Below are 230,686 nucleotides of genomic sequence, written 5' to 3'. Positions count from 1 at the left end.
CGATTATATCCGTAACGGTTCAAACAGTTTTGCTTATGTATGTATGGAGCGTAACCAGAGAACGTCTGCAGCAAACAGAGGAACAAACGCAGCGTGTACAACTCCGGAATTCTATGCAACATGGAACGGAAATCACGATGACCCAAGATTCAATCAGGCGTATCAATATGGAGACGGAACTTGGTTTACAAACGATGGAACTACGCCAAGTGTTCCTGCAACTGATATTGTTCCTAAAAGCACCAATTTACCGTGGTTTCACTTTACAAGAGGAATCGTAGCCGGACCACAATTCGGACCAATATTATTAGCTTCAGGATCTCTTGAAATGGTTGGAAACCGAATCAAAGTTTCTCCATTATATATGGAAAAAAGTACGACTACAAGAATGGATTTTACGCCATCATTAACCTTCAAAAATTCTGCTCAGGCGGTTTTTGCCCAAAACGAAATCAATCAGGGAGCTCGTGTTTTTAAATACGAATTTGATCCCGAGGGAGGAAACGGTAACAGTAATGTTGATATTCCGTTATTCCGTTTAGGGGGAATTTACACAATGAGAGCTGAGGCATATTACAGAAAAGGAAATTCGGCATTAGCAATGGACGATCTTAACAAATTGCGTACAAGCAGAAAAAGAGAATCATTGTATTCAAGTGCTCCCGGAAAAGCGTTAACATCATTAGATGCAACTCAATTGTATAACGAAATAGGTTTTGAATTATACTGGGAATTGTACAGAAGACCGCAAATGATCCGTTTTGGCAAATTTGATTTACCGGGAACTGCAAAACCGGTTTCACAACCTTTTAGAAGAGTATTTCCAATTCCGCAGTCTGTAATAGATGTGACTAAGGAATTTCAACAAAATCAAGGATATAATTAAGTTTTTGTGTTAGTTTATTTTTTTTTACAAAAGCCTGTTTCGAAAGATTCAGGCTTTTTTTTTTTGCAATCTCCAATAAAAAACCTCAGTCCCTAAGTCCCTCAGAACCTTAGCACCTCATAAAAAAAACATAGTTATTTTATAAAATACGTATCAGAAGATATAACGTAACATATTGATTCTTAATTAAATTTGGAATACAATTTCATGACTTCAGATGAAATTCCAGAATAAAATTAATTAGCAACATTCAAAAAATATACAAAATGATACATCAAATCGATACAACAGACAATATTGTAGCTTTTAGAGCTTTAGCCGAAGTAACCAAAGACGATTTTTTAACCGCGGTTATTCCCGCTGTAGAAGGTTTAATAAAACGAACAAACGAAATCAACTTTTTACTGGTTTTAGATACTGATATTAAAAATTTTACTGCCGGAGCCTGGCTTCAGGATGCCTTATTAGGATTAAAACATTTGGGTAAATGGAACAGAGCAGCCATAGTTACAGATTCTGAAGAAATAATCACTTTCACAAACGGATTCAGTTATGTAGTTCCCGGAGAATTTAAAGGATTCAAAAAACTAGATTTTAATAAAGCCTTAAATTGGGTCGAAGGAAACATACATGTTAAATAATCCAGTTAGTGCGCACTTATAAATTAATTTTGATTTAGGTAACTTTCATTGTCGGCTTTAAATTGAAATTGGTTTAATGAATAACTCCATATTAATTTAAAATCAACATTATGAAAAATTTATTTTTAAGCTGCGCATTATTGCTGTTTTTTGGAACTGCAATTGCACAGCAAAAACCACAGAAAACAAATACAACCAAGATTGTATCAGATCCTACAGCAAATCCTGTGCGTATCGATACCGTTAAAAATCCCGGAGCTACTAAAAAAAGTACGGCTCAAAAAGTAGGATCAGGAAAAAAACAACAATCTAATACAACAAAAATTGTATCAGATCCAACGGCAAATCCAGTACATTTAGATACAGTTAAAAGTACGGTTCATGCTAACCATAAATCTCAGACTAAAATGGAAACCGGAAAAAAACAGCAACCCAATACAACAAAAATTGTATCAGATCCCACGGCACATCCTGTAAATATTGATACAGTTAAAAATCCGACTAAAAAATAAAGTAGAATTGGCTTTTTTATTATTGGTCTTTTTGAGAAACAAGAAATCTCCTTAAGTAGATTAGAATGGAGTTGGAGAAACCCAATCTTTGTCGAATTTTCTTGCGGAGATTTTTTATTCGTCAGAATTGACAAATATTGTGGTTACTTTTTTGTAAAGTATTGATTTACGTAAGTGAGTAAATAGTTCTCAGTTTGGTCAAAAAAAATAGCCACAAATTCGCAAATTTTTGTAGCTGATGATGTAGCATAAATTTGTGAATTCGTGGCTGACAAATATTTCTTTATAGTTGTTCAGTATGGGAAAGATTTAAACTTTAAATAAAGTAAAATCTTACTTAATAAATTTAGTGATTATATTCAATACCACTACTATCAGTAAGCTCTTTTTTTGCTTTTGAAACTTTAGTAATTTGTTTGTAGCAAGCTGAAGCCAATAATGGAACGGCAAGACTGCCTACAACTGCCGCAATTTTATTTTGTCCTGCTTTTTTTAGAACAGCACCTACAATTAGTGAACTAACTCCGGCGCATATTAAATGTTTAACAGAAAGGTTTGATAATTTGTTACCTGTATTTTCAGGTGTAATTCCGTGCAATAGTGGATCTATAAAATTTAAATTTTCCATAGTTTTTTTAATTTATTAAGTTAGACTTTTTTATATAGACAGCTTTTCGCTATCAGTTTCATTTTCAATTTTTTCAATTTCGACTTTTTCTTTTTTAATAGCCTGTCTTAAAAGAGCAAAAAGGCTCATATAAGCATTAGCCATAAAAACAAGCGAAAATCCTGCCAAAACATAGCCGCGCCAATCATTTAGCAAAAGTTTATAATTTGTAAATATTAAAAAAGCAATTGTTACATAATGGCTAAAACAATATTCACATGTAAAAAGATAAAAAGCTTTTCTGGACCAAATTTTCTTATCATATTTAGAATGCTTTACACACCATTCACGAGGCTCCTTAAATATTTCTTCATGTGTTACAGTCCAACTGACACAAGCTATGGGAATAGCGAGAACAAACAGCCAGATAATTTGAATTGCGATATCCATTTACAAATGCATTTTTAGATCAATAATAATTATTTAATAACCAATTCAATAAAATTACTGAAATCAGAGCAGTAAAGGTTATATAGTTTTTTCTTTTTTTTATAAAATTTCCTTTCACATATCAATTTACAAAAAATAACCGTTAAGTTCTAGTCCTAACGGTTATCTGAGTATAATATGTCAAAATGTCTAGAAATTATCCGGATTCGTACTTGGAAAAGGATCATGAGAAACCTCGTCTAAATCTTCATCGATATCTCGTAAATTTTCTTCGTCAGAATCATCATCGTCAAGATCTCCGTCTTTTTCAATAGAATCATCAAGATCATCCGGATCCTCATCATTTGTTATTTGATCTTCTCCATTCAGGATTGGTTCTTCACCCGGATTATTTTCATTTCGGTTATAATCATTGGTTTTATGATTAACATCTGTGTATTCTTCCTGAACTGGATATTTATCTTGTTGATTTGCATTTTCTTTATCAATAAGAGTATCTAAGTCCTGATTAAAACTACGATTTTCACGACCGTAATTTTGGTTGTTTTCATTTTCCATAATACTATATTTTATAATTAGTAATTTTTGTGTAGCAATGTTAATTACAAATCTAGTTTTAAATGCTGCAAAATATCTTACAGAAAAATAAATTCTAATTGTATAATTTACAGTATTCCATAAATTGAAATATTTTTAAAACATAAATTATAATTATTAATGAAGGAATATATCGATGTAGTTTTTGAATTAATCTCAGAAAAAATCACAATATATAGTTTAGTGTAATGTGCGTCAAAAAGTATATTATTATTTTTGATATTTATTTAGAAATCTTTAATTTAGCTCCAATTTTTAAACGATTAAAAAGACTACATTTACAGAGATCCCATAATTTACAAAAATAAGTATCGGGCTTTTTTTTACATGAGATTAGACGATTATCTACTATTATTTAAAAAGCCTTTTTTCTTAAAATATTAGAGTTGGAATTTATTATAGTACCTGTTTTTTTACGTTTGCTGAATCTCAGTAAACAAGCGGCAAATCGTCCAAATATAAAATTTTTATTTACCATAAACTTATAATGACTACAAATTTGGGTTTCTCTACTTCTGTAGATTTTTTAGAAAAATTAAAAAATCAGACAGCAACAGCGCATAAAAAACTGGAAAGTCTTTCTGTTTCAGGATCTATACTTTCTCCAAATATGGAAATGGATGACTATTATAATTATTTATCCCTTATGTACAATGTACATAACAGCACTCAGGAAATTGTTTTCCCTTTACTGGCAGATCTTATTCCTGATTTAAAAGAAAGACAAAAAACACAACTTATTAATGATGATCTTTCTTATTTAAAATACAAAAAAGGCAAAACAATACCAGTTTTCACAAAAAGCAATATCAGCATTCCCTTTGCACTTGGAATTTTATATGTTGTCGAAGGATCCTCGCTGGGAGGTAGGTTTATTCTAAAAAATTTAGAAACAATTCCGGGGCTTGATCAGCAAAAAGGAGTTGCCTATTTTTCAGGATATGGAAATAAAACAGGAAGCTACTGGAAAAATTTTCTAAATATTCTTACATCATACCAGGAACAGCACAATAATGAAGAAGAAATTATTGATGGCGCTGTGTATGCTTTTGAATGTATTTATAATCATTTTTTGAATCCTGTCAATAATGAAAATTAAAGACATTGTTAATCGCGACAGAGTTACACTTACAAATTGTGAGCATGAACCTATACACATTCCGGGAAGTATTCAGCCACATGGTTTTTTGTTGGGAATTACTTTAGACTGGAAAATTGACTTTTGCAGTTCTAATATATCGTCATTTCTTGATGTAGTCTATGAAGAAATATTAGGACATAAAATCAGTGAAATTTTTGGCGTATATGCCCAGAAAGAGCTTTATGATTATGTACACGACAAAAAAGCACAACCTGTATTTCCGCTGGAAATAATACTTCAGGAAAAAGCATTTCAGATCAATATACACAAAAGCGGTGCTATTTACATCCTTGAGGCAGAACCGCAATCAAATGGCAAAGAACAACTTGCTGATATCTATGCGCAAACCATTCAGTTTGTGTCAAACATGAATAATACACGATCCCTAAAAGAATTGTGCGCGCTTGTTGCCGAAGGAACCCGTGAAATTACGGGCTACGACAGGGTTATGATTTATCGTTTTGATGCTGATTATAATGGTGAAGTTTATGCTGAAAATTGCAGAGAAGATTTAGAACCATTTTTAGGACTGCATTATCCTCATACTGATATTCCTGTTCAGGCGAGGGAATTATACATGAAAAACCAAATGCGATTAATAGTTGATATTGGTTACGATCCGGTTCCTATTTTTACAATTGATGATCAGGAAAATAAAAACCTTGATTTAAGTCTTTCAACACTTAGAAGCACATCGCCAATACATGTAGAATATCTTAAAAATATGGGCGTTGGTGCAACACTTACCATTTCGTTAATTCACCACGACAGATTATGGGGACTTATTGCATGTCACCATTATTCGCCTAAAAATATTTCTCCCGAAATTAGATTGGCAGCAAAACTTCAGGGACAATTTATTACCTCACAAATTGATTTGCGACAATCGAATGATGAGTATGAAATTGCGCGTAAAACCGGTAAAGCCCTGGAGCGATTAACGGCTTTAAGTGTAGCTTTAGAAAATGATTCGTTTGATATAATTTGCAGCAATCCTGAATTATTAAAACTCTGTAATGCTACGGGAGTTTCTATTGCTATTGGAGATAAATTGCATAAAAACGGACTCACTCCATCAAATGCAAAGATTGAAAAAATCATTTCAGGAATGCAGGCTTATGAACACAACAGAACATTTACTACCAATAAATTAAGCAATTTTATTACAGATTTAGACGGGTACGAAGAAGTTTCGGGAATTATTTATCACTCGCTTGGTAATGGCAATAATATTATTTGGTACAGGCCGGAAACCGTTACAGAGATTAATTGGGGAGGTGATCCTGAGAAATCTATTATTATAGACAGCAATGGATTACATCCCAGAAATTCGTTTAATTTATGGAAACAAATAATTCAGAATCAAAGTAAAATTTGGCTTCAGCCTGAATTAAATGCAGCGGCAAGTTATGCACATTTTCTCCAAAACCAAATAATTATGTTATTGCTGAGTGAAGAAGAAGAGAAATACCGAAATTTAAGTGATGTACTGCACGAAACAAATTTAGAACTTGAAAATATTAACTGGATCAGTACCCATGATTTACAGGAACCTTTGCGCAAGATTCAGCTAATTGCTTCAAAAGTACTTTCAGATACTAATGAAATTCCATCTGTTGCCATTATAGATTCGTTACAGCGTGTGACAAAATCTGCCAGCAGAATGCAGAATTTATTGATTGATATTCTAAAATATACCCGAATAAAACATACCAAAGGAGCACTGCAAAAACTTAATCTCAACGATATTCTGGAAGAAACATATCAGGATATGAAAGAAATAATTGTAGATAATAAAGCAACTTTAGAAAGTCAAAACCTGCCTGAAGTTCATGCAGTTCCGTTTTTGATGAAACAGTTGTTTTCTAATATTTTGCACAATTCCTTAAAATATGCTTCGTTAAAAAGAGATCCTGTCATTAAGATAACGGCTTCACAAGAACCGGAAATAAACGAATATTCGAATAAAGTATATTGTCACTGGATCACTTTTGCAGACAATGGTATTGGTTTCGAACAAGAATATGCGGAGTCAATTTTTAAAATTTTCACCAGATTGCATACGCTTGAAAAATATGCAGGTTCAGGAGTGGGATTAGCATTGTGTAAAAAAATAATGCAAACCTGTCACGGAAATATTCGTGCTGTTGGTAAATTAGATAAAGGAACAGAAATTACCCTATATTTCCCTTGCGATCCGGCAGATTCACTAAGTACTGATACCGAAATATCAAAAAATAAAATCGACAGAAACTAATTTGTTTTCAAAAGATAATACGATATGCTTTTAATTTTATTTAAAGTTAAAAGCATAATCGTAAATAAAAGTGATGGCGATTTTTAAGCCATTTTCATTAATGATTTGAAATTTTCCGTTTAAATCATGACTTAAACCTTCCATCAATTTCATGCCCAAAGAATTGTATTTTGAGATGTCGATTTCGCCTTTAATTCCAATACCGTTATCCGCAATCTCCAGCAGAAAATAATCATCTTCAAAATGCTTTAAAGTGATTGTTATAGTTCCTTTTTCTCCCTTAGGAAAAGCATGTTTTATGGCATTTGTAATCGCTTCATTCAGAATTAATCCTATTGGGATTGCTTGCGAAACATGCATTTCGATATCTTCAATCGTAATAATATAATTATAATTAACCGGATAACTATCCTTTAAATGACTTACAAGTTCTTTAATATATTCCGGCATTTTTATGCATGAAAGACCTTCGGACTGGTACAGACGCTGATGAATTAATGACATTGAATTTATCCTGTTCTGACTATCCTTAATCGCCATAACTGCCGATTCATCTTTTAAATACGAAGATTGTGTATTCAATAAACTCATCACCACCTGCAAATTATTTTTAACCCTATGATGAATTTCCTTCAAAAGCCATTCTTTTTCCTGAACCACATTTTGCAGCATCTTATTTTTCTTCTCAATATTATTTTTACTTTCTTCAAGTTCCCGGTTACTTTGTTTTTTATTTTGATATCCTCTAAAAATCAATCCCGTAATAATTAATACCAGGAACAAAACCAAACCGGCAATAACTTTCTCAACCTTATCACTTTTGATTTTCGCTTTTTGTAAAGCACTTTCCTTCGTTAATAATTGAATATTCTGATCCTTATTTTCCGTTTGATATTGTATTTCTAAGTTTGAAATTTGGTATGATTTCACCTCATTAAAAAGGCTGTCTTTTAATTTTTGATATTTTTTAAGATTAGCAATTGCGGATAGATAATTTCCAGATGCCGAGTCTAATTTAAAACCCATCAAATGCCCGTCGATTATCATATTAATGTCTTTAATAGATTCTGCAGTTTTTTTATTTATATCCAGATATTTTAAAGCCAGGTCATATTTTTTAACCTTAAAAAAATGATTTATAATCGTGTTATTTACCTCAAAGCTAGAAGTTCTCATGAAATATTTTTCATTCTTCTGCCTGATTTTTATAATTTCATTGCAATATTTATCAGCTACAGCATACCATCCTAAAGCATCATAAACATAAACCTGGCACATATTAAACCACATTAAATCCCTTTGATCCTCCAGTTTTAAATTTTTAAAAGCAGTATCTAAAAAATGTTTCGCTTCGGTTTTTCTTCCCAGTTTCAGTAAATCTTTTATCACGGCTCCAGCAAGAAAAATTTGTGTAAACGCACCCATATCCCCACTGTAGTCAAAACCCTTTTTGTGATATTTTAGTGCAAGTTCATAATTGTCAATATAGTTGTAAGCATTCCCTAAATTTTGATAATCGTCTACTAAAAAAAATAAATTTTTATTACGTTCACCGTATTTTATCGAAATCAAACCATATTTTATTGCATCCTGATACAAACCAAGTTTAGAATAAGTCTTAAAAATCTGGCTGTATAAATTTTGTAAATCCTTATTACCAATAGAATCATAAACTACTTTAGCTTCCTTGTATTTTTGCAGCGCCTCCTTATATTTTCCCATAAAAAAATAATGTCCGCCATAATACACTAAAATATCGCCAACGTCTTTTTTATAACCGCCTTTACGAAATGCGTTCAATGCTTTTTTTACATTTTCTAACCGTATTAAAAAATCATTTCCATTTAATTCATAATAATTGGTAAGTTCCCTATACGCTTCGCCTTCAAGCCATAAAATCTTATTTTTTTCAGCAATTGCAAAAGCTTTATCAAGTTCTTTTTTTCCTTTCAAATCATTTCCGCCTTCCCGATAAATTTGCGAATACAAAATAAGGCTCATGAATTTTCCTCTTTGAAAATTAGCTTTATAGCTCAGCAATTCAGCTTCTCTTGCATATACATAACTGCTATCCATATCGGCTTTAAGTTCGCCTAACTTCTTTACATAATACAAACTCAATTCCTGCAATTTCAGAATTCTGACAGTGTCATTTAGATTTTTTTCTAAATCACTTTTAAGCGCTTCACCTTTTTGTCTCATTATAGGCTGCGCCGAAAGATGACAGCCAAACTGAAGCATAAAAAATAAAAGAAATAGTCTGATATAAAACATAAATGAATTGTTGAAAGTATAAATGCTTTTCAAATTTTATTTAAAGTTAAAAGCATAATCATAAATAAAAGTGATGGCGATTTTTAAACCATTTTCATTAATGATTTCAAATTTCCCGTTTAAATCATGACTTAAACCTTCCATCAATTTCATCCCCAGAGAATTGAATTTTGAAATATCAATTTCTCCTTTCATACCAATTCCGTTATCCGCGATTTCAAGTAAAAATTTATCATCTTCAAAATGTTTTAATGTGATTGAAATCGTCCCTTTTTCACCATTTGGGAACGCGTATTTAATGGCATTTGTAATGGCTTCATTCAATATCAAACCAATTGGGATTGCCTGCGAAACATGCATTTCAATATCTTCAATCGCAATTATAAACTTATAATTCATTTGATAACTGTCTTTCAAATGACTTACAAGTTCCTTGATATATTCCGGCATTTTTATGCACGAAAGCCCTTCGGACTGGTACAAACGCTGATGAATTAATGACATTGAATTTATCCTGTTCTGACTATCTTTAATAGCAATAACCGCCGATTCATCTTTTAAATAAGAAGATTGTGTATTCAATAAACTCATCACCACCTGCAAATTATTTTTTACGCGATGATGAATTTCCTTCAAAAGCCATTCTTTTTCCTGAACCACATTTTGCAGTATCTTATTTTTCTTCTCAATTCTGTTTTTGCCTTCTTCCAGTTTTTTGTTGCTTTCCTTTTTGCTTTGATATCCTCTAAAAATCAAACCCGTAATAATAAGCAGTAAAAATAAAACCAAAGCAGCAATAACTTTTGCCACCTTATCACTTTTGATTTTAGCTTTTTGCAATGCACTTTCCTTCGTTAACAATTGAATATTCTGATCCTTGTTTTCCGTTTGATATTGCACTTCAAGATTCGAAATTTGATATGATTTGACCTCATTAAAAAGACTGTCTTTTATTTTTTGGTATCTTTTAAGACTTGAGATTGCGCCCAAATAATTACCGGAAGCCGAGTCTAATTTATACTCCATCAAATGCCGGTTCATAATTACGTTAATATCCTTAATCGTAATTTCGGTTTGTTTATTAATATTCAGATATTCTAATCCTAACTCGTATTTTTTTACTTTTAATAAGTGGTTGATGATGGTATTGTTTACTTCAAAACTAGAAATATCTAATAAGTTTTTTTTATTTTTTTCTTGTAAAACTATTACCTCACTGCAATATTTATCAGCAACCTGAGTCAGTCCTAAAGCATCATAAACATTGATTTGACATATTTTGTACCAGATTAACTCCCAGTCATTTGTTATCTTTTGGGCTTTAAGTTCTTTGTCTAAAAATTGTTTGGCTTCCTTTTTTCTGTCCAGTTTCAGCAGGTCTTTTATGATTGCATTGGCAATATAAAAATTCAGCATGCCAGGATAAAGTTTGAGCGTGTATTTAAAAGCTTTCCTGTGGCATTCTAATGCCAATTCGTAGTTCTCTATGTAGTAATAGGCGTATCCTAAATGATTATAATCCTCTGCCAAAAAATAATCGTCTTTACTATTTTCACCATATTTAATGGCGATATGACCGTATTTAATTGCCTCCTGATACAAACCCAATTTTGAGTACGTTTTAAAGATATGGCTGTATAAGTTTTGCAAATCATTGCTGCCAATAGCTTTATATATAATTTTGGCTTCATTATATTTTTCAAGTGCCTCTTTGTATTTTCCTGTAAAATAATAATGACCTGCAAATAGGATTAAAGTCTCGGCGGTCTTTTTTTTCTGACCTGCTCTTCGAAAGGCTTCAAGTGCTTTTTTTACATTTTCGATTCTAATTTTTAAACCCGCATTACTTATGTCATAATAATTGGTGAGTTCTACATAAGCTTCACCTTCAAGCCAGAAAACCTTGTTTTTTCTGGCAATAGCAAATGCTTTATCAAGTTGTTTTTTTCCTTTTGCTGCGTTACTACCTTCCCTGTAAATTTGCGAATACAAAATCAGGCTCATCCATTTTCCTTTTTCAAAATGAATTTTATTACTTAATGTTTCAGCTTCTTTAGCACATACATAACTGCTGTCCATATCCGCCTTATATTGACCTGCTTTTTTGACATAATACAAACTCAATTCCTGAAGTTTTTGAATGCGAACAGTATCATTTAGCTTATATTCTAATTCAGCTTTCAGTTTCTCACCTTTTTTTCTGGAAATAGGCTGTGCCGATACAATAAAGCTCAGCTGAAACAGAAAAAATAAGATTGATGTTCGTAGTAATCGAGACATAAAAAATAGAATTGAATTTAAAATTATTTCAGATCATTAATTTGAAAAAATGTGAATTCGGGATTAAGTAAAATGAGGTTGTTTCCTTAAATAGTGTCAAAATATAAGGAAGCAAAGCTAGGTCATTTTTTATTTAAAAAAGTTACTGAAGCAATAAACTCAGCACAATTATATTTTATATATTTCAGAAGCAAAAAAAGTGAAGAATTGGTAAAAATGAAGTTTGTTTTTTAAGTAAATACAAAGCTTAAACCTCGGCGAAAGCCATATTTGATAATAGAAACAGGATTTTTAATAAATTTCTTTATATAATAAAAGCAATCATAAATTAACGATATATCGTAAAAGCAAATCAGTACAAAAACACGAAAAAGCTTGTCATATAACGACTTGAATTTTTAGGTATCTTTATTGCAAACGGTAAAAATACAATCGAAGAATACATTTTTAGATTGCCAAAGACAAAAACAATCAACTAAGAATTTTAATATGAAAGCAGATATTATTTTATTCAACGGAAAAATTCATTCTTTCACCGCAATCAATAAAACGGCTACGGCGGTTGCCATAAAAGATGGTAAATTTATTGCAGTTGGCAGTGATGCTGAAATTTTAGAATACAATCAGCCGGAGACAAAACTGATTGATCTACACCAAAAAAGAGTTGTTCCCGGAATAAATGATTCGCACATTCATTTAATTCGCGGCGGATTAAATTATAACCTTGAATTGCGCTGGGATGGTGTTCCTTCGTTAGCAGATGCAATGCGAATGTTGAAAGAACAGGTTGATAGAACACCATCGCCGCAATGGGTGCGTGTAGTAGGAGGCTGGTCTGAGTTTCAGTTTGCCGAAAGACGAATGCCAACTCTTGACGAAATCAATGCAATTGCGCCCGAAACTCCCGTTTTTATTCTGCATTTATACGATCGCGCATTCCTGAATCGTGCAGCATTACAAGTAATAGGTTTTACTAAAGATACACCCGCGCCGGCTGGAGGAATAATCCAGAAAGATACAAAAGGCGAACCAACAGGTTTGATTATTGCATCGCCAAACGCCATGATTTTGTATTCGACATTAGCAAAAGGACCTAAACTTTCTTACGAACATCAAATCAATTCAACGCGTCATTATATGAAGGAACTCAACCGTTTTGGGATCACAAGCGTGATCGATGCCGGAGGTGGATTCCAGAATTATCCTGACGATTATAAGGTTGTAAATGAATTGAATGAGAAACAGCAATTGACCGTTAGAATCGCTTATAATCTATTCACGCAACGCCCAAAACAAGAATTTGAAGATTTTGACGAATGGATTCAGGAAGTAAAATTATATCAGGGCGATGATATGTACCGCCATAACGGAGCGGGGGAAATGCTGGTTTTTTCGGCAGCAGATTTTGAAGATTTCTTGCAGCCAAGACCTGATCTTCCGGAACATATGGAGGATGAATTAGAAAAAGTGATTCGGTTATTAGTGGCAAATCGCTGGCCTTTCAGACTTCATGCGACTTATAATGAAAGCATTACAAGATTCCTGAATGTATTCGAAAAAGTAAACAAAGAAATTCCGTTTAACGATTTACCGTGGATTTTTGATCACGCCGAAACCATTGACGAACGCAATATTGAAAGAGTAAAAGCGCTTGGTGGCGGAATTGCAATTCAAAGCCGAATGGCATATCAAGGTGAATATTTTACAGATCGTTACGGCGCAAAAGCTGCCGAAAACACACCGCCAATCAAGAAAATGCTTGAAATGGAAGTTCCCGTAGGCGGAGGTTCCGATGCAACGCGCGTGAGCAGTTACAATCCGTGGGTTTCAATGTATTGGCTTACAGCCGGAAAAACCGTTGGAGGATTGCAATTGTATAATGAAAGCCGTTTGAACCGTGCAACCGCTCTGGAACTATATACAAAGGGAAGTGCCTGGTTTTCGCAGGAACAAAATAAAAAAGGAGATATTCAAACCGGAATGCTGGCAGATCTTGTCGTTCTGGATCGTGATTATTTTACTATAGAAGATGAAGATATCAAAAATATAGAATCGGTTTTGACCGTTGTCGATGGTAAAATTGTGTACGCAAAAGGCGATTTCTCTTCGTTTTCACCGCCATCAATCCCAATACTTCCGGATTGGTCGCCAACCAATATTTACAACGGATATTATCACGCCGAATCGCACAATAAAAGTGCCATTGATTTGAAATTAAACAAATCAAAATCAGCAATAAATAACGCGGCATCTCAAATTCATTGCTGCTCCGGAAGTTGTGATGTTCATGCGCATGATCATAATGCGGCGCGGCTGAGCAATATTCCCGTAAACAATTACAATGCTTTTTGGGGAGCTTTAGGATGTTCATGTTTTGCTTTTTAATATATAAATAAAATGGAAATAATTAATTTACTGCTTTTTTCAGATGCCGGATCTGACTTTAATAATATCGCTTTATTACTTTTTAGGGTTTTAGTTGCCGTAGAACTTTTCAGGGTTCATGGCATGAAAAAATTCAGGGTAGAAAACGGAGAACGCGAACATTTGCCCAATCCGTTTCATTTGCCCGAAAAACTAAATGGTTTTGTAGCCGCATTTTCAGATACTGTTGTGCCTTTTTTTCTGGTTTTGGGTTTAGGAACACGCTTGTTTCTTTTACCAACAATAGGCGTTACAGCCGTAGGATATTTTGTAGTGCATAGAAAAGATTCTCTTGAAGTACGCGATGTTCCGTACATCTATACTGTCGTATTGTTGTTTTTATTAGCATTAGGCGCAGGAACTTATTCATTAGATCATTATATTTTAAATCATTGCATGTGATTTTTTAAACACATAGAAACATAGTTTTTTTATTGTTTCAAAAAAGAGCAAAAAAGAAACTAGTTTCCACACATAGCTATGTGAATTAATGCAAGTGAAACGCCTTTTGGTTGCAAACTAATCTATGTTTCTATGTGTTTAAAAATTATACGCCACGTTACTTTAAATTATTATAAAACTCAATAAAATCATGGAAACTCAAATTGGAATCAAACAGGAAAACATCTCAAAAGTCGTAAATTAACTATGTCAAATTCTGGCAGATGAATTTATTTTATATACCAAAACCAGAAAATCACACTGGAACGTAGAAGGTGATGATTTCTATAACAAACATTTATTTTTTGAAGCACAATACACTGAATTAGATGAAGTTATTGACGGAGTTGCAGAACGAATCAGAATGTTAGGACATTATGCACCCGCAACTTTAAAGGAATTTTTGCAATTAACACATCTTTCTGAGCAAATAGAAATAAAAAATGACAGCAAAGGATTCATCAAAGAATTACTTATCGATCACGAAAGCATTATTATGCACTTACGTGAAAATATCTCAGTTTACGCTAATGATTATCACGATTTAGGAACAAGCGATTATATTACCGGATTGATGGAAACGTACGAAAAAATGGCGTGGATGTTACGTTCACATTTAAGATAAAAATTATGGAGCAGTCTAAAAGCATTTGGTACATTACATTATTACTTACCTGTATAGCAGGATTTTGCGACACATTAACCTTTGTCGCGGCAGATACTTTATTTTCGGCACACGTTACGGGCAACTTTATTGTATTTGCGTATCAGGTAATTAACGGAAATGACGTGTATGCGTGGATCAAATTATTAACGTTCCCAATATTCATTATTTCGGTTATTTGTGGCGGATATATCGCCTCAAAATCCAGCCTGAAGTATAGAATATTATTCTGGGAAGGTTGTATTTTGACCCTAAGCGGCATATTGGCAATTGGGTTTCATTACCTTAAAATGGATAGTTTATGGACCATGTATATCGTAGCAATGTTAATTGTTTTTGCCATGGGATTGCAGAATGCTTTTGGAAAAATTTTCAGTAAAGAAACCCACGGACCAACAACCATGATGACCGGAAATGTGACTCAGGCTGCTCTTGATATTGGGATTCTATTAAAATCAAAATTTAAGGATTCAAACAGTCAGTTGAGTTTTAAAAAGCAATTTGTAACCATTGGAGGATTTTTATCAGGATGTTTTTTAGGCGCGATTGCAGGTAAAAATTGGGGTTTAGTTCCCGTTTTGATTCCCGGAATTTTTATGATTTTTTGCTATTTCAAAAATAAAAATGTAAAAGTAGAATCTAAAGGATGAGTTGATCAAAAAAGTTGCGCTTATGTATAAAGAATGCTATTTCAAAGAATTTCAGCTTCATTTTTGGTTCGTGATTTTGCTGTTCATCACCAATCAAAACTTATTGATGCAAGACAAAAATCAGGGAATCAATATTGTAAATTCAAAATTGACGCAAGAAATCTCGTATTCTGAAAAAACAGTTATAGCCACTTTTCAATTTTTTCATTTTTTAGATTTTCAAAATATAAAACGACGATCAGATAGCTTCAAAAAAAAGTATTTCAGTACAATTCAGCACTTACAATTTGGCTTAAAGACAATTAATAATGCCATAAATTACAAGAGAATTTCTTTCTTTAAATTAAAAAATTTCTCAGCTGATTTTAAAACCCAAAATACGTCGCAAGCCAATACAAACACTCAGAATGTTACCAGAATTAGATACGATTTTATAGTAATTTCAGGATTACTATTTATAATTTTGGGATTGTTATTTCGACTTAAAAAAAGTAAAAAGAAGAGCCATCAGATTTTACAATCAAAAGACAACGAAATTGGCAAACGCAATGAAGCTTTAAACAAATTATATGCTGAAAAAGAATGGCTTTTGAAGGAATTGCATCATCGGGTAAAAAACAATTTACAAATCGTGATCAGTCTTTTAAACACACAATCGGCTTATCTTGAAAACAAAGATGCGCTTTTGGCGATACAAGACAGTCAGCACAGAATGAATGCGATGTCGCTCATTTATCAAAAAATATACGAGAGCGAAAATCTGGAAATAATCGACATGTGCTGGTACATTCCGGAACTCGTCAATTATTTAAAAGGAGTTTTTAATACCGATAAAAAAATATCCTATAAACTGGATATAGAATGTGTGGATTTAGATATTTCAAAGGCGATTCCGTTAGGATTAATCTTAAACGAAGCCATTATCAATGCCATCAAATATGCGTATCCTGAAACGGTTCAGGGCGAAGTAAACATCAGATTAAAAAAAATTGAAGATGAAATGTATCAATTGATCATTTCGGATAATGGGGTTGGCGTTCCGGATCATTTTGAACTGAAAAACCGAAACTCATTGGGAATGAATTTAATGCACGGTTTGAGTTCTCAGGTGGATGGAACATTCAATATCGAAAGTAAAAACGGTCTCACGATTACCATTAATTTTAAGGCAAAAAATAAAACACAACAACAACAATAAGAAGATTGAAAATGAGCGAGAAAATATTAATAGTCGAAGACGAATTTATTGTTGCGAATGATCTCAAAATTATTCTGATAAAAGCCGGCTATGAAGTTTGCGGAATTGCCGCATCTGTTGAAGACGCTCGTGTTTTAATTGATACCCAAAAGCCTAATTGGGTTTTACTGGATATTATCCTGAAAGGCGATCTTACGGGAATTGACCTTGCGTGGGAACTCGAAAAAAAGAAAATTCCGTTTTTATATATTTCGGCAAACACCAATCATTCTATTTTAAATGCCGTAAAAGAAACCCAGCCTTACGGGTTTTTAGTAAAACCTTTTCGTGAACGTGATTTGTTTGTAATGCTTGATATTGCACGTTACAAATACAATTTTGAAAAAGGAAATGCATTAGAAAATGTTCCTAAAAAAACATCTTTAAAAGAAAATAAGAATCTGGAGATTATTGGTAAAAACCAAAAACTTCTTGATTTAATACACAAAATCGAAATTGTTGCCCCAACAGAAACTTCGGTTATGATTTTAGGAGAAAGCGGAACAGGAAAAGAGAAAATCGCGCATTTAATTCATTCCTTATCGGCAAATAATACCAAACCTTTAGTCGTTGTAAATTGTGCGGCATTACCGGAATCATTGATAGAATCAGAATTATTTGGACATGAACGCGGCGCTTTTACCGGAGCAGATAGTTTAAGAATTGGCAAGTTTGAACAAGCGAACGGAGGAACTATTTTTCTGGACGAAATAGGAGAATTGCCCTTAGATTCACAAGTTAAATTATTGAGGGTTTTGCAGGAAAAAGAAATTGAACGGTTAGGCGGAGAAGCAACAATTAAACTGAATGTGAGAATCATTGCTGCCACAAACAGATGTCTTCCGTCTGAAGTTGCCGAGGGACGATTCAGATTAGATTTATATTATCGATTGAATGTTTTTCCGCTAGAATTACCTCCTTTGCGCGATCGTAAAGAAGATCTGGACGATCTGGCAAATTATTTTCTTCAGAAATATGCTTTAAAATCCAAACGTAGTATTGATACAATTTCGGCGAAAGCCTTACAACAATTACACGATTACAACTGGCCGGGAAATATTAGGGAATTAGAACATTTAATAGAACGCAGTGTTTTACTTGCAACAGGAAATGAAATTGAAGAATTTGATATTCTGCAAGATTTCCCAACAATAAAAAAAGAAGCTGAAAACGGAATTTTATCGATGGAAGATATGGAGCGCGAACACATTATGAATGCTTTAAGTCTTTGCAATGGTAAAGTTTACGGAGCAGGAGGTGCCGCCGAATTATTAAAAATATCACCGTCGACTTTATTCTCAAAAATCAAAAAACTAAAAATCAAACAAGGATATTTTTAAAGAATAAGTGATAAAAAATAACACATAGTCCCGATAGCTATCGGGACTATGTGTTAAAAAATAATCGCAACAAAATAAAGCATTAAATAAAAATCTGCTCAATCTGCTCAATCTGCGAGAGAAAAACACACAAAACAACAACAACAACAACAACAACAACAAAAACAAAAACATAACTCATTAAAAAATAAATAACATGAAAGAAAAAATTCAGGGATTGCACCATATTACAGCAATCGCAAGCAACGCACAAGCAAATTACAGCTTCTATACCAAAGTTTTAGGTTTAAGAATGGTCAAAAAAACTGTAAATTTTGATGATCCGGGAACGTATCATTTTTATTACGGCGACGAATTTGGAACGCCGGGAACAATCCTGACTTTCTTTCCGTGGGAAGGAATTGGAAAAGGAAAAATAGGAAACGGACAAGCCACAGAAATTGGATATGCAGTTCCGGAAGGAAGTTTAGAATTCTGGCAAGAAAGATTCAAAAAAAATAATGTAAATTTCGGAGAGCAAACAGAAAGGTTTGGTGAAACATTATTGCCATTTACAGATCCTGATGGTTTGAATATCAGTTTGATAATTCCGAAAAAAGCAGATAACAGAATTGCTTTTGAAACCGAAGAAGTAAAGAAAGATGCGGCAACAAAAGGATTTCACAGCACGACTTTATCATTGCAATCTATTGATAAAACGGCTAAAATCCTGACTGATATTTTTGGCTATGAATTGGTTTCACAAGAAGCAAACAGATTCCGTTTTGCGACAACTGCGGTTGAAAATGCTTCGATAATCGATTTATTAGAAAATCCAACGGGAACAAGCGGACAAAATGCAGCAGGAACTAATCATCACGTGGCGTTTAGAGTGGCGAACGAAGAAATTCAGATGGCATTTCATGAACGAATTATGAGCGAGAATTTAGGCATTACGCCAAAAATTGACCGTGATTATTTTTATTCACTTTATTTCCGTGAACCGGGCGGTGTTCTTTTTGAAATTGCAACAGATAATCCAGGTTTTACAGTTGATGAACCTTTGGCAGAATTAGGAACAAATTTGAAATTGCCAAAACAACACGAGCCTTTAAGAAGTAAAATTGAAGCGGTATTACCAAAATTAATTTAAAGAAAAACACATGCCACAAGTACAATTAAAACTAGACGAAAAGCAACACGGAGGTTTTCAGTTAATTGAAAAAGATAAGAAAATAGGCGAAATGGTACTAAGTATTTCAGGCACCATTTTAACCGTTTATCACACCGAAGTAGACGAAGAATTTAACGGTAAAGGATACGCAAAAGTACTTTTAGACGAAATGGTGGCGTATGTACGCAAACATAAATACACCGTAAAAGCACTTTGTCCCTACGTTTTTGCCCAATTTACAAGACATCCGGATGAATATGCTGATATTTGGGAGAAATAATTTTTTTAGTTTTCAGTCTCAGTTTTCGGTCTCAGTTTTCACGTAGAGGTGCACAGCAGTGCGTCTCTGCAACGTATATAACTGTTAAGTTTTCGTCGCATAAACACGTACGAAACAAATTAAAAACCTTGCTATGTGCGTTCATGCAAACGTGAAACACCTTTTATAAAAATTACAATATCCTATGTTCCTTTGTGTTAAAATAAATTCACTTACAGGAAACACAATACATAAATTATGGAAAAATTAATCAAAGGAATTCACCATGTTACGGCATTGGCTGGGAATGCGCAGAAAAATCTGGATTTCTACACTGGAATTTTAGGTTTACGATTAATCAAAAAAACTGTCAATTTTGACGCCAACCAAATCTATCATTTGTATTATGGCGACGCCCAAGGAAATCCGGGAAGTGTTTTGACATTTTTTCCCTATGACGGATTAAAAATGGGACGTCACGGAAAAGGAATGCTGAATACGACGACATTTTCGGTTCCGTTAGATTCAATTGAATTTTGGGAGAATCGGCTGAAACAATTTGGCGTGAATTACAAAGAGCCGCAATTGCGTTTTGAAACCGAAGTGGTGATTTATTTTGAAGATCATGACGGTTTGGGAATGGAATTGATTTTTAACGATAATGACAAAAGAACAGGATATCATAAAGGACCTTTTAACGAATCAAACGCGATACGAGGTTTTCATAATGTCGAAATCTGGCATGAAGGTTACGAACAAACCGGCGGATTACTGACGGAATATTTAGACCACGAATTGATTGCAGAAAGTAATAATAGATTTCGCTTTGCAGCAGATAATTCATCAGGAAATTACGTCGATATTTTGTGCGAACCCAATAGTTTACGCGGACTGGCCGGAAGCGGAACCGTTCATCATCTGGCTTTTAAAACGACCGATAAAACATCTCAGGAAAAAATCAGGGAAAAAATTGTTGAAAGAGGATTAAATCCAACTGAAATATTAGACCGAAATTATTTCACGTCTATTTATTTTAAAGAACCCGGAGGCGTTTTATTCGAAGTGGCAACGGCCGGTCCCGGATTTGCCGTTGATGAAGATATCGATCATTTAGGCGAAGAATTAAAATTGCCTTTATGGTTTGAAAAAGAAAGAGAAACAATCGAAAAAGCATTGTCAATATTGACTTTAAACGATTTAAAATAACAGAAATATGCATCAGATTCAAATACTAAAAGCAGGAAAAACAAACGGAAGTAAAGCATTGATTTTATTGCATGGGCGAGGAGCAAGCGCGCAGGATATTGTCTCATTAACGACACATTTAAAAGTTGATGATTTTGCTTTTTATGCACCGCAGGCAACCGGAAACAGTTGGTATCCCAATTCATTTTTGGCAAAACCACAGGAGAATGAACCTTGGCTTTCATCGGCTTTGGATATTGTACGTCAGGTTGTTGAGCAAGCTCAAAAAAACGGAATCACAAAGGATAATATTTATTTTCTAGGATTTTCGCAAGGCGCGTGTTTAACTGCTGAATTTATCGCCAGAAATGCCAGCAAATATGGCGGAGCGGTTATTTTTACGGGCGGATTAATTGGCGATCAGATTTATCCTGAAAATTATTCGGGTAATTTTGAAGGAACTCCGGTATTTATTGGTACCAGTAATCCTGATTTTCATGTTCCAGTAGAACGCGTTTATGCAACGACCAATATTTTGAAAGAAATGGGCGCTGAAGTAACGGAGAAAGTTTATGATAATATGGGACACACGATAAGTATGGACGAAATTGATCTGGCGAACAAACACATTTTTGCATCATAATATGTTTTCCGTAACCCGAATATTTAGTGATGAAAGCGGAGAAAGTCATTTTGAAGATGTGATGATTCCGCTTTCAGATCAGGGAGAAATTGGTTTTTTATCTGAATCTACGGCGGTGAAAAATATTATTTTCAGGGAAGTTTTGCCTTCGTATGATTATGATTTTCACAATGCGCCGCAACGTCAATATATTATTTTGCTGGATGGCGGAGTTGAAATAGAAACTTCTTTAGGAGAAAAACGAAGTTTCAAAACGGGCGAAATTCTTTTGGTCGAAGACACAACGGGAAAAGGACATAAAACCAAAAATCTGGAAACGAAAACCAGAAAATCTATTTTTATCACGATTTGATAGTTTTATAAAACATTTTAGCTATTAAATTTGTTCCATATTTTCAAATTAAAATACCACATTATTACCACTTATGGACAAAATTGAATCAATGCTCAAATCTATGCAGGAAAGAGAAAGAGAACATTTTCTTTTGCTTTCGCTAAGCAATAGTTTTGCGCGTTGTTCCAGTTACAATGAATTTGTAACTGTTGTTAATAATGAATTAAAAAATAGTTTATTCTTTGATTTTCTGGCCATTGGAACTTCAGATCAGGAAGAAAAAAAGTATCAGTTATTTTTTCATAGTGATCCCAAAATTGCGAAATCCAGCGATGGAATATTTTACGATTTAAACGATTGTTATTTTAATGTAGCTTTACAATCTGCTGAGCCTGTTATCGTTGATTTCGTTTTGCCTCCGCAGAAAAAAATAACAGTTCCTTTATTTGTTACCCAAACAAAGGCATTAGGAATGCGTGAATTGGTTATTATTCCTTTAGAATATCATAAAAATAATCCTTCGGTTTTGTTTCTTTTTTTTAAGAAATCACAAATACCTGATCGAAATTTAATGCGTTTATTGAAGGGATTGTCGTTGCCAATTGCCCTTGCGGTTTCAAACATTTTGGTGATGCGTAAAATGGAAAGTAATGATGAAAATAGAATATCTTCTAATACACATCAATTAAATATTTCGGAAAGTCAAAATAGCGATAATTCTAAAATAATTGGAAAAAGTATTGCTATACAAAAGATTAAAACCTTAATTCATCAAGTTGCTTCATCAGATAGCGGAGTTTTAATTCTCGGCGAAAGCGGAACAGGAAAAGAAGTTGTAGCAAGTGAAATTCACAGTAATTCTGCCAGAAGCCAAAAGCCAATGATTAAGGTTAATTGTGCCGCGATTCCGGTGAATTTAATCGAAAGCGAACTTTTCGGGCATGAAAAAGGAAGTTTTACGGGAGCAATCGAAAAACGAATTGGCAAGTTTGAACTCGCTAATAATGGCACTTTATTTTTAGATGAAATTGGAGATCTTCCACTAGAAATGCAAACCAAATTATTACGTGTTTTGCAGGAAAGAGAATTTGAAAGAATTGGAGGAAAAAAAACAATAAAAGTAAATGTCAGAATAATTGCGGCTACAAATCGGGATCTTCAAATCGAAATGCTGGAAGGACGTTTTAGAAGGGATTTATTCTACAGATTAAATATTTTCCCAATTACGATTCCGCCACTTCGCAATCATAAAGAGGATATTCCTGATTTGTGTTCTTATTTTTTGACTAAATATTCGGTGAACTCAAACAAAAAAGGAATCGTTTTGTCTTCAAATGCTTTAAAATCAATCATCAATCATTCGTGGCCGGGAAATATCAGGGAACTAGAACATTGTATCGAACGAAGTATTCTTTTATCAGATGGAATTACAATTAATGAAGTCAGTTTTTTATCGGATAGTGAAATAATGATGTCTTCCAATCATTTTTCAGAATTTCAGATTAAGTCTTTAAAAGAAATGGAGAAGGAATATATTCTGAAAATTATAAAATTATGCAATGGCAGGATTTCCGGTCCAAACGGAGCTGCCGTGAAATTAGAAATTCCTTCGACGACTTTGATTTCTAAAATGCAGAAATTGGGGATTAAGAAACAGCATTTTTCGGAGTAGGATTTTTGCCCACGTGTTTGGCGGATTGAACGGGTTTTCGCTGGTTTTTTTCTCGCAAAGACGCGAAGGCGCAAAGTTTTTTAATAGAATTGTTATATCCGTAAAGTTTATACGCAATCTTGTCATCTCGACAGAGGAGAAATCACATAAAAAATTGATTCTTCGTTCTTCAGAATCACAATATTGTGGTGATTTTGATCACAGATTACTTTGTCGATTTTCTGTCCTGCTTTGTTGCGGTTAATGTATAAATCTATGATATATCGGTAAAATTAAAATCTTGATTATTTTTTAAAACAATGTAAATCAGTATTTTACACACAAGGAACACTCTTTGAATAGAAGTTCATGAAATATTTATTAATTAAAATAAAAAATCATGAACAAAAAATCACTTTCATTTATATTGATCTTATTGATTAGTATAAGCACACAAAATGCATTTTCGCAAACACAAAATGCAATTCCGCCGGTGGCTCAGGATCCGGAAATTTCAAAAGATGTTAAGGCATTTTTAGCGGTTTTAAATTCAGGCGGAAAACCATTAGAAACCATGACTCCGGCTGATGCAAGAAAAGTTTTGGTTGGCGCTCAGGCTTCTGTAACATTTGATTATTCTGGTGTTGATGAATCTGAAAAAACAATCAAAGCGGATGGATATACGATAAAATTGAATATCATGCGTCCGAAAGATGCTAAGGAAGCTTTGCCGGTTTTTCTCTTTATTCATGGCGGTGGCTGGGTTTTAGGCGATTATCCTACGCATAAAAGAATGGTTAGGGATTTAGTACTTCAATCTGGTGCCGTTGGCGTTTTTGTAAATTATACGCCATCTCCGGAAGCGAAATATCCGCAAGCAGTGAACGAAATTTATGCAGCTACAAAATGGGTTGCAGATAATGGGGCAGAAATTAATGTGGAAGGAAAAAATCTTTCGATCGTAGGAAACAGTGTAGGAGGAAATATGACGGTTGTTACGGCATTAAAAGCAAAAGAAAATAATGGTCCAAAAATTAAATCTCTTATCATGCTTTGGCCCATAGTTGCGGCTGATTTTGATAATGAGACTTACAGACGATTTGGAAAAGACCGTTTTTTAACGACTCCATTAATGAAATGGCTTTACGACCAATACACGAAAGATCCAAAGGAAAGAGCGCAAATTTATGCTTCGCCGTTAAATGCAACTTTGGAACAATTAAAAGGGTTGCCGCCAACTTTGATTCAGGTTGCAGAAGCGGATGTACTTCGTGAAGAAGGAGAAGCTTTTGGAAGAAAACTGGATGAGGCAGGAGTGACGGTAACGACGATTCGTTACAACGGAACTATTCACGATTTCGGATTATTGAATCCGTTAGCCGAAATTCCTCAGACAAAATCTTTGTTTATTCATGCGGGTGCAGAACTTAGAAAATATCTTTTCAAAAAATAACCAAAGTATTTAAAATTCAAATAGACCATACCAATCTTAAATTTTAAGGTAGGTGTGGTTTTATTATGATTTAATTTAAAAAAAGGAAAGTTGATTTTGGATTTTAGGATAAAAAGTACCAATTATCATAAATGGATTATGTGATACATAATGATGTACAGCTGAAGTACCTAGATAGAAATGTAAATCTTTTGTCTTAGCAAAATCTTCAAAATATTTGTATTTTACATCTTGTACTGCTTTGGCTTCGTTTCCTTTGTGATTTTTAAGACTGTTCCAGAATAATTGACCAGTTTCCCAGTCTTCAATCATCATGTTACTTATTTTTCCTTTATCATCTTCAAATTTAAATCTAAAGGTAAAAGGTAATTTACGAACAACTTCAAAAGGGTTTTCTGGATGTTCATACGCAAACATATTTATCTGATCTCTATTAGCTTTTAGCTGATCTATTTTTTTCTTGTTCCATTCTCTTTCTGTAGGTTCAGCAGTGAAATCAAGAATTTTAGTAGGTTTAAATACTGCTAATGAAGTACATATTTCTTTAGTATGTGCTTCTTTAATAAGTTCTTTCAAGTCAGTATAAACTTTTTTTAAAGCATATCTTTTTCTTTCAGCCCAAAAATTATCAGTACTTAAGTGACCTACAATTTCTATTTCAGTATCATGCGAGTAAGGTCTATAACTTTCAGGCCTAAAGTCGCTTGTGTTTTTGACTAAATCAATTTCAATCCAATCATATTTTTTATATTGTTGATCATATGATTTTTTCCTGAATGAAATTGGATATATTCTGATCCACGATCCATCTTCTAAAAAACCTGCCGTACAAACTAATTCATCATATTTTCCTGAAATAGTTGGATATGTTTTTGCAGCTATAAGTACTCTAGTTTTTGCCATAATTTAAATATGTTTAATAACATATTCAAATGTAGGAAAATTTTTAATAGATTCTGCCAATGGTTTTCTATGGCATTGACAAATATTTTCTTCAAAACAAGTTAATGCAATACGTTTATATTGAATTAATAGGTCAAGAATTTCTTTTTGCTGTACTTTACTATGAACTAAAGTTGTTGTTTTATAGATTTCAAATAATGCATCGTAGTCTGACTGATTGTTTAGTTCTTGTCTTTGATCAGAATGAATGCCAACTTCTGGGAAGTGTAAATATGTAATACCTAAACTTTCACAATAGCGTTTCAATAAACTTTTGCTAAATCCAAACTTCATACTTAAGGGATTTTTTCTAACATCAACTAAAAGATGTATGTCGTTTTTTACTAATTTATTTAGGTAATTTTCAAGCGATACTCCCTCGTATCCAATTGTGAAAAGTATTGTTTCTGTACTTTTTATTTTTTCTTTTGTTACACGTTCTAATTGTACTTTCGTTAGTAAATTTTCAGCAATAGTACTATTAATAGCATAATATGGAAAATTCACATATGTATGTTTTATTAAAGAATTATTACTCATTGAGCCATAGGAATTCACAACTTCTGTAAGTAAAAGAGCATCCTCTTTTTTTAAAATTTTCAAATAATCTTCATTGCTTATTTTTAGATAACTATTCTCATTCTCGGATAAGTTACCCTTTTTAACCATTGTAACTAAATCAGCATTTGCCGAATAAGAGTAACAACCAAATTTATAAGGAATAAATTCGTATTCAGGATTTTTCTTCTTTTGAGTATATAAAAACAGTAATTTTTGAATGCGAATTTTTTCTAATTCTCCTCCAAACATCTGTATTAATGCGAGTATAATTTTTCTTCTATAAAACATTTTGCAAATTTAGCAAAAAGGATAGTCTGAAAAATTTAATATAAGTTTAATTTTGAATTATGTGGCAAATTTATAGTCATTAAACTTTTATTAACAAAAACTAAAATGGCATTAGTTTATATTTGTAAGGCAAAATTTAATTTTAGCACAAACAAATATGAAAATCCACGCATTTAAAATTTATACTTTTTTATTCTTTGCTTTTTCAGTTGCAGGATATAGTCAAAATGTGAAATTGATTAATATAGATCAATTGAACGAAAGAATCAAGAACGGAAAAGACAGTACGTATGTTGTGAATTTTTGGGCAACGTGGTGCGCGCCTTGCATAAAGGAATTACCTCATTTTGAAAAACTGAATGCCGAATATAAATCAGAGAAACTGGCGGTTTTATTAATTAGCGTTGATTTTAAATCAAAACTTACTTCGGCTGTGATTCCGTTTGTGAAGAGAAAAAACATGAAGAGTCAGGTTTTTCTATTGAACGAAAGCAATCCGCAGGAATATATTGACCGAATCGACAAAGGATGGTCAGGAAGTATTCCGGCAACGATTTTTATTAAAGGCGATAAAAGAAACTTTATCGAATCTGAACTTACTTACGAACAATTATTAACTGAATATAAAAAACTATAAATTATGCAAAAGTTCATTACTACAATCACGGTACTAGTATTTAGTATCTTATTTGCTCATGCACAATCGACTACGCTTAAAGCGGGAGAACCGGCACCGGAATTCAAATTAAAGAATGTTGACGGCAAAGAAATTTCCTTTGCAAGTTACACAAAAGCAAAAGGTTTTATCGTTGTATTTACTTGTAATACTTGTCCTTACGCAGTGGCTTATGAGCAAAGAATCATCGAATTAGATAAAAAATTCAAACCTCAAGGATATCCTGTAATTGCTATTAACCCAAATGATCCTGAAGCTTCTAAAGCTGATGCTTTTGACAAAATGCAACAATTGGCAAAGGATAAAAAATATCCTTTCCCTTATTTATTCGATCAGGGACAAGTAGTTACAGATCAATATGGTGCAAAACACACACCGCATCTTTTCATCGTTTCTAAAACTTCTAAAGGAAATGTTGTAGAATATGTAGGTGCAATCGATAATGATCCGGAAGGAACTAAAACGGAGAAAACGAAATATGCCGAGGATGTAATTGCATCTTTAAAAAGCAACCAAAAACCAGCTATAACTCAAACTAAAGAAATTGGCTGTACTGTAAAAAGAAAAGCTAAGGCTTAATTCTTGATTATCTTAAATATAAAAAATGCCTCAAATAGTTGAGGCATTTTTTATATGACAATCAATCACAAAACCATTGGAGAGAGAAAAAAATTACGGCAAAGCACGCAAAGATTTTTTACCAGGGAGGATGGATATAGGAGGGATATAAACAAACAAAAAGTTCACAAAGCCAGGTCAACACAAAGCTTTGTGAACTTTGTGTTTAGCAACACACTCTACTATAAAAAACTTTGCGCGCTTTGCGGTAAAATCACCCAGTATATAAATGTAATCTCTCCGGGGATATTTTTTTACTTCGTTAGGAGTTAAATATTGGTAGGCAAAAATCTGGGAAAAAATATCCCGTAAGGATTAAAGTTTTAAAGAAAATTTATTTATTGAATTGCTAAACCAGCAACTTCAATTAAATACTAATATATTTTATGTTTTTCCTCAACATTTAATCTTGATCCAATTAATTTCTATTTCTTTTTTAATTTTTCCTTAAAAAAATCAATGGTTCTTGTCCATGATAAAGTTGCCGCAGCTTCGTCATATCTGGGCGTTGTATTGTTATGAAAACCATGATTTACGTTGGGATAAAAGTAAGCTGTATTTTCGACTTTATTTTTATTGAGTATTTCCTGAAATGCTGGCCAGCCTTCGTTTACACGTGTATCTAAACCTGCATAATGTAATAATAGCGACGTTTTTATTAGTTCTGCTTCCTCTTTTGTGGGTTGTCCGCCGTAATAAGGAACGGCTGCCGCCAAAGTTGGAATTTTTACTGCCATCATGTTTGAAATCCATCCGCCAAAACAAAAACCGACTACGCCAATATAACCGTTACAATCCGGATGTGATTTGAGATATTCATAAGCTGCGATGAAATCTTCGAGCATTTCTTCACGGGTACGCTTTTTTTGTAATTCACGTCCCGCATCGTCATTTCCGGGATAACCGCCTAATGGAGATAGAGCGTCCGGAGCAAGTGTGATAAAACCTTCGATAGCAGCTCTTCGTCCTACATCTTCAATATAAGGATTCAAACCGCGATTTTCGTGTACTACGATAATTCCGGGTAATTTTTTTTTGGTTTCAGACGGTTGTGACAAAAGACCTTTGATACTTCCTCCGCCTTTTGGCGAATCATAATTGATATAACCTGTTTTTAAGCGTGGGTCCGTGGGCGGAATTAAAATACTATCAACATAATTAGGCGTCATAAAACTTAAAAGTGAAGGCAAAGTAACAGCGCCTACAGCAAATATGGATAGTTTTTCGACAAATTGTCTTCGGTTGATTTTATTGTGGGCGTAATCATCATATAAATCAAATACTTCCTGACTAATATCTTCTTTGGTTAGTTTGTCCATAGTTTAAATTTTGAAAAATAAATTTAGGAAATAAAACGATTTGTTTGAAGCAATATTTTTAAATCAAAGTAAAACCACATATAAAATCTCAAGCGAAGTCGTAAAGAAGCAAAGCAATTACATTAAAACTTTGCGTCTTTGCGACTTTGCGCGCTAATTATTTGCTACATCATAAAAATTGATGACTCACAATTAATAATTAAATAAATAACAGAATATAATAAACTTTGAAACTAAAATAAAAAAAGCTTGTAGATAATTACAAGCTTTTTAGTTTTTTCATGAATAAAGGAAATACTTCGTTCAATTCATCAAAAAGGGGATTTTTGCGATGTTTTAGTTTTATTTCGCTAAATAATTTTAGTCCAATTGCAAATTGCGCTGCTTCGTTAGGATCTTCAAAAATATTTTTATCTTTTATTCTTTCTATTATACCAAATATTTCATCATGATTGTCAAATTGCAATCCGAGTTCTTTCGCGGGTTGGGTTTCACCGTTTGCATATTCTTTTAGACTTAATGTCAGGTAATATTTGTTTGATTTTTTTTCCATTTTAAATTTGATTTAGTCTGTATTTTCTAAATATCGGCGAGTATAAATTAAATATCTTTTCAGGTTTTGCAAAAAGCTCCAACGGAGTGGCATTTTTTCGTTGTAATTTTATATTCACCCCGATGGGGTTTTATATTGGTTATAATTTTATATTTCACCCCGATGGGGTTTTGCCGCAATATATATAAATATTATTTCTATAAATATTACGTCCCTCTGGGACTCTGAAAAACTCCAGCGGAGCGACATATATAATCGTCCGATAGAACTTAACAAATTATTTCAACCATTTTTCTACAATGGTTTTAATGGTTTCTTTGTACTGCTCCCCAACAGTTATTTCGGTTTTATTAACAAAGATTGAATTTTTGCTTATTGCGTTTATCTTTTCTAATGAAACAATAAAGGAGCGGTTGATTCGCATGAATTTTGATGAAGGTAATTTTTCTTCCAGTGCTTTTAGCGAAATCAGTGACATCAATGTTTTTTCGGTATCTTCAAGATGAACTTTTACATAATCTTTTAAACTTTCGATGTATAAAATATCTTTCAGGGAAATTCTAACCCATTGATATTCTACTTTTAAAAATATAAATTCATCATCTGCCGCGATGGATTGAAAATGATTCGATGCTTCTTCAGACATTTGCAGCACTTTATTGGCGGCGCGCAAAAACTCTTCGTAACTAAAAGGTTTTAGAAGATAATCTACGGCATTTACTTTATAACCTTCAATCGCATAATGATTATAGGCGGTTGTAAAAATAATTTTAGGCAATGGACCGGGTTGTTCCTGTAAAAGTCGGGCAAGTTCCATACCCGTTAAATTGGGCATATTAATGTCTAAAAAAACAATATCAGGTTGTTGCTCTCGTATCAACGTCATTGCTTCAACCGCGTTATCACAACTGCACGCTAATTCTAAAAACGGAGTTTGTTCTATAAATGTTTCCACCAGTCTCAAAGCGAGTGGTTCATCGTCTACTGCTATACATTTTAATACAATCATTGTTCTAAAGTTATTTGCAGATTTACTTTATATTTTCCGTTTTTATCAAGACCGCAAGTCATAATATGATTGTGCGGATAAATTAAATGCAATCTGCGTTTGGTATTCGTTAACCCAATTCCGCCCTGATCTGTTGTAGACGTTTTTTCAAAAAAGGTATTTTCAACTTCAAATTCAAGGTTATTTCCCTGTTGTCTCAGTTTAATATGTATTTCACTTTTATCTGTGGCATGAACGCCGTGTTTAAAAGCATTTTCTACTAAAGGTAACAACAACATTGGAACAATAGGATAATCGTGTATTTTTTCGGGAATATCTGTCGTTATTGTCAGTTTACTATTGGCACGAAGTTTCATCAAAGCTATAAAATCTTTCATGAAATCGGCTTCTTTTAATAAAGTAGTTCTTTCGCCTTCAGTGCTGTAAAGTAAATAGCGCATCATGCGGCTCAAGGTATGAAGTGCAACGCGTGAATCTTCAATATTAGTATAAGTAAGGGAATAAATGCTGTTTAGCGAATTAAAGAAAAAGTGCGGATTAATCTGTGCTTTTAACATAGCAAGTTCAGCCATTGTTTTATCCTGCTCCAGTTTTTGCTTGTGTTGCGCGGCTTTTTGCCAATGATGTAACATCGCCCAACTTGTGCTGATTCCTAAAACCAAAAGGCTTATAGTGAAAGTATAATTATCAAAATAATCATTTCGGTATTTTTTAAACCCTAGAATTATAGCCAGTTTATTATGTAAATCAGTGTTATAATTATATATATACGCCACAAACTGCATCGCAAAAATGCTAAAAAGTGCCCATAGGAAAAAAGGACTTATTTTATCTGTTATAATTGTCCTTGGAACTATTATTAATGCATTAGAATAAAAAATAACAATCATAAAAAACAACACAATTGACTGCCATAACCAGAAAATTGACGGAAGCACAATATTCCATGTCAAAGGGATGTAAAACAATAGCGTGAATCCCAATAATAACCAGCCAAGAATATGTAATCCTGTGAATATGTACGGTTTAAAAAAGTTTGGTGACATTGTAAAGTTTGATTTTGTGACAATATTACATTATATTTATAGAACATATCAAACGAATCGCCCAAAATAGAATGAGAACCCGTAAAAACCATTTTAGAGCCGACGAGCCTGTTTTAAAATGCATATCTGTCGTTAAATAAATTTCCATCGGTTGTGATGGTATATCTATCGATTGTTTTTTACCCTCCGTCTATTGAAAATTTTTCGTTTGTTATATTTTAGTTCTTTTGTTACGATATAAATTGATAATTACACATTTTTCACAATGAATAAGCAATCCTTTTTAAGCATTCTCGCAGCATCTATTATCATCGCTTCTTGCGGTAATAAAAATGACAAATCGGCACAGGCCGGAGGTGCACCACAAGTTAAAGAGTATAAAACGCTGACTTTAGAAACAAAATCAGCTACATTAAATAATGACTTTCCTGCAAGTATTCAGGGACAGCAAAATATTGAAATCAGACCCAGAGTTGAAGGTTATATCGACAAAATTTTTGTTGATGAAGGTGCTGTTGTAAAAGCAGGGCAGCCTTTATTCAAAATTAGCGCGCCGGAATATGAGCAACAAGTTCGTACGGCATCTGCAAGTATAAAAAGCGCTCAGGCAGATTTAAGTGCAGCAAAACTGGCTGTAAACAAAGTAAAACCGCTTGTAGAAAAAGGAATCATTAGTAAATATGACCTTGAATCGGCTCAATATACTTATGAGTCAGCTTTAGCAGCAGTAGCTCAGGCAAATGCAGCTTTAGTAAATGCCAAAACAAATTTAGGATATACAACAGTAACAAGTCCTGTTAATGGTGTTGTAGGTTCAATTCCATTTCGTTTAGGAAGTTTGGTAAGTTCAAATACAGCTGATCCGTTAACAACAGTTTCAAGTATTGGCAACGTTTATGCGTATTTTGCCATGAACGAAAAAGCCTTGCTGACTTTCTCTCAAAGTGGTTCAGGAACTTCATTAGCACAAAAAATCAAACAAATACCTGCCGTTTCACTTTTACTTTCAGATGGTTCTACTTATGATGAAAAAGGACATATTGAAACCGTAAACGGATTAATCAATACCGAAACAGGTACGGTTAATATCAGAGCTCGTTTTGCAAATCCAAAAGGAATTATCAGAAGCGGAAGCAGTACTACAGTTCGAATTCCAAATTATGTTAAAGATGTAATCTTAGTTCCTCAAAGTGCTACATTCGAACTTCAGGATAAAATATTTGCAGTTACAGTAGGGAAAGACGGAAAAACTAAAAACGTCAATATTACCAAACTTGAAAATACAGCAGGTAATTATTATGTTGTTACAAGCGGCTTAAAAGCAGGAGATCAAATTGTATTAGAAGGAGTTGCTGCTTTAAAAGAAGGAACCGAAATTAAAGCCCAAAATCAGAATCAGGAAACGGTTTACGCTGACTTAAAATAAGAAAAAAATGTTTAAAATATTCATACAAAGACCTGTACTTTCGACGGTAATATCTGTTATTATTGTCATTTTGGGAGTTTTAGGACTTATTGAGTTACCTATATCTCAATATCCTGACATCGCTCCACCTACAGTAAACGTTTCGGCAAGTTATACAGGTGTCAATGCAGATGTTGTACTTAAAAGTATTGTAATTCCGCTTGAAGAGCAAATTAACGGTGTAGAAAACATGACTTACATGACTTCTACAGCTACAAATGATGGAAATGCTTCTATCAAAATTTTCTTTAAAGTAGGAACAAATCCTGATTTAGCAGCGGTAAACGTTCAAAACAGGGTTTCAAGAGCAACCAGTTTATTACCGGTAGAGGTTACTCAGGCTGGGGTAACGGTAACAAAGAGTCAGAGTAGTAACTTAGTGATTTTCTCTTTATATAGTGATGATCCTGCTTATGATCAGACATTCCTTCAAAATTATGCTAAGATTAATCTTGTTCCTCAAATTCAGCGTGTAGTTGGAGTAGGAGATGTAACCGTTTTTGGTGCCAAAGATTACTCCATGAGAATCTGGTTAAAGCCGGATATCATGCAACAATATAAACTGATTCCAAGTGATATTTCGGCTGCTTTGGCAGAGCAAAATATCGAAGCTGCACCAGGAAAATTTGGTGAAAACGGGGCTCAGGCTTTTCAATATGTAATTAAATATAAAGGACGTTTGACCAGCCATAAGGAATTTGGTGATATCATAATCAAATCTGTTGGTAACGGACAAATGTTACGATTAAAAGATGTTGCAAAAGTAGAGTTAGGCGCTTTAAGTTATACCTCTACGATTAAAACAAACGGTGTAGAATCTGCGGCAATGGCAATTAGCCAGACTCCCGGATCAAATGCCCGTGATGTAATTAACAACTCCAAAGCACTTATTGAAGAGGCTGCAAAAAACTTCCCAAAAGGAGTAAAATATACAATTCTTGTAGATGTTAACGAAAACTTAGATGCTTCGATCGAAAAAGTAATCCATACTTTAATTGAAGCTTTTATATTGGTTTTTATCGTTGTATTTATCTTCCTTCAGGATTTTAGATCAACGTTAATTCCGGCGATTGCGGTTCCGGTTGCGATTGTAGGAACCTTCTTCTTCCTGAATTTATTTGGGTTTACGATCAACTTATTAACTCTTTTTGCGATGGTACTTGCCATTGGTATTGTGGTCGATGATGCTATTGTTGTCGTCGAGGCAGTTCACGCCAAACTGGATCACGGTTATAAATCGTCTAAAAAAGCTACGATTGATGCAATGGATGAAATTTCCGGAGCGATTATTTCGATTACACTTGTAATGGCTGCCGTATTTATTCCGGTAACCTTTATTACAGGATCAACTGGGGTTTTCTACAAACAATTTGGTATCACACTAGCCGTTGCGATTATTCTTTCGGCGATTAATGCCTTGACTTTGAGTCCTGCATTATGTGCTTTGCTTTTAAAACCACACGCAGACGATCATAAACATAAAAGTTTTATTCAGAGATTTTATACTTCGTTTAACGTTGCATTTGATAATGTTACGAATAAATATAAAAGATCAGTTCAGTTTCTTTCCGTTAAAAAATGGATTGTATTAGCGTCAATTGTTTTCGCAGGTGCAGCATTATTTTATATGATGAAAACTACACCATCTGCTTTCGTTCCTGCGGAAGATCAGGGAACTGTTTTTGCTAATATTAGTTTACCGCCATCGGCTTCGATGGAACGTTCTGATGTTATTGCAAAAAGGGTAGACAGTATTGCCAAAACGATTCCGGGTGTTAAAAATACACTTAGAATTGTGGGACAAAACTTTACGGCAGGTGCGGGTAGTGCCTACAGTATGGTTATTGTAAAACTGGAAACGTGGGACAAACGTGATTTGAGTGTTGATGATGTTATTGGTCAGCTTTTTGCTAAAACAAGCGGAATCCGTGAGGCTAATATCTTCTTTATTTCTCCGCCAACCATTCAGGGTTTTGGACAAAGTGGTGGATTCGAATTCCAATTACAGGATAAAGGAGGACACACAACAGCAGAATTCTTTAAAGTAAATACTGAATTCTTAGAAAAGTTATCAAAACGTCCTGAAATACAATATGCAACTACGCCTTTTAATCCTGGTTTCCCTCAATATATGATGGATATTAACCTGGCAAAAGCAAAAGATGCAGGAGTTCCGGTAAATACAATTTTATCTACGATGCAGGGTTATTACGGAGGTTTATATGCTTCTAATTTCAATAAATTCGGAAAACAATACCGTGTAATGATTCAGGCTTCACCAGAATTCAGAACCAATACAGAAGGACTGAACAAAATATTTGTTAGAAACAGTGCCGGAAATATGGCTCCAATTACAGAGTTTGTAAAAATGACCAGAGTTTTTGGACCGGAATCTATTTCTAGATTTAACCTTTTCTCTTCTATCGCTATTACAGGAGCGCCAAATCCGGGATTCAGTTCAGGAGATGCGATTAAAGCGATTCAGGAAGTTGCTGCACAAGAGTTGCCATCAGGTTATGGTTACGAGTTTTCGGGATTAACACGTGAGGAATTAGCATCAGGAAGTGAAACTATTTTCATCTTTATATTATGTCTTGTTTTTGTTTACTTTTTATTAAGTGCACAATACGAGAGTTATATTTTACCATTTGCAGTATTATTTTCGATTCCGTTTGGATTGGCCGGGGCGTATTTGTTCTCGATCATTTTCAAATTAAACAGTAATATTTACTTGCAGATTTCCTTAATCATGTTGATTGGATTGTTGGCGAAGAACGGTATTTTGATTGTCGAATTTGCATTGGAAAGAAGACGAAAAGGAATGCCAATTGTACAAGCAGCAATTGAAGGAGCCGTAGCACGTTTACGACCTATTTTGATGACTTCATTCGCCTTTATTTTAGGACTTGTGCCTTTAATGTTTGCTTCCGGAGCAGGAGCTGTCGGGAATAAATCAATTGGTACAGGAGCCGTTGGAGGAATGTTAATCGGAACCATATTAGGAGTATTTGTTATTCCAATTTTGTTTATCATTTTCCAGACTTTACAGGAAAGAGTAAGTGGACCGGCAAAAGAAGGTTATGATGATGACGATGATGATGAAGAGGAAGTAAAATTGATAGAAGCTCATAAAGAGTAATAATTTAATTAAGAAAAAATGACTCATAGTTCAAATAAATATATTCTTATTGTAACTGCAGCCGCGCTTTTAAGTGCGTGCTCGGTTACGAAGAAATACGAACGTCCTTCGACGATTTCGACGGATAAGCTGTACCGAGATCAGGCTTCTGCCGATTCGACTACGATGGCGAATATGCCGTGGCAAACCGTTTTTAAAGATGACAGACTGAAAGCTTTAATTCAAAAAGGATTAGATCAGAATCTGAACCTGAAAAATGCAATTGAAAATATCGTTCAGGCGCGTGCCTCATTACGTCAGACAAAATTAGCGTATTATCCAACTTTAAATGTTGATGCGAATGTAACGCGCACCAAACAATCTGAGGCAGGATTGAATTTTCCGGCAGGAATCAACATCAATACGTTAACAACGACTTATAAATTAGGCTTAAGCACCTCTTGGGAAGCTGATATCTGGGGAAAACTAAGCAGTTCTAAAAGAGCCGCTTTAGCCACGTATCTTTCTACAGATGCTGCAAAACAAGCTGTTCAGACACAATTGATATCAGATATTGCCAATAATTATTTTTTATTGTTAGCGTATGATAAACAATTAGAAATTACAAGATCAACATTAGAAAGCCGTATTAAAAATGTTGAAGTAATCAAAGCTTTAAAAGAAGGAGCAATCGTAACCGGTGCATCTGTGGTTCAAAGTGAAGCGAACCAACATGCAGCCGAAGTATTGATTCCGGATTTAAAAAGAGACATTCGCGAGACTGAAAATGCCCTTAATATTTTATTAGGTCAGCCTTCAGGACCTATTGAAAGAGGAACTTTAGGAGATCAGGTGATTCCTGAAAAACTGGAAATTGGTTTACCGGCACAATTGCTTGAAAATCGCCCTGATGTTCGTCAGGCAGAGTTTGATTTCAGAACTGCTTTTGAAACATCAAACATGGCTAAAACTTATTTTTATCCAAGTTTGACTCTTACAGCAAGTGGAGGATTTTCGAATTTGCAATTAACGGATTTCTTTACTAATTCTGTTTTTTACTCTTTAATTGGAGGATTGACACAACCACTTTTTAATCAGGGACTTAATAAAGCCAGATTAACAAGCGCGCAATCAAGACAAATGCAGGCAATGAATAATTTTCAACAAAGTCTTTTAGTTGCAGGTCAGGAAGTTTCGAATGCTTTATATGCGTATGAAATGGCAGTTGAAAAAGAAGATTCAAGAGAAAAGCAAATTGAAGCTTTAACTAAAGCAGTTGATTTTACACAACAGCTTTTAGAGTTTAGTTCGGCTACGAATTATACAGATGTATTAACATCAGAGCAAAATCTTTTGGCTGCTCAATTGAGCAGTATCAACGATAATTTACAAAAATTACAAGCTGTGGTTGATTTGTACCGTGCTTTAGGTGGTGGATGGAAATAAAATAATTAATTAGTTGGTTAAAAAGGGCGTACGAAATTTTCATACGCCCTTTTTTTTATGCCTTAAAATGATACATTAAAAACTTTTACAGGACATTCATAATGTTTTACTTGATCTAAATTAGTAAGATTATTTTTAGATTTTTTCTTAAATCTAAAATGATATTTACTAACCGCAAATTAAATCAAACCCATGAGTTTTTTAGCAAAATTAGAATTAGACAATGCAGTTTTTAATGTTTTAGAGTTTGATGTCATTTTTGAACAAGGCACAAATAATAACGGTAAGCCAGCCAATAAAACCAAAGGAGGGAAAATTAAACTGGTTATTGAGAGTACACAAACAGATTTATTTTCAGACTGGATGATATCCCAGACAAGTACTAAAGACGGCAGAATTATTTTTTACCGCCGGGATGCCATGAGTACAATGAAAAATGTAGTTTTTAAGAAAGCATTCTGCATTTATTTTCATAAAAGGTTTCGAAGTGAAGGAGTGTCTCCCATGACAACGGAGATTCTTATTACGTCTAAGGAAATAAAATTAGGCAATACTTTATTTGAAAATAACTGGAAAGCCTCTTAAATAATCCTCTTTAAAAAAACCGAACCAAAATGGCATTACAAACCACTACAACAATAAAAATAGGCGAATTAGTCGTACACAATTTCAGCCATTTAAAGATTGTTCAAAAAATTCATGCGCATCATAAATTTTCGTTTGAAATAGGACAGGAACTATTAGAAACCAAATTTCAAAGTAATGTTCCCGCTTCAGGAAATCTAAAGGGACAAAGAATAAGTATCGAAATAAAAGCAATTCCGGAGCTTGACGACCTTATGCTTGTCGAAAATAAAAACGATTATACCCTGCAATTTTATGGGATAGTTGACAAGGTAAGAATGCGAAAATCTACGCTAACTGATAACGAGCAAGTACTCGTAATTACAGGATATAGTGAAACGATACTTTTAGACAATGGCGCAGATTGTAACTCCTTTACAGGAATGACTTTAGAAGCCATTGTAAATCAGGTAAAATCACGTTATGGCATTGATTTTCATGTCAACCCGTTTTACAAAGACATTATTCCTTATACAGTGCAGTACAACGAGAGCGATTTTGATCTCCTAAACAGGTTATCAAAGCTACACGCACAATGGTTTTACAGCAACGGACGCACGATAGTTTTAGGAACTCCGGGCGGACTTGGAGCATCGCCCACACTTGTATATGATATCAACATGCAGGATTTTATTTATGACATGAAACTCGTTCCGGCATTGTTTAAAACGATCGAAAACGATAATCGAACAGGAGAATCTTTTATGGACCAAACCGCTAAATACGGTAATGAAGTAAATGGTTTTCATGAAGAATACCTGGACAGATCCAATCAAATATTTAATAGGGAAAATGTAATCCAGCCCAATCAAAACGCTTCTCCGCACTATACTAGAAACAAAATGCGCAGCATTCTGGGGGATATGATGAAAATAAAAGTCATCAGCGAAGTTCCCGGCGTTACCTTAGGGAATACCGTAACTATTAAAGGAGTCGATAAACAACATGAAACCACTTACAGAATTACCGAAATCACGCATACCTGTGACGACAGCGGCGGTTACGAAAATCATTTTAAAGCAATAAACCTGAGTGGTGCCGTATTTTCGCCCAAAACAAATCCTGATTTAGTACCCTATTCCCCCAGTCAGTCTGCAATTGTAGTAAATACAGAAGATCCTGACGGACTAAGTGCTGTTATAGTACAAATGTCGTGGCAAAAAATCAAAGGCACAACAACACCTTATATACCAGTTTTACAGCAATATGGCGGAAGTGAGAAAGGTTCGCACTGGGTTCCTGAAATTGGCGAAACCGTTTATGTAGAGTTTCAGGGAGGAAATGCCGAAATGCCCATTGTAACCGGATCATTAACAAGCATAAAAGAAAAAAGCGGTTACGCAACGCCCAATAATGATATTAAAGCACTGCATACCAGAAGTAACAATCGTTTAGTAATGAATGACAAAGCAGGAAGTATGCTGTTGCAGGATTCCAGTAAAAGTTACCTGCAATTTGACGGAAAACGACAAGTAGAACTAAACGCAGATGTTTTTGTAGTCAATGTAAAACGACTAATTTTTAACGCCAGCGAAAGCACAGAAATCAACACAAATGATTATATGCTTACTGCCTTAACCCGAATCTATATTTTTAGCAAAACATTGAAACAAACCATACAAGGATTTATGAACTTGTATAGTGGCAAGGCATTGATTAATAGTGATGACGCTATTGATATCGAAGCAAAAAAAACAAAAGTGCACGGCACAGAACATGCCTTAATACACTCTGATAAAGAAGCTGTTATAAATAGTAAAGGTACAGCTACCATGCATGCCGATCTGGGCAATAATTATAGTAATACAGCATTAACCGTAGATGCTGCTGCTACAGAAGTTGTAGCTCTTGCAGTAGTTTATTTTAGACCTCTTTCTACATGGAAAGGTGAATTTGGATTTGATTGGTTAAGAGAAAAAGACAACGGATTAACCATAGAGCCTGATTACCAAAGTATTATTGAGGGAGGCTATAAAAACGGAAAAAGTGATCTTGATAAGATAGAGGCTTTTACACAACTACAAACAGAGTATGATAGTATAACAATCACACGAAAAACGCCTGATGATACTGTAAGTACACATTATTTTGTGCCGTACTTAACCTTGTTCTCGCAGGAATTTGTAAAGTCAATGCCGAAAGACACTCTTGTAGTCCCACAATACGAAGCCGAATTAAAAATATTGTTAGAGATAGAAGAAGATCTTGAAAAAATAAAGTTTGACTATGACGATACACTGTTTAGGATAGATGCAACTAAGCTTACACAAAATAAAAAAACACAAGGGCTCACAGACCGAAAAATCTCTATAAAAATAAAATGCCTGAAAGATTTAGATAGTAATAAGTACATTAATATTTACGCGTACCCAAAAGGTACTGAACCTAATAAGGAAATAGAAAACAGAAAGCTTGCCGGAAGAATAACGGTGCTTAAAAATGATAGCACGGTTAGAAAAGAGCAGAAGTTTGTGTTGGTAAATGTTATAACAAATGTAGCTAACAAAGAACTACAAAAAGCTTTTACCCCAGAGGAAAAATATAAATTGTTCGAAGGAATGCATCAGGCTTTGATATTGCCTATTATTGAAGAAACTATTCTGAATTTATCAAATCATCCTGATTTTCAGATAAACGGAAAACATGTAGATGAATACGGGCATCTCGCTTATTTAGATAAAAACAACTACGACCTTTTAAATCCTTACCTGCATCATGATGTGCGCAGTATATTTTTAGAAGATAATGATAGTTCAGGCACAGAAAAGAAGATTAAATATTTTGACTGTTTTACCATATTTAAATTTGCCATTGGCGCAAATGACCCGCTAACAGCAGGAGCGGCGCAAGGCATTAACGTAAAAAATGTAATTATTTTTAAAACATTATTGGAATATAAAAATGCCACCTTAATTCATGAAACACTTCATGGCTTAGGTTTGTGGCATACTCATAAAGGCAAAAATAAAGATAAACCATTGCCTCATAAAAATTTTAAATATATATATCCTATGGGTGTACAAAAATCTACAATTGCTACAAATAATATTATGTCCTATGCAGATGACACTTTTACGAGCTGGCAATGGCAGTGGAGAATTGCTAATTCTAATATAAAAGTAAAATGAAAAAAATAATCACAGTACTTATTTTAGGCTCGTTGTTAAGTTGTGCGGGCCAATATAAAGTTAGAAATAATAAAATAAAGAAAGAAAATATGGAATATTTTAATGTCGATAAATACAAGGATTGGGAGATAGATAATTCGTACTCACCAAATGAAACTACTATGTTTTTAAAGAAAGCAAATGATAGAGTTGGAATATTTTTTAGAGAAAGCACTATTCAAATTGAGACAACAAACATACAGAGTCCTTACGGCTCTATTAAAGTTTATTATGCTAAAAATAAATCGTTAAAATCCATTTTATGTGAATTTTATACAATTAATATAGAAATATATAAAATGTACGACGTAGATGGAAAACTAATTAAAGAGATTAATTATGAAGCTCCTTATAAATTTACGCTCAAGGATGCAATAAATAAGATAAAAAAAGAATATGAAATAGATTTTGAAAATTTAACTCAGAAGTGTGTTCTGGAAAGATTTGAAAGTGTAGAACTGGATAAAAAGCCTTTGTACACCGCTTATTTAAGGAATATGGATAATCCCGGTATAATGGATTATATCGTAATAGACGGTACTACAGGAGAAACCTTGTTTAAAACTGATATGGCTTTAAATGGCGAGGGAGACTTACCACCTTATTACAAATATATAGAAAGCCTAAAAAAAGCAGAAGAAGAGAAAACCGCCTATTACAAAACGTACAAAGGCAAAGATTATACTAAGGAAGAATGGGAAGTTTTTGAGGAAGAATGGTATAAAAACTATCAGGAAAAAAAGAAGAGTAAAGGATTTTGGGATGATTTATTTAATAAACCATGAAGAATTTAATAATGATGTTTTGTTTGATTATCGTACACGATTGTTATTGTCAAAGTAAAAAATCTAACAAACAATTGAAAAAAAATAAAATGGAATATTTTAATATAGATAAATACAAAGACTGGGAATTTGATAATTCACATTTATCCACACAAGAACGCAAGTTTTATAAAAAAAGAAGTGATAGGGTTGAAATCAATTTTTTTAATACAGGGATTCAAGTTAGAATTACAAATGTAGAAACCCCTTATAAAATAATTAAGGGCTTTTCAAATGAATCAAAAAGATTAAGTATAATTGGATATTATTTTTACCAGTTTTCTATTAAAACAGATAAAGAATATGACGATAACGGTAAATTAATCAAAGAGATCAATTATGATTTGCCATATAAATTTTCTTTAAAGCAAGTAATAGACAAAGTAAAGAAAGAATATCAAGTCGACTTAGAGAATATTGGACAAGAAAGTGTTTTAGAAAGATTTGAAAGCAATAAACCCAATAAAAAAACTTTCTATGAAGTGTACCTAAAATCCAACGTAGAAAAATCTACATGGAATTATGTATTAATAGATGGCACTACTGGAGAGGTTTTGTTTAAGACATCTCGCCGTTATCCACCAGATAACGAAGTAATAACGATACAGCCTTTTGATGAATATATAAAAAGCCTAAAGAAAGATGAAGAAGAAAAAACAGCCTATCACAAAACGTACAAAGGCAAAGATTATACTAAAGAAGAATGGGAAGTTTTTGAAGAAGATTTTAAAAGCAAACAAAACTAAAAAAATGCTAAATATGAAAAAGATAACACTATATGTATTGATTGTATTTTTTTCTCATAATAGTTACTCGCAGAATATTTTTGAAGAATATTGGCACATAAGCGAAGTAATAGGTCAGGATACAGAAAATACGAAGGAATATATTTTATATAAAATTGATAAAAACGATAAATATTCTTTGTACGGTACTAAAATAATTTTCAACTCAAATAATTCATTTATATGTAATTATTCTGCAAAGTGTGGAAATGACTGTTTTCCTTCTTCTGTTGGAACATATAAAATTATAGATAATAAACACATTAATTTATTTGTAAAACAATTCAAACAATCAGGAGATTGTGAGAGTAAAAAAAGCATATCAAATCTTGAGATGGGAAAATATTTTTTATCTCAAAAATCGGATAAGATAATTAAACTTATTAAGAGCGATGGAAATAGCTTTCAAGATAGCTTAAATGAAAAATACTCAAATATGATCGATAAATATATTGAAGATGTAAAATATGGAAGTTCCAATTTACTGAATTTTAAAACGGAATTGAAAGGTAATTTAGGAAGGGTTAATTTATATATAAAGAATAGAACGCGTATTAAGAATTTCAGAATTGTATATAGTAAAAAACAAGATGATACCTTCATTATAAATCTAGTTAAAAATGAAGATGAGAAGAATGATTATTTTTTTATAATAAATGGTTTCAGAAATGAATTTGAATGTCAGGTTGGATATTATAAATTTATTTAGAAACAGAAATTATCTATACAATTATGCCAAATAAACTAACACAAGACGCCGTTTTATTTTGTAACAAAGGCGCAAAAACAAGTATCTTAAAGGTTACAAGTCAGAGTTTTTGCAGAGCCGCGAACAAACTTGTAGCAACAGAAAAAGACAAACAGCCGGAAATTAATATTCCTAATTTTTGGAGTTGCAGTATTACACAAAGCAGTTGCAATCCTGCGCCAATAAAATGGAAGAAAACAGCAGAAAAAGATGCTATAAACAATTTTAAAATCCTTACAGACGCTTCAACTTGTCAATGTGCAACAGGCGGAAAAATTACGGTTCAGTATAAAGGACATGATGAAATACATGAAATTAATTAAAACTACATAAGTAATAATCATCATTACAAACGCCTCAAACTTTGAGGCGTTTTTTATTTTTAACTTTTTGTCGGTTGTGAGGTACTGTTCGTCGATTGGTTTTGCCTTTCTGTATAATCAATAGGGTAAAGGCAAATAAATGGCACTACTTTCGCTTTGTTTCAAATCAAATAATACTTAATACCACAAAAATGAAAAAATTAGGAATCGCTTTAATACTCTTGATGGGTATTTTTGCAAACGCGCAAGTTTCGATCAATGTAAATATTGGTACACCGCCAAACTGGGGTCCACAAGGAAATGACGATAGCAGATATTACTATTTACCGGACATTGACACTTATTATGATGTAAACCAAAGTCAGTTTATTTATGATAATAACGGTACTTGGGTTCGCCAAAACAGATTACCTTCAAAATACAGACAATATGATTTGTATAGTGGATACAAAGTAGTTTTAAATGATTATAGAGGAAATACTCCTTATACGTATCATACCAAACACAGAACTAATTATCCAAAAGGATATCATGGAAGTCCTCAAAAAAACAGAGGAAATAAACCGGACAAAAGCAATAAACCGAATGGTAAAGACAAGCCACAAAAAGGAAACTCTGGAAAAGGAAATTCAGGAAAAGATCATTCAAACAATTCTAAAGGAAATTCTGGTAAAGACAAGGATCACGGACATAATGATCATCACTAAATAACAAGACTAAATTTGAAGAACGCCTCAGCAATGAGGCGTTTTTTTATATCTGAATTTACCAGCTTCCTTTTAATCCTTCTTTCAAGGCACTATTGTATTTCTCTAAATCAAAACTATACAAGTCCGGAGCTTTATGAGCGCCGCCTTTTCGTGATTCATCTAATTTGGTTAAAATATCATAACGAAGAATTTTTCGATAGAAATTACCACGATTTAGTTTTTTGCCTAAAATGGCTTCGTACAATTTTTGTAATTCCGGCATTGTAAACTTCTCAGGCAAAAGATTATAACCAATTGGGTGATTGTTTAATTGTTCCCGAAGCGTAACAAGCGCTTTGTCAAAAATAGTTCTGTGATCCATCATAAACAAAGGCAAATCCTCAATAGATTTCCATTCAACAACCGTCGAATATTCATCAACAACTAACTTTACTTTTGAATGTTCAGCCAAAGCATAATAACCAATAGAAATAAAACGCTGTTTGTGCCAGAGCGCATCGTCATATTCCTGAAAAGCACTTTCCGAACGTTTTAAATTTCCGAAAGTATAAAATTGCTGCAGGTAAATATTTTCAGTTCCCGTTCTGTCCATTAAAATTCTAATCGCAGCATCATCAACGTTTTCATCTTTTTTTACATAACCTCCCGGAAGTCCCCAAAAATTCTGGTCTTTCATTTTAACTGTCAAAACCTGAAGCGCCGTTTCGTGAAAACTGAAAATAACACAATCAATAGAAAGCGTAGGGATGTATTTTTCCCAGGATTCTGCCGATCGTTTTTCAAGAAGTTCTTTAAATTCCATTGCAAATTATTTATTTTCAAATTTAATGTTTTTGAAAATTATAAGACAACTTAAAAAATCAAAACTTTTTTTTAATCCAATTTAGGGATTATTTAACGCTACTTCTTCAGCTGATAATTTTTAGTTCTTTGTTTGTGAGTATTAGTAAATACTCATTTTTAGGTATTTAGGATTATTCTATGTGAAATTTTAAGTGATTTTATTTGCTGATATGGAAAAAAGTTTTTAATATTGCTTCTATATGAAGCAATGAAATATCACAAACAAAACTTCATTATAAAACAAAAACAATTTTATACTTCTAACTATGAAACAAACCATAAAAAAAACAGCGAGAGTAACACTTTTGACCGCTTTGGTGCTTTCGAATTTATCGTGGAAAGCAATTCCGACTGATGAAACAAATCCACCGCTTTTAACCATTAAGGGATTTACATTTCAGGATTTTAACCGAAATGGAAAACTTGATCCGTGGGAAGATACCCGACTTTCGGCAAATCAAAGAATTGAGGAAATCATCAAACAAATGACCAATGCCGAAAAAGCAGAATTACTTATAGGAACCGGAATGCCCGGAATCGAAGTTTTGACAGGTCCTGTTGGAGATTCCAAGCAAGGTTTAGTTCCCGGAGCTGCGGGCGGAACTGCTGCTTTTGAACGATTTGGAATTCCTGCAACCGTTGTTGCCGATGGTCCTGCCGGTTTACGAATTGAACCAACGAGAGAAAATGACTCAAAAACCTATTATGCAACCGCATTTCCCGTAGGAACAGCTTTGGCTTCTACCTGGAATAAAGCACTTTTAGAAGAAGTGGGAAAAGCAATGGGAAATGAAGTAAAAGAATATGGAGTTGATGTTTTATTGGCTCCGGCTTTAAATATCCACAGAAATCCGTTGAACGGAAGAAACTTCGAATATTACTCAGAAGATCCATTGATTTCAGGAAAAACCGCCGCGGCAATTGTAAACGGAATCCAGTCGCAAGGCGTGGGAACTTCGATTAAACATTTTGCAGTAAATAATGAAGAAACCAATCGTTTGACTATAAATGCTCACGTTTCTGAAAGAGCGATTAGAGAATTGTATTTAAAAGGTTTTGAAATCACCGTAAAAGAATCTCAGCCTTCGACTGTAATGTCTTCGTACAACAAACTAAACGGGACTTACACCTCTGACCGTAAAGATTTACTAACTCAGGTTTTAAGAGATGAATGGGGTTTTAAAGGAATTGTAATGACGGACTGGTTTGGTGGTTTTCCGGGTTTTGAATCCATACAAAAAGGTTTAAGCTCAGATGTTGTTGGGCAAATGAATGCCGGAAACGATTTATTAATGCCGGGAATTCCAGTTCAGAAAAAAGCATTATTAGAAGCCTTGAATTCCGGGAAATTATCTCAGGAAGTGGCAAATACAAACGTGAGACGAATTTTAGAATATGTTTTTCGCACTCCCACTTTTGCTAAATACAAATACAGTAATAAACCCAACTTAACCAAAAATGCCGAAGTAACCAGAAACGCTGCTGCAGAAGGAATGGTTTTGCTTAAAAACGAGAAAAATGCTTTGCCATTTGCTGATAAGCAAAAAGAAGTTTCTTTATTTGGCGTGACTTCTTACGCATGGATTACGGGCGGAACAGGAAGCGGAAGCGTGAATAATAAACACACCGTTTCCCTTTTAGAAGGATTGACCGCAGCAGGTTACAAATTAGACAAGGAATTGGTTGATTTATACAAACCTTACGCTGAAAAAGAAGTTGCTGCCGATAATGAAAGAAGAAAATCTCAGGGAATTTTGGCTTTGCCGGAAAGACTTCATGAAATGAAAATGGATAACGCATTCTTTACTAAAAAAGCAGCAAGTTCTGAAATTGCATTTGTGACTTTAGGAAGAAATTCCGGAGAAGGCGGAGACAGAGTTGTCGATAATAATTTCAATTTAGCGACAGAAGAAATTGAAATGCTGGATAAAATTTCAAACGCATTTCATGCTAAAGGAAAAAAAGTAGTAGTTATTCTAAATATTGGCGGAGTAATCGAAACGGCATCATGGAAAGATAAAGTAGATGCTATTTTATTAGCTTGGCAGCCAGGTCAGGAAGGCGGACATTCTGTTGCTGATGTAGTTGCGGGAAAAATAAATCCATCAGGAAAATTGACAATGACTTTCCCTATGAAATATGCTGACACACCATCGGCAAAAAACTTTCCCGGAATTCCTGCTGATAATCCAAAAGAAGTAACCTACGAAGAAGGAATTTATGTAGGATATCGTTATTACAACACCTTCAATGTAAAACCATCTTACGAATTTGGTTTCGGAAGTTCTTATACGACTTTTGATTATACAGATGTAAAACTGAGTTCACCAACTTTCAATGATAAACTGACAATTTCGGTAACAGTGAAAAATACCGGAAAAACAGCTGGAAAAGAAGTAGTTGAAGTTTATCTTTCGGCACCATCAAAAACGATTGACAAACCAAAAGAAGAATTAAAAGCTTTTGGTAAAACCAAAGAATTAAAACCGGGTGAAATTGAAACCTTAAAACTGACTTTATCGCCAAAAGATCTTGCTTCATTTTTAGAAAGTAAAAGTGCCTGGATTGCAGAAGCCGGAACTTATAAAGTTTTGGTTGGAGCATCATCTGAAAATATTAAAAAAACAGCCGAATTTACTGTAGCGCAAGAAATTACAGTCGAAAAAGTAAAGAAAGCTTTTGAATTAGATTCAAAATTTACTGAGCTGAAACCGTAAGTATTTTGTAATAATGTTGATTAATTATTGTTAGTGAAAAGGCCAACTGAAGCATATTTTTCAGTTGGTTTTTTTATTGCTTATAATTTCCCAATACCATTAGAAATATAGAAATTCTTTAGACCTTTGTATGAAATAATGACTCAAGTAAAATGAAAATAATACCACTACAAGAAGGAAATTACTTTGTGAGCAACGAGAAGGAATTTAAACTCATGGATGAATTTCCGCAAGCTTCGGGGCTTAAAATGGCAATTCAGCCTTTTTTGATAATTACTCAAAATGATTATATACTATTAGATTTGGGCTTGAGGTCAGATAAAAATGAAGTTCCTTTAATTCAGAATTTACTAAAAAGTCATACTATTTTACCGGAACAAATTACTAAAGTTTTGGTTTCTCATTTTCATAAAGATCATATTGGCGGTATTGGTTATTTTAATGAGAAAGATGAATTTGTACAAAGTTTCCCAAATGCCACGATTTATATGCAAAGCAGAGAATTGGATTTTGCATTGGAACAAAAACAAAGTCCGTCATATGATTTTGATATTCTGAACCAATTCAAATTATTACCAAATATTGAAATGCTCGACAATGATAAAGGTGAAATAACAAATGAGATTTCATATGAAGTTTCTGCCGGTCACACGCCTTTTCATCAGGTTTTCTGGATTAAGGAAAATGAGGAAATTACTTTTTATGGTGCCGATGATTTACCACAAGAAGCATATTTAAAACTTCATGTCGCCTACAAAACAGATTATGACGGCAAATGTGCGATGGAATCACGTAAAAAGTGGGAACAGGAAGCGACACAAGCACATTGGAAAATACTTTTGTATCATGATATGAAGAAGCCGGTGCTGGAGTTTTAGTGATTTTTAGATTTTTAGATTTTTAGAAGAAAGAGGAAAGAAGAAAGAAGATAGATTATAGAGGAAAGATTAGATTCTATGCGGCAAATTTATTGATAACTATATTTATTGATATTAATCTCCGATAAAGTATCAAAAATAATCTTTTAGCAGTTATATTTTGTAGACGCTATAAAAAAAGGTTTGAATCGAAAATTATCGGATTCAAACCTTTTTATTTTTTGGAAAAATAAATTTTATTTTACAACTTTTACTTTGTGTCCAAAAATGCCAAAATAAAGAATAATAACAAAACACAACAAAGGAATAATATATCCGGATTGAATGTCATCGTGGTTCATATCGATCAAAGTTCCCATTCCGTATGGAAGAATTGCACCGCCAACTATTGCCATTACCAACCACGAAGAACCTGTTTCAGTATTCGATTTTAAACCCACTAATCCTAACGAAAAAATCGTAGGAAACATAATTGACATAAAAAATCCGATTCCGCCAAGTGCGTAAATCACATAAACTCCAGTTCCGTAAATAGCGACCAGACACAATAAAATACTGCAAACACAATAGATAGAAAGCAAAACATAATCTTTGATAAATTTCAAAAAGAAAGTCCCAATAAAACGTCCCGCCATAAACAGAAAACCGTAAATACCAAGATAATATCCTGCAGTTTTCTCGTCTAACCCAGCGCCTTGCTGTGCAATTCTAATAAAAAAACTTGTGATACAAACTTGCGCGCCTACATAGAAAAACTGCGCTGCAACCGCCCAGCTTAAATGCGAGAATTTTAAAACAGAGAAAAAGCCCGGTTTTTCTTCAACCTCTTCATGTTGCGTTTTCATTGAAGGCAAATGCATGAAATAAAATAAAATGGCTACTAAAACTAATACACTTCCTAAAATAATATAAGGCAATTTTACTGATGAAGCTTCTTCTAATAAATATGCCGCTCTTGCAGCGTCAGGCATTGCTTCCATTTGTTCCGGCGTGTGATTTGTTCCCGAAAGTATAAATAAAGAACCTACAATAGGAGCGACCATTGCCGCCAAACCATTAAAAGATGACGCTAAATTCAATCGTTTTGAAGAGGATTCCGGAGGTCCTAAAATCGTAGCATACGGATTTGCACTGGTTTCCAAAATCGTTAATCCACAGCCAATTACAAATAAAGCAAACAAGAATAGCTCGTAAGTTCTGGTATTTGCCGCAGGAACGAATAGAAATGCACCCGCTGCAAAAACTAACAATCCGGTAATAATACTGTTTTTATAGCCAAATCTTTTTATCAGCATTCCAGACGGAATTGCCATTATAAAGTAGGCGAAAAATACTGCCGTATCAATCAAAGTCGATTGACGATTGTTCAATTCGCAAGCCTTTTTTAAGTGCGGAATCAAAATAGAATCCAGATTGTGCGCCATTCCCCAAAGAAAAAATAAGCTGGTAACGAGTATAAATGGTAAAAGGTATTTTTTTGACGATCCTTTTTCTGTAACAATTTCGTGTTGGTCGACTGTTTGGCTGGTTGGTTGCATTAGTAGATAGTTTTTAGAGGTTCAAAGGTTTGTTTTTAGAGGTACAAAGGTTCTTTTTAGAGGTTCAAAGGTTCAAAGGTGCATAGGTTCAAAGGTTTTTTTAGAGTTTCAAAGGCGCGTAGGTTCAAAGGTTTTTTCTAGAGCTTAATAGAATTTAGGAAAAAGTATCAAACGTTTGTCGCTTTGAATCTTTGTCGCTTTGCTACTTTGAACCTTTGCCACTTAAAAAAAAGATAAATGTAAAATACACAATTACAAAAGTAGAAATAAGATTGAATTGAACAAGAAATGTAGCATTTATTAATAGTTAAAATTTGCAGTATATCGAATTAGTGTTTAGTTTTTTTACAAAGGATATAAAAAATGTTATAATATTTTAAACTATGATTAGTTTTAGAGGAATTAATAAAAATATTTCTCAGAATATTGAGATTAAAAATTATATTTGTAATTGTGGTTTTTACATTTATTAATTTACCACGTTATAACAATATATTAAAGCTAAATAATTATAAAAATGTTTTCATTACAAAATAAAAAAGCAATAGTAACCGGCGGCAGCAGCGGAATAGGAAGAGCCATTGCAACGCTATTCGCGAAACAAGGAGCAGAAGTTCATATTATAGACTTGACGATTGAAAGCGCTCAGGAAGCTGTTGAGGATATCAGGAAATCTGGTGGAAAAGTATTTTCGCATTCCTGTAACGTGGCGAATCAAAAAGAAGTTGTGGCAACATTTGAAGCCATTGGAAATATTCATATCCTGATTAATAATGCCGGAATTGCCCATGTTGGTAAAGTCGACACAACGCCAGAAGCTGATTTTGATCGTGTTATGGAGGTTAACGTAAAAGGAGTTTACAACTGTTTGTTTGCAGCAATTCCGCAATTCAGACTTTCAAATGGAGGTGTGATTGTAAATATGGCATCAATTGCGGCGTGGGTTGGAATCCCGGATAGATTTGCCTATTCAACCGCAAAAGGGGCGGTTATGGCAATGACATTATCTGTTGCAAAAGATTATATCAAGGAAAATATTCGATGTAATTCGATTTCGCCAGCACGTGTTCATACGCCTTTTGTTGATGGTTTTATTTCGAAAAATTACGCAGGAAAAGAAGATGAAATGTTCGAAAAATTATCACAATCACAACCCATCGGCAGAATGGGAAAACCGGATGAAATCGCATCACTTGCCCTGTATTTATGCAGTGACGAAGCAGGTTTTATCACCGGAAGCGATTACCCAATCGACGGAGGATTTATTAAATTAAATAACTAGAAAAAAGGTTCTAAGGTTCTGAGATTCTAAGTTGCTAGATTTAGCGACTCGTAGACCTAACAGGTTTTAATTCTAAAAAAACTTAGAACCTCAGAACCTTAGCAACTTAGATCCTTAAAAATAAATAAATAATTAATTAAGTAGTAAGGTTTAAGTAACTAAAAAAACTTAGTATCTCAGAACCTTATCAACTTTGCAACTTTAAAAGATATGAAATTAATACGTTTTGGAGAAATTGGAAAAGAAAAACCAGGAGTTTTAATAGGTGAAAAAAGATATGATGTTTCGGGAATTGTTTCAGATTATAACGAAAGTTTTTTTGAAGAAAACGGTTTAGAAAAATTACAAAAAGCATTAGACAGCAATCCCAATTTACCGGAAGTGGATGCGAATGTACGTTTAGGATCTCCGGTGGCGAGACCTTCGAAAATAATTTGTATTGGATTAAATTATGTTGATCACTGTAAGGAAACCGGCGCGCCTATTCCCACAGAACCCATCATCTTTTTTAAATCTACGACTTCCTTATGTGGTCCTGATGATGATGTGATTATCCCAAAAAATAGTGTAAAAACAGACTGGGAAGTAGAGCTTGCATTTATTGTGGGTAAAAAAGCAAGTTATGTTGAAGAAGCCGAAGCTTTAGATTATGTTGCGGGATACGCTTTATTAAACGATTATAGCGAAAGAGAATTCCAAATCGAACGCGGCGGACAATGGGCAAAAGGAAAAGGCTGTGACACATTTGCGCCTCTTGGACCATTTTTAGCAACAAAAGATGAAGTAAAAGATGTTGATAATTTATCAATGTGGTTAAGTGTAAACGGTAAAAAATATCAGGACAGTAATACGTTGAATCTCGTTTTTAAAATCCCGTATTTATTACATTATTTAAGCCAGTTTATGACCTTGTTGCCTGGCGATATTATTAGTACAGGAACGCCTCCTGGAGTTGGTTTAGGGATTAAACCGGAGCCAATTTACCTAAAAGCCGGAGATGTTGTAGAATTAGGAATTGAAGGTTTGGGAACCAGTAAACAAACTGCGGTGGCATACTCTAAATAATCAAAGAAAAATTGAAGATGAAATTTATTGTATGTGAAAAACCACAGGAATTCAAGTTAAAAGAAAAAGAAATACCGGAACCAAAAGATGGCGAAGTATTATTAAAAATAAAAAGAATAGGAATTTGCGGAACTGATATTCACGCTTTTGGAGGAACGCAGCCTTATTTTGAATATCCAAGAATTTTAGGTCACGAACTTGCGGCAGAATACATCAAAGGAAATGCAAAAGGTTTTGAACCAGGTGATAAAGTAACTTTTATCCCGTATTTCAATTGCGGAAAATGCGTGGCTTGCCGAAACGGTTTAACCAATTGTTGTGTAAATATCAAAGTTTTCGGAGTGCATATTGATGGCGGAATGGCTGAATATGTAACGATTCCGGAGCAATATTTACTGCACGGTCAGGGATTAGATTATGATCAGTTGGCTTTGATTGAACCATTAGCAATTGCTGCACATGGAGTCAGAAGAGCTAATGTTGGTCCAAATGATACCGTTTTAGTAATGGGAGCAGGTCCAATAGGTATCGGATTGATTCAGTTTGCCAAAATTGCCGGAGCAAAAGTTATCGTGATGGATATCAACGAATACCGATTAAATTTTTGTAAAAACGAATTAAATGCTGATGAAACTATAAATCCGCTAAACGAAAATGTAGCCGAAAAACTGTCTGAAATCACCAATGGCGACATGGCAAATGTGGTAATTGATGCGACAGGAAATAGAAATGTGATGAACGATGCTTTCCATTATATTTCGCATGGCGGAAGATTTGTCTTAGTCGGACTTCAAAAAGGCGAATTAGCGTTCAGTCATCCTGATTTCCATAAAAGAGAATCGACTTTAATGAGCAGCAGAAACGCTACTATTCAAGATTTTGAATATGTAATGGAATGTCTCAAAAACGGAAAAATAGATCCTAAAAAATACATTACCCACAGAACAAGTTTTGACGATATGATCAATGATTTTGGAAAATTAATTGATCCGAAAAATAATGTGATCAAAGCCTTAATTGAGATAGATTAAGATAAAGTTTAAACCTGTTGGTTGTAACTAATAAAAAGTTCAATTAAACACATAGTCCCGATAGCTATCGGGACTATGTGTTTAAAATTTATAACTACTGATAACCTCTAATAACCACAAAAAAATGGATTTAAATTTAAAAAATAAAATTATTGTTGTTTCAGGTTCTGCAGGAAAGCAGGGAAGTATTGGAGAAACGATAATTAACAGAATTGCAGATGAAGGCGGAATTCCGGTTTTGATTGACAGAAACAGTAGAGGATTTGATTATGCTGAAAAGCTTCAAAAACGAGGAATTGATGCATTATTTGTTCAGACAGATGTTACTGATCCTGTTGAAATTGAAAATGCCGTTAAAAAAATAGTTGAAAAATATGGTAAAATAGATGCCGTAATTAATAACGTTGGTGTTAATGACGGCGCGGGTTTAGACGCTACTTATGAGCAATTTATGGATTCGTTAAAACTGAATGTTGTAAGTTACTTTTTAGTGGTAAAATACACACTTCCGTACTTAAAAGAATCAAAAGGAAATATCTTAAATATTGGTTCAAAAGTCGCTTTAACAGGACAAGGCGGAACGTCAGGTTACGCTGCTGCGAAGGGCGGAGTTTTAGGTTTAACCAGAGAATGGGCGGTTGATCTGATTCAGTTTGGGATTCGCTCCAATGCCATTATTATTGCCGAAAGTTTTACACCTGCTTACGACGATTGGTTAAAAACACTTCCGGATGGTGAAACAGTTTTAAAAAAAATCAATAAAAGTATTCCGTTTGAAAGCAGAATGACAAAAACAGAAGAAATTGCAGATACAGCACTTTTCATCATTTCAGATCGTTCATCGCATACCACAGGACAATTTGTTTTTGTTGATGGCGGTTATGTGCATCTGGACCGTGCTTTGATTAGCGATGTAAATTAAAACATGAGTACGCGTATTGATTCACATCAGCATTTTTGGAAATTTGATCCTGTTAGAGACAGTTGGATTGATGATTCTATGCAAAAGATTCAAAAGGATTTTTTGCCGGAAGATCTTTTTCCATTACTTCAACAGAATCAGTTTTCAGGTTGCGTGGCGGTTCAGGCAAGTCAGTCTGAAGAAGAGACTAACTTTCTTATAGATTTAGCTTCAAAAAATAATTTTATAAAAGGAATTGTAGGCTGGATTGATCTCCGAAATAAAAATATTACAGAACGATTAGAACATTTTTCTTCTCATAAAACAATAAAAGGTTTTCGTCATGTTGTTCAGGGCGAAGCCGATGATTTTATGTTTAGAGAAGATTTTCGTAACGGAATTTCAGCTTTAAATCAGTTTGACTATACCTATGATATTCTTATTTTTCATCGCCAGTTACCAGCGGCGATAGATTTAGTAAAACATTTTCCGAATCAGCATTTTGTAATTGATCATATTGCAAAACCCAATATTAAATCAGGCGATATTGAATCCTGGAAAAAAGGGATTTCTGAAATTTCAAAACAGGAAAATGTAAGCTGTAAAATCTCCGGAATGGTCACAGAAGCCAATTGGAACAACTGGAAACCATCTGATTTAAAACCTTATTTAGATGTGATTTTTGAGAATTTTCCAACCAATAAATTAATGTTCGGCTCAGATTGGCCGGTTCTAAATGTGGCCTCCAATTATTCAGAAGTCGTAAAAACTTTAGAAGATTATATGTCGCAGCTTTCGATTGAAGATCAAAATAAGATTTGGTTTGAAAATGTAAATGCTTTTTATAAATTATAGATTTTATCACCATTTTTTCATTGTGCTTTCTACTATTAAACCTGAGGTTTTTAAAACCTGTCAGGTTTACGTCGCAGAATGAATTGCGAATAATTGATTACGTAAAATGTATTGCGTCGATTGTATTACGTAAAAATGTATTGTGTCGATTGTATTTCGTAAAATGTATTGCGTTGAATGGATTAAAATCCATCCCTACAATATAATTCGTTCCTATGGAACTCTTTGTAGAAAATGCAATCTTTGGCGATTATAGAATATGATTCTTCGTTCAGAATGACACGCTGTACGATAATAAAAAAGCAGGCTTTCCATAGGAAAGCCTGCTTTTTTATTAAAATCTTAAAATCTTAAAATCTTAAAATCTTAAAATCTTAAAATCTTAAAATCTTAAAATCTAAAAATCTAAAAATCTAAAAATCTAAAAATCCTAAAACTTCACAGCACCTTTAGGAACAGTTTCGCCAACAGTTGTTCTCTTAGAAAAATCCAAACCATTAGATGAAACAAATTCGATATTTTGAGAAGCTTCTCCATTAATAGAAATTGCTTTTGTCGATATAGAATTAAACTCAACATTTTTCAGGGACAGATCTTTAGCATTGTAAATTTCGAAAACATTACTTTCTGCGATATCCAGTTTTGCATTGCTAATTTTGATTCCTTTAGCATCAATGATCGAGAAACCTTTTTCTGCTGTAACAATCAAGTTGGATATTTCGATATTTTCTAAATTCATTTCGGGCAAACCTTGTAAAAAAACCGCTTGTTGAGCACCTTTTATCGTTACATTTTTAATCGAAATATTTTTAAACTGTGGCGTTTCAACCGTTACAGGCATTGCTTTATTGACGATTTTATCTCCACCTTCTTCTAAAGTTTCTGCAATAGATTTTCCTCCATAATAAAGATTAAATGAAATAGCCTGAGATGGAATATCAGTCATAAAAATATCCGATATATAAATGTTTTCAACCACACCGCCACGTCCGCGATTACTTTTAAAACGCAATCCAACATCAGTTCCCATAAAAGTACAGTTCGATACATGCAGGTTTTTTACACCGCCGGACATTTCGCTTCCCACCGTTACGCCACCATGTCCGTGATACACAATATTGTTTTTTACGATGATATTTTCGCACGCAACGCCACGATCACGACCATCTTTATCTTTTCCTGATTTGATGCAAATCGCATCGTCACCAACATCAAAACTTGAATTTTCGATGATTACATTTTTGCATGATTCTACATCAAGACCGTCCCCGTTTTGAGAATACCAAGGGTTACGAACCGTTACATTACGAACAATTAAATCTTCAACCATTAATGGATGAATGTTCCATGCAGGAGAATTCTGAAATACCGGACCATCAAACAAAACCCTTTTACTGTTTTGAATGCTTACTAAAACAGGACGTAAAAAGTCATGGATTTTTTCAAATTCTTCCTTCGTTTTTAAATCCGGACGCACATTTTGATCTGCACCTTTAGAGGCATTCATAAAAACTTCTGATGGATACCAGCTCGTTTTATCTTTATTCAAAACTCCGCCAGAGGAAACAAATTTTTTCCATTGACTTTCTGTTAATTTATTCTTTTTAACCTGTCTCCAAACTTCTCCTGAACCATCCCAAACACCATTTCCGGTAAAAGCGATATTTTCAAGGTTTTTACCATAAATAGGAGAAATACAACGCCATGTATTCAAGCCTTCAAAACTGGTTTCAATGATAGGATACAAACTTTTATCGGGAGAAAATTTGATTAAAGCGCCAGTTTCAGCATGAAGTTCAAGGTTGCTTTTTAAGATAATTGGACCCGTAAGCCAGATTCCCTGAGGAATAATTACTTTTCCACCGCCTTTTTTTGAAACCGCGTCGATGGCATCGGCGAAAGCCTTAGTATTTAAAACGTACCCGCCATTTACAGCACCAAAATCTTTAATGTTTACACTGTTTTTGGGAATTACAGGTTCTTTGACCTTTGCCATTTTAAATTCAATGTTGGCATAAGTATCATACGACTTTGAATTCTGGGCAATACAGTTTTGTGAAAAACTGGTAATCACAATTGCCAGAGCAATTCGAAAAAGGTTAATTGGATTAGTCTTCATTCTTATTGTATTATGGTTAAAATTAGATAGTCAATTTGACCGATTGTTTATTAAATCAATTTCGAGATCCTGATTTTTTTATGAATAAAGAAAAAATCAAGAGATATTAATAATAAAACTTAAATGTAATCGATTACACAAATCTATAAAAAAATATTTAAAAAAGTCGCATTACAAGAATGATTACAACAAAAGAAAAGTTAAAAGTTAAGAAACTGTATTTATTCCTGTCTTTTCGCCAATTGCAGGAGGGTACAGGATGCTTTTGTTTCTCTGTTCTTTTAAATTGTGCCGTATATTTAAGATAAGTGTTAAAAAAGTTTAGGATATAAATTATTTAATGATTTAAATTATATCCTCGATAATTTTATATCCAAAAAAAGTAAAAAATAATGCATTTAAATTCCTTCATTAAAAAACTTGTAGTTTTTCTGATCCTTTTTTCTGTTCTTACTGCAAATGCTGCTGAAATCTGGGTTTCTCCAAACGGAAAAGATACTAACATTGGCACAAAATCAAATCCGTTGGCAACCGTTCAAATGGCGATGAGAAAAGCCAGGGAACTTCGCCGTTTAAAAGATCCAACTATAAAAGATGGGATTCAGATTATTGTAATGAATGGAACGTATTATTTAAATGAACCTTTATTTGTGCGACCTGAAGATTCTGGAACAGCCGAAAGTCCTACTACAATTCAGGCAGATAGAAATGCAAGCGCAATTATTAGCGGTGGAATCGAAATAAAAAACTGGAAAAAAGCACTCACAATAAACGGAGTAAAAAAATCAAATATCTGGGTTGCCGATGCGCCTAAAATTGCTGGAGAATTAATCAATTACCGACAATTATGGGTGAACGGAAAAAAAGCGGTTAGAGCAAAAAGTACATCTGGAAACCAAATGGACAGAATTCTTTCCTGGGATTCCGCGACAGAAACCTGCTGGATTCCGTTTAAAGACAAATCCATAAAGTACGAACCGGGAATGGAAATGTTTATCATTCAATGGTGGTCGACAGCCAATCTCCGAATCAAAAATATCGAAGTTAGAAAAGACAGCGCAAGACTATCATTTGAACAGCCAGAAAGCCGAATTCAAAGCGAACATCCGTGGCCAGCGCCGTGGATTTCAAAAAATAACGGAAATTCTGCATTTTATTTAAACAACGGAATCTCAATGTTGAATGAACCCGGAGAATGGTATTTGGATAAAAAAAATGGTAAAGTTTATTATATATCAAGAGCGGGAGAAGATATGAATTCGGCGAAAGTCACGGTTCCTGTTTTAGAAAATTTGGTTGCAATCAAAGGAACAATCGATTCTCCTGTACATCATTTTAATTTTAAAGGGATCTCATTTCAATACAGCAATTGGCTGCGTCCTTCGCAGCAAGGTCACGTTCCGTTACAGGCAGGAATGTATTTATTGGATGCTTATAAATTGAAAATTCCCGGTACTCCAAATCAGGCAAATTTAGAAAATCAAGGTTGGGTAGGAAGACCACGAGCGGCTGTCGAAGTTAATTATTCGAATAATATTCAGTTTGAATCGTGCCGTTTTGAACATTTATCGTCAACAGGATTGGATTTGAATAAAGGAACGAATCACAACAACATCAAAGGAAATTTATTTAAAGACATTGGCGGAAATGCGATCACTATTGGTGTTTTCTCTGAAGAAGCTTTCGAAGCGCATTTGCCACTAGTTGTAAAAGACGAAAGAGAAATATGTTCTGATGAATTAATTGCAGACAATTTAATGACGAATGTTGCCAATGAAGATTGGGGATGTCTGGGAATTGCAGCTGGTTTTGTGAAAAATTTGACCATAGAACATAACGAAATTTCGGATGTTGCTTATAGCGGAATTTCGATGGGCTGGGGTTGGACGCACACTAAAAACGTGATGGAAAACAACAAGATTATCGGAAATAAAATTCATCATTATGCCAAACATTTACATGATGTTTCCGGAATTTATACTCTATCGTCGCAGCCAAACAGCAAGATTGAAGAAAATTATATTGATAAAGTTTACAACAGTCCTTATGCGCACGATCCGTTTTTGTGGTTGTATTTGTATACAGATGAAGGAAGTCAGGGTTTTACAATCAAAAACAACTGGATTGCAACCGAAAAAATCCTAAAAAACAATAATGGTCCCGAAGGAAATATATGGGAAAATAATAATCCGTTTGTAAGCACAAAAATTAAAGATGCTGCCGGAATCAGAGCGCCTTACATTGATTTGACAAAAGAAGTTGTAATTGATGAAAAGTGGGGATTACAAGAATTACCCAAATCAGTTGTAATCGAGATGATTGGTTCTGATTTTGATCTGGAAAAAGTAAAATCAACTATAAAAGGTTTTCGAATTGTAGGCGAATCTTTGTATCAATGGAAAAATCATCTGGTTATTTATGGTAAGATGAATCAGCCGGAAAGAACGAAACGAAAATTAGCTTTGGCTTATCCATCGGCACAAATAAAAATTTACGAAAACCCAATTTACGATTTCCAGAATTTTGAAAGATGCAAAGATTCAAAACCGGTATTAGAATGGGAAAATGTTGTTTTAACTGCCAATTTAGTCGATGATCTAAAATTGCAAAAAGAATATGTTGATTATCACACCACACAATTTGAAAAGTGGCCGGAAATCGCAAAAGGTTTCTGCAATGCCGATTTTCAGCAACTACAGGTTTTCAAAAATGAGAGACAATTGATGTTGATTATCAGTATTCCGAAAGGAGAAAATCTGGATAAACTAAATCCAAAAACAAATCAAAACAATCCGCGCGTAGACGAATGGAACGCCTTAATGAAAAAATACCAAACCGGAATCGAAGGCGCAAAAGCAGATGAAACCTGGATATTTTTGAATAAAGTGAGTGAAGAAGAGAAGAAATAGAAGAAGAGAAGAAATAGAAGAAAGAAATAGAAGAAAGAAACAAGAAGAAAGAAATAGAAGAAAGAAACAAGAAGAAAGAAATAGAAGAAAGAAACAAGAAGAAAGAAACAAGAAGAAAGAATGGAGGAGAATCAAGAGGAAAGAAAATCTGCTAGATCTGCTTAATCTGCGGGAAAAAATAAAACTAACCTCAAAGTAGGTTTCAGAAATAATCTAAAATCTAAAATCAACAATCTAAAATAACCACAACCAATGTTAAAAATAGCCATTTTAGGACTCGGAGAAGGACGAAGCACAATGTCCGCAGCTTTAGGAAGTTCAAAATTAGAACTCGTAAAAGTTTGCGACAGAAACGAGGAATTGTGTAAACAGCGCGCAAAAGAGTTTGATTTCCATTCCTATACAACCAATTATGATGATTTATTACAAGACAAGTCAATTGATATTATTGCCATTTATACACCCGATCATTTACATGCTAATCATGTAAAACAAGCTTTATTACACGGAAAACATGTTGTTTGTACGAAGCCCTTTATCGATGATCTTTCGGATGCGGCGGAGCTTTTAGAACTCAGCAAAAAAACGGGCAAAAAAGTTTTTATAGGTCAGAGTTCACGATTTTTTGAACCTGCAAAAAGACAGCGAAAAGATTATGAAGAAGGTTTAATAGGCGATTTAATTACAATTGAAGCCCAATATCACGCTGATCACAGATGGTTTTTAGAAAAAGAATGGTCGCTGTTGCAATCTTTTAAATGGTTGTACGGAGGATTAAGCCATCCTGTGGATTTCATCAGATGGTATTTACCCAATATTGAAGAAGTTATGGGATACGGAATGATTAGCAGTAACGGAAGCAAGGCGGGTTTAAAAAACGAAGACACCATGCATTTTATCTTCAAAGCGACAGATGGAAGAATCGCCAGAGTCAGTGGTGTTTATACTTCGCCAACGCAACCCGCACAACGCGATAGTGGAATGAGTACCATTTTAAGAGCAACCGAAGGCGCAAGTCAGGCAGATTATCACGAATTGCGTTATGCGGTGACAACAAAAGATGGCGAAGAAAAAATAATAACCTGGGGAGATTCGACCATAAAACATTATTTCCGTTTTGAAGGGCAAAGCCACCACGCAGGAGAATATCAAAATTATCTGGAATATTTTGTATACAGCATCGAACTCAATTTTACGGCTTATCCGGATATGGAAGAAGGCATAGGAACTGTAGCTTTATTGCAGGCGATGGATAAAACTTTAAAAACTGGAATGCCAGTAAAAATAGCTGATATTCTTAAAGAATACGGACTATGAACAGCATCTACGATAAATTAACAATGCTTGATTTTGTAATTGTTGCCGTTTATTTGGTCGCATTATTAGTTATTGGCTGGGTTGTAAGCGTCAAGCAAAGCAAAAAAAACGAAACCCTTTTTCTGGCGGGAAATTCATTAAACTGGTACAGCATAGGGTTTAATATGTGGGGAACAAATGTTGGACCTTCGTCATTATTGGCATTTGCGAGTATTGGTTACGCGACGGGAATTGTTGCCGGAAATTTCGAATGGTACGCTTTTGTTTTTCTATTGCTTTTGGCAATGGTTTTTGCGCCACGATATATTGCGAGCAAAGTTAGCACGATGCCGGAATACATGGGGAAACGGTATGGCGACAGCACACAAAATATTTTAGCCTGGTACGCTTTGGTGAAAATATTAGTAAGCTGGTTATCATTAGGATTATTTAGTGGGGGAATTCTGGTTCGCCAGATTCTTGGAATCCCAATGTGGCAAAGCGTGACCGTTTTAGTGATATTTTCAGGGATTTTTACTTTCGCCGGAGGACTAAAAGCAATTGCCAAAGTCAATGTTTTTCAGATGATTTTATTGATTGTTGTTTCGCTTACACTGTCTTATTTAGGTTTACAAAAATTAGGCGGAATCGATGTTTTAGTTGCCAAAACACCATCTAATTTCTGGAATTTAATTCAGCCGGCAAACGATGCACATTATCCGTGGCCGGCAATTTTGTTGGGATATCCGGTTGCTGCGGTGGCTTTTTTCTGTACCGATCAATCAATGGTGCAGAGTGTTTTGGGAGCGAAGAATCTGGAACAAGGACAATTGGGGGTTAACTTTATTGGCTGGTTAAAAGTAATGGCTTTGCCGTTATTTATTTTGCCAGGAATTTTGTGTTACGCCTTATATCCTGAATTGGGTAAAAACTCAGATTTGGCTTATATGACAATGGTTACCAACTTATTCCCAAGCGGAATGAACGGTTTGGTTATTTGTGTAATGATCGCCGTTTTAGTAGGAACAATTGGTTCTTCTTTAAATGCTTTAAGTACCGTTTTTACAAATGATATTTATGTAAAGAAAATAAATCCAACGGCTACTATAAAAGAACAGATTAAAATAGGAAGAATCACAATTGCCGCCGGATGTTTGTTTGCAATTTTAATAGCAATTGCGATTGATAATATAAAAGGACAAAATTTATTTAATATTTTTCAGGCAGTTTTAGGATTTTTAGCGCCTTCATTATCTGTTGTTTTTCTGTTAAGTATTTTCTGGAAACGTACTACAAAAAAAGCTGTAAACGTAACTTTATCCTGGGGTTCTGCATTTAGTTTATTTGTGGGAGTTTTATATTTATGGATTTTTCCTGCCGATAAATATTCAATTTGGCCACACTTTTTATTGATTTCATTTTACATTTTTGCTGTTTTATTAGTATCGGCAGTTATTATTTCATTATTGGATAAAAATCCTGAAGTTAATTTTTCAGATGAAACTGATATTCCTAAAACTAGTAAAAAGGTTAAATTGTTGTTTGTGTTTTTAGGGATTGTGATTTTGTGTTTGTATTTGGTTTTTAATGGGAATTAAAACTCTAAAAACAAACTTCTAATAAAAAAAAGACTGTCTCAAAAAGGCAGTCTTTTGCTTTTTTGCATAGTTTTTTGTCATTTCGACGAAAGGAGAAATCACACAAGATACTCCGTATAGAAATTCGCCAATCTTTGTCGAATATTGTATGTGATTTCCCCTTCAGTCGAAATTACAATATTGGGTTTGTTCTACTGTAGAAGGATTTTTTTAATTTTTATTTCGTAGAAACCAACAACTCCCGAATATCAATCTTCAAATATTTAGAAATTTCATAAAGCGTTTCAATAGAAGGCTGAATTTCATTTGTACACCAGCGAGAAACAGTTGTTTCTGTTTTTCCTAAATGGCTTGCCAAATCTTTACCATTTCTGTTTTTTTCTGCCAAAACAGATTTTATTCTATTCAAGTTTACTTTCGACACATTGTTAGTTTATGAATTCTCCTGCAAATATCGCAAAATTTTAAAGACTTGAAAATCAAAGTATAATAAATTGAAATCAACTTATTATGTTGATTTATTTACTTTATAGTTTTATTTATTGTAATATTGTGTAAATTGTTAATAATTATGAAACAAGAAAATATAATTCAACGAGCAGGAAAACGACAATTAAAAATACAAAGTAAACATATTACAAGGGCATATAGACGATATATTGTATTTCCTGAAATCCGACTTTCGGGAAGGTGGCTTTACGATATGGGTTTTAGATGCGGAGAATCTGTAACAGTTAGACATGAAAAAAATATAATTATTATTACTGCAAATGATGAAAGTGAAATGAAGTGATTATTTTATTTAATAGATAAATGATTTTGTTTTTGAAAATTAGATTTCGCTAGGTGAATCTTTTAAAAAATGTACGTAAATTTTTATAAAATTGAGAAAAATAAATAGTACGTTTGTAAATGGAGTTTTAATTAACTGAAAAAAATGATGTCCGAAGTAATCTAAAATAACATAAAATTTAATAAATGGAGTTAAAATACCAAAAGCAATTAGATTTAATAGAAAATTGTCCTGTTGAAAATTTAAAAGGAGGAAAAATTCTTTTTAGATGCGTTGAAAATCCAATGACCGAAAATTCATTTGTACCTAATGCAGTTTTATTAAAACCTAAATTTCAAAATAATTGTTTAGCTTGGGGATTATCATTATTTAGTAATTATGATTCTGCAAAACAAATGCTTAATAATTTATCAAAAAATAAACAATTAAATTATTCAAATATTGCTAAAAGTGAATTAACAGATTTAGACGGAATCAAGCATAGTTCCAAAAATAAAAATCATTTTACTTTTTATCCAGAAAAAAACATAGATATTTTAAGTAAATTTGTTTTAGTAAATGAAAAATAATAAAAATACAATATTCGATTTTAGTAAATTTAAAAAAATAGAAGACATTATTTTTTTGGACGAGCCTATTTTGACCCACTTAACAAATAATAAAAAAGATTTTTTATTATATCTTGTTGATACTGTCGAAAATTCGGACATATATTTATTTTTAGAAGTAACTGAAGATGTAATTTTTCAATACCTAACCAAATCAATATCTCTCAAGAAAATAATAACAGAAAATGAAAATATTAGTTTTTTGATTGAACAAGATTTTGATGGAAATGTAACTAGATGTAATGTAGTTCAAAGCCAGTTTATTAACGAAAATTATTTACCAAATGATGATTCATACTTAGACTATGAGCCATCTGAAGAATCATATTATTTTAATTTTATTGAAGATTTTAAGGCAAGGTCATATTTACAAAATTTAAGGCAAAATGCTTTTTATATAAAATTTGCTCCGAATAATTTAAAATATTCTGATACAATTGGATTAACTGAACTTGCAAATTCTTTAATAAATAATGTTGCTACATCTTTTAAAAACTTTTTAAAAGCAGATTTCTTTTTAGAGTTTAAAGAGATTAAAACTGACAAGTTAATTCTTAATAGTATTTTTAATAAAATATTACCAGATTTAGATTTAAGAATGGTTGATTTAAAATACGGAAGTTTTGAAATTGGATTAGCAGTTGATAAGGTTATGAAGAATTCAATTCAAGATGTAGCTATAAAAAAATGGGCAATCGATGTTGGAACAAAATATAAAGAATTAGTACTTGACGATGATTACGATAAAGTCACAGTAAATAAAATTTTAGAATCTTATGATGAAGAGGATCGAAAAAAGATATTTAATCCAATTTTTAAAATTACAGAAAATCCAAATTTCACTTTGCAAATAAAAAATTCTGTTACATCTAATTATAAAACAATTAAAATTAAAGACAAATCAATAATTGAAAAGATAATTCCTAAAAATGTGGAGTTAGTAGATAAAAAAGAAGGATTGAAAGATTACCAAATAATACAAGTCACAACTGTTTTAGACAAAAACAACTCAAGCAAAACTATTAAACTTGAAGATTCCTTATTCAGTTCTTCAAATAATACGGAAGTAATTTTATCAAATAAAGATTTTGAAAAATATAAGTACAATTTAGATTTCGAAATTTTAATTCCATTGCAAATAACTACAGAAAAGAATTCCATAAAATTTTCAGCTACATATGATGATTTAAATTTTGAAGTTAAGTATAGTTCAGACAGAATTGAAGAAGGGATTATGAAAATTACCTCAAAAATATTTGAATATATTAAAAATCGAGATGAGTAAAATCAATGAATTAATAAATATATCCGATAAATGGAATAATTAATGTGTTAATTATTTTTGTTAAGTCTTTAAAATGCTCCCATACTAAGAGCATTTTTTTATGCCTAATACTTAGCCAGTCAATGAATAATAAATCCCACATCCCATTATCTATTTCAAAAATATTCAAATAATAATTAATGAATTAGATAAAAAAATATCATTAAAATTATAGTCCCTGTATTTTATTAGTTAAAAATCCAAAGAAACAGGACACTACAGGTTGTGAAATGTAAAAATAACACTTATCTTTAGCTCCAAAAAAAAGATAAATGCAAAGCCGATTTTCCATTTTTAGATTTTTGTTTGTTTGTGTTATTTTATGCTCAACGAGTTTTTTATTCGCTCAGGAAAAACCAAAAGAAGCGACATGGATCTGGTATCCAGGTGATTTTGAAGTTTGGTTAAGCAATAAAATGCAGGTAAAACGTACAGAACGCGAAGCGGTATTTCCACCACTTTGGCAATATTACAGTCCTTATGCCCTGGTAACTTTTCAGGCAGAAGTAGATATTCCGGAACCAGACGAGGCAAAAATCTACTCTGAAGGATCTTTTCAATTACTTTTAGATGGCGTTCAGGTTTACGGGCAGCCAAAATCAATAAAAATTCCTGCGGGAAAACACAAAATTTCATTTAAAGTATACAATCAGGAAGTATTGCCGACTATTTATATTGATGGTAAATACGTTAAATCTGATGCATCCTGGAAGGTGACTAATGAAGATAAACTTTGGATTGATGAAGCTGGAAAAGCACAACAATCAGGAACACCATGGGTGCCTGTTGGTTCTTGGAATTTTGATGCACCAGAGAATAAACCTTCGGGGTTTAAACTTACAACCAAACCGTTGAACGCAAAAAAAACAGAAAAAACAGGAACTGGTGAATTAGTAGATTTTGGTAAAGAAACCTTTGGTTATATTAAAATTCACGGTTTAAAAGGAAAAGGTAAAGTAGCACTTTATTATGGCGAATCTCGTGAGGAAGCGCTTGATTCTGCCAAATGTGAAACACTAGACCATTTATCTTTTGACGGAAACCAGTCTGAAACCTACACACATGATGGATCAAAAGCATTCCGTTATGTTCAGGTACAAGCAGATGCAACGGTAAAATATGATTCTATTTCAATGCTTTATGAATATTTACCTTTAGAGTATCGTGGTGCATTTAAATCTTCAGACCAAGTACTGAATCAAATTTGGGATGTGTCGGCTTACACGATGCATTTAACAACGCGCGAATTTTTTATAGACGGAATTAAACGCGACCGTTGGGTTTGGTCTGGCGACGCTTATCAAAGTTACTTAATGAATTATTATTTGTTCTTTGATTCGGCTTCTGTAGAACGAACACTGTTAGCGCTGCGTGGTAAAGAACCTGTGACGGCTCATATTAATATCATAATGGATTACTCGCTGTATTGGTTTGTAGGCGTTTACGATTATTATTTACATACTGGCGATACAAAATTCATTAAAACTTTTTATCCACGAATGAAATCACTCATGGAATTCTGCTTAAAAAGAAGAAACGCAAACGGATTCCTTGAACCATTAGAGGGCGATTGGGTTTTTATTGATTGGGCAAACGGATTACCAAAAACAGGCGAGGTTAGTTTTGAGCAAATGCTTTTAGCCAGAAGTCTGGAAGCAATGGCAGTTAGTGCTAAAATTGCAGGTGAAAATGAAGACCAAAAACAATATCAAAAATTAGCAGATGATTTAAAAACAAAACTATTTGATGTGTTTTGGGATAAAAAAGAAAACGTTATGAAGCACCAGCGTATAGACGGTAAAATGCAGGATATTGTAACCAGATACGCTAATATGTTCGGTATTTTTTTTAATTATTTTAATGAAGAACAAAAACAAAGCATAAAAAAGAAGGTGTTACTCAATGATGATATTCTTCAAATCACGACACCATACATGCGTTTTTACGAGTTAGAAGCGTTGTGTGCAATGGGCGAACAAGATTATGTGCTGAAAGAAATGAAAGACTATTGGGGCGGAATGCTAAAAGAAGGTGCAACATCTTTCTGGGAAGAATACAATCCAAACAAAAAAGGAACAGAACATTTAGCAATGTATGGACGCCCGTACGGAAAAAGCCTTTGCCACGCTTGGGGCGCAAGTCCGATTTATTTATTAGGAAAATATTATTTGGGCGTAAAACCAACTTCACCAGGATATGCAGAATATGAAATCAAACCAAATCTTGGCGGTTTACAATGGATGCAGGGAAAAGTACCAACACCAAACGGAGAAGTAGAATTGTATTGCAGCACCAAAGAAATCAAAGTAAAAGCAAGTGAAGGCGAAGGAAAATTGATTTTTGAAAGTTCAGGTAAACCAAAAACCAATTCAGGAACGATTACAACTTTGGCTAAAAATAAATATCAATTGATTGTTAAACCAAATGTTGAATATAAAGTAAGTTATAAAGCGATTTAATTTTCACGTTTTGTTTTATCGACCCAGCCTGTCATTTCGAGGAACGAGAAATCACATCCAGAGAGCGACGCACTGTACGGATTCAGCGCATGCGATTTCTCCTTCGTCGAAATGACAAAATTGGGTGTAATTTCATTCTTGTAAAAAGTAAAACCAATGTTTTCAAAAAATATAAAATACCAATTTAAGTCAGCAACAATAGTTTTAATACTGTTGCTTTTTATCGCTTTTCAGTTTTCGGCTCAAGGCCAAAAATCAAATGTCGATAAAAACCAAGCATGGAAACCCGCCACTTTTGAAGTTGTAAACAATTACAAAACATTCAAAACAACGCAATACGCACATGTATTTTCGCAAAGCAAACATAATATTATTCGTTTAGCTCCAGAATTAGAAGGATTAACAGGAATTGAACTTCCATTAGAAAGTTATAAAAACAGAACAAATTCTCCATTAAAATTAAAGTTTAAAGAAAATGTTCAGGTTTTGATTGGAGTTTTTCATGAAAAAGAAAATCCAGATTATCATCAATTTAATACTTCGGCGAAAGCCAAATTAATTCTTGAAAATGGAGTAACAATAACAGGTTTGCCTCCGGTGAATATTTATGCAGTTTCTTATTCAAAAGGAACGCAAACTATAAATCCCGGAAAAGGATTATTTACAATTTTAGGAGTTGTAAAAGACAATCAAAAACTAGAGCCAAGAAATGCAGCACTTCCAGACGGGAAACTTTGGAATCCAACTTTTATTGTTGAAGGATTTTCAGATGAAAAACCACTTTTCGAAATTATCGGCGGAGAAAATAAAGCTGTTGTAGATGAAGGAATGTCAGGAACCGAAGGAATTCAGGGCGGTTTTGAAGGCGGACGCGTCGTAAAAGTAGGCGTTACGTATCATATGTTTCCAACCGAAAGAGCGGGTGAAAAAGGAGTTGATTATTATTATGATCGTGTAAAAACGAGAATTGGTCATTGGTCCAGTAAAGATGCGATTCACTGGAAAAGAGAATCAACCATATATCAGGCAAGCGGAACTTACGCCGTAACCGAAGATGATAACCCAATGAATGATCGCCGTGCTGCAATTTGGTCGTATATGCCCGTTTTTAACGAAAAGGCAAACAAATGGTACGGCTATTATTTGGCTTATACCGTTAGTAAAACTATAGAACCAAACCATTCTTTCGGGAGGATTTGGCGTTGCGAATCAACCGTTGATGGAATCGAAGGAATCGGCGGTCCGTATAAAGATATGGGAATTATCATGGAACCCGGATTAGACTCAGAACCTTGGGAAGGACGTCAGGGTGTAGCTTCTTTTTTCCCATATAAAGTAGGCGATAAATATTTCGGATTTTACAGCGGTGCGTATCCTTTTAATTCATGGGCAGATTATCCGAAGAAAACCGGAAAAGGCTGGTTTGTGGCTTTGGCCGAATCAAAAAGTTTAGAAGGTCCGTGGTCAAGAATAAAAGACGGCACTAATCCAATCAAAACCATGCATCCGTTTTTTGTAGAAAATCCAATTGTGAGCCAGTTGCCAAACGGTTTATACATTGCCATTTTTGACGGAGGCCCAGACGGTTGGGGACATCATTTACCCAATATGATGGCGTATTCATTATCAAAAGACGGAAAAAATTGGGGAGAAGCAAGATATATTCCGATAGAAACAAAAGTCAATAAATGGTGGGATATTATGCGAACGCCTTTGTGTTTAATCCCCGAAGGGAATGACGTTTACACCATCGTTTACGCCGCCATCGATCTGAAAAAAAGATTTCACCCAATGGGAATGGTAAAAGTAAAATTAAACAAAGACGCAATGAAATCACGTTTAGAAGAATTGAAATAATAGCCCACAGATTTTACGGATTGAACAGATTTACGCAGATTTTTTGAATAATACTCTTAAATGTAAATGAAAAGATTAAAATAAAATTTCACGCAGATCTTGCAGATTTAAGCAGATTAACACAGATAAAAATCAAATAATAATCTGCTTAAATCATTTTAAATCTGCGTTAAACAAAATAATAAAATCTGTGTAGACCAGTTTAATCCGCGTCATCCGCGTGCCATAAACACATAAAAAATGAAAATTAAATATCTAATCATCGCCATTACAACACTTTTCATAAGCAGTTGCGCAACGACAAAATACAAGAAAAGAGAAATCAACGAAACCGTAATGCAGGAGATTTACAACGAAATCAAAACGCCTTACAAATACGGTTTAGTAATGGTTCCCACAGACAACTCATACAAGATGGATTGCCCGAGTGTATTTAGAAAAGACGGAAAATGGTTCATGACCTATTTAATCTACGGCGGAAGAGGTTACGAAACATGGCTGGCAGAAAGTGACGATTTATTGCATTGGAAACATTTAGGAAAAGTAATGTCTTTTTCTGAAAACGAGCAACATTGGGATGTCAACCAAAAAGCAGGATATATTTCATTACAAGATCCAACCTGGGGCGGAAGTTATGAATGGGAAAAATACGATGATAAATATTGGATGAGTTATTTTGGCGGAGACAGTAAAGGGTATGAAGCAGGCGTTTTATCAATCGGGATGGCGTATACAAAAGAATCACCAACAAAAGCACATGAATTCGAAAGATTAGAAAATCCGGTTTTATCTCCAAAAGACAAAGACGCTAGATGGTGGGATAATAGTACGATGTATAAAAATAGTGTTATTCGTGATAAGGACAAAGTTACAGGACACAATTTTATCATGTATTACAATGCCCGTGGTGATAGTGTAAATCCTGCTAAAGGCGCAGAGCGTATTGCTATGGCGGTATCAAACGATATGAAAAAATGGAAACGCTATGGTGATAAACCATTAATCAATCACCATAAAGGAATCTCAGGAGATGCCTATATTCAGCGTATTAATGATACTTGGGTGATGTTCTATTTTGGCGCTTTTTGGACAGGTTGGAATCAAGGTGCATTTAACCGTTTTGCAGTTTCGAATGATTTAGTAAACTGGACCGACTGGAAAGGTGAGGACTTAATCAAATCTTCTGAACCTTACGATGATATGTTTGCACACAAATCATTTGTAGTAAAACACGACGGAGTAGTTTATCATTTTTATTGTGCCGTAAACAAAGCAGAACAAAGAGGAATTGCAGTAGCAACTTCTAAAGATTTAGGCAAAAGCGATACGAATTTTGTGGCACCGCCGGAGAAGAAGAAATAAGTCATAAAGTTGAAAGTCATAAAGTCAAAAGTTAGTACAATGAAAAAATTTGGTTTGAAACATATTCAGTGGAATTTAAGTAATAATTTAAAAGTATTTTTAATGTTAAAGTCAATTTTTACCCGTCATTTTTTTAGCTTTCGACTTTCGACTTTCGACTTTTTGACTGTAATTTCACTTTTAACATTTCACTGTCACGCTCAATCCGTAACCGGTGAACCTGCAGGAATTCCTGAAATGCATAAGAAATACGAATTTGCTCCGTGGGAAGATCCAACGGTTACAAGCATCAACAGACAACCTTCAAGAGCAACGGCATATTCATACACCAATATTGAAGACGCTCTAAAAGGCGACAGATCAAAAAGCCGATTGCAAATGCTAACCGGAGATTGGAATTTTAAATACGCATCAAATCTTAAAGAAGCCTCAAAAGATTTCTATAAAGAAAAGGTTGCAGGTTGGGATAAAATCGAAGTGCCATCAAACTGGGAATTAAAAGGTTATGATATTCCGATTTACAAAAGTGCCGTTTACCCGTTTAGACCCATAAATCCGCCATTTATTCCTAAAGATTATAACGGAGTGGGTTCGTATCAGCGCAGTTTTACCGTTCCGGCAAATTGGAAAGATATGACCGTTACTTTGCATTTTGGAGCTGTAAGTTCAGGGTTTCAGGTTTGGCTTAACGGAGAATTTTTAGGTTATGGAGAAGATAGTTTTCTGCCTTCGGAATTTGATATTACGCCTTATTTGAAAGAAGGCGAAAATGTAGTTTCGGTTCAGGTAATTCGTTGGACAGATGGTTCGTATCTTGAAGATCAGGATCATTGGCGCGTAAGCGGAATCCAACGCGAAGTTTTTATTATGGCTGAGCCAAAATTACGCATTCAGGACTTCTTTTATCAAACCAAATTAGATAAGGAATACAAAGACGCTTCGTTTCAACTGCGACCAAAAGTAGAAAACCTGACAGGCGAAAAAATCAAAGATTATACTTTTCAGGCACAATTGTATGATGCCAATAATGTGGCTTTATTCAAAGAACCGCTTCAAAAACCGGTTATCGATATGATCAACGAAAGTTATCCTCGTCTGGATAATGTGCGTTTTGGAATGTTCAAGGAAAACATCCCTAATCCCAAAAAATGGAGTTCAGAAGAGCCTAATTTGTACACTTTGGTAATGTCTATAAAAGATGCAAACGGAAATATTACAGAAGCCAAAAGCTGTAAAGTTGGTTTTAGATCTATCGAATTTTCCAAGGAAAACGGCAAAATGCTCATCAACGGAAAAGAAACTTACGTTTATGGTGTAAACCGTCACGATCAGCATCCAACAAGAGGAAAAGCCGTTACGAGAGACGATATCAAACAAGATATTACTACGATTAAAAAGTTCAATTTCAACTTTATCAGAACCAGTCATTATCCTAACGATCCGTATTTCTACGATTTATGCGATCAATACGGAATCATGGTGATGGACGAAGCAAATCAGGAAACACACGGAATTGGAGGAAAATTAGCCAATGATCCAAAATGGACCAATGCGTATTTAGAACGCATGACCAGAATGGTTGAAAGAGATAAAAATCATCCATCGGTCGTTTTTTGGAGTCTAGGAAACGAAGGCGGAAAAGGACCAAATCACGCTGCAATGGCGGGTTGGGTTCATGATTTTGATATCACGCGTCCCGTGCATTACGAACCGGCACAAGGAAATCCGAGATTAGACGGTTATATCGATCCGCTTGATCCAAAATATCCAAAAACGATAGATCATGCGTATCGATTTGAAAATCCGCAAGATGAGCCTTATGTTGATATGGTTAGCCGATTTTATCCCGGAGTTTTTACGCCTAAATTTTTAGTAGATCAAAAGAAAGATACACGACCGATTATTTTTGTAGAATATTCTCATGCAATGGGAAATTCGGTTGGAAATTTAAAAGAATTATGGGATGAATTTCGTTCGCTTCCAAGAGTTATTGGCGGTTGCATTTGGGAATTTAAAGATCAGGGATTATTGAAAAAAGATCCTGCAACCGGTCAGGAATTTTTTGCTCACGGCGGAGATTTTGGCGAAAAATACCACGACGGAAATTTCAATACAAAAGGAATTGTCGATTCTAACGGAAAACCAAAAGGTTCAATCTATGAGAACAAATGGATTTATCAGCCAGCGACAAGTACATTAAAAGATAACTTTCAATTAGAAATAAAAAATCGTCAGGCCGTAAAATCTTTAGCTGATTATATTCCGGTTTTGAAAATTTTAGAAAACGGAAATGCGATCAAAACTCAAATATTAAAACCTTTTAGTTTAGAAGCAGGCCAATCAGTAACTTTAGATATAAAACAATATTTGCCTAAACTGAAAAAAGATGCCGAATATTTTCTGAATATCGAATTCCAGCTTTCAAAAGAGGAACTTTGGGCTTCTAAAGGTTACGCTGTAGCGGAAGATCAATTTCTATTAAAAAAATCAGAAAGGGGTTTAGATTTTACAAAAAACAATATTGAGGTAAAAACTTCTGAAACAGATTCGGATTTTAAAATCAAAGGAAAAACGTTTGACATTAATATTAGCAAAGCAAATGGAGCCTTGAATTCGTATGTTTTCAATGGCGAAGAACAAGTTTTCGCGCCACTACTTCCTAATTTTGTGAGACCTCAGACGGATAATGACAAGCGAGGTTGGAAATCGCATAAAGTTTTGAAAACGTGGTATCAGGCAAAACCAAAATTGGTCAAAACCAAAATGGAAACAACAATTGCCGGAACAACAATTACAAGTGATTACGAAATTATCAAAGACAGCGCGCAAGTGCAGGTCGTTTACAAAATCAATCCAAACGGCGTGATAAAAGTTGATTACAGTTTAAAAGCCACAAACAAATTACCAAACATTCCAAAAATCGGAATGCAAATGGGAGTTCAGAGAAAATTCGATCAAATTTCGTGGTATGGAAAAGGAGAATTGGAAAACTATATCGACAGAAGTTTTGGATCATTCGTTGGCAAATATTCACTACGAATTAATGATTTTCTGGAGCATTACGTGAAACCTCAGGAAAATGCAAACAGAACCGAAGTAAGATGGATGGCTTTTACAACGCTTCAAAAAAATAGAGGTTTATTAGTTGTTGATGATGCAAAAGTTTTAAGCATGAGCGCGTGGCCGTATACACAAGAAAATTTAAGCGCCGCCAAACATACTTTTGATTTAAAAGATCCCGGATTTTTAACCGTAAATATCGATTTAATCCAGATGGGAGTGGGAGGAAACGACAGTTGGACTTTAGTCGCACAGCCTTTAGAACAATATCAAATTAAATCAGGAGATTATCAGTATAGTTTTTATCTGGTGCCTTTTTCAGCAACAAAAAATGGATTAGAAGAAAGCTTGAAAAAGTTTAAATATTAGACAAAGAATACCGCGCGCTAAACCCAACAGGTTTTTAAAACCTGTCGGGTTTAAACGTAACGAATAGAAAAGCAACAACCATGTTTCAAAAAAAACAATTTTTTCTTTTTAAAATGGACTTTCGACTTTCGGCTTTCCGACTTTTGACTGTATTGTTACTCTTCGTGGGATTCGTTTCTGCGCAGGAAATCGGTAAAAAAGAAACAACAGCATTTCAACCTACAATCGAATCCTCAAAACCTTGGGTATATTGGTATTGGATGAAATCGGCTTATTCTAAAGTTGGAATCACAGCCGATTTAGAAGCTATGAAACAAGCTGGAATTGCTGGTGCGTATTTGATGACCATAAAAGGCCCTGCAAATCCGCCGTTAATCGATCCTCCTGTTTTGCAATTGACGCCGGAATTTTGGGACATGATACATTGGGCTTTTAAAGAAGCCGATAGATTAGGATTAAAAATTGCTTTTCACGGTGCCGATGGTTTTGCCGTTGCTGGCGGACCCTGGATTATACCAGAAATGTCGATGCAAAAAGTGGTTTGGTCTACAACTGAAATTGCGGGAGGAAAATTAATCAATACAAAACTGCCAGTTCCGGAACATTATAAAGACTATTATAAAGACATCGCGACTTTTGCAATTCCTATAAAAGAATATCAAACTAGCTCGCAAATTCAATTGCCAAAAGTTACGACTTCAAATAATACTGATGCTTCGTTTTTGACCGATGCTAAAAAAGACGATAACTTTAAGTTTGCAGAAAAAGGCTGGATTCAATATGAATTTGAAAAACCTTTTACCTGCAAATCGATTGTTATTGAAACAAAAGGCAGAGATTTTCAGGCGCAGCGTTTAATTGTTGAAGTTAGCGATGACGGAATAAGTTTTAAATTTCATGAAAGAATGGTTGCACCGCGACACGGCTGGCAGGATGTGGATTTTTCTCATAATCATACCATTACACCCGTAACTGCAAAATATTTCAGATTTGTTTATGATCCTGTTGGAACAGAACCTGGCGCTGAAGATTTGGATTTTGCCAAATGGAAACAAAACCTGAAAGTCAGTAAAATTACGCTTTCAAATCAGGCTCTAATTGACAATTACGAAGGAAAATCAGGAGCTGTTTGGCGTTTGAGTCCGGAAACTTCTGCAAAACAAATCCCGAATTCTGAGTCTTTCAAAAAATCAGAAATGATTAATATTTCGAATTTAGTTGATACTAATGGAAATTTGAACTGGAAAGCGCCAAACGGAAAATGGAAAATTATCCGAATGGGACATACTTCTACCGGACATGAAAATGCTACGGGCGGAGCTGGAAAAGGTTTGGAAGTAGATAAATTTAATCCCGAACTAATTCGTTTTCAACTTGATCATTGGTTTGGCGAAGCGATTCGTTCTGCCGGACCAGAATTAACTTCCAAGGTTTTAGAAATCCTGCATTTTGATAGTTGGGAATGTGGAAGCCAAAACTGGTCTTCGGTTTTTCAGGCTGAATTTCAAAAAAGACGCGGCTATAATCTTGTCGATTATTTGCCTGTAATGGCGGGAATTCCAATTGAAAGTGCAGCTGTTTCGGAGAAAGTTTTATACGATGTTCGCAAAACAATTGCCGAACTAGTAGCGGATAATTTTTACGGAACTGTTGCAAAAATCGCTAAAGAAAACAACATTAAATTAAGTTCAGAAAACGTTGCGCCTGTTTTAACTAGCGATGCGTTGCTGCATTTTAAATACGTAGATTATCCAAGTGGTGAATTTTGGTTAAAAAGTCCCACTCACGATAAACCTTTTGATATGATGGATGCTATTTCAGGCGGACATATTTATGGAAAAGATATTATTCAGGCAGAAGCTTTTACGGCTTTGCGAATGGATTGGGACGAACATCCGGGAAATTTAAAAACGCTTGCGGACAGAAATTATGCATTAGGAATCAACCGATTATTTTATCATGTTTTTGTTCATAATCCGTGGACAGACAGAAAACCTGGAATGACCTTAGACGATATAGGAACTTTTTTTCAAAGAGATCAAACGTGGTGGAAACCCGGAAAAGCATGGTTTGACTATTGCCAACGAGTACAATTGCAGTTGCAAAAAGGAAAACCGGTTATAGATTTAGCGATTTTTATTGGCGAAGATTTTCCTTCGCGTTCCTTCGTGCCCGATCGTTTAGTACCTTTTATTCCGAATGTTTTTGGAAAGGAAAGACTCGAAAGAGAAAAAATACGTCTCGAAAATGAAGGTCAGCCAACGACAAAAATGCCTAAAGAAGTTACCTATTCTAAAAACAATACCGATTTATCGCAATGGGTAAATCCATTAAATGGCTATCAATATGATTCGTTTAATGCTGATGTTTTAACTCATAATGCCAAAGTCGAAAACGGAAAAATATCTTTTGGCGGCGGAATCGAATACGGTGCTTTATTGTTTCCGGGAAGTCATAAAATGGCACCCAATAAAATGATTTCTTTGGCTGCAGCCGAAAAAATATTAGAATTAGTAAAGAATGGAGCAACTATTTTTATTGATGAAAAGCCGGATTTACAACCCGGAATGCATTCAGAAGCAGATCATAAAAAATGGCAGAATATAATTGATGAAATCTGGACTGATAATTCGAATGCATCAACCTGGAAAATCGGAAAAGGAACCATTATTAAATTGCCGTATTTAGGAAATGATTTTGCTTCAATAGGAATTGAACAGGATCTTTATTTTCCGAAATTAAACAGAGTTGATAGCGAAACATTAGCATGGACACACCGTAAATCAGATACCGAAGATATTTATTTCATCTCTAACCAAAAAGAAGAAAAGCGTTCGTTTGAAGCGTCGTTTAGAATAGCAGGAAAGATTCCGCAATGGTACAATCCGGTTACAGACCAAACTTCAGATCTAAGTCGTTGGATGATTTTAGATGATAGAACAATCGTTTCATTGACTTTAGATGCCAATGAATCTGGTTTTGTAATTTTTAAAGATCAACTAAAAGAGGTTATAACAAAGGATTATCGTAAAGGTTCAGAATTTGAAAACGTTCAAACCTTAAATGAAAACTGGGAAATACAATTCGATCCTGAATTTCACGGGGTAAAAGAAATTGTAAAAACAGATAAGTTGTTTGATTGGAACACTTCAACAAATGATCAAATTAAATATTATTCGGGAACAGCAGTTTATAAAAAAGACTTTATTTGGAAAGGAAAAACCAACGAGGGATTCTGGCTTGATTTAGGAACAATTGCAAACATTGCTGAGGTAACCGTAAACGGAATCAACTGCGGAACAATCTGGACATTTCCTTATAAAACAGATATTTCTGAAGCATTAAAAAAAGGAAAAAACAGCATAGAAATTAAAATCACAAATACCTGGGCAAACCGATTAATTGGTGATGAAAAATTGCCAAAAGAAGAAAGATTAACGTGGACAACAGCACCTTTTAGATTGCAGGAAGGGATTTTATTAAAGGCCGGATTGTTGGGGCCGGTTACGATCGTGAAAGAAAAATAAATGTGCCTTGTAGACTGGAGTAAAGTCCAGCCTTACAATATGGTTCGAGCCGACGGCTCTTTTGCGTAACGTAAAAGTTCCGGAGGAACGATTCATATTATAGCGTCGGGTTTTAACCCGATGAACGATTAGTATAGCAGCGTCGGGATTTCCCCGTTAGATATAGATTAAAAATAAAAAAGAATGAAAAATTTAAAAGAATATATAGTTGTGGTTTTCTTGTTTTTAGCAAGTTTCCAAACCAACGCAAAAATCAAATTGCCCGCATTATTTTCAGACAATATGATGCTGCAGCAAAAGTCAAACGCACCAATTTGGGGATGGGCGGAGAAGAATGCCAATATTGTGATTAAAACGTCATGGGATTCTAAAACCTACAAAGCGAAAGCAGATAATTCCGGCAAATGGAAAACAGAATTACAAACGCCATCTTTTGGCGGACCATTTACAATTGAAGTTGTTGAAGGAACAGAAAAAGTAATCGTAAAAAATGTCTTGATTGGCGAAGTTTGGTTGTGTTCCGGGCAATCGAATATGGAAATGCCTTTGAAGGGTTTTCAGGGTCAGCCAGTAAAAAACGGAAATGAAATCATCGTAAGATCAACCAATAAAAACATTCGTTTAATTACGATTCCGCGTGCAACAGTTTTAGAACCTTTAAGCGATTTTGAAGGAAAATGGGAAACTGCTTCGCCAAAATCTACGGCAAATTTTAGTGCAACGGCTTGGTATTTCGGTTCGCTTTTACAGGAAGTTTTAGACGTTCCGGTGGGGTTAATTCATGTTTCATACGGAGGTTCAAGCATGGAAGCATGGATGAATCAGGAAATGTTAAAGGATTTTGCAAGTGCTAAAATCCCAACTACAAAAGAAGAATTGGCAAAAGATCCAAACCGTGTTCCCACAACTCTGTTTAACGGAATGCTTTCGCCTGTAATTGGTTACGGAATAAAAGGCTGTATTTGGTATCAGGGCGAATCAAATTACGAAAGAGCGTCGGAATACGCAGCACTAATGAAAAAAATGGTAAGCAGTTGGAGAGCGTTATGGAAACAAAGGGATTTTCCTTTTTATTACGCTCAGATTGCGCCTTTTAATTATGCCTCATTTCATCCAAAAGATTATCTGGAAAAATACAATTCGGCTTATTTGAGAGAAGCACAATTGAAAGCTTCAAAGGAAATTCCGAATTCAGGAATGGCGGTTTTGATGGATGTTGGCGAAGAAAACAGCATTCACCCAATGGACAAGGAAAAAGGCGGAAACCGATTGGCGTTTCAGGCTTTGGCAAAAACATACGGAATTGAAGGTTTTGAATTAGAAAGTCCGAAATACAAATCGATGGAAATAAAAGACGGTTCGGTAACAGTTTCTTTTGATGATGTTGCCAACGGAATTACATCTTACGATAAAGAGGTTTTAGGTTTTGAATTGGCAGGAGAAAACAAAATATTTTATCCAGCAAAAACGATAGTAAGAAGAAAATCTGTGGTTTTAACTTCTGATAAAGTAACGAAACCTGTTGCAGTACGATATTTATGGAAAGATTTTGCAAAAGCTGAATTGTTTAGCGCGGGCGGTTTACCGGTTTCGTCTTTTAGGAGTGATGAGTGGTAGGTTTTTAGTTATGAGTTAAGGGGTTGACGCTTAGTTTGTCATTCTGAGGAACGAAGAATCTCCGCAAGTAACTCCACAATCAAAAGCGCCAATCTTTGTCGATGTTGTAAACGAAGATTCTTCGTTCCTCAGAATGACAAACCAGAAGAATAAAAAAATAAATAAAATATAAGTTTGAAATACATCATATACATTTTTCTCTTCATCACGCTTTGCATTAAAGCGCAAATTCCCGTGCTCAATAATTACAATCAAATCTGGAATACGCAAAGCAATAATGCATCAGAATCAATGCCTTTGGGCGGCGGCGATATTGGTATGAATGTGTGGGTAGAAAAAGGAGATTTGTATTTTTATTTCTCCAGAAGCGGCACTTTCGACGAACATAATACTTTGCTGAAATTAGGTCGCGTAAAAGTTACTTTAACGCCAAATCCGTTTAAGGACAACGAAGGTTTTAGTCAGGAATTGATTTTAAAAGACGGTTATATTTCGATTGCTCAAAATAATACTAAAATCAAACTTTGGGTTGATGTTTTTAAACCCGTAATTCATTTGGATTTAGAAAGTAAAACGGCTTTAAAAATGACGGCTTCTTATGAAACATGGCGCTACAAAAACCGGGATTCAAAAGGAAAAGCAAACAATGCCAATTCGTATAAATGGGCACCTCAGGGAGAAATTATTACGTATAAAGATTCCATTTCATTTGAAAATAATGGCGTTAAATTTTACCATAGAAATCGTCAACAAACTGTTTTTGATGTTGCGGTAAAACAGCAAAAAATGGAATCGGTAAAGGATCAAATGCTGAATCCTTTGGCGAATTTGACTTTTGGAGGTTTTATGCAGGGAACCAATATGAAACCTGATGGAAATTATTCTGGAATTTATCAAAATACAGATTTTAAAGGTTTTAGTCTTTCGAGTATAAAACCTTCTAAAAAACATTCTTTAGAAATTTATTTAAATACCAATCAATCTGATTTTAATAACTGGGATAAAGGTTTAAAAAATCAAATTTCATCAAATAAAAATACATCAAAACTAGCAGAAAAAAACACAATAAAATGGTGGAATGATTTCTGGAACCGCAGTTTTATTTTTACACAAAAAAATCAATCGATTGAGAAAGATTCGGTTTATCAAATCGGGCAAAATTACCAGTTATTTCGATATATGCTCGGTTGTAATGCTTACGGAAAATATCCAACCAAATTCAATGGCGGATTATTTACGGTTGATCCGGTTTTTACGAATTCCGATTTAAATTTCACACCTGATTTCAGGAATTGGGGCGGCGGAACAATGACAGCTCAAAACCAGCGATTGGTTTATTTTCCGATGGTCAAAAGCGGTGATTTTGATATGATGAAATCGCAACTGGATTATTATCTGAGTTTACAAAAAAATGCCGAATTAAGAAGTAAAGTTTATTGGAATCACGATGGCGCATCGTTTACGGAACAGTTAGAAAACTTCGGCTTACCAAATCCAGCTGAATATGACTGGAAACGTCCCGCAGATTACGACCCAGGAATGGAATATAATGCCTGGCTGGAATATGAATGGGACACGGTTTTTGAATTCTGTCAAATGATGTTACAGCAAAAAGAATATGCGGGAGAAGATATTCAGAAATACAATCAATTCATTATTAGTTGTCTTCGTTTTTTTGATGAACATTATCAATATCTCGCCAAACAAAGAGGTAGAAAAGCATTGGACGGAAGTGGTCATTTGGTTTTATATCCCGGTTCAGGCGCAGAAACCTATAAAATGACGAATAATGCTAACAGTACAATTTCGGCTTTAACGATAATTACAAAAAATCTTTTAAACCTTTCTTCGGAACAATTATCAAAAGGAGAACTGGAATATTTAAAAGGTTTTCAGAATAGAATTCCGCCTTTAAATTTTGGTACAATCGAAAATCATAAAGTATTAGTTCCCGCAAAATCATGGGAAAGAGTCAATAATTCTGAGGTTCCGCAATTGTATCCGATTTATCCGTGGGGAATTTACGGCATCGGGAAACCGGATTTAGAAACCGCTTTAAATACCTGGAAATATGATGCTGATGCCATAAAATTTAGAAGTCATATTGGTTGGAAACAAGATAATATTTTCTCGGCTCGTTTGGGATTAACGAATGAAGCTGCAAAATACAATTTGTTAAAAATGGCAAATTCAGATAGGCGATTTCCAGCATTTTGGGGTCCGGGTTTCGATTGGGTTCCGGATCATAATTGGGGCGGATCAGGAATGATTGGTATGCAGGAAATGTTGTTGCAGGAAGTAGATGGTAAAATCTATCTTTTTCCCGCCTGGCCAAAAGATTGGAATGTTCATTTCAAATTACATGCAAAACAAAATACAACCGTTGAAGCGGAACTTATAAATGGCGAATTGAAAATTTTGAAAGTAATTCCCGAAGAAAGAAAAAAAGATATAATCAATCTTCTGAATACATCAGAAGAAAATAAAATACAATTAAAATAAAAAAACATGACCAAAAAATTATTTAGTTCTTTTGCTTTGGCATTACTTTTTGCTGCAAACGGACAAGCACAATCTGAAAAACAAATCGTAAAAGTCGATTTTGATTTTTTTCAAAGAAGATTAGAAGAAGTTCACGATCCTAATTATGATTCGTGGGTAATCAACGACGCAAAAGAAGCCGGGAAAACCTTCAATAATGTCACTTTTAAATTAAAAGGAAACTTTACTTCAAAATGGTATAAAGTAGGAATGAATGCGCCTTTTTATAACAGATTAGGAAGTGATGGATTGGTTACGGCTGAAAATTTAGAACTAAAAATCAGCGGATTGAAAGCAGGAAAACATACGCTTTTAACGTTCCACAATGCTTTTGATGTTATTACAGGAAAAACATTTTCTCCCATAAAAATTTATATCAACGGAAAACTGCAAGAAACCGTAAATGCTACTCAAAGAGCGAATGCTAAAATTGATGCAGCAATGGTTTACCTGACTTTTAATGCCGTAAAAGCTAAAGATGTTATCATTCGTTTTGAAATTGACCCAACAACAAATCCGGATATTGTAAAACAAATTGTAATTAACGGTTTCGAAATTGATACAACAAATTTAACGAATCAGGCGCGTTCGCCGGAACCTAAAAATGGTGATGAACATTTTGTTACAGATAAAAATTCAGTTTTAAAATGGGATGCTTCAAAAAATGCTGTAACGCATAAATTGTATTTTGGAGAAGATGCCGCTGGAGTAGGAAATGCAACTGAATCATCAAAAGAATTTAAAGGGAAATTGACAGAAAGATCATTTCCCCTTTCTAACTTATATAGCGGTTCAACCTATTATTGGCGAATTGATGAAGTTGATGCAAAAGGCGATGTAACTTTAGGAAATGTATGGTCGTTTAAACCTGCGCAATTGGCTTTTCCGGGAGCTGAAGGTTACGGTGGTTTTGCAGTAGGCGGACGCGGCGGAAAAGTTATTGAGGTAACAAATTTAAATGAAGATGGTCCGGGAAGTTTGCGTGATGCTGTAAATCAGCAAATTGGACCAAGAACAATTGTTTTTAATGTATCTGGAAATATTAAACTGGCTTCGAGATTGGTTGTCAATCAGCCTTATATTACGATTGCCGGACAAACTGCTCCGGGCGAAGGAATTACCCTTAGCAGAGCACCAATTGGACTTACAGGAAATGACGGTATTGTTCGGTTTTTAAAAGTGAGAATTGGCGGTGGAACTACTTTTGACGGAATGGGATTAACGGGCGCAAATTATAGTATTATTGATCACTGCTCGATTAGCTGGACGATCGACGAATCGTTTAGTTCTCGTGGAGCGCATCATATTACGCTACAAAGAACTTTAATTTCTGAAGCCTTAAATGTGGCGGGACATGATAAATACGAAGTTGGTAAAATGCACGGATATGCGGCAACAATTGGCGGTGATATTGGTAGTTTTCATCACAATTTATTGGCGCACAATTATGGTCGAAACTGGAGTATTGGCGGTGGTTTAAACGGAGACGGTTTTTATTCCGGCAGAGTTGATATCACCAATAACGTGGTTTACAATTGGGGACATCGCACAACTGACGGTGGTGCAAATGAAGTAAATTTTGTCAATAACTTTTACAAACCGGGAGCTTCGACAAATATTTTTGTTGCCCTAAATGCACAACACGAAGGAGTTGGAAAAGGAATGCAGCGTTATTATTTTAACGGAAATGTAATGCCTGGATATTTTGATGAAAAATCTCAGGAAAAAGGCAGAAAGATGACAATATCAGGTAAAGAAATAGTTGAATATGAAACTTTTGTTGATAAACCATTTTTCGAATCATTTGTTGAAACGCAATCGGCGAAAGCAGCTTATAAAAATGTACTTTCGGATGTTGGTGCCAATCAGCCTTTCTTTGATAAACACGATAATCGAATTGTGGATGAAACCCTAAAAGGAACGTTTACCTATAAAGGAAGTAAAAGTGGTTTGGGCGGAATGATCGATAACGAACAAGATGCCGGCGGATGGCCGAATTTTGCCACAGAAACTCGTCCCGCAGATTTTGATACCGATCATGACGGATTGCCAAACTGGTGGGAAAAAGCTTTTGGTTTAAACGAAAATTCTAAAGCAGGAGATTTCTCTGATGCGAGTTTAGATGCTGATAAGGATGGTTTTACGCAACTTGACGAATATTTAGAATGGATGGCGCAACCGCATTTCTTTATTAATTTGGGAGAAAAGGCAGCACTTTCGGCAGCTGATTATTTCAAAGGATATGAGAATAAACCTGTTTATACTTTCTCTGATCTTAAAAATGGAAAAGTGGTTTTAAAAGGAAAAGACATTCAGTTTACAGCAATCGAACCGGGATTTGCATCATTTGTACTAACAGTAAAAGATGCTGATGGAGATTCAATGAACCGTACGATAAATTTCTTTGTGAAATAAAAAAATTGCCCACAGATTATACGGATTAAACTGATTGACACAAATTTTTATTAAAAAAAAGAAAATCAAAATAAATCTGCTTAAAGCTGTTTAGATCTGCGTGAAAAAAAAATTGCCCACAGATTATACGGATTAAAAAGATTGACACAGATTTTTATTAAAAAAAAGAAAATCAAAATAAATCTGCTTGAATCTGTTTAGATCTGCGTGAAAAAAAATTGCCCACAGATTATACGGATTAAACTGATTGACACAGATTTTATTAAAAGATATAATTGTTTGTCAAGTAAAAAATTTCGCCACTAATTTCATTAATTAGTACTAATTTTTTGAAATTAAAAGAAAATTAATTTGTGAAAATTTGTGCAATTTGTGGTAAAAAAAAATCTGCTCAATCTGCCAAATCTGCGAGAAAAAATTGCCCACAGATTATACGGATTAAAAAGATTGACACAGATTTTTATTAAAAAAAAGAAAATCAAAATTAATCTGCTTGAATCTGTTTAGATCTGCGTGAAAAAAAAAATTGCCCGCAGATTATACGGATTAAACAGATTGACACAGATTTTATTATAATATTAATTATTAAGTAAAAAATTTCGCCACTAATTTCACGAATTAGCACCAATTTTTTGAAATTAAAAGAGAAAATTAATTCGTGAAAATTTGTGCAATTCGTGGCAAAAAAAATCTGCTCAATCTGCCAAACCTGCGTGAAAAAATACTCTCGCAGATTTGTCGGATTGTGAGATAAAAAAATCCGTTTTAAATCCGCGTTTTGCTTTAGCAATCAGTGTCATCAGCGTTCAAATTCACAACAAAAAAACCTCAAAAATGAAAAAGAACATCACCATATTAACGTTTTTAATTTCAGCCTCATTTTTTGCTCAAAATAAAGGTTTAGTAGCAAATTCAAACAGTCCGTATTCTAAATTGCAAAGTGTAGGTCTTGAAGATGTAAAATGGACAAACGGTTTCTGGAAAGAACAATTTGATGTAGAAACCAAAAACACATTACCGTATATGTGGGATCTGTATCATAATGATTCGATTTCTCATGCTTATAAAAACTTCGAAATTGCGGCAGGTTTAATGAAAGGAAAATTCAGCGGGCCTTCTTTCCACGATGGCGATTTTTACAAAATTTTTGAAGGAATGGCAGCGACTTATGCCGTAACAAAAGACAAAAAACTCGATGCCCAAATGGACGAGGCAATTGCACTTTTCGCAAAAGTACAACGCAAAGACGGTTATATTCATACTCCTGTTTTAATCGATGAACGTTGGGGAACTCTCGGGCCTGAGGAAGTGAAAAAACAACTTGGTTTCGAGAAATACAATATGGGACATTTAATGACCGCTGCCTGCGTACATTATCGCGCCACCGGAAAAACTAATTTCCTGGATATTGCAAAAGGCGTTGCCGATTATTTGTATGATTTCTACAAAAAAGCGTCGCCGGAATTGGCTCGAAATGCCATTTGTCCTTCTCATTATATGGGAATTGTCGAAATGTATCGTACAACGAAAAATCCGAAATACTTAGAACTAGCCAATAATTTAATAGATATTAGAGGAACCACAAACGACGGAACAGATGATAATCAGGACAGAATTCCGTTTAGGCAACAGACTACGGCAATGGGTCACGCCGTAAGAGCCAATTATTTATACGCAGGCGTTGCAGATTTATACGCAGAAACGGGAGAAAAGAAATTACTGGATAATCTGGAGTCGATTTGGAATGATGTAACATATCGAAAAATGTACATTACAGGAGCTTGCGGTGCTTTGTATGACGGAGTTTCGCCAGACGGAACTTCTTACGATCCAATTGTAGTTCAGAAAATTCATCAGGCTTACGGACGACCTTTTCAATTGCCAAATGCTACGGCTCATACCGAAACCTGCGCCAATATTGGAAACGTCTTATGGAATTGGAGAATGCTTCAAATTACTGGCGATGCAAAATATGCTGATATTGTAGAATTGGCTTTGTACAATAGCGTTTTATCGGGCGTTAATTTAGATGGAGATAAATTCTGTTATAACAATCCGCTAAATGTTTCTTATGATTTGCCTTTTCAGCAAAGATGGGGAAATGAGCGAGAAGGTTATATAAAATTATCAAATTGCTGTGCGCCAAATGTTACCAGAACTGTTGCAGAAGTTGGAAATTATGCATACAATCTTTCAAAAGAAGGTTTATATGTGAACTTGTACGGAAGCAATACTTTGAAAACTAAAACATTAAGCGGAGAAGTTCTTGAAGTGGAACAGCAAACCAATTATCCGTGGGACGGAAAAATTGTTTTAAAAATTGTAAAAGCCCCAAAACAAGATCAGGTTTTCTTTTTGAGAATTCCGGGATGGAGTGAAAATGCAACAGTTTCGGTTAACGGTAAAAAATTAACAGAAAAAACTGAAACTTCTTCTTATTTTAAAATAGCTCAAAAATGGAAAAAAGGTGATGTTATCGAATTAGAAATTCCGATGAAAATCGAATTAATGGAAGCCAATCCGTTAGTGGAAGAAGTTAAAAATCAGGTTGCCGTAAAAAGAGGTCCAATTGTGTATTGCTTAGAATCAAACGAACTTCCTGCAAATACAAGCGTAAACGATGTGATTTTGGATGTAAATTCTAAATTCACGACAGATTTTATTGAATTGGATAAAAGGAAATTATTGAGCATAAACGCAACTTCATTTATTAATGATGATACGTCATGGAATAAAAAGTTGTACAAACCTTTATCTGATAAAAAGACAAAAGAATATAGCGTAAAACTAATTCCGTATTTTGCATGGGGAAATAAAGGCAAAGGCGAAATGACAGTTTGGATATCGCATTAAATATTAAAAAAGTTTAGTTTGTCATTTTTAAGAATGAGAAATTAAACAAGAATGTCGACAAAGTTTGGGGATTAAGATTGCGGAGTTTCTAGTGTGATCTTTCCTCCGTCAAGATGACAAAGATATCAGGAACAATTAAAATCAAAATAATGAAGTATATTTTAAGTTTATTTTTACTGGCAACTACATTTTTGTCGGCGCAAACTATTGATAATAAGTTTGAATTAACGGTTGCGCAAGACGGTTCCGGTAATTTTAAAACAATTCAGGAAGCAATAAACAATGTAAAAGATAATGCCGAAAAACGCGTTATAATTATCATTAAACCTGGAATTTATATCGAAAAGTTAGTAATTCCTTCATCAAAAATCAATATTACTTTAAAGGGAATTGACAGAGATAAAACCATAATTTCTTATGATGATTATTCGGGGAAACCGTTAAGAGAAGTTGATCCGGCTGGCAAAACAGCTTTTGGAACGTCTACTTCGTATTCATTTTTAATTGAAGGAGATAATTGTACGCTGGAAAATCTTACCGTGCAAAATACTGCCGGACGAGTAGGGCAGGCTGTGGCTTTGAATATTAAGGCTGATCGTGTTATCGTTAAAAAATGTGCTATTTTGGGGAATCAGGATACTCTTTATTTATCAAAAGATAGTGTGAGGGCTTATTTTGAAAACTGTTTTATCAACGGTACAACTGATTTTATTTTTGGCTCGTCGATCGCTTATTTCTATAAATGTACAATTGAAAGTTTAACCAATTCCTATATTACTGCCGCTTCTACGGTGCAAGCAGATAAATATGGTTTTGTTTTTGTAGATTGTAAATTGACTGCAAAAGACAAGACGGTTGATAAAGTTTTTCTTGGCAGGCCTTGGCGACCTTACGCTAAAACCGTTTTTATCAATACCGAAATGGGTTCGCATATTATACCGGAAGGTTGGAACGCTTGGATTGATACCAGATTTCCTGATAAGGACAAAACGGCTTATTATGCAGAATGCGGAAGCAAAGGCGCAGGCGCAAAAAATATATCTCAAAGAGTTTCCTGGTCACATCAATTAAAAAAAGAAGACCTTAAAAAATATAAAATAGAGTTGGTACTTAACGGTTGGAATCCAAATAAATAAAATGAAAACTATGAATAAATTTAAATTTTTCTCAATCGGTTTAGTTTCAATATTGGTTTTGAGTGCTTTTAGTTTTAAATCAAAAGTGACTACAATTTATTTAATAGGTGATTCGACAGTTGCAGATTATTCTTTAGAAGAAAATTATCAAACTAAAAAGTTTCCACAAGTGGGTTGGGGACAAATGTTTCCTTCTTTTTTTAAGAAGGACAGCTTGAAACAGGTCGCAGCTATTTTAGGAAATGCCACTGAAGTTAAAATCGATGACAGGGCAAAAGGCGGAAGAAGTACCCGAACTTTTTTTCAGGAAGGACGTTGGGCTTCGGTTTACAATTCGCTTCAAAAAGGTGATATCGTAATGATGCAATTTGGACATAACGATGCATCGGTAGAAAAAACGGAACGCTATGTAAACATTGAAGGTTACAAGGAGTTTTTACGTCTTTTTATCAATCAAACCAAAGAAAAAGGTGCAATACCAATATTGATGACTCCGGTTGCGAGAAATTATCCTTGGAAAGACGGGAAATTATCAAACGTTCATGGCGAATATCCGCAAGCGGTTAAGGATGTAGCGAAAGAATTAAAGGTTAAGCTGATAGATTTAAATGAATTGTCTATGGAATTCTTTTCGTCAAAAGGGCAGGATTTTGTTACTACAAATTACTTTATGAATTTTGAAGCCGGCAAATTTGATGCTTATCCTGATGGACAAAAAGATAATACACATTTTCAAACCGCCGGAGGAACTGAAGTCGCAAAGTTGGTTTTTAATGCCATGAAAAAATTGTAGTTTCTTAGCTTATTAATTCTTTTAAATAATTAAAAAAACTTTTTACCATTAAACAAAATACAAGAATCTAGTTTGATGGTTTAGGAAAAAAAACATTTGGTCAGAATTTACGTTTAAAAAAAAAATATTTTTTTTTAGATAGATCGTAAGCTTTTATCTTTACTTTTAAGATATGTTGTACGTATTTTATTAATTAATAAGTGTGGTTTTTACATCATAAAGCAAATCATTTAAACTTGGTATATTAAGTTTAAATGATTATGTATCAATACACAACTTCAAAAATTTACGAATAAAACAGTATAAAATTGTTTTTACTTATTTTTTATCTCTTTTTCAAAAAAAAGTAGTTTTTATATTAGATTATACTCAATCTTATTCTTCATTTTTTCTGATACATATATTTTTTCTTTCATATTTTTATTAATATTGTTTTTTTAAGTGTAATTTTTTAGCATAATACTATTGAAGCAGGATAGCACAGGACGGTTGTAATACGCAATCGTTATATTTTTGGATCAAGATTAATAAATGTGTATTTAACATTTAATAAATAATTTAAGATTACATTAAATTTTGTTTATTAATAAATCACATGAAAACATGACTAACACTTAAATTACTAACCTAACCAAAAAAACATTTATGAAACAAGCACTTATAAAAAGATGTAGTTTTCTTTTGTTTACATTAATGACTGTTATGAGTTATGCTCAGAACACAGTCACTTACACTACTGTAACTGTAACAGGAACTGTTACTGACAATTTAGGAGGACAATTACCAGGAGTTAACGTAACTGAGAAATCTACAAAAAATACAGTCACGACAGATTTTAATGGTCAATATACCATTAAAGTTAAGAGTGGAGCCACTCTTGTTTTTTCTTTCATTGGAATGAAAAAATCAGAAGTACCATTAAACGGACGTACTGTTGTGAGTACAAAATTAGCCGAAGATTCAAATCAACTGGATAATATTGTTGTTGTAGGTTATGGTACTCAAAAGAGAAAGGAACTTACCGGAGCTATTGCTACTATCAAGGCAGATGATTTAATGGACTTGCCAGTAACAAATTTATCTGATGCCCTAAAAGGATTAGTTCCCGGTGTTAATGTTACTAGTGGATCTGGTCGTCCGGGTGAATCAGGAACTGTTCAGATTCGTCAGACATTTAGTTTATCTAAAGATGGAGGTTTTAATATTCCTTTGATAATCATTGACGATATGATTCAGGTTGATCCTTCGAATGGTAAACCTACATTAGAACAATTTAATAGATTAGATCCTTCAGAGATTGAGAGTATTACGGTTTTAAAAGATGGTTCTGCTGCAATTTATGGTTCTCGTGCTTCACAAGGGGCAATTGTGGTAAAAACAAAACGTGGTAAAGCTGGTAAAGCAAAATTCTCTTATAATAGTCAGCTTGCTATAAATGATGCGGTTAGCCATAGCAAAGTTTTGAATGCTTATGAGTTTGGGGTTTTCAGTAATAGATTTTTTAATTCAAGAGTAACTCCGCCAGCTGTAATTGATCCCGCTACTCTATATTCAGCTTCAGAATTGGAGCAAATGAAAAGCTTAAATTATAACTGGTTAGAAGAAGCGTGGAAACCAGCGATTCAACAAAAACACTCTTTTAATGTGAGTGGAGGTAATGAGGATATTACGTATTTTGCAGGTGCAACTTATCTAACACAGGATGCTAATTTAGGAAACCAAAAATACGATAAATGGAATTTTCGTACCGGAATTAATGCTAAAATTGCAAAGAATTTAGATTTCTCTGCTTCTATTTCTGGAAATGTTGGAGTAGTTGATAAATCATTTACCAAAGCATCATCAAATATTAGTGACGGTAGCTATGGTTCTGCTGCTGGTGGAGAACAAGCAGATTATGGATTTTTGCTACATATGCCGCAACATGTGCCGTGGGAAACTACTTTAGATGGGAAACAATACTATGTGTCTCCGTTTCCTAATTCAAATAAGAACTTTGGGAGTGCAAATGCAAATACTACAATTGCTGGTTGGAATTATTTTGCAAACTTAGAAAATGGCTCGCATCAAGTTACTGACGATAATTCGTTCAATGTAAATGCTTCGCTAAATTATAAGGTAGCTGCAGTAAAAGGATTATCTTTCAAGGTAACATATTCAAGAAATCAAAGCTCAGCTTATACAGAACAAATTCAATTGCCATATGATTTAGCTAGAATTAGAGACTATCAACTTATGGATAGACATTTGGCTAGTTCAGCTAATCCTAGTATTTATAATGCTACAACTAATCCTATAGGAAGTTATATTATAGAAACGAATGCAAGAAATTCAAGAGTTTATTATAATAATACAGATAGCAAAAGTACTCAGGGTGATTTCCTGATTAACTACGACAGAACTTTTGGAGATCACCAAATTGGAGCAATGGTAGGTGGTGAAGCCTCAGAAGTATATAGTACATTTACACGCTTGGCTTATGAAAATACAGGCAAAGATTACTTAGGAGATTATCGTACAGCCGGAACATTAAGCACTTCTAATAGTCAGGCCACAAAAGTAGAAGGAGGAACATTATCTTATTTTGGACGTTTCAATTACAGCTACAAGCAAAAATATTTGTTCCAGTTTATTCTCCGCAGTGATGCTTCAACAAAATTTGCACCAGAAAATTATTGGGGAACTTTCCCATCTGTTCAATTGGGTTGGGTAATATCTAAAGAAAACTGGTTTGAAAAAAGTGTGCCATGGGTTGATTTCTTGAAAGTACGCTACTCAATTGGTAAAACAGGTAAAGATAATATTCAACCTTGGAGATGGGAGCAGTATTATGATCTTATCGTAGATAAAGGTTTTCAGTTCGGACCTGGTACAGCTACTGGTGGAGGTGGATTTAGTGGAAATGGTTTGACTCCTAAAGTAAATCCAAATAGAGATGTAACATGGGATACTACTATAAAAAATAACGTAGGAGTTGATATTAATTTATTAAAAAACAGATTAAGTTTAACTTATGATTTTTATTATGACAAAAATAAAGATATGCTGACAGATATGAGTAGTGCTGTTGGTGTTCCAATTTCTGTAGGAGGAGCGTATGCTGAACAAAACTATGGTCGAATTGATGCATGGGGATCAGAAGTTAGCATTACTTGGAGTGACAAGATAAAAAGTAATATTAGCTATAATGTTGGAATCAACTTTAGTTATAATAATAATGAAATCAAAAAATATCCTGATCAGGGAAATGCTCTTCCATCTAGTAATAATTTACGAGTGGGGTACTCATCATTTAATCCAGTGTGGGGATTTGCAGTTTGGAAAGGAACATCAACAGGAGACGGTATTTTACGTACAGATGAAGATATTACCAATTATTGGGCTTATTTAACTGAGCGTGCAACGGCAGCAGGAGGTGTACCAAGATACTTAGATATCAATTCTGCTTCTGGAATAAGAAAAGGATCTTTGGCTTATCAGGATGTTGCCGGACAACTTAATCCTGATGGATCTGTAGCACAGGCAGATGGTCAAATCATGAAAGAGAATGATTACGTAAAATTAGCCAATAGTACTAGAACTTATGGTTTTACAACAAACTTAGGTTTTAAATTTGACGGATTTTCTTTGAGAACTCAAATAGCAACTTCTTGGGGTGGAGCTAATTTTGTAGATTTAGTAAATCAAGGTACTTCCTCTGCACACAATATGTGGTCTCGTGAGAGTTTCTGGAGTGATATGTATGCTGAGGATAATCCAAATGGGAAGTATCCAAATGTAGCACAATGGACGTATATGTCTAGTCCATCAGATTTCTGGCAGCTGAATACTTTCCGTTGTTTTGTTAGAAACTTAAGTCTTAATTATGACATACCTAAGAAAGTTTTCGCAGACACGAAAATCGCTGCTATTACACTGGGTATAACAGGTAATAACCTTTGGGATTTATACAATCCTTATCCAGATCATTATAGAAATATGTATGATAATTCTTCTGTAAATTATCCTACACTTAGAACTTGGTCGCTTAATTTTAACGTATCATTCTAATCAAAATTAAAAAGGAACTATGAAAACACCATTTAAATATATAGCGCTATCAATATTACTTGCTGCAAGTGCAGTTTCTTGCAGTGATGATTTTCTAAAAGATAAGAAAGGTTATGGCTTTTATGATGATACGTTCTACCAGACTCAGGAACGCGCCCAGGCCTATGTAGATAATCAATATTATGATTTTTACAATGCTTATAAATCACCAATTTCTACTGTTATTGGTTCTTATACAGATATCAATTCAAGATTTACAGAGGAATTAGGAGGTACACAAGATTTTATCAATCCAAATAAAACGTTTATAAATTCTGCTGATGCCAGTGGGTATTATGGAGCAAAATTGGCTACAAGTATTAGTAATCATCCTTATAACAGAATTAGAGAATGTAATGCTTTTTTAGAAGAAGTAGATGTAAAAGGTGCTAACCTGGATAAAACATTTCGCGATCAGGCAAAAGGGCAGATGTACTATATGCGTGCGATGCAGTATTTTGATCTATTGCGCGTATATGGTGGTGTACCAATCGTTACAACTGTTCAGGCAGCTGCTGCTGATGACCCATCAATTCAACTTCCGAGAGCCAAACCGTCTGAAGTTGTCGCGCAAATCGTAAATGATTTAGACATGGCGGCAAGTTTATTACCGGGAAACTGGGGATCTGGTGCTTACGGACGTTTTACAAAAGGAGCAGCTATGGCACAAAAATCTAGAGTGCTTTTAACATTTGCTAGTCCTATATTCAATAAAAATTGGGACAGTTCAAATGAACGATGGGAAGCGGCTTTAAAAGCAGGATTGGAAGCAGAAGCTCAATTGTCTGCTGACGGCTATGGACTATACGGAAGTACTGCAAAACAATGGGAAAACATGTTTTTGATTGACAATGCATTTTGCTCAGAAGCAATCACGGTACAACTTTGTGGAATAGGTATTACTTCTCAAGCCATTAATAATTCATGGGAAAAAGGAATTCGTTTATTAAGTTTAGGAGGAACAGGAGGAGGAGTAGCCGCTCCTAAAGAAATGATTGATTTGTTTCCAATGGCAGATGGTAAAAGACCAACTGTTGCAAACGGTTACAACGATTTTACTTTCTTCCTTAACAGAGATCCAAGATTCTATAGAACATTTGCTTTCTCTGGTGCTAAATGGGGATCAAAGGAAACCCCTAATTCAGTTCTTTGGGCCTACCGTTGGATAGATAGTGCTAATAAAGCTGGTTTTTCAGATGGAAACACTGCAATCTCAAGTCCGGCTTTTGTTAGAAAAATGACAAATATTGCAGCTAGTAAAGAAACAAACTTTCAATATTCCGGAACTGATATTTTTGAATATCGTTATGCTGAATTATTATTAAATATTGCCGAATGTTACGCAGCTTTAGGACAAACAGGGAATACCGTAGCTTATTTAGGAAGAATTAGAAACCGCGTAGGTATTCCTTCTGCAAACAATTACGGTATAGGTACATTGACAGATAAATATCAGGCTATTGAAGCGGTTTTATATGAAAGAAGGGTAGAATTAGCTTACGAAGGAAAACGCTTTTGGGATGTTCAAAGATGGATGTTATATGATAATGAAGTGCTACCTGGAGTGATAGGAGGTACTGTAAGTAAATTAGGTTTAACTCCAATTAACGGAACAAAACGTACTGGTAACTTTTTACAGTATAGAGTTGCAACCACATCTTCAACAACAGATCCTTTAGCTGCTGCTCGTGCAAATGTGGTGGCAGATCCAGATGCTGCAAATTTCGGAACACAGTTAACAACTTTGGCAGCATTTTATACTGCAAACTTTATTCGCACACCCTTAATTACGCCTATGGATAATTTTAATGGAGTTGCTGTTAATATTAAGTTTAATCCCAACTATTATATTAATGGTCTTAACAACACAGCTTTAACTTCAAATCCTTGGTTATTGCAAACCATAGGCTGGAATGATAATTTTGGTGGAGCTGGAACATTTAATTATCAAGAATAAATTTTTACCCTTAAAATGATTATTCAAAACACATAAAAACGATCACCTGTATTGCTAAAATACAGGTGATTTGTTTAAAAAGAATTACCAAAATTAAAAATTAGTATGAAAAATTTCACTTTATCAACTCTTTTCCTATTGTTTTTGGGAAGTTTCCAATGTTTTGCCCAATATCCGAAACTAAGTAAAGAAGTTCAGGAACAGGAAAAGGCAATAAAAGACGAAGCGTCAAAACTTTCTGACGAAGCCTGGGGAAAAGCACTTATAATTGTCGAAGAAGAAGCCAGACAAGGCAAACCTTATATTCCATGGGCATCAAGACCAAATGATTTACCACAAGCAGAAATTCCTGCTTTTCCTGGAGCAGAAGGAGGAGGAATGTTTACTTATGGAGGTCGTGGCGGGAATGTTTACACCGTTACAAGTCTGGAAGACAGAGGACCGGGGACTTTGCGTGAAGCCTGCGAAAAAGGTGGAGCAAGAATCATTGTATTCAATGTTGCCGGAATTATCAAAATCAAAAGTCCGCTAATTATAAGAGCACCTTACATTACAATTGCGGGACAAACTGCACCCGGAGACGGAATTTGTATTGCCGGAGAATCTGTTTGGATCGATACACATGATGTAATTATCAGACATATGCGTTTCCGCAGAGGAGAAACTTTCGTAGGCCGTCGTGATGATGCCATTGGAGGAAATCCTGTTGGAAATATCATGATCGACCACGTTTCTGCAACATGGGGACTAGACGAAAACATGTCCATTTACAGACATATGTACAGCCCCGGAGCAGGTTATCCTGACGAGAAAAAACCAACTGTAAACATTACCATTCAAAACAGTTTATTTGGTGAAGCTTTAGATACATACAATCACGCTTTCGGAAGCACTTTAGGTGGAGAAAATTGCGCTTTTGTTAGAAATATGTGGGCAAATAATGCCGGAAGAAACCCTTCAATTGGATGGAACGGAATTTTCAATTTTGCAAACAATGTCGTTTTCAACTGGTACAACAGATCAACAGATGGAGGTGATTATACAGCAAACTACAACATCATCAATAACTTTTACAAACCGGGACCGGTTACAGACTTAACACAGCCAATTAGTTACAGAATCCTAAAACCGGAATCTGGACGAAGCAAATTATCTTATATGGTTTTTGGCAGAGCGTATGTAAACGGAAATATCGTAAACAACAATGAAAAAGTTACAAAAGACAACTGGGATGGCGGAATTCAGATCGAAAACAAAAAAGGCGAGTTAATGGCGTATGACGAAGCCAAAGATTTTTTTGCTAAAATGAAATCAGACAGACCTTTCCCAATGCCTTGGTTTCATCCATTTATGAAAGCTGATGAAGCGTATGAATTTGTCTTGAAAAATGTTGGAGCAACTTTACCAATCAGGGATAAAGTAGACGAAAGAATCGTAAGAACCGTAAAAACAGGAGTTCCTGAATACGCAAAAGGATTAGAGAAAAAAGAATTCTACCAATTCGAACACAGACGTTTACCGATGGATTCTTATAAAAAAGGAATCATTACAGATATTTCTCAAGTGGGCGGATACCCGGAATACAAAGGAAAACCTTATCTAGATACAGACAAAGATGGTATGCCGGACAAATGGGAGAAAAAACACGGCTTAAATCCAAATGATGCTTCAGATGCAAAATTAGATTCAGATAATGACGGATATTCTAATATCGAAGAATATTTAAACGGTACAGATCCGAACCAAAAAATAGACTGGAAAGATTTAAAAAATAACAACGAGACGCTAACTAAATCTTTGCTAGAGTAGGTTTTCAAACATCTTCAAGAAAAAAAATCTGCAAAATCTTCTGAATCTGCGAGAAAAAAATTAGCTCACAGATTTAGCAGATTATATAAAATCATCGTAATTAATAATTCCTTATTAAAATGAAATCTATTAAAAATATAAGCGTTTTGATGATGTTACTGGTATTTTTTACAAGTATTGCACAACAAAATTTAGATCCGGAATATATCAAAGTTACCAATGAGCGCGCAGCTAAAATTGTAGCGAAACTAGAATTGAAAAATCCTGAAAAAGAAAAAGCAGTTACAGATATTATAGCACAGCAATTTAGAGATTTAACTGCTATTCAGGATCCAAGAGACGCTGAAATCAAAAAAGTAAAAGAAGATACCGCTTTAGCGAAAGAAAAACAAAACGAAAAAATTGATAATCTAAAATCCAACGCAGATCAGTCAATCGAAAAACTGCACAAAGCCTATCTTAAAAAGTTAGCAAAACAATTAACAGAAGATAAAATCACAGAAGTTAAAGACGGAATGACGTATGGTGTTTTACCAATTACCGTTGCAGGTTACAACGACATGTTACCAAACTTAACTTCGGCACAAAAAGATTATATCTACAACGCTTTGGTCGAAGCAAGAGAACACGCAATGGACGGCGGATCTTCGAAAGAAAAACACGGTTGGTTTGGAAAATACAAAGGAAGAATCAATAATTATTTGTCGAAAGAGGGTTACGATTTAAACAAAGAAAGTACCGATTGGCACAAACGTGTGGAAGAACGAGAAAAGGAAAAAGGGAATAAATAGTTAAAGAGTTTTCAGTCGCAGTTTTCAGTTTTCAGTATCTACTGAGACTGAAAACTGAGACTGAGACTGAGACTGAGACTGAGACTGAGACTGAGACTGAGACTGAAAACTGAAAACTGAGACTGAGACTGAGACCGAAAACTGAGACTGAAAACTGAGACTAAAACTGAAAATCCTAAAACTTTACATACCAATTCTCATGCAAAATATTTCCTCAAACAAAATTCTAAAAAGAACAATGATGATCGTTTCATTTTGTTCTTTCTTCACTTCAACATATGCGCAATATCCGCAAATTCCCAAACCGATTCAGGAAAAAGCCGATGCGATTTTGGCCGATGAAGAAAAAAGATTAGCTGAAATCTGGAATAATAATTACAGCACTATTCAGGCTGAAGCCAAATTAGGACGACCGTATTTGCCGTGGGCTTCTTATCCAAAAGATTTTGTATGGGCAGATATTCCTGCTTTTCCCGGAGCTGAGGGTGGTGGAGCTTTCACTCAGGGTGGAAGAGGCGGAAAAATATTCGTTGTAACCAGTTTAGAAGACAGTGGAAAAGGAACTTTCAGAGAAGCTTGTGAAGCCGTTGGAGCAAGAACAATTGTATTCAACGTTTCGGGAATCATTCAGTTAAAGAAAAGAATCAGCATGCGTGCACCTTACGTGACTATAGCAGGACAAACTGCTCCCGGTGACGGAATTTGTATTGCAGGAGAAACGCTGGAAATCGATACACACGATGTTATCATCAGACATATGCGTTTTCGCAGAGGTGCTACAGATGTTACCCGCAGAGACGATGCCCTGGGCGGAAATCCAATTGGAAATATAATCGTAGATCACTGCTCAGTAAGTTGGGGATTAGACGAAAATATATCCTTATACAGACATCAGTTTCAGGCAAATGACAAATCGAAACTGGAAAAATTGCCGGCTTGCAATATTACCATTCAAAACACCATTTCATCAGAAGGTTTAGATACTTATAATCACGCTTTCGGAAGTACAATTGGTGGATTAAACAGGACTTTTATGCGTAACTTGTGGGCAGATAATATTTCAAGAAATGCTTCTGTCGGAATGTATGGTGATTTTAATTTTGTAAACAATGTGATTTTCAATTGGTGGAATCGTTCTCTTGACGGGGGCGATTATCGTTCGATGTTCAACATCATCAATAATTATTTTAAACCGGGACCAATTACCCCAACAGATCAGCCAATTCGTTACAGAATTCTAAAACCTGAATCAGGATATATGAAACCCAAAACATACGGAAGAGCTTATGTGTCTGGTAATTATATCGTAGGTTCTCCAGAGGTAACAGCAGATAACTGGAACGGCGGAGTGCAATTAGAAGATCAATCAGAAGCTGAGACAAAATCATATTTAGAATTGATTAAACAAACAAAACCTTTTTCAATGCCAAAGATTACCATCATGCCTGCAGAAGAAGCATACGAATTTGTGTTGAATAATGTTGGAGCAAATTTACCAAAACGAGACGTTGTCGACGAAAGAATCATCAAACAAGTCCGCACCGGAAAAATTGAAGTAAAAGACGGTTTAGAAAATGCGATTGGGAAGGAATTTATTAAAAGAAGATTACCTGCAGATTCTTATAAAAAAGGAATTATAACACATCCTGACCAAGTTGGAGGTTATCCGGTTTATAAAGGAAAAGCCTATAGAGATTCTGATAATGATGGAATTCCGGATGCCTGGGAAAAGAAATTTGGATTAGATCCAAATGATGCTTCAGATGCTAATAAAGACGCAAATGGTGACGGTTACACTAATATCGAAAAATATTTTAACGGAATTGATCCTAAATCTAAAACAGACTGGACAAAACCAGAAAATAATACAGATACATTGTCGAAAGTATTGTTGCAGTAGAGAGAGAGAATAGAGGAAAGAGAATAGAGGAAAGAGAATAGAATAAAGAGAATAGAATAAAGAGAATAGAATAAAGAGAATAGAATAAAGAGAATAGAATAAAGAGGATAGAATAAAGAGGAAAGAGGAAAGAGGAAAGAGGAAAGAGAATAGATTGTAGAAAAAAATATAAACTCTAACCCTTCATACTATTCTCAACGCAAACCTTTCAGGTTTAATAACGATAAAGAATACTCCAAAGTTTGTCATTTCGACGGAGGAGAATCTTCGCAAGAAACTCCACGAAGAAGATTCAGCAAACGGAGATTTCTCCTTCGTCGAAATAACAAGATTGTGGAAATGTAAAATTATAAAACATCATTAAATTGAATTTTAATAAGTTACGAAATATTGCTTCTTTCAAAAATACATTACTTTTAATGTGTTTTGCTCTGTCTTTTGGTGAAAACATCACAGCACAAACAAATTTCCCAGACATAATAAAAACCAAAGAAGGAAAACTTTCTTTTACCGCAGATAATTCAGGAAACAAAATTCCTGATTTTTCATACGCAGGATATATGGCTTCTGAAAAAGCGATTCCGAATGTGGAGAATAAAATTTTTGTTCCAAAACAAGAAGAAGACGCTACACAAAGAATTCAGGCAGCTATTGATTATGTGGGAAATCTAAAGCCAAATAAATCCGGTTTTCGCGGAGCTGTACTTTTAGACAAAGGAATTTTTAAAATCAATGGAACTTTATATCTTAAAAAATCAGGTATTGTTTTACGCGGAAGCGGAAATAATGAAAACGGAACAATTTTATTAGGAACCGGATTAAAACGAGAAGCCATAGTCAGAGTTTTAGGAATTAATGATAAAAAACTCGGTGAAACTTTCGAATTCAGTACAACTTATACACCACTTGGAACTCAAAAAATACAATTAAAAAATACCTCAAAATTAAAACCATCAGATGAAATTATCATCACAAAACCTTTAACTCTTAACTGGATTAAGGAATTAAAAATGGATGATTTTGGAGCAGAAACAGGTTGGATTGGCTGGAAAAAAGACGATTGGGATATTTCCTGGAACAGAGTTGTAACCAAAATTAATGGCAATGAAGTAACATTAAACGCTCCATTAACGATGACTTTAGATGATGTTTACGGAACTGCAAAAGTAATGACTTATTCATGGTCAGGACGAATCGAACAAATCGGGATTGAAAATATTCTGATGAAATCAACTTATGATCAGTCAAAACCAAAAGACGAAGAACATAGATGGCTAGGAATTAGCATAGAAAACACAAGAAATGCCTGGGTGAAACAAGTTAATTTCAAGCATTTTGCAGGAGGAGCAGTTTCGTTATTAAAATCGGCACACCAAATTACAGTTGAAGATTGTATCGCAACCGAACCCATTTCTGAAATTGGAGGATTTAGAAGACATACTTTTTATACCGAAGGGCAGCAAACTTTATTTCAACGTTGTTATTCTGAATACGGTTACCACGATTTTGCGGTTGGCGGATTTGGAACAACGGGTCCAAATGTGTTTATTCAATGTGAATCTTTTATGCCTTTCAATAATAGCGGAGCGATTGGCAGTTGGGCAACAGGAATATTATTTGATGTTTCGTATGTAGACGGTCATGCTTTAAGTTATAGTAACAGAGAACAAAACGGCAGAGGTGCAGGATGGACGGCTGCAAATAGCGTTATTTGGGAAACTTCGGCATCAAAAATAGAATGTTACAATCCGCCAACGGCACAAAACTGGGCTTTTGGAGTTTGGGGCGGAATCATGGCTGGCGATGGTCATTGGAAAGACGTAAACAATCATATTTCACCAAGAAGTTTATTTTATGCACAGTTAGAAAGTCGTTTACAACAGCTTCCTATGAAACCGTTTATTTATGATTTAGGTTCAGAACCTTCATCAAGTCCTGCGATTGATGTTGCACAAGAATTAACTAAAAATTCAGTTGCGCCAAAACAAAGCTTACCGGAATGGATTGCCGAAGTTTCAAAAGCAAATGCAATTGACACGAACAATTCAGGTTTAAAAAACGCGAATGATTTAAAAATAAATTCAGATCAAAAAATAAATTCAAATAATAAAGTAGCCACAAAAAACGGCTGGCTTATTTATGACAATAAAGTAATTGCTGGAAACAGATTAAGCGTTCCATGGTGGCGCGGAAGCCTGAGAGACAGCGATATTTCGAAATCATTACCGGATGTTACAAGATTTGTCCCAGGAAGAACCGGAACCGGATTTACAGATAATATCAACGAAGTTTCAGATTATTTGAGTACCAATAATATGGTCGCTTTAGAACATAATTACGGTTTATGGTACGAAAGAAGAATGGACGATCACGAACGCGTTCGCCGTTTTGATGCCGATGTCTGGCCGCCATTTTACGAACAGCCATTTGCACGAAGCGGACAGGATTTGGCCTGGGATCAATTAAGCAAATACGATTTAACAAAATTCAACGATTGGTATTGGAATCGTCTCGCACTTTTTGCCGATTTGGCAGAAGCCAAAGGACAATTATTAGTCAATCAGCAATATTTTCAACATAATATTATAGAGGCCGGAGCACATTGGTCAAGTTCACCGTGGCGTTCGGTAAATAATATAAATAGCACCGGTTTCCCTGAACCGCCGCCGTATGCAGGAGACAAACGTATATTTATGGCAGAACAGTTTTACGATATTACAAATCCGGTTCGAAGAAAATTACACGAGGGTTTCATCAGAAAATCTCTTGAAAATTTTCAGGACAACAGCAACGTAATTCAATTAACAAGTGCCGAATATACTGGTCCGTTTCATTTTATGGAATTTTGGCTGGATGAAGTCCAAAAATGGAAAGACGAAACAGGTAAAAAAGCAATCATTGGTTTAAGTGCGACAAAAGATGTTCAGGATGCTATTTTGAATGATGTACAAAGAGCAAAAACAGTTGATGCAATCGATATTCGTTATTGGTATTACAAAGAAGACGGATCAGTGTACGCGCCCGAAGGAGGCAAAAATTTAGCGCCAAGACAACACGCCAGAAAACTAAAAACCGGTAAAGAAACCGACAATCAGGTCTATCGCGCCGTTCGTGAATACCGCGAAAAATATCCTGAAAAAGTAATTCTGTATTCAACAGATGGTTCTTCAAGATTTGGCTGGGCGGCTTTGATGGCGGGAGCTTCATTACCGAATATTCCAAAAATTGAACTTCCTGAGTTTTATTCTGCTTTAAGCGAAATGAAATTAGTTGACGGAAATACGTTTTCAGATAATCTCTGGAAATTAGAAAATAAAGGAAAAAGTTACCTTTTTTATTTGAAAACTGATCAGGATATTTCTGTTGATTTATCAAATGCAAAAGGAACTTTCGAAGTATACACAATAAACGCCGCAACAGGAACTTTAGATAAAAAAACAAATATAAGCGGAGGAAAAGCAGTAGTAATTCCACAATCAGAAATTAAAGAAAAAGTGCTATTTGTAGTGAAGAAAAATTAGCCACAGATTGTACGGATTAAAAGGATTAACACAGATTTTTTGATCAATTAAAATTATTAATTAAAGATTAAAAATCTGCTCAATCTGCAAAATCTGCGAGAAAAATTTAAAGACAAAGCTTAGAAAATCCATTAAATCAGTGAAACCTGTGGCAAAAAGTGCATGGCAAAAATCTAAGTAAAAAACATAAAAACCAGCGAAAACCAGTTTAACCCGTGGCCCAAAACACATAAAAAATAATAAAATGAATACTAAGCCAAAATATCTACTTTCTATAAGCCTTTTGCTGTTAGCAACACAATTTATATATTCTCAATCTAAAAATCTGCCGGAAATCAAAGTTTCTAAAAATCAGCATTATTTTGTAACCGAAGACGAAAAACCATTCTTCTGGTTAGGAGATACCGGCTGGCTTACATTTGGAAAATTAGACCGTGCAGGAGTTGATAAATATTTTAAAGACAGAAAAGAAAAAGGATTCAATGTTGTGCAGGTAATGGTTTTACACAATATAAACGCCGTTAATGTTTATGGAAAAGCCGCTTTGATTAATGAAGACGTTTCTAAACCTTTTATTACAGCAGGAAATAATTTCAAAAATCCGCAAGAATACGATTATTGGGATCATGTCGATTATACCTTAGAAGTCGCTCGCAAAAACGGAATCTATTTAGCAATGGTTCCGGTTTGGGGAACAAACGTTTCAAAAGGAAATAAAGTCAGCAAAGAGCAAGCTACAGAATATGCTAAGTTTTTAGCCGACAGATACAAAAACAAAAGCAACGTAATTTGGTTAAACGGAGGCGATACACACGGAAACGAGTTTATGGATATTTGGAATGCGATTGGAAGCACATTAAAAACCAATAACCCAAATCAGTTAGTAACATTTCACCCTTTCGGCAGAACCGATTCTTCCGAAAATTATCATAATGCAAGCTGGTTAGATTTCAATATGTTCCAGTCAGGCCACAGAAGGTACGATCAGGATTCAGTGAAAACGAATTTTAAAGAAGACAATTACAAATTTGCCCTTAGAGATTTCGAATTAAAACCAACAAAACCAACGCTTGACGGAGAACCATCGTATGAAGCCATTCCGCATGGTTTGCACGACACTTTACAACCAAAATGGACCGCAAATGACGTTCGCCGTTACGGATATTGGTCAGTGTTTTCAGGCGCTGCAGGTTACACATACGGGCACAACGCCGTAATGCAAATGTTTAGAAAAGGCGATAAACCAGCCTACGGAAATAAAGAATTATGGACATCGGCGCTAAATTCTCCAGGAGCAAAACAAATGGTTTTCATCAAGAAATTAATGTTAGAATTTCCGTTTTTAGAAGGAATTCCGGATGAAACTTTAATCGCAAACCAAGGATCGAGATATGATTATTTGGCAGCAACAAGAGGAAAAAATTACGCTTTGATTTATACTTACAACGGAAGAAAAATCGAAGTAAATATGGGGAAAATTGAAGGAGAAAAAGTCCAGGTAATCTGGTACAATCCAAGAAACGGACAAAAGAAGAAAATCGGAATCGTTGACAATAATGGAACAAAAGAATTTCAGCCTTTGGGTATAAAAGAAGACGGTAATGACTGGGTTTTGATTTTAAAGTCAGGTAAGTAATTTAATCGGAATAACGACAATCTTGTCATTTCGACGGAGGAGAAATCACACTAGAAACTCCACATAGTACGTTGCTCTCTGGATGTGATTTCTCCTTCGTCGAAATGACAAAAATGAGGATAAAAAATCTGCGCCAATCTGCCAAAATCAGCAAAATCTGCATGAAACAAAAAAACAAAACAATGAAAAACATACTAATAATTCTCTGCTTCATACTAGGACTTAACACCGCTTTCGCAAACGACGGCTGGCTAAATATCCTAAACGAAGGAGGAAACAACAAAGGAATTAAATGTACCGAGGCCATTCAAAATGCAATAGAAAAAGCATCTAAAAACGGCGGAGGAACTATCTTTTTCCCTGCAGGAGAATATCTTACCGGAGCATTAAAACTAAAAAGTAATATTACGATTCATTTAGATTCAGGCGCACTTTTAAAATTTTCAGATAATTTTGATGACTTCTTGCCTTACGTAGAAATGCGTTATGAAGGATTGGTAATGAAATCTTTCTCTCCTTTATTTTATGCCAAAGATGTAGAAAACATCACCATAAAAGGAAGAGGCGTAATCGACGGACAAGGAAAAGCATGGTGGAATGAAGTGTACCGAATAGAATCCGCAAAAGGACCAATTCCACAAACCAAATATCAAAAAATGTGGGAAGAGCAAAATCAGGGAATTGTATATTCTGATTATTACAAAAGAACGATCGATAAAAAGTTTTTCAGACCTTCATTTTTTCAGGCATACAATTGCAAAAACATTTTAATCGAAGGCGTAACGTTTCAAAATTCGCCATTCTGGACGATCAATCCTGAATTTTGTGATAATGTAACCGTAACCGGAATCTCGATTTTTAATCCGCATTCACCAAATACAGACGGAATCAATCCTTCATCTTGTAAAAATGTTCATATTTCAAATTGCCATATCAGCGTTGGCGACGATTGCATTACCATCAAATCCGGAAGAGACGAAGACGGACGTAAATACAACCGACCAACAGAAAACGTAACAATCACGAATTGTACAATGTTAAGCGGTCACGGCGGAGTAGTTATCGGAAGTGAAATGTCTGGCGGAATCAAAAAAATCACCATTTCGAACTGTGTTTTTGACGGAACAGATCGTGGAATCCGTATCAAAGCAGCGCGAGGACGCGGCGGCGTTGTAGAAGATATTCGCGTAGATAATATCGTAATGAAAAACATTAAAGAAGAAGCAATTGTACTAAGTCTTTTCTACGATAAAGATACCAAAGTAGAACCTGTGACCGAGAAAACGCCGATTTTCAGAAACATTCACATGAGCAATATTACAGGCTCAAATGTCAACAAAGCCGGACAAATTTTGGGAATTACCGAAATGCCAATTCAAAACATCACTTTCTCTAACATTAATATGGACGGAAAAGAAGGTTTTACCGTAAATACGGCCACAGATGTTGAATTTCACGATGTAAAAGTAAACGCGACAATTGGTTCTTCTTTCAAAATTTCAGATTCAAAAAATATCATTTTAGATAATGTTGGATCTTCAACACCAATAAAAAATGTTCCGGTAATCAAGTTAGAAAATGTTTCTAATATGATGATTAATAATGATTTCCCGTTTAATGCAACCGATATTTTCATAGAAGCCGAAGGAAAAGAAACAAAGAATGTTTTCCTGAAAAATAATGTTTTTAACAACGTAACAACGATCGTTAAAAAAGGAAAAGATCTGGATAAAAAAGCAATTATACAGAAGATTGATAAGTAAAGTAAAGTAACACGAATTTCACAAATTCACACAAATTTAATTCGTGCAAATTAGTGAAATTGGTGTTTAATTTGACAACATGAGAAATATATTCATCACCATAACCCTTTTCTTTTTTGCGATAAGTTATTCGCAGAAAAAAAAAGACATCTATCTTTTTACGTCGTTTCGGGAACCCGCGACCGAAGGTTTGTATCTGGCGTACAGCGAAGACGGTTACAACTGGAAAGGTTTAGAAGGTTCATTTTTGAAACCGGAGATCGGCGCAAGCAAAATCATGCGTGATCCGTCGATTACAAAAGGTGCAGACGGAACCTATCATATGGTTTGGACAACAGACTGGAAAGGCGGAAATGGTTTTGGATATGCAAGTTCTAAAGATTTAATGCATTGGTCGGCACAAGAATATATTCCGGTTATGAAAAACGAACCTGAAGTAGTAAACGTTTGGGCACCTGAAATTTTTTATGATGATGTCAAAAAAGAATACATTATTATTTGGGCATCGACCATTCCGTTTCGATTTGAAAAAGGAGTTGAAGAGGAGAAAAACAATCACCGAATGTATTATGTAACAACAAAAGATTTTAAAACATTTTCAGACACAAAATTATATTATGATCCGGGTTTTAGCGTGATAGATTGTGTGATTGTAAAGAAAAGTAAAAAAGAGTATGTTTTGGTTTTGAAAGACAACACCAGACCTATGCGAAATATAAAAGTAGCTTTCGGGAAATCGCCTTTAGGACCATTCGAAAAAAGTTCAAAACCATTAACAGAGTATTTATCCGAAGGTCCAACGGTGGTAAAAGTTGGCAAAAAATGGTTGTTGTATTATGATAATTACGGTTCAAAAAATTATAAAGCTTTAAGCACGTCAGATTTTGTTCATTTTGAAGATGTTTCCTCAAAAATAAGTCTTCCGGAAGGACACAAACACGGAACGATTACAACAATTTCAGAAGAAGTTTTAAAAGGATTAATTGAAAAGAAAAATTAGAAAAGAAATTTCACGCAGATTTAAATCGATTAAAGCAGATCAAGCAGATTTTTAATATTATCTGCGAGAATCAGCTCAAATCTGCTAAATCTGCGTGAAACAAAAAATAAAAATCTGCTAAATCTGCGAGAGAAAAAATTTCACGCAGATTTAAAATGATTAAAGCAGATGCAGCAGATTTTTAATTTAATCTGTATAAAGAAAACAAAAGTAATATCTGCAGAAATCAGCTAAAATCTGCGTGAAACAAAAAATAAAAATCTGCTTGATCTGCTAAATCTGCGAGAGAAAAAATTTCACGCAGATTTAAAATGATTAAAGCAGATGTAGCAGATTTTTAATTTAATCTGTACAAAAAAAACAAAAGTAATATCTGCGGAAATCAGCTAAAATCAGCTATAATCTGCGTGAAACAAAAAATAAAAATCTGCTAAATCTGCGAGAGAAAAATTTCACGCAGATTTAAAATGATTAAAGCAGATGTAGCAGATTTTTATTTTAATCTGTACAAAGAAAACAAAAGTAATATCTGTGGAAATCAGCTAAAATCTGTAAAATCTGCGTGAAACAAAAAACAATAACAATGATTGCTTTCAAAAATATAAAAAATAATATCTCTTTATCCTTTACTCTTTTGCTGGCTTTTGGTGCTGTAAATTCGGCAATAGCGCAAAATGATACCGTTCGTTATGTTGGTAAAACATTATCGAATGTCGATTATCATCACGGGCAATTAAGTCCCGCGGTTGGGGTTCACGCTACGCAGATTATGCGCGCCAGCCGTGAACATCCAGAAAAAGCAGATGGTTTTGGGTGGACATACAATCACCAGCCAACAATGGCATACTGGGATGATACTTTTTATCTTCAATATTTGAGTGATCCTGCGGGAGAACATATTCCGCCAAGCCAGACTTTGATTATGACTTCAAAAGATGGTGTGACGTGGAAAATGCCAAAAGTGATTTTTCCAATTTATCATATTCCTGACGGATGGAAAAAAGATGGGGTAGAAGGCGTAGCCAAAAATCTGGATGCGATTATGCACCAAAGAATGGGTTTTTATACCTCAAAAGACAAACGGCTTTTTGCACTTGCGTATTACGGAATCGCAATGGATGAAAAAGACGACCCAAACGACGGAAAAGGAATTGGACGTGTGATTCGAGAAATTAAAAAAGACGGAAGTTTTGGCGAAATTTATTTTATCAGATACAATAAATCATGGGACAAATCTAAATCGGCTTTTCCATTTTATACGCAGGCAAAAGACAAAGGTTTGAAAAAAGCCTGCGAAGAAATTCTTTCAGATCCTTTGGTTTTACAACAATGGGTGGAAGAGGCAGATCGTGATGACGAATTGATTCCGCTAAAAAAACCTTATAAAGCGCTAAGTTCTTATCATTTACCAAACGGAGATGTAGTGGGTTTATGGAAACACGCTTTAACTTCGATCAGTAAAGACGGTGGAAAATCCTGGGAATATATGCCCGTTCGTGCGCCCGGTTTTGTAAACAGCAACGCAAAAATCTGGGGACAAAAAACATCAGATAATCGTTATACAACCGTTTATAATCCGTCAGAATACCGTTGGCCATTGGCGATTTCAACCAGCGATGACGGTTTGAATTACAAAGATTTATTATTAGTTCACGGCGAAATCAGTCCGATGCGTTATGGTGGAAACTACAAATCTGCAGGACCTCAATATGTCCGGGGAATTTCGGAAGGTGACGGAATTCCGCCTGACGGAAAACTTTGGGTAAGTTACAGCGTTAATAAAGAAGACATTTGGGTAGCGTCGATTCCGGTTCCGGTTGTGAGTACTGTTACAGAAAACGCAAATGATTTTTTTAATAATCTTCCTGACGGACAAGAATTAAAACTTTGGAACACTTATGATTTGGCTTGGGCTTCTACCAAAATAGAAAAGAAAACAGACGGCAAAAAATGACTAACTTTAAGAGATCAGGATTATTTCGATTATGCTCGTGCAGAACGTGTTATTCCGTTTGCAGAGAAAATGGAAATGACTTTTACCGTTAAGCCGGAACAAAATAATCACGGTTTATTGCAGGTGGAATTTCAAAATAAACAGGGTTTACCAGCCGTAAGATTAACTTTTGATGCTGATGGACAATTGAAAACAAAAACCGGAGCCCGTTTCAATACGATTGCAAAATACGAAGCCGGAAAAGAATATAAAGTAAACGTAAAGCTGAACGTTAAAACCCGTTCGTACACCATAAAAGTAAACGACGAAAAAGAGTCAACGAGAATTTTTTATGCTCCGGTAGATGGTTTTGAGCGAATAATGTTCCGCACCGGCGAGCAAAGATATTCACCAAATGCCGATACAGAACCGGACACAGATGATTACGACGATCTGCCTCAAACCGGAAAATTAATTCCTGAGGCGGTTTTTAATATTCAATCGTTGATTACGAAAAAGTTGTAAAAAATATACGACGCGGATGACACGGATTTACTTCGTAAAAACGCAGATAAAAACGGATTTTTTATTTGCCTTGCTAAAATTAAATATTAAAAAAATCCGTTTTTATCCGCGTCTTCGCTTTAGCGAATCCGTGTCATCCGCGTCCAAAAATCTCAACAATAAGAAATGAAGAATTTCAAAAACATAGTATTAGCAATTTGTCTTTTAGTAACTCTGGTTTCTAAAGGGCAAATTTTGCCTGTACATTTAACAACAGAAATGGCTCAGAATCCATTAGCCGTGGTTCAGAATCAACCGAGATTAAGCTGGCAGTTGGTTTCAAAAGAATCTAATGCATCACAAATTGGCTATCAAATTTTGGTTTCATCTTCTGAAGAAAAACTAAAAAACGATGAAGCAGATATTTGGAACAGCGGAAGAATAGATTCTAATAAAAACCTGCAAATTGCTTATGGCGGAAATCCGTTGAAAAACGAAACCAAATATTTCTGGAAGGTTAAAGTATGGAATCAAACAGGAAAAGTTTCTAAATGGAGTAAAACAGCTTCTTTCAGAACCGCTTCGTTAGAATCAGAATTAAATCCAACCTGGATTGGCGCAATTACAAAAGCCGACAGTCATTTACCGGAAGGCCGAAATTATCATTCTGCAACTTACAACAGAGAAAAAAAGAATGCCATAATTAATGCTTCGGATTCTTTGTCGCGCAGGAGTATTATGCTTCGTAAACCTTTTGAAATCAAAAAAGAAATCAAAGAAGCAGTCGTTTATATTTCAGGTTTAGGACATTACGACTTAACCATTAACGGGAAGAAAATTGGCAACAGCGAGTTTGCACCTTTATGGACAGATTACGATAAAAGTGTAAATTATAATATTTACGAACTGAATCCGAAGGAATTAGAGAAAGGCGAAAATGTAATTGGCGTTTTGTTAGGAAACGGAATGTACAATACACTTGCAGAAAGATATACGAAGTTTTTTGTGAGTTTTGGTCCGCCAACGTTATTCTTTAAAATGAAAATTACCTATAAAGACGGTTCTGAAGAAATCATAAAATCAGATGAAAGCTGGAAATACAGCAAGAGTCCGATTACGTATAATAGCATTTTTGGAGGCGAAGATTACAACGCCAATATAGAACAAAAAGACTGGAATAAAAAATATTTCAAAGATGCTGACTGGAAAAAAGTTGTGATTCAGGAAGCGCCAAAAGGAGTTTTAAGACCACAGACCGCACCGCCAATTATAATTCAGAAACAATATAATATTAAGGAAGTAAAAGAACTTAAACCAAACTTTTTTGTCTTTAATATGGGACAAAATCTTTCCGGATTTCCCACCATAAAAGTAAAAGGAAAAAAAGGGCAGACGGTTCGTATTTGGGTAGCTGAAGGTTTAAATGAAGATGGCACAATTGCACAGGGAAGATCCGGAAAACCCTACTATTACGACTATACTTTAAAAGGTGACAGAATTGAAGAATGGACACCGAAATTTAGCTTTTACGGATTTCAATATATTCAGATTGAGAATGTTAATTTTAAAGAAGCCAAAAACGCAGATTTTCCAACAGTTGTTGATTTGAAATCGAATTTCATTTACAATTCGGCTGGAGAAGCGGGAAGTTTTGAATGTTCCAACGAAATTTTCAATAAATCGCACGAGCTGATAAACAATTCAATAAAAAGTAATTTTCAAAGTGTTTTTACCGATTGTCCGCAACGAGAAAAATTAGGATGGTTAGAAGAAGTTCATTTGAACGGCCCGGGATTAATGTTCAATTATAATCTCGAAAGTTATATTCCAGCGATGATGCAGAATATCTCAGATTCGCAAAGAGAAAACGGTTTGATTCCGACAATTGTTCCTGAATATGTGGTTTTTGGAGGCGACTTTACCGACTCTCCGGAATGGGGTGTAACCGGCGTAATTCTGCCCTGGATGTATTACGAGTATTACGGTGATGCTTCGTTAATCGAAAAGTATTATTCGGTTATGAAAAACTACGTAGACTATTTAGGAACAAAAGCAACCAATAATATTGTTTCGCACGGATTAGGCGATTGGTACGATTACGGCACGCATGCCGCGGGATATTCAAAAAATAGTCCGATTGCGCTTTCGGCAACTTCACATTATTTTTACGGAGCAAGTTTAGTTGCAAAAGCAGCAAAGTTACTGAACAAAACAGAAGATATTTCGAAATACGAAACTTTGACAACTGATATAAAAAATGCTTTCAACAAGGAGTTTTTCAATCCGGAAACCAAACAATATGGAACCAGCAGTCAGTTTAGCAATGCCGTTCCGGTTTATATGAATATTGTAGAGCCGCAGTATAAAGAAGCTGTAATGCAAAACTTGATTGCCGATATCAATGCAAAAGGCGACAGATTAACAACTGGAGATGTTGGAAACCGTTATTTATTTCAGGCTTTGGCACAAAATGGGGAAAACGAAACGATGTATAAAATGCACAATCATTATGATGCGCCGGGTTATGGTTTTCAGATTAAATTTGGCTTGACCACTTTAACCGAACAATGGGATCCAACAAAAGGAAATTCATGGAATCATTTTATGCTTGGGCAGATTGAAGAATGGTTTTATCAAAGTTTAGCCGGAATTGTGGCTGATCCTGAAAAACCTGGATTCAAACATTTCTTTATTCAGCCGGAAGTGGTGGGCGATATGACTTTCGCTAAAGCGGATTATCAATCGGTTTATGGGAAAATTGCTTCGTCCTGGGAAAAGAAAGAGGGAAAATTGATTTTGAAAATCGAAATTCCGGTGAATACTTCGGCGACGATAAAATTGCCGGTTGCAGCGGGTACAGAAGTAAAAGTAAATGGAAAAGTAACTAAAAACCTGAGATTTGGATCAGGAAAATATACGATTGAATGTAAAATATAAAAATAAATTGGTACAAAGATCAAACGGATTTCAATAGATGAACACAGATTTTTTTTATAACTATCAAAATAAAATCCGCTCAACCCGCGTCATCCGCGTGCCAATGTCAACAACAAGAAATGAAGAAATTAAAAAACATAGGAAAGGCAATATTACTTTCAATTTTTGCAGTGAGTTTTGCAAACGCGCAAATAACTTCTGATGAAAATTTCAGAAAACCCGTTTCGGAAACCTTAAAAAAAATCGAAACTGTTTTTCATGTTACCATAAACGATGACCGAGGTTTATTGAAAGGGAAAGAATTAGACTATGCCGATTGGAGAATAGAACCGGGAAATTTGGCGATCTCGATAACTAACATTCTGGCTCCGTTTGAATTGATGTATTTCAAACAGCCGGACGGAACGTATATCATCAGAAAATATGAAAATCATAAAGTTTCAGTGGATAAAGGAAAAGAACGCTTGTTCTACCTGGAAAGCCTTTATTCGACTAAAGAAGAATGGGAAAAACGTAAAACGGAGTTAAAAGCTTGTATGATAACCTCATTTGGATTAGAAAAGGCTCCCCCAATGCCAAAATCTAAGCCACTTTTAACTCCAAAGAGAATTTATAAAGATTACAGTGTTGAGAATATTGCATTAGAAATTCTTCCCGGAGTTTATGCGACGGGATCAATTTACAAACCTTATCCCCTAAATAAAAAAGCCGCGGTTATTTTAACGCCAGACGGACATTTTGGAGACGGAAGATATAGAAAAGACGAACAATACCGCTGTGCAATTATGGCAAAAATGGGAGCCATTGTAGTGAGTTACGATTTGTTTGCCTGGGGAGAATCATTGCTTCAGTTTCCGGAAGAAACCCACAGAAATAGTATTGCTTCAACGGTTCAGGTTTTAAGCGGAATCCGATTATTGGATTATTTATCGACTCAAAAAAATGTTGATATGACTCGGATTGGCGTAACAGGCGGTTCAGGCGGAGGTTCGCACACGATGTTTTTGGCTGCTTTAGACGATAGAATTACGGTTTCTGCTCCGGTGGTAATGGTTTCTTCGCATTTTTCCGGAGGCTGTCCGTGCGAAAGTGGACGCGGAATTCACCTTTGCGGAAATGGAACAAATAATGCCGAAATCTCAGCAATGATGGCGCCAAAACCACAATTGATTGTTTCTGATGGAAAAGACTGGACGCTTGCAGTTCCGGAATTGGAATTTCCTTTTATCCAACGCACATATGAATTATATGGAAAGAAAGATTTAGTCGAAAATGCACATTTTGCCAAAGAAGGACATGATTTTGGAGTTTCAAAACGTATGGCTTTGTATCCGTTTATGGCAAAATATTTAGGTTTGGATTTGAATAAAATAAAAAACGAAAAAGGCGAAATCGACGAATCGACTTGTGTGATTGAACCTTATGACAAACTATATGTTTTTGGGAATAAAGCAGAAAACTTACCTAAAAATGCATTGAAAGACATCAACAAATTATATGAAATGTTTGGCGAGAAGAATAATAAAGTTTACGAGGTTAAGAAATAAAAAAGATAAACACGAATTAGCACGAATTATTTTGCCAGAGATTAAAAAGATTTTCACAAATTAAAAATCTGCTCGATCTGCTAAATCTGCGGAAAAAAAATTACTCTCGCAGATTTAGCAGATTATGCAGATAAAAAATCATTTTAATCATTTGAATCTGTGGTAAAAATTACAGAAATTGAAGTAAAAAATTAAAAAAAAATTAGTGCTAATTCGTGTAATTCGTGGCGAAAAAAAACATACAATATGAATATAAGAAAAAAAATAACGGCAATTTGTTTGGGAGTTTTTTCATTTGCAACAGCGCAAAGTAATAGCGAATTGAAATTATGGTATGATAAACCTGCTGCAATCTGGAACGAAGCTTTTCCTTTGGGGAACGGACGTTTGGGGGCGATGGTTTTTGGCGATCCCGCAGTAGAGCGTTTGCAATTGAACGAAGAAACCATTTGGGCGGGTTCTCCAAACAGCAACGCACATTCAAAATCATTAAAAGCTTTGCCAGTTGTTCGTCAGTTAATTTTTGACGGAAAATTTGATGAAGCACAGGATTTGGCAACGCAGGATATTATGTCGCAAACGAATGATGGAATGCCGTATCAAACTTTTGGGAGCGTGTATATTTCGTTTCCCGGACATCAAAAATATTCGAATTATTACAGAGATTTAGATATTGCAAATGCGACTGCAAAAGTAAAATATACCGTAAACGGCGTAGAATTTACCAGAGAAATTTTAACTTCTTTTTCAGATCAGGTGATTGTCGTGAGACTTTCTGCAAGTCAGCCGGGACAAATTACGGCGAATGTTTTTATAAATAGCCCGCTTGATAAAACGGTTTCGGGAACAGAAGGCGATCAAATTTTGCTTTCGGGAATTGGAAGCAATTTTGAAGGAGTAAAAGGAAAAATAAAATTTCAGGGAAGATTATCTGCTAAAAATAAAGGCGGAGAAGTTTCAGCAAGCAACGGAATCATTAGTATTAATAAAGCTGATGAAGTAACACTTTATATTTCGATTGCCACTAATTTTAAAAATTATCAGGATATAAGTGGTGACGAAATTGCAAAAAGTAAAGATTATTTGGCTAAAGCCGAAACAAAAAATTTTGAAACGATAAAAAAATCACATGTTGATTATTATCAGAAATTCTTCGATAGAGTTTCGTTTGATTTGGGAACAAATGAAGCGGCAAAGAAACCAACGAACGAAAGAATCAGGGATTTCTCGAAACAATTTGATCCGCAATTAGCGAGTTTGTATTTTCAGTTTGGGCGTTATCTTTTGATTTCAAGTTCGCAGCCAGGCGGACAACCTGCTAATTTACAAGGAATTTGGAATGATATGGTAACGCCGCCGTGGGACAGTAAATACACCACAAACATCAATGCCGAAATGAATTATTGGCCGGCACAAGTTACCAATCTTCAGGAAATGCACGAACCTTTTGTTCAAATGGCAAAAGAATTAAGCATTACAGGTGCAGAAACAGCCAGAATGATGTACAATGCAAGCGGTTGGGTTTTGCATCATAATACTGATATCTGGCGCGTTACGGCTCCGGTTGATTCTGCAGCTTCAGGAATGTGGACAACAGGCGGTGCTTGGGTTTGTCAGGATTTATGGGAAAGATATTTGTATACAGGCAATAAAAAATATCTGGAAGAAATTTATCCGATAATGAAAGGTGCAGCAGATTTTTTCCTTGATTTTATGGTTATAGATCCAAATACAAAATATTTGGTGGTTGTACCGTCAAGTTCACCCGAAAATACACATGCAGGCGGAACTGGAAAAGCGACAATTGCATCTGGAACGACAATGGACAATCAGTTGATTTTTGATTTGTTTACACATGTTATTGAAGCTTCGGCTTTGGTTTCTCCGGATGCTGCTTATGTGAAAAAAGTAAGTGATGCATTGGCAAAAATGCCTCCAATGAAAGTGGGGAAACACAGTCAGTTGCAGGAATGGCAGGACGATTGGGATAATCCGAAAGACAATCACCGACATGTTTCGCATTTGTACGGATTGTATCCGAGTAATCAGATTTCGGCCATTAAAACACCGGAATTATTTGAAGCGGCAAAACAATCCTTGATTTACAGAACAGACGAATCTACAGGCTGGTCTATGGGCTGGAAAGTAAATTTGTGGGCCAGATTATTAGATGGAAACCACGCTTATAAATTGATTCAGGATCAATTGCATTTGGTTACTGCCGATCAAAGAAAAGGCGGCGGAACGTATCCGAATATGTTAGATGCGCATCAGCCGTTTCAGATTGATGGCAACTTTGGATGCACAGCAGGAATCGCAGAAATGTTGATGCAGAGTCAGGAAGATGTCATTCATTTATTGCCGGCTTTACCAGGAGTTTGGAAAGATGGAAGCATTAAAGGTTTGGTTTCAAGAGGCGGATTTGTAATTGATATGACCTGGAAAAACAATAAGGTTTCGGAGTTGAAAATCTATTCGAAAATTGGCGGAAATTGTAGATTGAAAGTAGAAAATACTTTAAAAGCAGTAAAAGGAACTTCAATGAAAAATGCGAAAGGAAAAAATCAAAATCCGCTGTTTTATGATGTGGAAGTGAAAAAACCGATTATTTCTGATAAAGCAAAACTAGATCAAGTAAAACTGCCAAATTATAATATTTACGATGTGAATATGAAAGCTGGACAGACGTATACTTTTACAGGGAATTAGTATTTTGCGTGATTAGACCTTACAGGTTTTAAAAACCTGAAAAGTATGCGAGTTTTTTTGTCATTCTGAGGAACGAAGAATCTCCGTTGCAAGATCGACAAAGATTGGCGATTTTGATTGTAGAGTTTATTGTGGAGATTCTTCGTTCCTCAGAATGACAAACTGTGCGAGAAAATGGAATTAAAAAATATTTTAAATATGTTACATCATTTTAAATACAAAATAATCGCTTTTATAATCCTGATTTCGGCCTTAAATATAGGTTGTAAATCGGGAATAAATCATTCTAAAAAAGGAACTTCGGAGGTTTTGAATGCTGCAGATTTTAAGCATTACATCGATTATTTTAATACGATGGAAGATGAGAATTTGAAATTTGCGATTCCGAATGATTCTGCCTGGAGTTGGATGGAAAAGAATATTCCGTTGTTTGAATGTCCGCAGCAAAATTTTGAGGAGATTTATTATTTTAGATGGTGGAGTGCGCGAAAACACATCAAGAAAACGCCTCAGGGTTTTGCGATTACGGAGTTTTTGGTAGATCGTTCATATGCCGATAAATACAATATGATTAGTTGCGCTTTGGGACATCATATTAATGAATTTAGATGGGTTCATGATCCGCAATATTTGGAGCAGGACGTTCATTTATGGTTTAGAGGGAATGACGGAAAGCCAATGAAAAAGCTCAGAACTTTTAGCAGCTGGACGGCTGATGCTTTGTATAACAGGTACTTGGTAAATAAAGATGATAAGTTTTTACTGGATATGTATCCGGATTTGGTTGCGGAATATGCGGCTTGGGAAGGTGACAGAAAACGTAAAGACGGTTTGTTCTGGCAGTTTGATGTTAAGGACGGAATGGAGGAATCGTTGAGCGGTGCGAGAAAATTTAGAAATGCGCGCCCAACAATTAATAGTTATATGTTTGGAAATGCTTCGGCTTTGGCAAAAATTTCGAAACTAAAAGGCGATGCAAAACAGGAAAGTTATTTTGAAGCGAAAGCAGATACATTACAAAAATTAGTAGAAACGAAACTGTGGAATTCTAAAAGCGAATTTTTTGAAACGTTTACAGAAAAAGATACTTTGGCGCAGGTTAGGGAAGCGATAGGATTTATTCCGTGGTATTTTAATTTACCGGAAAAAGGCAAAGGTTTTGAAAAAGCGTGGGAACAAATTAAAGATGAAAAAGGGTTTTCGGCGCCGTTTGGGTTAACAACGGCAGAAAGAAGAAGTCCACGTTTTAGAACTCACGGAACGGGAACCTGCGAATGGGATGGAGCGATTTGGCCTTTTGCAAGTTCGCAAACGTTGACGGCTTTAGCGAATGTTTTGAATAATTACAATCAGAATTTTGTTGGAAAAACCGATTATTTTAAACAAATGAGTTTGTATGTAGAATCGCAATATTTTCACGGAAGACCTTATTTGGGCGAATATCTCGATGAAACGACAGGCTATTGGTTAATGGGCGAAAAAGAGCGAAGCCGTTACTATAATCACTCGACTTTTAATGATTTGATGATTACTGGTTTAGTTGGATTACGCCCGAGAGTTGATGAAAAGATTGAGGTGAACCCTTTGATTCCACAGGAGAAATGGGATTGGTTTTGTTTGGATAATGTACTTTATCACGGCAATATTATTACGATTCTTTGGGATAAAACCGGGGAAAAATATAAGAAGGGAAAAGGTTTTAGGATCTTTAAGAACGGGAAAGAAATTGCGGTTGCGGAGAAATTGGAGCGATTGGTTTCTGAATAAAGTTTGCATCGTATTGTTTCACGCAGATTTTAAACAGATTTTAGCAGATTAAAATTGATTTTTTTATTCTTATTCTGCACTTAATTGATGATTTTATAACATTATCAAAAAGCAAAATGAAAATCTGCGTAAATCAGCTCAAATCTAAATAAATCTGCGTGAAACAAAAATCATCACAAAGGAAAAATACAACTTATGAAAAAGTTTTTTTTACATACAACATTCATCATTATAACCTTCTTTTCAATTTCGGCGAAAGCCCAAAACAAAATTAGCGTTACAAATTTGCAATGCGAAATGCTGAACAATCCGGAAGGAATTGATGTTGTTCAGCCAAGATTGAGCTGGCAAATAATCGCTACAATTAACGATGTAAAACAAACGGCATATCGAATTATTGTAGCTTCAACTTTAGAAAATTTACACTTGAATAAAGCTGATTTATGGGATAGTGGAAAAATCGAAAGTGATGAATCTGTCAATATTATTTATAACGGAAAACGTTTAGAAAACCGTCAAAACGCATTTTGGAAAGTGATTTTATGGACGAATAAAGGAGAAATTCAATCAAGTGAAAAAGCTCATTTTAGCATGGGAATTTTGAATTATGCCGATTGGAAATCGACGCGCTGGATTGGTTATGAAAAAGCTTCGGCGGGAGATAGTATTTCGCAGTATTCGAGATTATCAGCAAGATATCTTCGAAAAGAAGTCAACCTGAAAAAGCAAGTCAAAAATGCAAAAGTTTATATAATGGGATTGGGACTTTATGAGTTATACATTAACGGAAATAAAATTGGCGATCAGGTTTTAGCGCCCGTTCCTACGGATTATACGAAGAATGTAAAATACAATGTTTTTGATGTGACTTCGGAATTGAAAGAAGGCAAAAATATGTTGGGAACGATTTTAGGAAACGGACGTTTTTTTACCATGCGTCAGGATTATAAACCGTATAAAATCAAAACTTTTGGTTACCCGAAAATGGCTTTGCAGTTGTTTGTAGAATATACTGACGGAACAAAAGAAGTGATTAGAACAGATGACACCTGGAAAGTGACCACAAACGGACCCATATTATCCAACAACGAATACGACGGCGAAGAATACGACGCCCGAAAAGAAATGAAGAATTGGAACACAACCAATTTTGATGATAAAAAATGGTTTCAGGCAGAATATGTGCAGGAACCGGGTGGTTTTTATGAAGCGCAAATGACGCCGAATATGAAAATTATGGGCGAGGTAAAACCCATTTCGATCAAACAAACTCCTAAAGGAACTTATATTCTAGATATGGGTCAGAATATGGTGGGTTGGCTGCAATTGAAAGTAAAAGGCAAAAGCGGAGACAAAGTGACTTTGAAATTTGCCGAATCGTTGCAAACCGATGGTTCTTTATATATAGAAAATTTACGCGATGCCAGAACGACCGATGTTTATACTTTAAAAGGGGAAGGTGAAGAAATTTGGGAACCAAAATTTATATTTCACGGATTTCGTTTTGTAGAAGTTTCAGGATTTCCGACGAAACCAACGCTGGATAATTTTGTTGGAAAAGTAGTTTATGATGATATTAAAACCAAAGGAACTTTTGAATCGTCTGACGCGACGATGAACCAGATTTTTAAAAATGCCTATTGGGGAATTAGAGGAAATTATAAAGGAATGCCAATCGATTGTCCCCAGCGAAATGAGCGTCAGCCTTGGTTGGGAGATAGAACGACTGGTGCTTACGGTGAAAGTTTTTTATTTGATAACCAAACTTTATATGCAAAATGGCTTGACGATATTAAAAACGCGCAAACTGCAGATGGAGGAATTCCGGATGTTGCGCCGGCTTTCTGGCGTTATTACGGCGATAATGTAACCTGGCCGGGAACATATATCACGGTTGCCGATATGTTGTACCAGCAATTTGGCGATAAAAAAGTAATCGAAAAACATTATCCATCAATGAAAAAATGGGTGGTTTATATGGAAGAAAATTATTTGGTTAAGGATTTAATGACCAAAGATAAATACGGAGATTGGTGCGTTCCGCCGGAATCCTTAGAATTAATTCACTCCAAAGATTCGGCACGAACTACAAATGGAGAATTAATTGCAAGTGCTTTTTATTATCATTTATTGCAGAAAATGAAAAAGTTTGCGGCGATTAACGGAACAAATTCTGAGGATATTAAATATTACGATTCACTTTCTGAAAGAATAAAAACAGCTTTTAATGCGAAGTTTTTCAATTCTGATAAAAATAATTACGCGAACAATACGGTAACGGCAAATTTGCTTCCGCTGGCTTTTGGGATGGTTCCTGAAAATCTTCAGTCAAAAGTATTTGATAATATTGTGCATGAAGTCGAAGTAACGTACAAAGGTCATATTAGTACGGGAGTTATTGGTACTCAGTTTTTAATGCGAACGTTATCTCAGTTTGGACGACCGGATTTGAGCTACAAACTGGCTTCGAATGACACTTATCCAAGTTGGGGATATATGGCAAAAAATAGCGCGACAACCATTTGGGAATTATGGAACGGAAATACGGCTGATCCTAAAATGAATTCGCAAAATCATGTGATGTTATTAGGCGATTTATTGATTTGGTATTATGAAAATATTGCCGGAATCAAGAGCAATCCTGAAACTCCGGGTTTCAAAGAAATTATTATGAAACCAGATTTTGAAACGGGATTGACTTTCGTAAATGCTTCATACGAATCGATTTACGGATTGATAAAAAGTGACTGGAAAAAAGCTAAAAATAAACTCGACTGGAAAATAACAATTCCGGCAAATAGTTCGGCATTAGTTTATTTGCCAGTTTCTAAAGTTTCTGATGTAACCTTAAACAATCAAAAGTTAAACAGCCAATCTTCATCTTATAAAATTGAAAACAACAATTTAGTTTTGAATTTGTCATCCGGATCTTACGCTATTTCCGTAAAGCGTTAATTTTAGACAATTCGGGACAGTACAGGATACATTGTTAAATTTTTAGTGTTATTTTTACACTTAATAAATATTTTTACCTAAAAAAATATTAGGAATGTATTTATAATCCAAAATTTTAATTCAATAAAATTAAGAATGAAGATCATAAAATTGACATTTGTCTTGTTTGGACTTTTCCTTTTGGGAAGCTGCAAACCAACTTTACAAAATAAAACCTGGAAAGAAGGAATTTTGGTTGATGAATTTATATACGATAAAGCAGCATATCCGTCTTGCCACGCTGTTACGATTGTCGAAACTACAAATGGTGATTTAGTTTCTTCCTGGTTTGGAGGAACGCACGAAAGACATCCTGACGTTTGCATTTATGTAAGTATCAAACCTAAAGGGAGTGATAAATGGGGTGAAGGCGTAAAAGTTGCCGATGGCGTTATGAAAGAAGGTCCGAGATTACCAACATGGAATCCTGTTTTATATCAAATTCCGGGTGGTGATTTAATGTTATTCTATAAAATAGGACCAAAACCATCTGAATGGTGGGGCGTGATCAGAACTTCATCTGATGGAGGAAAAACCTGGTCTGAAGCCAAAAAAATGCCTGATGGATTTTTAGGACCAATCAAAAATAAACCTGTTTTATTAAGCAATGGAACTTTATTATGTCCGTCAAGTATTGAAGGCGATGGCTGGAGACTTCGTATGGAATCGACTCCTGATTTCGGAAAAACATGGGTAATGGGCGATACTTTATCAAGAGGAAAACAAAAGATAAACGCGATTCAGCCAAGTATTTTATTCCATAAAGACGGAAGTATTCAGGCAATTGGAAGAACCAGAAACAGAGCGATTTTTAGCACTTTCTCAAAAGATAACGGAAAAACCTGGTCTGACGTAGAGTTAATTGGTTTACCAAATAACAACTCAGGAACGGATGCCGTAACACTCAAAAACGGCAAACATTTGTTAGTATATAATCACGTTTTACCTCCGGGAACGGAAGCAAAAGGTCCAAGAACGCCTTTAAATGTTTCCATTTCTGATGATGGGATTCACTGGAAAGCGGCATTGGTTTTAGAAGATTCAAAGATTAGCCAATATTCATATCCATCTATGATTCAAAGTTCTGACGGAATGGTTCATATCGTTTATACCTGGAGAAGAGAAAAACTGAAATACGTAAAAATCGATCCAAGTAAATTAAAAGCACTTCCCATCAAAAACGGAATCTGGCCTGGGGACGAAAACAAAACCGTAACGGCTGTAAAGGCTGAAGAAGAGTAAAGACAAGTTCGCCACAGATTAAAGGTTTAAAATGATTTTTTAAAATTCTTACTGAATCTCCAAAATCTGCGAGAGTAAATTTTTCACGCAGATTTAGCAGATTTAGCAGATTTTTTTTAATCAATTAAATCCTTTGATCTGTGGCAAAAAAAACAATAAACATGAAGTTATCTCATTTCAAAAACAATTTAATTATTGCAATGTTAGTTGTGTTATCAACAACATTCAATAGTTGTGCAACGGCTCAGTCTTCAAATAAGCAAAAATATAAAGTAGCGGTTTGCGACTGGATGATTTTAAAAAGACAAAAACTAGGCTCTTTTGGTTTAGCTGCTGAAATAAAAGCTGACGGAATCGAACTCGACATGGGTGGTTTAGGAAACAGACCCACTTTTGACAGCAAATTAGGTGATCCTGTTGAAAGGCAAAAATTTCTTGATAAATCTAAAGAATTAAATGTGGGAATCAGTTCTATTGCCATGTCCGGATTTTACGCGCAGTCTTTTGCCAAAAGAGAAACTATCCAGCCGATGATCGAAGATTGTGTAAAAGCAATGAAAGACATGAAAGTAAAAGTGGCTTATCTTCCGTTAGGTACAGAAAGCGATTTGGTTAAAAATCCTGAATTGCGTCCGGTAATTATCGAAAGATTAAGATGGGCAGGAAAACAAGTCGGTAAAATTGGCGGTGTAATTGCGATTGAAACTTCATTGAGTGCGACAGAAGAGAAAAAATTACTCGAAGAAATAGATTCTAAATACATCAAAAGTTCATTCAATTTTGCGAATGCCGCAGATAATGGAAGAGACATTCCATCGGAACTAAAAATATTAGGCAAGAAACATTTATCACAAATTCACGCTTCAAACACAGATAAAGTCTGGCTTGAAAATGACACGATGATCAATATGCCTGAAATTAAAAAAACGCTGGACGAAATGAAATGGAGCGGCTGGTTAATCGTAGAACGCTCTCGTGACGTGACGCAGGTTCATAATGTGAAAGCGAATTATGGTGCAAATGTGGCGTATTTGAAAAAGATTTTTCAGAATTAGAATAAAAAGAAATCAGCCAGATCTGCAAAATCTGCGAGAGTAAATTTTTTTCACGCAGATTTTGCAGATTGAGCAGATTTACTCTCATTTTTTGTCATCTCGACGAAGGAGAGATCACACTAGATATTCCAGTATTGTAGTTACGCGTGAGATTTCTCCTTCGTCGAAATGACAAACTGGTTGAATAAAAAATTACAATACAATGAAATATTTTACTTTACTTTTTTTAGGTTTTTACGTCACTTTCGCGACAGCGCAAAACGTTACTATCGTTAGTGATTCTAATTCTGCGAGAGCAAAATTTGGTGCCGAAAAACTATCAGAAACACTTACTGCTAAAGGTTTCAAAATCACTTCTTCAAATAAAATCACAAAGTCAAAAGACCAATTAATTATTATTGGAGAAAAAGCAACCGATTTCTGGAAACAGAATTCCAAAAGCGCTAAAATTGACGATAACAAACTTATCAAAAAAGAAGGTTTTCAAATTCGTACTCAAAAAAATATTATTTATATAGAAGGAACCGACGCTTCGGGAGCTTTATATGGCACAATGGAATTAGCAGATCGTGTTAAAATTTCAGGAAAACTTCCGTCAGACATCAATATTGATGATAGTCCCGAAATGGTTTTAAGAGGCGCCTGTATCGGAATGCAGAAAACAACTTATCTTCCGGGCAGGGACGTTTATGAATATCCGTATACGCCAGAAACTTTTCCTTGGTTTTACGATAAAAAACTTTGGGTAAAGTATCTCGATATGCTGGTCGAAAACAGAATGAACTCTTTGTATTTATGGAACGGACATCCGTTTGCTTCATTGGTAAAACTCAAAGAATATCCGTTTGCGATGGAAGTAAGCGAAGAAGATTTCAAAAAAAATGAAGAAATCTATAAATTCCTGACCGAAGAAGCCAATAAAAGAGGAATCTGGGTGATTCAGATGTTTTATAATATCATCGTTTCCAAACCTTTTGCAGAACATTACAACATCAAAACACAAGATCGTTCGCGCCCAATAACGCCTTTACTTTCAGATTATACCCGAAAATCAATCGCCGCTTTTATCGAAAAATATCCAAATGTTGGATTGCTAGTTTGCCTTGGAGAAGCCATAAACACGATTGATGATGACGTAGAATGGTTTACCAAAACGATTATTCCCGGAGTTCAGGATGGTTTAAAAGCATTGGGACGAACAGACGAACCGCCAATTATTTTGCGTTCGCACGATACCGATGGACCTTTGGTAATGGAAAAATCGCTTCCGTTATATAAAAATTTATATACAGAAAGTAAATATACCGGAGAATCTTTAACGACTTACACGCCAGGCGGACCTTGGGGCGAAACGCACAAACAGTTAAGTGCTTTAAAATCAATTCATATCGAGAATGTTCATATTCTCGCAAATTTAGAACCTTTCAGATACGGTTCACCGGATTTTATCCAGAAAACGGTTAAAGCAATGCATAGTGCGCACGGAGCCAATGCCTTGCACTTGTATCCGCAGGCATCGTATTGGGATTGGCCCTATTCTGCCGATAAAACGAAAACAGGCGAACGAATTCTCGAAATGGATCGTGACTGGATTTGGTACAAAGCCTGGGCAAGATATGCGTGGGACAGCAAAAGAGATCGAAATGAAGAAGTTAAATTTTGGGATAATGATCTGGCCGCTAAATACGGAACCAATTTAGAAGCCGCAAATAATATTCAAAAAGCATACGATGAAACCGGAGAAATTGCGCCAAAAACCTTAAGACGATTCGGAATCACCGAAGGAAATCGTCAGACTTTATTATTAGGAATGTTCGAAAGCCAATTGGTAAATCCATCGAAATGGCGTGTTTATCCTGGCTTTCACGAATCGTGCGGACCAGCGGGTGAATTACTTCTGGAATATGCCAAAAAAGAATGGAACAAAGAACCACATTCAGGCGAACTTCCCACCCAAATTATTGCCGAAATCACAGAGCACGGAAGATTAGCCGTTGAAGCCATTGACAAGGCAGAAGCAAGCGTTACAAAAGACAAAGAAGAATTTTTACGTCTTAAAAATGATATTCATGCCTATAAAGCTTTCGCCGATTTCTTTTCAGAAAAAGTAAAAGCAGCTTTATTGGTTTTACGATACAGTTATTCAAATGACATTACGGATCTTGACAAAGCGATGTCGCATTTAGAAAAAAGTATCACGCATTACGAATTATTGGTAAATCTTACGAAAGACACGTATTATTATGCCAATAGTATGCAAACGGCTCAACGCCGAATCCCAATTGGTGGCGACGACGGCAACAACAAAACATGGGCAGAATTATTGCCGCATTACGAACGAGAATTGGTTAATTTTAAAAGAAATTTAGATTTATTAAAATCATCAAAAGGTGGTAAAATAGAATCTAAAGAAGGGAAACCGTGGCAAACTACAGATGTAACTTTATTGAGCGAAAGCAAGGGAACTTACGCCGTAAAAAACGGAACAAAAGTATACGGAACAGCGATTTCTGAATTCACAAAAGTAGCTCCGGAATTGCAAAACCTTAAAGGAATTACATTCGATGAAACTTCTCAAAACGAGAACGGAACGCATTTGAAATTCAAAAATACAAAAGCCGTAAAACTGGTTGTAGGTTATTTCAATTCAGATCAAAAGCGATTTTTATTTCCGCCAAGTTTAGAAACAGATGCAGCCGGAAACGCAAATGGTCAGGCCGAAGTAATTCTGGCAAGCGCCATGAATCTGAAGGAATTACCGCGTGTAAATATTCATACGTATACGTTTCAAGCCGGCGAAAATAAACTAGATTTGGGTAAAGGCAGAGTTTTAATTTTAGGATTTATAGACGCCAATCAAACTGTTACGCCCCGCGATGTTGGTTATATTGATGCAGGAGAAAAAGGAGCGATCGACTGGTTGTTTTATTAAGTATAAGGGTTTTAATTTGGGCGTGTCCCTCCGGGCCGGGCTGTACGTTCCCGCTTTTTTTAAGGTGAAGAAAAATCACCTTAAAAAAGAGCTTCACTGCCATCCCTCACGCGAACCAAACGTTATCGAGACCTGACAGGTTTTAAAAACCTGTCAGGTCTACTAAAACTAAAACTTAAATTACATATCACTTATATGGTTTAAAAAAGCATGAAGAAAACATTTTTTTTTATTTATTTTTTTTTAGTTTTTTGCTCTGTCCAGAGCCAGATGAAACATGCATCAGCGGAATTGCGTAGAGAAATTTCGCTGAATTCATCTTGGGAAACCACCATTTTAAATAATCCTGTGCAGCAAGATGAAAGCTTTGTGAACAATCCTAAAATCGATTCGCAATGGCAAAATGTAAATGTTCCCCATAACTGGGATCAATATTACGGTTACCGCAGAATGAAACACGGTAATTTGCACGGAACTGCCTGGTATCATAAAACATTTAAAATTGATAAAAAAGACAAAGGAAAACGCCTTTTTTTATTTTTTGAAGGCGTAAGTTCCTATGCGACAGTTTGGGTCAACGGAAAAAAAGTGGGAGCACACAAAGGCGGACGAACCACTTTTACAATCGATATTACAAACGCAGTTTCTTTTAATACTGAAAATACAGTAATGGTCAAAGCCGATCATCCCTCGTTTATTGCAGATCTTCCGTGGGTTTGCGGCGGATGTTCCGGCGAATGGGGATTTTCTGAAGGTTCGCAGCCATTGGGAATTTTTAGACCGGTTTCTTTAGTTGTTACAAACGAGGTTCGCATTGAACCTTTTGGTGTTCACATTTGGAACGACAAATCAATTTCTAAAGAAAAAGCGATTCTTCATACTACAACCGAAATCAAAAATTATGGAAACTCAAACCGTAGTTTAACAATAGAAAATATCCTTTTTGATGCTTCAGGAAAGCAAGTTGCTGTCCAGAAAAGTGATATCAAAAGTGTTTCAGGAGAAACAAAAGAAATAACACAAACACTTTCGGAAATTCTTCAGCCAAAATTATGGTCGCCATCCAATCCATATTTATATCAATTGGTAACTTCAATTTTCGAAAACGGAAAAAAAATAGACGAACTGAAAACGCCTTACGGAATTCGCTGGGTAAGTTGGCCGGTGAGCCGTGACGGAAAAGACAATCGTTTCTTTATCAACGATGAACCTTTATTTGTAAACGGAATTTGTGAATACGAACATATGATTGGAAACAGTCATTCATTTTCTAATGAACAAATTCATTCGAGAATCGAGCAAATAAAAGCGGCTGGATTTAATGCTTTTAGAGAAGCACATCAACCTCATAATTTATTGTACCAAAAAGAATTAGACGAAAACGGAATTCTGTTTTGGAGCCAGTTTTCGGCACATATTTGGTACGATACACCTGAATTTAAAGAGAATTTCAAAACCTTATTGAGAGAATGGATCAAGGAACGCAGAAATAGTCCGTCTGTCGTAATGTGGGGATTGCAGAACGAAAGTACGATTCCGAAAGAGTTTGCTGAAGAATGCACGAAAATCATTCGCGAAATGGATCCTTTATCCGCTTCTCAAAGAATCGTAACAACTTGTAACGGAGGTGAAGGAACAGATTGGAATGTGGTTCAAAACTGGTCAGGAACGTATGGCGGTGATCCTTTAAAATACCATCTCGAAATGAGCACGCAACTCTTAAACGGAGAATACGGCGCATGGCGAACAGCAGATTTACATACCGAAGGCGAATTTGACCAAAAAGGAATTTTAAGCGAAAACAGATTCACTCAATTAATGGAAATAAAAGTTCGCGAAGCCGAATCGGTAAAAGATAAAATTGCGGGACAATTCAACTGGCTTTTTGCTTCGCACGAAAATCCGGGACGTTCTCAAAATGGCGAAGGTTTTCGTGATATTGATAAAGTTGGTCCCATAAATTATAAAGGACTTTTTACTGTTTGGGGCGAACCGCTGGATGCGTATTATATGTACCGCGCCAATTATGTTTCGAACAAAACAAATCCAATGGTTTATATTGTTTCGCATTCATGGCCAAGTCGTTGGGATTCGGCTGGCATAAAAAACGGAATTGATATTTATTCGAATTGCGATGAAGTCGAATTGTTTAATGATGTCAATAAATCTTCAGTAGGAAAACTAAAAAACCCGGGAGTAGGTCAGCATTTTCAGTTTAACAATGTCAATATTCAATACAATGTTTTGTATGCTGTTGGTTATGTAAATGGTTTGGCTGTAGCCAAAGATTATATCGTTTTGAACACTTTGCCAAAAGCACCAAATTTAAAGAAATTATATACAGATGAAAGTGATATTTTAAATCCGAAAAAAGGTTACAATTATATTTACAGAGTGAATTGCGGTGGTTCTGAAATGACAGATAGTTCTGGAAATGCGTGGCTTACTGATACACATAAAAGCGGTGAGAATACTTGGGGATCTTTATCGTGGACAGATAAATTCGAAAAACTCCCTGATTTTTATGCGAGTCAGCGTAGTACTTTCGATCCAATTTCGGGCACAAAAGATCCTGAATTGTTTCAAAGTTTCAGATACGGCGTTGATAAATTAAGTTATGAATTTCCAGCTGCTGATGGTGAATATTTAGTCGAATTATACTTTACAGAACCGTGGTATGGAACTGGAGGTGGCTTAAATTGCAAAGGCTGGCGTTTGTTTGATGTTGCCATAAACGACAATATTGTTTTAAAAGATTTTGATATTTGGGCAGAAGCCGGACACGATAAAGCATTGAAAAAAACTTTTGTGGTGAAAAGCGTGGGAGGAAAAATTAGGATTTCTTTCCCAAATGTAAAAGCGGGACAGGCGATAATTTCTGCGATTGCCATTGCGACGAAAAACAAGAACGTAAAACCAGCAAATGAATCTCCTAAAAATATTCAGAATATTGTTTTAGATTCTCAAACTAAAAATGAATACAAAATTGCATCATGGTTGGATATTAATTCAAAACAATATTCAGATGCTGAAGTAGTTTTTACACAATTGCCTTCGGAAGTTTTTGGGGCAGATTATTTGCAGTTTTTTTCCAATTCAAAAAATAAGGGTTCTTTTACAGTAAAAGAAGATTCAGATGTTTATGTTTTTATTGACAAAAAAACAACAACACAATTTGCAGGAGTATCAGATTATAAAAAATCAGAAGAAATAGCCAAGAATAGCAATAATGTAGAGTTTGCCATTTTTTCTAAAAAAGTAAAAAAAGGAGAAAAAGTACTTTTTGATAATTCAGAAACTATAAGTTCTATTATAGTTGTGCCAATTTATGATATGGGTGAAAAAGATGATTCTCGTCCGATTGTTATTTTTGAAGCAGAAAATGCTAAAACAACAGGAACTGATATCGTAAAAGGGAATTTCAAAAAAGCGGATTATATTGAATTCACAAAAAAGACAAATAACAGCATTCAGTTTGAAGTAAAACCCGGAGTTGCCGGAATTTATTTAATGCGTTTCAAATTTATGAACAAAAATGAAACGCCATTAAAAGTACATTTCAAAATGGAAGACGCGTACGGAATTTTAATGCGAAACGATACAATAGAATTTTTTCCTTCACCGGAAAAATGGAAGGTCTTGAATACGACTTCGGGAGGATATATTAATGCAGGAACGTATAAAATTACTTTGGAAGGAGAAGATTTGAAAGGGTTGATGCTGGATAATTTTGAGTTTCAATAATTTTTTGAGTTCCAAAGGTGCAGAGGTTCAAAGGGGCATAGGTTTATTCTCTTTGTAGGCTGAGCGGAGTCAAAGCCCCGCAAAGTTTTACCTCATTTTTGTCATCCCGAGGAACGAGGGATCTACGCAAGAAACTCGACAAAGATTGGCGACATTCTAAGCGGAATTTCTAGTGTGATTTCTCCTTACGTCGAAATGACAAACTAAACGATGATATTATCTTTAGTTTTTTTGTCATTGCTTTGTCAGGCTGAGCGGAGTCGAAGCCCGCGCAACGTAGCTCGACAAAGATTACGGAATATTGGGCGGGGGCTTCGACTCCGATCAGCCTGAAAAACTAAACGTAATTTGGATTATAAAAATAAATTTATGAATAAAAATATTCTTCAAAAAATAGCACTTGCAATACTATTATTGCTCTCAACAATTGGTTTCTCACAAGTAAAACAAGCCAGAATTGTTGAGGATTTCAATAAAAACTGGAACTTCAAATTAGGAGATTACCCATTGGCACCGCAAAAAGATTTCAATGCTGCCGACTGGAGGGTGCTTCAATTACCGCATGACTGGAGTATTGAGGGCGCTTTTGACAAAGACAGTAAAACAAAACAGGCGCAAGGTTTTTTGCCGGCAGGAATAGGCTGGTACCGTAAAACTTTTAAACTTTTAGCAAGTTGGAAAAGCAAAAATGTTTCGGTAGAATTTGACGGTGTTTTTAAAAATAGTGAAGTCTTTATCAACGGACATTCTTTAGGAATTCGTCCCAACGGTTATATTTCATTTTCTTATGAATTTTCGAAATATCTAAACTTTGGACAGGAAAATATCATTGCTGTAAAAGTTGATAATGATGCGCAGCCCAATTCAAGATGGTACACAGGATCTGGTATTTACAGAAATGTGCGTTTGGTTGTCACCGAAAAATTGCATGTTGACGAATGGGGAACTTTTGTAATAACACCCGAAATTTCAAAAGAAAAAGCTTCGGTTCGTTTAGAAGTGGATTTGAAGAATGCTTCAGAAAATGAAAAGGAATTTAGATTGGTTTCTTCGATTCTGGATAAAAATAATAAAGAAGTTGCTAAAGTTGAATCTACAGAAAAAATCGCAGCAAATTCCTCTTTAAAAAAGGTTCAGAATTTTAATGTAAAGAACCCAAAACTTTGGAATACAGAAAATCCATATCTGTATAAAATTGTCACTAAAATTTATGAAAAAGCGCAATTGACGGATAATTACGAAACGCCTTTAGGAATTCGGTATTTTAATTTTGATGCTGAAAAAGGGTTTTCATTAAACGGAAAACCAATGAAAATTTTGGGCGTTTGTTTGCATCACGATAACGGCGCTTTGGGTGCGGTTGAAAACATTCACGCCGTGAAACGAAAGTTAGTTTTGATGAAAGAAATGGGCGTAAATGCGATCAGAATGTCACACAATCCGCATTCTTTAGAAATGATGCAATTGTGCGACGAAATGGGATTTATCGTTCAGGATGAGGCTTTTGATGTTTGGAAAAAGAAAAAAGTAACCAACGATTATCATAAAGATTGGGATGCGTGGCATAAAAAAGATCTGAAAGATTTTATCAGGAGAGACCGAAATCATCCATCGGTAATGATGTGGAGTATTGGTAACGAAATAAGGGAACAATTTGACAGTACGGGAATTGCTATTACAAGAGAATTAGCCAAGATCGTAAAATCGTTAGATACAACCCGTCCCGTAACTTCGGCTTTGACCGAAAATATTATTGAGAAAAACTTCATTTACCAATCTGGAGCTTTAGATCTTTTGGGATTCAATTACAAACATGAAGATTATAAAGATTTTCCAACGCGTTTTAAAGGACAAAAAATAATCGCTTCAGAAAGTGTTTCGGCTTTGGAAACGCGCGGTCATTATGATTTTCCTTCGGATGGAATAAAAGCGTGGCCGCCAAAACACAATGCTCCGTTTGACGGAAATGCGGATTGGACGGTTTCGGCTTTTGATAATGTAAAATCCTATTGGGGAGCGACGCACGAAGAGAATTGGAAAACGATCAAGAAACAGGATTTCATGGCGGGAACTTTTATCTGGACGGGTTTTGATTACATCGGTGAACCGGATCCATATCCCTACCCGGCGAGAAGTTCCTATTTCGGAATTGTAGATTTGGCGGGTTTTCCAAAAGATGTGTATTATATGTACCAAAGTGAGTGGACAACAAAACCTGTCTTGCATATTTTTCCGCATTGGAACTGGAAAAAAGATCAGGAAGTTGATGTCTGGGCGTATTACAATAATGCCGATGAAGTTGAATTATTCTTAAACGGAAAATCTCTCGGCAAAAAAGCCAAACAAAATGATGATTTGCATATTTCATGGCGCGTAAAATTCGAGCCTGGAACATTAAAAGCAATTTCGAGAAAAAATGGAAAAGTGGTTCTTGAAAAAGAAATTCACACTGCCGGAGAAGCATTTAAAATAGACTTAAAAGCAGATAAAAAGGAAATTAAAAATGATACTTACGATTTGGTTTACGTAACGGTTTCTATTACTGATAAAGAGGGAAATTTACTACCAAACGCTAACGATTTAATTAATTTTGAGGTTTCGGGTGGAGGAAAATTGGTTGGAGTCGACAATGGTTATCAGGCGAATCTGGATTCTTTTAAAGCCAATTCCTGTAAATTGTTTAACGGAAAATGTATTGCGATTGTTCAGTCGAATGGGAAGAAAGAAAGTATTCAACTTAAGGCTTCGACGGGTAATTTGCAAGTTGCTTTGATTGAAGTTGAAGTGCAGTAGATTTAATTGCTTGCAAAGTTTTTTTGAACCATATAAGTTAATTTAAGTTTTTTCTTAATTGTGCTTATATAACTTATATGGTTTGTTTTTTTTGGATTAGCTAATCCAGCTTTGCCATTGTACTATTATTTTCCATTTTCCATTTATTTTTTTTAAAAATATATCTTGCCCGCTTCCACACAGACCACCACATTGGTAATCTAATTCTACATAAGCACTTTGTCTATCCACAGAAAAAACAGGAATTGTCATTTCGTAAAATCTTGATTTTTGTTTGTTTTTACGTCTTGTTTTAATTTTCTCAATTGTGGTATTATTCCATTTGTTAATTAATTTTTTTTCGATTGCCAGCTTTTCAGGATTCAAATTTTGTGCTAACAAATACAAAGAATCTTTAGATGAAAAAAATGTGTATCCTTTTATTTTAAAAGGAATAAATGAGGTAATGTATTTACCTTCAGATGGAGGCATTAATATAAAATCATTATTTTTTTTCTTTGGAGGTATATGTATTTTTAGCTTTCTAAGTTCACTGCAAAACATTGTAGAGTCTTCACTTTTCGAAAATACATTTAAACTATCCTGAATTATTATTGCTTCAACAATTTCGTCGATATTCTTCATTTCTTGAGAAGTAATATTGGTTTCTTCTTTTTTCTGTTGACAGCTACAAAAAGCAATAATTATAATTATGTAGAGTGTTATTTTTTTCATGTATCTGTTAAGATTATATTTTGAATTAAAGTAAAAGTAGAGAATTAATTTAAAAACGAACAAAGTATTTTTAGATGTTGAGATTATGCTTGCAGATTTTATAAAATAACTTATTTTAGCCTGTAAATAATATTTAAAAGCCGTAAAATGATTTGTACTATTTATTCACACCATGTTGGTTTTGAGAATATCAAAGAATTAATCCTGTCTAATTTTCCAAAAGGAAATATTTTATTTAGTAAAGAAGATGAATCTGATATTATCGAGTTAGAAATTAAAGGAGGTCTTTTAGGATCTTCAAAAAAAATAAAAATTACGTATCGCGAAAGACTGATTCCGTCGTATCAAATTCCCGAAATTGATGATTCGGCTTTGACGGCTAATTTAAAAGGACTTTATGGCTTTGTGGATTCATTGCCAACTGTAAATGAAAAAGTTAAGGATTTATTTCTGCATAAAATACTGACTTTAAATTGTGAATTTACAATTACTCAGGAAAACGGAGAAGTTAAGGAATTAGCAACGATTATTGAAAATATTGCCCAAGAACTTGACGCTGTTTTATTTGTTGAACCTGAAACTATTATCAGTAAATCAAGCGGACAACATTTTTTAGATAAAAATCTAAATTTGATTATTGATACTGAAGGGAATTGTGAAATTGATACTTTAGATGTCAAAATTAATTCGGATTATTTTGATGACGATCAGAATCAATTAGAAGAAGATCAATTGCTAAGAAAAGAAAAGAACGAGCTAATTCTTGAGGAATATAACATCAAAATAAACAGACATCTTCCTTGTGTAGAATCTGAAAATGAAACGACTTTAAGGTCTCCTAAAGAAATTGCGCAACGTGTTAGTGCTTTGGCAGTTGTAAATTTAGTGGCATTTAATAGTATTTCTGAGGAAGAAGCTACTGAATATTTAAAAGAATATAATCTTTGGGATTTTACGACTGAAAACGAAAAAGAATTTCTGGCAAACCCAACAGACGATAAAAAAGCACAGGAAAGCTGGAAGTGTGAAGGAATTTGGGTTTTAATGTGGGCTTTGAATAAAATTGAAACATTAGATTTTCCGGATGAGTTTTGCGATCTGGAAAATATTGATCCTGATGATTATCCGGTTGGTCAGGAAAAAGATCCTAACATTTTTATTGATTCGATAGTTTCTTTAAGGTCTAAAAGTGAAATTTTAGATGCTAATGATTTGTATTACAGATTTAATTGGGCGTGTGTCGATGAACGAATTAACGGAAGGGAAATTGAAGGAATTAATCCGGGAATTGTTTACGAAAGGCAATATGCTTTGAATTGGTTAATTAATTATATGGATCAGGATTGGGATTCTGTTAGTTGTGATACATAGTTTTTTGTTTCAGCTGGAAGTATTTTTACTGCAAATCTTTGCGTTGAATTTTAATGTAAATCTTTGTGTTGAATTTTATCACAGAGTGCACAAAGTTTATATTAATTGGTGGTTTTAAAAAACGCAGAGGTCACAAAGCTTTGTGTATAAAAAGTTTTATAAAAAACATAAAGTTCGCAAAGCTGGATCAAGACAAAGCTTTGTGAACTTTGTGTTTTATATACATTCTATAAAATATAATCTTTGTGCACTTTGTGGTAAATTCGCAATACAGATTCGCAATAAAATTTATAATACATGTAAAAACAAACATTCCGCTACAAAATTTGCAGCGGAATGTTCTAATTAAAAAAAAATCCAAGTAATAAAAATTGGTATTATTCGCATTGCTGCTATTCTATTTTTTAGAAAACTCCAATATAATGGTTTCCTGCTTTGTTAAGTAATTTTGCTCCTTTAGTCACAGCTCCTGTTGGAATATCGATAACATAAATATTTCCTTCTTTTCCTACCGGAGTAACAGCGATGTAAAGTTCGTTTCCGTCTACTACAAAACCTTGATATTGACCAAAATCAAGATCCGCATCATAAGCAATACCTTCCACTTTTTTAGCTGTTTTTGCGTTAAGATCAAGTCTTGCAACAAAACCTTGTCCGTTAGCACCGTCATGCGTATAAACTGCATAAGCGATTCCGTTTCCTGCATATCTCCACGCATCAATGTACGATCCTTTTACTCCAAGAGCAGTATCTAAACTAAAATTATATGAGTTATCATATTGATTGCTTTGGTTGATTTTCAGGATGTAAGAACCGTTTTTTGCATCTCTTTGAGTTGCCTGATAAATGTTTCCATCTGTCCCAACAAAACTATTGAAACTACGGTAACCGCTAGTATCACCAAAACCAACTGTTGATGTAATCACCTGAGGGTTTGCTAATGAAGGGTAATCAACGACAATAGATTTAGAACCCAAGCGCTCAAATGTAGCTTCGTTTTCTCCTGTTGCAGGATTTGTTTTACGCATCCATGTTCCTATGATTAATTTGTTGCCTGCTTTGTTCAATGTTGGAGCATCTAAACGGAAAATATGGTGTCCTTTTAGTTCTTCTTCGGCACTTAATGCAATTTCATATTGTTTGAAACCTGAAATAAGGATATTTTGTAAATCTACCGCTAATACAGTTGCTGTACCTCTTGTGTATTTGTACGCATTATTAGCATCCTGAACAATTACGGGAGCTGTTACATTTACCGCAACACCCGTTTTATCACCGTCAAAAAGTTTTACCCATCTTGGAGAAGTTCCTGCATATTGCGCAATACTTACGGTAGTTCCAGATTGAGTAAAATTTGCCGCCCCGTTTACTTTATAGGTCATAAACTCACCGCCATTTGCGCCTGTGTAAGTGATATTGAAAAGCGTACTTCCATCGACAGATGATTGCAAACGTGCCGTTCTGCTGGATTGTACAGGCGTTCCTTTTTCATAAACGTCTATAGAAAATTCAGGATTTTTAGCATCTTGCTTGCTAACAGAATATACTTTAGTTCCGCCATTTCCGTCACCCGGAGCAGTTTGCATTAAAGCTCCTGCAACTGTAATCCATCTTCCATCGGTAACAGGATTTACTGGATCTGTATTTTTATTGTCGTCACTGCTGCAACTTACGGTTAGGGCGAATGTGGTTAAAACCAAGCCACATGCGAGTAATTTTAAGGTACTTTTTTTCATATTTAGAGTATTAAAAATTAATAGATATTAAAATTTGTTAATGATATAATTGAGCTTCATGTAAAAAGCTCTTCCGGGTTTTTGAACTGCAAAATTGTCGTAAACCTGTTCGTCTGTTATGTTTTTGGCATCGAAACTGACAATAAATTTTTTGCCTGGAAAAGTGTAACTTAATCCTAAATCATGCGGAAACTGAGCCGTTGTTTTGTCTATTTCAAGCCACGTAGTATAAAATTCACCCACATAACCAAAGTTGTAATACAGGTTAAGTTCTGAGTTTTTCTGAACTATATTTTTAAAATTATACTGCACATTTCCGTTTACGGTGAAGTAGGGTTCATTAGGAAGCTGCTGATTGTAATACGGCAAAATGTTTCCGTTATTATCGTATTTGTCTTTGAACAGCGAGTTGAACTTTGACATATTCATGGACACAAATAATTTGCTGTTGTATGAATATTCTAATGCGGCTTCGTAACCTATAGATTGTGCGTTTCCTAAATTTACTGCGGGAGATGTTTGCAACGCTTCGTTTAAACGATTGCTAAACTGACGAACGATTTTATCTTTAGAATTTCTCCAGAATCCAGAACCGCCAACTGTAAATTTGTGATTGTCTATTTTATAAGGACCAAATCGTAAACCGACATTTAAATTGTCACTTTGCTCTGGTTTTAGGGAATTATTGCCTGTAAGATTTTCTCCGGGATTACCAAATATTTCATTTTCTGACGGAAGTCGGATTGCTTTTTCAGCAGAAAGTGAAGCCATTACTTTTGGAACAACAAAATACGATGTTGCTATTCCGTAACCATAGAAAGAAGTGGTGTTTTTAGATATTACCTCAATATATTTATTTTGTCCGTTCTCTGTAATAATACTTGGATCGCGTTGTTCTGTTTGCTGTTCATAACGTTTCCCGAAGATATTTGTTCTTAATTTCGAATCAAATGCTTCAAGTTCATAAGCCAATGATAAAACATTTTTGAACAGATTTCTTGTGGGAAGAAAACTGCTTTCAAGCGGAGATAGTTCGTCAAATTGATTTCTGCCAAACGTATATAACATGCTGCTGAAAACAATTTTATGATTGTCATTGAGCGTATAATTCAAACCTCCTCTTGTACTGAAAATTTTGCTGTCAAGATGCTGGATTGTTCTTGCGCCTTGTTGTGCACCTGTTGGTGATAAAATTGGATCTCCGTAAAGTCCCAAAGCTTTTTCGCCAAACCAGTTATAATTCCATCTCACGGTATCGTTTACAACCTCATTTCTTTGGCTAAAAACCGAGTTTACAGTAAATTCAAGTCCTTTTACGATGAAATCTTTCTTAGCATAATTTACGCTTATCACTTGTGCATCGGCTTCAGAAAATCTTCCTTTGTACGGCTTTGTCATGGATTGACCGTGTTGGATTTCGTTAAAATCATCGGAAACATTAAAACCTATCAGGAAAGTATCCGCCCATTTTACATCGGTAAAACCAGCTTCAACGCGTCCGCCATACGATCTGTAAGCATCATTAAACCGTTTTGCACGAACGTAATTGTAACGCCCGTTAGGTAAAATGTTGTAGACAAATTTTCCCCAAACTTCATAATCATTATCCGAATAATTATAGAAACCGGAACCTTTTAATGTAAAACCTGATTTATCGCGATAAGTGGTATTGAAATTCGACTGAACGGTATTGAAAGAACCATACGATACCGAAGCACTCAGAGAATTTTTAGCACCTTTTTTCAGAATCAGATTAATGGCTCCGCCTAAAGCGTCATCAGCTAAATGTGCAGGAATTACGCCTTTATATACTTCGATTCGCTCGATTAATGCGGGCGGAATGCTATTTAAATTAAATGATGAACCGTAAGTCGAAATGGGAATTCCGTCAATAAATATTCTGATAGAATTGCCGGACATTCCGTTTAAGTTATAGTTTACACTTGATCCTAATCCTCCATTTTGTCGGACTCTCACACCTGCAGACTGGCTCAGTAAATCATTTGTCTGGATATTTCGTTTTGCGGCTTCCTGGGTTTCGATCACATTTACAGAGAAACCTTTCTCCATAATTTCTTTTTTTACGGTGGTTTTCTGAACTAAAACTTCTTTCAAAATTTTGGGATCATTTGTTTTTTCCAATGCGATATTGATGTTATGCGAAGGACGATTTAAATGAAATTTTACGGTTTTTGTTTTAGCTTCAAACGATGAAATTTCTAAAGTATATTCTCCGTAGGAAAGTCCTTTGATTTCAAACTCGCCATTATTATCAGCGACAGCAAATTTTTGTGTTCCCAGAACTAATATTGAAGCACCAAAGGCAGTTTCATTAGAACTAAAAGTCACTTTTCCGGTAACATTTCCTTTTTGTGACCAAACTGAAAGATGAACGAACAAAAACACAAATGCTATAAACCTCATAATTAATTTACTTATTAATAGGAGCGCAAACTTATACTATTGTTTATATTTAATCTAAATAAAGCAATTAGAAAATCATTAGATTTGCATTAGAAGTTTTAATGTTGCAAAATTTAGATTGTTATACAATTAGAATCTTAGATTTCTGGATTATTAGATTAAAATTGAATCTGTTTAATCTGTTACGGTTGACAATGTTTTGTGGTTACTTTGAGTTCAAGGGATTAATCCCGATAGCTTATCGGGACTGGCTACAAAATAAATCATTCCTACGGAATTTTATCAAGAGTTCCGGAGGAACAGAACATATTGTAGGGATGGATTTTAATCCATTCATCGCAATTATGATCGACAAAGATTAACGACAAAGATTGGCGACATTCCGTGCGGATAATATTGGTTTCAAGGGATTTTAATCCATTCATCGCAATTATGGTCTACAAAGATTGGCGACATTCTGGGCGGAGTTTCTTGATGAGATTCCTCCTTCGTTGGAATGACAAACTCGCCGATATCTGTATTGATATTGTTCCTTATCTTTGTATTTAGTAAACTTCAAAATATGCTAACTTTTAAAAAGCACCATCTCGAATTTGATCCGCCGGAGGCGTTACAAGACAGTATAAAATGTTTTTGGTATGATAAAAGAATTAGTGGTGAAGATTCATCTAATTTTGAGGTTTTACCTGATGGTTATGCCGAGATTATTTTCTATTTTGGAAGTACTTGCAGTGTTTCTCATAATGGAATTTTACAGTCTTTGCCGTCGCCATTTATTATGGGTTTGCTAAATCAGCCTGTTACATTAAATTCTGATTCTATGGAAGTTATTGCGATCAGGTGTTTTCCGTGGACCGTATTTGATTTACTCGGATTAACTTCAGGCACGGGAAAGGGTGGAGTGTATTTATTTGAACATCCTATTGCGAAGCTTCAACTGGCGTTACAAACTTTAATTGAATCTAATAAAATTGAGGAAGCAATAGCTTATGTACAAGAATTTTTTGTGAATGCACAATCTCAAATTCCTGCCGAAAGTATGTTGTTTAAAGCAGGAACAGCGATGCGAAAAGCCAAAGGAATTATTCCTGTAACCGAAGTAGCGGCAGCGGCTCACGCAACTGTCAGGACTTTAGAAAGAAACTTTAAACAATCCTCTGGACATAGTGTAAAAGATGTTGCAGGTTTAATGCGTTTTGAGCAGGTTAGAAATCATTTATGGCATTATCCTTATGCTAATATTTCGGGTTTAGCCCAAGAACTTGGTTATACAGATCAATCACATCTTAGCAGGGAATTCAAGCGTTACAGCGGTACTACGCCGGGTGTATTTGCCCGAAATGCAAAGAAAATACTCAATAATGATTTTGTCGCATTTGTACAATCCTAACTTGGGAACATGGCAGAATTTTGTCTTTCAAAACTAAAACTAAATTATGTTATTGAAAAACAAAAAAATAGCCATTATTGGCGCGGGACCTGTTGGGCTTACAATGGCAAAATTACTTCAGCAAAACGGAGCAGATGTTAAGGTCTACGAAAGAGACAAAAACGCACAAACCAGAATTTCGGGCGGAACTCTTGACTTGCATAAAGAAACGGGACAAAAAGTGATGCAAAAAGCAGGATTGTTAGAGAAATATTACGCAATGGCAAAACCTATGGGGAGAAACGTAGCCGATAAATATGGCGAACTGCTGTTTTCTAAAAATCCTACTACCGAAAATCAACACGATAATCCGGAGATTAACAGAAACGATTTAAGACAATTATTGCTTACAAGTTTAGCAAATGATACAGTAGTTTGGGACAGGAAATTTACGGAACTTAAAGAAGATAATGGAAAATGGCTTTTGCAATTTGAAAATGAAATTGAGGTAACAGTAGATTTTGTTATTGGAGCAAATGGCGGAATGTCTGTTGCCAGAAAGTATATTAATGATGCCACGATTGAATATACAGGAACTCTTATTATTCAGGGCGAAGTTGCTTTTCCGGAAGTGGAATGTCGGGATTTCTACCAACTTTGTAATGACACTATATTAATGAGTGCCGAAGATGGAAATTTACTTGTTGCAAATCCTAAAAACGGAAATGTTTTAAGTTACAGTGTGATTTTTAAAAAGCCTGAAACATCTCCTGAAACGGAATCGAACTTTGAAAATAAGGAAAATATAATTGCATTTCTTACTAATAGATTTGCTGACTGGCATGAAACTTACAAGCAGTTATTTCGTGCTACATCGTCTTTTGTTTTATGGCCAACGAGAAAAATAATATTGAATAAACCGTGGAAAAACAACCGTCCGTTGCCAATAACTCTTATTGGCGATGCGGCTCATATTATGCCGCCTTTTGCAGGTCAGGGTTTGAATATCGGGTTAATTGATGCTTTAATTTTATCTGATAATCTGACAAATGGAGCATTTGAAACTATCGAAGATGCTATTTATGATTATGAAAAACAAATGATGGTTTATGCAAAAGAAGCTCAACTTGAAACTGGCAAAAATGAAGCAGCGATGACTGATCCTAATTTCTCATTTTTAAAGAATTACGAATAAGTTGTTGGTTTCTATAATTGTTAAGGCAATCAGTTTGATTGTCTTTTTTTATGTCTGAAATTTCAAAAATCAGAATTAAAGTTTAGGTTTGAATTTCTTGATTTTGAAGTTTTTCGATTTTACTAATTTTCCTTTATCGGTAATCATAACGCAACTGTAATCGGGATATTTTTTTAGTAAAAGAAGTCCTTCCGTTTGTCCTAAAACCATTAATGATGTGCTTAAACCATTTGCTGTTTCTGCATTTGGACCAAAAACCGATACGCTGCACAATCCTGTGGCGGGATATCCTGTTGCGGGATTGATGATATGGGAATAACGTTTTCCGTTAAAAACAACAAACTTTTCATAACTTCCAGATGTGGTTACTGCACCGTTATTTAAAGGAACTACAGCAAAGAGTGTATCAGGATGAAAAGGGTTTGTCATACCTATATTCCAGTCTTTGCCATTGGGTTGTTTTCCCCAAGCGGTCATGTCGCCGGAACCATTTACGATTCCGGCTTTAATGCCTTTTGCCAGCATCATATTTCGGCATTTATCAGTGGCATATCCTTCACCAAGAGCGCCAAATCCTATTTTCATTCCTTTTAGTTGCAGGAAAATTGTAGATTGTATTGAATCTAAAATGATGTTTTTATAGCCTACTTTTTCGACTGATTTTTTTATGGCTTCCGCCGAAGGCATTTCGGTCATCGATCCGTCAAATTTCCAAATTCTGTCCATTGCGGCAAAACTAACATCAAATCCTCCTTTTGTAGCTTCAGAAAATTGTATGGCTCTTTGCGTCAGTTCAAAAACTTCACGATCGACTTTTACAGGTTTTATTCCGGCATTTTGATTGACTTGTGAAACTTGCGAATCGGGTTTCCAGTCGGATATTAAGTTTTCGATTCGCGTGATTTCTGCAATAACCTCATCGATATTTTTTTCTGCCAAAACGGAATCTTTTGCAACTATTGTAATATCAAAACGTCCGCCCATAAGTAGGGTTGTTCTTTTTCGTAATACTTGTGCATTTGTTGAAAAACTGCCAATAAGCAGAGAAAATATTAGAAGGGTTTTGATTGATTTGTGCATGTAATTGTTTTTTTAAGCTCAAAATAGTAATGATAAAAATAATTTTGGTCTTTTTGATAGGATTAAAACTTTTTTTCACAAAGTACGCTTGATATTTGCAAAGTTCCAAGATCTTCGCAAAGTAACCCCAGTTTTTTGGAAAGTAACCCCAATTTTGTCATTCTGAGGAACGAAGAATCTCCGTTAGTAGCTCCGTGGCTATTAGTTAGTGCAAACTTTATCAAGTTTCTTGCGATGATTCTTCGTTCCTCAGAATGACAAACTGGGTGGAGAATTTATTGTGCATGATCTTTCATAAAGTAACCCCAATTTTGTCATTCTGAGGAACGAAGAATCTCCGTTAGTAGCTCCGTGGCTATTAGTTAGTGCAAACTTTATCGAGTTTCTTGCGATGATTCTTCGTTCCTCAGAATGACAGACTGTGCGAAGAATTTATTGTGCATGATCTTTCATAAAGTAACCCCAATTTTGTCATTCTGAGGAACGAAGAATCTCCGTTAGTAGCTCCGTGGCTATTAGTTACTGCAAACTTTATCGAGTTTCTTGCGAGGATTCTTCGTTCCTCAGAATGACAGACTGTGCGGAGAATTATTGTGTAAAATCTTCATAAAGCAACCCCAATTTTGTCATTCTGAGGAACGAAGAATCTCCGTTAGTAGCTCCGTGGCTATTAGTTAGTGCAAACTTTATCGAGTTTCTTGCGAGGATTCTTCGTTCCTCAGAATGACAAACTGGTTGGGAATTGGATTGTGGAGAGACTTTGTCGAGTTTCTTGCGGGGATTCTTCGTTCCTCAGAATGACAGAATGTGCGGGGAAATATATTGTGCATGATCTGTGTCGAGTTTCTTGCGGGGATTCTTCGTTCCTCAGAATGACAAACTGTGCGGGGAGATATTATTGCAGATAAACTTTGTCGAGTTTTGGAGACTCCATATTGCTCGTAAAAACACTACAGGAGAAAATTTTGTGCAAATTTTAATCAAACATCTAAAGTCTAAAATGGCTAATAACAATCACTTAATAACTGACCATTTTCTTTATAATCTGATATGCTTTTTGTGTTTCTTTCGAGGCATAACTTGTCCAAAATAGCTTCAACATCTTTCTGCATCGCAAGCGAACCGCAAATCATGATTACGCCGCCTTCTTTCAATAAATTGATAAAGAAATCAGTATCGCGTTTGATTAAATCCATTACATAAAAATGTTCAGCTTCGCGGGATAGCGCTAAGTGAAAACTTTGCAGTTTTTGGTTTTCGATCATTTCTGATGTGAACTTTTTATATCCTGAAACGGTTTCGGTTTCCATGCGGAATCCGGCGTATAAATGTGTTTCTGTTTTGGTTTTATTCTGTTCAATCATTCCCAGGAAAGGCGCGATTCCGGTTCCGTTGGAAATTAGGGCAACTTTGGATGCTTTTTTCGGAAAATGAAAAGCTTTATTGTTGATTATTCCGGCTTTGATTGTATTTCCCGGAATCAGTTTATTCAGGAATTCAGAACCTAATCCGTTTGGGTGTAATTTTATTACCAATTGTATGTTTCCGGAATGGTTGCCGATAGAGTAGAGGCGTTCTCTCGTGTCGTTTGCGGGATAAATAGCGAGTAAGTCTCCTGAACTGAATTTTGCTCTCATATTCGCTCGTAAAGTAAGTATGAAAGTTTGTTCATGTTCAGAAACCAGCGTTTTATCCAATACCATTAGTTTTTGCAAACCTTTAGGAACATGATTGTATAAGGATGGTGTTGTTGATAATGAAATTTCGGTTTTGGAACTCCATAATTTGATCCAATTCACGAATTCGTCCGCAGATTTATCATTTACGGTTTGTAGTTCTAATATACGTTCTGCCCAGAATTGATTTTCTAACTGTTTGTCAATTTCGAAGGCAAATTGGCAAAAATCAGGATATGCTTTTGATCCAAAACCAACTACCGAATAATTGATTTTTTGGTTTTGAGGATATTTCTTCAAAAGAGATAAAAACTTACTTCCGTTTGAAGGTGCGTCGCCCAATCCGTGTGTTGAGGATAAAACAATAATATGTTGTGCTTTAGGGAAAGTCGTGTAGCTGTTTAATTCGGTTACAAATGCTTTTTTTCCGTGTGCGATTAATTGTTTGAGGATTGCATTGGCAAATCGTAATGTACTTCCGTTTTCTGATCCAACTAATAAGATAAATTCGCTTTCATTGGCTTTGAATTTATTTTTGATTCGGCTAGATCTTCTTTTTAAGGTAATTGAAAAACCTGAATAGATAAAAAAGAGGATATTGATACTGGCAATTGCTAATATAAATGCCCAGATTCCGTTGGCTCTTCCGGTATGTAAATCAAGGCTTAAATCAGATAACTGAACGGTCATTGGCGAGCGTTTTTCGGTGACAACCGCGCCTGTAATCTGATTGACTTCTATTTCACGATCTTTTAATTCGATGATGTAATATTCTTCAGGATCATCTGTAAAAGGGAATTCAATTTTATTAATATCTGATAAAAGGGTAGTTTTAAAAACGGAAGCTGTTTTGCCTTTTTGAGTGATTACAGTTTCTGTTTTTGCGTTTTGGTTTTTCTCTTTTCCCATGAAAAAGTTGAATCTTTCAAGTGATAAATAAGTTCCGGAAAGTGCAATAATTAAAATTGGAATTAAAGCTAATCGACCTAAAACAACGTGATAATATTGGGCAAAATATTCTTTGATTACTTTCGAAAAGAAATTACGGATTCCTCTTTGTCGGTTTAAAACAAGTGCAAAGCCGGAAATAGCGATTAAGAATAATAAAAAAGAAACGACACCTACAAAAAAACGTCCGGTTTCATGAAGAAATAAAGAACGATGAAAACCGGTAACCCATTGAATGAATTCTGATTTCTTTACGGGCTTGCCTAATTGTTTGCCTGTTTTGTGATCAATGTATGAATTGATATCGTTACCATCCTGATCGATGGCTTGCAGGGTTACAAATTGATTGTGGTCAATGCTGATTTCGGTTATTTCCGAATATTCTTTTTTGAGGATTGGCAGGATTTCGCCGAGGGTAATTTTTTCAAAATTTTCGACTTTATACGGGAGTGTTTTTTCCTGCATGGCGTCAACTGCCAGAATAATTCCTGTTGCTGATGCTAAAATTAAAAACAAAGATGAAAACAAAGCCAGGGCTAAGTGTGTGTAACGCCAAAAAGAAAGAGTCATTGAATGTAATCTATTGAAATGTAATTGTGTTTTTTTGCCACAGGTTAAAAGGATTCGCACAGATTTTTTTTGTACTGCAAGAAAATCTCTAATCTTTGGCAACTTTGTCAAAGTTCAAAACTTTGACAAATTTTAATAAGTGGGTTAGATTATATCTTATTTAATCTAACGTATCTAATATATCCTTTTCCTTCTGTTTTGTCTGCAAGACCTTGTGTTGTTAAAGGAATTTCTACATCATTAACATGATATTTTTGATCTTCTACGGCCGATTCAAATCTTAGTTTGTATCCTTTGTTGATTTTAGAATCGTCAATTTCTATTGTTGTCATACTGCGATCTCCACCAGTTACTGATGCTCCGGTTTTTGCACTAATATCAGCTGGTTTTGCAGTTTGGAATTTATTCCATTCTTTCAATGATTTGTACCATTTTTTATCATCGCCCATTACATAAAGTGTTTTTTCGTAATCGCCGTTTGGGTTAATAAGCGAAACTACGATGTAAGCGCCTTCGCCCATATAGTTTGCCATTTGAAGCATGCATTTGTATTTGCTTGCCTGTGCATTTGCCTGAAAAGTGATTAGAAAGATTAATGCGCTTGTAAGGGCTATTTTAAGTATTGATTTCATTTTTAATTTTAGATTTTAAAGTTCAGATTTTAGATTGAATTGTAATTTAGGATTTAAAAATTTGGGAATTTGAAAAGTACTATTTTAAAAATTCTACTGAGATATTGCTTTTTGTTAATGACTCGTTTTCTTTTGCTAATGCATAAGCACTTTCGTCAAACTCTGTATTGATCTCTTTTTTTGCACCAATTGATACAAGGTATTTCAGGATAGTATCATCTTTTGCCACCATTGCAGCTTTGTGTAAAGCGGTGATTCCATCTTTGTTTTTTGCATTAACATCGATTTTTAAATCGGCTAATTTTTTGATTAGATTCAAATCATTTTTCGCAATTGCATAGTGGTATAATGTGCTTCCGTCTTTTTGTGCAGCAGCAAGATTTAGCCCTTTTTCCTGAAGTAGTTTTGTTTTAGCTTCAAATGGATCTTTTGCAGCATTTGCTTCGCGGCCTGCTGGTCTGTAGGATTGTACTAAGTAAACTCCCAGATTATTTGAGTCTTTATCTTTTACATTTACATCTGCGCCTTTGTTTAAAAGTAATGCAACTGCTTCTGGCGTTCCTGATCGTACTGCCATTGTCAAAGCCGATTCACCCTTTGGATTTTGTAAATTAATGTTTTTTGCAACTGGTAATAATTTTTCTAAAGCGGCAGTTTCCCTTGCTCCGGCAGCAACCATAAATGGAGTATTCCCTTCTTTATTTACTTTATTGGCATCTACGCCTTTGGCTAAAAAGTAAGCGATTATTTCACCTTGATTTGGTTTATTTACCAAAAGATGAAGTACATTATCTCCTGATTTATTAGTAGCTGTTGGTTTTATTTTTACTTCTTCAATAAGATATTTATAGGTTTCAAGTGGCGTAGTTTCTCTACGGGTTCCTTGTGTAGCGATTAAAAGCGCATTGTCTGTATGTTTTACTCCTTTTTCTGCAAGTTTTTTTAGTAGTGGTACATTTCCTGTTCTCGCTGCATAATCAAAAGCGGTATTTCCGTTTTTATCTACATCTTTTAAGGATAATCCTTTAGTAACTAAATAATCTGTAAGTGTAAGGTCTTTATCAAAAGCAATGGCTAAAAGTAAGATGTTAGCATCATCATTATATTTTTTCTTTGGATCTAATCCTGCTTTAAAAAAAGCTTCGCAAACGGCTGAATTCAACATTCCGTTTCCTGCTGCAAAAGCAATTGGGGTTGTGCCATGGCTGTCTTCAAAATTAATATCAGAACCTTTTGTAATAAGATATTCTACTAGTTCTGTGTTACCTCTGTAAGCTGCCCAATGTAAATAAATACGATTGTCGTGAGTTGATTTATTTAAAGGGTTTCCGGGTTGGTCTAAAATATATTTTATACTAGCTAAAGGGGCATCATTGTTAATGGCAATTACGGCAACATCAAAAGCATTTGCATTGGCTTCAGCCGGATTATTTCCTTTTGCAATTTCAGCTTTTACAGTATTTACATCTGGTGCGGTTTTCCAAAAAGATTGTTCTAATAAGATATTTTTCTGTTGAGCACTAACAAATAAAGTAGCGACTAATGCCAAAGAGATAAAAAAATTCTTTTTCATATTTAGGTATTTATTGTTTGAATTTATTTTTGGTCTTTTTATTCTAAAAAGTAATTTTTGATATTTCAATCTATTTAGAATAATTAAAAATAACGCAAATGTAAAAATTAATATTAGTAAACCAATTTTATTTAGAGAAGAAAACGGCAATTCTAATGATTTTTTAAGATTGGAAAATTGAATTGTACACTGTAGTTTTTGATTTCATTTTAGGATTATGAGGTACGTTCCAAAAAAATAAAATGGTTTCATTTTCGAAAATGAAACATCTTCTTACAAAAAAAAACACAAACCTTATGTAATTTAGCTTTTCAGATTTTATATAGTTTGCTCATTTACTGATAAATAAAGTAAAATTTATTTCAGTTACAAAAAGAATAAATTTATTAAAACTATTTAAAATTTCGAATATTCCATACAGGCACAACAAGAAATTAAAAGTCATCAATACAAAGAATGTTTTGAAGATTTTTTAAAATATCTGCTCATTAAAAGTTAAGATCACCTAACATAAGTGCCTACATTTTTTTTAAATCAACAAAAGGGTAAAGGTTATTCTGTATTTATAGATACAAAACTGTAAAAAAGCCCTCGTGATTTTATCTGCAATAATAAACGAAGTTTTATTTTCTATCTATTTTTTTTATAGAAATGTACTAAAGTGTATTGTTCTTCACTACAAATATTAGTGCCGCGCTACATAAAAAAAGTCTATCTATCTGCCATTTTTTTAAGCTTTAGTTCCGATAAAAATATTTGAATTCAATAATTGTATTTTGCTGAATTTCAAGTGTTTATTTTATTAAAAACTATCAAAGACTAGTTTCAAACACAGTATCTATTACAAATTAAAAATTAAACGGTATGATTGATACAACTACTTATTCCTTTACAAAAATTTCTTTTCTGTTTTGTTGGCTTGCATTTTTATCGGCGTTACAAACCGTTAATGCACAAGCTCCCATAATAACTTCTTTTAGTCCAACAAGCGGACCTGTAGGAACAACAGTAACTTTAACCGGATCTGGTTTTAGCGCAACTGCCAATCAAAATATTGTTTTTTTTGGTGCTACAAAAGCAACTGTTACTATTGCAAGTAGTTCAAGTTTAACTGTTACTGTGCCGGTGGGAGCTACTTACGATCCTATATCGGTATTAAATGGAGCAAGTCTTTTAGTAGGATATTCTCATATTCCGTTTACTACAACTTTTACACCCAATAAAGGGAATATTACTACAGATGATATAAAACCTTTGGTAAACTTTAGTACAGGTGCTGGCGCGTTTAGTGTAGCTGTAAAAGATTTTGACGGAGATGGCAAAACCGATATTGCTGTAGGAAACTATAACGCTAGTGCAATATCTATTCTTCGTAATACATCGGTTAACGGTAGTATTACAGCTTCGTCTTTTGCTGCCAAAGTTGATTTTCCTGTTGCGTATCCAAGAGGAATTGCTACAGGTGATTTTGATGGTGATGGTAAGCCTGATCTTGCTGCAACAAGTAGTACCTACAATTCTATTGTTATTTTTAGAAATACCTCAACCACAATTGGAAATATCAATTTTCTTGATAAATTAAGTGTTACCACAGGAACAGGTCCACTTGGTTTAGTAGTTGGTGATATTGATTATGATGGCAAGCCAGATGTAGTTGTTGCAAATAATACCAAATACTATATCAGTACTGCGAAATACATCATCGGGGGTTGGGGTTTTTAGTTTTGCTACAAAAATTGACTTTACTGTAGGAACTGCTCCTTACGGAATATCACTTGCTGATATGGATGGAGATGGTAAGGTTGATGTGATAGTCCCAAATAGTAATGCAGTAGGTTCAGTAACGATTTTACGCAATACGTCAACCAGCGGAAATGTAAATTTTGCAGGATCAGTCAGTTTTGCTACAGATACATTTCCTTTCTATCTATCTGTAGGTGATTTGAATAAAGATGGCAAAGCCGATATTGCTGCTGCTAACGGAGGAGGTAGTTTGGTTTCTATTTTACAAAATACATCATCCGGAATTGGGAATATTAATTTTGCTGCCAGAGTTGATCTTCCTACAATTGCTACAGCAAATACTGTTGCAATTAATGATATGGACGGGGATGGTAATCTGGATATGGTAATAGCCTCTAATAATAATATTTTATCTTTTTTTCACAATACATCACCTGTTGGCGGAACTATTAGCTTTGGTAACAGGGTTGATTTTGCAAATAGTAATAACGCCAGGGCTATAGCAATTGCAGATTTTGACGGAGATGGCAAAAATGACGTATTAACAGGTAATAACGCCTCTAGTAATATTTCAGTTTTTCGTAATGATCCTTTATTAACACCAACGGTTCAGGCAAGCAATGTTATATTTACTGGTACAACGGGAACGGCAACAACAGCCAGCTGGACAAATGGTAACGGTTCATCAAGAGCGGTATTCATGTATGCCGGTTCCAGCGGAAGCCCGGTTCCTGTAGATTTGACAACTTATACGGCCAATGCAGCTTTTGGTGCAGGTACCCAAATAGGTACAACGGGTTGGTATTGTTTGTATAATGGTACAGGTACAACGGTAAATATTACGGGACTAACTTCGGGATTAACCTATCAGTTAATGACAGTTGAATACAATGGTTCTACAGCGGGAAATGAAGTATATTTTTCTACTGTAGGTACAGGAAATCCAGCGGGAGTTACCACTCTTAGTGATGTAGCTACCTTAAGTAATTTAAGTTTAAGTCAGGGAACATTAACTCCAGTTTTTGCAACAGCTACAACAGCTTATACAGCTACTGTACCAAATGCTGTTACGAGTTTGACATTGACACCAACTACAACAGATAGTAATGCAACAGTAAAAGTAAACGGGACAGTAGTAACCAGCGGAAATGCATCGGGAGTCGTAGATCTATTAGTTGGACCAAATGTTATTACAACGGTTGTAACCGCTCAGGATGGTACAACGATTGGAACTTATACGGTAACAGTCACCAGAACAGAACCCACTATTGTAACTACAGGAACTTTATCAGCATTAACTACAATTTATGGTACTCCGTCAGCATCAGCTACTTTTAACGTTTCAGGAACAGATATGGCGACAGGAATTTTAGTTACTCCACCCACGGGGTTTGAAGTAAGTACTGACGATATCACATTTACAAATACAATTACAGTTGGAGCAGCTGGTGTTATTGCTTCCGCACCAGTTTATGTTAGACTAAAAGGAACAGCCCCCGTAGGAAGTTATTCAGGCAATGTAGTTTTAACGAGTACTAATGCTACTACAGTGAATGTACCAACAATTTCGAGTACAGTTAATAAAGCAACTTTAACGATCACCGCTGATAACCAAAGTAAAGTTTATGGATCAGCAAATCCAACATTAACGGTAAGTTATACAGGATTCGTAAACGGCGATACGGAAGCAAGTTTGACAACACCGCCAACAATTTCTACCACAGCGGACGGAACAAGTCCTGTTGGGAATTATCCCATATCTGCAAGCGGCGCAGTTGATGCTAATTATACGATCAGTTATGTGGCGGGAACTTTAACGGTAACACCAGTTTCTTTAACGATCACCGCCGATGCCCAAAGTAAAATATATGGATCAGCAAATCCAACATTAACAGTAAGTTATACAGGATTCGTAAACGGCGATACGGAAGCAAGTTTGACAACACCGCCAACAATTTCTACCACAGCGGATACAGCAAGCGCAGTTGGAACTTATCCGATATCTGTAAGCGGAGCTATTTCTTCAAATTATACTTTTACTTATATTGATGGAACATTAACGGTAACTCCGGCAGTACTTACTATAACAGCGGATGATAAAATAAAGTTTATGGAGATGCCAATCCAACATTAACGGTAAGTTATACGGGATTTGTAAACGGTGATACGGAAGCAAGTTTGACAACACCGCCAACAATTTCTACCACAGCTGACGGAACAAGTCCTGTTGGGAATTATCCAATATCTGCAAGCGGCGCAGTGGATGCTAATTATACCATCAGTTATGTTGCGGGAACTTTAGCGGTAACACCAGTTATACTTACCATTACAGCCGATGCCCAAACCAAAACTTACGGATCAGCAAATCCAACATTAACAGTAAGTTATACAGGATTCGTAAACGGCGATACGGCATCAAGTTTGACAACACCGCCAACCATTTCTACCACAGCGGACGGAACAAGTCCTGTTGGGAGTTATCCAATATCTGCAAGCGGCGCAGTGGATGCTAATTATACGATCAGTTATGTTGCGGGAACTTTAGCGGTAACACCAGTTGCTTTAACGATCACCGCTGATAACCAAAGTAAAACTTACGGATCAGCAAATCCAACATTAACGGTAAGTTATACAGGATTCGTAAACGGCGATACGGCATCAAGTTTGACAACACCGCCAACCATTTCAACCACAGCGGATACAGCAAGCGCAGTTGGAACTTATCCGATATCTGTAAGCGGAGCAGTGGATGCTAATTATACTATTAGTTATGTTGCGGGAACTTTAGCGGTAACACCAGTTGTACTTACCATTACAGCCGATGCCCAAACCAAAAATTATGGATCAGCAAATCCAACATTAACGGTAAGTTATACAGGATTCGTAAACGGCGATACGGCATCAAGTTTGACAACACCGCCAACCATTTCAACCACAGCGGATACAGCAAGCGCAGTTGGAACTTATCCGATATCTGTAAGCGGAGCAGTGGATGCTAATTATACCATCAGTTATGTGGATGGAACTTTAACGGTAACACCAGTTGCTTTAACGATCACAGCTGATAACCAAAGTAAAACTTACGGATCAGCGAATCCAACATTAACAGTAAGTTATTCCGGATTTGTAAATGGAGACACGGCAGCAAGTTTAACGACTCCGCCAACCATTTCTACCACAGCGGACGCAGCAAGTCCTGTTGGCACTTATCCCATATCCGCAAGCGGAGCTATTTCTTCAAATTATACTTTTACTTATATTAATGGAACTTTAACTGTAAGTCCGGCACTATTAACAATTACTGCAAATGACCAGTTCAAAGTGTATGGATCAGCAAATCCGACACTAACTGTAAGTTATACAGGATTCTTAAACGGCGATACGGATGCAAGTTTGACAACTCTGCCAACAATTTCTACAACAGCAGATATAGCAAGCGCAGTTGGAACATATCCGATATCTGCAAGCGGAGCTATTTCTTCAAATTATACTTTTACTTATATTGATGGAAATTTAACGGTGACTCCTGCATTATTAACAATTACTACCAACGATCAAACCAAAACTTACGGATCAGCAAATCCAACATTAACGGTAAGTTATACAGGATTCTTAAATGGCGATACGGAAGTAAGTTTGACAACTCTGCCAACCATTTCTACCACAGCGGATACAGCAAGCGCAGTTGGAACTTATCCGATATCTGTAAACGGAGCAGTGGATGCTAATTATACCATCAGTTATGTTGCGGGAACTTTAACGGTAACTCCTGCATTATTAACAATTACTGCCAACGATCAATCTAAAGTGTACGGATCAGCAAATCCAACATTAACGGTAAGTTATACAGGATTCTTAAACGGCGATACGGAAGCAAATTTGACAACTCCGCCAACCATTTCTACAACAGCAGATATAGCAAGCGCAGTTGGAACATATCCAATTACGGCAATTGGCGCAGTTGGTGCCAATTATACGATCAGTTATGTTGCGGGAACTTTAACGGTAACTCCGGCATTGCTTACTATAACGGCTGATGATAAAAATAAAGTTTATGGAGATGCTAACCCAACACTTACAGCTTCTTACAGCGGATTTGTAAATGGTGATAATGAAGCAAGCTTGACAACTCTGCCAACCATTTCTACCACAGCGGACGGAGCAAGTCCTGTTGGCGCTTATCCCATATCTGCAAGTGGAGCTATTTCTTCAAATTATACTTTTACTTATATTGATGGAACTTTAACTGTAACTCCTGCTACTTTAACTGTTACTGCAAATGACCAATCTAAAGTTTATGGATCAGCAAATCCAACACTAACTGTAAGTTATACAGGATTCTTAAACGGCGATACGGCATCAAGCTTGACAACTCTGCCAACAATTTCCACAACAGCGGACGCAGCAAGTCCTGTTGGAAGTTATCCGATATCTGCAAGTGGAGCTATTTCTTCAAATTATACTTTTACTTATATTGATGGAACTTTAACTGTAAGTCCGGCAGTACTTACTATAACAGCGGATGATAAAAATAAAGTTTATGGAGATGTCAATCCAACATTAACGGTAAGTTATACAGGATTCTTAAACGGCGATACGGCAGCAAGTTTAACAACACCTCCAACCATTTCTACAACAGCGGATACAGCAAGTCCTGTTGGAAGTTATCCGATATCTGCAAGTGGAGCTATTTCTTCAAATTATATTTTTACTTATATTAATGGAACTTTAACTGTAAGTCCGGCAGTACTTACTATAACAGCGGATAATAAAACCAAAACTTACGGAGATGCTAACCCAACACTAACGGTAAGTTATACCGGATTTTTAAACGGCGATACGCAAGCAAGTTTAGCGACTCCGCCAACCATTTCTACCACAGCGGACGCAGCAAGTCCTGTTGGAACATATCTCATATCTGCAAGCGGAGCTATTTCTTCAAATTATACTTTTACTTATATTGATGGAACTTTAACTGTAAGTCCGGCATTATTAACAATTACTGCCAACGATCAATCTAAAGTTTACGGATCAGCGAATCCAACATTAACGGTAAGTTATACCGGATTCTTAAACGGCGATACGGATGCAAGTTTGACAACTCTGCCAACCATTTCTACCACAGCGGACGGAGCAAGTCCTGTTGGCACTTATCCCATATCTGCAAGCTGAGCTATTTCTTCAAATTATACTTTTACTTATATTGATGGAACTTTAACTGTAAGTCCTGCTACTTTAACTATTACTGCAAATGACCAATCTAAAGTTTACGGATCAGCAAACCCAACATTAACGGTAAGTTATACAGGATTCTTAAACGGCGATACGGAAGCAAGTTTGACAACACCGCCAACAATTTCTACTACAGCGGACGGAGCAAGTCCTGTTGGAAGTTATCCGATATCTGCAAGTGGAGCTATTTCTTCAAATTATACTTTTACTTATATTAATGGAACTTTAACTGTAAGTCCGGCAGTATTAACAATTACTGCCAACGATCAATCTAAAGTTTACGGATCAGCGAATCCAACATTAACGGTAAGTTATGCCGGATTCTTAAACGGCGATACGGATGCAAGTTTGACAACTCTGCCAACCATTTCTACAACAGCAGATACAGCAAGCCCTGTTGGCACTTATCCCATATCTGCAAGTGGAGCTATTTCTTCAAATTATACTTTTACTTATATTGATGGAAATTTAACTGTAAGTCCGGCATTATTAACAATTACTGCTAATGACCAATCTAAAGTTTACGGAGATGCAAATCCAACATTAACGGTAAATTATACAGGATTCTTAAACGGCGATACGGAAGCAAATTTGACAACTCCGCCAACAATTTCCACGACGGCGGACGGAGCAAGTCCTGTTGGAAGTTATCCGATATCTGCAAGTGGAGCTACTTCTTCAAATTATACTTTTAATTATATTGATGGAACTTTAACGGTGACTCCGGCAGTACTTACTATAACAGCGGATGATAAAATCAAAGTTTACGGAGATGCAAATCCAACATTAACGGTAAGTTATACAGGATTCTTAAACGGCGATACGGAAGCAAATTTGACAACTCCGCCAACCATTTCTACCACAGCAGATATAGCAAGCGCAGTTGGAACATATCCAATTACGGCAATTGGCGCAGTTGGTGCCAATTATACGATCAGTTATGTTGCGGGAACTTTAACGGTAACTCCGGCATTGCTTACTATAACGGCTGATGATAAAAATAAAGTTTATGGAGATGCTAACCCAACACTTACAGCTTCTTACAGCGGATTTGTAAATAGTGATAATGAAGCAAGTTTAAGTACAGCTCCAACTATTACTACCACAGCCAATGCAACAAGTCCTGTGGGAAGTTATCCAATAACAGTTAATGGAGCTATTTCTTCAAATTATACCATTAGTTATGTTGACGGAACTTTGCTTGTTACAAGCGCAACACTGTTAACAATTACTGCCAATAATCAAACCAAGATTTACGGAGAAGCAAATCCTGTTTTAACAGTGAATTATGTTGGTTTTGTAAATGGTGATACCGAAGCTGATTTAACTACTCTGCCAACAGTTACTACTACTGCAGATATATCTAGTTCGGTAGGAGAATATCCAATTACGGCAAGTGGAGCAGCTTCTCCTAATTATACTATCACCTATCTACCTGGATTACTAACTGTAACACCGGCTAATCTCGCAATTTCGGCAGATGATAAAACCAAGATTTACGGAGAAGGAAATCCCATATTGACGGTTAATTACACGGGATTTGTAAATGGTGATACAGAAGCTGATTTAACTACTTTACCAACTGTTACTACTACTGCTGATGCGTCTAGTCCGGTTGGTGTTTATTCACTAACAATAAGCGGTGCGACTTCGATAAATTACACTATTGGTTACACATCAGGAGCAATCTTAACTATTACTCCTGCGATTTTAGCGATCACAGTTGATAATCAAACTAAGTTTTATGGTGATGCTAATCCAGCATTCACGGCAAGTTATTCAGGATTTGTAAACGGAGATACCGAGTTAAGTTTAACGACTCCGCCAACAATCTCTACAATAGCTGATGCAACAAGTCCTGTTGGAATATATCCCATTACGGCAAGTGGAGCAGTTTCTTCCAATTATACTTTTACTTACGTTGATGGAACTTTAACTGTAACTCCTGCAATTTTAACGATCACAGCTAACGATCAAAGTAAGCTTTATGGTTCATCAAATCCAGCATTCACAGCAAGTTATACTGGATTTGTAAACGGAGATTCCGAGTTAAGTTTAACGACTCCGCCAACAATCTCTACAATAGCTGATGCAACAAGTCCTGTTGGAATATATCCAATTACGGCAAGTGGAGCAGCTTCATCCAATTATACTTTTACTTACGTTGATGGAACTTTAACTGTAACTCCTGCAATTTTAGCGATCACAGCTGATAATCAGACTAAGCTATATGGTGATGCTAATCCAGCCTTAACAGCAAGTTATACTGGGTTTGTCAATGGAGATACCGAGTTAAGTTTAACTACTCCGCCAACAATTTCTACAATAGCTGATGCAACAAGTCCGGTTGGAAGTTATCCCATTACGGCAAGTGGAGCAGTTTCTTCCAATTATACAATTAGTTACGTTGATGGAACTTTAACTATAACAACAGCCATTTTGACGATCACAGCTAACGATCAAAGTAAGCTTTATGGTTCATCAAATCCAGCATTCACGGCAAGTTATACTGGATTTGTAAATGGAGATACCGAGTTAAGTTTAACGACTCCGCCAACAATCTCTACAATAGCTGATGCAATAAGTCCTGTTGGAAATTATCCCATTACGGCAAGTGGAGCAGTTTCTTCCAATTATACAATTACTTACGTTGATGGAACTTTAATTGTAACTCCTGCAATTTTAACGATCACAGCTGATAATCAGACTAAGCTATATGGTGATGCGAATCCAACTTTTACAGCAAGTTATTCAGGATTTGTCAACGGAGATACTGCAGAAAACTTGACAACGCCGCCAACTATTACAACAACAGCTCTCGTATCAAGCGATGTTGGAAATTATCCAATCATTATAAATGGTGCCGTAAGTTCAAATTATACAATTACTTATATTAATGGAACTTTAGCAGTAACTACAGCACCTTTAACAATTACAGCTGATAATAAAACCAGACCTTACGGAGCTGCTAATCCTGCTTTAACAGCAAGTTATACCGGATTTGTAAATGGGGATACGGCTATGAGCTTAACCACGCCTCCCATTATTGCAACAATTGCAAATATAATAAGTCCGGTGGGAGTTTACGCTATCACGGTAAATGGTGCTGCAGATTCTAATTACAGCATTACATATGTCACTGGAACACTTACTGTAACATCAGCTATTGATGTAAACTTAGCGAGTTTGACAGTTAATAATGGTTCTTTGAATCCTGCATTTTCGCCTAATGTGATATCATATAATACAACAGTTGCCAATAATATTACAACAGAAACCATAACAGTAATAGCAGATGATCCTTTGGTAACTATTACAATAAATGGAATAGCAGTTCAAAGCGGAGTTCCCAGCACGATTTCTTTAGCTCCGGGTACAAATCCAGTCCTTATTAAAGTTATTGGAGAAGATGGTACAACAACCAAAACCTATACAATCAATATTGTAAGAGAGGGTGCTGATATTGCCACTTTATCAAATTTAGTAATTAGCAGCGGAATATTAAATCCTGTATTTGAATCGGATGTAAGCAATTACAATACAGTTGTTAAATACAATGTAAATTCTATTACCGTAACACCAACTGTAACAGATCCGGGATCTACGGTTACAATAAATGGATTGCCTGTTTCCAGTGGAACAGCTTCTGCTCCGATAATTTTGACCTCGGGAGATAATAGTATTGAAACCATTGTTACCGCTCAGGATGGTATTACGAAACAGACTTATACAGTTGTGGTGCATAAAGCAGTTTCTCCTGAATCCTTAATCGTAACGAATATTTTATCACCAAACGGCGACGGAAAAAATGATTTCTGGGAAATTCAGGATATCCTATTGTATCCTAATAATAAGGTAACTGTTTTCGACAGAGCGGGACGTATAATATATTCTAAAAATGGCTATAATAATGAGTGGGAAGGATCATATAGCGGTTCGCCATTGAATAACGATACCTATTATTATCTAATTGAGTTGGGCGATGATATACCTCGATTAAAAGGATTTATAAGCATTATTAGAGATTAATAATTCTTGGAAAAAAGTTTAAAAAATATAATTGTTATATCATAACCATACAGATATGAATACAGGAAAAAAAATATTTATGAAATTATTTGTCATCAAACCAATGCTGGTTTTTAGTTTAGCTTTTTTGGTAAACAATACCGCTAATGCACAATTAAATAAATTTGAAGCTATGTATTTTCAAAACCAATATTTAGGAAATCCTGCTATGGCTGGATTAAATAAAGGCGTAAACCTAAATATTGGATATCAGAGACAATGGGATGAGGTACCCGGAAATCCCGTGATGATGTACGGAACAGCAGAATATAATCCGGATAGCAGAATGGCTTATGGTCTTACTTTCAATAGCGATAGAGCAGGACTTATAACCAATAACAGAATTTTAGGAACTTTTGCCTATCACTTGCCAATTGACAGAGATGGAGAACGTAAAATAAATTTCGGACTTTCATTTGGTGCACGGTTTCTCTCTCTTGACAAAAGTAAAATTAACGGTAATATTGACGATCCTTCGATCCAGAATTTTAACGAAGGCGGTGCTTTAGATGGTGATTTTGGTATTTCGTATACTTCAAAATTCTTAACCGTTCAGGCTTCAGTACCCAACCTGAATAATGTTTTTTTTGCAAATGATAATCTCGAAAGAAAATATGTAGACAATCAGGTATTTTATTCTGCTATAAGTTATAAATTATATGTAACAAGTAAAATAGATGATTTTAATATTGAACCTCTTCTTGCTTTTAGAGGTATTAGAGGATATAAAAATATTGTAGATACAGGTGTCAATGTCAATATGCCTGAATATCAATTGAATATAGCCGCATTGTATCATACCAACCAGACTATTTCTGGTTCGTTTGGGATTTCAATAGATAATTTAGGAATCTTTTTAGCATATTCAAGTTTTATCGGAAACTCCGGAGCTTATGCAAATGATGCACTGGAATTTGGTTTAAGCTATAAAATTTTTGATTAGCAATTTTTTGATTGCATTTTATTAGTTAGTAATTAGTTGAAAAACCCTGTTTTTGGCAGGGTTTTTTATTTGATAAATAATCAGTAACCTCGGGTTAACCTATAAGATATTTTTAAAGAAGAATCATAATCGGCGCAACATTATTGCCCACGAATGACACGGATTCACTATCGCGAAAACGCGGATTTATACAGATTTTTTTTAGTGTTCTAAAATGTGAAATATATTAGGTGTTGTCTGGCTGAGCGAAGTTGAGCCCATGGTCCAATTGGAGTACTCTTTGACTTCGCTCTGGGTGACATTCGTTTATAAAAAACTTGAAAAACAGAAAATTATATTGTAAAGCGTATTGCCCTAGCCGTGATGGGAGCCTACCGTCTGGACACAAATATTATTAATCAATTTTGAACACGAATTTCAAGAATTTGCACAAATTTTAATAGGTTAATTTATTTTCTGAAATTAATTCCACAAACTAAATTAGTGTCAATTAGTGAAATTCGTGTTTGTTTTGTACTTGTGTCCAGACGGTAGGATGGAAGCGGTATCCTTTTTATTTTTTCTTTAAAAATAAAAAGATCTAGCGTACAGCAGGAAATAGCTCCAAATTTATAAAAAAGCCTACTATATCGATAGGATAAAAAAAGATTCGGTTTTTATATTGAAATTCAAATTATCTCTTTAAATTTGCCGCAGCAATGAAAAACGATAACCAGTATACAATTTATTATAGCAACACGTATTGTGCAACTATGCGATCTTATGAACTGGCTTATATATAAAATAAAAATATTTATTTCCGGAAGCCTTTCATAACTATTGAAGGGCTTTTTGATTTTAAATTTAGAATTTCGGTTGTGATAAAAACTTATGTCTGTGGATATATCAGACTTAACTTTAATTAAAAAAATGATTGAATTAAAAAATGTCACCAAGAATTTTCATCAAAAAAACCGAATCGTTTCGGCTTTATCAGATGTTTCGCTTAAGGTTCCTCCAGGGAAAATCTTTGGTGTAATTGGAACTTCGGGAGCTGGAAAAAGCACATTAATCCGATGTGTGAATTTATTGGAAAGACCAACTTCGGGAGAAATTATCGTAGACGGAAAATCACTAATCCAATTGTCAAACGCACAATTAGCGATTGAAAGAAGACAAATAGGAATGATTTTTCAGCATTTTAATTTGCTTTCGTCAAGAACAGTTTTTGAGAATGTAGCTTTTCCGTTAGAATTAGTTGGCGCTTCAAAAGCTGATATTCAGACTCGTGTTGCCGAATTATTGCAATTAGTAGGTTTAGCCGAAAAAGCAAACGATTATCCTGCAAGCCTTTCCGGAGGTCAAAAACAAAGAGTTGCAATTGCAAGAACATTGGCAAATAACCCAAAAGTACTTTTGTGCGATGAGGCGACAAGTGCGCTTGATCCCGCAACAACAAGATCGATTTTAAATTTATTGAAAGATATTAATCGTCGTTTAAACATCACGATTTTGTTGATTACGCACCAAATGGAAGTTGTCAAATCAATTTGCGATGAGGTTGCCGTAATCAGCCATGGAAAATTGATCGAGCAGGGAAGTGTAGGCGAAATTTTTGCAGATCCCAAACATGAATTAACCAAAGAATTTATTGCTTCGTCATTACATCTTGATATTCCCAGAGTATATCAGGAACGATTACAAAAGGAAGATGGAGAAGGCTTAAGTCCGTTATTAAGACTTGAGATGACAGGAAAATCAGTAAATGAACCAGTTATTTCAGAGGTTTCAAGATTGTTTGATACAAATTTCAAAATTGTCAGCGCACAAATGGATCAGGCGGGAGATGTAAATTTCGGAGTAATGTTGATTGAACTATCCGGAAAACGTGAAAATTACGAAGCTGCAATTCAATATTTTATTTCTAAACATATTAAAACAGAAATTATAGGTTATGTCTGATTCAATTATTACCTTATTATTAAATGGTACCTGGGAAACTATTGTAATGACATTTGTGTCGGGATTTTTTGGTTTCGCATTAGGACTTCCAACAGGAGTTTTGCTTTTTCTTACCCGAAAAAATCAAATCTTAGAGCAACCGGTTTTTAACCGAATTTTATCGATTTTGGTAAATATTTTTCGTTCAATTCCCTTCATTATATTAATTGTCTGGATGATTCCGTTTACACGTGCTTTGGTAGGAACTTCTATAGGCGTAAGCGCTGCATTGGTTCCGTTAATTATTGGAGCAGCCCCATTTATAGCAAGACTTGTCGAGAATAGTCTTTTAGGTTTGCCTTCAGGATTAATTGAAGCCGCAAGAGCTTTAGGCGCAACACCTTTACAAATTGTATATAAAGTATTACTTCCAGAAGCTTTGCCATCATTAATTAACGCAGCATCGATCACATTAATTACCCTTGTAGGATATTCTGCAATGGGTGGAGCTGTTGGCGCCGGTGGTTTAGGACAGGTGGGTTATCAGTATGGATATATTGGTTATGATGCCGTAACAATGAACTCAGTATTAGCATTACTGGTGATATTGGTATTTATAATTCAGTTTATTGGAGACTTTTTATCAAAACGATTTGACCATAGATAATAGTTTTGATAATACTTTGAGATTTTACCGCAAAAGCGTGAAGTTTTTATGCTTTGTGAATGCTTTGAAATTTTACCGCAAAGTGCGCAAAGTTTTTTTACTATGCTAAGTTTGTTAAAAACACAAAGTTCGCAAAGCTTTGTGAATACTAGGAGATTTTACACCTAAGCTTTGTGAACTTAAATTGTATTTACACACTTAAATCTTAGTGAACTTTGCGAAAAACTTTGTGCACTTTGCGGTAAAAACACACATTAAAACACACATAAATTAAGAATTAAAAAACTAAAGAATAAGAGAATGAATACTAAACTAAATTTCTTAAAAATAACTGCAATTGTTGCCTTAACACTATCATTGGCAAATTGCGGAAAAAGCAAAAACAATGATCCACATTATATTAAAGTTGGTGTTGCAACCGGACCGGAATATAAAGTGGCAGAAGCAGCTAAAAAAGTAGCAAAAGAAAAATACGGACTTGAAGTCGAATTGATTTCTTTTAACGATTATGTGATTCCTAACGAAGCTTTAAGCCAGGGAGATATTGATGCAAATGCTTTTCAGCACAAACCATATCTTGACGAGCAATCAAAACAACGCGGTTATAAACTAGCAATCATTGGCAAAACATTTATTTACCCAATTGCGGCTTATTCTAAAAAAATCAAAAACCTTTCGGAATTAAAAAACGAAAGCACGATTATTATTCCAAATGATCCAACAAACTGTGGACGTTCATTATTGCTTTTACAGAAAAACGGATTATTAACCCTTCGTCCAAATGTGGGTTTATTGCCTAAAGTAACAGATATTGTAAGCAATCCTAAAAACCTGAAGATATTAGAATTAGAAGCGCCACAATTACCAAGAGCTCTTGATGACGAAAAGGTTTCAATTGCAATAATCAACAATACTTTTGCTTCTCAATCCGGATTAGTTCCGTCTCGTGATGCATTATTTGTTGAGGATAAAGATTCTCCTTATGTAAACTTAGTAGTTAGTCGTGAAGACAATAAAAACGAAGAAAAAGTAAAACAGTTTCTGCAAGCATTTCAGTCAGCAGAAGTTGAAGCAGCAGCACTTAGAGAATTTAAAGGCGGAGCTGTAAAAGGCTGGTAAAAATATTTTATCACTTTTATGCAAACAAAAAGCGCTGAATCTACTAAGATTCAGCGCTTTCTTTATTTTGGTTTAAAACCAAATCATTATTAGTTTTTAATCTTTTTCTTTCCTTCAATGTTAGGTAAAAAAGTAGTCAGAATTCCTATCAAAGGTAAAAAGGCACAAACCTTAAATACATATTCAATGCTTGTTGTATCAGCCAGTTTTCCTAATACTGCCGATCCTAATCCGCCCATACCAAACGCCAATCCGAAGAAAAGTCCCGCTATTAAACCAACTTTCCCCGGAACAAGTTCTGTCGCATAAACCAAAATTGCAGAGAAAGCAGATGATATAATTAAACCAATTAAGACCGATAAAATTCCTGTCCAGAAAAGCGAAGCATAAGGCAATAGTAAAGTAAAAGGGGCAACGCCTAAAATAGAAATCCAGATAATATATTTTCGACCAAAACGATCTCCTAAAGCTCCGCCAAACAATGTCCCGGCTGCAACAGCGCCCATAAATGCAAAAAGATAAATTTGAGATTCCTGTACTGACAATTGAAATTTATCAATAAGATAGAAAGTATAGTAACTTGTCATACTTGCCATATAAAAATATTTCGAAAATATTAATACCAGCAAAATACCCAATGAAAAGATCACTTTTTTTCTTGAAAGTGAATGATGAATTTCCTCCGTAACAGTAGATTTGTTTTTTGCTTTTAAAGCTAAATGTTTCTGATACCATTTTGCAATTCCTGAAAGAATCACAATTCCCAGAACCGCTGCAATACAAAACCAGATTATATTAAACTGACCGTAAGGAACCACAATAATCGCTGCAAGCAAAGGTCCAATCGCACTTCCTGCATTTCCTCCTAATTGAAAAATAGACTGAGCCAGACCTTTTTTTCCGCCGGAAGCCATATGTGCAACCCTTGAAGCCTCAGGATGAAATATAGACGATCCAATACCAATTAAACTTACCGCAAGTAAAATATTAGTAAAACTTGAAGCCACGGCAACCGCAGCCAAACCTACCATTGTAAAAACCATTGCAATTGCTAATGAATACGGGCGTGGTTTTCTATCTGTATAAAAACCAATAAAGGGTTGTAAAATCGATGCTGTAAGTTGATACGTTAACGTAATCAATCCGATTTCTGTAAACGTTAAATGAAATTTGTCTTTTATAATAGGATACACCGCAGGAATTACAGCTTGTAATAAGTCATTTATAAAATGCGTAAAGCTGATGGTAAATAAAATTGAAAAAACAGTTTGCTGGGCTAATTGTTTAGTATCAATTGTGGAGTTTGTTAAACTTGAATTTGTCTTCATGATGTAAAATCAGATGATCTGATGAATTTGGTAAAAAATTAGTAATTAATATGTCCTATTATTTTGGCGACAGTATTCCAGGCTTTTTTAGAATCTTTTGCAATGATGCTTTCTAAAAGCTGTTCATGTATTGAATAAGTATTTTGAAATATTTGAATATCAGGATAAAGTTCCAAAAAACCTTTTTTGAGATGTATTGCAACAGATTGATACAAATCAGCCAGAATTTCATTTTTAGAAGCTTCAGCAATTGCAATATGAAATTGTACATCAGCCTCAATACATTCTTCCAGTAAACCTTCTTTCGCTGCTTTTACTCGATTGGCTAAATGCAGTTTCATTGCTGTTATATCATCATCAGTTCTGTTAAGAGCCGCTTTTTCAGCAATTTTGAGTTCTAATAATTGTCGGACTTCATCAATATCCTGAACCTTTGCCCGCATTAATTTATCATTCATAGGTTCGCGGGTACTGTTGATTTCCTGTACAAATGTTCCAAGACCCTGCTTAATTTTGAGTAATCCGGAATTAGACAACAATTTCATCGCTTCCCTGATCGAAGATCGGCCTACGCCAAAACTCTTCATAAGTTCCGTTTCAATAGGCAATTTATCATTGATTTTATAATAGCCCTCAGATATTTGCTCCTGTAATTTTGAAGCAACTTCTTCAGCCAAAGATTTTTTATGGATAATTGTTTTCATTTGTCATATCATCTGATGATTGCAAAAATAGCGAAATATCTTCATTAACAAAAAGACTTTTAACCACAAATTTATCAATGAAGAAATGGATATAAACAAAATCCAAATCAAATCATTGTCTCTCTGTACTTTGCATTTTTCTCTATTAATCTGCGCTGCGATGAAATAAATATTAAAATCGTATAACTTTTCTCATAAATTATATAACACATCTTTTATTTTATTTTATCATTTTTGCTTTGTTCTAAAATTAGAATGTATACAAATCGTAACTATTTTTAATACATAAATCCCAAATCTATGAGAAATATTAACCAAATTGCTATTGTTTCGAGTGTCTTAATAACATTATTTAGCTGCTCAAGTGACGATAAAGTCGATGTAAATCCAGGTACTACTACAAATCCTGTAGAAGGAAATGCTGCTAATACCGCTTACAAACCTGCATTTGAAGGACAAACCAGAATTAGTGGTGTTCAAACAAATACACCTTATGAAGGAGTTGTTCTTGCAACAACATTATCAAGTCCGTGGGGAATAAAAAGTTTGCCTGATGGCAGATTATTAATCACAGAAAAAACAGGAACAATGCGCATCGCTACAACAGCGGGAGTTTTAAGCGCACCAATTACTGGTATTCCGGCCGTAAATTCAGTTGGACAAGGTGGTTTATTAGGTTTGACGATTGATCCTGATTTTGCCACAAATCGTATGATTTACTGGGTTTTTGCCGAAGCTACAACTGGCGGAAATAATACCGCTGTAGCGAAAGGAAAACTTTCAGCTGACGAAAAAACGATAGAAGGTGCCACCATAATTTACAGAGCAAAACCTGCAAATGCAAGCACACTTCACTATGGCGGACGTATACTTTTTGATAAATCAGGTTTCCTTGTTGTAAGTACCGGAGAACGCTCTGTGCTGGAAACAAGACCATTAGCACAATCTGTTTCATCAGGTTTAGGTAAAGTGGTTAGAATTACAAAAGAAGGTCAGCCTGCAACCGGAAATCCTACTTTTACGGGAACGGGAGCTTTGCCTGAGTTATATACTATTGGACACAGAAATCCGCAAGGTTTAGCACTTAATCCTGTTACAAATGAAATCTGGTTGTCTGAGCACGGACCACGTGGAGGAGACGAAATCAACCGTTTAAAAGCAGGTTCTAATTACGGATGGCCAACAATTACATACGGAATTGAATATAGCGGAGAAAAAATTGGTGCAGGAATTACACAACAAGATGGTTTAGAGCAACCGGTTTACTATTGGGATCCCGTGGTTTCACCAAGTGGTATGACTTTCTACACAGGAAATCGTGTTCCGGAATGGCAAAATAACCTTTTTATAGGATCATTAAGCGCAACGCACCTTATTCGTCTAGCTATAAAAGACAATAAAGTAATTGGCGAGGAAAGACTTCTTGCTTCAGAAGGTCAGCGTTTTAGAGATGTTACTCAAGGAACTGACGGAGCTTTATACGCTGTAACAGATGGCGGAAGACTTTATAAAATTGACAAGAAATAAGATATTATTTTTAAATATATATTCTTAACAGAATAAAATTAATGGCGCTATTTGGCGCCATTTTTTGTTATCCCAAGCAGGGTTTCCTATATTTGAATGAAGATTAAACCAAAAGTATTGAACAGTAAGATTACAACATATTCGCTGGCACATCATAAAAGTCTGTTTACCGATGCTGTAAATAATAAAGATTACTTTTATGTTCAGGCAGAAAATCATCCGTATATCAGCGAACCTTATCGCGCAGAAAGTTATGCAATAGAGTTTCTTAGAAAGGGAAGTATTGTAATGCAGACTAAACTGAAAAAAGTCCTCATTCACGCTCCTGCAATCCTTACATTAGGACCGTCGGTAATTAGAAGTTTTACAAAAGACAGTGACGAAATTTTAATCGATATTATCTTTTTCAAACCACAATTTTTTCTTCATAATCAGGCAAATGTATTTTTTCTGTCAAAATATGAATTTTTCGATAATAGTGAAATGCATGTTTTTAATTTGGATAAAAACAGCAAAGAAAAATTTGAGCAAATCTTCTCATTACTCAAACAATCGATTGAAAATGAATCAAATCATCAGCCATCAATTCTTCGTGGTTATTTGTATATTCTGATTTACGAACTCGATTCCATTAAGCAGAAAATTGATAACGATATTGCACAAAATCCAATTTTTGAAAAGTTTAAGGAAATACTTTTCAGAGATTTTATAAGCCAAAGATCAGTTCAATATTATGCCGATGCTTTGAATGTTACGCGCAAATATTTATCAGAAGTAATTAAAAATAATAGCGGCAAAACAGCCAGTAATTGGATAGAAGATATCATCGTTCTGGAAGCCAAAGTATTACTTCAAAATAAAAACCTGACCATCAACCAAATTAGCGATATATTAAACTTCTCGAATCAATCAGCTTTTGGGAGATTTTTTAAAAATGCTGCAGGAATTTCACCTTTAGAATATCGAAGGAATATTTAACGGCAATGCTGCAAAGTTTTACGCCTGCTTAGTCATTATGAGGAACGAAGAATCCTGGTTAGAAGCTCCGTAACTATTGGCGGGTGCAACTGTGGCAAGTCACATGTTGAGACTCCTCGTTCCTCGTAATGATAGTCTTTGTAAAAATAAAATCTGCTCAATCTGCAAAATCTGCGAGAAATAAAAACAAAATTCTGTATGAAAAAGTTTTGTTATTATCATAAAAATCGGGATGACAAAAACATTACAAAACGAGAATATCCAACAACCGACATTTCGAACAAAATACCGGACATTTTGCTCTTTTCTGATGAAGCAAATCTTCTCAACTTTGCACTATGATAATCTATAATTTATTATCAGCAATTAAAAATTAAAGCACATGCATAAAGTCGCAAAGTTTGTAGTTATAATCAATGATAATGTCGTTTGGATGGAAGAAAAAGCACTTCATTTCTACTCGGATTTATTCGCTGATTCAAAAGAAATAGGGGAGAAGTACGCGAGAGAAAACCTTTCAAGTCAGCAATTATTCAAAATACAGAATGATTTTTCGGTAGAAATGTTAATGGCGTACGATGGCGAAAATCCGTTATCGTTCATGAAATTAAATTCGTCCCGACTTTCAAATCAAAATCTTGATGCTAATAAACCTATTGGCATAAATCATATCGTTTACTTCAATCCAGAAGATATTTCGGTACTTTTTAAACGTGCCGAAGAAGTGGCTTTACAGCGAAAACACGATTTGATCTGGGCAAAAGCTTTTGAAATTGATACAACTTTGATAGAAAATTTAAAATCCTTAGGTTATGAAGAGTTCAATTATGAAAATGATGTAAATCTCGATACCAATGAAAAACAACTTTACTTTAAAAAATCAGTTTAGTTTTATCTGGATCACCTCATCATTTGCAATTGCGTAAACAATATCATTTTGTTGGGGTTTCAAGACATGTTTTCCTGTGAACTCGCCAAAAGCAGCCAGAATCATTTGGTTTTCTTTTCTGAAAAAACAAGGTAATTTTAAAGATTGCGCACCAAAACCACGAAGAATAATTCCTGGATGAATGTGTCCTGAAAAATTAAAAAAACCTTCTTGTATTGTAGGATGATGTGTTAGTAAAAAGTCATCGATTTCAAGAGATTCCACCACGTCAATATTAAGTTTGATATAATGTTTTTTGTCTATAATGTCATGATTTCCAGCAACAAGTATAATTTGGTTCGTACAGCAATCTACCCATTGTTCAAATAAATCCCACTCGGTATTTTTAGAACTATGAAATAAATCGCCGAGAAAAATAATTTTTTCCGGTTTAAAATTTTCGACAACCTCAGTCAAACGTTTAAAGTTTTCTGAAACCACATTATTCGGAATCGCCACGCCGTGTTTTCTAAAATGTGAAACTTTCCCTAAGTGCACGTCAGAAATGAGCAGTAAATTTCTGGTTTCCCAAAATAAAGCACCACTTGGATGCAAAATAAAAGTTTGATTTTGTATGGTAATAGTCATATATAGTTACTTCATATACGAAGCCGTCATTTTTTTAATTCGTTCAGCTAAACTCTCGCTAGATAATTTTTCGCGCAACCTGTCCGTGATAACAGGAAAACTAAAAGGCGTAGGTTTTAAACATTTTTTCCAGACAATTTCCTGCTTCTCAATTCGTTCCAAGGCCATAATCAAACGCCCTTCTTCAAGCTGATGCTCAAAGGTTTCGCGATATGCCTGCTGAAATAATAAATTATCAGGTTCATAATCCCTGAAAACTTCAAACAATAATTGCGAACCGCTTTGCAAATGTTTTGTCTTTACCATTTTACCCGGAAAACCTGTAAAAACCAAACCTGCAATTACGGCAATATCCCTGAATTTACGTCTTGCCATTTCTGTAGCATTCAGACTTTTTTGCAAATCATGATGTACATATTCTGTAGAAAATAGATTATTATCTAAAACATTCTGCATATCAATTTCCTGATCTGATAGTAATTCGAATCCGTAATCGTTATACGCAAGCGAAAAACTTATAGGCAATAGCAAGCTAATTCTATAAGCCAATAAACTCGCCAGAGCTTCATGCACAAACCGACCTTCGAATGGATAAAAAAGAGCATGATAACCTTCTCTTGTTTTAAAAGTTTCAATCAAAAACTGATCGTCACCAGGAACAATAGATTCCTTTCGTTGTCTTGTAAACAATGGTTTTAAAGCTTTTAATTCCGGAGATAAATCATCAGTATTCGCGCGATACAATTCATGGCGGAGCAATTCACTCATTTGTGCCGAAAGCGCCATTCGTCCGCCCATCCAGCTCACTACTTTTGATTTCTTTTTAGGATCTGCCTTTCGAACCAAAACCTGCATATTTCGTATCCTGAACAATTCCAGTTGTTTACCCGCAAAGATAAAAGTATCTCCGGGTTTTAATTTCGAAACAAACCATTCCTCAATAGTCCCAATATAACCACCGCTCATGAATTTTACATTCACCACCGCATCGCCCACAATGGTTCCAATTTGCATGCGGTGATGCATCGCTATTAGACGACTATTGATTTTAAAGTGTCCGTCTTCCTCAACTTCCACCTTTTTATATTCATCATAAGCCTGTAAACTTTGGCTTCCGTTAGAAATAAAATTTAGAATCCAGTTCCAGTTTTCCTCCGTCATTGCCTGATAACAAAACGTTCCTTTAACCTCTTTAAAAATTTCATCAGGAATAAATCCGTCTGAAACCGCCAAAGTATTTAAATATTGTACCAAAACATCCCAACTATTCAAATAGGGAACCCGATCTTCAATTACATTTTCTTCAACCGCTTTTTTTAATGCCGAAGCTTCGATCAATTCAATCGCGTGCGTGGCAAGAAAATAAATCACACTTTCTTTCCCGGGCTGATGTCCGCTTCGTCCCGCTCTTTGCAAAAAGCGCGCAACACCTTTAGGTCCGCCAACCTGAATAATGGTTTCTACAGGCGCAAAATCGACACCCAAATCCAGACTCGAAGTGCAAACCACCACTTTTAATTCCTCGTCTCTAATCGCTTGTTCAACCCAAAGTCGCGTTTCCCTGTTAATACTTCCGTGATGCATTGCCATTTCTCCAGCAAACTCAGGATATTTTTCGAGTAATCGCTGAAACCAGATTTCGCAAGCCGACCGAACATTGGTAAAAATCAAAGTCGTTTTACTGGCTTTTACAATTTTAGCAACTTCATCAATAAGATGTAAACCCATATGCCCGCGCCACGGATACGTTTCCATCTTATCCGGAATAATCGAGATTACTTTTATCTTTTTATGAATCTGAGCCTTAATTAATACCGAATTATTGTAGGCTTCTGAATCAACGCCCAGTAAAACTTCCTGTGCTTGCTGCAGATTTCCAATCGTTGCCGAAATTCCCCAAATACGCATTTTAGGCGCAATAGCTTTTAGTCGGGACAATCCAAGTTCTGTTTGTACGCCTCGTTTTGTACCTAATAATTCGTGCCATTCGTCAATAACAATTGCCGTACAATTGGCGAATATTTTATCGTAGCCTTTTGTTGCGAGAAGCAATTGCAAACTTTCCGGTGTTGTCACCAATAAATCCGGCATTTTGCCTTTTTGCTTGGCTCTTTCGCTTGCAGATGTATCTCCGGAACGAATCCCAACGGTCATTTTGGTTCCTAAATCATTGACAACTCTTTCCGCAGCTTGTTTTATTTCTACAGATAGCGAACGTAAAGGCGTAATCCAAATTGCTTTAAGTCCCGGAGTATGTTTGGTTTTATAATTAGGATTGTCTTTTATATAGTTCAAAACAATAGGCAACCAGAGTGCATAGGTTTTCCCGCTTCCTGTAGGAGCGTTCAGTAAACCATTTTTGCCCTGCAAAAAAGAAGTCCAGGTTTGTGTCTGGAACGGAAAAGGTTTCCATCCCTGATTTTGAAACCATTCATTTGCTACCGCAAAAAGTTGCTCTCTGTTCATTGTTTTTTACCATTAAGATATTAAGGTTCATTAAGTTTAAATTTGCATAAAGAAAATTAAGAGATCGGTGAAGTCCCAGCGGGACGTTATATTTATATAAATTTAGAAATTTATTTAATAAACCCCAGCGGGGTGACATATAAAATGATGTTAATTGAAACCAATTATATATCGCTCCGCTGGAGCTCTTTTTCCTGTGCATTTACATTTTTCTATAAATATTGCGCTCCGCTGGAGCTTTTAAAAAAATCGTTTTCATTCGTCTGCCATTTCATTCATTTAATAATCCCAGGGGGATGTAATATTTATAGAAAATAATAAAAATTCATGCAACAGAACCTCAGCGGGTTGACATATAGAATGATGTTAATTGAAACCAATTATATATCGCTCCTCTGGAGCTTTTTTTTCTGTGCATTTACATTTTCTATAAATATTTCGCTCCGCTGGAGCTTTTAAAAAAATCGTTTTCATTCGTCTGTCATTTCATTCATTTAATAATCCCAGAGGGATGTAATATTTATAGAAATGATACAAATTTATGAAGCAAAACCCCATCGGGGTGACATATAGAATGATACTAATTGAAACCAATTTATATATCGCTCCGCTGGAGCTTTTTTCCTGGGCTTTTACATTTTTCTATAAATATTACGCTCCGATGGAGCTTTAAAAAAAACTATATTAACCACAATTTTTGTCATTTCGAGGAACGAGAAATCACACACGAAACTCCGTAAAGAAATTCGTCAATCTGTGTCGAGTTTCTAGTGTGATTTCTCCCTTCGGTCGAAATGACAAAAACTAAAAAACGCAAAAAAAATTACAATTAAAAGCGGCAATAAAAAAACAATAAAAATTAAAAAATCCGTTTTTTAATCCGCGTTTTCGCTTGCGAATCCGTGTCATCCGCGTGCCATTCTGCTCATGCTAAATAATCATGCTTTTCAAATCATCAATAGAATTTGCCTCGTCAATTTTTTTATCATGTCGCCATCTTAAAATCCTCGGAAATCGTGTTGCAATTCCGCTTTTATGTCTTTTCGAAAGCGCAATTCCTTCAAAACCAATTTCAAAAACCAGTTGCGGCGTAACACTTCGAACGGGACCAAATCTTTCCAGCGTATTCTTCTTAATCCAGTCGTCCACCATTCTGAATTCTGCATCGGTTAAACCGGAATACGCTTTGGCAAAAGTGACTAATTCACGTTCGTTATTTTCGTTATTCTGCCATAAGGCAAAAGTATAATCCGTAAATAAATTCGAGCGTCTGCCGTGTCCGCGCATGGCGTAGGTGAGTACAGCATCAATGACCAAAGGTTCAATTTTCCATTTCCACCAATCGCCTTTTTTTCTTCCTACGAGATAAGCCGAATCTTTTCGTTTAATCATTAAACCTTCGCTTTTCATTTCGCGGGAACGCAATCTTTCTTCTGTCAATTCTTCCCAGCTTGAAAATTTTACCCTTTCGGAAAGTTGCAGCGGGATATCGTTGTGTTTGATATCTTCATATAATTGTTCTAATAATATACGTCTTTCTTCAAAAGGAAGATTTCTAATATCCTGACCTTTCCATTCTAAAAGATCGTATGCTTTTATAATTACAGGAGATTTTTTCAGGATTGCAGCCGAAACGGTTTTTCTCCCGATTCTGGTTTGAAGATCATTAAAAGTGCCAATTTCATTTTCTATATATGGCAGAATTTCTCCATCGATTACAGTTCCGTCTGGGATAATTCCAATAAACGCAGCAAATTCAGGATATTTATCGGTGACTAATTCCTCACCACGGCTCCATATAAAAATTTCGTTATCACGTATAATAGTTTGCGAACGAATTCCGTCCCATTTGTGCTCAGCGCTCCAATCTTCGGCATTTCCCAGATTTGAGGGTTCGCCTTCGATAGGGTAAGCGAGATAAAACGGAAAGGGTTTCGATAAATAATCGCTGTTTTTTTCGTCCAGAATTAATTCCTGAAACGTGATTGTATTCGGGTTCCAATCGCCCATTAATTTATGTGCCAAAGCATCTTCATCAATGTTTTCAGCTTTAGAAAGTGCGCGCGTCATTAATTTTTGACTTACGCCGATTCTGAAACTTCCGGTGATTAATTTGGTAAACACAAAACGTTCATAATAATTTAAAGCCAGCCAGTTTTCGTGCAGATATTCTTTTTTCTCGATATCCGTTTTCTTTTTCAGCGCAATAATTTCCTGAAGATATTCGGTTAAACTTTTATCAGAATGTTCGTCAGTAGTTGGAATCACCAATGCAATGGTCTCGGCAAGATCGCCTACAATATGATAACTTTCCTCAAATAACCATAGCGGAATATTCGCCAGTTCATTTGCCCATAATCGCAATAAAGTTGTATTTACTGGTCTCGGCGGCCGACGATGCGAAAGTATGGCTATCGTCCAGACTTTATCTTCATTACTGGCATTAATGAAATAATTGGTCAAAGCATCCACTTTTACCGACGTTTTATTAGAACTGTCAAGCGCTTTTATAAGTTCGGCAAAGTTTTTCATTTTTTCATTTTTTTAAGAGTGGAAAGAGGCAAGATAGTAGAGGCAAGATGAAAGATGCAAGAGCAAGGAAATACAAGATAAAATATAGTAACGAACTGATTAAAAGTATTCTCTTTCTTCTAGCTTCTTGGCTCTATAATCTATTCTCTATATTCTATTCTCTTTATTCTATTATCTTGTCTCTTGCTTCTATAATCTATTCTCTTTCTTCTGTACTCTTGACTCTGTTTTCTTCCTCATCAACATCTTTCTTACTATCCATTTCTCCAGATTCTCCTTCATATTGAGTATTAGCAGTTCGTGCATCATAACCCAATTCCTGAAGGTATTTTGAGAAAATATCCGAATATCCGTGAGTACATATTACTTTTTCTGCACCGGTTGCTTTAATGCTTTCCAGTAAACCCGTCCAGTCGCAATGGTCGCTTAAAACAAAACCTCTGTCTACGGCACGACGACGTCTGGCACCACGAAAAGTCATCCATCCGCTGGCAGAACCTGTAACAAATGGCGTCATTTTTCTAATCCATGTACTTCCGTGAGCGCTTGGCGGTGCGAGAACAATACTCCCTAATAAATCTTCTTTTTTAGTTTCAGAAGTTACTCTTGTTGTTGGCGGAAAATCGACCATTGGCCGTAAAACTTCGGTCATGTTTTCGATTGCTCCGTGGGTGTATATTTTTCCAATATCAGTATCGAGATATTTCAATAAACGCTGGGCTTTTCCCAATGAGTATCCAAATAAAACAGATGTTTTTCCTTCGGCACGATTTTCTGCCCACCAATTATTGATGTCGGTCATCACTTCGGCTTGAGGCGTCCATTTAAAAGCAGGTAATCCAAAAGTACATTCGGTTATAAAAGCATCGCATTTTACGACTTCATAAGGAGTTGAAATTCCGTCGTCTTCGGTTTTATAATCTCCGGTAAAAACCCAGACCTCGCCTTTGTATTCTACTCGTATTTGAGCAGAACCTATAACGTGACCGGCGGGATGCAGTGAAAATTTAACACCATTTATCGTAAAAGTTTCGTTCCAGTCTACGCCTGAAACATTAATATCACCAAGACGGTGTTTTATAATAGGCACATTGTTGTGATGTGTAATGTAATTTTTATGTCCCCAGCGCGCGTGATCTGAGTGTCCGTGCGTAATTATCGCATTAGTAACCGGACGCCACGGATCAAGATATACATCTGCCTGCTGGCAATATATTCCTTTATCATTGAAGGCTAATAATGGGGTTTTCATAACTTAAATTAAGCTATTTGAGCAATTCTCGCACTTTTATATAATGGATGTGCTTTCATAAAATGAGAAACTTCGCTGTTCATTTTCTCAAAAGATTGTCCGTAGAAATACAATCCTGTAGTCGAATTGCCTTTCCAGTATCGTTCTGTAGATTGAGATATATTGGTTCTTTTTGAAATCTCAGACTGAACGAAATCAACATTATATTCTTCCTCTTTTTCTGCTGGATTTTGACCATCAAGATAAATAGCAATTCCTTCATTTTTACCAAACGGAATTTCCTGATGTGTTTTTTCGATAATTATTTTGGAACCTTTTGGAGCACCGCAATTTTCAAGAAAACTCATAATATCCTCCAGCATATTTTTAGTGATTTTCTCGTCATAAAGTTTGACATGAATATCACAAAAAAATAATTTCACCCGGTTCTTCTTTTAGAACTCCACCACCTGAAATTTCACCATAATTTTTCTCTATTAATAATTCGTTTAACGGCAACAAATAAAGATTTCTTTTATCTGCAGGTAAAACTTTATCATTAATCTGAATTACAATATCGTATTGATTATAGTCAGTTTCGTCGCTTTCGAATAATTTTGAGATCAATTGTAGTAACATAACAATACATTTTTGATGTGAATATTCCTTTGCTCAAAGTTACTTATTGGATAAAGCTTAAGGCTTACAGTATTTCGGGTAAATGTTACATTATTACGTAATTGGGAAATCTTATACATTTACCAACAACACATAAAAATCTATTTTATGTGTTAAAAAATAAACTGCTACTTTAAAATTATAAGATATTATCTAAAGTCGAAACCAATTGATTAAAATTATTAGGCTTGCTAAAAATCTGAACTTGTTCAAGATCTTTAGTCAGGTTTTTAAGCGTTTCCTGAGAATGCGAAGAATAAATCACGACCTGAATTTTACTCAATTCAGGAACTGCACGCAATTGTTGTATAAACTCAGCGCCACTTAAATAAGGCATTTGCATGTCAAGAAATATAAATTCAGGCAACACTGTCGCAACCTTTAAATTGTTTAATGCTTCTAGGGAATTATTTGAAATTGTGGTGATGATATTTTTGTTCAAAGAATGAATTGCAGCAACAAAAAGTTCACAATCGTCGTCGTCGTCATCCACTAATAAAATTACTGTATTTTTCATTTCATGAAATTATTGCAAAATATTGACATGAGTTTATATAATTTTTTGGTGATTTTATATAATACCGATGTGGCATTGCTGAATATCAAGAAAGATTAAATCATTTGCCTTCTATTATTTTTATTTCCTGCAAGAAAACCTAATGTTTTTATAAATAATAAGGGCAAAATATTTTATATTTTGCCCTTATTATTTAAATCTTACTTAATAATTACCCATGAGCTGCTACAGAAACATCAGCCCATTCTTCCCAGGTTGCTAATTTTTGCTCATAAGTTTGTTTTGCAAATGGCAAAGCTACTTTTCCTAAAAACAGACGTAGAGGAGGAGTTTCAGCTTCAACAAGTTTTATAATTGCCGGAACAGTTGCACTTGTTTGTCCAAAAGTGTCAGGATCATGTCCTTCTTCTATTGCTTTTTTAAGACCATTATAAGCATCAATACTTTTACTATTGAATCCGTTACCCCAGATATCTGTAAAGTAACCATTTGGTTCAACTAAAGTTACATTGATTCCAAATTGTTTTACTGCCTGAGCCAGCGTTTCAGTTAAACCTTCTACCGCAAATTTAGAGGCATTATAAAGACCTAAATTTGGTAAAGTTGCAATTCCTAAAATAGAAGAAACTTGTATGATGTGACCGCTTTTTTGGTTTCTCATAATTGGTAAAACCGCTTGTGTTAACCAAAGAGTTCCAAAGAAATTCGTTTCAAATTGTGCTCTTGCTTCTGTTTCACTTGCTTCTTCTACAGCACCGTTTAAAGCGTAACCTGCATTATTGATCAGGATATCAATTGCACCAAAGTGCTGTTTTACTTTTTCTACCAGCGCAAACGAATCTTCGCGTTTGTTTACATCTAATGTTAAAGGCAAAATAGCGTCTCCGTATTGTGCTTTTAAGTCGGCTAGAGCATCGATATTTCGTGCTGTTGCGGCTACATTATAACCTTTTGCTAAAAATGCTGCTGCCCAGGCTTTTCCAAATCCTTTTGATGCGCCTGAAATTAAAATTGTTTTTGACATGATGTTTGTTATTAATTATGAATTGTTAATTATGAATTGTTAATTATGAATTTTGATATTGTAATTGATATTGAATTTTATAATTGATATTGTATTGATATTGTAATTTATAATTGATATTATAATTGATATTTGATATTGAATTTTATAATTGATATTGTATTGATATTGTAATTTTTAATGACCGAACGGTCATTTTTATAGTAAAAAAAATTAGAGTGTGTTTTCCTCTATTGTTTTTTTTAAGGTTTTCGTTATGATTTTCATTTTATCATTAGTGCCGGACATTCTTGAAATGAGATGACCGCCTTCCATCATGGCGAACATAACAACTGCAAACTCTTCGGCATTCCAATTCGGTTTAAACTCTCCGTTAGCAATTCCTTTATTAACACTACTAGCCAATAATTGCTGATTAGCGTTACAGCCCTTATTTATTTTCTCTTTTACAACCGGATTGGTATCATCAGCCTCTGTTCCAAAATTCAATAACGGACAACCACCGGTAAGCGGGGGATTTATAGCATTGCTAAAAAAATCGATATAAGTAAAAAGTTCTTCTTTGGCGGTTTTACTTTTACTGATTGCAGATAAAAGTTTATCACCCAATATTTTCATATTATGATCTACAGCGGCACAAGCCAGGACATCTTTATTCTCAAAATGAACATACATACTTCCTTTAGACAGTTTAGTTGCCTCCATAATATCACTCATAGCCGTTGCCGCAATCCCTTTTGTATTGAATATCGGGGCTGCTTTTTCTATAATGAATTGTCTGGTTTCTTCTCCCTTTGTCATAATAGTTTTCATTTACAGGTACAAATATATGACCGATTGGTCATATATGAAAATGTTTTTGATTTTTTGTGATAAGTTTCACATTTTATAACTGGATTTAATTCTAGGAATATCACAAAAAGTACAAGTTTATCTCACGCAGATTCGGCAGATTTGGGCAGATTCTGAAGAGATTTTTTAAATTTACACTAGCTAAAAAAATAATTGAAGTAATCTGCAATATCTGCTTAAATCTTTTTTAAATCTGCGTGAAATAAAAAAAAACAACAATTTTCAAACAAATACTTTTATTTATGTATTTAACTACGTAGTTTTGTATTGTAAATTTTTAAAAACATGAAACCACGAATTATTCCCATCGAAAATAAATTCTCAAATGAAGTTATAGATTTGATTCTAAACATTCAGCAAAACGAATTTAATGTTGCTATCACAATCGAAGACCAACCGGATTTACTTAACATACAAAATTTTTATTATGCTAGCGGAGGGCATTTCTGGGGCGCTTTTGTAAATGAGGAATTGGTAGGGACAATTGCTTTAGTAAAATTTAATGATTCTCAGGCAGCGATCAGGAAAATGTTTGTCAAGAAAGAATTCCGCGGAAAAGAGTTTTCTATTGCCCAGCAATTATTAGATACTTTACTGGATTATTGCCTTAAAAATCAAATTGATGATTTATATTTGGGAACCATAACAGTTTTAGAAGCCGCTTTGCGTTTTTATGAAAGAAACCATTTCGTAAGAATCGAAAAACAATCGCTTCCAGAGACGTTTCCTGTTATGAGTGCTGACAATGTATTTTGTCATTTAAAACTAAAAAAGTAAGCATGAATATAATTGATGAATCAGGAATTTTAGCCATTTCAACACGATTGCAGCGTCTGAGTGAACAATTGCGAAAAGACGGAGCTTTATTTTATAAATCATACGGAATCGACTTTGAACCCAAATGGTTTCCCGTGATTTATACCTTACATCATAAAGAAATTTTAAGCGTAGTCGAAATCGCAAACGAAATTGGCTACACACATCCTTCGACCATTAGTTTGTTAAAAGAACTCGAAAAACAAAAATTAATCCGTTCAAAAAAAGACAAAATCGACGAACGTAAAAGACTTTTATCACTCACTCCAAAAGGGCAGGAATTAATCTTAAAAATGAAACCAGTTTGGGATGTAATGTCAAATGTTCTTAAAGAAATTGCAGATAATCAAAACAATTTACTTCAGGCAATTAATGAAGCCGAAAATAAAATAAAGCATCAGAGTTTTTTGCAAAGAGCGCTGCAGTTGAAAAGTGAGGAATAGGTTTTTTTTAAGATACTAAGGTTCTGAGATTCTAAGTTGCTAAGTTTTTTTCTTATTGTGTCACCCTGAACGAAGTCGAAGGGCTTCTCACTAAGGATTTAAAATTTTCACCATAAACAAAGTCAAAGGTTTTCCTAATTGGAATTTATTTCTCCACTTTATTTTTAATGTGTTTTCTATGTGAAATCCCCCAATTAATCATTTCGGTTATAATAGGTCCAAACGATTGACAATATGGTGTAGATTCATAAAGAATAGCAACTTTCGCATCACGATCTTCCGTTCTTTTTACCAAATTATTTAGTTCCATATCCTTCAATTCTTTCGAAAGCATGCGTGAAGTAATCCCCGGAATACTTTCCTGAATTTCCTTAAATCGGTGGTTTCCGTTACAAATCGAATTGATGATAGGTAATTTCCATTTTCCTCCCAAAACATATATAGTATCCTGAAGCGCCTGAACTTCTTCTTTTTGATTTCTTTCCATTACAATTTTTAGACTAAGATATAAAAACAAAATTTTTCACCATATAAGTGATATAAGAAATTATAAGATAGCGTGAATTTGACTGTTTTTTTAGTCATTTAAGTTATATAAGAAATTATAAGAAATTATAAGAAATTGTTTTATTAGTGTTCCTGTTTTATTAATAATTAATAACCAGCTCATTAACCATTCCCATTTAAATGAACTTATATCACTTATATGGTAAAAAAAAACATTTAAGTATACTCCATGATACCTCTTAAAAAGCAATATGTTTTCCCATTTAACTTTGTACCATTAATTTAAATACATAAAAAATGGACGATTTAAAAAATAAAGTTGCCGTAATTACAGGCGGAAATAGCGGTATTGGTTATGCAACAGCCAAACAATTAAAAGAGCAGGGTGCACCCGTTATCATTACCGGACGCAGAAAAGAAGCAATCGAAAAAGCAGCTTCAGAATTGGGAGTTACAGCTATTGTTGCTGATCAATCCAGTGTTTCGGACATCGAAAAGCTGGCATCAAAAGTAAAAGAAGATTTTGGTCAAGTTGATATTTTATTTGTAAACGCAGGAATTACCAATAAAGGAACAATTGAAGAAGCAACCGAAGCCTTATTTGACAGTATCATGAATATCAATTTTAGAGGTGCTTATTTCACCTTAAGTAAATTTATCCCAATTTTGAAAAATGGCGCTTCAGTAGTATTTCTTTCTTCAAATACAGCAAATATGAGTTATGCCGGAACTTCAATATATTCTTCCAGTAAAACGGCTCTAAATTCAGTTATGAAAATTGCCGCTTTAGAATTAGCTCCACGAAAAATCAGAGTAAATTCCGTTAGTCCTAGTCCGACAGAAACAGAAATAATGAAAAAAATGGGTATGGATGAAGAAGCAGTAAAAACAATGATGGACGCCATTGTAGAAAATATTCCTCTGAAACAAATGGGAACCTCAGAAGACGTTGCCAAAATGGTTGCATACCTAAGCAGCGATGCCGCAAAATTCATTACCGGAGCCGATTTTATTATGGATGGGGGAATGGTTTTGAGTTAAGAAATGGTTCACAGGTTCAAAGATTTTTTCCTTTTGCCGCCCTCAGCGCAATGTTATTAAGATAATCTTTTAAAATAAAATTATTACAAATTAAATCCGTTTTTATCGGTGTCAAAATTAGACGCTGATTTTACTGATTCGCTAAAGCGAAAACGCTGATAAAAACGGATATTTCTAATTACTTTCTTGATTAAACTGTTAGATAATTTTATAGATTTCCCCTTTAAGTTAATGACATTGCCTTGAGGGATCTCAATAGTTATCGGGAGAAGTTTTCTGCAATTGGAATTTGGAATTTTAAAAATTTGGAATTTAAATCTGTTTATTTACTTTTTTGGTTTCATATTACAATTTGAAACAAACGAAACGAATGATTATTAGATTTATAATTCTCGTAAACTTAATTTTAGACAACAATTTTTTCGGAATATCGACAAAATGATTTTTTCAAAAAATATAATCTAATTTTTTAATTTATGAAAAAGGCTTTTCTAATAATTGTACTTTGTTTTAGTTCAATGTTTTTCTCATGCAAGAAAGATAAAAAGCAGGATCAATCTGCTTCGGAGACAGTTCAATCTGCTTCCTCTGATTCACTTACCGATGATGGCTGGCCACGCGAAACGGCAAATAATGGCACAAAATTAGTTTATTATCAGCCTCAGGTTGATGATTGGAAAGATTATAAAGAAATTACGGCAAGATTAGCCTTTTCACTAACGCCAAAAGATGGTAAACAAGTTCTGGGAGTAGCTTCTTTAAAAGCGGAGACATTAGTAGACAAAGATAACAGAAACGTATTTTTCAAAAATGTTCAGGTAACCGATGTCAGATTTCCTGCCCTCGATGAAAAAAAAATTCCTGAAATGGAAAAGCTTTTTAAGGAAACATTGCCCAAAGGAGGTGATCCTATTTCGGTAGATCGTATTGTGGCAGATTTAAACCAAACCAAAAGTCCTGCTAAAGGAATTTCCGGTAAAAACGATCCGCCTGCGATTTTCTACAGTACAAATCCGGCAGTTTTACTCATTGTGCAGGGAGAACCGGTTTTAGTGCCCGTAGAAAAAACAGATATTCAATATGTGGTCAATACTAATTGGGATTTGTTTTTAGATAAAACAACAAAAGACTACTATTTGCTGGCCGATAATATCTGGATTACCTCAAAAACACTCGACGGAAAATGGGTAAAAACCACTAAACTGCCTTCTGGTTTGAGTAATCTTCCATCAGGTCAAAATTTTGATGATGTCAAAAAAGTGATTCCGCCACCATCAGGAGGCACAGCTCCGCAAGTTTTCTACAGCAACAAACCCGCTGAGTTAATTGCGATAAACGGAAACCCGAAATTCATTAAAATAGAAGGAACTAAACTTTTATACATCGACAATACCGAAAATGATATTTTTGCCAGCGAAGACGATGGTCAATATTATGTGTTGTTATCCGGAAGATGGTTTAAATCTGCAGCATTAACAGGACCGTGGGCATACGCAGGAAATAACCTGCCGGCTGATTTTGCCAAAATTCCAAAAGATTCGCCAAGAGCAAATGTATTAGCCTCCGTACCGGGAACTCAGGAAGCCAGAGATGCTGTTATGCTGGCTCAGGTTCCTACAACAGCCATCATAAACAAAGCCGACGCAGAAGCCAAAGCCAAAGTGACCTACGACGGAACACCACAGTTCAAGCCTATCGAAGGAACAAAAATGCAATATGCAAGCAACACTCAGGACAAGGTCATAAAAGTAGGCGATTTGTATTATTTGTGTTTTCAGGCAGTTTGGTTCATGTCAACAAGCCCTAACGGACCATGGAAAACAGCTGATTCTGTTCCTAAAGAAATCTATACCATTCCGCCAAGTTCTCCCGTATACAATGTAACCTATGTTACTCAAACAACAACAGATACAACCGTATCAAGCAGTACAACAGCCGGTTATTTTGGTGCCTTTATTATTGGTGCTACTGTAGGCGCTATATTGACTTATGGTACAGGATTTTACTATCCGCCATATGTATATTATGGAGGTTTATATCCCATTTATCGACCTTGGCCTTATTCATACGGAGGTGGAGCAGTTTATAATCCATGGACTGGAGGTTGGGCGGCCGGAAGGAGCGTTTACGGACCTTACGGTGCTGCCGGAACATCTGCCTGGTATAATCCCGCTACAGGAAGATACGGTCGCTCTGCAAGTGTACAAGGCTGGTATGGAGGGCGCACAGCAGCAAGTTCTTATAATCCGTGGACAGGAAATTACGCCAGAACCAATCAGGGACATAATGCGTATGCACAATGGGGACATTCCGCAGCTACAAATGGCCGTCAGTGGGTACAGTCCGGACATGTTACTACAAGACGCGGTACGGCAGTTGGTTACGAAACTTCCGGAGGTAAAGAAGGTGTAATTACACACCGCAGAGGAGGAGGAACAACCATTCATACCAACAATAATTTGTATGCCGGACACGACGGACATGTTTATAAAAAAGACGCTGCCGGAAACTGGAGTCACTATAACAATGGCAACGGAGGATGGACACAAGCCGGTAAACTTGGCTCAGCAAAAAATCCAGGTTCAGCCATTGAGCGCAATAAACCCAATCAGACACTGGGCGGAGCAACACATGCCGGCGAAGGAATCAAACGTGATAACTTGCCTAAACCGGAACAAAACCTTAGAGGCGCAACTCGTTTAGGTGATGGAATCCAGCGTGATAATTTCCCAAAAGCCAATCAAACTCTTGGACAACGCGACAAACCATTGGGAGAAGCAGGTCGTCCTGATATTACGAATGATCTTGATCGTTTTGCATTTGCGAGGGATCGTGGAGAATCGCAAACCCGTAATTTTCAAAATATTCAAAGAGAAGGAAACCGTTTGGGCGGCGGTAATTTTAGAGGCGGCGGTGGATTTAGAGGAAGAAGATAAGTCTTCTAAATTTACTTTAAACAGATAAAAAAATCAGGGACGACATTTATAATATTGTTCCCTGATTTTTTATTTATCACAAAACCATAATCATCATAAAATAACGTAGTTATTAAAGACTTTTCAATTGGAATTCGGAATTTATTACGAAGTTTTGGAATTGGAATTTATTTTTTATGAGGAGCAATTTCCTGCTATTCGCTTGTATCTTTTCCTTGCTAAAGGAGCAAGAAAAAGGATACCGCTTCTATCCTACCGTCTGGACACAAGTACAAAACAAACACGAATTTCACTAATTGACACTAATTTAGTTTGTGGAATTAATTTCACAAACTAAATTAACCTATTAAAATTTGTGCAAATTCGTGAAATTCGTGTTCAAAATTGATTAATAATATTTGTGTCCAGATGGTAGGCTTCTATCAGGGCTAGGCACTCATTTTCATAAGAAATACATAATATAAAAAAACTTTATCCCTTTGAACCTCCCAAAAAAAACTCAGAAACGCAGCATCTCAGAACCTTAGCCACTTTAAAGAAAAAACCTCTGCCTCTTTGAACCTCCCAAAAAAAAATCAGAAACTTAGCAACTTAGAACCTTAGCCACTTAAAAAGAAAACCTTTGTACCTTTGCCACTCTGAACCTTTGTACCTTTAAAGAAAAACCTTTGTACCTTAAAGAATGGAATCCAAAGAAATACTACAACAACACATTGCCAAAACCGCTTCGTTGACAGAGGAGGAATTCGATTATTTCTTTTCGCATTTTAAAGCGTTATCATTCAAAAAAGGGCAAACCATTATCAGCGAAGGAGACAAAGTTGATTGCGAATATTTTGTAATTTCCGGTTGTCTGAAAGCTTTTTTTATCAATGACGAGATCAAAATGTACATTCTGCAATTTGCCATGCCAACCTGGTGGACGTCAGATTATAGCGCTTTGTATAATCAGACTCCCGCAACCATAAATGTAGATTGCATCTCTGATGTTGAATTACTTTGCCTGAGCAACAGCGATCGCGAAAAATTGTGCAGTGAATTTCATCAAATCGAACATTTTTTCCGTTGGAGAACCAACAAAGGTTATATCGCTTCCCAAAAAAGGCTTTTATCTTTTATGAATAACAATGTCAAAACCCGTTACGAAGAACTTTTGGCATTATACCCGCAACTTTATAATTTAGTTCCTAAACATTTAATTGCCGCTTATCTGGGCGTTTCAAGAGAAACTTTAAGCAGACTTAACTCGTAATTTTTTTAAGTCAAAGTAAAAAATGATTTTGTTTCACGCAGATTTTAAAAAGATTTAAGCAGATAAACGCAGAGATTATTTGGTTTGTGTTTTTTCGTGTAGTTTGTCATCTCGACGAAGGAGGAGATCACACGAGAAACTCCGCAATCTATAATCGCCAATCTTTGTAGAATCACGAGTGTGATCCTTCGTTCCTCAGGATGACAAAAATGAGAATAGAAATCGATCTAAAATAAATTTAACGTGATTTAAAAAAATCTGTTCAAATTTGCTTAAATCTTTTTAAAATTTGCGTGAAACAAAAACTTTTGCACCTTTCCGCAATTAAAAAATTCCATTAGATAAGAAAACTTTGCGCGTCTGCGGCTTTGCGCGATTAAGAATAAATCGTGAAACAAAAACCTTTGCCTCTTTGCGTCTCAAAAAAGAATGTGATCTACATCACGTAACCAATTTCCATACCCGCCGTTCCTTTGTACTGTACTTTTAAATACAATAAAAATGGAAACAACAAATTTTAAAATCGTAAGCGCAAACAGCCAAATCGATTGGACTGGTAGAAAAGTTACCGGTGCACATAATGGTACAATTGGTATCAAAGAAGGTTATTTCATCCTGAATGATGGAAAAATAAATAGTGGAAAGATTATCATCGACACCACTTCAATAAAAATACTTGATGTTACAGATTCTGCAACAAATGCACAATTTGCAGGACATTTGGCTTCGGATGATTTTTTCTCTATTGAAAAATTTCCAACAGCAAAACTTGATATTCTAACTGTAAAAGAAATTTCAAACAACACTTATCACCTTGAAGGAAATCTGACTATAAAAGATATCACACATCTTGTTGGGTTTGAAGCACAGGTAAAAAATGACGGAAACAAAATTGTTCTTACTGGTAAATTGGTTATCGATCGTACTAAATACGATATCAAATTCCGTTCTGGAAACTTCTTTGTTGATTTAGGAGACACCTTGATTTATAATGACTTCGATTTAGATTTTACGATCACAGCCGAAGCGATATTTTCTGCACAATCTAAAAACTAAAGCCATGCCTTACGTAAAATTAGAGTTAACCCGCGAAGGTGTAACCCGCGAGCAAAAACAACAATTAATAAGCGGAATTACCAATTTGATTACCGATGTATTGAACAAAGATCCGCATTTAACTCATGTTGTAATTCAGGAAATAGAACTGGACGATTGGGGTTACGCAGGAGAACAAGTATCAGTATTAAGAGAAAAAGGCATTACAGCCGATAAAAAATAAATATCATGAAAAAACAAACGATAATCGTTACCGGAGCAGCTTCGGGAATCGGAAAAGGAATCGCCAAATATTTTTTGGACAGGGGCGATAATGTGGTCATCAACTCCGTAACTCCATCTTCATTAGAAAAAACCTATAATGAATTTGGCGCAGGAGATAACCTTGCAATGTTTGCCGGAGATGTAAGCAACAAACAAACCGGAGAACAATTAGTAAAAATCGCTTTAGAAAAATTTGGTTCTGTAGACGTATTGGTAAATAACGCCGGAATTTTTGACAGCAAACCATTCCTTGAAGTTGACGAAGCCTATCTGGATAAATTTTTGACAACAAACTTTAAAGGAACTTATTTTACTACGCAATCGGCTATTTCGCAGATGTTGAAACAAAAAGATGGTGTCGTAATCAATATAGGAACCCCATTAGTAAACCACGGATTAGGCGGATGGCCGGCTTCGGCACCTGTTTCAAGTAAAGGTGCAATTCATGCCTTAACGATTCAGTTAGCGGCCGAATTTGGTAGACAAAATATTCGTGTCAATACTGTTGCTCCGGGTGTTATTCGTACGCCAATGCACGGTGACAAATCTGATCTGAGTGCTGGTTTGCATCTCTTGAACAGAGTAGGAGAGGTCGATGACGTAGCCGAAATGGTGTATACTGTTGCAAAAAGCACTTTTATTACCGTTTCAATCATCAATGTTGATGGTGGTAAAGGCGCAGGACATAATTTAAATTAAGTTGAAAACTATTTTATTAATTGCTTTTATGCTCTGTATCTTACAGGGCATAAAAGCTCAAAATAATACTAAAATGGAAAATCAGACAGACGTGTCAGCAATTACTGATGCATTAGAAAATTATTATTTTAAAGGAATTTACGAAGGAGACGAAAGACGTTTAGGAAGCATTTTTTATGAAAGCGCTTTACTTTTTGGAGATATAAAAGGACAGCCTTATTTTAAAACGGTAGATCTTTATTTGGATGGAGTCAAAAACAGACAAAGTCCTAAAGATTCGGGAAAACCTTTTAAAGGTGAAATTTTGAAGATTTCCGTAGTAAATTCAATTGCTACGGCAGAAATTAATGTAAAAATGTACGACTTTAATTATCGGGATTTTTTATCTTTCCATAAGATTAACGGAAAATGGCTTATCGTCAATAAAATGTTGACCGATACAAGCGAACAACATTAAACAATATAGCAATGTGGTACAATACAAAAGCTACAGAATTATTGGGTATTGATTACCCGATAATGCAGGGGCCATTTGGCGGGAATTTATCAACGGTAGAACTTACTGCTGCGGTATCAAACGCCGGAGGACTTGGTGGATACGGTGCTTACACCATGTCTCCTCAGGAAATTTATGAGGTAGACAAACAATTAAAAGCAGCAACAGATAAACCGTATAACATTAATTTATGGGTGTCTGATCATGACATACCCGAAGGAGGTTTGACCGATGAAAAGTTTGCAAAAACCATCGAACAATATAAACCCTATTTTGATGAAGTTGGAATCCCATTACCGGAAAAACCAGCTCCGTTTCATTCCAGATTTGAAAATCAGTTAGAAGTAATTTTAGATATAAAACCTAAAGTATTCAGTTTTATGTTTGGAGCACTTTCTGCTGATGTTTTAGAACAATGCCGAAGAGCAGGAATTGTAACGGTTGGCGCAGCAACAACTTTAGACGAAGCTGTCTTTCTGGAAAATTCAGGTGTAGATATGATCATCGCATCAGGTTTTGAAGCAGGCGGACACCGACCTTCGTTTTTGGCTTCCGCCGAATCTTCCTTAACCGGAACTTTTGTATTACTGCAACTCATTCGCGAAAAAGTAAAAATTCCGGTTATCGCTGCCGGCGGAATTGCTAACGGAAAAGGCGTTGCAGCAGCATTAGCTTTAGGCGCAGATGCCGCCCAGATTGGAACCGCATTTCTTGCCACCGATGAATCAAACGCATTACCAATTCATAGAGAAATGTTATTCTCAGACGCAGCAAAATACACCACTTTATCACGCGCCTATACAGGCAGAATCGGACGCGGAATAACTAGCAGAATAGCAAAGGAAATGATTGGAAAAGAAGAAAATATTCTGCCGTTTCCATTACAGACTACGCTGATATCACCATTACGAAAAGCAGCTCTTGATCAGCAAAAATGGGATATGATCTTATTTTGGGGAGGACAAATTGCACCCATTTTAAAACATACCAAAGCCAAAGAACTGATGCATTCTTTGATTGAAGAAACAACAACTTATTTTGATGATTTGAAAGCTTAGAATAATAAAGAAATAAATTTACGAAGCCTGGTTATGTGATCAGGCTTTTTTATTATAGACTATTAGGTGTCAATTTTTTCACGCAGATTTTAAAAAGATTTAAGCAGATGTGCGCAGATGATTATCTTGAATTAAATCTGCTATAATCTTTTTAAAATCTGCGTGAAACATTTTTTTTTAATCCTTTATCTGTAGTTATTTTTTAATCTATGTTTCTATATGAACACTCATAAGAAATACATTCACAAAAACTTATTAAAAAGCAGTTAGTAAATCATTAAAAATAAAGTGCTTTTATTTATAGGTAAATTTGTATTGTTCTATTTATATAATTCATCGAATTGTTTCTTACTTATAGTATAGAATGCAAAATCCCTTTTTCTTCCATATAATTTGATTTTAAAAGGAAATTCTACAAAATCCAAATATTATAAAATTTTTAAGTTTGAGAATGTCCGTTTCGGCATCGACTTCGTCCGTTTTGACTATTTACTGATTTTAAACCGCGTATTGTCGATATACTTTTGACAAAGAAATTAATCACAATAACAAAATTTATAATCAAAATGAAAACAATTCAAAAAAACAAACGCAGCTTCTTAAACGCAATTGCAACAGGAACGTTTATGCTGATCGCAGCAACAAGTTTCGGACAGAAAAAACAAACTAAAACAGACTCAGAAGCAATTCGTCCGTATCATATTAGTATTTCGCAAGAAGCCTTAATAGATCTTCGTACTCGTGTAAACGCAACAAGATGGCCGGATAAGGAAACCGTTACAGACCAATCACAAGGAGTTAAACTGCAACAAATTCAAGGTCTTGTAAAATATTGGGGAACAACTTACGACTGGAGTAAAACCGAAGCTAAACTGAATGCATTACCTCAATTTGTAACCAATATCGATGGATTAGATATTCAGTTCATTCACATTAAATCAAAACATAAAAATGCATTACCATTAGTAATCACTCACGGTTGGCCGGGATCTTTCTTTGAACTTTTAAAAGTAATCGGCCCGTTGACAGATCCTACCGCATACGGAGGAAAAGCTGAAGATGCTTTTGATCTTGTAATTCCGTCAATGCCGGGTTATGGTTTCTCTGAAAAACCAACAGGAACAGGTTGGGGACCAGAAAAAATTGGAAATGCATGGGACGTATTAATGAAACGTTTGGGATATAAAGAATATGTGTCTCAAGGAGGAGATTGGGGTTCTGTAATTGCAGATGCTATGGCGCGCCAGGCTCCGCAAGGATTATTGGGAATTCACGTAAATATGCCGGCGACAGTTCCTGCTGAGATTGCGAAAGCTCTAAAAGACGGAGATCCCGCTCCTGAAGGATTATCGGTTAAAGAAAAAGCAGCATTTGTTTCTCTTAATAAACTATACACAAGAGGCGGCGGTTACGCAGGAATGATGGTAACACGTCCTCAAACTTTAGGTTACGGACTTACAGATTCACCAGTAGGATTGGCTTCATTCTTTTTAGATAAATTCAACGAATGGACGTACAGTGGAGGAAATGCCGAAAAATCACTTACAAAAGACGAAATGCTGGATGATATCACTTTGTATTGGTTGACAAATACCGCAAATTCATCGGCTCAATTGTATTGGGAGAATAATACCAACAACTTTAATGTAGCAGAACAAAAAACAAACGACATAAAAATTCCGGTTGCTGTAACTGTTTTTCCTGGAGAAATCTATCAGGCGCCAAAAAGCTGGACAGAGAAAGCTTATAAAAACCTGATTTATTTTAATGAAGTATCAAAAGGCGGTCATTTTGCTTCCTGGGAAGAACCACAACTTTTTACAGAAGAACTTCGCGCAGCTTTTAAATCACTAAGAAAATAATAAACGTTGAACATAATTATTTAAACACATAGAAACATAGATTTTAATTTTTAAGAAAGAATAAAATAAAAAATCATGATTTCTTCACATAGCTATGTGAATTGATGTTAAGTGAAACGCCTTCTAAACATTCCAATAAACTATGTTTCTATGTGTTAAAAATAATTAAGCACAATCTTTTAAAACAAACAATATGAAAACAAATATAAACTTCAGTATATACACAATTGCCATTCTTACTTTTATGGCTTTAATCCCAAATAACGCATCGGCACAACAAAACGGAATTACACGTACAGATTTGCAGCGACACGATCTTAGTATCGCAGGACATGAAACGGTTCAGTCCAAAATAGATTTTGATGCTCATACCGCTTTCGGAATGCATGCTCACCCCGGAGAAGAAGTTATTTATGTATTAGAAGGTACTCTTGAATATCAAATTGAAGATGAAAAACCTGTGACATTAAAAGCAGGGGAAGTACTTTTTATTCCGGCAGGAAAATTTCATTCGGCAAAAAACAGTAGTAATGCCAAGGCTTCTGAATTGGCCACTTATATTGTAGAGAAAGGGAAACCAATTCTGGTACTGAAAAAATAAATCACTAACATATTCAGGTTTTAGTTTGTCCGTTTCAATCTTCACTTCGTCCGTTTCAACTATTTTATAATTGTATAAGGATTGTTATCGGAATACTTTTGACGAAGAAATTAACTAATAATCAAGCTATTAAAAATAATAATCATGAAAACAACACCAAAAAACAAAAAAAGTTTCGGTAATAGAATAGCTTCTAAAATGCTTTTAATTGCAGCTTTATTTTTTACAATGACATTTGTAAATGCACAATCAGAAAAAGTAATAGAAACAGCAAGTTCGCTTGGAACCTTAAAACAAATCAATGCAGGTTTATTGAATGTAGGATATACAGAAGCAGGACCTTCAACAGGAAGTCCGGTAATTTTGCTTCACGGGTGGCCTTACGACATTCACAGTTATAATGAAGTCGTGCCTATTTTAGTTGCAAAAGGATACAGAGTATTAACTCCTTATCTAAGAGGTTCAGGAACAACAACTTTTCTTTCTAAAGATACTTTTAGAAACGGACAGCAAGCAGCATTAGCCAACGATATTATTGCTTTTATGGATGCGTTAAAAATAGACAAAGCCACTATTGGCGGATTTGATTGGGGAGCAAGAACAGCGGTAGTAATGGCAGCACTTTGGCCGGAACGTTTAAATGGATTGGTTTCTGTAAGTGGTTATCTGGTGGTAAATCTTGAAGCTAATTTAAAACCTTTACCTCCTCAGGCAGAATTAGGATGGTGGTACCAATATTATTTTGCTACCGAAAGAGGGAAACTCGGCTACAGCCAAAATACTTATGAGTTTAATAAACTGATCTGGAAAATTGCTTCTCCGTTATGGAATTTCGACAAAGCAACTTACGATCAAACAGCACAGTCTTTTAACAATCCGGATCACGTTGCAATTGTTATTCACAACTACAGATGGAGACAATCTCTTGAACCTGGAGAATCTAAATACGATAGTTTAGAAAAGAAATTAGCAACGAGACCAGCCATTAAAGTTCCAACAATTACCATAGCAAGTGATTTCGACGGAGCTAATATAGACGGGAAAGCATACGCCAATAAATTTACAGGGAAATACGAACACAGAATCCTAAAAGGAATTGGGCACAACGTTCCGCAGGAAGATCCAAAAGCATTTGCTCAGGCGATTATGGATGTTACTAAAATTTAACCTTAAAGAAGTTTAGCATTAAAGAAGGCAAGGATTTACGCAAAGTCCGCTAAAGTTTATTTAAAAAGTGTTTACTGAATAAAGCACACAAAGCTTTGCGCTCTTAGGCTTTAAGAAGATTTATTTTCGCGCAAAGACGCCAAGTCGCAAAGTTTAGCTTTTTAGCGTATTTTTCTTTGCGACTTGGCGTCTTTGCGCGATTATTTGACAAAACGTAATTCAAAAAACATCTTTGTTTCTAAAAAGCATAAAAAATACTTTGCATTAATGCATGTCCAATTCAGCTTTTAAGTTGTCCGTTTCACCTTTTTTAGGCTTCTTATTTTAAAGGTTACGTTATAAATTTGTTCAAAATTAAAACACCAATTAACCCTTAAATACAATAATTATGAAACCAATACTTTCCTTTTTAGTCGTTGCTTTTTTCTTTTTCTCTTTAAAATCTAGTGCTCAAAATTATTCTAGTAATAGTTTAGATAAAGCAATGCATTTTCAAAATAATCAAATGTTTGAAGCTTTTATTTTTTCTAAATTAATTAGTAATGAAAATGACAGTATTTCTATGCTAAATAAATTTTCAAAAGATCTCCGTTCTGAATTGTACAGTCAAAAATGGAATACTGTTTTAAACGAAAACAATCGTGCTTTTAGCTATAATCTTTCGATGATTAAAGTGGTTGATAAAGACAAAATAGATCTCTTTGGAAATCCTTTAATGGGATTTACCGATAAAAAGTTAGTTTTTGATGAACCTGCTTTATTTAGTGATACAGTATTGGTTTACAGTTTTTAAGGTTTTGTGAATGACAATAAAAGCCTTTTATAGTTTAAAAAATACGGGTGTAAAAAACTCTGGATTTTACACAAAATAACCACAATCATTGTTATTTCGACCGCAGGGAGAAATCTCCATAAAAAACTCTATAAGATTGGATTCCCGTTAGGCAATTACTTGCGGAGATTTCTCCTTTTTCGAAATGACAAAAATGCGCAGACGAACTTTAAAATTAAAATTCTATTAAAACTGACAAAAGGTAAAAAAAATAATTATAAATATAAGAAAATCAGATACTTTGGATTTATTATATAAAGTATCAAATTAATATAAAAAAGACTATTTCTTTAATAATCGAAGCACTAGTATTCAATATAAAATACTTCGAAAATATTCTATCTTTACCAAAGCAAGATTAAAAACAAACACAGAATATGGAAAAAGTAAAACGCTTTCAGGTTTCCTCAAAAGTAATATGGGGAAGTTCTATAGCACTGGCAATTCTTGCTTCGATTCCCAAATTATTTGACGTCGATTCTACTCCTGGAGATATCATAATCAACTCTTCGATTACGTTGTTGTTTTCGGTTTTTATATGGTATTACAATATGTATAGTTTGCCCAAATTTTCCTCGCAACGCACTCCTCAAACTTTATTCAACTGGAAACTTTTACTGAGTGTCATTATGGGAATTTTAGTAATGGTTATTCTTGTAATTGGACATCAGGAACTTTTTCAGATATCAAAAATGGATGCTCCAATCATGTTTGAATTACGAGGCGTTTTAATCAATTTGATTGTGTATATGTTCCTGCATTTGCTTTTTCAAAACTATCAAACCCAACAAATGGGAATAGAATTAGAAAAAACAAAAGCAGTAAACCTGGGCGCACAATATGAACTTTTAAAACAACAGGTAAATCCGCATTTTTTGTTTAACAGTTTGAATACTTTAAAGTCGATGGTGGATATTCAGGATCCGCAGAGTTCTGATTTTATTCTGAAATTATCTGATTTTTATCGTTTTACGCTCGAAAGCAGAAAGCTTGATTTAATTCCGCTAAAAGAAGAACTTCAGATTTTAGATTCTTATGTTTATCTTTTAAAAGCCCGTTTTGAGGACGGATTTGTTTTAGAAAACGAAGTCGATAAAAGACAATATGATTCGGCTGTTCCACCATTTACATTACAATTATTAATAGAAAACTGCATCAAACACAATGTGGTTTCATTAGATAAACCATTGCACATTAAATTATATACCGAAGGAGATTTCCTGGTGGTCGAAAATCAAATACAACTAAAAAGAGGCGTATTGTCTACCGGAGTTGGATTGGATAATATCAATCAGCGCTTTTCGCATTTGATGCACAGGGAAATTGAAATTGACAAAACCGAAACTACTTTTAAAGTAAAAATACCCATGATTTATGACTATCGTAATAATTGAAGATGAAGTAAAAACGGCCAAAGCACTTGGTCAGCTTATATTGAGTATCAGGCCAGATGCTCAAATTTTGTCGTATATTCAAAGTATAGACGGAGCTGTAAATTATCTTTTAGAGAATGATCAGCCTGATCTTATTTTTATGGATATTCAGCTGGCAGATGGTTTGTGTTTTGAAATCTTCAAAAATGTTGAAGTTTTATCGCCCGTAATATTCTGTACGGCGTTTGATGATTATGCTATTGAAGCTTTTAAATCTAACGGAATCGATTATGTATTGAAACCATTTTCAAGAGAAAGCATTGCCCAGGCGATTAAAAAAGCGGGTGAGTTGAAGAATTTCTTTCAAAGAAATAAAAAAGCAATGCCTGATTTTGAATATTTATTAACCAGAACAGGCGAGAATACAGGCAAAAGCAGTTTTTTGGTTTTTAAAAACAATAAATACCAAACGGTTCTTACTGAGAATATTGCGTTTTTTTATATCAAGAACGAAACGCCAACGATTATGACTTTCGATAAGGTCGAATATCAAATCACACAATCTCTTGATGAAGTTCATAAACTATTATCTCAAACGCAATTCTTTAGGACAAACAGACAATATTTGGTTAATTTTTCAGCCATTAGAGAAGCAGAGCATTATTTTTCACGTAAACTCATCATCAAATTAACGATTCCCACAGAAGAAAAATTATTGGTTGGTAAAGATAAAGCAACCGCGTTTTTGAGTTGGTTAGAGAACAGATAATTTATTATTTAAAATGCCACAGATTAAAATGATTTCAAAGATTATTTTCTTATGAATTGCCTCTAGCTTTAGCTAAATGTCGTTAAGTTAGGCTTTTAAAAAATAAAATTATTGCAGATCAAATCCGTTTTTATCCGCGTTTTTACGAAGTAAATCTGTTTTATCAGCGTCAAAATTAGACGCTGATTTTACTGATTCGCTAAAGCGAAAACGCTGATAAAAACGGATTTTTCTAATTACTTTCTTTATTAAACTGTTAAGTAAATTTATATATCCTCTCAACTCAATGACATTGAGCTAAAGTTGGAATATATTTAAACATTTTTTTTTGAAATAGGTGGCAAAATAAACAATCATTAAATAAAACGGCACATAAAGAATCACTGATTATAAAATAATAATCAGTGAACATCCGTTTAAATCTGTTTAATCCGTGGGTAATCCCTATCGCAAAATAACTTTCGCTGTAGCTGAAATTTTTCCACTCGTAGTATTTTGGATAAAACCGATTAGCTCATAGTCTTTTGTATTAAAATTGGCAGGTTTTTGTATCGCAATATTTCCTTCTTTTTCATTTAAAGTAAAACCTTTAAGCTGTCTCACAATTTGAACGTGATGCAAAGTATTTCCTTTATTTTCGCCGCGTGCTACTTTCGAAATGGCTTCTTTTTGAACCGTGGCGATCAATAAACTTTGGTTTTTCTCTGATAGATTTGTTTTAAAACTAATTTCTAAAGAATCATTATCAGATCTGGCACTAAGTTCCAGACTTGAGGTTTCTTTCATTGCCAAAGCATCAGCAATCTTTTTAGAAAGAGTGGTTTCGTTATAACCTGCAAACTCTGTAGTACCGTTGATGATAAATTGTGGCGTATACATGACATAAAGATTCAGCCAATTTTGATATTGTTGCTGGCGAACCGTAAATTCGTTGGAACTAAATTGATCTTTCCAACCCAAACGATCCCAATAATCTACGTGATATGCCATGAAATAGATGTTTTTATCTTTGTTTTCGCTTTGCAATTTCGCCATTAATTCATCAGCAGGAGGACAGCTTGAACATCCTTCAGAAGTAAAAAGTTCTACAACGGCAAATCCGTTATTTGCAGTGGTTTCTATTTTGTTTTTTTGGGATGTTAATTTTCCGGTAAGTTCTTCATAACTATCCGGAAAGATGAAACAGTTGAGAGAAAAGAGTACTGAAAATGCAATAATTGTGGTTATTAAAAGTGTATTTTTCATAATATTTTATTTTAAAAGTTATTGATATCTATTATCTTATTCAAAGGTAAAATTGCTATTGGTGATGCGTAAGAATAAAATAGCCAACTGTGCAGAATAGCTGTTGAATAGTACATATTAAGGGATAAAAATTTGCATGTTTAATTGAACGTTAGAACCATTTAAGTTGAACGTTAGAACAATGTGGTTTGCATATGTTTTGGAGAACTTTGCTTCATAAATAATATACTTATGAAAACAATTTTTATCACAGGAACATCAAGCGGTTTAGGAAAAGCTGCGGTTCATTTATTTCACAACAACGGATGGAATGTTATTGCTACAATGCGCAATATCGACAAAGCAGATTTTGCAGCTCTGGAAAGAGTAACGGTTTTACCACTCGACATTACAGAGCCTAAACAAATTAAAACGGCTGTAGCAAAAGCTATTGCTCTGGGAAATATTGATGTTGTCTTGAATAATGAAGCATATGGCGCAATTGGTCCATTAGAAAGCGTTACAGAAGATGATCTTCTAAAACAAACCAATACCAATTTGCTTGGTGCAATTCGTGTTACACAGGCTTTTATTCCACATTTTCGAGAGAAAAGAAGCGGTCTTTTTATCAATATAACTTCTATTGCAGGACTAACTACTTTTCCGTTTGATAGTTTGTACCACGCTGTAAAATGGGGTTTACACGGCTGGAGCGAAGGATTGAGTTATGAATTAGCTCCTTTCGGAATTGGAATTAAAACGGTTGCTCCGGGATTTATACGCACGGAATTCGCAGCGAATGTAACAATCACTTCGGCAGAACCTTATAAAGAATTAATGGATCATTATATGAAAGTAGTTACAGGTATGATGGATCCAACAAACAGCGGTTCAACAGCCGAAGAAATTGCCCAGGTAGTTTACAACGCCGCAACTGACGGAAAAGATCAGATACATTACACAGCTGGAGCTGATTCTAAACAAATGTCGGATAGGCGTTTAGAAATAGGAGCAGAAGCTTCTGTAAAAGAAATGACTGGATTGTTTTTAGGATAATTTTTTTAGTCCCGGTTTTTAGTCTCAGTCGCGGGCTTTATATTTCGCATTAACTTTGTCATAATAGTTTTGTGCATATCAAGCTGAAAACCGAGACTGAGACTGAGACTAAAAAACTTGAAACAAAATAAACCTGAAACAAAAAATGTCCAACACAACAGACTCAAAAATTCCTCAAATAGTATATTCGGCGACTTCAAAAAGAGCGACCGAGGGAGAAATATTTATCAAACAACATGTATTTGATTATATTATATCAGGAACTTCAGAAGTTTATTTTGGAGGAAAATCCGAATTGTATAAGGCTGGAGATTTTCGTTTTGCTGCCAGAAACCGACTGAGTAAATTTGTAAAACAACCGCCGGAAGGAGGAGAATATAAATCGGTTTCTATTTGTATTGATACAGCAACTTTATTTGAATTAAAGAATGAATTTCAGCTGGATAAAACCGTTTCTTATAAACATGAAAATGTATTTCGGCTAAAGCCAAATAAGCACTTTAATAATTATATCGATTCACTTTTGCCATATTTAGAAAACCAAAATATCATCAGCGATAGTTTGGTTAAAATAAAAATAAAAGAAGCTGTTTTGATTTTTTTAGAAGCAAATCCAGAACTAAAAAACATACTTTTTGATTTTAGCGAACCCGGAAAAATTGATCTTGAAGCATATATGAACGAACATTATCAATACAACGGAAGTCTGGAAGAATTTGCCTATTTAACCGGACGAAGCCTGTCAACATTTAAACGTGATTTCGAAAAAATTTTTAGCACAACGCCCAATCGCTGGTTATTGCAAAAACGACTGGAAGAAGCGTATTATCTTTTAGACAAAAAGAAAATGAAAGCCACAGATGTTTATGTAGATGTTGGTTTTAAAGACTATTCGCATTTCTCAATTTCATTTAAAAAACTCTTTGGTATAGCACCCTCATTGGTGTAGATTTCAGGATATGGTTTTAGGTGAAGTATTTTTTAATCCTGGCGTCTACTAAAATTTCTCGCAAAGATGAAAAGCTTCAAGATTTCTAATTAAAAAAACTTTGCGACTTTGCATCTTTGCGAGATTAAAATAATAAAGGTTTTTAAGGCTTAATTTCTTAGCGCATAAGTTCCTATATAGAGTTTTCTAAACATTATGTACGTGACACTTACCATTATAAAAGCAATAATAGCATCAATAGTAGCTGGAAAACCTTATACAGCAAGTTTTGAAAAGAAGGCAAAAGTGATGTCAAAAAATACTCCGGCAAATACCCATTCTTTCAAGCGTAATAATTTGTTTGGGATTAATAAAGTGATAACTCCGGCAACTTTCATTACGCCAAGTAAGTAAATAAAATGCTCCGGATAACCCAGTTGTTTTGTAATTCCCCAGACAATAGGGTTTGTTGTAAGTTCAAAAAAACCGCTGGCACCAAACCATAAAGAAGTTAAAACGATTCCTGTCCAGTAAATAGTTTTTGTTGTTTTTGTCGTCATGATTTCTATTTTTTAAGTTGATTTATAGGACAAATTTGCGCCATAAGCCATTAATTTAAAATTGAAAAAATCCTGAAACGGACAATTTAAACCTTCAATAAGACAATCTCTAAGCTGACTTAATTTTGAAGTTTTTGTATTAAAGAAATTTTAGAAATAAAGATTTGTAATTGCATTAAAACAGGTGAATTAAAGACCGTTTAATTCACCTGATTTTTTCTAAAGGCAGATGGAGTAGTACCTCTGTGTTTTTTGAAGATTTTATTCAAATGGCTTTCATCATTAAAACCCAATTCATTGGCAATTTCGCCTACGCGTAAATCACTATACAAAAGTCTGTTTTCGACCAGTTTTATCCGGTATTTCGAGATGTAGTCTTGTAATGTTTCATTAGCTTGTTTCTTAAAATACCTGCCAAGATAAGTTTCTGAAATGCCAAATTTTTCACTCATAACCGTTACGCTCAGTTTTTCGGGCTGGTAGATATGAGTCTGAATATATTCAAGTAATGTATGTGCTTTTCCGTCAGATTGTTTGTTGATATTTTCCGGAAGATATTCAGAGATATTTCGGGCAATGATAACAATCAGCGTATTTATCAATAACTGAATCAATTCAGTATTGTACAAAGTAGGATTATAATATTCATGCCTGATCGCTTCGATAACGGGATGCACCAGATTCTTGTCTGTAATTCTTTTTAAAATGCAGCCGGGCTGATGATGCGCATGCTGCAATATATATTCAAGCTTGTAAAGATTGTTTGACGTAAAAGGTCCGTTTTTAATGTAAATATCCGTAAAACGCAACTGGAAAATAGTCGTTGGACTTTTGATTTCTAATGAATGAGAATCCTGAGGCGTGATCAAAAAAAGATGTCCAGGTTCATACGATAATCGATTTTCGTTGATGGTTTGAATGCCTGTTCCCGAAACAATATAAAGCAATTCAAAGAAATTATTACCCACTTTGGTCTGTAGTGATTCGTTTATTTCTTTAAAAATAACTTCGTACGGAAGATATAAATTGGTTTTTATCATAACAACATATTACTAAATTAACGAATGATATTACAATTATAAAATGGTTAAATCAGTATAATTTTGCTCAAAGTTAAATCAAATATTTTAATAATGGACAAAATCATAAACAAAACCGAGAAACAACAGTTTCAAAAACAAATGATTACACTGCCAGTTGCACCCGCATCTTTTTTCGCCATGACGTTAGGATTGGCAGAAACAGGAAATGCCTGGAGAAATGCAACTTCATTATGGAATTTACCTTCCTATATTGGTGAAATTTTTGAAGGATTAGCTATAATTTCTTTTTTATGGTGGTTATTGCTTTATTGCAATAAATGGATTCAGCATAAAAAATTAGCCGTAAATGAATTCAATGATCCCGTTCAATCCTCATTTCTCGCTTTAATTCCTGAATCTATCATATTAATGGCAATTGCAATTCATGTTTATAGTTTGCCAATTGCGATTACTTTGTTTTGGATAGGATCTGTTTTAAATCTTATTTACGGAGCTTATAAACTTTCGGGTTTGTGGATACAAGAACGCCAAACCGAACAAACAACGCCATCATTATTTCTGACATTCACTGCAAGTATTTTAGTAAATGCCCTTGCTGCAGGATTATTAGGATATAGCAATTACGGATATGTACTTCTGGGAATTGGAACTATTTCATGGCTGATCATGGATTCGGTAATTACACAACAATTAACTGTTGGTGGATTGGGTGCCAAAACCAGAAATTTTATGGGAATTTATATGGCACCAGCAGTAATATTGTTTGTCGCTTATCAGGTTTTGGCTGGAGAAAATTTAAGTATTCCAATTGTTTATGGCTTAATGGGATATGCTTTGTTCATTTTTGTCGCCATAACTTTTGCTATAAAATGGCTTAAAGAACAAGCTTTTGCGCCCGGATATTGGGCCTATACTTTTGGGATTGCAACTTTATCTCAAGGGCTTTCTATTTTTGCTTTAAAAACAAATGATTTTACTGTTTCAATATTGGCAATAATTATATTTTGTATAATGAATATTGTCGTTTTGGGAGTTGCAATAGGATCAGTTAAATTGGTATTGAAAGGAAATTATTATCCCAAATAAAAATGCTGGAATTTATCATTATAAACAGTTCCTACGGTTTCAACCGTGGGAATTTTGGGAATGTAATACATTATTACAATCGGCATCGCAAGGTCGATGCCTTAGGCTATAATTGAAAGCAGGATTAGGTTTCGTTGACGTGATTATTAATGCGCTTTTTTAGGGTTTACTTAATAGAGATTGGTTTTATAGCAAGTCAATAAAAAATCATAAACCATTAATAATTAAAATAAAAGTTAAAATGTTTGCAAATAAAGACCGAACGGTCTAAATTTGTTCTCTCAAATAAAAAGCTATGAGTAAAGCAGAAAGAACCAGACAATTTATCATTGAAACATCGGCTCCTATAATCAACAAAAAAGGAATGGCGGGAACTTCATTGAGCGATATTATGGAAGCTACAAAACTGGCAAAAGGCGGTATTTACGGAAATTTTGAAAACAAAGAAGAGATTTGCAAAGAATCATTTCTTTATTTAAGAACTCAATTGTCTACAAAATTAAATAATGCCGTAGCTGAAGGAAAATCGGCTAAAGAAAAACTGTTTAATTTACTGAATGTTTATGCCAACGATTTAAATACAGCGGACGGTTGTCCGATTTTAAATTTTGGAACCGAAGCTGACGATACAAATCCTGTTATGAAAGAGCAGGTCAAAAAAGCCATACATTCAGCTCAAAGCAGATTCTTTACTATAGTCGAAGATGGAATCAAAAATAAAGAATTATCATCAGCAGTAAATCCGAAACATTTTAGCATAAAAGTTTTTGCCATGATTGAAGGTGCTATTTTATGTAGAAAAATTTTAGGAAGTGATGAACAAATGAAAATTGTTTTGGAAAGTATCAAAACTGAATTTGAAAGCTATATGTTGTAGTTTTTTTTTGAATAATTTTAGACCGATCAGTCTTATTTAATGCTAATTAATTTTAAAAAATGAAAAATTTACCAGAAAATCATAAGGGTTTCAGTACCTTATTAGCCTTTTGCCTTATTCCGTTATCCGGATTTGCCACAGATATTTATTTACCCTCACTTCCGGCGATGGCAAAAGATCTGCATGTTTCGGCTGGAGCCGTTCAGCTTTCGCTAGTGTTTTTTATGTTTAGTCTCGGCGTAAGCCAGATTTTTATTGGGAGTATATTAGACAGTTTTGGGCGTTTTAAAATTAGTATTGCATCACTTGCTGTATTTTCTGCAACCAGTTTTGTCATTGCTCTTGTTCCTGATATTAATGTTATTTATGCCATGCGAATTATTCAGGGAATCGCCATTGCCTTTATTGTAATTGCAAAACGCGCCTATTTTGTAGATCTCTATTCGGGTGCGAAGTTAAAAAGTTATATTAGTTCCTTTTCAATTATTTGGGCTTGCGCCCCCATTATGGCTCCATTTCTTGGAGGATATTTAGAACATAGTTTTGGATGGAGATCTAACTTTTATTTCCTTGGCGGATTATCCTTTCTTTTTCTGATTTTAGAACTTTTGTATAGTGGAGAATCACTAAAATATTTCCATCCGTTTAAATTAAAAACCATTGCACAAACCTACACTGGAATGCTAAAATCAGGCGATTTTACTTTAGGGATATTAATTCTGGCAATTTGTTTTGGTCTTGTTGTAGTTTACAGTTTGTCGAGTCCGTTTATTGTAGAACGCGTATTGGGTTACTCCGCCATTACAACGGGTTACAGTTCTTTATTATCTGGCTTAGGCGTTATGACAGGTGGTATTATTGCAAAATCGCTTATTCATAAACCTTTGGCAAAAAAAGTAACTATCGCCGTTACAACACAAGTTATTTTGGTACTTCTAATGATTTCTACAGCTTCTGTAACCAGTAATATTTATACATTAATAGGTTTTACAATGGGAATCAATATTTGTGGGGGATTTATTTTTAATAATATTTACGGCTATTGCTTAAGCCGTTTTTCTAAAAATGCCGGAGTAGCAAGCGGACTTACAGGAGGAGGAACGTATATGATAAGTTCAATTCTTAGTTATGGTTTTGTCAATTTATATGCTGTAAAAAGTCAGTTGCTATTAGGATTTGCAAACATTTCCTTGATATTTATTGTCGGTATAGTTTTTATGATCTTCAATAGATACAGAGTGCTGAGTCTTGCCAAAAATCCTGTGAAATAATAAAATTTAATGAGATAAAGAAAAGGGATTTAAAATAGCTATATATTTTAAATCCCTTTTTATTGTTTTAATGGCGTACTATATCTAAAGTCCTTATTTTTTTGTTCCTTTTTTCTTTTTCCCAAGCCAAATCAACAATCCCGTGATGGGTAATGTGGCGGCAAAAAGAGCGACCAAAAAAGCAATTATTTTAGTAGTTAAACCATAAATGCTTCCGGTATGAATGGGGTAATTCAGACGTTTTATTTTGTCTCCGGTAGAAAAAGATTCATAAGGTCTTGCTTCAATTTCTTCGGTAGTATATTTGTCAAAATAAGCAGCGCTGGATTGATTGGGAATTGTTTTTTCTATATTTTCTTTCAATACTAAAATACTATTGATGGTGTCAACAGGCATCCTGATTTGAATGTTTCCCTTGTACGGAAAAATACTGTCGGCTTTATTGTAAATACTTTGGTAAAAGGCTGTAGTATTGAGTTTTGGATCTGTTTTTGTTGGGTTTTCTACTTTTGCAGATGGTTTTTTTGTGGTCCCGTCAGCGAGGAAATAAACACCGTCCTGAAACCAATTAAATGCAAATGATAATCCGGTAAGGGAAATAACCAAAAGAATTATAAAGCTGTAGAACCCAAAGGTCGAATGAAAATCCCAATTGACTCTTTTAAACGAAGCATTCCATTTTACGGTTAATCGCTGTTTTAGATTTTTTATCTTTTTTGGCCACCATAAAATGATTCCGGAAATAAGCATAAAAGCAAAGATTAAACAAGATGTTCCCATAATGATTTCGCCAGTTTCTCCCAACAGCAATTGCCTGTGTAGGGATAAAACAATGACAAAAAACCGGCTTTCCTGCGGAGTTGTCGCCAGAACTTTCCCCGTATAAGGATCAAAAGAAAAAAACTGCGCTTTTTTATCTGAATCCTTTGCCAGGATTTGCATCGTGCGCGAAGGATCATTAAACGTATAAATGCGGGTAATTTTTTTTATTGCGTATTGTTTCTGTAATATATCCGTGCAATAATCAATTGTCTTTTTTGATGTTCCAATTGTTGCAACGTTATAATATTCAGGATTTACGGCTTTGTCAATTTCTTTTTCAAAAACCAGAATACTGCCCGTTAATGCAGCTATAAATACAATTAAACCAGAACCAAGTCCGAGCCATAGATGCAGGAACCCAATATTTTTTTTTAATCCTTTCTTCATAGACGCTGTTTTTTCAATCTATTATTCAAATAGAAATACTATTTGATTTTGTTACTATATAATAGAGTTGCTTTTATATTGTAAAATTCTGCCACAAATTTATACTTATTTAGACTAAATCTATCAAAAACTTTAAAAGAAAATGAATCTTTTAAAGTTTAAATCGACGTAGTAATCAGCCAACGTGCAAAATAGAATTCACATGTTAATTTTCCTGATATTACTGATTTCCAGAATTATTAAAACAGTTTAAAATTACATTTTACTGCGCATGAATTATATAAAAAAGGATTGAATTTCTGTGTCACAGACTAGTTCAAAATAATTATTATTCAGAATTATTATAAATAATACTTGTTAAACAATTATTAATTTCTACTTTTGCACTGTTTTTATTAATTCTAAATAAGAGCAAAATAATAACCAAAACTTAAATTCAATGAAATATCTTTACTTAAGAACGTCAAAGTTTTTATTTATTCTGAGCTTTTTATTTTCAGTCTTATCTTCTTTTGGACAACAAAATCATGGAAAAATAAAGGGACAAATAACCACATCTGATGGTAAACCGGCATCAGATGTCAATATCATACTTAAAAATTCAAAATACGGAACAACATCTAACGAGGATGGTAATTTTGAAATCGGCAGAGTAAGAGAAAACATTTATACGCTGCAAATTTCTCTTGCGGGTTATGAAACTTCAGAAAAAGAAGTAACTGTTGAAGACAATAAAACTGCAATTGTAAATGTACAATTAAAGGTTTCAAACAAGGAACTACAGGAGGTTGTCATTAACAACAAAAAAAGTTTACTTTCTAAGAAAACGCAATATGTTGCCAGAATGCCTCTTAAAAATATAGAAAATCCTCAGGTTTATAATGTAATTCATAAGGAACTTATTCAGGAACAAATTGTAATTGATGTTGCCGGAGCGGTAAGAAATGCGCCGGGAGTTGTACCACTTACTTATCCTTCGGGCGGATTTGCTGTTATCTTTAGAGGTTTTACAGTAGGGATTAATTCACGTAACGGTATGGAAACGCTGTCTGGAAGATCGAGCGTGGGTATTGCAAATGTTGAGCGTATCGAAGTATTAAAAGGTCCGTCCGGAACTTTGTTTGGATCGTCTGCTTCTTCTTTTGGAGGTGTTGTGAATCTGGTTACTAAAAAACCTTTTGAAGCAACAGCTTCTGAGATTTCTTATACCGGAGGAAGTTTTGGTGTAAACCGACTTACTGTTGATGTAAATACTCCTTTGACTAAAGATAAAAATGTACTTTTCAGGATTAATGCAGCGGTTAATAACGAAAAAAGTTTTTTAGATTATGGATTTAATAAAACTATTTCTTTTACACCAAGTATCACTTTTAAAGCTAGTGAAAAACTTACTTTTAGTATTGATGCTGAGCTGTATAAAGTTAATAATACCAGGGTTTTATATCCAGCTGTAACAACTGCATCAGGAATTACAAATCCTGGAGATATAAAATTAGCGTATAAAAAATCGTTAGTTTATGATGATGCCGATGCAAAATCTTCGTCATCAAAAGCATTTGTTCAGGGTGAATATCAAATATCTGAAAAGTGGAAATCAACTACTTTATTCTCCTATGTAAATGAAGATGTGGATTATAGTTATCAGGTTTTACCAACGTGGACTTCGCCAACTACGGCTACAATGCGTGCAACACTTTTTGGACCTATTTCAAGTAATTATACCAATATTCAGGAAAATATTAACGGTGAGTTTACAACAGGAATTTTAAAACATAAAATTTTATTTGGTGCAAATTACAGGTATTATACGGATACATTTTCATCAACGCCAACTCCTGCAGCGCCATTTAGAACTATTGATGTTGCAACGAATTTTAATCCTGTTAGAAGAAACGAAATTGACAAAGTATTGCTCGCACCTGTTATCAGAGCGGGAAGAGATGAATATACTTTTAGTGGTTATGGATCGTATGTTTTAGGTGTTGCCGACAGATTTTTTGCAATGGCTAGTTTACGTTTGGATAATTTTGACCGAAAAGAAAGCGGAACAGTTCCGGGTTACAGCCAAAATTCATTATCACCAAAATTGGGAATTGTATACCAAATTGTTAAGGATCAGGTTTCTATTTTTGGAAATTACATGAACGGATTTCAAAATTTAGCTCCGGTGACTCAACCTGGCGGTGAACAATTAATATTGGATCCGCTTTATGCAAATCAATTTGAAGGTGGTGTAAAAGCCGAATTATTCAATAAAAAATTAAGCGCTACGGTTAGTTATTACAAGATTACAAATGATAATGCCGTAATCAGACAAGCAGATTTAGTGTACGAACAAGATGGAAAACAGGTTAGTAAAGGTGTTGAATTTGAATTTCTTGCCCATCCGTTTGCTGGTTTAGATATTACCGCAGGATATGCGTATAATGATAATCGTATTGTAAAAACAAGTGAAGCTAACAAAGCAATTGAAGGTAATAAAGCACAAGATGCACCTGAAGATGTGGTAAACTTTTGGGCTTCGTATAAATTTCAAAGTGTATTAAAAGGTCTTGGTATTGGTGTTGGCGCTAATTATGTAGATAAAACTTATATGGCAACCACAAATACTTTTTATATTCCGTCATATACTGTTTATAATCAGTCATTATTTTATGAACAATCTAACTGGAGAATTGGACTTAAGATTAACAATTTGTCTAATAAACAATATTGGAGTTCATGGGGAGCACCTCAGGCTCCGGCAAATTTCTTGGTTAATTTAACTTTAAGATTTTAATACTTAGTTTACAGTTTTCAGTCACAGTTTTCAGTTACAGTTTTCAGTTACAGTTTTTTCAGTCACAGTATTCAGTCACAGTTTTCAGTCATAGTTATCAGTCACAGTTTTCAATCTCAGTATTCAGTCTCAGTATTCAGTCACAGTTATCAATGCTGAAAATTTTATAATGAATACTTTGCAGTTCTATAAAATAAAGATGTTTTTTGTTTTTTTTATTTGAGGTTTCTGGCATTTTTTTTGTCAGGAGCCTTTTTTTATTTAGAAGTTTTGTAGTGATTTTTTATATTTCGCAGTCATAACCGCGAACTTTCATTTCGAGGAACGAGAAATCACATTTGCTGAATCCGTACGGTGCGTAGCTCTCTGGATGTGATTTCTCCTTCGTCGAAATGACAAAAAATGAGAAAAATTTTAATAGTAAAGTCAAAAAGTTTACAGTTTTCAGTCTCAGCATTCTTGCATAATGAGACTGAAAACTGTAAACTGAGACTGAAAACTGTAAACTAAAACTTAAGCGTAACTCTCCAATTCAAGAGATTCCTTAAGCAATGGATAATTTACTTTTCCATTTGGCGTAAGCGGCACATCCTCAATGTGCATCACTTTTAAGGAGCTGGCATGAAGATTCAGTTTTGCTTTCAGGACTTTTAGAATTAACTCTTTGTTCAAACTTTCGTCTGTGTACATTACGGCTAAATGTTTATCGTTTATTCCTAAGCAAATAAAAGTTTGTCCGCCAAGAGCATCCTTTAAAAGCAGTTCCGTTTCATCGAGATTAAGGCGGACGCCAAATAGTTTTACAATACGTTTTATTCTGCCTACAATATAATAGTAGCCTTCATCATCTATTCGGGCTTTGTCGCCTGTATGGAGTTTTTCTTCCTGATCAAAGAACTGAAGATCCGCTCTGATATTGGCATAACCGCCAAAAACATTCGGACCAATATAAATCAGTTCATCTGTTTCATTATCGATTTCAAAACGTCCGTTTTTAATGGGTAAACCAATTGATGTTCCTTTTCTCAAAAGATCTTTTGGAGGCAAGTACGCCATTCTTCCGCAAGCTTCAGTTTGACCGTATTGAGCGAAGAATTGTTTGTTAAACTTCTCACTGAAATCTGAAATTGCTTCGATTAATTTATGATTCAGCATTCCGCCCGTATGAGTCAGATATCTTAACGAAGGATGATCTTTTTTGAAGAATCCTATGCTGTACAACATCTCATAAAAATAAGGAACTCCGCCTAAAGTAGAATATCCGTATTTTTTAAAATCTGCCCAAAATTCTTTCTGAAAAGCATCTTTATCCGTACATACAATTTGGTTTGCTTTGATGCAATTCGTCGTGAAAATAGATAAGCCGTACACAAAATTAACAGGCACATTTAGCGGCACAACATCATCTGATCGAATTGGCATATATTCCATAATCGACTTTGCATTCTGCACCAGATTTTCATCAGAAAGTCTGACGAATTTTGGTGAACCCGTAGTTCCCGAAGTGCTTAATAAAAGTTTTGTTTTGGCATGTATCGCATAAATTAAATTGACATTTCGTTTAAACAATACTATCGTTTCCGAAGCATTTACTGCAACATAACCTTCAATTTCAGTTCTTGACGGATCATAGATATAATAAGGAGTATATTTTTGTTCTAAATTTTCCTTGAAATTCTCTAATAATCCCATTCCCAGTAAAGCAATTGTAAACCTGCTTTGATAAAAATTCAGCAATGTTTCGATTGCCGGCAACTGATTGTCATTGTAGATAAAAACCACAGAACGCAGGTTTTCAATTTCTAAAGATTGATGCATTTCTGAAATTGATTTTGAAATTCCTGTCGAAGAATCTGTAAAAGTCAGTTTTTCATTTTTTCTGATTAAATCGTATAATTCCATAGGTTAAAGTTGGGTTTAATCTGTTAGATAGAATTAAAAAATAATTACATCTAACGTGTTTTTTAATTAATTTCGAATCCGTATTTTTTTAGGATATCTTTTATTTTTGTTACGCTTCCCATTTCCAGAATATCCTCCATTTCTATAGAGATATTATAGGTACTTTCAAGTTCTTCAACCAAAACCAAATGACTCATAGAATCCCATTCGGCAATAGCCTGATATTCTAATTCGTCGTTTACTGCCTCAACAGGAATTTCAAAAGCTCTTGCAAATACTCCGTGTAATTGTTCTATTGTACTCATTTTTCTATTATTTAAATTGTTGTTTTAATATACTTTGCTAATTTTTTCACGCAGATTTTAAAAGGATTTAAGCAGATATGTGCAGATTATTATATCGAATTACATCTGCTATAATCTGCTCGAATCTGTTAAATCTGCGTGAAATATTATGTTTCGCTATTATAACATAATCTTGTCATCCTGAGGAACGAAGGATCACACTTGTAACTCGACAAAGCTAGCGACCCCATCTGTGTGGGAGCTGTTTGATGAGATTTCTCGTTCCTCGAAATGACAAAAAATACGCTGATAATTTAAACTCTCGTATGTTTCCATTTTCCTTTACGGAAGACAATGATACAGGCAACCGCCAATACAATTTCCGAAAGAAGAATCGCGGTAAAAACTCCATTTGATCCAAATTCCAATGAAATTCCTAAAGCATAGGCGAGGGGAATCTGGACGATATAAAACATTAAAATATAAAGCCAGGTAACTACTTTGACTTCGCCGGCTGCGTTGAGCGCTCTTGAAATCACCATTGTATATCCCAGAAGAATATATGCCATTGATATAAAATGTATGTATCTCGTACTAAACGATATCACTTCAGGAATATCCGTAAAGATTTTTACAACCGGAACGGCGAGGAAAATCCAGCAGATTCCTATGATCACCAGAAATCCCATGTTTAACATTCCTGCTCTCCATACTGATTTCTCGGCTCGATCCGGTTGTTTTGCTCCAAGATTTTGTCCGGTTAATATTCCGGCTGCGTTTCCAAGTCCCCAGGCCGGCATTGTTGCGATCGAAGTTACTCTTTGTGCTAAAATATATCCTGCCAATGCATTGGGTCCAAAATGGGACATAATCTTGATCATAAATACCCAACTTGAAGCGGGAATAATAAATTGAACCGTTCCGCCAAATGCCAGTTTTACGACTCTTTTTAAAATGGCGAAATTGAGTAATAATTGTGCCTTTCCAATTTTCATTACGTTTTTACCTCGCACTAAATAATAAGCCTGATAAAGTACGCCAATAACTCTGGCAATTAAGGTAGCTAATCCCACGCCAAGTAAACCGTAAGCTGGAATGGGACCCCAGCCATAAATAAATACGGGACACAAAATAATGTTGATTGCGTTTGAAAGCCAAAGGATTCTCATTGCGGTTGAAGCATCGCCCGCGCCACGAAATATTCCGTTGATTACGATGCGCAGAATCAGGAATCCGCTTGAGGCAAACATCACGATTCCGTACGTAGTTCCTTCCTGAACCATTACTGCCGAAAGTCCCATTGCGTCCATAATATCAGTTGTCCAGATTGCGCAGACAACACTTATAATGGCTGCAATTGGCGTTGTGATGTAAATAACCTGCATGGCGGTTTGTCCGGCGGCTTTGAATTTTTTCTCACCAATTCGTCTTGAAATCATTGCCGATGCTGCAATTCCAAGTCCTATTGAAACCGAATAACAAAAGGTGATAAAAGTTGTCGTTGCTCCGGCAATAGAAATGGCATTTGTGCCTAATCTGCTCACAAAAAACAGGTTTGAACATACAAATAAAGATTCCATCAAGAGCTCGGCAACCATTGGAACCGACAATAAAATAATGGTTTTGTTGATGCTTCCGGAAGTGAAATTACTTTCGGTTCCGGCAAGCGAACGCCTTAAAAGACCAAAGAAAGAGCGTGTTTTTAAAATTGCTTCTTTCATTAGTTTTCTTTTACGGTTAGTACTTCTTCATGGATCAATTGATGCAGCGGATTTGGAATAAAACCACTTTTTTTCATGTGTGGAAATCCGACAGTTTCTTCATAACCATTATATAAACGTCGGCTATTAAAGATGAGGCGTTTAAACTCAGGAATGAACAAATTGTATTTATCAAACAAATCCTGTAATTCCGGATGTTCCTGCTGAAATTCTATAACAATTTCATGAACGCAATTCCAGAAAGACGCTTCAGAATAATCTGCCGTTGTAATTAATACGTCGCTCAGATATCTGAAAAAAGCATCAAAAACAGCAATAAGAATCGTTAAAGGCGCATTTTCAGGATTTGGAGAAGTATTAAACATATTATCGATAAATTCCTGAGGAAGCTTTTTCTTTCCTTCTTCATTAATTAAAATATCTCCCACAAAATCTTGTAAAGCGATTCGGGTTGGGACATAATCCTTTAGAATCAAAATCACGTTTTGCCCGTGAGGATCAATGCATTAGGAATGTTGGTAATAAATTTGAAGCACCGGTTTTAAATACGCGGTCATATACGCTTTTAACCATTGTTCTGTAGAAATTCCTGATTTTTCGATCAATTCTTCGACAAGGCTTTTGCCATGATCGTCGACATAAAGCAGTGCCGCCATTGTCATTAGATTTTCGCCGTGTTTTAGAAAATTTATTGGGCTTTCGCGCCACATCGCACCCAAATATTCATTGTATTGATAAGGATAATTTTCAATTTTGCTATAATTTGGATGTGTGTACGAAACCGAAACCATTTCGCCCAGAAGCACAACGCCCATTTTTTGCAAATGCTGATCTTTTTTTAAAATGTCCTTAATATATTCGGTTAAAAGTGGCGCAATCGACAATTGTTTCGGACACAAACCTCGAATATGGCTTGTATTCAAGATTGACATGGAAGTTTTTACATAATGTTTATTGGGTTTACTCTGATTGAAAAAAGTACGTATACTTTGCTGCGGACTGTAAATATCTTCGGTCAATTCTAACGGAATCAGGTTTTTAGATGCAATATCATTGGCAAACTGCATGACAAGTTTATTTTGCCATTGCCATAAATGGACTGGAATAAAAATGTAATCGTCCGGATTTACTTTTGACTGATTGAGCTTATTTTTAAGTTCCGATAATTTTTCAGCACCAATTTCATTTTCATAAAAACTTTGTTCATTCATGTCACTTTGTAAACGTAAAGTGGCTCTGTTTTTATGAGCGGCAACCCAAACCAAACGTGTCTTTTGACCGGATTCTGGGGTGAAATTTTCATAATCTTTTGAGTCAAAACCAATTCTGCCTTTGTTTACAATGACCCACGGATGACCGTCAAGACTGTGTTCTATGGTTTGAAAATCGGCATCGGCCAATTTTGAAGCCGACAAACGACGTCTTGAATGAATAAAAGCATCGGCATATAAAGTATGAAGCAATTCCTCGACATAATGTGCAAGCGTGAATGAGTTGACTCCAAAAGTTTCCTGAAGTTCAATAAAGAAATTCGGTACATCAATGTGATCTAATTTTACTTCGTTTTCTATTTTATAAATGCTCTCTTTTACAATATGCCAATAGTGGAGAAACCTCGGGTAAGCCGAAAAACTATAATAAATATTCTCCTTGTCAGTGTCTAGGATAAAGTGGGTAAGTCCATCTTCATCTTTGCTGATTATTTGTGGTTTTGCCACATCTTCCCGCATTAATTCGGCAATACTTTTCGCAAGTAAATTTCGATTTACCTGATCCCAAGTGACCGCGTTGAGATGTTGTGCGTCTTTGAATGTGTTTTCTGGGGTTATCATTCTAGTTGTTTTTCTAATTATTTAATTGCTTGTTTAATCCGTTAAGGCATCATTTTAACACATACAGACATAGGTTTTGTATTCTCAATAAAGGCGTTTCACTTATTTTTAATGCACAAAGCTTGCTTTATGAAAGAAATATATTTCTCTTTTTTGTCTTTTTTTGCAACTAAAATCTATGTTTCTATGTGTTAAATAAAATCTTCATTAATACACAGATTACTCGTTTATTAATTCCAGCACATTATTCGCAGACAATTCTGAAGTTGCTTTTTGTACACCAAATTGCTGGAATGCAATTCTTTTTTCGACTTTATATACTTCACGATTTGCAAGTTGATTGATGATGCAGGAATTTCTGTAAGCGCCCATTCCTAAATCCGGAGTCGAAAGTCCGTGCGTATGTAATTCAGCATTCTGAACAAAAATATCCGTTCCGTTTTTGTCGATTGTGTAATTGCGATTCACATTAAATAGACCATTTTCCAGACGATTGATTTTGCTTTCAATTCCGGATAAAATTGCCGGTTCTTTGTATTTATAACCTGTTGCCAGAATCACATAATCGCTTTGATCTTCAAATGGCTGATCGAGTTCTGTGTGAATAAAATCCAGATTATAAGTTCCGTCAGCTTCTTCATTGACCGAAGTCAGGCGCATATTCGAGCGTAATTCGACATTTAGCGGTGTATCTTCTAAACTCATTTCGTATAAACTATCGAAAATTTCGTTGATTAATTCCTGATCAATTCCCTTGTAAAGTCCGTGTTGTCTGGCTAAAAGGTGTTTTCTTTTTTCATCGGATAAACTATGAAAATGATCCACATATTCCGGAGAAGTCAATTCCAGCGTTAGTTTTGATTTATTATCAAGCGGAAAAAAGTGAGACGAACGCGTAAACCATTTTAGCTTTAATCCGTTTTGGGTTGCCGGAAGAAGATCACGGAAAACTTCGGCAGCACTTTGTCCTGAACCAATTACAGTTACAGCTGCGTTTTTAGGAATACGAGATTTGAAATTCAGGTATTTTGAAGCGTGAATTAAATTAGGCAATTCAGGATCTATAAAATCAGGAATATGCGGTGAGGTTCCTGTTCCCAAAACAATTTTAGTGGCATAATAAGTTGATGTTAAACAAGTCTGAGTATTGATAACCATGACTTTATAAACATTATCAACATGATCTATTGAAACCACTTTATGTGAGAATTTGCAATTAGGCAATTGCGAAGCGACCCATTTGCAATATGCATTATATTCCCGCCTGTAGATAAAGAAGTTTTCACGAATGTAAAACGTATATAAACGTCCGCTTTGTTTGATATAATTCAGAAAACTATGCTTATTTGTTGGATCAGCCATTGTGACTAAATCTCCTAAAAACGGAACCTGAAGCGTTGCATTATCCAACATTAATCCCGGATGCCAGTCAAAGTTTTCTGACTGATCAAAAAATAATGCTGATAAATCTTCAACGGGTTCGATAAGAGCGGCAAGACCAAGATTGAAAGGCCCAATCCCAATCCCGATTACTGAATATATTTTTTCTGTACTCATTTTTGTTTTTTTATGAATTAAACCTGAGGTGCTGCAACTGTGTTATTTTGAAAATCTTTTGCAGCAGGAAATTTTGCCCAATACCATTCTCTGTAACAAAAATTAAGATTGGCTTTTTTGTGTGGCATTTCGATTACTTTCTCGATTTTGAAACCTACATGCGCTTTGTTCATCATCGATGCAATTGAATCTACAGCACCTTCGCCCACCATTTTGCCCACTTTTGATTCTCCCATAACAAAATCCATCATAGATTGTGTTGATGGTGAACCGTATTTTAGTTTTGGATCAATTGGTGCAATAAATTGATGCGTTCCATAATCTGATGGTAAAACATCATAATAATTGCCCACAATATCACGGCTTGCCCAATATACTTCGATATTAAAAGTAGGAACGCCGTTTGCTTCACCTATAAAACTATGCGAATGATCTCCGGGAACCAGCATTCTGTAATAGGCTTCGAGTTCGCGAATTGGCCAGTTCATCTGCCAGATTTTTAATGCATGTTCACGATGAAACCATTCATGAAGCATTTCTAAATCCTTATCAATATCTACCGGACGTAATGTGATTGTGACGTTTTCTTTCTCAAAAAAGCGACTGAAAAGGGTGTTGTTTTCTTTTGGATTAATCAGTTTTTTAGAGAAAAAGTGTTTGTTTAGTGGGTTTGGAAAAGTTTTGTAAACCGCAGGATTTGTTCTTGGAGCGCTGGCTTCGTCCATATTGTTCAAACTCGTCAATAAATTTCCTTTTACGACTAATTTGACACTATTTGTAAAGTGTGCCACCAAACCGGTTGTATCTAAATCTTCTTCTTTTTTTAAGGCTTCGTAGATTAAATTAAGAAGTACAGTTTCATCAGCGAGTTTATTTTTGCCCAAAGTATTGACAACCCCAAACAAGTGATTTACTAAAAGATAATATCCCCAGAAATCAATAATTCTACTTTCTGCAATAAAAGATCTGCTTTCTTTTCCGAAATCAGGAATCAGTTTTTCCAGTTCTTCGACTTTTCCCTTACGGAAGAAATAACCCTGATTGTCTCTAAAATATAGTTTTGAAGGGAACAGATTCTCATCAAATTCAACAAGCATATTTTGCTGATGAAACTCAGAACCAAATCCGTATTTATTAAAAATACCAACCAAAGGCGTTATCGTAATATTCAGATATTGTTTGAACCATGCAAGCGCCGTTTCGGTTACAGATGCATTTTGTCTTTTTGCAGCTTCATTGATTAAATTCAGCATTCTTGGTGATTCGCCTAAAACCCCATCCTGACAAAGCGAAGCTACCATCGATATATTTTTCCTGGCATTAGAGCCGTGAAAAGGATTTTGACGCACACTTGTACTGAAACCGTCAATAACTTTGTCATTATACGTTACGGCAATAAAAGCAGGATCAGTAATTAGTTGAATTTGAGGATAATCTTTTTGGATTCCTTTTCCCCAGTCGGTTTTCATTAATTGTGCGGCATCATAACCACGATTTAATTCATGCAGATAATTGACACGGAAGGAATTAGTGATTTTTACATGCAAAGAGAATTTGTACATCCATTCACTTTCGGCATTATAAACCGTTCTCACAGATGAAGTTGCAGTATATGAAGGTCCAAAATGCCCCAGATTAAAAAGAAGTTGTTTGGATTGCATTTCTTTAACTTCCGCTTGTTCCAGTAAAAAATTGGCTTCCCACGGATGCGCTGGAACTACTTTATAATTGGAATAAAAAGTCAATAATTCTTTCGCATTTTCATCTGCATATTTAGAAATTTCGTCTCTTAGATAACCTGTAATTAAATAATCTTCGGCACTTTTTTCGATTACATTTTCAGGATGAACGAGGAAAAAATGTAGCGGAAATTTTCCTGAAGTTTCAGGAGAGTATTGAAGCAATTCTTCTTTAGTAAAACCTTCACGGCTTTTTGGCAAAGGATGAACGCTGTGTCCTAAAATCAAAGATTGTTCTGATTGTATAAAACTTTGTTCAGGATTATTGGCTTTTTGATCGCTGTTTTTATAATGTTCCAGATATAAAGCCAGATTTTCGATACTATTTTCCATACGTTTTTGCGTAGGAACTGCATCTAAATCAGGATATTCTGTTTTAGAAAATTCGCTTACAAGCTGCGTAAATTCCATAGGATTTATTTCCCTGAATTCGTCTGTAGCGCTATTTCTTGAAACAACCGGAAAACGGAAAGAATGAACGCCACTTTCAGAAAAATAAGTCAAAGGCGCAAAAACTTCCTGACCAATTGTTGTAAAATCAAATCTTAAAAAGGAACTATGATCAATGGTTTGCATGAAATCAGCAAGAGTTGGATCGTATTTGGGAATACCTTCGTAACGGCACCAATTACTGAATTCTCTGCAATAACAATTGAGCAGGGATTTAAAATTTACCTGTTCTGCCACTTGGCGAAAATTAGTTAAGTCTGTGGTATTCATTTCCGTTTTGTTTTATGAGGTTAAGTATTTTTTTAATGTCATTTAGGGTTGTAATCGGATTGAAAATGGTGAATTTCAAGTAGAATTCTCCGTTTACTTTTGTGCTTGCAACGAGAACTTCTCCGCTAAAAAAGAGTTTTTCTTTAATGTATTGATTGACTTCGCAAGAGTTGGATTCGGCTGGACCGTCAAGATATCGGAACACTAAAACGCCCATATCAGAATGACATAAAAGTTCAAAGTTGTCATCAGATTCTATATATTCGGCTGTTTTTTGAGTGGTTTCAATTATCGTATCTGTAAATTGTCCCAATTTTTCCTTGCCCATATAGCGAAGTGTAAACCAAAGTTTCAGCGCATCAAAACGGCGTGTACTTTGTATAATCGATTTGTTGATTTGTGCGGGAAGTGCGTCGTAATTTTGTTCTTTTGGATTCAAATAATCAGCGTGATGCTTGATAATATTTAAGTGAAGTTTATTTTTTACGATAAAAGCGCTGCTGCTTATTGGCTGAAAAAATGATTTATGATAATCAATAGTTACCGAATCTGCGAGTTCGATTCCGTTTAAAAGATGTCTGTGTTTATTGGATAAAAGCAATCCGCAACCGTAAGCGGCATCAACATGAAGCCATAAATTATAGCGTCCGGCAATTTCAGCAATTGCTTTTAATGGATCAACATTCCCAAAATCTGTAGTTCCTGCAGTTGCAGTAATCGCGATTGGGATATTTCCTTTTTCTATTTCCTGAGCAATGGCTTTTTCCAGTTTTTCAGGATCCATGCGGTATCTTTGATCCACGCCAACATGTACAATCGCCTGTTCGCCAAGACCCAGAATCCAGGCATTTTTATGATTGCTGAAATGCGCTTTATCAGAAACAAACACTCTGAATTTTGATGCATCAGGCGGAAGTCCGTTAAGTTTTATATTCCATTTTTGAAACTCTAAAGAATAATAATCCCTGGCTAAAAGCAATCCCATAAGATTACTTTGCGAACCTCCGGCAGTAAAAATACCATCGCCTTTTGTGTAACCAATTTGCTCGCTTGTCCAGTCAATAAGTTTACGTTCCATAAAAGTTCCGCCCGCACTTTGATCATAGGTATCTTGGGATGAATTTATGGCACTTATCAAAACTTCGGCAGCCAATGCAGGGATTACAACGGGACAATTTAAGTGCGCGATATATTCCGGAAGGTGATAAGCGGTGGCGTGTTTGACATAAATATCGTCAACTTCGTTCAGCAGACTTTCGTAATCGGGTAGGGGCGATTCAAAATCTATAGCATCTACTTTTGTTTTCATTTCGTCTGGTCTGATGCCGCTGAAAGGTTTGCGATTGTTTTTCAGGAAATTCGAAACGCGTTCTTGTGCCAGTTTTACAGCCTGCGCATATTCAGCTTCGGAATTTTGGTGGAAAATGTCTTTGCACAAATCCTGTTGGGCGAGAAGTCCTTTTTCGGCGACTTCTTCATTGATTAGTGTGGTATTCATAAAGTATTATTTAGGGGTTTGTTATTATTATTCGAGATAAATCACTTTTTTAGATAAAGGAGTTCTTTTCTTTTTAGAGGATTTTAAGTCTTTTGGATAATAGCCGAGGTAGAGAAGTCCGAGTGATTTTTCGTTTTCTGCCAGATCAAATTGTGCCACATAATCTATTGCGACCCCTTTGGTACTCCAGTAACTTCCTATTTTATGTGCTGTGCAAGTCAGTGCAATATTTTGTACTGCCGCTGCAACTGCTGCGATTTCTTCCCATTCTGGTAAATTGATTTTGGTATTTCGAACCATGATTACGCCAATCATGCAAGCAGAATTTAAAGGATATTTTCTCAGGTAATTCAATTTCTCTTTTTGGGCTTCAGCCGATAATTCGGTATAGAAATTTTTATAATACTGCGCCATAAATTCTCCATATTCCTTCAAATATTTTCCTCTAAAAACAATAAATCTCCAAGGTTCTGTCATTTTGTGATTTGGAGCCCATATTGCATTGATCAAAATCTCTTCAAGCAGTTTTTCAGGTAATTCTTTTTTGATAAACTCACTTGCATAGACACTTCTTCTTTTCCGAATATTCTTTGATATTTTTTTTAGTTTATCAGAAGAATCTGAAGTATTGATTTTACTGGGTTTGTTCTTGATTTTCATAAATTTTTTAAATTTTTCTAAGAAAATTCTTTTTATTTAGATGAAATAAAAATATATTTGTAAGTAATTATTATTTAGAATAAATAAAAATAGTGTAGAGCAAATGTATAAATTAATCTGAATAAAAAAAATAAATCTTAAAAAAAATATACGAATGTCCGTACATATTGATTCAGACTCTTTATGATGAAGGATTATATGTTATTGATTATTACGTATTTGAATTTTTAATCCCCAATCTTTTAGTAACTAAAAAACGAATTGAAAAAATGAAATCACAATCAATTATTGCAGATGAAATAGCTGCCGAAACTAGTTTAAATTTTTAAATTCCTACAAATCCGTTAATCGTAGCAATAACGCCTCAGGAGAGGAATATTTTATCGAATGTTGGCAATCTTTTAGTAAAGGCATTTGGCAATTATGAAAACCCCGATTATATCGCTGCGCTGCATCTTCACGCTTTTCAATTACTTCCTGAACGACTTAGTCGAATTTTGAGTCAATTTGGTTCTGATTTTTCGGCAAATCAATATGGCGCTATTGTTTTTCAGGGACTTTTAGAGGTGGATCAGGACGATTTAGGTCCAACTCCGCCAAACTGGCAAGGTGCAGATTATGATAAACTGAATAAATACGGGTTTATTTGTTCGCTGCTTCATGGTGCAGTTCCTTCAAAACCTGTTCAATATTATGCCCAGAGAAAGGGAGGAGGTTTACTGCATGCGGTAATTCCGGATGAAAAAATGGCCGCAACACAAACCGGATCAGGATCTAAAACTGATTTATATGTTCATACCGAAGATGCTTTTTTACTGAATCAGGCTGATTTTTTGAGTTTTTTATATTTAAGAAATGAGGAAAGAGTTCCTTCAACTTTATATTCTATTCGTTCTCATGGCGCGGTAAATGAAAACATGGAGAAATTATTTGATCCTATTTATCAATGTCCGAAGGATGCTAATTATGAAGATAATCAGATGAATCCGGGACCTACGGCTTCTGTATTATATGGAAACCGACAACTTCCTTTTATTCGTTTTGATGCTGCGGAACAAATCTTTAACGAAAATGCGGGGCAAACTCCGGAAGCACTTTATAATTTAACCGAATTCTGGAATGAAGCCAAAGAACTTATAAATAGTGAATATGTGCCCAATTCCGGTGATGTTATTTTTGTAAACAATCATTTATGCGCACACGGACGAAGCGCTTTTGTTGCCGGACAACGAGAAGAAAATGGCAAAATGGTAAAATGCGAACGCCGACAGATGTTAAGAATGATGAGTAAAACTAGCCTAATTCATATGAGATCTGTAACCCAAACTGATAATCCGTATTTTGTTATGGAGGAACATTTGGGAAATATTTTTGATCTTGATTAGTATTTAAAATTAATCTTTTAAAGGCGCTAAAACCCAAAGTTCAAACGTAATTTTGTCCTTCCACGAAGGAGAAATCGCACTTGTGAATCGACAAAGATTGGCATATTCTATATGGAGTTTCTGGTGTGATTTCTCCTTGTGTCGAAATGACAAACCTTTGGAGATTTTTTGAAGTTTTCTACTTATATTTCCGCGATGACCTTCTACGGGTTTTTTGGATAAAAATAAAAATTCTGCGATTAGATTGCTTGTTATTTAGAAAAAGCCGGTGAAGATTTTACCGGCTTTTTTATGATTATTTTCTAACGTTTATGCTAATTATATAACGTGATATCTCTATTTTTGTAAATCAACTTTTGACGGTAAGTGTTATATTTACTATATTACTTCTAAGTACTATTAAATTCATGACTTTAGATAATTGGCCAAAAAACATTCAGAAATATCTTTTTCTTCTAAAAGATGATTTTTTTCAAATACCCTATTTATTTAATTCTCCTGAGGTTATGATAGATAGTTTATTAAAAATTCCGGTCATGAATCACTTGCCTTCAAAACAAGTAATTAAGTTAAAAACATCTCTTTGTAAAGCAAGATTGTGTTACAGGGAAATTGAAGATGGTTTCTGGCTTTTGGTTATAAATATGATTATTAAGGAAAATATAGTTACGTGATCTTTTTATGATCCTAATAAAGTTAGTGATTATTATTTGTTGACTTTTTCGGTATTTGAATATAAAGTTCAGGTAAAAGAGGAGGAGGAAATAAGCATTTTAAGTACATGCTGGACTTTTAGTAAACCGGAAACTGAGATTTCAAGTTATTTTTATAAGGGGGCAACCGGCGGTTTTTTTAGCTTTGCAATTACAAAGGATTGGGCAAGTAAAAACTTTAGTTCTAAAAAATTCAAAAATAGCCGTGCCATTAAAAAGTTTTTAAATGGTGAGCGCGGCTCTTACACCTGGATGGATATTGCACCAAAAGCGCATGAAATGGGAGCAGAGTTATCTGAATATTTAGAACAGGCAAACAGTCCGGAAACTGATATGCCGGCTTTGAAGAAAAAATCAATGAAACTTATCATGGAGTTTTTTGATAATGCTTTTGATGATAGCCGTATAACAGACAATATTTCTTTGAGTAATTTAGACTATCATAATGTGGCTAAAGCCGAAAAGATCATCTTACAAAATTTACATCTTCCGTTTATTGGCATTGAGGTTATAGCTCAGGAAGTACATACATCTCCAACCAAATTAAAATCGAATTTCAAGATTGTTTTTGGCTTTTCGATGCTGCAATATCATAAGGAAAAAAACATGCTATTGGCAATGCAATTGCTCCAGAATTCCAATATTCATGTTCAGAATATTGCTCTTTTAACGGGTTATGATTCGGCTGGCAGATTTGCCGCAAGTTTTAAAAAACGATTTGGTCAACTGCCTTCTGAGGTGCGTTTTTGATTCAGCCGAAAAAGTTTTTTCCAAAATCATTCTTCATTTTTGCTAAAAAACGTTCAAATGTGTTTTTTACGTTTTTGAATTAATTTATTGATTATTAGTATTTTATGTAAAACGTAAAATCGATAAAAATAATTCTTTTCTTTCAAAAAAATCAATTTTATTCCTGTTTTTAAAAATGTCGTAATTGACTATTCACAGGTTTAATTTTAATCTACATTTGACGATCCAAAAAAAATATACGACGATATAAAAATAATAAATTACTGTGCTGGTGGTGCTTATGGTCCTTTTGCCAAGTTGTAAATTATTTTAGAATCGTCTTTTTTGTTTTTGATATTCGGCTTAAAAATAACTTTTTCGATTATTTCGTTTTTATGTTTTCAACCTGCAGGTTCAATAATTTTATAAGATGTATAGTTGTATTACTATCTGTATATTCTTCATATCAATTTCTGAAAAAAATTAGTCTTACAATTCTGCAACTTTGGAATGCTTTAAAAAGTTACTCCAATTCTTCAAAAAATAATTTCATTGATTTTAAACTTCAGCCTTTTCTTTTTCTTCAGGGTTATTACAATGAAATAGAATCTATAATTAGAGAGTTTTCTATAGCAGATACTTCTAATCAATCGCATTTTGAAATTATTTCAATAAAAAATCAAATACTAAAACCATCCTTCCGCATTTTACGTACGTAGCGGAGTTGGTTAATGTAAAAGTCTTGTTAATTGCTGAAATCATACTGATTACGGGCATTTAAGCTTGATTTTGATTTTACAATATTTGGAGATTAACGATCTCCAATTGCTTTTTTTCATAAGAATTTAATTATTTATTATATGGTGAACTTTACTTTTTTAAAAATTTTATTGGCGAATAAAAAAAGGGGTCTTAACCGACTTTTGGTCTGTCTTTTTTTATTATTTAATTTACATGGTTTTTCTCAAACGAATATTTCTGGAATAGTAAATAGCTACTTTTCAGTTACGGCTATTAATCAGCCGGTTTGTGCTCCTTGTGATTTAACTTGCGTTAATACTATTACAGTTAGCAGTACTGCAGGACTTTCTATTGGAGATAAAGCTTTGATTATCCAGATGAAAGGTGCAGATATAAATGTAAGTAATAGTATTTCAGGTGGAGCTATAACTGCAATTAATAATACGGGTAACTATGAATTTTTTCAAATTAAAAGTATTGCCGGTAATGTAATAACACCTGTTTATCCTTTGGTAAAAAGTTATACAATTGCAGGTCTTGTACAGGTTGTCAGAGTTCCTAAATATACAGGAACAGTTAATATTAATGCAACTTTGACGGCAAAGGACTGGATTAACACTGATAAAACAGGAGGAGTTTTAGCTATTCAGGCTGATAAAGTAACTTTTAATGCCAATATAGATGTTGCAGGAAAAGGCTATCAGGGAATCCAAATGCTAACAAACGGACCTGATAATAATTGTAATACGAATCCTAATACACAATATGTTCAAAGCAGTACTTATACCGGCTCTTTTACCAAAGGAGATGGAATAGTTTTAGACAATACGGCTTCAAACAGAGGACGTTCACCGCGTGCAAACGGTGGAGGTTCTGGTGTTGCAGGTGATTCCGGTGGTGGTGGTGGATCTAACTTTGGTGCCGGAGGAGAAGGTGGTAAACGTTGGTGCGATGTTAATGGACTAAATGCCGGAGGTATTGGAGGTGTTAGTTTAGCAACGTACTTTAATCAGGATAAAGTTTTTTTAGGAGGAGCCGGAGGTTCAGGGTATGTAACAACAAGTAATCCTTCTTCTGCTGCTGATGGTGGTGGTATTGTGATTATTTTTGCTAATGAAATTGTTGGAAATGGTTATTCAATTATAGCTAATGGTTTTGCTCCATTAGCAGTTAATCCTTCAGGTTCTCCGGATGGTGGAGGCGGTGGTGGTGCCGGAGGAACGGTAGTTTTAAAAACTCCTGTTTTTACAGGTAATCTTATAGTATCTGCTAAAGGTGGTGACGGACAAGATTTAAATACAAATGTTGTCCACGGACCCGGTGGTGGTGGTGGTGGTGGTGCATTACTGTATTCTTTAGCAAGCCTGCCCGCAAACGTAACATTGATTTCCAGTGGTGGTATTGGTGGAGAACATTCTACAGCCGAAAGAAATGGTTCTCAGGATGGTTTAGCAGGAGGAAGTGTTTCATTATACATTCCTATTGAAAATCCTAATTATGAAGGAAATCAGGATAATGATGGTCTGAACGTAGAATGTGATTTAGATGATGATAATGATGGTATTTTAGATACGGTAGAAATTGGTAGTTTACCGGATCCTTTTGGAGACCAAGACGGGGATAAAAAATTAAATTATGTTGATAAAGATGCTCCGGGATTTATAGATTCAAACTCGGATGGTGTTGATGACAGATATGACGAGGATCTTGACGGAATAATAAATCAACTTGATTTAGATTCAGATAATGATGGATGCCCTGATTCTGTAGAAGCATATGGAACTTTTGCAGCAGATCCGGATTCAAATGGTTATTATGGTACAGGAAATCCTCCTGTAACAAATGCCGCAGATGGTAAAGTTACGGCTGCTTCATATGCAGCACCAATAAATACAAATGGTTCATCAAAAGCCAATTATTTAGTATCAAACAAAGTTTCGATTACTACACAGCCAACTGATAAAACGACAAACCCTACTTTAAGTACAACTTTTGCAACCTCTGTTACAGGAACTCAGCTTGTATATGTTTGGAAGCAAAGTATTGATAATGGGCTAAACTGGACAACTGTTGTTAATGGAGGCACAAGCCCAGTTTATTCAAATGCAACTACTAATTCGTTAACGTTAACGAATATTCCACGTTCCTTTCATAATTATCAGTATAGAGTTGACATCACAAGTACATCAAATGTTTGTGCGCAACTTTCATCAAATGTGGCTATTTTAAAAGTCATCAATAGAGTACCCGTTGCTGTAAATGATAATTATACCGTTGCAGAAGACAATACCATAACGTTAACTCCGCTAAATCTGGATTCAGATCCTGATGGAGATACTTTGAGTATTACTTCAATAAATGGAACTACTTTAACAGGTGGAGTACAAACAATTTCAGTAACAAACGGAACAATAAATATTTCGGCTTCAGGCATAATTACTTTTACTCCATTATTAAACTTCAACTCAGCTACAGCCATAAGTATTCCTTATGTAATTAGTGATGGTTATGGCGGAACTGCTACTGCAAATGAACTTGTAACAGTAACATCGGTAAATGATAATCCGGTTGCTTTAAACGATGCAATCACCACAAACCAAGACACGGCGGTAACAATCAATGTTACTACAAATGATTCGGATGTTGACGGCACAATCGATGTGGCAACAGTAGATTTGGATCCTGCAACACCAGGAATCCAAACCACTTTTACTGTAACAGGACAAGGAACTTACACGGTTAACAATTTAGGCGTGGTGACTTTTACACCAGTTTTAAATTATAACGGAACAGCAACTCCAATCAATTATACGGTAAACGACAATAACGGAGCGGTATCGAATATTGCGACAATTTCAATTACGGTAACATCGGTAAATGATAATCCTGTTGCAAACAGTGACACAGCAACAACAAACGAAGACACGGCGGTAACGATCAATGTTACTACAAATGATTCGGATGTTGACGGCACAATTGATGTGGCAACGGTAGATTTGGATCCAGTAACACCAGGCATCCAAAATACTTTTACGGTAACTGGTCAGGGAACTTATACGGTAAACAATTTAGGAGTGGTGACTTTTACACCAGTCTTGAATTACAACGGAACAGCTACTCCAATCAATTATACGGTAAACGATAATAACGGAGCGGTATCGAATATTGCTACGATCTCAATTACGGTAACAGCTGTAAACGATAATCCTGTTGCAAACAATGATACTGCAACAACAAACGAAGACACGGCGGTAACGATCAATGTTACTACAAATGATTCGGATGTTGACGGAACTATTGATGTTGCGACAGTTGATTTGGATGCTGCAACACCTGGAATCCAAAACACTTTTACCGTAACTGGAGAGGGAACGTATACGGTTAACAATTTAGGCGTGGTGACTTTTACTCCAGTATTAAACTATAACGGAACAGCAACTCCAATCAATTATACGGTAAACGATAATAACGGAGCGGTATCGAATATTGCTACGATTTCAATTACGGTTACTTCGGTAAATGATAATCCGGTTGCAGTAAACGACGCAATCACGACAAATGAAGACACGGCGGTAACGATCAATGTTACTACAAATGATTCGGATGTTGACGGAACAATTGATGTTGCGACAGTAGATTTGGATCCAGCAACACCAGGCATTCAAACTACTTTCACCGTAACTGGTCAGGGAACTTACACGGTTAACAATTTAGGCGTGGTGACTTTTACGCCAGTTTTAAACTATAACGGAACAGCCACTCCAATCAATTATACGGTAAACGATAATAACGGAGCGGTATCGAATATTGCTACGATTTCAATTACGGTTACTTCGGTAAATGATAATCCGGTTGCAGTAAACGACGCAATCACGACAAATGAAGACACGGCGGTAACGATCAATGTTACTACAAATGATTCGGATGTTGACGGAACAATTGATGTTGCGACAGTAGATTTGGATCCAGCAACACCAGGCATTCAAACTACTTTCAC

At 35.0% G+C, this 230,686-nt stretch carries 162 protein-coding genes and 2 pseudogenes (1 of these 164 running past the window's edge); 117 read left to right on the top strand and 47 right to left on the bottom strand.

Annotation, left to right across the window (positions count from 1 at the left end):
• From KHA90_RS01160 to KHA90_RS01150, 3 genes are all read left to right on the top strand, one after another.
• Window positions 1–886: the 3' portion of a RagB/SusD family nutrient uptake outer membrane protein gene (locus tag KHA90_RS01160; protein WP_213293985.1), read on the top strand. It extends 884 nt beyond the left edge of the window; the window shows 886 of its 1,770 coding nt (coding positions 885–1,770); the start codon falls outside the window, past its left edge; it ends in the stop codon at window positions 884–886.
• Window positions 887–1,152: 266 nt separating this feature from the next.
• A complete protein-coding gene (locus tag KHA90_RS01155) occupies window positions 1,153–1,527 on the top strand; it encodes a SpoIIAA family protein (protein WP_213293981.1) in 375 nt (124 codons plus the stop codon).
• Between the two features lie 110 nt (window positions 1,528–1,637).
• Window positions 1,638–2,039 (top strand): hypothetical protein, encoded by a 402-nt coding sequence (locus KHA90_RS01150; protein WP_213293978.1) that lies wholly within the window; start codon window positions 1,638–1,640, stop codon window positions 2,037–2,039.
• Window positions 2,040–2,385: 346 nt separating this feature from the next.
• Here KHA90_RS01150 and KHA90_RS01145 read toward each other — a convergent pair whose 3' ends face one another.
• The 3 genes from KHA90_RS01145 to KHA90_RS01135 form a co-directional block, all read right to left on the bottom strand.
• Window positions 2,386–2,667, bottom strand: coding sequence for a PrgI family protein (locus KHA90_RS01145; protein ID WP_213293975.1), 282 nt, complete (start codon window positions 2,665–2,667; stop codon window positions 2,386–2,388).
• A 30-nt stretch (window positions 2,668–2,697) separates the two neighbouring features.
• Window positions 2,698–3,096 carry a hypothetical protein gene (locus KHA90_RS01140; protein WP_213293971.1) on the bottom strand — a complete coding sequence of 133 codons (399 nt, stop codon included), beginning with the start codon at window positions 3,094–3,096 and terminating at the stop codon, window positions 2,698–2,700.
• Between the two features lie 189 nt (window positions 3,097–3,285).
• Window positions 3,286–3,654, bottom strand: coding sequence for a hypothetical protein (locus KHA90_RS01135; RefSeq protein WP_213293968.1), 369 nt, complete (start codon window positions 3,652–3,654; stop codon window positions 3,286–3,288).
• A 526-nt stretch (window positions 3,655–4,180) separates the two neighbouring features.
• Here KHA90_RS01135 and KHA90_RS01130 point away from each other — a divergent pair.
• Both KHA90_RS01130 and KHA90_RS01125 read left to right on the top strand, forming a co-directional pair.
• On the top strand, window positions 4,181–4,792 hold the full coding sequence (locus tag KHA90_RS01130) for a biliverdin-producing heme oxygenase (protein WP_213293966.1): 612 nt from the start codon (window positions 4,181–4,183) through the stop codon (window positions 4,790–4,792).
• On the top strand, window positions 4,782–7,091 hold the full coding sequence (locus KHA90_RS01125; protein ID WP_213293964.1) for an ATP-binding protein: 2,310 nt from the start codon (window positions 4,782–4,784) through the stop codon (window positions 7,089–7,091). The genes KHA90_RS01130 and KHA90_RS01125 overlap by 11 nt, the downstream gene beginning before the upstream one ends.
• A gap of 36 nt (window positions 7,092–7,127) precedes the next feature.
• Here the strand turns inward: KHA90_RS01125 and KHA90_RS01120 are convergent, their stop codons facing one another.
• Window positions 7,128–9,365 (bottom strand): histidine kinase dimerization/phosphoacceptor domain -containing protein, encoded by a 2,238-nt coding sequence (locus KHA90_RS01120; protein WP_213293962.1) that lies wholly within the window; start codon window positions 9,363–9,365, stop codon window positions 7,128–7,130.
• Between the two features lie 36 nt (window positions 9,366–9,401).
• Entirely contained in the window at window positions 9,402–11,645 is a 2,244-nt protein-coding gene (locus tag KHA90_RS01115) for a histidine kinase dimerization/phosphoacceptor domain -containing protein (protein WP_213293960.1), read from the bottom strand.
• A gap of 489 nt (window positions 11,646–12,134) precedes the next feature.
• Between KHA90_RS01115 and KHA90_RS01110 the strand changes: the two genes are divergently transcribed.
• From KHA90_RS01110 to KHA90_RS01050, 13 genes are all read left to right on the top strand, one after another.
• Complete coding sequence (locus tag KHA90_RS01110; RefSeq protein ID WP_213293958.1) at window positions 12,135–14,030, top strand: amidohydrolase; 1,896 nt, start codon at window positions 12,135–12,137, stop codon at window positions 14,028–14,030.
• 12 nt (window positions 14,031–14,042) lie between these two features.
• Window positions 14,043–14,471, top strand: coding sequence for a DoxX family protein (locus KHA90_RS01105; RefSeq protein WP_213293956.1), 429 nt, complete (start codon window positions 14,043–14,045; stop codon window positions 14,469–14,471).
• Window positions 14,472–14,724: 253 nt separating this feature from the next.
• Complete coding sequence (locus KHA90_RS01100) at window positions 14,725–15,135, top strand: Dps family protein (protein ID WP_317197364.1); 411 nt, start codon at window positions 14,725–14,727, stop codon at window positions 15,133–15,135.
• A gap of 5 nt (window positions 15,136–15,140) precedes the next feature.
• Entirely contained in the window at window positions 15,141–15,824 is a 684-nt protein-coding gene (locus KHA90_RS01095) for a YoaK family protein (RefSeq protein ID WP_213293953.1), read from the top strand.
• Window positions 15,825–15,846: 22 nt separating this feature from the next.
• Complete coding sequence (locus tag KHA90_RS01090; protein ID WP_213293951.1) at window positions 15,847–17,022, top strand: sensor histidine kinase; 1,176 nt, start codon at window positions 15,847–15,849, stop codon at window positions 17,020–17,022.
• A gap of 11 nt (window positions 17,023–17,033) precedes the next feature.
• Window positions 17,034–18,401 carry a sigma-54-dependent transcriptional regulator gene (locus KHA90_RS01085; RefSeq protein WP_213293949.1) on the top strand — a complete coding sequence of 456 codons (1,368 nt, stop codon included), beginning with the start codon at window positions 17,034–17,036 and terminating at the stop codon, window positions 18,399–18,401.
• Window positions 18,402–18,597: 196 nt separating this feature from the next.
• Window positions 18,598–19,533: a ring-cleaving dioxygenase gene (locus tag KHA90_RS01080; protein WP_213293947.1), complete on the top strand. Its 936-nt coding sequence runs from the start codon at window positions 18,598–18,600 to the stop codon at window positions 19,531–19,533.
• Window positions 19,534–19,543: 10 nt separating this feature from the next.
• The gene (locus tag KHA90_RS01075; RefSeq protein ID WP_213293945.1) at window positions 19,544–19,834 is read left to right on the top strand and encodes a GNAT family N-acetyltransferase; all 291 of its coding nucleotides are present in this window, start codon (window positions 19,544–19,546) and stop codon (window positions 19,832–19,834) included.
• Window positions 19,835–20,071: 237 nt separating this feature from the next.
• Window positions 20,072–21,019, top strand: a complete 948-nt coding sequence (locus tag KHA90_RS01070; protein WP_213293943.1) for a VOC family protein — start codon at window positions 20,072–20,074, stop codon at window positions 21,017–21,019.
• Window positions 21,020–21,026: 7 nt separating this feature from the next.
• Window positions 21,027–21,641: an alpha/beta hydrolase gene (locus tag KHA90_RS01065; RefSeq protein ID WP_213293941.1), complete on the top strand. Its 615-nt coding sequence runs from the start codon at window positions 21,027–21,029 to the stop codon at window positions 21,639–21,641.
• A gap of 1 nt (window position 21,642) precedes the next feature.
• Complete coding sequence (locus tag KHA90_RS01060) at window positions 21,643–21,993, top strand: cupin domain-containing protein (RefSeq protein WP_213293939.1); 351 nt, start codon at window positions 21,643–21,645, stop codon at window positions 21,991–21,993.
• A gap of 73 nt (window positions 21,994–22,066) precedes the next feature.
• Window positions 22,067–23,647, top strand: coding sequence for a sigma-54 interaction domain-containing protein (locus KHA90_RS01055; RefSeq protein WP_213293936.1), 1,581 nt, complete (start codon window positions 22,067–22,069; stop codon window positions 23,645–23,647).
• Between the two features lie 379 nt (window positions 23,648–24,026).
• Complete coding sequence (locus tag KHA90_RS01050) at window positions 24,027–25,079, top strand: alpha/beta hydrolase (protein WP_213293934.1); 1,053 nt, start codon at window positions 24,027–24,029, stop codon at window positions 25,077–25,079.
• Window positions 25,080–25,154: 75 nt separating this feature from the next.
• Here KHA90_RS01050 and KHA90_RS01045 read toward each other — a convergent pair whose 3' ends face one another.
• Both KHA90_RS01045 and KHA90_RS01040 read right to left on the bottom strand, forming a co-directional pair.
• Window positions 25,155–25,982, bottom strand: a complete 828-nt coding sequence (locus tag KHA90_RS01045; RefSeq protein WP_213293932.1) for a hypothetical protein — start codon at window positions 25,980–25,982, stop codon at window positions 25,155–25,157.
• Between the two features lie 3 nt (window positions 25,983–25,985).
• Window positions 25,986–26,870, bottom strand: a complete 885-nt coding sequence (locus tag KHA90_RS01040; protein WP_213293930.1) for a DUF488 domain-containing protein — start codon at window positions 26,868–26,870, stop codon at window positions 25,986–25,988.
• A gap of 157 nt (window positions 26,871–27,027) precedes the next feature.
• On the opposite strand from KHA90_RS01040, the gene KHA90_RS01035 reads away from it, so the two are divergent.
• Together KHA90_RS01035 and KHA90_RS01030 are read left to right on the top strand one after the other, a co-directional pair.
• Window positions 27,028–27,507 carry a TlpA disulfide reductase family protein gene (locus KHA90_RS01035; RefSeq protein WP_213293928.1) on the top strand — a complete coding sequence of 160 codons (480 nt, stop codon included), beginning with the start codon at window positions 27,028–27,030 and terminating at the stop codon, window positions 27,505–27,507.
• Between the two features lie 3 nt (window positions 27,508–27,510).
• On the top strand, window positions 27,511–28,125 hold the full coding sequence (locus KHA90_RS01030) for a thioredoxin family protein (RefSeq protein WP_213293926.1): 615 nt from the start codon (window positions 27,511–27,513) through the stop codon (window positions 28,123–28,125).
• A 464-nt stretch (window positions 28,126–28,589) separates the two neighbouring features.
• Here the strand turns inward: KHA90_RS01030 and KHA90_RS01025 are convergent, their stop codons facing one another.
• From KHA90_RS01025 to KHA90_RS01010, 4 genes are all read right to left on the bottom strand, one after another.
• A complete protein-coding gene (locus tag KHA90_RS01025; RefSeq protein ID WP_213293923.1) occupies window positions 28,590–29,483 on the bottom strand; it encodes a dienelactone hydrolase family protein in 894 nt (297 codons plus the stop codon).
• Window positions 29,484–29,742: 259 nt separating this feature from the next.
• The gene (locus KHA90_RS01020; protein WP_213293921.1) at window positions 29,743–30,036 is read right to left on the bottom strand and encodes a DUF3861 domain-containing protein; all 294 of its coding nucleotides are present in this window, start codon (window positions 30,034–30,036) and stop codon (window positions 29,743–29,745) included.
• Window positions 30,037–30,313: 277 nt separating this feature from the next.
• Window positions 30,314–31,045, bottom strand: coding sequence for a LytR/AlgR family response regulator transcription factor (locus tag KHA90_RS01015; protein WP_213293918.1), 732 nt, complete (start codon window positions 31,043–31,045; stop codon window positions 30,314–30,316).
• A complete protein-coding gene (locus tag KHA90_RS01010; protein WP_213293916.1) occupies window positions 31,042–32,091 on the bottom strand; it encodes a sensor histidine kinase in 1,050 nt (349 codons plus the stop codon). Before KHA90_RS01010 ends, KHA90_RS01015 begins: the two co-directional genes overlap by 4 nt.
• Before the next feature lie 265 nt (window positions 32,092–32,356).
• On the opposite strand from KHA90_RS01010, the gene KHA90_RS01005 reads away from it, so the two are divergent.
• From KHA90_RS01005 to KHA90_RS00960, 10 genes are all read left to right on the top strand, one after another.
• Window positions 32,357–33,517: an efflux RND transporter periplasmic adaptor subunit gene (locus KHA90_RS01005; RefSeq protein WP_213293914.1), complete on the top strand. Its 1,161-nt coding sequence runs from the start codon at window positions 32,357–32,359 to the stop codon at window positions 33,515–33,517.
• A gap of 7 nt (window positions 33,518–33,524) precedes the next feature.
• Entirely contained in the window at window positions 33,525–36,695 is a 3,171-nt protein-coding gene (locus KHA90_RS01000) for an efflux RND transporter permease subunit (protein ID WP_213293912.1), read from the top strand.
• Between the two features lie 18 nt (window positions 36,696–36,713).
• Window positions 36,714–38,120, top strand: coding sequence for an efflux transporter outer membrane subunit (locus KHA90_RS00995; RefSeq protein WP_213293910.1), 1,407 nt, complete (start codon window positions 36,714–36,716; stop codon window positions 38,118–38,120).
• A 192-nt stretch (window positions 38,121–38,312) separates the two neighbouring features.
• Window positions 38,313–38,705, top strand: a complete 393-nt coding sequence (gene tssD, locus KHA90_RS00990) for a type VI secretion system tube protein TssD (RefSeq protein WP_213293907.1) — start codon at window positions 38,313–38,315, stop codon at window positions 38,703–38,705.
• A gap of 29 nt (window positions 38,706–38,734) precedes the next feature.
• Window positions 38,735–41,872, top strand: coding sequence for a phage baseplate assembly protein V (locus KHA90_RS00985; RefSeq protein ID WP_213293903.1), 3,138 nt, complete (start codon window positions 38,735–38,737; stop codon window positions 41,870–41,872).
• Window positions 41,869–42,696: a hypothetical protein gene (locus KHA90_RS00980; RefSeq protein ID WP_213293900.1), complete on the top strand. Its 828-nt coding sequence runs from the start codon at window positions 41,869–41,871 to the stop codon at window positions 42,694–42,696. Before KHA90_RS00985 ends, KHA90_RS00980 begins: the two co-directional genes overlap by 4 nt.
• Entirely contained in the window at window positions 42,693–43,481 is a 789-nt protein-coding gene (locus KHA90_RS00975) for a hypothetical protein (protein ID WP_213293897.1), read from the top strand. Before KHA90_RS00980 ends, KHA90_RS00975 begins: the two co-directional genes overlap by 4 nt.
• A 13-nt stretch (window positions 43,482–43,494) precedes the next feature.
• The gene (locus KHA90_RS00970) at window positions 43,495–44,229 is read left to right on the top strand and encodes a hypothetical protein (RefSeq protein WP_213293894.1); all 735 of its coding nucleotides are present in this window, start codon (window positions 43,495–43,497) and stop codon (window positions 44,227–44,229) included.
• Window positions 44,230–44,252: 23 nt separating this feature from the next.
• Window positions 44,253–44,591 carry a DUF4280 domain-containing protein gene (locus tag KHA90_RS00965; protein ID WP_213293891.1) on the top strand — a complete coding sequence of 113 codons (339 nt, stop codon included), beginning with the start codon at window positions 44,253–44,255 and terminating at the stop codon, window positions 44,589–44,591.
• Between the two features lie 191 nt (window positions 44,592–44,782).
• Window positions 44,783–45,298, top strand: a complete 516-nt coding sequence (locus KHA90_RS00960; RefSeq protein WP_213293888.1) for a hypothetical protein — start codon at window positions 44,783–44,785, stop codon at window positions 45,296–45,298.
• A gap of 58 nt (window positions 45,299–45,356) precedes the next feature.
• On the opposite strand, the gene KHA90_RS00955 is transcribed toward KHA90_RS00960, so the two are convergent.
• Window positions 45,357–46,103: an NUDIX hydrolase gene (locus KHA90_RS00955; RefSeq protein ID WP_213293885.1), complete on the bottom strand. Its 747-nt coding sequence runs from the start codon at window positions 46,101–46,103 to the stop codon at window positions 45,357–45,359.
• A gap of 307 nt (window positions 46,104–46,410) precedes the next feature.
• Here KHA90_RS00955 and KHA90_RS00950 point away from each other — a divergent pair, with 307 nt between their 5' ends.
• Both KHA90_RS00950 and KHA90_RS00945 read left to right on the top strand, forming a co-directional pair.
• Window positions 46,411–48,861, top strand: coding sequence for a beta-glucosidase (locus tag KHA90_RS00950; protein ID WP_213293882.1), 2,451 nt, complete (start codon window positions 46,411–46,413; stop codon window positions 48,859–48,861).
• Between the two features lie 152 nt (window positions 48,862–49,013).
• Entirely contained in the window at window positions 49,014–49,739 is a 726-nt protein-coding gene (locus tag KHA90_RS00945) for an MBL fold metallo-hydrolase (RefSeq protein WP_213293880.1), read from the top strand.
• 236 nt (window positions 49,740–49,975) lie between these two features.
• Here the strand turns inward: KHA90_RS00945 and fucP are convergent, their stop codons facing one another.
• Window positions 49,976–51,277, bottom strand: coding sequence for an L-fucose:H+ symporter permease (gene fucP / locus KHA90_RS00940; protein ID WP_213293878.1), 1,302 nt, complete (start codon window positions 51,275–51,277; stop codon window positions 49,976–49,978).
• 517 nt (window positions 51,278–51,794) lie between these two features.
• Between fucP and KHA90_RS00935 the strand changes: the two genes are divergently transcribed.
• The 5 genes from KHA90_RS00935 (at window position 51,795) to KHA90_RS00915 (ending at window position 56,411) form a co-directional block, all read left to right on the top strand.
• Window positions 51,795–52,559: an SDR family NAD(P)-dependent oxidoreductase gene (locus tag KHA90_RS00935; protein WP_213293876.1), complete on the top strand. Its 765-nt coding sequence runs from the start codon at window positions 51,795–51,797 to the stop codon at window positions 52,557–52,559.
• A 210-nt stretch (window positions 52,560–52,769) separates the two neighbouring features.
• Window positions 52,770–53,624 carry a fumarylacetoacetate hydrolase family protein gene (locus KHA90_RS00930; RefSeq protein ID WP_213293874.1) on the top strand — a complete coding sequence of 285 codons (855 nt, stop codon included), beginning with the start codon at window positions 52,770–52,772 and terminating at the stop codon, window positions 53,622–53,624.
• Between the two features lie 17 nt (window positions 53,625–53,641).
• Window positions 53,642–54,655, top strand: a complete 1,014-nt coding sequence (locus KHA90_RS00925) for a zinc-binding alcohol dehydrogenase family protein (protein ID WP_213293872.1) — start codon at window positions 53,642–53,644, stop codon at window positions 54,653–54,655.
• 124 nt (window positions 54,656–54,779) lie between these two features.
• Window positions 54,780–55,577: an SDR family oxidoreductase gene (locus KHA90_RS00920; protein ID WP_213293870.1), complete on the top strand. Its 798-nt coding sequence runs from the start codon at window positions 54,780–54,782 to the stop codon at window positions 55,575–55,577.
• A 3-nt stretch (window positions 55,578–55,580) separates the two neighbouring features.
• Window positions 55,581–56,411: an amidohydrolase family protein gene (locus tag KHA90_RS00915; RefSeq protein WP_213293867.1), complete on the top strand. Its 831-nt coding sequence runs from the start codon at window positions 55,581–55,583 to the stop codon at window positions 56,409–56,411.
• A 430-nt stretch (window positions 56,412–56,841) separates the two neighbouring features.
• On the opposite strand, the gene KHA90_RS00910 is transcribed toward KHA90_RS00915, so the two are convergent.
• A complete protein-coding gene (locus KHA90_RS00910) occupies window positions 56,842–58,530 on the bottom strand; it encodes a glycoside hydrolase family 28 protein (protein WP_213293864.1) in 1,689 nt (562 codons plus the stop codon).
• A 392-nt stretch (window positions 58,531–58,922) separates the two neighbouring features.
• Between KHA90_RS00910 and KHA90_RS00905 the strand changes: the two genes are divergently transcribed.
• The 4 genes from KHA90_RS00905 to KHA90_RS00890 are packed head-to-tail and all read left to right on the top strand — an operon-like array spanning window position 58,923 to window position 64,333.
• Window positions 58,923–61,439, top strand: a complete 2,517-nt coding sequence (locus KHA90_RS00905; protein ID WP_213293862.1) for an L-rhamnose mutarotase — start codon at window positions 58,923–58,925, stop codon at window positions 61,437–61,439.
• Entirely contained in the window at window positions 61,420–61,638 is a 219-nt protein-coding gene (locus KHA90_RS00900) for a hypothetical protein (RefSeq protein ID WP_213293860.1), read from the top strand. The genes KHA90_RS00905 and KHA90_RS00900 overlap by 20 nt, the downstream gene beginning before the upstream one ends.
• Before the next feature lie 53 nt (window positions 61,639–61,691).
• On the top strand, window positions 61,692–62,756 hold the full coding sequence (locus KHA90_RS00895; RefSeq protein ID WP_213293858.1) for a Gfo/Idh/MocA family oxidoreductase: 1,065 nt from the start codon (window positions 61,692–61,694) through the stop codon (window positions 62,754–62,756).
• Entirely contained in the window at window positions 62,753–64,333 is a 1,581-nt protein-coding gene (locus tag KHA90_RS00890) for a sodium:solute symporter (protein ID WP_213293856.1), read from the top strand. Before KHA90_RS00895 ends, KHA90_RS00890 begins: the two co-directional genes overlap by 4 nt.
• Window positions 64,334–64,550: 217 nt before the next feature.
• Here KHA90_RS00890 and KHA90_RS00885 read toward each other — a convergent pair whose 3' ends face one another.
• Window positions 64,551–64,742, bottom strand: coding sequence for a helix-turn-helix transcriptional regulator (locus tag KHA90_RS00885; RefSeq protein ID WP_244860219.1), 192 nt, complete (start codon window positions 64,740–64,742; stop codon window positions 64,551–64,553).
• A gap of 162 nt (window positions 64,743–64,904) precedes the next feature.
• Between KHA90_RS00885 and KHA90_RS00880 the strand changes: the two genes are divergently transcribed.
• The 35 genes and pseudogenes from KHA90_RS00880 (at window position 64,905) to KHA90_RS00715 (ending at window position 135,670) form a co-directional block, all read left to right on the top strand.
• Window positions 64,905–65,126 (top strand): SymE family type I addiction module toxin, encoded by a 222-nt coding sequence (locus KHA90_RS00880; protein ID WP_213293852.1) that lies wholly within the window; start codon window positions 64,905–64,907, stop codon window positions 65,124–65,126.
• A 185-nt stretch (window positions 65,127–65,311) separates the two neighbouring features.
• Window positions 65,312–65,695, top strand: coding sequence for a hypothetical protein (locus KHA90_RS00875; protein WP_213293850.1), 384 nt, complete (start codon window positions 65,312–65,314; stop codon window positions 65,693–65,695).
• The gene (locus tag KHA90_RS00870; RefSeq protein WP_213293848.1) at window positions 65,685–67,019 is read left to right on the top strand and encodes a hypothetical protein; all 1,335 of its coding nucleotides are present in this window, start codon (window positions 65,685–65,687) and stop codon (window positions 67,017–67,019) included. Before KHA90_RS00875 ends, KHA90_RS00870 begins: the two co-directional genes overlap by 11 nt.
• Window positions 67,020–67,330: 311 nt before the next feature.
• Window positions 67,331–69,517: an alpha-L-rhamnosidase-related protein gene (locus KHA90_RS00865; protein WP_213293845.1), complete on the top strand. Its 2,187-nt coding sequence runs from the start codon at window positions 67,331–67,333 to the stop codon at window positions 69,515–69,517.
• Between the two features lie 156 nt (window positions 69,518–69,673).
• Window positions 69,674–71,374, top strand: a complete 1,701-nt coding sequence (locus KHA90_RS00860; protein WP_213293842.1) for a glycoside hydrolase family protein — start codon at window positions 69,674–69,676, stop codon at window positions 71,372–71,374.
• Window positions 71,375–71,614: 240 nt separating this feature from the next.
• Window positions 71,615–72,736, top strand: a complete 1,122-nt coding sequence (locus KHA90_RS00855) for a glycoside hydrolase family protein (RefSeq protein ID WP_213293840.1) — start codon at window positions 71,615–71,617, stop codon at window positions 72,734–72,736.
• A 39-nt stretch (window positions 72,737–72,775) separates the two neighbouring features.
• Complete coding sequence (locus KHA90_RS00850) at window positions 72,776–76,165, top strand: glycoside hydrolase family 2 TIM barrel-domain containing protein (protein ID WP_244860218.1); 3,390 nt, start codon at window positions 72,776–72,778, stop codon at window positions 76,163–76,165.
• A gap of 113 nt (window positions 76,166–76,278) precedes the next feature.
• Entirely contained in the window at window positions 76,279–79,692 is a 3,414-nt protein-coding gene (locus KHA90_RS00845) for a glycosyl hydrolase (RefSeq protein WP_213293838.1), read from the top strand.
• A gap of 183 nt (window positions 79,693–79,875) precedes the next feature.
• Window positions 79,876–81,309 carry a sialate O-acetylesterase gene (locus KHA90_RS00840; protein ID WP_213293836.1) on the top strand — a complete coding sequence of 478 codons (1,434 nt, stop codon included), beginning with the start codon at window positions 79,876–79,878 and terminating at the stop codon, window positions 81,307–81,309.
• A 174-nt stretch (window positions 81,310–81,483) separates the two neighbouring features.
• Window positions 81,484–83,811 carry a DUF5703 domain-containing protein gene (locus tag KHA90_RS00835; RefSeq protein ID WP_213293834.1) on the top strand — a complete coding sequence of 776 codons (2,328 nt, stop codon included), beginning with the start codon at window positions 81,484–81,486 and terminating at the stop codon, window positions 83,809–83,811.
• Window positions 83,812–83,817: 6 nt separating this feature from the next.
• A complete protein-coding gene (locus KHA90_RS00830; RefSeq protein WP_213293831.1) occupies window positions 83,818–86,265 on the top strand; it encodes a T9SS C-terminal target domain-containing protein in 2,448 nt (815 codons plus the stop codon).
• An 834-nt stretch (window positions 86,266–87,099) separates the two neighbouring features.
• Window positions 87,100–89,118 carry an aceric acid hydrolase gene (locus tag KHA90_RS00825; RefSeq protein ID WP_213293829.1) on the top strand — a complete coding sequence of 673 codons (2,019 nt, stop codon included), beginning with the start codon at window positions 87,100–87,102 and terminating at the stop codon, window positions 89,116–89,118.
• 149 nt (window positions 89,119–89,267) lie between these two features.
• Complete coding sequence (locus KHA90_RS00820) at window positions 89,268–90,254, top strand: pectinesterase family protein (RefSeq protein WP_213293826.1); 987 nt, start codon at window positions 89,268–89,270, stop codon at window positions 90,252–90,254.
• Window positions 90,255–90,264: 10 nt separating this feature from the next.
• Window positions 90,265–91,047: a rhamnogalacturonan acetylesterase gene (locus KHA90_RS00815; RefSeq protein ID WP_213293822.1), complete on the top strand. Its 783-nt coding sequence runs from the start codon at window positions 90,265–90,267 to the stop codon at window positions 91,045–91,047.
• 645 nt (window positions 91,048–91,692) lie between these two features.
• Complete coding sequence (locus KHA90_RS00810; protein WP_213293820.1) at window positions 91,693–95,097, top strand: SusC/RagA family TonB-linked outer membrane protein; 3,405 nt, start codon at window positions 91,693–91,695, stop codon at window positions 95,095–95,097.
• A 19-nt stretch (window positions 95,098–95,116) separates the two neighbouring features.
• Window positions 95,117–97,093, top strand: a complete 1,977-nt coding sequence (locus KHA90_RS00805) for a RagB/SusD family nutrient uptake outer membrane protein (protein WP_213293818.1) — start codon at window positions 95,117–95,119, stop codon at window positions 97,091–97,093.
• Between the two features lie 105 nt (window positions 97,094–97,198).
• Window positions 97,199–98,902 carry a polysaccharide lyase gene (locus KHA90_RS00800; protein WP_213293816.1) on the top strand — a complete coding sequence of 568 codons (1,704 nt, stop codon included), beginning with the start codon at window positions 97,199–97,201 and terminating at the stop codon, window positions 98,900–98,902.
• Between the two features lie 119 nt (window positions 98,903–99,021).
• Window positions 99,022–99,693 (top strand): DUF3826 domain-containing protein, encoded by a 672-nt coding sequence (locus KHA90_RS00795; RefSeq protein ID WP_213293814.1) that lies wholly within the window; start codon window positions 99,022–99,024, stop codon window positions 99,691–99,693.
• A gap of 199 nt (window positions 99,694–99,892) precedes the next feature.
• Window positions 99,893–101,593, top strand: coding sequence for a polysaccharide lyase (locus KHA90_RS00790; RefSeq protein ID WP_213293812.1), 1,701 nt, complete (start codon window positions 99,893–99,895; stop codon window positions 101,591–101,593).
• Window positions 101,594–101,958: 365 nt separating this feature from the next.
• Window positions 101,959–105,114: a DUF6298 domain-containing protein gene (locus KHA90_RS00785; RefSeq protein ID WP_244860217.1), complete on the top strand. Its 3,156-nt coding sequence runs from the start codon at window positions 101,959–101,961 to the stop codon at window positions 105,112–105,114.
• 244 nt (window positions 105,115–105,358) lie between these two features.
• Entirely contained in the window at window positions 105,359–106,750 is a 1,392-nt protein-coding gene (locus tag KHA90_RS00780; protein WP_213293810.1) for a glycoside hydrolase family 140 protein, read from the top strand.
• Window positions 106,751–106,932: 182 nt separating this feature from the next.
• The gene (locus KHA90_RS00775) at window positions 106,933–108,513 is read left to right on the top strand and encodes a glycoside hydrolase family 28 protein (RefSeq protein ID WP_213293807.1); all 1,581 of its coding nucleotides are present in this window, start codon (window positions 106,933–106,935) and stop codon (window positions 108,511–108,513) included.
• A gap of 79 nt (window positions 108,514–108,592) precedes the next feature.
• Window positions 108,593–109,513, top strand: coding sequence for a glycoside hydrolase family 43 protein (locus KHA90_RS00770; RefSeq protein ID WP_213293805.1), 921 nt, complete (start codon window positions 108,593–108,595; stop codon window positions 109,511–109,513).
• A gap of 583 nt (window positions 109,514–110,096) precedes the next feature.
• A complete protein-coding gene (locus KHA90_RS00765; RefSeq protein ID WP_244860216.1) occupies window positions 110,097–111,467 on the top strand; it encodes a six-hairpin glycosidase in 1,371 nt (456 codons plus the stop codon).
• 12 nt (window positions 111,468–111,479) lie between these two features.
• Window positions 111,480–111,971, top strand: a pseudogene (locus KHA90_RS25320) (six-hairpin glycosidase); the annotation flags it as partial.
• Window positions 111,972–112,136: 165 nt separating this feature from the next.
• Window positions 112,137–114,887, top strand: coding sequence for a glycoside hydrolase family 78 protein (locus tag KHA90_RS00760; protein WP_213293803.1), 2,751 nt, complete (start codon window positions 112,137–112,139; stop codon window positions 114,885–114,887).
• A gap of 119 nt (window positions 114,888–115,006) precedes the next feature.
• Entirely contained in the window at window positions 115,007–116,434 is a 1,428-nt protein-coding gene (locus KHA90_RS00755; protein WP_213293801.1) for an alpha/beta hydrolase family protein, read from the top strand.
• A 246-nt stretch (window positions 116,435–116,680) separates the two neighbouring features.
• A complete protein-coding gene (locus KHA90_RS00750) occupies window positions 116,681–119,143 on the top strand; it encodes a glycoside hydrolase family 95 protein (RefSeq protein ID WP_213293799.1) in 2,463 nt (820 codons plus the stop codon).
• 174 nt (window positions 119,144–119,317) lie between these two features.
• On the top strand, window positions 119,318–120,910 hold the full coding sequence (locus KHA90_RS00745) for an MGH1-like glycoside hydrolase domain-containing protein (protein ID WP_244860214.1): 1,593 nt from the start codon (window positions 119,318–119,320) through the stop codon (window positions 120,908–120,910).
• A gap of 195 nt (window positions 120,911–121,105) precedes the next feature.
• Window positions 121,106–123,865: a glycoside hydrolase family 78 protein gene (locus KHA90_RS00740; RefSeq protein WP_213293797.1), complete on the top strand. Its 2,760-nt coding sequence runs from the start codon at window positions 121,106–121,108 to the stop codon at window positions 123,863–123,865.
• A 135-nt stretch (window positions 123,866–124,000) separates the two neighbouring features.
• Window positions 124,001–125,146, top strand: a complete 1,146-nt coding sequence (locus KHA90_RS00735; protein ID WP_213293795.1) for a sialidase family protein — start codon at window positions 124,001–124,003, stop codon at window positions 125,144–125,146.
• Window positions 125,147–125,307: 161 nt separating this feature from the next.
• Window positions 125,308–126,201, top strand: a complete 894-nt coding sequence (locus KHA90_RS00730) for a sugar phosphate isomerase/epimerase family protein (RefSeq protein WP_213293792.1) — start codon at window positions 125,308–125,310, stop codon at window positions 126,199–126,201.
• Between the two features lie 202 nt (window positions 126,202–126,403).
• Window positions 126,404–129,133, top strand: a complete 2,730-nt coding sequence (locus KHA90_RS00725) for an alpha-d-galacturonidase (protein ID WP_213293789.1) — start codon at window positions 126,404–126,406, stop codon at window positions 129,131–129,133.
• 270 nt (window positions 129,134–129,403) lie between these two features.
• Window positions 129,404–132,877 carry a malectin domain-containing carbohydrate-binding protein gene (locus tag KHA90_RS00720; RefSeq protein ID WP_244860213.1) on the top strand — a complete coding sequence of 1,158 codons (3,474 nt, stop codon included), beginning with the start codon at window positions 129,404–129,406 and terminating at the stop codon, window positions 132,875–132,877.
• A 369-nt stretch (window positions 132,878–133,246) separates the two neighbouring features.
• Entirely contained in the window at window positions 133,247–135,670 is a 2,424-nt protein-coding gene (locus KHA90_RS00715) for a glycoside hydrolase family 2 TIM barrel-domain containing protein (RefSeq protein ID WP_213293782.1), read from the top strand.
• Window positions 135,671–135,766: 96 nt separating this feature from the next.
• Here KHA90_RS00715 and KHA90_RS00710 read toward each other — a convergent pair whose 3' ends face one another.
• The gene (locus KHA90_RS00710; RefSeq protein ID WP_213293779.1) at window positions 135,767–136,384 is read right to left on the bottom strand and encodes a hypothetical protein; all 618 of its coding nucleotides are present in this window, start codon (window positions 136,382–136,384) and stop codon (window positions 135,767–135,769) included.
• A 147-nt stretch (window positions 136,385–136,531) separates the two neighbouring features.
• On the opposite strand from KHA90_RS00710, the gene KHA90_RS00705 reads away from it, so the two are divergent.
• Window positions 136,532–137,755 (top strand): DUF4272 domain-containing protein, encoded by a 1,224-nt coding sequence (locus KHA90_RS00705; protein WP_213293776.1) that lies wholly within the window; start codon window positions 136,532–136,534, stop codon window positions 137,753–137,755.
• Between the two features lie 404 nt (window positions 137,756–138,159).
• Here the strand turns inward: KHA90_RS00705 and KHA90_RS00700 are convergent, their stop codons facing one another.
• Both KHA90_RS00700 and KHA90_RS00695 read right to left on the bottom strand, forming a co-directional pair.
• Window positions 138,160–139,491 carry a hypothetical protein gene (locus KHA90_RS00700; RefSeq protein ID WP_213293773.1) on the bottom strand — a complete coding sequence of 444 codons (1,332 nt, stop codon included), beginning with the start codon at window positions 139,489–139,491 and terminating at the stop codon, window positions 138,160–138,162.
• A 27-nt stretch (window positions 139,492–139,518) separates the two neighbouring features.
• Complete coding sequence (locus KHA90_RS00695) at window positions 139,519–141,915, bottom strand: TonB-dependent receptor (RefSeq protein WP_213293770.1); 2,397 nt, start codon at window positions 141,913–141,915, stop codon at window positions 139,519–139,521.
• Window positions 141,916–142,477: 562 nt separating this feature from the next.
• On the opposite strand from KHA90_RS00695, the gene KHA90_RS00690 reads away from it, so the two are divergent.
• Entirely contained in the window at window positions 142,478–143,305 is an 828-nt protein-coding gene (locus KHA90_RS00690; RefSeq protein WP_213293767.1) for an AraC family transcriptional regulator, read from the top strand.
• A gap of 46 nt (window positions 143,306–143,351) precedes the next feature.
• Complete coding sequence (locus KHA90_RS00685) at window positions 143,352–144,479, top strand: FAD-dependent oxidoreductase (protein WP_213293765.1); 1,128 nt, start codon at window positions 143,352–143,354, stop codon at window positions 144,477–144,479.
• Window positions 144,480–144,554: 75 nt separating this feature from the next.
• Here the strand turns inward: KHA90_RS00685 and KHA90_RS00680 are convergent, their stop codons facing one another.
• From KHA90_RS00680 to KHA90_RS00665, 4 genes are all read right to left on the bottom strand, one after another.
• Window positions 144,555–145,559, bottom strand: coding sequence for an FAD:protein FMN transferase (locus KHA90_RS00680; protein ID WP_213293763.1), 1,005 nt, complete (start codon window positions 145,557–145,559; stop codon window positions 144,555–144,557).
• Window positions 145,560–146,563: 1,004 nt separating this feature from the next.
• Entirely contained in the window at window positions 146,564–148,753 is a 2,190-nt protein-coding gene (locus KHA90_RS00675) for a PepSY domain-containing protein (RefSeq protein WP_213293761.1), read from the bottom strand.
• Window positions 148,754–148,902: 149 nt separating this feature from the next.
• Window positions 148,903–149,385 (bottom strand): DUF2271 domain-containing protein, encoded by a 483-nt coding sequence (locus tag KHA90_RS00670; protein ID WP_213293759.1) that lies wholly within the window; start codon window positions 149,383–149,385, stop codon window positions 148,903–148,905.
• A 79-nt stretch (window positions 149,386–149,464) separates the two neighbouring features.
• Window positions 149,465–150,958, bottom strand: coding sequence for an ankyrin repeat domain-containing protein (locus KHA90_RS00665; protein ID WP_213293757.1), 1,494 nt, complete (start codon window positions 150,956–150,958; stop codon window positions 149,465–149,467).
• A gap of 864 nt (window positions 150,959–151,822) precedes the next feature.
• On the opposite strand from KHA90_RS00665, the gene KHA90_RS00660 reads away from it, so the two are divergent.
• The 9 genes and pseudogenes from KHA90_RS00660 (at window position 151,823) to metQ (ending at window position 166,650) form a co-directional block, all read left to right on the top strand.
• Window positions 151,823–152,680, top strand: coding sequence for an FG-GAP-like repeat-containing protein (locus KHA90_RS00660; RefSeq protein ID WP_213293754.1), 858 nt, complete (start codon window positions 151,823–151,825; stop codon window positions 152,678–152,680).
• Window positions 152,616–154,835: an MBG domain-containing protein gene (locus KHA90_RS00655; RefSeq protein ID WP_213293751.1), complete on the top strand. Its 2,220-nt coding sequence runs from the start codon at window positions 152,616–152,618 to the stop codon at window positions 154,833–154,835. The genes KHA90_RS00660 and KHA90_RS00655 overlap by 65 nt, the downstream gene beginning before the upstream one ends.
• A gap of 29 nt (window positions 154,836–154,864) precedes the next feature.
• A pseudogene (locus KHA90_RS25710) lies at window positions 154,865–154,942 on the top strand (hypothetical protein); the annotation flags it as partial.
• Between the two features lie 18 nt (window positions 154,943–154,960).
• Window positions 154,961–157,873, top strand: coding sequence for a beta strand repeat-containing protein (locus tag KHA90_RS25705; protein ID WP_317197363.1), 2,913 nt, complete (start codon window positions 154,961–154,963; stop codon window positions 157,871–157,873).
• A gap of 165 nt (window positions 157,874–158,038) precedes the next feature.
• On the top strand, window positions 158,039–161,962 hold the full coding sequence (locus KHA90_RS00645) for an MBG domain-containing protein (protein ID WP_213293746.1): 3,924 nt from the start codon (window positions 158,039–158,041) through the stop codon (window positions 161,960–161,962).
• Window positions 161,963–162,017: 55 nt separating this feature from the next.
• Window positions 162,018–162,944 (top strand): PorP/SprF family type IX secretion system membrane protein, encoded by a 927-nt coding sequence (locus KHA90_RS00640; RefSeq protein WP_213293742.1) that lies wholly within the window; start codon window positions 162,018–162,020, stop codon window positions 162,942–162,944.
• A 909-nt stretch (window positions 162,945–163,853) separates the two neighbouring features.
• On the top strand, window positions 163,854–164,885 hold the full coding sequence (gene metN, locus KHA90_RS00635) for a methionine ABC transporter ATP-binding protein MetN (protein ID WP_213293740.1): 1,032 nt from the start codon (window positions 163,854–163,856) through the stop codon (window positions 164,883–164,885).
• On the top strand, window positions 164,878–165,531 hold the full coding sequence (locus KHA90_RS00630) for a methionine ABC transporter permease MetI (RefSeq protein WP_213293738.1): 654 nt from the start codon (window positions 164,878–164,880) through the stop codon (window positions 165,529–165,531). The genes metN and KHA90_RS00630 overlap by 8 nt, the downstream gene beginning before the upstream one ends.
• Before the next feature lie 300 nt (window positions 165,532–165,831).
• Entirely contained in the window at window positions 165,832–166,650 is an 819-nt protein-coding gene (gene metQ / locus KHA90_RS00625; protein ID WP_213293736.1) for a methionine ABC transporter substrate-binding lipoprotein MetQ, read from the top strand.
• Window positions 166,651–166,739: 89 nt separating this feature from the next.
• Here metQ and KHA90_RS00620 read toward each other — a convergent pair whose 3' ends face one another.
• Window positions 166,740–167,978 carry an MFS transporter gene (locus KHA90_RS00620; protein WP_213293734.1) on the bottom strand — a complete coding sequence of 413 codons (1,239 nt, stop codon included), beginning with the start codon at window positions 167,976–167,978 and terminating at the stop codon, window positions 166,740–166,742.
• Between the two features lie 38 nt (window positions 167,979–168,016).
• Window positions 168,017–168,682, bottom strand: a complete 666-nt coding sequence (locus KHA90_RS00615) for a FadR/GntR family transcriptional regulator (RefSeq protein WP_213293732.1) — start codon at window positions 168,680–168,682, stop codon at window positions 168,017–168,019.
• Window positions 168,683–168,982: 300 nt separating this feature from the next.
• Here KHA90_RS00615 and KHA90_RS00610 point away from each other — a divergent pair, with 300 nt between their 5' ends.
• The 3 genes from KHA90_RS00610 (at window position 168,983) to KHA90_RS00600 (ending at window position 172,076) form a co-directional block, all read left to right on the top strand.
• Window positions 168,983–170,209 carry a PQQ-dependent sugar dehydrogenase gene (locus KHA90_RS00610; protein ID WP_213293730.1) on the top strand — a complete coding sequence of 409 codons (1,227 nt, stop codon included), beginning with the start codon at window positions 168,983–168,985 and terminating at the stop codon, window positions 170,207–170,209.
• 96 nt (window positions 170,210–170,305) lie between these two features.
• The gene (locus tag KHA90_RS00605) at window positions 170,306–171,187 is read left to right on the top strand and encodes a helix-turn-helix domain-containing protein (protein ID WP_213293728.1); all 882 of its coding nucleotides are present in this window, start codon (window positions 170,306–170,308) and stop codon (window positions 171,185–171,187) included.
• A 382-nt stretch (window positions 171,188–171,569) separates the two neighbouring features.
• On the top strand, window positions 171,570–172,076 hold the full coding sequence (locus KHA90_RS00600) for a hypothetical protein (protein ID WP_213293725.1): 507 nt from the start codon (window positions 171,570–171,572) through the stop codon (window positions 172,074–172,076).
• Here the strand turns inward: KHA90_RS00600 and pdeM are convergent.
• The 9 genes from pdeM to KHA90_RS00555 form a co-directional block, all read right to left on the bottom strand.
• Complete coding sequence (gene pdeM / locus KHA90_RS00595; protein ID WP_213293722.1) at window positions 172,068–172,703, bottom strand: ligase-associated DNA damage response endonuclease PdeM; 636 nt, start codon at window positions 172,701–172,703, stop codon at window positions 172,068–172,070. The genes KHA90_RS00600 and pdeM overlap by 9 nt on opposite strands.
• Before the next feature lie 6 nt (window positions 172,704–172,709).
• Window positions 172,710–175,169, bottom strand: a complete 2,460-nt coding sequence (locus KHA90_RS00590; protein WP_213293719.1) for a ligase-associated DNA damage response DEXH box helicase — start codon at window positions 175,167–175,169, stop codon at window positions 172,710–172,712.
• A gap of 930 nt (window positions 175,170–176,099) precedes the next feature.
• Window positions 176,100–177,701, bottom strand: coding sequence for an ATP-dependent DNA ligase (locus tag KHA90_RS00585; protein ID WP_213293716.1), 1,602 nt, complete (start codon window positions 177,699–177,701; stop codon window positions 176,100–176,102).
• A 196-nt stretch (window positions 177,702–177,897) separates the two neighbouring features.
• A complete protein-coding gene (locus tag KHA90_RS00580; RefSeq protein ID WP_213293714.1) occupies window positions 177,898–178,953 on the bottom strand; it encodes a ligase-associated DNA damage response exonuclease in 1,056 nt (351 codons plus the stop codon).
• 8 nt (window positions 178,954–178,961) lie between these two features.
• Window positions 178,962–179,375, bottom strand: coding sequence for a hypothetical protein (locus KHA90_RS00575; RefSeq protein WP_213293711.1), 414 nt, complete (start codon window positions 179,373–179,375; stop codon window positions 178,962–178,964).
• Window positions 179,356–179,571: a hypothetical protein gene (locus KHA90_RS00570; protein WP_213293709.1), complete on the bottom strand. Its 216-nt coding sequence runs from the start codon at window positions 179,569–179,571 to the stop codon at window positions 179,356–179,358. The genes KHA90_RS00575 and KHA90_RS00570 overlap by 20 nt, the downstream gene beginning before the upstream one ends.
• A gap of 178 nt (window positions 179,572–179,749) precedes the next feature.
• On the bottom strand, window positions 179,750–180,127 hold the full coding sequence (locus KHA90_RS00565; protein WP_213293707.1) for a response regulator: 378 nt from the start codon (window positions 180,125–180,127) through the stop codon (window positions 179,750–179,752).
• 211 nt (window positions 180,128–180,338) lie between these two features.
• Window positions 180,339–181,151: an SDR family NAD(P)-dependent oxidoreductase gene (locus KHA90_RS00560; protein WP_213293705.1), complete on the bottom strand. Its 813-nt coding sequence runs from the start codon at window positions 181,149–181,151 to the stop codon at window positions 180,339–180,341.
• A 213-nt stretch (window positions 181,152–181,364) separates the two neighbouring features.
• Window positions 181,365–181,952, bottom strand: coding sequence for a TetR/AcrR family transcriptional regulator (locus KHA90_RS00555; RefSeq protein WP_213293703.1), 588 nt, complete (start codon window positions 181,950–181,952; stop codon window positions 181,365–181,367).
• Window positions 181,953–182,288: 336 nt separating this feature from the next.
• Here KHA90_RS00555 and KHA90_RS00550 point away from each other — a divergent pair, with 336 nt between their 5' ends.
• Window positions 182,289–182,780 (top strand): GNAT family N-acetyltransferase, encoded by a 492-nt coding sequence (locus KHA90_RS00550; protein ID WP_213293701.1) that lies wholly within the window; start codon window positions 182,289–182,291, stop codon window positions 182,778–182,780.
• A 2-nt stretch (window positions 182,781–182,782) separates the two neighbouring features.
• The gene (locus KHA90_RS00545; protein WP_213293699.1) at window positions 182,783–183,262 is read left to right on the top strand and encodes a MarR family winged helix-turn-helix transcriptional regulator; all 480 of its coding nucleotides are present in this window, start codon (window positions 182,783–182,785) and stop codon (window positions 183,260–183,262) included.
• Window positions 183,263–183,407: 145 nt separating this feature from the next.
• Here the strand turns inward: KHA90_RS00545 and KHA90_RS00540 are convergent, their stop codons facing one another.
• Window positions 183,408–183,749 carry a winged helix-turn-helix transcriptional regulator gene (locus KHA90_RS00540; RefSeq protein WP_213293696.1) on the bottom strand — a complete coding sequence of 114 codons (342 nt, stop codon included), beginning with the start codon at window positions 183,747–183,749 and terminating at the stop codon, window positions 183,408–183,410.
• A gap of 317 nt (window positions 183,750–184,066) precedes the next feature.
• Between KHA90_RS00540 and KHA90_RS00535 the strand changes: the two genes are divergently transcribed.
• From KHA90_RS00535 to KHA90_RS00470, 14 genes are all read left to right on the top strand, one after another.
• Complete coding sequence (locus KHA90_RS00535; RefSeq protein ID WP_213293694.1) at window positions 184,067–184,810, top strand: SDR family oxidoreductase; 744 nt, start codon at window positions 184,067–184,069, stop codon at window positions 184,808–184,810.
• Between the two features lie 476 nt (window positions 184,811–185,286).
• The gene (locus KHA90_RS00530) at window positions 185,287–187,746 is read left to right on the top strand and encodes a hypothetical protein (protein WP_213293692.1); all 2,460 of its coding nucleotides are present in this window, start codon (window positions 185,287–185,289) and stop codon (window positions 187,744–187,746) included.
• Between the two features lie 682 nt (window positions 187,747–188,428).
• Window positions 188,429–188,998, top strand: a complete 570-nt coding sequence (locus KHA90_RS00525) for a Crp/Fnr family transcriptional regulator (protein WP_213293690.1) — start codon at window positions 188,429–188,431, stop codon at window positions 188,996–188,998.
• A 501-nt stretch (window positions 188,999–189,499) separates the two neighbouring features.
• Window positions 189,500–190,054 (top strand): YceI family protein, encoded by a 555-nt coding sequence (locus KHA90_RS00520; protein WP_213293688.1) that lies wholly within the window; start codon window positions 189,500–189,502, stop codon window positions 190,052–190,054.
• 4 nt (window positions 190,055–190,058) lie between these two features.
• Window positions 190,059–190,277, top strand: a complete 219-nt coding sequence (locus tag KHA90_RS00515; protein WP_213293686.1) for a tautomerase family protein — start codon at window positions 190,059–190,061, stop codon at window positions 190,275–190,277.
• Window positions 190,278–190,282: 5 nt separating this feature from the next.
• Entirely contained in the window at window positions 190,283–191,017 is a 735-nt protein-coding gene (locus tag KHA90_RS00510) for an SDR family NAD(P)-dependent oxidoreductase (RefSeq protein ID WP_213293683.1), read from the top strand.
• 73 nt (window positions 191,018–191,090) lie between these two features.
• Complete coding sequence (locus KHA90_RS00505) at window positions 191,091–191,474, top strand: nuclear transport factor 2 family protein (protein WP_244860212.1); 384 nt, start codon at window positions 191,091–191,093, stop codon at window positions 191,472–191,474.
• Between the two features lie 11 nt (window positions 191,475–191,485).
• Window positions 191,486–192,571, top strand: a complete 1,086-nt coding sequence (locus tag KHA90_RS00500) for an NAD(P)H-dependent flavin oxidoreductase (RefSeq protein WP_213293678.1) — start codon at window positions 191,486–191,488, stop codon at window positions 192,569–192,571.
• A 566-nt stretch (window positions 192,572–193,137) separates the two neighbouring features.
• The gene (locus tag KHA90_RS00495; protein ID WP_213293675.1) at window positions 193,138–194,433 is read left to right on the top strand and encodes an epoxide hydrolase family protein; all 1,296 of its coding nucleotides are present in this window, start codon (window positions 193,138–193,140) and stop codon (window positions 194,431–194,433) included.
• Between the two features lie 193 nt (window positions 194,434–194,626).
• On the top strand, window positions 194,627–195,034 hold the full coding sequence (locus tag KHA90_RS00490) for a cupin domain-containing protein (RefSeq protein WP_213293672.1): 408 nt from the start codon (window positions 194,627–194,629) through the stop codon (window positions 195,032–195,034).
• A 144-nt stretch (window positions 195,035–195,178) separates the two neighbouring features.
• Window positions 195,179–196,201 (top strand): alpha/beta fold hydrolase, encoded by a 1,023-nt coding sequence (locus KHA90_RS00485; protein WP_244860211.1) that lies wholly within the window; start codon window positions 195,179–195,181, stop codon window positions 196,199–196,201.
• A gap of 388 nt (window positions 196,202–196,589) precedes the next feature.
• Window positions 196,590–196,994 (top strand): hypothetical protein, encoded by a 405-nt coding sequence (locus KHA90_RS00480; RefSeq protein ID WP_213293669.1) that lies wholly within the window; start codon window positions 196,590–196,592, stop codon window positions 196,992–196,994.
• A 416-nt stretch (window positions 196,995–197,410) separates the two neighbouring features.
• Window positions 197,411–198,427 carry a sensor histidine kinase gene (locus KHA90_RS00475; protein ID WP_213293666.1) on the top strand — a complete coding sequence of 339 codons (1,017 nt, stop codon included), beginning with the start codon at window positions 197,411–197,413 and terminating at the stop codon, window positions 198,425–198,427.
• Complete coding sequence (locus KHA90_RS00470; protein ID WP_213293663.1) at window positions 198,408–199,175, top strand: LytR/AlgR family response regulator transcription factor; 768 nt, start codon at window positions 198,408–198,410, stop codon at window positions 199,173–199,175. Before KHA90_RS00475 ends, KHA90_RS00470 begins: the two co-directional genes overlap by 20 nt.
• A 444-nt stretch (window positions 199,176–199,619) precedes the next feature.
• Here the strand turns inward: KHA90_RS00470 and KHA90_RS00465 are convergent, their stop codons facing one another.
• A complete protein-coding gene (locus KHA90_RS00465) occupies window positions 199,620–200,420 on the bottom strand; it encodes a DUF1223 domain-containing protein (RefSeq protein ID WP_213293661.1) in 801 nt (266 codons plus the stop codon).
• 231 nt (window positions 200,421–200,651) lie between these two features.
• Between KHA90_RS00465 and KHA90_RS00460 the strand changes: the two genes are divergently transcribed.
• Window positions 200,652–201,455, top strand: coding sequence for an SDR family oxidoreductase (locus KHA90_RS00460; RefSeq protein WP_213293659.1), 804 nt, complete (start codon window positions 200,652–200,654; stop codon window positions 201,453–201,455).
• Between the two features lie 145 nt (window positions 201,456–201,600).
• A complete protein-coding gene (locus tag KHA90_RS00455; RefSeq protein ID WP_213293657.1) occupies window positions 201,601–202,404 on the top strand; it encodes an AraC family transcriptional regulator in 804 nt (267 codons plus the stop codon).
• A gap of 254 nt (window positions 202,405–202,658) precedes the next feature.
• Here KHA90_RS00455 and KHA90_RS00450 read toward each other — a convergent pair whose 3' ends face one another.
• Entirely contained in the window at window positions 202,659–202,943 is a 285-nt protein-coding gene (locus KHA90_RS00450; protein WP_244860210.1) for a DoxX family protein, read from the bottom strand.
• A gap of 200 nt (window positions 202,944–203,143) precedes the next feature.
• The gene (locus tag KHA90_RS00445) at window positions 203,144–203,983 is read right to left on the bottom strand and encodes an AraC family transcriptional regulator (RefSeq protein ID WP_213293655.1); all 840 of its coding nucleotides are present in this window, start codon (window positions 203,981–203,983) and stop codon (window positions 203,144–203,146) included.
• Between the two features lie 93 nt (window positions 203,984–204,076).
• Between KHA90_RS00445 and KHA90_RS00440 the strand changes: the two genes are divergently transcribed.
• The 3 genes from KHA90_RS00440 (at window position 204,077) to KHA90_RS00430 (ending at window position 207,220) form a co-directional block, all read left to right on the top strand.
• Complete coding sequence (locus KHA90_RS00440; protein WP_213293653.1) at window positions 204,077–205,072, top strand: SLAC1 family transporter; 996 nt, start codon at window positions 204,077–204,079, stop codon at window positions 205,070–205,072.
• A gap of 295 nt (window positions 205,073–205,367) precedes the next feature.
• Window positions 205,368–205,949, top strand: a complete 582-nt coding sequence (locus tag KHA90_RS00435) for a TetR/AcrR family transcriptional regulator (protein ID WP_213293651.1) — start codon at window positions 205,368–205,370, stop codon at window positions 205,947–205,949.
• Window positions 205,950–206,008: 59 nt separating this feature from the next.
• Window positions 206,009–207,220 carry an MFS transporter gene (locus KHA90_RS00430; RefSeq protein ID WP_213293649.1) on the top strand — a complete coding sequence of 404 codons (1,212 nt, stop codon included), beginning with the start codon at window positions 206,009–206,011 and terminating at the stop codon, window positions 207,218–207,220.
• Window positions 207,221–207,313: 93 nt separating this feature from the next.
• Here KHA90_RS00430 and KHA90_RS00425 read toward each other — a convergent pair whose 3' ends face one another.
• Window positions 207,314–208,429: a PepSY-associated TM helix domain-containing protein gene (locus KHA90_RS00425; RefSeq protein ID WP_213293646.1), complete on the bottom strand. Its 1,116-nt coding sequence runs from the start codon at window positions 208,427–208,429 to the stop codon at window positions 207,314–207,316.
• Window positions 208,430–208,868: 439 nt separating this feature from the next.
• Here KHA90_RS00425 and KHA90_RS00420 point away from each other — a divergent pair, with 439 nt between their 5' ends.
• Complete coding sequence (locus tag KHA90_RS00420; protein WP_213293644.1) at window positions 208,869–211,208, top strand: TonB-dependent receptor; 2,340 nt, start codon at window positions 208,869–208,871, stop codon at window positions 211,206–211,208.
• A gap of 513 nt (window positions 211,209–211,721) precedes the next feature.
• Here the strand turns inward: KHA90_RS00420 and KHA90_RS00415 are convergent.
• The 9 genes from KHA90_RS00415 to KHA90_RS00380 all read right to left on the bottom strand — a co-directional run bounded on the left by KHA90_RS00415 (window position 211,722) and on the right by KHA90_RS00380 (window position 223,121).
• Window positions 211,722–213,110, bottom strand: a complete 1,389-nt coding sequence (locus KHA90_RS00415; protein WP_213293641.1) for an AMP-binding protein — start codon at window positions 213,108–213,110, stop codon at window positions 211,722–211,724.
• Window positions 213,111–213,172: 62 nt separating this feature from the next.
• Window positions 213,173–213,415: an acyl carrier protein gene (locus KHA90_RS00410; RefSeq protein WP_089351709.1), complete on the bottom strand. Its 243-nt coding sequence runs from the start codon at window positions 213,413–213,415 to the stop codon at window positions 213,173–213,175.
• 293 nt (window positions 213,416–213,708) lie between these two features.
• A complete protein-coding gene (locus tag KHA90_RS00405) occupies window positions 213,709–215,115 on the bottom strand; it encodes an MATE family efflux transporter (RefSeq protein WP_213293638.1) in 1,407 nt (468 codons plus the stop codon).
• The gene (locus KHA90_RS25300) at window positions 215,115–215,618 is read right to left on the bottom strand and encodes an IucA/IucC family C-terminal-domain containing protein (protein WP_317197361.1); all 504 of its coding nucleotides are present in this window, start codon (window positions 215,616–215,618) and stop codon (window positions 215,115–215,117) included. Before KHA90_RS25300 ends, KHA90_RS00405 begins: the two co-directional genes overlap by 1 nt.
• A gap of 3 nt (window positions 215,619–215,621) precedes the next feature.
• Window positions 215,622–216,947 (bottom strand): IucA/IucC family protein, encoded by a 1,326-nt coding sequence (locus KHA90_RS00400; protein ID WP_244860209.1) that lies wholly within the window; start codon window positions 216,945–216,947, stop codon window positions 215,622–215,624.
• Between the two features lie 219 nt (window positions 216,948–217,166).
• Window positions 217,167–218,504, bottom strand: a complete 1,338-nt coding sequence (locus KHA90_RS00395) for a lysine N(6)-hydroxylase/L-ornithine N(5)-oxygenase family protein (RefSeq protein ID WP_213293636.1) — start codon at window positions 218,502–218,504, stop codon at window positions 217,167–217,169.
• Window positions 218,505–218,521: 17 nt separating this feature from the next.
• Window positions 218,522–220,963 carry a GNAT family N-acetyltransferase gene (locus KHA90_RS00390; protein ID WP_213293634.1) on the bottom strand — a complete coding sequence of 814 codons (2,442 nt, stop codon included), beginning with the start codon at window positions 220,961–220,963 and terminating at the stop codon, window positions 218,522–218,524.
• On the bottom strand, window positions 220,941–222,461 hold the full coding sequence (locus KHA90_RS00385; RefSeq protein ID WP_213293632.1) for a pyridoxal phosphate-dependent decarboxylase family protein: 1,521 nt from the start codon (window positions 222,459–222,461) through the stop codon (window positions 220,941–220,943). Before KHA90_RS00385 ends, KHA90_RS00390 begins: the two co-directional genes overlap by 23 nt.
• A 27-nt stretch (window positions 222,462–222,488) precedes the next feature.
• Window positions 222,489–223,121 (bottom strand): nitroreductase family protein, encoded by a 633-nt coding sequence (locus tag KHA90_RS00380; RefSeq protein WP_213293630.1) that lies wholly within the window; start codon window positions 223,119–223,121, stop codon window positions 222,489–222,491.
• A gap of 497 nt (window positions 223,122–223,618) precedes the next feature.
• Here KHA90_RS00380 and KHA90_RS00375 point away from each other — a divergent pair, with 497 nt between their 5' ends.
• The 4 genes from KHA90_RS00375 to KHA90_RS00360 form a co-directional block, all read left to right on the top strand.
• On the top strand, window positions 223,619–224,506 hold the full coding sequence (locus tag KHA90_RS00375) for a Fe(II)-2OG oxygenase family protein (RefSeq protein WP_244860208.1): 888 nt from the start codon (window positions 223,619–223,621) through the stop codon (window positions 224,504–224,506).
• A 407-nt stretch (window positions 224,507–224,913) separates the two neighbouring features.
• The gene (locus KHA90_RS00370) at window positions 224,914–225,180 is read left to right on the top strand and encodes a hypothetical protein (RefSeq protein ID WP_213293628.1); all 267 of its coding nucleotides are present in this window, start codon (window positions 224,914–224,916) and stop codon (window positions 225,178–225,180) included.
• A 36-nt stretch (window positions 225,181–225,216) separates the two neighbouring features.
• Window positions 225,217–225,969 carry a helix-turn-helix transcriptional regulator gene (locus KHA90_RS00365; protein WP_213293626.1) on the top strand — a complete coding sequence of 251 codons (753 nt, stop codon included), beginning with the start codon at window positions 225,217–225,219 and terminating at the stop codon, window positions 225,967–225,969.
• Between the two features lie 839 nt (window positions 225,970–226,808).
• Window positions 226,809–230,686: beta strand repeat-containing protein (locus KHA90_RS00360; protein WP_213293623.1), on the top strand; the 3,878-nt coding region annotated here is incomplete at its 3' end.

Origin of the sequence: Flavobacterium psychroterrae (assembly GCF_018380615.1) — a bacterium.
Lineage (GTDB): Bacteria > Bacteroidota > Bacteroidia > Flavobacteriales > Flavobacteriaceae > Flavobacterium > Flavobacterium psychroterrae.
This window is presented reverse-complemented; position numbering and strand designations above follow the sequence as displayed.

Excerpts from the sequence above, each read along its gene's own strand:
- KHA90_RS00640 (WP_213293742.1), top strand. The coding sequence starts at position 162,018 with ATGAATACAGGAAAAAAAATATTTATGAAATTATTTGTCATCAAACCA.
- KHA90_RS00525 (WP_213293690.1), top strand. The coding sequence starts at position 188,429 with ATGGAATCCAAAGAAATACTACAACAACACATTGCCAAAACCGCTTCG.
- KHA90_RS01125 (WP_213293964.1), top strand. The coding sequence starts at position 4,782 with ATGAAAATTAAAGACATTGTTAATCGCGACAGAGTTACACTTACAAAT.
- KHA90_RS00470 (WP_213293663.1), top strand. The coding sequence starts at position 198,408 with ATGACTATCGTAATAATTGAAGATGAAGTAAAAACGGCCAAAGCACTT.
- KHA90_RS01075 (WP_213293945.1), top strand. The coding sequence starts at position 19,544 with ATGCCACAAGTACAATTAAAACTAGACGAAAAGCAACACGGAGGTTTT.
- KHA90_RS00970 (WP_213293894.1), top strand. The coding sequence starts at position 43,495 with ATGAAAAAGATAACACTATATGTATTGATTGTATTTTTTTCTCATAAT.
- KHA90_RS00380 (WP_213293630.1), bottom strand. The coding sequence starts at position 223,121 with ATGAAAATCAAGAACAAACCCAGTAAAATCAATACTTCAGATTCTTCT.
- KHA90_RS01050 (WP_213293934.1), top strand. The coding sequence starts at position 24,027 with ATGAACAAAAAATCACTTTCATTTATATTGATCTTATTGATTAGTATA.
- KHA90_RS00685 (WP_213293765.1), top strand. The coding sequence starts at position 143,352 with ATGTTATTGAAAAACAAAAAAATAGCCATTATTGGCGCGGGACCTGTT.
- KHA90_RS00550 (WP_213293701.1), top strand. The coding sequence starts at position 182,289 with ATGAAACCACGAATTATTCCCATCGAAAATAAATTCTCAAATGAAGTT.
- KHA90_RS00925 (WP_213293872.1), top strand. The coding sequence starts at position 53,642 with ATGAAATTTATTGTATGTGAAAAACCACAGGAATTCAAGTTAAAAGAA.
- KHA90_RS01110 (WP_213293958.1), top strand. The coding sequence starts at position 12,135 with ATGAAAGCAGATATTATTTTATTCAACGGAAAAATTCATTCTTTCACC.
- KHA90_RS01005 (WP_213293914.1), top strand. The coding sequence starts at position 32,357 with ATGAATAAGCAATCCTTTTTAAGCATTCTCGCAGCATCTATTATCATC.
- KHA90_RS00945 (WP_213293880.1), top strand. The coding sequence starts at position 49,014 with ATGAAAATAATACCACTACAAGAAGGAAATTACTTTGTGAGCAACGAG.
- KHA90_RS00390 (WP_213293634.1), bottom strand. The coding sequence starts at position 220,963 with ATGAATACCACAGACTTAACTAATTTTCGCCAAGTGGCAGAACAGGTA.
- KHA90_RS01035 (WP_213293928.1), top strand. The coding sequence starts at position 27,028 with ATGAAAATCCACGCATTTAAAATTTATACTTTTTTATTCTTTGCTTTT.
- KHA90_RS00755 (WP_213293801.1), top strand. The coding sequence starts at position 115,007 with ATGAAGAAATTAAAAAACATAGGAAAGGCAATATTACTTTCAATTTTT.
- KHA90_RS00855 (WP_213293840.1), top strand. The coding sequence starts at position 71,615 with ATGAAAATTAAATATCTAATCATCGCCATTACAACACTTTTCATAAGC.
- KHA90_RS01085 (WP_213293949.1), top strand. The coding sequence starts at position 17,034 with ATGAGCGAGAAAATATTAATAGTCGAAGACGAATTTATTGTTGCGAAT.
- KHA90_RS00535 (WP_213293694.1), top strand. The coding sequence starts at position 184,067 with ATGGACGATTTAAAAAATAAAGTTGCCGTAATTACAGGCGGAAATAGC.
- KHA90_RS00540 (WP_213293696.1), bottom strand. The coding sequence starts at position 183,749 with ATGGAAAGAAATCAAAAAGAAGAAGTTCAGGCGCTTCAGGATACTATA.
- KHA90_RS00630 (WP_213293738.1), top strand. The coding sequence starts at position 164,878 with ATGTCTGATTCAATTATTACCTTATTATTAAATGGTACCTGGGAAACT.
- KHA90_RS00545 (WP_213293699.1), top strand. The coding sequence starts at position 182,783 with ATGAATATAATTGATGAATCAGGAATTTTAGCCATTTCAACACGATTG.
- KHA90_RS00700 (WP_213293773.1), bottom strand. The coding sequence starts at position 139,491 with ATGAAAAAAAGTACCTTAAAATTACTCGCATGTGGCTTGGTTTTAACC.
- KHA90_RS00480 (WP_213293669.1), top strand. The coding sequence starts at position 196,590 with ATGAAACCAATACTTTCCTTTTTAGTCGTTGCTTTTTTCTTTTTCTCT.
- KHA90_RS00600 (WP_213293725.1), top strand. The coding sequence starts at position 171,570 with ATGCATAAAGTCGCAAAGTTTGTAGTTATAATCAATGATAATGTCGTT.
- KHA90_RS00920 (WP_213293870.1), top strand. The coding sequence starts at position 54,780 with ATGGATTTAAATTTAAAAAATAAAATTATTGTTGTTTCAGGTTCTGCA.
- pdeM (WP_213293722.1), bottom strand. The coding sequence starts at position 172,703 with ATGACTATTACCATACAAAATCAAACTTTTATTTTGCATCCAAGTGGT.
- KHA90_RS00820 (WP_213293826.1), top strand. The coding sequence starts at position 89,268 with ATGAAGTATATTTTAAGTTTATTTTTACTGGCAACTACATTTTTGTCG.
- KHA90_RS00740 (WP_213293797.1), top strand. The coding sequence starts at position 121,106 with ATGAAAAAGTTTTTTTTACATACAACATTCATCATTATAACCTTCTTT.
- fucP (WP_213293878.1), bottom strand. The coding sequence starts at position 51,277 with ATGCAACCAACCAGCCAAACAGTCGACCAACACGAAATTGTTACAGAA.
- KHA90_RS00585 (WP_213293716.1), bottom strand. The coding sequence starts at position 177,701 with ATGAAAAACTTTGCCGAACTTATAAAAGCGCTTGACAGTTCTAATAAA.
- KHA90_RS00905 (WP_213293862.1), top strand. The coding sequence starts at position 58,923 with ATGCATTTAAATTCCTTCATTAAAAAACTTGTAGTTTTTCTGATCCTT.
- KHA90_RS00775 (WP_213293807.1), top strand. The coding sequence starts at position 106,933 with ATGAAAAACATACTAATAATTCTCTGCTTCATACTAGGACTTAACACC.
- KHA90_RS01130 (WP_213293966.1), top strand. The coding sequence starts at position 4,181 with ATGACTACAAATTTGGGTTTCTCTACTTCTGTAGATTTTTTAGAAAAA.
- KHA90_RS00720 (WP_244860213.1), top strand. The coding sequence starts at position 129,404 with ATGAAACATGCATCAGCGGAATTGCGTAGAGAAATTTCGCTGAATTCA.
- KHA90_RS00400 (WP_244860209.1), bottom strand. The coding sequence starts at position 216,947 with ATGATAACCCCAGAAAACACATTCAAAGACGCACAACATCTCAACGCG.
- KHA90_RS01120 (WP_213293962.1), bottom strand. The coding sequence starts at position 9,365 with ATGTTTTATATCAGACTATTTCTTTTATTTTTTATGCTTCAGTTTGGC.
- KHA90_RS00485 (WP_244860211.1), top strand. The coding sequence starts at position 195,179 with ATGAAAACAACACCAAAAAACAAAAAAAGTTTCGGTAATAGAATAGCT.
- KHA90_RS00715 (WP_213293782.1), top strand. The coding sequence starts at position 133,247 with ATGAATAAAAATATTCTTCAAAAAATAGCACTTGCAATACTATTATTG.
- KHA90_RS00980 (WP_213293900.1), top strand. The coding sequence starts at position 41,869 with ATGAAAAAAATAATCACAGTACTTATTTTAGGCTCGTTGTTAAGTTGT.
- KHA90_RS00995 (WP_213293910.1), top strand. The coding sequence starts at position 36,714 with ATGACTCATAGTTCAAATAAATATATTCTTATTGTAACTGCAGCCGCG.
- KHA90_RS00570 (WP_213293709.1), bottom strand. The coding sequence starts at position 179,571 with ATGTTACTACAATTGATCTCAAAATTATTCGAAAGCGACGAAACTGAC.
- KHA90_RS00425 (WP_213293646.1), bottom strand. The coding sequence starts at position 208,429 with ATGAAGAAAGGATTAAAAAAAAATATTGGGTTCCTGCATCTATGGCTC.
- KHA90_RS01090 (WP_213293951.1), top strand. The coding sequence starts at position 15,847 with ATGTATAAAGAATGCTATTTCAAAGAATTTCAGCTTCATTTTTGGTTC.
- KHA90_RS01060 (WP_213293939.1), top strand. The coding sequence starts at position 21,643 with ATGTTTTCCGTAACCCGAATATTTAGTGATGAAAGCGGAGAAAGTCAT.
- KHA90_RS00410 (WP_089351709.1), bottom strand. The coding sequence starts at position 213,415 with ATGAGTACAATAGAACAATTACACGGAGTATTTGCAAGAGCTTTTGAA.
- KHA90_RS00955 (WP_213293885.1), bottom strand. The coding sequence starts at position 46,103 with ATGGAATTTAAAGAACTTCTTGAAAAACGATCGGCAGAATCCTGGGAA.
- KHA90_RS00860 (WP_213293842.1), top strand. The coding sequence starts at position 69,674 with ATGTTTTCAAAAAATATAAAATACCAATTTAAGTCAGCAACAATAGTT.
- KHA90_RS00965 (WP_213293891.1), top strand. The coding sequence starts at position 44,253 with ATGCCAAATAAACTAACACAAGACGCCGTTTTATTTTGTAACAAAGGC.
- KHA90_RS00505 (WP_244860212.1), top strand. The coding sequence starts at position 191,091 with ATGGAAAATCAGACAGACGTGTCAGCAATTACTGATGCATTAGAAAAT.
- KHA90_RS00710 (WP_213293779.1), bottom strand. The coding sequence starts at position 136,384 with ATGAAAAAAATAACACTCTACATAATTATAATTATTGCTTTTTGTAGC.
- KHA90_RS00850 (WP_244860218.1), top strand. The coding sequence starts at position 72,776 with ATGAAAAAATTTGGTTTGAAACATATTCAGTGGAATTTAAGTAATAAT.
- KHA90_RS01040 (WP_213293930.1), bottom strand. The coding sequence starts at position 26,870 with ATGTTTTATAGAAGAAAAATTATACTCGCATTAATACAGATGTTTGGA.
- KHA90_RS00555 (WP_213293703.1), bottom strand. The coding sequence starts at position 181,952 with ATGACAAAGGGAGAAGAAACCAGACAATTCATTATAGAAAAAGCAGCC.
- KHA90_RS00500 (WP_213293678.1), top strand. The coding sequence starts at position 191,486 with ATGTGGTACAATACAAAAGCTACAGAATTATTGGGTATTGATTACCCG.
- KHA90_RS00880 (WP_213293852.1), top strand. The coding sequence starts at position 64,905 with ATGAAACAAGAAAATATAATTCAACGAGCAGGAAAACGACAATTAAAA.
- KHA90_RS01020 (WP_213293921.1), bottom strand. The coding sequence starts at position 30,036 with ATGGAAAAAAAATCAAACAAATATTACCTGACATTAAGTCTAAAAGAA.
- KHA90_RS00385 (WP_213293632.1), bottom strand. The coding sequence starts at position 222,461 with ATGAATACCACACTAATCAATGAAGAAGTCGCCGAAAAAGGACTTCTC.
- KHA90_RS00795 (WP_213293814.1), top strand. The coding sequence starts at position 99,022 with ATGAAATCTATTAAAAATATAAGCGTTTTGATGATGTTACTGGTATTT.
- KHA90_RS00610 (WP_213293730.1), top strand. The coding sequence starts at position 168,983 with ATGAGAAATATTAACCAAATTGCTATTGTTTCGAGTGTCTTAATAACA.
- KHA90_RS01095 (WP_213293953.1), top strand. The coding sequence starts at position 15,141 with ATGGAGCAGTCTAAAAGCATTTGGTACATTACATTATTACTTACCTGT.
- KHA90_RS00530 (WP_213293692.1), top strand. The coding sequence starts at position 185,287 with ATGAAAAAGGCTTTTCTAATAATTGTACTTTGTTTTAGTTCAATGTTT.
- KHA90_RS00725 (WP_213293789.1), top strand. The coding sequence starts at position 126,404 with ATGAAATATTTTACTTTACTTTTTTTAGGTTTTTACGTCACTTTCGCG.
- KHA90_RS00520 (WP_213293688.1), top strand. The coding sequence starts at position 189,500 with ATGGAAACAACAAATTTTAAAATCGTAAGCGCAAACAGCCAAATCGAT.
- KHA90_RS00985 (WP_213293903.1), top strand. The coding sequence starts at position 38,735 with ATGGCATTACAAACCACTACAACAATAAAAATAGGCGAATTAGTCGTA.
- KHA90_RS00780 (WP_213293810.1), top strand. The coding sequence starts at position 105,359 with ATGAATACTAAGCCAAAATATCTACTTTCTATAAGCCTTTTGCTGTTA.
- metN (WP_213293740.1), top strand. The coding sequence starts at position 163,854 with ATGATTGAATTAAAAAATGTCACCAAGAATTTTCATCAAAAAAACCGA.
- KHA90_RS00590 (WP_213293719.1), bottom strand. The coding sequence starts at position 175,169 with ATGAACAGAGAGCAACTTTTTGCGGTAGCAAATGAATGGTTTCAAAAT.
- KHA90_RS00845 (WP_213293838.1), top strand. The coding sequence starts at position 76,279 with ATGGACTTTCGACTTTCGGCTTTCCGACTTTTGACTGTATTGTTACTC.
- KHA90_RS00875 (WP_213293850.1), top strand. The coding sequence starts at position 65,312 with ATGGAGTTAAAATACCAAAAGCAATTAGATTTAATAGAAAATTGTCCT.
- KHA90_RS01105 (WP_213293956.1), top strand. The coding sequence starts at position 14,043 with ATGGAAATAATTAATTTACTGCTTTTTTCAGATGCCGGATCTGACTTT.
- KHA90_RS01150 (WP_213293978.1), top strand. The coding sequence starts at position 1,638 with ATGAAAAATTTATTTTTAAGCTGCGCATTATTGCTGTTTTTTGGAACT.
- KHA90_RS01155 (WP_213293981.1), top strand. The coding sequence starts at position 1,153 with ATGATACATCAAATCGATACAACAGACAATATTGTAGCTTTTAGAGCT.
- KHA90_RS00670 (WP_213293759.1), bottom strand. The coding sequence starts at position 149,385 with ATGAAATCAATACTTAAAATAGCCCTTACAAGCGCATTAATCTTTCTA.
- KHA90_RS00440 (WP_213293653.1), top strand. The coding sequence starts at position 204,077 with ATGGACAAAATCATAAACAAAACCGAGAAACAACAGTTTCAAAAACAA.
- KHA90_RS00765 (WP_244860216.1), top strand. The coding sequence starts at position 110,097 with ATGATTGCTTTCAAAAATATAAAAAATAATATCTCTTTATCCTTTACT.
- KHA90_RS01080 (WP_213293947.1), top strand. The coding sequence starts at position 18,598 with ATGAAAGAAAAAATTCAGGGATTGCACCATATTACAGCAATCGCAAGC.
- KHA90_RS01140 (WP_213293971.1), bottom strand. The coding sequence starts at position 3,096 with ATGGATATCGCAATTCAAATTATCTGGCTGTTTGTTCTCGCTATTCCC.
- KHA90_RS00690 (WP_213293767.1), top strand. The coding sequence starts at position 142,478 with ATGCTAACTTTTAAAAAGCACCATCTCGAATTTGATCCGCCGGAGGCG.
- KHA90_RS00805 (WP_213293818.1), top strand. The coding sequence starts at position 95,117 with ATGAAAACACCATTTAAATATATAGCGCTATCAATATTACTTGCTGCA.
- KHA90_RS00770 (WP_213293805.1), top strand. The coding sequence starts at position 108,593 with ATGAGAAATATATTCATCACCATAACCCTTTTCTTTTTTGCGATAAGT.
- KHA90_RS00465 (WP_213293661.1), bottom strand. The coding sequence starts at position 200,420 with ATGAAAAATACACTTTTAATAACCACAATTATTGCATTTTCAGTACTC.
- KHA90_RS00800 (WP_213293816.1), top strand. The coding sequence starts at position 97,199 with ATGAAAAATTTCACTTTATCAACTCTTTTCCTATTGTTTTTGGGAAGT.
- KHA90_RS00460 (WP_213293659.1), top strand. The coding sequence starts at position 200,652 with ATGAAAACAATTTTTATCACAGGAACATCAAGCGGTTTAGGAAAAGCT.
- KHA90_RS00490 (WP_213293672.1), top strand. The coding sequence starts at position 194,627 with ATGAAAACAAATATAAACTTCAGTATATACACAATTGCCATTCTTACT.
- KHA90_RS00415 (WP_213293641.1), bottom strand. The coding sequence starts at position 213,110 with ATGGAATTATACGATTTAATCAGAAAAAATGAAAAACTGACTTTTACA.
- KHA90_RS00830 (WP_213293831.1), top strand. The coding sequence starts at position 83,818 with ATGACCAAAAAATTATTTAGTTCTTTTGCTTTGGCATTACTTTTTGCT.
- KHA90_RS00935 (WP_213293876.1), top strand. The coding sequence starts at position 51,795 with ATGTTTTCATTACAAAATAAAAAAGCAATAGTAACCGGCGGCAGCAGC.
- KHA90_RS00515 (WP_213293686.1), top strand. The coding sequence starts at position 190,059 with ATGCCTTACGTAAAATTAGAGTTAACCCGCGAAGGTGTAACCCGCGAG.
- KHA90_RS00420 (WP_213293644.1), top strand. The coding sequence starts at position 208,869 with ATGAAATATCTTTACTTAAGAACGTCAAAGTTTTTATTTATTCTGAGC.
- KHA90_RS00705 (WP_213293776.1), top strand. The coding sequence starts at position 136,532 with ATGATTTGTACTATTTATTCACACCATGTTGGTTTTGAGAATATCAAA.
- KHA90_RS00580 (WP_213293714.1), bottom strand. The coding sequence starts at position 178,953 with ATGAAAACCCCATTATTAGCCTTCAATGATAAAGGAATATATTGCCAG.
- KHA90_RS00445 (WP_213293655.1), bottom strand. The coding sequence starts at position 203,983 with ATGATAAAAACCAATTTATATCTTCCGTACGAAGTTATTTTTAAAGAA.
- KHA90_RS01115 (WP_213293960.1), bottom strand. The coding sequence starts at position 11,645 with ATGTCTCGATTACTACGAACATCAATCTTATTTTTTCTGTTTCAGCTG.
- KHA90_RS00395 (WP_213293636.1), bottom strand. The coding sequence starts at position 218,504 with ATGAGTACAGAAAAAATATATTCAGTAATCGGGATTGGGATTGGGCCT.
- KHA90_RS01070 (WP_213293943.1), top strand. The coding sequence starts at position 20,072 with ATGGAAAAATTAATCAAAGGAATTCACCATGTTACGGCATTGGCTGGG.
- KHA90_RS00825 (WP_213293829.1), top strand. The coding sequence starts at position 87,100 with ATGAAAAAGAACATCACCATATTAACGTTTTTAATTTCAGCCTCATTT.
- KHA90_RS00730 (WP_213293792.1), top strand. The coding sequence starts at position 125,308 with ATGAAGTTATCTCATTTCAAAAACAATTTAATTATTGCAATGTTAGTT.
- KHA90_RS00430 (WP_213293649.1), top strand. The coding sequence starts at position 206,009 with ATGAAAAATTTACCAGAAAATCATAAGGGTTTCAGTACCTTATTAGCC.
- KHA90_RS00680 (WP_213293763.1), bottom strand. The coding sequence starts at position 145,559 with ATGCACAAATCAATCAAAACCCTTCTAATATTTTCTCTGCTTATTGGC.
- KHA90_RS00930 (WP_213293874.1), top strand. The coding sequence starts at position 52,770 with ATGAAATTAATACGTTTTGGAGAAATTGGAAAAGAAAAACCAGGAGTT.
- KHA90_RS01145 (WP_213293975.1), bottom strand. The coding sequence starts at position 2,667 with ATGGAAAATTTAAATTTTATAGATCCACTATTGCACGGAATTACACCT.
- KHA90_RS00745 (WP_244860214.1), top strand. The coding sequence starts at position 119,318 with ATGGAATTAAAAAATATTTTAAATATGTTACATCATTTTAAATACAAA.
- KHA90_RS00615 (WP_213293732.1), bottom strand. The coding sequence starts at position 168,682 with ATGAAAACAATTATCCATAAAAAATCTTTGGCTGAAGAAGTTGCTTCA.
- KHA90_RS00450 (WP_244860210.1), bottom strand. The coding sequence starts at position 202,943 with ATGACGACAAAAACAACAAAAACTATTTACTGGACAGGAATCGTTTTA.
- metQ (WP_213293736.1), top strand. The coding sequence starts at position 165,832 with ATGAATACTAAACTAAATTTCTTAAAAATAACTGCAATTGTTGCCTTA.
- KHA90_RS01015 (WP_213293918.1), bottom strand. The coding sequence starts at position 31,045 with ATGATTGTATTAAAATGTATAGCAGTAGACGATGAACCACTCGCTTTG.
- KHA90_RS00870 (WP_213293848.1), top strand. The coding sequence starts at position 65,685 with ATGAAAAATAATAAAAATACAATATTCGATTTTAGTAAATTTAAAAAA.
- KHA90_RS00510 (WP_213293683.1), top strand. The coding sequence starts at position 190,283 with ATGAAAAAACAAACGATAATCGTTACCGGAGCAGCTTCGGGAATCGGA.
- KHA90_RS00910 (WP_213293864.1), bottom strand. The coding sequence starts at position 58,530 with ATGAAGACTAATCCAATTAACCTTTTTCGAATTGCTCTGGCAATTGTG.
- KHA90_RS01065 (WP_213293941.1), top strand. The coding sequence starts at position 21,027 with ATGCATCAGATTCAAATACTAAAAGCAGGAAAAACAAACGGAAGTAAA.
- KHA90_RS00620 (WP_213293734.1), bottom strand. The coding sequence starts at position 167,978 with ATGAAGACAAATTCAAGTTTAACAAACTCCACAATTGATACTAAACAA.
- KHA90_RS00565 (WP_213293707.1), bottom strand. The coding sequence starts at position 180,127 with ATGAAAAATACAGTAATTTTATTAGTGGATGACGACGACGACGATTGT.
- KHA90_RS00475 (WP_213293666.1), top strand. The coding sequence starts at position 197,411 with ATGGAAAAAGTAAAACGCTTTCAGGTTTCCTCAAAAGTAATATGGGGA.
- KHA90_RS01030 (WP_213293926.1), top strand. The coding sequence starts at position 27,511 with ATGCAAAAGTTCATTACTACAATCACGGTACTAGTATTTAGTATCTTA.
- tssD (WP_213293907.1), top strand. The coding sequence starts at position 38,313 with ATGAGTTTTTTAGCAAAATTAGAATTAGACAATGCAGTTTTTAATGTT.
- KHA90_RS00960 (WP_213293888.1), top strand. The coding sequence starts at position 44,783 with ATGAAAAAATTAGGAATCGCTTTAATACTCTTGATGGGTATTTTTGCA.
- KHA90_RS00735 (WP_213293795.1), top strand. The coding sequence starts at position 124,001 with ATGAAGATCATAAAATTGACATTTGTCTTGTTTGGACTTTTCCTTTTG.
- KHA90_RS00435 (WP_213293651.1), top strand. The coding sequence starts at position 205,368 with ATGAGTAAAGCAGAAAGAACCAGACAATTTATCATTGAAACATCGGCT.
- KHA90_RS00750 (WP_213293799.1), top strand. The coding sequence starts at position 116,681 with ATGAATATAAGAAAAAAAATAACGGCAATTTGTTTGGGAGTTTTTTCA.
- KHA90_RS00455 (WP_213293657.1), top strand. The coding sequence starts at position 201,601 with ATGTCCAACACAACAGACTCAAAAATTCCTCAAATAGTATATTCGGCG.
- KHA90_RS00605 (WP_213293728.1), top strand. The coding sequence starts at position 170,306 with ATGAAGATTAAACCAAAAGTATTGAACAGTAAGATTACAACATATTCG.
- KHA90_RS00950 (WP_213293882.1), top strand. The coding sequence starts at position 46,411 with ATGAAACAAACCATAAAAAAAACAGCGAGAGTAACACTTTTGACCGCT.
- KHA90_RS01135 (WP_213293968.1), bottom strand. The coding sequence starts at position 3,654 with ATGGAAAATGAAAACAACCAAAATTACGGTCGTGAAAATCGTAGTTTT.
- KHA90_RS01045 (WP_213293932.1), bottom strand. The coding sequence starts at position 25,982 with ATGGCAAAAACTAGAGTACTTATAGCTGCAAAAACATATCCAACTATT.
- KHA90_RS00815 (WP_213293822.1), top strand. The coding sequence starts at position 90,265 with ATGAATAAATTTAAATTTTTCTCAATCGGTTTAGTTTCAATATTGGTT.
- KHA90_RS00665 (WP_213293757.1), bottom strand. The coding sequence starts at position 150,958 with ATGAAAAAGAATTTTTTTATCTCTTTGGCATTAGTCGCTACTTTATTT.
- KHA90_RS00370 (WP_213293628.1), top strand. The coding sequence starts at position 224,914 with ATGACTTTAGATAATTGGCCAAAAAACATTCAGAAATATCTTTTTCTT.
- KHA90_RS00760 (WP_213293803.1), top strand. The coding sequence starts at position 112,137 with ATGAAGAATTTCAAAAACATAGTATTAGCAATTTGTCTTTTAGTAACT.
- KHA90_RS00915 (WP_213293867.1), top strand. The coding sequence starts at position 55,581 with ATGAGTACGCGTATTGATTCACATCAGCATTTTTGGAAATTTGATCCT.
- KHA90_RS00790 (WP_213293812.1), top strand. The coding sequence starts at position 99,893 with ATGCAAAATATTTCCTCAAACAAAATTCTAAAAAGAACAATGATGATC.
- KHA90_RS00695 (WP_213293770.1), bottom strand. The coding sequence starts at position 141,915 with ATGAGGTTTATAGCATTTGTGTTTTTGTTCGTTCATCTTTCAGTTTGG.
- KHA90_RS01000 (WP_213293912.1), top strand. The coding sequence starts at position 33,525 with ATGTTTAAAATATTCATACAAAGACCTGTACTTTCGACGGTAATATCT.
- KHA90_RS00560 (WP_213293705.1), bottom strand. The coding sequence starts at position 181,151 with ATGTCAAAAACAATTTTAATTTCAGGCGCATCAAAAGGATTTGGAAAA.
- KHA90_RS00865 (WP_213293845.1), top strand. The coding sequence starts at position 67,331 with ATGCAAAGCCGATTTTCCATTTTTAGATTTTTGTTTGTTTGTGTTATT.
- KHA90_RS01010 (WP_213293916.1), bottom strand. The coding sequence starts at position 32,091 with ATGTCACCAAACTTTTTTAAACCGTACATATTCACAGGATTACATATT.
- KHA90_RS00810 (WP_213293820.1), top strand. The coding sequence starts at position 91,693 with ATGAAACAAGCACTTATAAAAAGATGTAGTTTTCTTTTGTTTACATTA.
- KHA90_RS00890 (WP_213293856.1), top strand. The coding sequence starts at position 62,753 with ATGAACAGCATCTACGATAAATTAACAATGCTTGATTTTGTAATTGTT.
- KHA90_RS01025 (WP_213293923.1), bottom strand. The coding sequence starts at position 29,483 with ATGGACAAACTAACCAAAGAAGATATTAGTCAGGAAGTATTTGATTTA.
- KHA90_RS00405 (WP_213293638.1), bottom strand. The coding sequence starts at position 215,115 with ATGAAAGAAGCAATTTTAAAAACACGCTCTTTCTTTGGTCTTTTAAGG.
- KHA90_RS00840 (WP_213293836.1), top strand. The coding sequence starts at position 79,876 with ATGAAAAATTTAAAAGAATATATAGTTGTGGTTTTCTTGTTTTTAGCA.
- KHA90_RS00660 (WP_213293754.1), top strand. The coding sequence starts at position 151,823 with ATGATTGATACAACTACTTATTCCTTTACAAAAATTTCTTTTCTGTTT.
- KHA90_RS00895 (WP_213293858.1), top strand. The coding sequence starts at position 61,692 with ATGTTAAAAATAGCCATTTTAGGACTCGGAGAAGGACGAAGCACAATG.
- KHA90_RS00495 (WP_213293675.1), top strand. The coding sequence starts at position 193,138 with ATGAAAACAATTCAAAAAAACAAACGCAGCTTCTTAAACGCAATTGCA.
- KHA90_RS01055 (WP_213293936.1), top strand. The coding sequence starts at position 22,067 with ATGGACAAAATTGAATCAATGCTCAAATCTATGCAGGAAAGAGAAAGA.
- KHA90_RS00975 (WP_213293897.1), top strand. The coding sequence starts at position 42,693 with ATGAAGAATTTAATAATGATGTTTTGTTTGATTATCGTACACGATTGT.
- KHA90_RS00675 (WP_213293761.1), bottom strand. The coding sequence starts at position 148,753 with ATGACTCTTTCTTTTTGGCGTTACACACACTTAGCCCTGGCTTTGTTT.